Consider the following 225300-nt stretch of genomic DNA (forward strand, 5'->3'; position numbering starts at 1 on the left):
TGGCCATGCGCCGCTCTTTCGACCCGCTGCCCGAGGGCGACAGGTGATCGAACAGCAGCTTCTTGCGCAGCACGGTGTAGACCGTCTCGGCCAGCGTGGCACGCTCGCGCGGCCCCAGCTCGCGGTGGTCGCGAAAGAAGCGGGAAACGACCTGATCGGCAGGATGATCGAATTTGAGGACCAGGCCGACCAAATCGGCGCAGGCCTCGAGCAGGGCTTTGGGGTGCATGCCCCATTGTCTCAGCGGCGGCGCCCTGCCAGTCCCGGCCTCCCAGCCTCGAACCCTTCGAAAGAATCGACCCCCATGAAAGACGACGACCTCCCTCCCCTGATCGAAACGCCGCCCGGCCGCTACCGCCATTACAAAGGCGGCGAGTACGAAGTGCTCGGCACCGTTCGCCACAGCGAGACGCTGGAACCGATGACCTTGTACCGCGCGCTCCATGGCCAGCGCGGCCTCTGGGTGCGGCCTGCGGCGATGTTCGGCGAGACCGTGGACATCGATGGCCTTCGGCGCCCGCGATTCGTCAAGCTGGCGTAGCAGGCGCAGGTCGGGCCAGCCATGCCGCGATCGCCTGCGGGTAAACCCGATGCTCGTGCGCCAGCACACGGGCCGCGAGCGTATCGGCCGTGTCGTCCGGCATCACCGGCACCGCCGCCTGCGCCAGGATCGGGCCGTGATCGAGTTCGACCGTGACCTCGTGCACCGTCACCCCCGCCACGCGGCAGCCCGCCTCGATGGCGCGCTGATGAGTGCGCAATCCGGGAAAGGCCGGCAGCAGCGACGGATGGATGTTGAGAAGCCGGCCTTCGTAATGCGCGACAAAGGCCGGCGTGAGGATGCGCATGAATCCCGCGAGCACCACCAGCGTCGGCGCCTGGGCGTCGATCGCCCGCGCCAGCGCGCCATCGAAGGCCTCGCGGGTATCGAAATCCTTGTGCGCGACCACCTCTGTCGCAATGCCCTGCGCGCGCGCGATGGCCAGGCCCGCGGCATCGGCCTTGTTGCTGATGACGGCAGCGATGCGCGCATCGAAACGCCGAGCCCAGCCCTCGCGCTCCGCGGCGCGCACGATGGCAGCCATGTTGGAGCCGCTGCCGGAGATCAGGATCACGATGTTCTTCATGGGAGGCAGGATTATCCGTGTCCGTCCTGGTCACGCCGTTTGTCGCGGCGCGGACAGCCTTCTTTCGCACGACCGTGCTAAAACCGGCCATTCCCAAAGACACGCCGCAGGCGCGGCGTTCGATCAACACAGCGAGGCACGCATGGATTTGAGCTTCACGCCCGAAGAACAGAAGTTCCGCGAAGAGATTCGCGCCTGGGTCAAGGACAACCTTCCCCCGGACATCTCCCACAAGGTGCACAACGCCCTGGACCTCACGCGCGACGATCTGCAGCGCTGGGCCAAGATCCTCGGCAAGAAGGGGTGGCTCGGCTACGGCTGGCCCAAGGAATTCGGCGGTCCGGGATGGACCGCGATCGAGAAGCACCTGTTCGAGGAAGAAACCGCGCTGGCCGGCGCGCCGCGCATCGTCCCCTTCGGGCCGGTGATGGTCGCACCGGTGATCCAGGCCTTCGGCAACGCCGAGCAGCAAAAGCGCTTCCTGCCCGGCATCGCGAGCGGCGAGGTGTGGTGGAGCCAGGGCTACAGCGAACCGGGTTCCGGCTCCGACCTCGCCTCGGTGAAGACCAAGGCCGAGCGCCAGGGAAACAAGTACATCGTCAACGGCCAGAAGACCTGGACCACGCTCGGCCAGTATGGCGAATGGATCTTCTGCCTGGTGCGCACCAGCAACGAAGGCAAGCCGCAGACCGGCATCAGCTTTCTGCTGATCGACATGAAGTCGCCAGGCGTCACCGTGCGTCCCATCAAGCTGCTCGACGGCGGCCACGAGGTCAACGAAGTCTGGTTCGACAACGTCGAGGTGCCGGCAGAGAACCTGATCGGAGAAGAAAACAAGGGCTGGACCTATGCCAAGCACCTGCTGAGCCACGAACGCACCAACATCGCCGACGTCAATCGCGCCAAGCGCGAACTGGAGCGGCTCAAGCGGCTCGCCAAGAGCGAAGGCGTATGGGAAGACACACGCTTTCGCGACGAGATCGCCAAGCTCGAGGTCGACATCGTCGCGCTCGAAATGCTGGTGCTGCGCGTGCTGTCGGCCGCCACCTCCGGCAAGAACTCGCTCGACATCGCGGGCCTGCTCAAGATCAAGGGCAGCGAGATCCAGCAACGCTATACCGAACTCATGATGCTGGCCGGCGGCCCCTACGCGCTGCCGCTGGTGCGCGAAGCGATGGAGGCTGGCTGGCAGGGCGACTTCCCTGGCGGCCATGTGCAGCTGGCGCCGCTCGCCACGACCTACTTCAACATGCGCAAGACCACCATCTACGGCGGCAGCAACGAGGTGCAACGCAACATCGTCGCCCAGACCGTGCTGGGCTGACAAGGAAACCGACATGGACTTCGATTTTTCAGACGATCAGCAGCAGCTGCGCGACGCCGTCGCCAAGTGGGTCGAGAAGGGCTACGGCTTCGAACGCCGCCGTGCGACGGAGGCCGCAGGAGGCTTCTCGCGCGAAGCCTGGGACGAACTGGCCGAGCTGGGCCTGGGCGGCCTCTACATCCCGGAAGACGAGGGCGGCATGGGCATGGGCCCGGTCGAGGGCATGGTCGTGATGGAGGAGTTGGGCCGAGGCATCGTGCTGGAACCGCTCGCGCAATCCTTCGTGGCCGGCGCCGTGCTCGCGGGCCACGCCGACCCCGACACCAAGGACAACTGGCTGCCGCGCATCGCGGGCGGACAGGCGCTGGTCGCACTGGCCTGGCAAGAGCGCAAGGCGCGCTACCGGCTCGACATGTGCGAGGCCAAGGCCGTCAAGGCGGGCGACGGCTGGACGCTGAGCGGCAGCAAGAGCCTGGTGCCGGCCGGCGACGAGGCCGATGCCTTCCTCGTGCCCGCGCAGCTCGACGGTCGCATCGCGCTCTTCCTGGTCGAGCGCGCGGCCGATGGCGTCGCGGCACGCGGCTACGGCACGCAGGACGGCAGCCGCGCGGCCGAGGTCGTTTTCGACAAGGCCGCCGCCGTGCTGGTCGCGCGGGAAGGCCTGCCCGTGCTCGAGCATGCGGTCGACATCGGCATCGCTGCCGCCTGCGCCGAGGCCATCGGCGTGATGGACCGGACGCTTGCGATCACCGTCGAGTACATGAACACGCGCAAGCAGTTCGGCGTCGCGATCGCCAGCTTCCAGGCGCTGCGCCATCGCGTCGCCGACATGAAGATGCAGCTCGAACTGGCGCGCTCGATGAGCTATTACGCCAGCCTCAAGCTCAATGCGCCGGCGGCCGAGCGCCGGCAGGCGCTGGCACGTGCCAAGTACCAGTTGGGCGTCTCGATGCGCTTCGTCGGCCAGCAGGCGGTGCAGCTGCACGGCGGCATCGGCGTGACCGACGAATACATCGTGAGCCACTACTTCCGCAAGCTGACGCAACTCGAGATGACGTTCGGCGACACGCTGCATCATCTCGGCGAAGTGTCGGGGCGCATGCAGGACACGGCCGGCGTCTTCGCCTGATCGACGGCCGCGGCGCTTGTCGCGACCTCGCACAACGCCCGCCGGCCTCGCGCATGCGGGCGTTTTCTTTTTCATTGAACAGGACCCGTCATGCAAACTCGCCGCCATCTGATCGGCCTCGGCCTCGGCCTCGCCTCCACTCCACCATGCTCGCTGCCTGCTCCACCACGCCGACATCCGCGGACCGGCTGCCGATCGTCTTCGTGCATGGCAACGGCGATTCGGCCGCGCTGTGGCAGACCACGATCTGGCGTTTCGAATCGAACGGCTGGCCGCGCGACCGGCTGTTCGCGTCCGATCAGCCCTTCCCCCTGGCGCGCGACGACGACGCCGTGGCGCAGCCGGGGCGAAGCTCGGCGGCCGAATCGATGGCCTTCCTGAAAGCCGAAGTCGATCGCGTGCTGAAGACCACCGGCGCCAGCCAGGTCATCCTGATCGGCAACTCGCGCGGCGGCAATGCCATCCGCAACTACATACAGAATGGCGGCGGCGATCGTGTCGTCAGCCGGGTGGTGCTCGGTGGCAATCCGGCCCACGGCATCTGGGCCGTCAAGGGGCTGCACGAGGGCAGCGAATTTTCCGGCCTGAGCCCGTTCATGCGGCAGCTCAACCAGCCGAAGAATGCCGCCGGCGACGAGGTCACGCCCGGCGTGAAATGGCTGACCGTGCGCTCCGACCACAACGACAAATATGCGCAGCCCGACGGGGTATGGATCGGTGCCAAAGGCATGCCGACGAACATCGGTTTCGACGGCCCCGCGCTCAAGGGTGCGAGCAATGTGGTGATCCCGCGGCTCGATCATCGCGAGACCTCCTTCTCGCCGGCTGCCTTCGAGGCCGCCTGGCGCTTCCTGACAGGATCGCCGCCGCGCACGCTGCAACCAGTGGCCGAGGCACAGGCCACGCTGTCGGGCCGGGTCACGGGCCTGGGGCTCGATCCGCACGATCCCGCGAGCGGCGACTTTGCCGACAACCTGCCGCTGGCCGGCGCACAGCTGGCGATTTTCGCTGTCGACGCTACGACCGGCATGCGCCAGGGCACTTCGGCCTGGACGCAGACCATCGCGGCCGACGGCCGCTGGGGCCCCTTCATCGCGCGGCCGGACACCGCCTACGAATTCGTGCTGAGCGCGCCGGGCTACGCGACGACGCACATCTACCGCAGCCCCTTTCCCCGATCGAGCAGCGTGGTGCAACTGTGCCCGCAGCGCATCGCCGAGGCCGACCGCGCCGCCAAGGCCTTGGTCATCTTCACGCGGCCGCGCGGCTATTTCGATGCCCAGCGCGACACGATGCGCTTCGACGGCCAGACCACGCTGCCCGGCGTGCCGCCGCAGGGTGCGGGCGTCTCGAGCGCGAAGCTCAAGCTGACAAGCGATGAGGCGCGCACCGTGCCGGCCGAATTCAACGGCGAGCGCGTGGTGGGCCGGACCTGGCCGCTGGCGCGGGGCGAAGTCAGCGTGCTCGAGTTGAGCTACTGAGCCACTGAGCTTCCGAGCACCGAGCGTTCGGCCACCGCGCCGGCGCCGCATTCATTTCTCCTGATCCTTTCTTCCCGGCTTTCCTGCGATCCGCAAAGCCGATGCTTGAGGAATCGCAGCCTCGCCGCCTGGCGGAATCCGCTGCCTGGCACGCGTCGGTCCCAAGGAGACCGTCATGAACGAAGAAGAAACAACCCGCGACGAAGAATTCACGAACTGGCGTGGACGATTCATCTCACTGACCGAAGACGTTTGCAGGGAACGCGGCGAGCCGGCCATGGCGGTCGTCGACGACCCCGACAACTATCTCTTGCTGGACCTCGAGGTCGATGGCATGACCTTCCACATCCTGCATTTTCCGGATGCCATGGAACGGCTCGTCGTGCACTGCCGGCTCGGCACCGTACCGGCTGCGCAAGATGCCGGCATCCTCGCAGGCACCCTCATGAGCAACATGCCACTGGCCTATTCGCACGCCGGCATGTTCGCGGTCGACACGAAGACCAACGAGCTCGTCTACAGCACCGTCGAATCGCTGAGCGAACTCACGGCTGAACAACTGCTGCGGAACATATCGACGATGGTCACCGCCGCCGAGCCCTGGTCCCGGCATTGCACACGGCCATCGGCCTAGCAGGCCGTCGGCCTTTCGTTTCCCTTCCCGCCTTTCATACACAAGGAGACAGCCTTGGATGCAATCCTGCCCGCTCGCCGGGACTTTCTGAGACTCGCGCGCCAGACGCTCGTGCGATTCGGCGCGGACCCCGCGGCGCTCGAGGCGCCGCAAATGGACATCGAGGCCAAGATCGGCATCGAGTTCGTTGTCGAAGGGGTGGGCTTCGTGCTCGTCCACAACACGGACCCGCAGATCGACAACCTGATATTGGTCAGTTGCGCATTCGGCCCTTTACCCATCAGCGCGGCGCGCGAAAGCTGCATGCGCCTGCTCGAAGCCAACTATGAACTCTCCGCGCTGCTGCTGACCGGCTTTGCACTCGACGAGGCCGGGAATTGCGTCTACACGCATTCGTGCGCAATGCCGCTCTGGGACGACGAGAGCATGGCTGCGCTGATCGAAGGCATGGCGGCCCTGGCGCTGCGATGGCGCAATGGCGGGATTCTCGATGCCGAAGGGCTCGGCGCGCTCACGAATCACGCCATGCCGGCCGTTCCGTCCGCATTCGCATGACGACTTCATCGCCTCGATAGCGCTGCGCAACGCCACCTATCTCGGCACAAAAGACAACCCCAAGGAATTTTCATGCAGAACATCCCCTCATCGCCCCCCTCCATCCAAGCCTCGCGCTCCAACTATCCGCCAGTTCAAGGAGGACATAAACCGGGACCCAAACTGAAAGCAAGGGCAACCCAAGTCCAGCAGGGTCAGGATCCCAGGTTTAAGAAAGTACCTGCGCGACAGGATATCCGGCGGCCCAACACCACGGAAAGGATGAAGAAGCAAACCACGGTCGTCGACATCCAGAAGGCCTACTCGATTTCCACTTCCAAGATCGCCAGTCCGTCGAAGCCGATTCCGTCGAGTGCGCTGCAACAGTCGTACAACCTCGAGAAAACCCAATGGAGCACGCGCTACGCGAAAGACAAGAACTTCAGGGCGAAAGTCGATGTCTATCATGACGGGCGCACAGCGCTCATCGCAGACATCGCGGCACGGAGGATCAACCCCGAGCAGATCAAGACCCGCAGCATGGAACTCGGACGACAGCTGAGCGTCATTTACGAGCAGGTCAGCGAACATGGGCCGTGGAATCCGGACTCGGAGCGGCGCATCGCGGCTGGAGGCTGCCACTATGCGAACTGGTCCATCAGGGCCAACTACCTTCAACAGGCGCCGGGAATTGCGCGATCCGCGTTCATTCTTGCGGTAGACGTGGCTCTGGCGGCTGCCTCCCTCGAGATGGCCCAGTTCGATCCGGCGCAATATTGGATGGCTGCCCTCAATGCAACAGCCGTCGTGGCGCAGGGCTTCGCGTTCTACTGGGTGCCGTTGAAGCAGGCCGAAGGCCAGAGTGTCGACGTGGCACTTCGCAGCCACAACGGGCCGGAATACCAACCCAATCTCAGTGCCTCGGTACTGGTCCTGGAGGACACCTCGATCGGTCAACTGCAGGGCACGAAGCTTCTCGAAGACCGAATTGCGTTCTTGAGAAGCCTCCAAGGTTCGGAGGGCGACAGAATGTGGGATCACATCAAGATCCTCAGGATCGAATACGAATCTCTCCATGAGCAGATCACGGCACTCGGGGAACAGAATGCGGAACATGTCAGCCGAGCCGACGCTCGCATTTATGACCGGACCAAGAAGCTCATCAACCGGTTTGTGGAGCTTGACAACGAAATCAAACTCCTTGCGAAATTCGCCCGGAATCTGAACACGGACAATGCCATCGAGGCAGAAATCGACAAACTCGAGAGCAAGCTTGCGGCCGAGCGCATCTACGTCACGCTCAGTCATCAGCTCAACCAGGGCAACAGCAAGAATTTCCGAAACCTCTTCAATATCGCCACGGCCATGCTCGGGCTCGCCTCCAATGTGGCTGGAGCTTCCGCCATCGGCAACACGGGGATGCAGGTCGCGGCACTCGTCAGCCAGATCGGCCAGGTTCTTGGCTACAACCTGTTTCACCGACGGACGGCGGGATCTGACTACAAATCGCTCCTGACAGTCCAGTTCCAGCTGACCGCGCTCACAGGGGTCGGCAATCTTGCGCCCAAGGATGACAAGTTCAACCCAGCGCGGCTCGATCAGATCGTGATAGGCCCGATGCAGCGGCGCATCACTCACTTCAAGAATGCGCTCGAATTCGATCGAACGATCTATCGGGCAGCATTCCTCACCGCGCTGTCGGATGCCGAAGGCAACATGCCGAATGGCTCTTACCAGCGCTCAGTCCTCTTCTTCTCCGAATGCAAGACACCCGAGGCTCGTCAAGGCTATTTGAAGAGTGCAAGCAAGCTCAAATCCATCACCCCTGAGGGGGCCAGGAAAGCGCAGGCGATCCTGGTTCTTTACGAAGAGAACGAAAAGAACATCAAGCATCTGAACGAGGGCAAACTCGACGAACTCCTGAGCGATCGGAGCACGCTCCCAGACGACTCGAAGGCCATATTCCAAGGCGCCTTGCTGTGCGCACAAAGCCACGGCGTCGAACATAAGTCCGAGGACAACAGACTTGCCGAGCTGAAAGGGTTGACGGAAAGTCTCAGCGACCTGGCGTCGGTCAACCAGGCGGCGCAAAAGGTCGGTCAGAACTTCCTTCTGGTCGCTGCCGGACCTGCCACGCCCTTGGCGTTCAAGTTGATCACCAACGCGATCCAGAGCTTCGCGTACGGACTCACCGCTGCCGACTCCCCGACAGGCACGGATTCGTGGCAGGCGCTGAATTCGACCGCGCTGAACTCGACCGTGCTGAATTCGACCGTCGACACTTTTTCCGACTACGCAACGCGCAAGCAGATCATCAACATCGTCGGTGGCTTGGGAAGTTCGGCCGCGATCGTAGGCTCGATAGTCGGCCTTTTCATCGCCTATTCAGCACATGAGAATATCGCGACCAAGGAACTGCATCGCGGACGCGACCGAGAGCGCGGCGCCGCCATGCCGAATGCAGGCATCCTGGACTACCGGTTCGGCAACGCGCTCTTCGGTGATCACAAACCGACCGGCTTCAAAACGCTTGCCGCCACACAGATTCCGGACGCCGATCGGCCGGATCCCGTGGGCTATGACCGCAAGGCGACGCTCCTGAGCGACGCCTGGGAACAAATGAAGGCACCGGCCAACACTCCGCTGTGGAAGTATCTGCAACTTGATCCTGCGCAGTTCGATATCCAGACCCTCGAGGAGGCGGACGCTTTGGCCGCCGCATACCAGCAGAAGCTCCAGGCGTACGCGCTTGAACTGAATGCGGACAATGCCCCGGACAACAAACCAAGCACCAGCAACCAGCCACAGCGCAGCAGAAATGCGTCCAGGGCGGGCGCTCGGCTTTCGTTTGGCAAGGACGTCATCATCGACATCGAGTCCCGGGTCGATCCCGGGCCGACGCCCGTCCCACGCATCAGGAAGCATGGCGCCGTGAACCCCAGGACAACAATACCTCCCTTGCGTCTCGTGCAACGCGACATCAGTGTTTCGGAGAGCAGCAAAAGCAGACTTTCGACGGGCCGCCGCACCAGGAAGGTTTCGTTTGCAGCGGAATCCGAGAATGCCATCACCGGACTCGACTCGCCGCGCGGCCATTCCAACAACAGGACGCCCAGGACGCGTTTTTCGAGAGTTGGCCAGCCTGCGCAGGCGACGACGCCTCGGACTCCAAGAGGAGGGACTCTTCTTACTCCACGCGGGGCCATCTCGCTCATCGACAGCGTCATCGACATCATTGACGAAAACGATAACGAAGAGGTCGCCGAGTCAAAGCGCTTTCTTGTCGACTACAAGTTCGTGAACGTGAACAACTGGAAGGTCCGCGAAGCGGAAGAGAAAGAGGAGCTCAGCGCCATGGACGATCTCTTCAGGGACATGACAGCCATCGTCGACGACAACGCCGCAGACGAGACAGATCAGTATTATTTGGACTTTGTTCGTTTGCATGAGCCCTTGATTGACGATTCGTCGGAGAGCGACGCCGAAGACTCATCCGCAGAGAACGTTGCCGACAGCTCACCCTCGCAGAGCGATGCCGAGGACTCTTCCTCGGGGCGCAAATCAGAAAACAAGAAATTCGGTATCCAGGCGGTTTCCGACCACGATGATTCGTCCGGAGAAATCGAAGCGCGGAAAGCACCCATTCCATCGGAGGCACCACGGGGCAGTGAATCGAGCGACTCGTCCATTGATTCGACTGACTATCGCCGCAACATACTGACTCAACTGGGTCAGGTGCATGACGAAATGATCGTTCCCGATCTGCCGGCCGTCTATCTGAAGACGAAGCGATCGGTGTGGCACAACCTGTCGCAGCTTCACGCGAACATCGGAAATACTCGATTTATCGGACTGCTCTCGAGCCAGGAGATGGTGGAGTGCATGCATCTCGCGATCGCCATCGCCAAAAACCCCGATACGGACAGGCTGGCGAAGCAAAACGCCGACAACGTATTGCAAGCGATCAGAGGCGAGAACACTCAACGCCAGGCCGAGAAGAAACAATGACCTTCACGTCCCTATAAAGGCTGCAGGCGTCTGCGCCGGGATGGGCACACGAGGCCCTACCCGTGCAACCTCGAACTGTGCGGCAGATGCGCCATCAGAAACTCCATCTGGTCCGCCAGGATGCGGCGGTTGCGCAGAATGAAGTCTTCCCACAGGCTCGGCACGTAGGGCGCATAGAGCAGCGGCATGTTCGCCTGCTCGGGCGTGCGGCTGCTCTTGCGGTGGTTGCAGGGCTTGCAGGCCGTGACCACGTTCATCCAGGTGTCGATGCCGTTCTGCGCGAAGGGGATGATGTGCTCGCGCGTGAGCTCCTCTTCGTGAAAGTGGCCGCCGCAGTAGGCGCAGACGTTGCGGTCGCGCGCGAAGAGCTTGCTGTTGGTGAGGCCCGGGCGCTGCGTGAAGGGGTTGATGCGCGGCACGCCCTTGGTGCCAATGATGCTGTTGACGACGATCTGCGACTGCTCGCCCGTCACCGCGTTGTGACCGCCGCGAAACAGCGCGATCTCGCCGCCGGCTTCCCAGCGCACCTCCTCGGCCGCGTAGTGGATCACCGCCTGCTCGAGCGAAATCCACGATTGGGGCAGCCCTTGGGCCGACAACTTCAAGACCTTCACCACACGCCTCCTCAAGAACAGGAAGAACCTCGGAAAGACCAGGACATCGCACCCGCCGAAGGGCTTGCCGATGACGCACTGCGTCACAATATACCGGCTTTGTGACAAAACGCGCTGACATGCCCATTCGGCGGGCAGGACGCGCTATCAAAAAGATATCGATCGATGCAGGTTTTCCGAGGCTTCAGGCATCCGGGCGTGGCGCCGGCCTGCGCGCTGACCATTGGCAATTTCGACGGCGTGCACCGCGGTCACCAGGCCATGCTCGCGCTGCTCCACACCGAGGCGCGCCAGCGCGGGCTGCCGAGTTGCGTGCTGACCTTCGAGCCGCATCCGCGCGACTATTTCGCCGCCCTCAGCAAGCGGCCCGAGCTTGCGCCGGCACGCATCGGCACCTTGCGCGACAAGCTCACCGAGTTGGCCGCATGCGGCGTGGCGCAAACCATCGTGCTGCCCTTCGATGCCCGGCTCGCGTCGCAATCACCCGACGAATTCATCCAGCATGTGCTGATCGAGGGGCTGGGGGCGCGCTACGTGCTGGTGGGCGACGACTTCCGCTTCGGCGCCAGGCGGGCCGGCGACTACGCCATGCTCGACAAGGCCGGCGAAACACAGGGCTTCGACGTGGCGCGCATGAACAGCTACGAGGTTCATGGCCTGCGCGTGTCGAGCTCCGCGGTGCGCGAGGGGCTGGCCGAAGGCCGCATGCGCCATGTGCAGGCGCTGCTCGGCCGGCCCTATGCGATCTCCGGCCACGTGGTGCACGGCCGCAAGCTGGGGCGCGCGCTGGGTGCTTCGGAGCCCGGGCGGGACGACGGCTTTCGCACCCTCAACCTGCGCTTCAAGCACTGGAAGCCGGCAGCCAGCGGCATCTTCGCGGTGCTGGTACACGGGCTCGGCGAGGCGCCGCTGCACGGCGTCGCCAACCTCGGCGTGCGCCCGTCGCTGGATGCCAACGATGTCAACGCCGGCCGCGTGTTGCTGGAGACGCATTGCCTCGATTGGCCCGCCGCGCTGGGTGCCGAAGGGGGCTACGGTAAAATCGTCCGCGTGGAACTGCTGCACAAACTGCACGACGAATTGCGCTACACCAGCCTCGAAGCCCTGACCGCGGGCATCGCGAAGGATGGCCGCGATGCGCGCGCGTTCTTCGCATCCACCCACGCCGAAACCCAGCGCCAGACCACGCGCGACCGAATTTAGCCCCGCACGCCCCGTGCTGCCGCCCCTCGACAAGCTCAGGGCGAACGGCTTTCCTTCCGCACCGACGACACCTCGTTCGGGCTGAGCCTGTCGAAGCCCTGTTCCGCACTCCATCATGTCCGACGCTGCATCCTCCACCGACTACCGCACCACGCTGAACCTGCCCGACACCCCGTTCCCGATGCGCGGCGACCTGACCAAGCGCGAGCCGGGCTGGGTCAAGGAATGGAACGACGAGGGCCGCTACCACCGCCTGCGCGACGCGCGCCACGGCGCGCCCAAGTTCATCCTGCATGACGGGCCGCCCTACGCCAACGGCCAGATCCACATGGGCCATGCGGTGAACAAGATCCTGAAGGACATGATCACCAAGGCGCGCCAGCTCAAGGGCTTCGACGCGCTCTACGTGCCGGGCTGGGACTGCCATGGCCTGCCGATCGAGAACGCGATCGAAAAGAAATACGGCCGCAACCTGAGCCGCGACGAGATGCAGGCCAAGAGCCGCGCCTATGCGACGGAGCAGATCGCGCAGCAGATGGCCGACTTCCAGCGCCTGGGCGTGCTGGGCGAATGGGACCATCCCTACAAGACGATGGACTTCGCCAACGAGGCGGGCGAACTGCGCGCCTTCAAGCGCGTGATCGAGCGCGGCTTCGTCTACCGCGGGCTCAAGCCGGTCTACTGGTGCTTCGACTGCGGCTCCTCGCTGGCCGAGTTCGAGATCGAGTACGCGGACAAGAAGTCGCACACGGTGGACGTGGCCTTCAAGGCGCATGACCGCGCCAGGGTGCTCGAAGCCTTCGGCCTCGACGGCGTGATCGGCGACATCTTCGCGGTGATCTGGACCACCACCGCCTGGACCATCCCCGCCAACCAGGCGATCAACCTGAATCCCGAGCTCGATTACGCGCTGGTCGACACCGACCGCGGCCTGCTGATCCTGGCCGCCTCGCTGGTCGAGATGTGCATGACCCGCTACGCGCTCGACGGCCAGGTGCTGGCGACCGTCAAGGGCGAGAAGCTCGGCGGCCTCGAGTTCGAGCACCCTTTCTACGACGTCGATGCCGGCTACCGCCGCCTGTCGCCGGTCTACCTGGCCGACTACGCGACCGCCGACGACGGCACCGGCCTGGTCCATTCCTCGCCGGCCTACGGCCTGGACGACTTCAACTCCTGCGTCGCGCACGGCCTGGCCTACGACGACATCCTGAACCCGGTGCAGGGCAACGGCTCGTACGCGCCCGACTTCCCGCTCTTCGGCGGCCAGAACATCTGGAAGGCGGTGCCGCTCATCATCCAGGCCCTGCGCGACGCGCAGCGCCTGCTCACGACCGAGACCATCACCCACAGCTACCCGCACTGCTGGCGCCACAAGACGCCGGTGATCTACCGCGCCGCGGCGCAGTGGTTCATCCGCATGGACGAGGGCGAAGGCGTGTTCACCAAGGACAAGGCGCCCAAGACCCTGCGCCAGACCGCGCTGGAGGCGATCGAAGAGACCCGCTTCTACCCCGAGAACGGCAAGGCGCGCCTGCACGACATGATCGCCAACCGGCCCGACTGGTGCATCAGCCGCCAGCGCAGCTGGGGCGTGCCGATTCCCTTCTTCCTGCACCGGGATTCGGGCGAACTGCATCCGCGCACGATGGAGATCCTCGACCAGGCCGCGGCCATCGTCGAAGAGGGCGGCATCGAGGCCTGGAGCCGCGTGACCACCGAGGAAATCCTTGGCGACGCCGACGCGCCCCACTACACCAAGAGCACCGACATCCTCGAGGTCTGGTTCGATTCCGGATCGACCTTCTTCCACGTGCTGCGCGGCACGCACCCGAGCGTGCACCACGCCACCGGCCCCGAAGCCGACCTCTACCTCGAAGGCCACGACCAGCACCGCGGATGGTTCCACTCGTCGCTCCTGATCGCCTGCGCGCTCGAGGGCCGCGCGCCCTACCGCGGGCTGCTCACGCACGGCTTCACCGTCGACAGCCAGGGCCGCAAGATGAGCAAGTCGCTCGGCAACGGCATCGATCCGCAGGAAGTCAACAAGAAGCTCGGCGCCGAGATCATCCGGCTCTGGGTCGCGGCCAGCGACTATTCGGGCGACATCGCGGGCGACGACAAGATCCTCGCGCGCGTGGTCGATGCCTACCGGCGCATCCGCAACACGCTGCGCTTCCTGCTGGCCAACACCAGCGACTTCGACATCGCGAAGGATGCGGTGCCGCTCGGCGAGCTGTTCGAGATCGACCGCTACGCCCTGTCCCGCGCGGCGCAGTTCCAGGCCGAGGTGCTCGCGCACTACGAGGTCTACGAGTTCCATCCGGTGGTGGCCAAGCTGCAGGTCTATTGCTCCGAGGACCTCGGCGCCTTCTACCTCGACATCCTCAAGGACCGCCTCTACACCACCGCGCCGGGCTCGCGCGCACGGCGCAGCGCGCAGACCGCGCTCTGGCACATCACGCAGGCGATGCTGCGCTGGATGGCGCCCTTCCTGAGCTTCACCGCCGAAGAGGCGTGGAAGTTCGTGGGCAACGGCGCGTCGATCTTCACGCAGGTCTACAGCGATCTCGGCACGCCCGACGAGGCGCTGCTCGCCAGGTGGACGCGCATCCGCGAGATCCGCGACACGGTCAACAAGGAGATCGAGACGGTGCGTGCCATGGGCCAGGTCGGCTCGTCACTGCAGGCCGATCTCTCGATCGACGCTGCGCCCGACGATCACGCGCTGCTGGCCTCGCTCGGCGACGACCTGAAGTTCGTGCTCATCACCTCGGTGGTCGAACTGGCCGCGGGCGAACAGCTGGCGGTGCGCGTCGCGGCCAGCACCGCAACCAAATGCGAACGCTGCTGGCATTGGCGCGACGACGTTGGCCACGACGCCGCGCATCCGACACTGTGCGGCCGATGCACGAGCAACCTCTACGGCAGCGGCGAGAAGCGGAGCATTGCATGAGCGCCGCGCCGGACCGCCCCAGGCAAGCTCGCACCGCAGTGCGAAGCACGAAGGTATTCCAATGAGCACCCGCCGCGTCTACGCCTCGCCTGCCACAGGCATCTGGCCCTGGCTCGGCCTCGCGCTGGTGGTCCTGATCCTCGACCAGTTCACCAAGACGCTGATCCTCGGCTACTACGCCTGGGGCGACACCACCGTCGTCACCGGCTTCTTCAACATCGTGCGCGCCCACAACACCGGCGCGGCCTTCTCCTTCCTCGCGGGCGCGACGGGCTGGCAGCGCTGGTTCTTCACCGCCATCGGCATCGTGGCGGCGCTGTTCATCGTCTGGATGCTGAAGTCGCATGCCGGGCAGAAGCTGTTCTCCTTCGCGATGGCGGCCATCCTCGGCGGCGCGATCGGCAACGTGCTCGACCGCATGATGCATGGCTACGTGGTCGACTTCCTCGACTTCCACCTCGGCGGCCGGCACTTCCCGGCCTTCAACCTGGCCGACAGCGCGATCACGCTCGGCGCGATCTGCCTGATCCTCGACGAGCTTCGGCGCGTCCGCCGGGGCAAGTAGACCCGCTTCTCGAAGGGGTTGCCGCGCGACATCGCCTTGCGCCCGGGCGATAACGTCGGCATCCGGATCGATTCCGATCGCCGGATGATTTTCCAGGAGCTCGCCGAATGACCACCTTCCTCGCCCAGCTGACCGACCTGCACATCCGCGAGCCAGGCCGGCTCGCCTACGGCCGCATCGACACCGCGCCGTACCTGCAGCGCGCCGTGCAATCCGTGCTGCGCCTGAAGCAGCGTCCCGATGCGGTGGTGATCACCGGCGACCTGACCGACTTCGGCGCTGCGGCCGAGTACGCGCATCTGCAGGAGCTGCTGGCGCCGTTGTCGATGCCCGTCTACCTGATGCCCGGCAACCACGACGACCGCGACGCGCTGCGCGCCGGCTTCCCGGCGCACGCCTACCTCGGCCAGGACGGCTTCATCCAGTACGCGGTGCGCGTCGGCGACCTGCGGCTGATCGCCATCGATACCTGCGTGGCCGGCCACAGCCATGGCGCCTTGTGCGCGCAGCGGCTCGCCTGGCTCGCGGAACAACTCGCGCTGTACCGCGACGAACCGGTGGTGGTCGCGATGCACCATCCGCCCTTCGAGACGCTGATCGGCCACATGGACCAGATCGGCCTGCTCGAAGGCGCCGAGGCGCTCGAGGCCCTGATTGCGCAGCACCCGAATGTCGAACGCGTGATCTGCGGCCACCTGCACCGGGCCATCGACGTGCGCTTCGGCGGCAGCATCGCCTCCACGGCGCCGGGGCCGGCGCACCAGGTCTGCCTGGACCTCGCCCCCGACGCGCCCGCGGCGTGGATGCTGGAGCCGCCGGGTTTTCGCATCCACGCATGGCGCGCAGGCGGCCGGCTCGTGACCCATCTCGCGTCCAGCGGCAGCTTCGAAGGGCCCTACCCCTTCAACGACGACGACGCACCGATCGATTGATTCCGGCGCCGATGCGCAGCGTATAGTCTTCGCCTTCCATGAAGCATCTGTTGAATCTGCTGGCAGCGGTCGCGCTGCTGGTATGGGGTACCCATCTCGTTCGCACCGGCGTGCTGCGCGTCTTCGGCGCCAATCTGCGCAAGATCCTCGTGCAGAGCATGCGCAACCGCGTCACCGCGGCGCTGTCGGGCATCGGCGTGACGGCGCTGGTGCAGTCGAGCACCGCCACCTCGCTGATGACCTCGTCCTTCGTCGGCCAGGGCCTGGTCACGCTGCCGGCCGCGCTCGCGGTGATGCGCGGCGCCGACATCGGCACGGCACTGATGTCGGTGCTGTTCTCGGCCGACCTGTCCTGGCTGTCGCCGCTGTTCATCTTCCTCGGCGTGGTGCTCTTCATCACGCGCCCGTCCACCGTGGCCGGGCGCGTGGGGCGGGTGCTGATCGGCCTGGGCCTGATGCTGCTCGCGCTCCAGCTGGTCGTGGAAGCCACCGGCCCGCTGTTCTCGGCGCCGGCGATGCGTGCGCTGCTGGCCTCGCTCAACAGTGACGTGCTGCTCGAGATCACCATCGGCGCCGCGCTCGCGATCGTGGCGTACTCCAGCCTGGCGGTCGTGCTGCTGGTGGCCGCGATGGCGAGCTCGAACGTGGTGCCGCTCGACGTCGCGCTCGGCCTGGTGCTCGGCGCCAACCTCGGCAGCGGCCTGCTCGCGGTGCTGACCACGGCCAAGTCCGCGGTCGCGGTGCGGCAGGTGACGGTGGGCAACCTGCTGTTCAAGATCTTCGGCGTGGCCATCGCGGCGCCCTTCGTGGGCCTGTGGCTGCGCGAGGTGCGGCCCTACGTGTCCGATTCGACGCAGCTGGTGGTGCTCTACCACCTGGCCTTCAACGTGATCTTCAGCCTTGCCTTCATCGGGCTCACCGACGCGGTCGCAGGGCTGGTCACGCGCCTGCTGCCGGTGCCCGACGAGCCGGTCGCCACGCGGCGCCAGCAGCACCTGGACCCGTCGGCGCTGTCGACGCCCACGCTCGCCATCTCGAACGCGGCGCGCGAGGCGCTGCACCAGGCCGACGTGGTCGAGACCATGCTGATCGGCATGCTCAACGTGATCCGCCACAACGACCTGCGCCTGGCGCAGGAGCTGCGCAAGCTCGACGACACGGTCGACCAGCTGTACTCGTCCATCAAGTACTACATGACCAAGATCTCACGTGCGGCGCTGGGCGAGGAGGAGAGCCGGCGCTGGACCGACATCATCAGCTTCACCATCAACATGGAGCAGATCGGCGACATCATCGAGCGGGTCATCATCGACATCGAGGACAAGAAGATCAAGCCACAGCGCAACTTCTCCGAGGCCGGCATGGGCGAGATCGTCGAGCTGCACGAGCGGCTGGTCGCCAACCTGCGCCTGAGCATGAGCGTGTTCCTCAACGGCAACGTGCGCGACGCCCAGAAGCTGCTGGAGGAGAAGGCGCGCTTTCGCGACCTCGAACGCGCCTACGCGACCACCCACCTCGGCCGGCTGCAAGACCAGACCGCGCTGAGCATCGAGACCAGCTCGCTGCACATCGACCTCATCAGCGAACTCAAGCGCATCAACTCGCACATCTGCTCGATCGCTTATCCGATCCTCGAATCCGCTGGGGCGCTGGCACCTACTCGCATGCGCGAGTCGCGCCTGGGCACATTGGAATAGACCCGCTCTTACAGGGTCAGAATCGTGCAGCCAGTCGTCTTGCGCGCCTCGAGGTCGCGGTGCGCCTGCTGCACGTCGGTCAGCGCATAGCGCTGGTCGATCGAGATCTTCACCGCACCGCTCTCGACCACAGCGAACAGGTCGTCGGCCATCGCCTGCGTGCTCTCGCGCGTGGCCATATGGGTGAACAGCGTCGGCCGCGTGATGTAGAGCGAGCCCTTGGACGCGAGCAGGCCGAGATTGAACAGCGGCACCGGCCCCGATCCATTGCCGAAGATGGCCAGGAGGCCAAAGGGCCGCAGGCAGTTCAGCGAACCCTCGAAGGTGTCCTTGCCGACCGAGTCGTAGACCACCTTCACGCCCTGGCCGCCGGTGATCTCCTTGACGCGCTCGGCAAAATTCTCGGTGCTGTAGTTGATGGCATGGGCCGCGCCATGCGCGAGCGCGAGCTGGCACTTGGCATCGGTGCCGGCCGTGCCGATGAGCCGCAGGCCGAGCGCCTTCGCCCATTGGCATGCGATCAGGCCGACGCCGCCCGCGGCCGCGTGGAACAGGATGAAGTCGCCGGCCTGCAGGCCTTCGGCCGGCAGCGTCTTCTTGAGCAGGTACTGCGCCGTCATGCCCTTGAGCATCATCGCGGCGCCGGTCTCGAAGGAGATCGCGTCGGGCAGCTTGCAGATGAACTTGGCCGGCATCACGCGCAGCTCGCAGTAGGCGCCCGGCGGCTGGCCGGCATAGGCGGCGCGGTCGCCGGGCTTCAAATGCGTGACGCCCTCGCCCACCGCCTCGATCACGCCCGCGGCCTCCATGCCCAGCTGCAGCGGCATCGCGAACGGATAGAGGCCGCTGCGCTGGTAGATGTCGATGAAGTTCAGGCCCACGGCCTTGTGGCGGATGCGGACCTCGCCGGGACCGGGATCGCCGACCTCGACATCGACGATCTTCAGTTCTTCGGGACCGCCGTTGCGATCGATGCGCACGGCTTTGCTGCGGCTGCTCATGGTGATGTCTCCTGGTGATCAGTAGGTTCCGGGATAGGCGCCGCCGTCGACCAGCACGTTCTGCCCGGTCATGTAGGCCGCATGCATGCTGCAGAGAAAGGCGCAGATGGCACCGAATTCCGCCGGCGTTCCGAAACGCCCGCCCGGAATGCTCTTCTGCCGCGCGGCGCGGATGGCCTCGACATCCTTGCCCGTTTTCTGGGCCGCCCCCGCCAGGGTTCCCTTCAGCCGATCGGTATCGAAGGAGCCGGGCAGCAAGTTGTTGATCGTCACGCCCTTGGCGGCGAGCGGCGTGCGCGCCACGCCGGCGACGAAACCGGTGAGCCCGCTGCGCGCGCCGTTGGACAGGCCGAGGATGTCGATCGGCGCCTTCACCGAACTCGAGGTGATGTTGACGATGCGCCCGAACCCGCGTGCCGCCATGCCGTCGACCGTGGCCTTGATCAGCTCGATCGGGGTCAGCATGTTGGCGTCGACCGCCTTGATCCATGCCTCGCGGTCCCATTCGCGGAAGTCGCCGGGCGGCGGGCCGCCGGCGTTGGTGACCACGATGTCGAAGTCCTCGTGCAGCGCGAACACGGCCGCGCGGCCTTCGGAGGTCGTGATGTCGGCTGCGACCTGCTTCACGAAGGGCGCGGCGGCATGCCCGGCCGCGGCCTTCGACAGCGTCGCCGCCGCGGCCGTCAGCGCCTCGGCGCCGCGCGCCACGATCACCACGTTGACGCCTTCGCGCACCAGCGCCTCGGCGCAGCCGAAGCCGAGCCCCTTGCTCGCGCCGCACACCAGCGCGGTCCTGCCTGCGATTCCCAGATCCATGTTCGTTCCTTCGGGCTCAGCGCCCCGTTCGTGTGAAGACAAAGATGCCGGCGATGACCAGGATGGTGCCCGCCGCGATCCATGCCGTGAAAGGTTCACCAAGGATAACCACGCCCATCAGGATGGTCGATAGCGGCCCGACCATGCCGGTCTGCGCCGCCAGGGCGGGGCCGATGCGCTCGATCGCCATCATCACGGCGAGCACGGGCACGGCGGTGCACAGCACGGCATTGAGGATCGACAGCCAGATCACCGCGGGCGCCACGGCCAGCGCCGCGCCCACCGGCCGCAGCAGCACGAACTGCGCGATGCACAGCACGCAGGCCACGCTGGTCGCCAGGCCCACCAGCCTGAGCGAGCCGAGCCGCTTGACGTACTCGCCGCTCGCGACCAGGTAGACCGCATAGCTGACGGCGCTGAGGAAGACCAGCAGCGTGCCCCAGGCGGCCGCCGCACTTTGCCCGAGCTGCACCTCGTGGCCGAAGACCAGCAGCACCCCCATGTAGCTGACCGCCATGCCCGCAACCTGCCAGCGCGTGATGCGCCGCCGGTAGACGATCCATCCGAACAGCAGCACCAGCGTCGGATTGAGATAGAGCACCAGCCGCTCCAGGCTGGCCGTGATGTAGGCGAGGCCGGCGAAGTCCAGGAAGCTCGAGAGGTAGTAGCCCGAGAATCCCAGCGCCAGCACGCCGGTCCAGTCGCGCCGCGTGAGCGCTGGCTTGCCGCGCCCGGCCCACCAGGCCATCAGCGCGAACATCGGCAGCGCGAACAGCATGCGCAGCATGATGAGCGTGACCGCATCGACGCCGTAGCGATAGGCCAGCTTGACGATGATCGCCTTGCCGCTGAACGCGATCGCGCCGAAGGTCGCGAGAAGAAGCCCCGATCCGACCGGCTTGTGAGCGGGTTGCCCTGTCGTGGCGCCTGCCTGCATCGACGCTCAGTACCCGGCGGCCTGGCCGTCGCGGCGCGCATCGCTCGCCGCCACGTAGCCCTCGACCGCTGGATCGCCCGCGCGCCAGATGAACTGGCCGGCGCCGAAGTCCTGGTAGGAGTCGTTGATGACCTCGACCTGGTGGCCGAGCTCGCCCAGGCCCTGCACCATGGCCGGGTCCATGCTGCCTTCGGCGTTGATCTCGAGGCCGCTGTTGAAGCGCCAGCGCGGCGCGTCGCAGGCCGCCTGCGGGTTCTGGCCGTGGTCGAGCATGCGCACCAGGGTCTGCATGTGGCCCTGCGGCTGCATGTTGCCGCCCATCACGCCGAAGCTCATCACCGGCTTGCCGTCCTTGGTGAGGAAGGCGGGAATGATGGTATGGAACGGCCTCTTGCGCGGCTCCACCACGTTGGGATGCTTCTCGTCGAGCGTGAAGCCGTGGCCGCGGTTCTGCAGGCTGATGCCGAACTCGGGTTCCACGCAGCCCGAGCCGAAGCCCATGTAGTTGCTCTGGATGAAGCTCACCATCATGCCGCGCTCGTCGGCCGCGGTGAGGTAGATGGTGCCGCCCTTGACCGGGTTGCCGGCCTTGAAGTCCTGTGCCTTTTTCACGTTGATGAGTTTGGCACGCGACGCGAGGTAGGCGCCATCGAGCATTTGCAGCGGGCTCAACTCCATCGACGAGGGGTCGGACACGTAGCGGTAGGTGTCGGCGAAAGCGAGCTTCATGGCCTCGATCTGCAGGTGCTGCGCGGCGACCGAGTCGACCGGGATCGATGCCATGTCGAAGTGTTCGAGGATGCCGAGCGCGATCAGCGCCGCGATGCCCTGGCCGTTGGGCGGTATCTCGTGCAGCGTGTGGCCGCGGTAGGTTTGCGAGATCGGCTCGACCCATTCGGGCCGCCAATTGGAGAGATCGCGCACCTTGAGACTGCCGCCGTTGGCGTTGGAGAAGCGCTCGATCGCCTCGGCGATCTCGCCGCTGTAGAAGGCGTCGCCCTTGGTGGCGGCGATGGCCTTCAGCGCGCGCGCGGCCGCCGGGAACTTGAACAGATCGCCGACCTGCGGCGCGCGGCCCCAGGGCAGGAAAGTCTGCGCGAAGCCCGGATGGGACTGCAGGATCGGCGTCGCCGCAGCCCACTTCTGCTGCACCACCGGCGGCACCAGGTAGCCGCGCTCGGCGATCTCGATGGCCGGCGCCATCAGGTCCTCGAAGGGCAGCTTGCCGAAGTGTTCGGACAGCATGACCCAGCTGCCGACGGCACCGGGCACGGTGACCGAATCCATGCCGCGCTGCGGCGGCGTGGCGGCGTTGTTGCCGTACTTGCGGCGGAAGTACTCGGGCGTCCAGGTCTCCGGCGAGCAGCCGGAGGCATTGAGGCCGTGCAGCCGCTCGCCGTCCCACAGGATGCAGAAGGAATCGCTGCCCAGGCCGTTGCTGACGGGCTCGACCAGCGTCATCACGGCTGCTGTCGCCACCGCGGCATCGACGGCGTTGCCGCCCTGCTGCAGGATGCGCAGCCCGGCCTGCGCGGCCAGCGGGTGCGAGGTCGAGACGACATTGCGTGCGAAAACCGGAATGCGCGTCGAGGTGTAGGGGTTGGCGTAGTCGAATTTCATGGTCTCAGTCTGCGACGATCTTGCGATCGATGATGATCTTCTTCCACTTGGCGGCGTCCTGCGCGACCAGGGTGGCGAGCTGTGCAGGCGTGCTGGTCGCCGGCTCGATGCCCAGGCGCGCCAGCTTGTCGCGCACCTCGGGGTCGCTGAGCGCCTCGTTGGCCGCCGTGTTGACGCGTGTCACCACGTCGGCCGGCAGGCCCTTCGGGCCATAGAGCCCGAACCACGTGTTCGACTCGAAGCCAGGCAGCGTGTCGGCGATCGGCGGCAGCTCGGGCGCCAGTGGGCTGCGCTTGAGGGACGTCACGCCCAGCGCGCGCAAGCGGCCGTTGCGCACGTGCGGCATGCCGGTGGGCAGCGAATCGAACAGCACGTCCACCTTGCCGCTGATCAGGTCCGGGATCGCCAGCGCCGTGCCTTTGTAGGGAATGTGGGTGACGAACACACCGGCCTGCGACTTGAACAGCTCGGCCGTGAGCTGCACGATGGTGCCGTTGCCGCTCGAGGCGTAGTTGAGCTTGCCGGGGTTCTTCTTCGCGTAGTCGATCCATTCGCGCACCGTCTTCGCGGGCGAATCGTTGGGCACGAGCATGATGCTCGGCGCATCGCCGACGTGCGCGATCGGCGTGAAGTCGCGCACCACGTCGTAGGGCAGCTTGTTGATCGAGGGCCCGATCGAGTGCGTGCTGCTGGTCGCCAGCAGCAGCGTGTAGCCGTCGGGCTGCGCCTTGGCGGCGTAGTCGGATCCGATCGCACCGCCTGCGCCGGGCTTGTTGTCGATGATCAGTTGCGCGCCGAGCTTCTCGCTCATCTTCTGGCCCAGCGTGCGCGCGAACAGATCGGTCGCACCCCCGGCCGGAAAAGGCACGACCAGACGGACCGGCTTGGACGGATAGCCCTGCGCAAGGCCGCTGGAAGATACGGCCAGGCAAAGCGCTGCGGCGCACGCCTGGAGGAACAGGATTCGTTTCATGGTGCTGCTGGATTGTGAATCTCGATGGAGGAAAGCGAATGCTAAGCAAGCACGAGCCATCAAGCCAGATAATCCAGATTATCGAACTATGAACCATAGTGATGACGAGACCCGCCTCCGAAGAGATCTCGCTGCAGCAGCTCCGGGCCCTGGCGGCGGTCGCCGAGACGGGTAGCTTCACGCTCGCGGCCGAGGCCTTGCAGCTCACGCAGCCCGCGATCAGCCACCTGATCAAGCGCATGGAACACGATCTGGGTCAACCGCTGCTCGTGCGCGGTCGCCGCATCCGCATCACCAACGCGGGCCAGATGATGGTCGACACGGCGGTGCGCACGCTTCGGTTGATCGACGAGTCGGTGCGCACCTGCAGATCGCAGTCCCAGCTGCGCGAGGGACGCGTGGTGCTGGCGGTCGGACATCTGACGGCAGCCGCCCTGTTGCCCCCGCTGCTCGGGCGCTTTTCGGTGCGCTTTCCTGCGCTCGCGACCTCGCTGATGGACAGCACGGCCGAGCAGATGATTTCGCGCATCCTCTCGCAGGAGGCCGATCTCGGCTTCGGTTCGGACATCGGCCAGGAGCACTCGGAACTCGCGACAGAGCCGCTTTTCAGCGAGCGCATGGCCGTGTTCGTGCGTGAGGATCATCCCCTGGCCAAGGGAACGGCGATCGATGCCAGGCAGTTGGAGTCGCTGCCCTTCATCCATGTCAATCCGGACGCCAATGTGTGGCGGTCCGTCAGCCGGCAGCTGTCGAGCGTGGTCAAGGTCTCGCGCGGGGTCCACCACGTGTCGATGCTGTCGACGGCATTCGGCCTGATCCAGGCGGGCGCTGGCGTCGCACTGCTGCCGCGCTATGTGGACGTCCTGATGCCCGCCAATCTGCGGGCAGTGGCCGTCACGCGCCCGGTGCTGGAATATCCGGTGGTCGCCGTGCGCCTGGCCAAGCATCCGCTCAGCCCGGCCGCCATGGCCTTTCTGGCCATGGCGAGGCAGCACATTCAGCGGCCGCGCAAGCCGGGCTCGTGACGCCGGGTTCGTTCAATCCTCGACGAAAGCCTCTTCGCGCTTGGATTTGACCGCAGGCAGCAGCACGATCACCAGCAGCAATACGGCGGCGGCCAGCAGCCCGGCCGAGATCGGCCGCGACACGAACACGCTCCAGTCGCCGCGCGACAGCAGCAGCGCGCGGCGCAGGTTCTCTTCCATCATCGGCCCGAGGATGAAGCCCAGCAGCAGCGGCGCCGGTTCGCAGCCGAGCTTGAAGAACAGGTAGCCGATGAAGCCGAAGGCGCCGACCATCCAGACGTCGAAGGTGTTGTTGTTGGTCGAGTACACACCGATCGCGCAGAACAGCACGATCGCCGGGAACAGGTACTTGTAGGGCACCGACAGCAGCTTGATCCACATGCCGATCAGCGGCAGGTTCAGGACCACCAGCATCGCATTGCCGATCCACATCGAGGCGATCAGGCCCCAGAACAGCTCGGGGTTGCTGGTCATGACCTGCGGGCCGGGCTGGATGTTGTGGATGGTCATCGCGCCCACCATCAGCGCCATCACCGCATTGGGCGGAATGCCCAGCGTGAGCAGCGGGATGAAGGAGGTCTGCGCGCCGGCATTGTTGGCCGACTCGGGCGCCGCCACGCCGCGGATGTTGCCCTTGCCGAAGGGCACTTCGCCGGGGTGCAGCTTGGTCTTCTTCTCGATCGTGTAGGCCGCGAAGGCCGACAGCAATGCGCCGCCGCCGGGCAGGATGCCGAGCGAACAACCCAGCGCCGTGCCGCGCAGGACCGCGGGCAGCATGCGCTTGAAGTCCTCCTTGGTCGGGAACAGGCCCGAGACCTTGGCGGTGAAGACCTCACGCTCGTCGTCGGGCCGCGACAGGTTGGCGATGATCTCGCCATAGCCGAACACGCCCATCGCGATCGCGACGAAGCCGATGCCGTCGGTCAACTCGGGGATGTCGAAGCTGTAGCGCGCGACGCCAGAGTTGACGTCGGTGCCGACCAGGCCGAGCAGGAGACCCAGCACGATCATGCCGATGGCCTTGAGCAGCGAGCCCGAGGCCAGCACCACGGCGCCGATCAGGCCGAGGATCATCAACGAGAAGTACTCGGCCGGCCCGAACTTGAAGGCCAGCTCGGTCAGGGGCGGCGCGAACGCCGCGAGGATCAAGGTGCCCACGCAACCGGCGAAGAAGGAGCCCAGTCCCGCAGCGGCCAGTGCAGGTCCGGCACGCCCTCTTCGGGCCATCTGGTAGCCGTCGATCACCGTCACGACCGAGGACGACTCGCCAGGCAAGTTGACCAGGATGGCGGTGGTGGAGCCGCCGTACTGCGCGCCGTAGTAGATGCCCGCGAGCATGATCAGCGCCGACACCGGCGGCAGCGCGTAGGTGGCCGGCAGCAGCATCGCGATGGTGGCCACCGGGCCGATGCCCGGCAGCACGCCGATCAGCGTGCCCAGGATGCAGCCGATCAGGCAGTACAGCAGGTTGGTGAAGGTGAAGGCGACACCGAAACCGATGGAGAGGTTGTTGATCAGGTCCATTTTTTTCTCAACCCGTGATGAAGGTCGGCCAGACCTGGATCTGCAGCTTGAGGGCCCAGATGAACGCGACGTAGCTGCCGACCGCCAGCACGGTGGCGAGGATCAGCACCTTGCGAAGATTGAACTCGCTGCCTGCGAGGCTCGCGATGATGACCAGCGCGTAGATCGCGAGGATCATCCCCATGGCCGGCAGGCCGATGCTCGGCAGCCCGCCGAGCAGCACGCCGAACGCGAGGTTGGCGCCGAGGATGAAGACGACCTGCTTCCAGGCCCATTTGCCGATCTTGTCGCCGTCGGTGGTTTCGACGGCGAGGCCGGCGAACATGATGCCGAGGCCGATCAGCGCCATCACGACGCCCAGCATGAGCGGGAAATAGCCGGGGCCCATGCGCGCGCCGTTGCCGACGGTGTAGGTGGTGGCACCCCACGCGAACCCGATGCCGATGACGGCGAACATCAGCCCGGCGAAGAAGTCCTTCTGACTCTTTATTCTCACGAACAGTCTCCACGAAAAAATCGATCGGGCGATTGTGGAGTCAGGTGAGAGTCAGATTGATGTGGGTTCCACCTACCGGAGATTCAGGGTATTCCCGCAGCGTCAGGACTCGAGCGGCGGCGTCGCGCTCAGCACTTCCTCGATGGTCGTGACGCCCTCGGCCACGCGCAGCGCGCCGGCCAAGCGCAGCGGGCGCATGCCGTCGAGCACGGCCCGCTTGCGCAGCCCGGCCAGGTTCGGTTCCTTGTTGACCAGCGCCTTGAAGTCCTCGCCGATCGTCAGCAGCTCGTAGAGCCCCATGCGGCCCATGTAGCCGGTCATGCGGCAATCGACGCAGCCGACCGGCTTGTACGCGCGCACCGAACCGCTGATCTGCCACGGCTTCACGAACTCCGCGAGCTTCTCGCGCGTGATCGACGCGTCGGGCTGCTTGCAATGCGTGCACAGCGTGCGCACCAGGCGCTGCGCCAGCACGCCGAGCATCGTGGCATTGACCAGGTAGGAAGGCACGCCCAGCTCCATCAGGCGCGTGATCGCGCTGGGCGCATCGTTGGTGTGCAGCGTGCTGAAAACGAGGTGGCCGGTGAGCGCGGCCTGCACCGCCATCTCGGCGGTGGCAATGTCGCGGATCTCGCCGACCATGATGATGTCCGGGTCCTGCCGCATCAGCGCACGCAGTCCCTCGGTGAAGCCGAAGTCGAGCTGCGGCTGCACCTGCGTCTGGTTGAAGGAGGGCTCGATCATTTCGATCGGGTCCTCGACCGTGCTCACGTTCACCTCTTCGGTCGCGACGCGCTTGAGCGTGGAATAGAGGGTGGTGGTCTTGCCCGAGCCGGTCGGCCCGGTCACCAGGATGATGCCGTGCGGCCGCGTCACCAGATGCTCCCAGCGCTCTGCATCGTGCTGCGCGAAGCCGAGCGCATCGAGGTCCTTGACGGCGGTGTCGGGATCGAAGATCCGCATCACCATCTTCTCGCCGAAGGCCGTCGGCAAGGTCGACAGGCGCATCTCGACCTCGTCGCCGCGGATGTTGCGGGTCTTGATGCGGCCGTCCAGCGGCCGGCGCTTCTCGACCACGTCCATGCGGCCGAGCAGCTTGATACGCGAGACCATCGCATTCATCACGCCCATCGGCATCTGGTAGGCCGGATGCAGCACGCCGTCGATGCGAAAGCGGATCACGCCCTGCTCGCGCCGCGGCTCGAGATGGATGTCGCTGGCGCGCTGGTCGAAGGCGTATTGCCAGAGCCAGTCGACCACCTGCACCACGCTCTGGTCGTTGGCATCGAGCTGCTTGTTGCTCTTGCCGAGCTCGACCAGCTGCTCGAAGCTGGCGCCACCCGTATTGCTGCCGGCCTTCTGCGCCGCCCGCACCGACTTGGCCAGCGCGAAGAACTCCGCCGTGTAGCGCTGGATGTCGACCGGGTTGGCGACCACGCGCCGCACGGTGCGCCGCGACTGGCGCTCGACCTCCGACACCCAATCGGTGAGAAAGGGCTCGGCCGTGGCCACCACCACCTCGCTGGACGTGACCTGCACCGGCAGCACCTTGTGGCGCTCGGCATAGGCCGCGCTCATCGTGTCGGCCACCTTGCCGACATCGACCCTGAGCGGATCGATGCGCAGGTACTTCAGGCCGGCGCGCCCGGCCAGCCACTCGCTGAGCATCTCCAGGTCGAGCGGCTTGCCGTCGCTCTCGCGCGTCATCGCGACATTGGCCAGGCGCAGCAGCGGCCCCTGCCGGCTCTCGGCCTGCGCGCAGCGCGCGAGCGTGCGCTTGGCCTCGACCGGCGAGATCACGCCGTCCTTGGCAAGCCACTCGATCAGGCGCCGCAGATCGAGCGGGCCTTCGTGGCGGGAGGAAGCTGCAGGGGAAGAAACGGCACTCATGGTCAGGTCAGCGTCTTGAAGACCCGCAGCCATTTCGGCGCAGGCAGGCCCCATCGAGTCTGGATGCTTTGGGCGCGCTCGGCAAGCTCGGGCCGCTTCGGGCGGGTCGCGGTGCGCTGCGCCAGCACCACGGTATTGCCTTCGCGCGTGGGCCGGAAGGCCCAGAGCGCATCGCGGCCGAAGGCGGCCGCGATCTTGTCGAGGCTGCGTTCGTAGCTCGACGAACGGCCGAACAGGTTGACCGTCATGCAGCCGTCCTCGGACAGCAAAGCGCGGCAGTCGGCATAGAAGGCTTCGCTGTCGAGCACCGGCGCGGCGGCCTCGTGGTCGTACAGATCGACCTGGAGCACATCGACCGTGCCGAGCCAGCGCGGCTGTCGGATCTCGGTGGCCGCATCGGCGATCACGACCTCCAGCCTGGCGTCATCGGCCGGCAGCTTGAACCAGCCGCGGCAGGCGGCCACCACCTGCGGATTCAATTCGATCGCGGTGGTGCGCATGCGCAGCGTCTTGCGGCTGAACTTGGTCAGGCTCGCGGCACCCAGGCCGAGCTGCATCGCATGGCGGTGCGCCACGCTGCCGGGCTCCACGAACAGCAGCCAGGCCATCATGCGCTGCACGTACTCGAGCTCGATCTCGAAGGGCGCGTCGAGCTTCATCGAGCCCTGTACCCACTCGGTGCCGAGGTGCAGGTAGCGCACGTCGCCCCAGTCGGAGAAATTGACTTCGGGCAGCGCGGCCGTCGCGGCCTTCCGGACTGCCATCAGACCAGCCCGTGCTGGTGGAACACGCCCTGCCAGGCCTCGCGCTTGCGCGCGAAACTCCACGACGCATTGGCCGCGCTCGACGAAGGCAGCCGGTAGACGGGCACGCCGAGACCTTGGGTGTGGCGCGCATGCTTGAAGCTCTCGGCGCCGTTGTGCGCGATCGCGGCGAGCTGGGGCAGATGGAGGCCGGCGATGTCGTTCGCCACCGGGTTGCGGATGGCCGAATCGAGGCTGCCTTCCCGTTCGCATGCGGCATACACGTCCCAGAGGCCCAGGCCACGCGCGAGCAGCCATGCGCCGCGTGCCGGGTAGTTGTCTGCGCCCGCGGGGAGCGGGCTGTCGGGCCAGATGGCTTGCAAGATCTTCCAGAAGTGGTTCTGCGGGTGGGCATAGTACTGCTGCTCGGCCAGCGACCGGCCGCCGGGAAAGCTGCCGAGCACCAGCACCCGTGTGTCCCGCGAGACCAGCGGCGCGAGGCCCGCGAGCCGCGGCGTCATGGACGCACGCGCACGAAAAAAACCCGCCGAAGCGGGTTTGCGATCAGGCCGGCCAAGGGACTCAGGGCTTCTTGGCGGCTTCGTTCTGGGGCGTGCCGGGGATCTTCTCGCCGATCTTGTCGCCGACCTCGCGGGTCTTGTCGGCGGCCTTGGTGCCGGCATTGCTCACGGCATGGCCGGTGGCATCGGCCGCGTGCTCCGTGGCGCCGACGGCCTTCTTGGCGCCACGCTTGGTCGCGTGGTAGGCCTTCTTCGTGGTCCGCTTGGTGGCGTTGTAGGCCTTCTTGGTGCCGCTCTTGGTGGCGTCCCATGCTTCCTTGCCGGTGTTCTCCACCTTGTCGACGGTGCTGGGCGCAGTCGACGGCTGTGTTTGCGCCACGGCCGAGAAGCCGATGGACGCCAGGGCCACGGCAAGAGCGGCGGGCACGAGGCGGATGAGGGATCTGTTCATGAGGAAAGCTCCTTGGATGGATGGAGTGACTGAGTTGCCACTGGGATGCAACGATTGCTCAGGCGTTAAGGATGACACCAAAAATCCGCTGCCGACCCACGAAGCGGCAAGACGGGCGCTTGACCTACGCACGCTGTGGTTCGCCGACCGACACGCCGATCAGCGAAGACAGACGCGGCAATGCCGCCACCGCATTGCGCGTGGTGGCCTCGGCCAGCGCCGCGATCCCGATGCAGCGCAGACCGGCGACCACCTCGGCGATGCGCGGCAGCTCGCCCGGCTCGTTGCGGCCCTGCGCTGCGCCTGCCGCGCGCTGCGCCTGCGCGCGATAGAGCCATTGCGGCTGGATATCGGGCGAATCGGTTTCCATCACCAGGGCATCGAGCGGCAGCGCCGTCGCCAGCCGGCGCAACTGCAAGGCGCGCTCGAAGGTCACGGCGCCGCCGAAGCCGAGCTTGAGCCCGAGCCCGATGCAGGCCCGCGCCTGCTGTTCGCTGCCATTGAAGGCGTGCGCGATGCCATGCCATGCCTGTCCCGGTGCGGCCTGGCGCAAGTGCTTGAGCACCTGGTCCACCGAGCGCCTGACATGGATGATCACCGGCAGCGCGTGCCTGCGGGCGAGTTGCAACTGGGTGTGAAAGAAGTGCGCCTGCCGCTCAGGGTCCAGGCCGTCGACGAAGAAGTCGAGTCCGATCTCGCCCACCGCGACCAGGCGCGGGTCGTCGTGCCGTGCGGCAAGTTCGGCATCGAGCCGCGCAAGATCCTCCTCCGAGGCCCGGCCGGTGCACATCGGATGGATGCCGAGCGCATACGCGTCGCCCTGGCCGTGTGCGAGCTCGCGCACCGCCGCGAAATTGGAAACAGCCACCGCGGGAATGACACAGAGCGTCACACCCCGGGCCGCCGCGCGTGACCGGATGGCGGGCATCTCGGCACCGAATTCGGGTGCGTCGAGGTGGCAGTGGGTATCGACGAAAGCGGCCATCGCGCGATGATGCCCGAACGCATGCACGACCGCGCAAAGCGTGCTACCGTGCCTCTTCCAAGCGTCGTTTTTGCCGGAGGTGCCCGATGCGCAGGCCTGCTTTCTACAGCCGCTCGACCCGCGCGCCACAGGATGCGGCGGCGCCCGGAATGCCCGACGGTTCCGATGCCGCCGAGCCGCAAGCGCCGGGCGCGCCGATGCCGCCGCCCGCGTCGCGCTGGCAGCCGGGCCGCCGCAGCTTCTGGGTGCTGCTCGCGTTGTGCATCGGCCTGGGCGGCAGCGGCGCCGCGCTGTGGTGGCCTCAGCGTGCGCACCAGTTCACGCAGAAGGACATCGACGCGGCAGTGCTCCATACGCTGCAGACCAACACCTTGCCCTCGCCGGCCGCCAAGGCCGCGGACATCATCCGGCCGTCGGTGGTGCGCGTGGTGAGCTACGGCACCGAGAAGACCGCGCCCGAAGCCAGGACCGAGAAGCGCGGCCGCAACCTGGCCAAGGGGCGCCCGGCCGACGCCACGACGGCGCCCGGGCAGCAGGTGGAGCGCGGCGTCGGCACCGGTGTGGTGATCGTCGACAAGGGTGTGATCCTCACCAACCTGCACGTGGTCGCCGGTGCCGAGACCATCAAGGTCACCTTCTTCGACGGCCTCGAGTCGCCCGCGACCATCACCGGCACACAGCCCGAGAACGACCTCGCCGTGCTGCAGGCGCAGAAGCTGCCGGACGACCTGATCCCGGCCACCATGCGCTCGACCGCCGACCTGCGGCCGGGCGATCAGGTCGCGGCCGTCGGCTTTCCGTTCGGCATCGGCCCGTCGGTATCGGCCGGCGTGGTGTCGGGCCTCAACCGCTCGTTCCGCTCGCCCGAGGGCAAGCAGGAACTGGGCAACCTGATCCAGTTCGATGCCGCCGCCAATCCGGGCAATTCGGGCGGCCCGCTGATCAACATGGACGGCGAGGTGATCGGCATCGTCACCGCCATCCTCAACCCGACCCAGCAACGCACCTTCATCGGCATCGGCTTCGCGATGCCGATCGAGAACGCCGCCTCCGCCATCGGCTCGCCGCCTTTCTGATCCCTTCCCCGATCATTCTCCGAAAGCACACGCATGAGCACAGAGACCGAACCGAGCGCCGACGCGAGCGCGAGCGCCACCGCCGAACTGATGGAGCAGATCCTCTACCAGGTCAAGCGCATCGTGGTCGGCCAGGACCGTTTTCTCGAACGCGTGATGGTCGCGATGCTGGCCGGCGGCCACCTGCTGGTCGAAGGCGTGCCGGGCCTTGCCAAGACGCTCACCGTGCGCACGCTGGCCGACACCGTGCGCGGCCAGTTCAAGCGCATCCAGTTCACGCCCGACCTGGTGCCGGCCGACCTCGTGGGCACGCGCATCTACAACCAGAAGACCGGCGACTTCAGCACCTCGCTCGGCCCGGTCTTCGCCAACCTGCTGCTGGCCGACGAAATCAACCGCGCACCCGCCAAGGTGCAGAGCGCGCTGCTGGAGGTGATGCAGGAGCGGCAGGTCACCATCGCAGGCGTCTCGCACCCGGTGCCGCGGCCCTTCCTCGTGATGGCAACGCAGAACCCGATCGAGACCGAGGGCACCTACCCGCTGCCCGAGGCCCAGGTCGATCGCTTCATGATGAAGGTGCTGGTCGACTATCCCTCCGACGAGGAAGAGTTCGTGATCGTCGAGCGCGTGATCGGCCCGCCGGTCACGGCGGTGCCGGTCGCCACCACCGACCAGCTCGCGCTGCTGCAGGCCGAGGCGCGGCGCATCTATGTCGATCCCTCGCTGATCCAGTACGCGGTCCGGCTGGTGTCGGCCACGCGCACGCCCGACAAGCACGGGCTCAAGGACATGAAGCGCTTCATCACCTTCGGTGCCAGCCCGCGCGCCAGCATCCACCTGACCGAAGGCGCGCGTGCGCTCGCGCTGCTGCGCGGCCGCAGCTACGCGCTGCCCGAGGACATGAGCGCACTGGTGCCCGACGTGCTGCGCCATCGCGTGACGCTGTCCTACGAAGGCCTGTCCGAAGGCCTCACGCCGGACGCCCTCATCGATCGGATCATGCGGGCCGTGCCTGCACCCGCGAAACCTCTCGAACATGAAAAGCTGGTGGCCTAGACGCACGAAGGCGGCGAACGACGAGCAGCTCGCGGCGGCCGAGGCCGCGGCGAGCGGCGTCGAACGCGCGCTGCGCCGCCTCGAATGGACCGTGATCCGCCGGCTCGACGGCCTGCTGCAGGGCGACTACCGCACGCTGATGCGCGGCACCGGGCTCGACCTGGCCGACCTGCGCGAGTACCAGCACCACGACGACGTGCGCCACATCGACTGGAACGTCACCGCGCGGCTGCAGGTGCCGCACGTGCGCGTGTTCACCGAAGACCGCGAGATGGCCGCCTGGTTCGTGCTCGACCTGAGCCGCTCGGTCGACTTCGGCTCGGGCGCGCGCGCCAAGCGCGAGATCTCGGCCGGCTTCGTCGGCGTGCTGGCCCGGCTGCTCACGCGGCACGGCAACCGCGTCGGCGCGCTGGTCTACGGCAACGACGTCGAAGCCGTGATCCCGCCGCGCAGCGGCCGCCGGCATGTGCTGCACCTGCTGCATGCGATGGAACGCCGCGCCGCCAAGGTCATGCCCGACCCGAAGGGCATGACGCGGCTGGCCGACCTGCTGAAGTCGGCCGCCGTGCTGATGCCGCGCCGCTCGACCGTGTTCGTGGTGTCCGACTTCCTGAGCCAGCCCGGCTGGGAACGACCGCTCGGGCGGCTGGCGCAGCGCCATGAAGTGGTCGCGGTGCGCCTCTTCGATCCGCTCGAACTCGAATTGCCCGACCTCGGCCTGGTGCCGCTGCGCGATGCCGAGACCGGCGAACAGCTCTGGGTCGACACGCATGACGCGGGCTTTCGCAAGCGCTTCGCGCGCATCGCGGTCGAGCGCGAGAACACCCTGCGCGAGTCGCTGGCGAAGATCGGCGTCGACACGCTCGAACTCTCGACCCACGACGACCTGGTCGAAGCCATCGTGCGCTTTGCCGACATGCGCAAGCGCCGCCTGCGCGCCGGGTCGCCGAATCCGAAGGCGGTGGCAGCATGAACTTCCTCTGGCCCCAGTTCCTCTGGCTCCTGCTCGCGACACCCCTGCTGGTGCTGCTCTACCTGTGGCTGCTGCGGCGCAAGAAGAAGCTCGCGCTGCGCTATGCGAGTCTCTCGATCGTGCGCGAGGCAATGGGCGCCGGCCAGACCATTCGCCGGCACATTCCGCCCTTCCTGTTCCTGCTGGCCATCATCGCGCTGCTGATCGCCGCCGCACGGCCGATGGCCGAGGTGGTGCTGCCCTCGAACCAGCAGACCATCATCCTTGCGATGGACGTCTCCGGCAGCATGCGCGCGGCCGACGTGCAGCCCAACCGCCTGGTGGCCGCGCAGGAAGCGGCCAAGAGCTTCCTGAAGGAACTGCCGCGCAGCGTGAGGGTCGGCATCGTCGCCTTCGCGGGCAGCGCGCAGGTCGCGCAATTGCCGACGACCAACCGCGACGACCTGGTGACCGCGATCGACTCCTTCCAACTGCAGCGCGCGACCGCCACCGGCGACGCGATCGTGATCTCGCTGGCCACGCTGTTCCCGAATGCGGGCATCGACATCTCCGACTTCGGGCCGCGATCGCGCCAGCGCGGCGAATCGCTCGATCGCGCGGGCAAGGGCCCCGACAAGGAGTTCACGCCGGTCGCGCCCGGCTCGTACACCTCGGCCGCGATCATCATGCTGACCGACGGCCAGCGCACCACCGGCGTCGACCCGCTCGATGCGGCCAAGGCGGCGGCCGACCGCGGCATTCGCATCTACACCGTGGGCATCGGCACGGTCGATGGCGAAACCATCGGCTTCGAAGGCTGGTCGATGCGCGTGCGGCTCGACGAAGACACGCTCAAGGCCATCGCCAACAAGACCTCGGCCGAATACTTCTATGCCGGTACCGCGACCGATCTCAAGAAGGTCTACACCAGCCTGAGTTCGCGCCTCACGGTCGAGAAGAAGGAGACCGAGATCTCGGCGCTGTTCGCGCTGGGTGCCGCGGTGTTGGCACTTCTCTCTGCAGGCCTCTCCCTGCTCTGGTTCAACAGAATCCTTTGACTCGCCCCCAGGCTCGCTCACTTCGTGTAGCCGCCCACCCCCTGCCGGGGGCAACACCGGCGGACCGGCAAAGCCGGATCCGCGGTGTTTCTGGAATCAAGCCCGCGTGTTCACCGGTGGGGCGGCGCTCATCAAAAGATCTATTTATAATCGCTCTTATCGCAATCACCACCGGAGAACGACTTGCCCCGCACGGATCTTTGCAGCGACGATGAAGTGAGGGCGCTGGTGCATGCCTTCTATGCCAAGGTCCGGCGCGATGCGATGCTGGGGCCGATCTTCGAGAGCCACGTGCACGATTGGGACAGCCATCTGTCCCGGCTGACGGATTTCTGGTCGGCGGTGCTGCGCGGCACCGGGCGCTTCACCGGCGCGCCGATGCCGCGGCACGTGGCATTGCCGGGGCTGAATGCCGAGCTGTTCCAGCGCTGGCTGGCACTGTTCCACGAGACCACCGCGGCCCATCCCAACCAGGCGATGGGCCAGTACGCCGATGCGATGGCCGAGCGGATCGCCCAGAGTCTCTGGTACGGCTACCAGGTCAGCCGCCGGCCGGACGAACTGCCCTCGGCGCTCGCCCCTCATGGCTGACGCGGCGCAGCGGCTCGCAAGGAGACGGCGATGCGCCTGACCACGATGACCGACTACGCGGTGCGCCTGCTGATGTACGTGGCGCAACGCCCGGACCGGCTGTGCACCATCGCCGAGATTGCCGAGGCCCATGCGGTGTCGGAAGCGCATCTCATGAAGATCACGCACCAGCTCGGCCTGCAAGGCTGGATCGAGACGGTGCGCGGCAAGGGCGGCGGGATGCGCCTGGCCCATGCGCCGGAGGACATCAACCTGGGCGCGGTAGTGCGCGGCATCGAGCCCGACTTCCAGCTGGTCGAATGCTTCGGCGCCGGCAATGCCTGCACGCTCACCGGCCATTGCCGCCTCACCGGCGTGTTGCGCGGCGCGCTGGAAGGCTTCCTCGCGCACCTCGATGGCGTCACGCTCGCCGACGTGCTGCCTGCGCCCGACCCGGGCATGCACCCGATGCGCCGCATCGCGCTGAAGAGCGCACGCCTTTCCTAGAACCACCCCATCGCTCGCCCGCCATGACCCCTGCTGCCCTGCATACGCCGCTGGTCCAGATCCTCGATTGCGAATGGCCGATCCTCTGCGCGGGCATGGGCGGCGTCGCGCGCCACCGGCTCGCCGCGGCGGTGAGCAACGCGGGCGGCTTCGGCTGCCTGGGCATGGTGCGCGAACCGCCCGAGCGCGTGCGCGCCGAGATCGAGGCCTACCGGCGTCTCAGCGACCGCGCTTTCGCCGTCAACCTGATCCCGGCCGCCACCGAGCGCGGCCTGCTCGACGCGCAGGTCGAGGTCTGCCTCGCGCTGTCGGTGCCGGTGATCGCGCTGTTCTGGGACGTCGATGCGGACCTCGTCCGGCGCCTGAAGGCGCAGGGCGTGCGCGTGATCCATCAGGTCGGATCGGCGGCCGACGCCGAAGCGGCGTTGCGCGCCGGCGCCGACGTGCTGATCGCCCAGGGTGTGGAAGCGGGCGGCCATGTGCGCGGACAGATCTCGACCTTCGCGCTGCTGCCCGAGATCGTCGCGCTGAGTCCGGTGCCGGTGGTGGCATCGGGCGGCATCGCCAGCGGCGAGGCGCTGGTCGCCGCGCTGGCGCTGGGCGCGCAGGGCATCAGCTGCGGCTCGGCCTTTCTCGCCACGCACGAGGCCAACGCGCATGCGCATCACAAGCAGCGGCTCGTCGAATCCGGCGCGGCCGACACGCTGCTGACCGAGAAGTTCTTCCGCAACTGGCCGATGCCCGCACCGGTGCGAGTGCTGCGCAATGCGGTGACCGAGGGCCGCCACGATGCCTTGTACGCGCAGCGTGCCACGCCGGTGATCGGCGCCCAGGACGGCGCGCCGGTCCATCTGTTCTCGACCGATTCGCCGCTGGAGGATGCGACCGGCGACATCGACGACATGGCGATCTATGCCGGCCAGTCGTGCGGGCAGATCCATGATCTGTGCAGCGCCGGCGACCGGCTGCGCCAGCTCGTGGCACAGGCCGAGGCCTGCCTCGACCGGCTGGAAGCCAGGGCCACCGCGCCGCGTCCCGTCGAAGCGCCTGCGGCCACCCCCGCACCCGCGGCCTCGGCCGGGCAGGCGGCGCTGGTGGCCGTGCTCCAGGAACTGCTCGCAGCCGAGCGCGCGGGCGCCCGGGTGGCCGCATCCAGCCTGAGCCAGACCCGCGACGCCGCGGCACGCCGGCTGCTGGAGCAGGTCCGCCAGGGCGAGGCCGACAGCTGCCGCCGCCTGACGGCCTGCCTCGCGCACCTCGGCATCGAGCCGACGCGGGAGATCGGCGCCTTCCATGACAAGGCCATGGCCATTGCGAACCTGGACGAACGCCTGGCCTTCGTCGACCGCGGGCAGCGCTGGGTCATCCGGCGCATCGAGGCGCAGCTGCCGCTCTGCGACGATGCCTTCGTCAAGGCGGAGCTGGACGAAATCCTGAAGACCCACGTGACCAACAGCGAGGCCATGCAGCGCAGCTGAGATCCATCCGGATCGCGGGCCGCGGGGCCACGGGGCCGCCGCGCCCGCGCGTTCAATTCATCTGCAGCAGGATGTCGCGCACACGGTCCAGCGACGGATCGATGTCCGCGCGCTCGATCGCGCCGTAGCCCACCATCAGGCCCTGCCGTGCAGGGCCGAAATGATGGAAGCCCTCGAGCGTGTAGAGCCCGACGTCGACCCGCCGCGCCAGCCGCAGCAGCATGTCCATGTCGATCGGCCGCCGGCACAGCGCGGTCATGTGGATGCCCGCGGTGGCCGGCACGCGCTCGAACCATGGCGACAGGTCGCCGTCGAAGCGGCGCATCAGCCGTTCGCGCCGCTCGGCGTAGGCCGCGTGGCAGCGCCGGATGTGCTTTTGCAGATGGCCGTCGACGATGAACTTGGCCAACGCCCACTGTGCCGGCGTGGAGGTGTGCCAATCGCTCAGGTGCTTGGCGATGCACACCGCCTGCAGGATGGCCGGCGGCGCGATCAGGTAGCCCATGCGCAGCTCGGGTGACATCGTCTTCGAGAAGGTGCCGACGAAGGCCACGATGCCATCGCGGTCCATGCTCTGCAGCGAATCGGCGGGGCGGCCCTCGTAGCGGAACTCGCTGTCGTAGTCGTCCTCGACGACGATCGCGCCAAGCGCCTGCGCGCGCGCCAGCAGCGCTTCGCGGCGGCGCACGCTCATCGGCATGCCGAGCGGGAACTGGTGCGCCGGCGTCACGTAGATCAGTCGCGTGCCGTCGGGGATGCACGCGACCTGCAGCCCTTCGGCATCGACCGGCACGCCGACCACCTGCGCGCCCTGCGCCGCGAACAGCTGCCGTGCCGGCGGATAGCCGGGCTCTTCGACCGCGACCATGCAACCCGGCTCGACCAGCACGCGCGCCACCAGGTCGAGCGCCTGCTGCGCGCCGTTGGTCACGATGAGGTCGTCGATGCCGCAGCGCACGCCCCTTGAAAACGCGGCATGCCGCGCGATCGCCGCGCGCAGTTCGGGCAAGCCTTCCACCGGCCCGTAGAGGCCGCGCGAGCGCGCACCCTGGCGCAGCGCATGCAGCACGCAGCGGCGCCATTCGTCGTGCGGGAACAGGCTGCGTGCCGGTGCGCCGCCGATGTATTCGTAGCGCGAGTGGCCGGCCGGCGCGGAATGGCGCAGCGGCGTATCCATGCGGATCCAGCGCTCGATGGCAGAAGCGCCGGCGAAGCGTGCGGCGGCAGCCGGCGGCGCCTTGGGCTTGATCGCATCCGCGACGAAGGTGCCGCTGCCGACGCGGCCGACCAGCAGTTGGTCGAAGCCGAGCCGTGCGTAGGCTTCCGCCACTGTCTTGCGCGAGAGGCCGAGCTGCTCGGCCAGCAGCCGCGAGGGCGGCAGCTTCTCGCCCGCGACCAGGCGCCCGGCGCGGATCGCGTCCTTCAGCTGCCGGTAGAGCTGCCCGGTCAGATCCCGGTCACCCTTGATGACGACATGCAACTCCATGCGATTGGCCTCCTGCAAATGCCCCGGATTGGCTGCCGCCGGACGGGCCGCTGCTTTCTAACATCGATCCATCGTCATCCACCACCCAGGAGCCCGCCATGGAACAACGACTCGATTTCTACAAGGCCTCGCCCGACGCCCTCAAGGCACTGATCGCGCTGGAGGTCGCCATCGGCAAGCTCGGCCTCGAGCCGGCCCTTCTCGACCTCGTCAAGCTGCGCGCCTCGCAGATCAACGGCTGCGCCTTCTGCGTCGACATGCACAGCAGCGACCTGCGCAAGAAGGGCGAGACCGAACGCCGCCTCTACGCCGTGCCGGTGTGGCGCGAGACGCCCTTCTTCACGCCGCGCGAACGCGCCGCGCTCGGCTGGACCGAGGCGATCACCCGCATCGGCGAAACGCATGCGCCCGATGCGGACTACGAAGCGCTCAGCGCTCAGTTCAGCGAAAGCGAACGGGTCAACCTGACGCTGGCGATCGGCGTGATCAACAGCTGGAACCGCCTGTCGATCGGCTTTCGCAAGGCACTCGCAGCCTGAAGCCGCGCCGCTCAGCGCGGCCCTTCGATCGGGTTCCCGTAGAGCGGCTTGACGCCGAACTGCGTGCTGATCGCATAGGCGACGCCGCAGGCCAGCATGACCGGCACCGTGAGCTGGAACTGGTTGGTCATCTCCAGCACCATCACGATCGCCATCAGCGGCGCATGCGTCACAGCGCTCAGCACTGCCGCCATGCCCAGCACCGCGAGCACGCGCGGGTCGCCCACCCAGGCTGCGGGCAGCCACAGCGAGGCGACCTGCGCGATCACGCTGCCGGCCGTCGCGCCGACGAAGAGCGACGGCGTGAACACGCCGCCGATCGCGCCGCTGCCCGAGCTCAGCGCCGTCGCCGCCACCTTGGTCAGCAGCACCAGCGCGAGCCACTGCCAGGCCTGGCCGCCCTGCAGCACGTCGGAGACCACGCTGTAGCCATTGCCCCAGACCTGCGGCACGCCGGCCGACAGCAGCCCGACCAGCACGCCGCCCAGGCCCAGCCGCAGCGGCAGCGAGCCGATGTGGGAGAACCAGCTCTTGCTTTTCTCGAGCAGCGTCAGCAGCCCCCATCCGAGGCCGCCGAACACGATGCCGGCCAGCAGCGCGATGCCGAGGCTGGTCGGCGCCATGACCACCGAAGGCATTGCGTAGAGCGGCTTCGGTTCCACCAGCCAGTAGATCAGCGAACTCGCCGTCGCCGAGGCGATCAGCACCGGCGCCACCGTGTGGCGGGCGAAGAAGCCGAGCGCCAGTTCCAGCACGAACACCACGCCCGCCACCGGCGCGTGGTAGGCCGATCCGATGCCGGCCGCGATGCCGCAGACCATGATCGCGTTGCGCTGCTCGGGATCGATCGCCACCACGCGCGCCAGCCGCGCACCGAGCCAGGCCGCCAGCTGCACCATCGGCCCTTCGCGGCCGATCGAGGCGCCGGTGCCGACCGAGATCAACGCCGACAGCGTGCGCGTCAGCGTCGTGCGGTCGTTCAGGTCGACGCGGCCGGCGCGCGCCGCGTCGATGTAGTCGAGGTTGCGGTTGCCGCGCTTGCCGCGCGCCGCCCACAGGCCGCCCACGTGCAGCGCCAGCCCGGCCAGCAGGCCGCCCACCGCGCAGACCAGCGCGCGATGCCAGGGCGGCAGCGAGAGCGCCGCCTCCACCAGCCCGCCGGTGTGGCCGGTCGCGAGCCGCTCGACCTGCTGCGTCAGCCACCGAAAGCCCATGGTCGCCGCGGCGGCCAGCGCGCCGGCAACGGCGGCCCAGATCCAGAGCCGGACGGTGCGCGCGGTGGGCGCGAGGACGTGGAATCGGGTGCGCCCGATCGGGGCTTGACGGGGCGGTTCGGGGGGAATGATGGAAGACATCGCGACGGGCCGGAGACAGGGGTGATTAAACTACGGCCGCATCGACCCCCTCCCACTGCCCCATCCGATGCTTCATTCCCACCGCTTCATCGCCCTTGCAGGCCTCGCGCTCCTGCTGCCCCTTTCCGCCCTCGCCGCATCGAGCGACGCCGCCGACATGAGCGGACGCTACGTCGACATGCAGCGCTGCATGGAACGCACCATGGGCAAGAACTGGCAGCAGCGCTACGAGGTCGAACTCGCGCGCAACCGCTGGGGCGCGACCGAGCCCACCGGCCCGTCGATCGACAGCGCGCCGCTGGTGGTGCGGATGACGGACATGCGGTGCCGGCGGGAGGTGAACATCGAGACTGAACCGCGGCCTTGAGCACAAGAGCCTCCGACTCACCGCCGCAACCGCACATCAAGAGCCGCATCCTGGCGCTGCGCGAACAGCGCGTGATGCTCGATGCCGATCTGGCTGTGCTCTACGACGTGCAGACCAAGGTGCGGGTCCAGGCAGTCAAGCGCAATGCCGAACGCTTTCCAGTGGATTTCATGTTCCAGCTCTCTCCCGAGGAGTGGGCGGCTTTGAGGTCACAAACTGTGACCTCAAACACGGGCCGCGGCGGCCGGCGCACTGCGCCCTGTGTGCTCCACTCGGACGAACGCACGGCCCGCTAGGCCGCACGCGTCAACATTCGCCCCGCACGCGCCAGAACCTCGGGCTTTTCCTCCGTACCCCGAAACGCGCAAACCCCATTCACGAACACTCGCTCGATCCCCGTGCTCGCGCTGCGCGGCCGGTCGTAGGTCGCGGTATCGGCAATCGTCGCCGGGTCGAACACCACCACGTCCGCAAACGCATCGACCTTCAGTTGCCCGCGATCGGCGATGCGCAGGTTGCGCGCCGTCATCCCCGTCATCTTGTGCACCGCCTGCTCCAGCGTGAAGAGCTTGCGCTCGCGCCAGTAGCGCGCAAAGACGCGCGGGAACGCGCCCCAGAGACGCGGATGCGGATGGCGGTCGTGCGGCAGGCCGTCGCTGCCGATCATGGTGCGCGGATGCGCGATCACCCGCTCGACGTCCTCCTCGTTCATCTGGAAATAGCAGGCGCCGCCGGGCTGCAGGCGGCGGCAGGCTTCCTTCTGGTCCACGCCCCATTCGCGCGCCACGTCGGCGAGCATGCGGCCGGTGACGCCAGGATGCGGATCGGACCAGGTCAGCAGGATGTCGATCACGCCGTCGACCAGGTCCTCGCGCAGCACGGTGGAGCCGGCGACGTAGGGATAGACATCGAGCGCGATGTCCTGCCGCCCGCCGAGCGCATCGATCAGCGGCAGCGTCTCCCGCGTGCGGCCCCAGTTGGCGGGGCCGGCGCACTTGTGGTGCGAGATCACCAGAGGCACGCCGGCATCGAAGGCGCTGTCGCCGGCTTCGTGAATGGCCTCGATGATGGCCGCCATCTCGCTGCGCAGATGGGTCGCATAGACGCCGCCATGGCGCGCGACGATGCGCGCGAGCGCGGTCACTTCCTCGGCCGGCGCGGCGAAGGATTCTTCATAGAAGAGTCCTGACGAGAGGCCGTGCGCGCCTTCCTTCATGCAGTCGTCGAGCAAGGCCCCCATGCGCGCGAGCTCGTCGCCGGTCGCGGCCCGGTCGAGCGCATCCATGGTCGCGAAGCGCAGCGTGGTGTGGCCGACGAGCGAGGCGACATTGAGCGCCGGCTGTGCCGCATCCACCGCCGCGCGGTACTCGCCCATCGTCGCATGCAGGAACGAGTCGATGCCCAGCAGCGTCAGCGGCGGCCGGCTCTGCGCAGTGCGGTAGGGCGCGAGCGAGATGCCGCAGTTGCCGGTGACGACGGTCGTGATGCCCTGCGAGATCTTCGGCAGGCACAGCGGGTCGCGCATCACGATCGCATCGTCATGCGTGTGGGCGTCGATGAAGCCGGGCGCGATCACCTTGCCATGGCAACCGATGGTGTCGAGCGCGGCGGGGTCGATGCCTTCGGGCAAGCGCTGGCGCAGGCCTTCGCCCAGCGCGACGATGCGGTCGCCGACCCACAGCACGTCGCCCGGCCAGCTCGGGTTGCCCGTGCCGTCGACGACGAGGCCGCCTTCGAGCAGCGTGGCCTGTGCGCGTTCAGCCATGCTTGACGCCTCCGCCATCCCAGCTCTGCAAGGGATGCACGCGCGCATCGATACCGTGGCGCTGGAAGGCCTCACGTGCGCGCTGCAGCCGCTGCACTGCGGGTTCGCCGCGGCGCTGCGCAACCAGCACGGTGAGGATCTCGATCACGGTGAGGTGCGTGAGGTAGGCATCGATGCCCACATGCATCACCGCATCGTCGGGCACCGACAGCGCCAGCAGGAAATCCGCGCGCGCCGCCAGCGCCGTGCCGGGCCGCGTGATCGCGACCACCTTGGCGCCCTGCCCGCGCGCGATATCGACCGCATCGAGCAGCGAGGGCATGCCGCCGACGTGCGTGATCGCGATCACCACGCCGCCGGGCCGCTGCGCCGCACCGGCCACCTGCTGCAGGTGGTAGTCGGACCACGCATTGGCCGACAGGCCGAGGCGGAACAGCCGCGCCTGCAGGTCGCTGGCCATGAACCACGAGGTCGCGCCGGCGCCATACAGGTCCACGTGCGGCGCCGCGGCGATCGCAGCCACCGCGCCGTCGAGCACCGCCATGTCGAGCTGGCTGCGCACGCCCGAGACGGATGCGGCCGCGCTGCGCGAGATCTTGGCGACCACTTCGTCGGCCGCGTCGGCGATGTTCACGCGCCGATGCAGCGGCGAGCCGCCGAGCGCGAGCTCCTGCGCGAGCGCGAGCTTGAATTCGCGCAGGCCCGCGAAGCCGAGATCGCGGCAGGTACGCATGATGGTCGGCACCGAGCTGCGCGAGCGCTCGGCCAGCGCTTCGAAGCTTTCTTCCAGCACGCGGTCGGGGTCTTCGAGGATCAGGTCGAGGATGGCGCGCCGCGTCGAGGGCGCGTTGTTGCGCACCTCGGCCATCTTCTGGAGCAGGGACGATGTCATGAGCGGCCTGTTCAGAAATGCATCGATACCGCGTCGCTCACGCGGTAGTCGTCCTCGACGATCGGCATCCAGTGCCACTTGTCGAAGGTGGTGCACGGGTGCGAGATGCCGAAGCCCACACGCTCGCCGACCATCGGTGCCAGCGCATCGTCGGCCGCGTCCCAGCGCAGGTAGCCGTGCTGGTCGTTCAAGGCCGTGATCTCCCAGCTCGCCGGCACCGCCGAGGCGGCGAGCGCGCCGCGCGGTGCGCGCGCGATCGGCACCGGCATCGAGAGGTCGAAGGACACATCGCGCTTGCCCATCGCGACGATCGCGAGCCGCGGCTCGGGGCAGGACTGCACCGTGGCCCAGACTTCCATCGCGGGACGCAGGCTTTCGCCGGCCGCGCAGCCGAGGCGCGCGTCGATCGACACCTGAAGCCGCTGGTAAGTGCCATGGTCGTGCGTCACGTAGCAGCCCGAGCGCAGCAGGCCGCGCACCGGCAGCCCGAGCGCCGGCCGCAGGCGCACCGCGACCAGGTCGTACAGCGCGGAGCCGCCGGCCGACACCAGCACCTCGCTGCCTTCGAAGAGGCCGTGGGTCTCGCAATGGCGCGCGACGGCTTCCACGCGGTCCATCAGCGTGTTCGTGTAGTCGGTGTCGGGCTTGCTCTCGCCGGTCGCGCCCTGCCCTTCGTAGCATTCGATGCCGGCCAGCCGGACCGCCGCGCTGGCATGCACCGCGGTGGCGAGTGCGACCGCTTCCTCGTGCGTGCGGCAGCCGGTGCGCGCGCCCGCGACGCCGATCTCCAGCATCACCTCGAACGGACGGCTGTCCGCATGGCGCGCAGCCCAGCCCTCGATCAGCGCGAGCTGCGCCGGCGAGTCGACCAGGAACACGATGCGCAGTCCCTCGTGCGCGCGCAGCAGCAGCTGGATGCCGGCCAGGTCCTCGTCGCTCACCACCTGGTTGGCGATCAGCGTGTGCCGCGCGCCGGCGGCGACGCCGACCGCGAGCTGCGTGACCGTCGCGAAGGTCAGGCCCCAGGCGCCGGTATCGAGCTGGCGCCTGAAGAGCTGCGGCGACATCGTGGTCTTGCCGTGCGGCGCGATGTCGATGCCCCATTGCCGCACGCGCGCCTGCATCCACGCGAGGTTGTGTTCCAGCGCCTCGCGCTTGAGCAATGCGAGCGGCAGCGGTAGGTCGCCGGCCAGCACGTTCCATCCGGCGGCGCCGATCTCGCTGCGCCGGCGCGGCGCCTGCGTGCGCGGGTAGCCCTTGAAGCCGGTGTCGAACACCGGATCGATGAGGTTGTCGTGTTCCATGGTCATGTCGATGCGATCTGAATCAGGTCCTTGCGGATGCAGGCGGAAAAATGGCCGGGCGCCAGCTCGTCGAGCGGCGGCACGGTTTGCGCGCAGGCTTCGATGGCATGCGGGCAGCGGGTGCGGAAGACGCAGCCCGAGGGCGGCGCCATCGGGCTCGGGATGTCTCCCTTCAATGCGACATGGTCGTTGGGCAGCAGCGGATCGGGCTTCGGGCTCGCGGCCAGCAGTGCCTGCGTGTAGGGATGCAGCGGGCGCTCGAACAGCTCGGCCGTGCTCGCCACTTCCATCACCTTGCCGAGGTACAGCACCACCACGCGGTCGCACAGGTATTCGACCACGTCGAGGTCGTGCGAGATGAAGAGCATGGTGAGCGACAGGCGCTCGCGCAGGTCGGCCAGCAGGTTGATGACCTGCGACTGGATCGAGACATCGAGCGCCGACAGCGGCTCGTCGGCGACGATGAACTCGGGCTCGACCGCGAGCGCGCGCGCGACGCCGATGCGCTGCCGCTGGCCACCCGAGAACTCGTGCGGGAAGCGGCTCGCATGCTCGGCGCGCAGGCCGACGGTCTCGAGCAGCTCGGCGATGCGGCGTTCGCGCGCGCCCCGCCCCTTGGCCAGGCCGTGCGTGGACAGCGCCTCGCCGAGGATCGCACTGATGCGCATCTTGGGATTCAAACTCGCGTACGGATCCTGGAAGATGATCTGCAGCTTGCTGCGCAGCTTGCGCATCTGGCCGCCCGAGAGTCTGCCGATGTCGTCGCCGCGATACAGCACTTCGCCCTCGGTGCGCTCGACCAGGCGCAGCAGCGTGCGGCCGATGGTGCTCTTGCCCGAGCCCGATTCGCCGACCAGGCCCAGCGTCTCGCCGGCACGGACCGCGAACGAGACATCGTCGACGGCGCGCACCGGGCGCTCGCCGGTGCCGAAGTATTTCTTGAGGCCCTTGACCTCGATCAGCGGGACGGTCTGCATCGTCGTGGGTCTTTCTGTCGTCGCGTTCATGCGGCGCGCGCCAGCGTCGCGACAGCGGGCACGCGGATGCAGCGCGCCTGCCGGTCGGCCTGCGTGTCGATCAGCGGCGGCATCGCCTCGCGGCAGGCCGGGATCGCCTGGTCGCAGCGCGGCTCGAAGGCACAGCCCGGCGGCGGCGCGAGCGGGCTCGACACCTGGCCTCGGATCGCGAACAGGCGCTTCGGCCTCGGCTGGCCGCGCAAATGGGCCTTGCCCGGCAGGCATGCGAGCAGGCCCTGCGTGTACGGATGCTCGGGCGCGGCGAACAGCGGCCGCACCGGCGCACGCTCGACCACGCGCCCCGCGTACATCACCACCACGTCGTCGGCATGGTGCGCGACCACGCCGAGGTTGTGCGTGATGAAGAGGATGCTCATGCCGGTCTCGGCCTGCAGCCGGCGCATCAGCTGAAGGATCTGCGCCTGGATCGTGACATCGAGCGCGGTGGTCGGTTCGTCGGCGATCAGCAGTGTCGGATCGCAGGCCATCGCCAGCGCGATCATCACGCGCTGCCGCATGCCACCCGAGAGCTGGTGCGGGTACTCGTGCAGGCGCCGCGCCGCGGCCGGGATCTCGACCAGCTCGAGCATGCGCAGCGCATGCGCGAGCGCGGCCCGGCGGTCCAGGCCCTTGTGCAGGCGCACGCTCTCGGCGATCTGCTCGCCGATGGTGAACACCGGGTTGAGCGAGGTCATCGGCTCCTGGAAGATCATCGCAAGCTCGTTGCCGCGCAGGCGCCGCATGTCGCGGTCGCCGAGCGTCAGCAGGTCGACCGTGCGGCCGTCACGCGTCGCGAAAGCGGTCTCGCCGGTGACCTGCGCGTCGGCGGTCTTGGGCAGCAGGCGCATCAGCGTCAGGCTGGTGACCGACTTGCCCGAACCCGACTCGCCGACCAGCGCGGTGGTCTTGCCCGGCAGGATCGAGAAGCTGACCTCGGCCACCGAGCGCACGAGGCCTTCCTCGGTCGGGAACGAGGTGCCGAGGTTGCGCACCGCGAGGCGTGGAATGGGCGTCGTCATCACACCGCCTTCTTCAACTTTGGGTCGAGCAGATCGCGCACGCCATCGCCCAGCAATTGCAGCGACAGCGCGGTGAAGATGATCGCCAGCCCCGGGAACAGCACGACCCAGAAGGCCCGGTCCGCATACTGCTGGCTGCCCGCGACCATGGTGCCCCAGGTCGGAATCTCGGGCGGCACGCCGACGCCGAGAAAGGACAATCCGGCCTCGGCCAGGATCGCGTAGGCGAAGATGAAGGACACCTGCACCAGGATCGGCGACATCAAGTTCGGCAGGATGTGGCGCCACAGGATGCGCGAGGTGCGCACGCCGAGCGCACGCACCGCCTCTACGAACAGCAGCTCGCGCACCACCAGCGTCGAAGCCCGCACCACGCGCGCCACGCGCGGCGTGTAGACCAGCACCAGCGCCAGCACCACGTTGCCCAGCGAGGCGCCGAGGATCGCGACCAGCGCGATCGCCAGCAGGATGTCGGGGAAGGACATCATGGCGTCGACCACGCGCATCAGCGGCGCATCGAGCCGACGGAAGAAGCCCGCAATGAGCCCGAGCGCGGTGCCGGCGATCACCGAACCCAGCGCCGTCAGCGCCGCGATCGCCAGCGAGTAGCGCGCGCCGTGGATGATGCGCGCATACATGTCGCGGCCCAGTTCGTCGGTGCCCAGCAGATGTTCGGCACTGGGCGGCTTGAGACGTTCGAGCACGGCCGTGTCGTTGGGGTCCGCGGAGGCGAACCACGGCGCGCCGATCGCCAGCACCGCGATGATCAGCAGCACCACGGCCGACACCATCACGATGCGGCGATGCATCAGCTGGCGCAGCATTCTCGGAAGCTTCATCGTTGCGCCCTCAGACCTTGACGCGAGGATCGACCAAGACATACAGCAGGTCGATCGAGAAATTGATCAGCACATAGATCGCCGCGATCACCAGCAGCGCGCCCTGGATCACCGGGTAGTCGCGCCGCAGCACCGCGTTCACCACCAGGCTGCCGACGCCCGGCAGGCCGAACACCGTCTCGGTCACGACGGCGCCGCCGATCATCAGCGCGGCCGTCAGGCCCAGCACCGTGACGATCGGCACCAGCGCGTTGCGCAGCGCGTGCTTCAGCACCACCGTGGTTTCGGCCAGGCCCTTGGAGCGCGCCGTGCGCACATAGTCCTCGCCCAGCACGTCGAGCATCGAGGCGCGCGTGAAGCGGATGATCAGCGCCGAGTTGAGCAGCCCGAGCACCGTGGCCGGCAGGATCAGCGCATGCAGGCGTTCGGCCAGCGGCGCATCGGGCGCGCCGTAGCCCGAGACCGGAAACCAGCCGAGCGACACCGCGAACATCTGGATCAGCACGATGCCGAGCCAGAAGCTCGGAATGCTCGCACCCAGCATCGCGATGCCGGTGAACAGCTGGTCGACCGCGCGCCCGCGGAACACCGCCGACACGATGCCGCAGGGCAGCCCGATCAGCGCTGCGATCGCGACCGCCATCAGCGACAGCAGCGTGGTCGGCTCGGCGCGTTCCGCCAGCGCCTGCGTGACCGGGCGCTGCAGGAAGATCGACTGGCCCAGATTGCCCTGCAGCACCTCGCGCAGCCAGTAGCCGAACTGCACCGGCAGCGGCTTGTCGAGGCCGTATTCCTTCTGCACGCGCGCGATGTCGGCGGCCGTCGCCTGATCGCCGAGCAGCACCGAGACCGGATCGCCCGATGCGGCGCGCGTGAGGATGAAGACCAGCACCGCGACGATGGCCAGCACCACCAGCATGCCCGCCGCGCGGGACGCGAGATAACGCAGCATGGCCGGGCTTACTTGATGCGTGCGTTCCAGAAGAACGGCCAAGTGGCGGGCTGGTAGTTGTCCAGCGCGGGGCTCTTCGCCGACAGCCCATTGAACTTGCCGACATTCACATAAGGCACTTCGTCATACACCACCTGCTGCACCTTGCCCCACAGCGCACCGCGCCTGGCCGGATCGCTTTCGAGGTTGAAGGCCTGCAGCGCGGCCTTCTTGGCCGGCGTGTTCCACCAGCCCGGCGCATCGTCGCCCAGTTGCGGCGGCGACAGCATCGGCTCGGGGAACTGGCCCGAATGCGTGACGTAGATGTCCCACAGCTTCGGATCGTTGCGGCGCTGTACCAGCGTGGCCCAGTCGACCACGTCGAGCTGGACCTTGAAGCCGGCGCGCTTGAGCTGCTCGGCCATCAGCAGCGCCATGTTGTAGTGGAAGTCGTACTGGCGGCTGGTCAGCACGCGGATCGGCTCGCCCTTGTAGCCGGCCTTGGCCGCCATCTCCTTGGCCTTGGGTGCGTTGCGCTGGTTGTAGAGCTCGGTGCCGGCGGTCGAATAGAAAGGCGAGCCCTTCGGGAAATGGTTGCCCTCGGCGACGAAGAAGCGGTTGTCGCCGAAGCCGGCGGCCAGCATCTCGCCCTCGCCCAGCGCGGTCTGGATCGCCTGCCGCTCCGGCTGGCTCGCGGCCACGCCTTCCCTGGTGTTGAAGACGAGGTACGGAAAGCCGAAGGCCGGCGTCATGATCGGCACCGTCTTGCCGCCGGATTTCTCGAGCCGCGGCAGCGCTTCCACCGGCAGCAGATCGGCGTAGTCGTACTGGCCGGCGAGCGCGCCCTCGACGCGCGTGCTCGCATTGGGCACCGGCACGAAGCGCAGCTCTTCGATGGCCGCCTCGCGCTTGCCGCCGTAGCCGCTGGCGGGCTCCTTGCGCGCGCTGTACTTGTCGAAGCGCGTGAGCAGCACGTACTGATCGGGCTTGCGTTCCTTGAACTTGTAGGGGCCGGTGCCGACGAAGTTCGTCAGCGGCTGCGCGATCGAGTCCTTGGCCATGATCGCCGCCATGCCGCTCGGCAGCGCGAGCTGCGCGAGCAGCGGCGCATAGGGTTCCTTGAGCACCAGCTCGACATTGAGCGGCCCCTTGGCCTTGAGGCTGTCGATCTCCTTGCCCACGGCCTTGCCGCGCGGCGACTGCTCGATCCAGCGCTGCAGGCTCGCGACCACATCGTCGGCGTTGAGTTCGCGGCCGTTGTGCAGCATGACGCCCTTGCGCAGCGTGATCGCGTAGCTCTTGCCGTCGGCCGAGATCTTCGGCATCGACTCTGCGAGCATCGGCACCACGTTCCACTTGCCGTCGAAGGTGTAGAGCGTCTCGTAGACGTGCTGCATGATCGTGCCGACGAGGTCGGCGGTGGACGCCATCGGGTCCAGCGTCTGCGGCTCGGCGACCATCGCGAGGGTCGCGTAGTTGCGCGGCGCCTGGGCCTGTGCGGGCGCCACCGCGCACAGCAGTGCGAGCAGGCCGGCGCCGAGCAGGCTGCGCTTCGAGAGGGAGGCGCAGAGGCCCGGAAGAAAAGCGTCGTGAGGCATGGGAGCTCCTGTCGTTGATCGCCGAGTTTTGAAAATTAATTTCTTCGACGGCGACTTTGAGGCAGAGACTTCGCCAAATCACCAGTAGAAACCCTAGAGACTCTGGTTTTTACTGAAATATACTTTCATATCCATCGCCCACACCCACGGAGACCTTTCCATGCCTCTCGAGTACCTCGGCACCTCGCCCACCGCCTCGGACCGCCAGGTCCGTCCCTTCTCGCCGGCCGTGCGCGCAGGCGATTTCATCTACGTGTCGGGCCAGGTGCCGGCCGGCGCGGACGGCGAGATCGTCACCGGCGGCATCGAGGCGCAGACGCGCCAGGTGATGGAGAACCTGAAGTCGGTGCTCGCGCTGGCCGGCGCGGGTTTCGACGATGTCTGCAAGACCACCGTGTGGCTGCAGGACGCGCGCGACTTCGGCGCCTTCAACCGCGTCTACATGGGCTACTTCGGCAACGGCCGCCCGGCCCGTTCGACCACCGAGGCGCGGCTGATGGTCGATGCCAAGGTCGAGATCGACGTGGTGGCCTACAAGCCGAAGTGAGGCAGCGCGCACCGGCCGCTCAGCCCGCGGCCGGCAGCAGCGCCCGATCGAGAAATCCGATCGACGGCGCCAGCGCAAGCGCCCTCGCCGCGGCCTGCGCCTCGCCGGCATCGAGCGGCACGAGCAGTTCGACCTGATCGGCGATCCGGGTCGCGATCGGCAACCCGCCACGGTACAGCACGCGCGCGCCCGGCACCCGCGCCACCCGGGTGCCGGGCAGCACGCTGCCCAGCAGGTTGGCCGGGTCGGCCGCGGCGAGGCAGACCAGCGCATCGTCGGCCGGCCGGCGGCGCACCTGACGCATCAGGCCGATCGCCTCGGGCAATGCGAACTGTTCGCCCGACAGGCCGGCGATGAAGCGGCCGCCGCGGATCTCGCCGCGCGCCTCGAGGCGGCGGCAGGTCCGCACGAGATCGCGCCATGGCGGCAGCCACGCGGCCTCGCGCTCGAGCAGGTGCCAGCACAGCACGCCATAGCGGCGCAGCAGCACACGTGCGACCTGTTCGACGGCTTCGGGCGTGACACGGTGCGCCGCCTCGGCCGCGTCGCCGGCGGCGTGCGCGGGCCGCGTCAGCAGCCAGCGGCCCGCATCCTCGATGCCGAACAGCGCGACGCGGCGCCGGCGCTGCGCATGCGCCGACGAGCGCTTCGACGCCGGCACCAGCAGCGCGCGCAGGCCCGCGTAGCTGTCGCAGCGCACGCGGCCGCGCGCGACGAGTTCGCTCAGCGCGTCCTCGACCTCGGCGCGCAACAGGTGCGCGCCATCGACGATCTCGTCGAAGAAGGACGCGCCGTGCTCGCTCAGATAGGCGGCGACGCGACGGGCGCGCGAGCCCAATGCCGCATCGTCGATGGCCGGCGGCGCGAGCTGATTCCACAGCGGCGCTGCCTTGCGCGGCAGCACGAGCACCGGCGTCGAACGCAGCGACACGGCGCCACCGCCCGAACGCGCCTCGCCGGGCGAAGGCCGCAGCCGCGTCCAGAACACGCGTCCCGCAGTGCAGAGATCGTCGAGCCACGCGCTCGCGTAGTCGTTGACGCGCGCGGGCAGCAGCTCGGCCTCCCACAGCGCCGCAGGCGCCTCGTAGCCTTCGAGCTGCGTCAGCACGCCGGCCAGTGCCTCGGGACCGCTGACCCGGGTCGACGGACTCACATGCTGCCACTCGAACAGGAAGCGCTGGAAGTCGCGCGGCTCGACCGGCTCGATCTCGCGCCGCAGGCGCCCGAGCGTGTAGCGGTGGATGCGCGCCAGCAGATGCCGCTCGCACCACTCGACGGCCGGCGCGCCCGGCGTGAAGCGGCCTTGCAGCACATAGCCTTCGGACTGCAATCCGAGCAGCGCCGTATCGATCTCCGAAGAGGGAAGCCGCAGCTGCACGGCCAGCACATCGACCGCGGTCGGGCCGAGGCCGCCGAGGCGGGAGCGCAGCAGATCCTTCAGCGCGGCCTCGCGGCTTTCGGGCGGCTGCGCGTAGTCGCGGGGCGCAACGATGGCCGGCTGCATCGCGGCATCGGGATAGAGCACGCGCGCCAGCGCAAGACCTTCGGCCGCCACCCACAGGCCCGTGTCCGATGCGCCCTCGCGCGCCAGCGACAGTCGCGTCGCGCGACCGGCACGCGCCAGCGCCGCGAGCCATGCAGCCCAGTCCGCATGCCGTGCGACCTCGCCGTCGGTGACGACGCCGAGCTCGGTCAGCGCCTCGTGCATCTCGTCGGTATCGCGCGGCGCGGGCCAGGCCTCGGCGCGCACGCTCTCGATCGCCGCCGGGTCCAGCCGGCCGATGTCGTCGGCGCTTTGCGGATCGGCATGGCGCCGGTTCTGCACCGCCTGCGTGCGGCGTTCCTCCAGCGGCGCATCGTCGAGGAAGGCATAGGGCTTGGCGTTCAGCACCTCGGCCGCGAACGGCGACGGCGCCGGCAGGTCGCGCGCCACGACCTCGATCTCGCCCGCTTCGAGACGCCGCAGCAGGCGCAGCCAGCCCTCGGCATCCATCGCCTCGTAGAGGCAGTCGTGCAGCGTCTGCGCGACCAGCGGATGGTCGGGCACCTCGCGTTCGCCGGCGATGTTCTCGGCACACGCGACCTGGTCCGGGAACACCGAGGCCAGCAGGTCCTCGGACTTCATGCGCTGCAGCTGCGGCGCCACCTTGCGGCCGCCGACGAAGCGCGGCAGCGCGAGCGCGGTGGTCGCATTCCAGCGCCAGCGCACGCCGAACAGCGGCGCGTCGAGCAGCGCCTGCACCAGCAGGTCCAGCGCCGTGGCCGAATGCAGATAGCGCGCGACCTCGGACAACGGAAAGCTGTGGCTGGTGGCGAGCGAGAGCACGATCGCATCCTCGGTCGCGGCGGCCTGCAGTTCGAAGTTGAACTGGCGGCAGAAGCGCTTGCGCAAGGCCAGGCCCCAGGCGCGGTTGACGCGGCTGCCATTCGGCGAATGGACGATCAGCTGCATGCCGCCCGACTCGTCGAAGAAACGCTCGAGCACGATCCGCTGCCGGGTCGGCAAGGCGCCGAGCGCGGCGATCGTGCGGCCGAGGTAGTCGACGATCTGGCGCGCCGATTCCGTGTCGAGTCCGATGGCCTGCATGAGCCCCTCGATCGCGGCCTCGGTGCCGTCGTTGCCGATGCGCTGCTCGACTTCTTCGCGCAGCCGCGAGACGCCGAAGGACAGCTCGTCGCTGCGCCCCGGCGCCTCGCCGAGCCAGAACGGGATGTTGGGCGCGGCGCCCTTCGCATCTTCCACGCGCACGCGGCCCGGCTCGATCCTCAGGATGCGGTAGCTGGTGTTGCCGAGCTGGAACACGTCGCCGGCCAGGCTCTCGACCGCGAAGTCCTCGTTGACGGTGCCGATCTGGTGCGCCTGCGGTTCGAGCACCACGGTGTAGTCGCCGGCCTCCGGAATGGTGCCGCCCGAGGTCAGCGCCGTGAGCCGCGAACCCTTGCGCTCGCGCAGCAGGTGGTGCACGGCATCGCGGTGCACATAGCCGGCGCGCGGCCCGTTGCGCGTCGCGAAGCCCTCGGCCAGCATGCGCACCACGGCATCGAAGTTCTCGCGCGCGAGATCGGCGTAAGGCCACGCACGGCGCATCAGCGCGAACAGAGCGTCCTCGTCCCATTCGCGGCAGGCGGTCTCGGCGACGATCTGCTGTGCCAGCACGTCGAGCGGCGCGGGCAGCACGTGCAGCGCATCGAGCTCGCCGCGCCGGATGCAGTCGAGCAGCGCGGCGCATTCGACCAGCTCGTCGCGCGACTGCGGAAAAAGCCGCGCCTTCGGCACCCCGCCTACCGCATGGCCCGAGCGACCCGCACGCTGCAGGAAGGTGGCAATGGAGCGCGGCGAGCCGAGCTGGCACACGAGATCGACGTCGCCGATGTCGAGGCCCAGCTCCAGCGACGCGGTGGCGACCAGCACCTGCAGATCGCCGCGCTTGAGCCGCTGCTCCGCATCGAGCCGCGCCTCCTTCGCGAGGCTGCCGTGGTGCGCGGCCACCGCCTGCTTGCCCAGCAGTTCGCCGAGGTGGCGCGATGCGCGCTCGGCCATGCGCCGCGTGTTGACGAAGACCAGCGTGGTGCGGTGCTCGCGCACCAGCGCGGCAACGCGCGCATAGACCTGCGCCCACTGGTCGGTCGACATCACGGCACTGAGCGGCGCCGGCGGCAGCTCGAGCGCGAGGTCGCGCTGCTTGCGGTAGCCGATGTCGACGATCTCGCAATCGGCCACGCCATCGGTGGTCGCGCCGGCGCCGACCAGGAAGCGCGCCATCTCGTCGATCGGCTTCTGCGTCGCCGACAGGCCGATGCGCACCAGCCTGCGTTCGCACAGCGATTCGAGCCGTTCGAGCGACAGCGCGAGGTGGCTGCCGCGCTTGCTGGCGGCCAGCGCATGGATCTCGTCGACGATCACCGTGCGCACCGGCGCGAGCATCCTGCGGCCGGAGACCGAACCCAGCAGCACGTAGAGCGATTCCGGCGTCGTCACCAGGATGTGCGGCGGCTTGCGCAGGTTCTGCTGACGGTCTTTCTGCGACGTGTCGCCGGTGCGCACGGCGGTGCGGATCTCGACATCGGGCAGGCCGAGCGCGGCGAGTTCGGCGCGAATGCCCGCGAGCGGCGCTTCGAGGTTGAGCCGGATGTCGTTGGACAGTGCCTTCAGCGGCGAGACATAGACCACCGCCGTCTCGTCGGGCAGCCCGCCGGGCTGCAGACCGGCGCGCACCAGCGCATCGAGCGCGGCGAGAAAGGCCGTCAGCGTCTTGCCGGAGCCGGTGGGTGCCGCGACCAGCGTGTTGCGTCCGGCATGGATCGCCGGCCACGCGGCAGCCTGCGCCTCGGTGGGCGCCGCGAAGGTCCGGCCGAACCAGCGGCCGACGGCGGGATGGAAATCTTCGGGCAGCACGGGTTCTCGGAAGGTCGGGCCGCTGGCGCGGAACTCAAGGCGGCTCAGGTGCCGGCAACCGCCGACTTCGCCTGGACCCACCGCACGATGTCGGACGCACCCATGGCGCCGGCCTGCCGCGCCACCTCGCGGCCACCGCGAAAGAGCGCCAGCGTCGGAATGCTGCGGATGTCGAAGCGCCGTGCCAGCGCCGGCACGGCCTCGGTATCGACCTTCGCGAGCCGCACGTGCGGCTCCAGCCGCGCGGCCGCCTGCTCGAAGCCGGGCGCCATCTGCAGGCAGGGCCCGCACCACGGCGCCCAGAAATCGACCAGCACGGGAATCTGGTTGCGCGCGACATGCTTGTCGAAAGCCGCTTCGTCCAAGGCGACGGAATGCGCCTCGAACAGGGGGCGGTGGCAGTGGCCGCAATCGGGCGCGCTGGCCAGCTGCTCGCTGCGCACGCGGTTGGTGGTCTGGCAATGGGGGCAGACGATGTGCAGCGCGTCGTTCATCTCGAATTCCTTGTCTGTCATCCGGGCATCACGCCAGCACCTCGGCCACGCGTTCGCGCAGCATCGGCACGATCTCGGTCTCGAACCACGGATTGCGCTTGAACCACAGGTTGTTGCGCGGGCTGGGATGCGGCAGCGGCAGCATCGCGGGCCAGTGGCGGCGCCAGCCCTGCACGACCTCGGTCAGCGACGCGCCCTCGTTCGGCAGATGCCAGGCCTGCGCGTACTGGCCGATCACCAGCGTGAGCCGCAGATGCCTGAGCCTCGCCAGCAGGGGCGCGCGCCAGGCCGGCGCGCACTCCGGCCGCGGCGGCAGATCGCCGGACTTGCCGGTGCCGGGAAAGCAGAAACCCATCGGCACGATCGCGAGCTGCCGGGCGTCGTAGAAGACTTCGCGCGAGATGCCCATCCATGACCGCAGGCGATCGCCGCTCGGATCGTTGAAGGGGATGCCGGTGTCATGCACGCGCCGCCCCGGCGCCTGCGCCGCGATCAGGATGCGTCCCGACGGATGAAGCTGCAGCACCGGCCGCGGTCCGTGCGGCAGGTGCTCGGCGCAGATCGCGCAGGCGCGCACGTCGGCGAGCAGCGAGGAAAGCGCGGCCACGGTGACTGCTCGTTCGCGCGTGATCGGCCCGTGGCGCTAGGACGCCGCCCCTGCGCGCACCGGAAGCCGCCAGCCGGGCCGGATGAAGTGGCAGGTGTAGCCGTTCGGGATCCGCTCCAGGTAATCCTGATGCTCGGGCTCGGCCTCCCAGAACGGACCCGCGGGCGCCAGCTCGGTGACAACCTTGCCGGGCCAGAGTCCCGATGCATCGACGTCGGCGATGGTGTCCTCGGCCACGCGCTTCTGTTCCTCGTTCGCGTAGAAGATCGCCGAACGGTAGCTCAGGCCGACATCGTTGCCCTGCCGGTTGCGCGTCGTCGGGTCGTGGATCTGGAAGAAGAATTCGAGCAGCCGCCGGTAGCCGATGCGGGCCGGATCGAAGACGATCTCGATGGCTTCGGCATGCGTGCCGTGATGGCGGTAGGTTGCGTTCGGCACGTCGCCGCCCGAGTAGCCCACGCGTGTGGAGATCACGCCGGGCTGGCGCCGCAGCAGATCCTGCATGCCCCAGAAGCAGCCGCCGGCCAGAATTGCGCGTTCTTCGCTCATTGGAATTCCTTTGCGTGGACAAGGCCGGCAAAACCTCCGGCCTTCGCTGTCCATGTGCATGGTAGCGAGTCCCGATTTCCCTGTTCCGGCCGCGGCCGGAACGGCGGCTTCAGCGGCGCGCCGAGATCACCGACGCGGCCGAGATCACGAGGTCGGAAATGCGGCGCTCGATGTCCGGCCCGGTCCAGCGCGGCTTCACCATCGCCACGTTGATCGCGGCGACGGGATGGCCTCGCGCATCCAGGATCGCGGACGCCGTCGAGATGTCGCCGAGGTAGTACTCCTCTTCCGTGTGCGCGTAGCCGATGGCCCGGATCTTCTCGAGCCGGGCCTTGATCGCGCGCGGCTGCACGACGGTGTGCGGCGTGTGCTGGACCAGCGTCGAGCGCGCAAGGATGGCATCGACCTGCTCGCCCGGCAAGTGCGCAAGCATCGCGAGGCCCGGCGCCGTGCAGTAGGCGGGCGAACGGCTGCCGACCACCACGTTCGGATTGAGCACGTGCTGGCTGACGATGCGCTGCACGAAGACGATGTCCGTGCCGTCGAGCACGGTGACGTTGGTCGTCTCCGAGGTTTCGCGGCTCAGCTGCAGCAGATAGGGCGTCGCGCGCGACAGCAGCTCGTTCGACGAGAGGTAGTGGTAGGCGAAGTCGAGCAGCCGCGGCGACAGTTCGTAGGACTTGTTCTCCTCGTCCTTCTTCAGGAAGCCCAGCTCGGCCAGCGTGTAGGTGAAGCGCTGCGCCGAGCTCATGTCCATGTCGGTCGCCGCGGCGATCTGCGACAGCGTCAGGTGGCGCTTGCTGCCGTCGAAGGCCGTCATGACCTTCATCGCCTTGTCGACGGAGTTGACGAAGAGCGAGGACCGCGCCGGCTTCGGCTCCGGCTTGGTTTTTCGAACGGGGGAAGGACGCGCCATTCGGCTTGCTATCGATGAGTGAGACTGCGGCGCTGCGGCGCTGCGTCGGGACGACGCGCGTGCACCTTGCTGGAACAGGGCATTGTAGGTGGCATGGCGATGACGATTCCCTCTGGCAGCAGCCCGCGGCCGGCTCGCATGCGCGTCAATCGTCGAGCAGCGCGAACAGCGCGCCGGGCGTCGGCAGCACCCACACCTCGGTGCCGGGACTGTGCCTTTCTTCCGCAAAGGATTCGATCGCGATCTGCTGTCCGTCCAGGTCCACGAGGTCCACGCTGCTCGTGCCCTGGAAGACGCTGCGGATGACCCGCCCCGGCCGGCCGCCCGCTTCGGGCGTGCGCTCGATGCGGATGAGCGTGGGCCTGACCGCGACCGTGCAGCGCGCGCCTACCGTCCAGTCGCGGCGCCATCCGCTGGTGCGCAGCGCGCCGACGACCGTCTCGACGACGATCTCGCGGCCTTCCACCGACCGCACCGTGCCTTCGAGCAGATTGGGGATGCCGACGAAGTCCGCGGCGAAGCGGGTTCTCGGCCGCTTGTAGACATCCTCGGGCGATCCGGTCTGCTCGATCCTGCCGGCGCGCATGACGACCACGCGGTCGCCGAGCGTCATGGCCTCCAGCTGGTCGTGGGTCACGTAGATCGAGGTGAAGGGCGCCTGCTGCCGCAGTGCCAGCAGCTCCATGCGCATGCGTTCGCGCAGCCGCGCATCGAGGTTCGACAGCGGCTCGTCGAACAGGATCGCGCGCGGCGTGCCGACCATCGCGCGGCCCAGCGACACGCGCTGCTGCTGCCCGCCCGAGAGTTCGTGCGCGAAGCGGCGGCCCATGCCGCCCAGCCCCACCCATTGCAGCATCGATTCGACCTTGGCCTCGGTCTGCGCCTTCGACAAGGCGCTGGCGGCCAGGGGGTAGGCGATGTTCTCCGCGACCGTGAGATGAGGCCAGAGCGCATAGCTCTGGAACACCATGCCCAGCCGGCGCTTCTCAGGCGGCACGTTGGTGCGCGTCGCGCCGTCGAAGACGGCATCGCCATCGATGGCGATGCGCCCCGCATCCGGCGTGACCAGGCCCGCGATCGAACGCAGCACCGTGGTCTTGCCGCAGCCGCTCGGGCCGAGCAGCACGGTGCACTCGCCGGCCGGGAAGTCGAGCGTGAAATTGTCCAGCGCGAGCGCGCCGGCCTCGCGGCCGTAGCCCTTGCTCAAGCCGGCGACCGACAGGCCGGCCTGCTGCGGATGCTGCTTCGATTCCATCGTTGGCATTCCTCGCACTAGGCCGGCGTGAAGCGGGCGAACTTCCAGAGCAGCGCGACCGGCACCAGGCCCAGCACCATCAGCAGCAGCGAATACACCGCCAGCTCGGGATAGAAGCCGCTCGACCAGACGTCCATGAGCCCGACCGACAGCACGACGGTGCTCGGGTTGTAGAGCAGGATCACCAGCGATATCTCGCGCAGGATCACCACGTACATCAGGAGCCAGCAGCCGATCAGCGCCGGCCGCATCAGCGGCAGGTCGATCCTGCGGACGGTGCCCAGCCAGGCCTGGCCGCCGATGCGTGAGGCGTCCTCCAGGTCGGTGTGGATGCGGTGCAGCGCGCTGCCCACGAACTGCATCGCCACCGGAATGTGCGCCGTGACGAAGGCCAGCAGCAGGATCCACAGGGTGCCGTAGATGCCGCCCGGCACCAGGATCCACAGGCTCAGGATGCCCACGCCCAGCGCGATGCCGGGCATGCCGAGCGGCAGCACCATCGCATAGTCGACCAGCGCCGCGAAGCGCCCGCGCAGCCGCAGGACGTACCACGCGAGCGCGACGGCCAGCGCGACGCACACCGTCGCACCCAGCAGCGCCAGCACCAGGCTGTGCTGCACCGAAGGCCAGACCTGCGGATACTCGAACAGCACGTACCTGAAATTGCCGAGCGTGAAGTTCTCGGCCTTGAGGGCGTGCGGCGCCCAGTACTTCATGAACGCCATCGAGCCCACCGCCAGCAGCGGGAACAGCGACGAGCAGAACGCAAAGACCAGCGCCAGCACCGCCAGCGGATAGCGCAGTCTGCCGAGCGGAAAGCGGGTGATGCTGGAGCCCTTGCCGCCCAGGATCGTGAAGCGTGCCCCGCGCGACAAGGCGCGCCGCTGGAAGAAGATGCACAGCAGACCGACCGCCACCAGCAGCAGCGATTGCGCCGCGGCCAGACCCGGGCGCGGCGGGAACGAACTGGAGTTCTGCCAGATCAGGCTCGGCAGCAGGTAGATCCTCGCTTTCAGCCCGATGGTCGAGGGGATGATGAAGTCGCCCGCGCTCATGATGACCACGAGCAGCAGCGCCGCCAGCAGCGCCGGCCGCTGCAGCGGCAGGATCACGGTGCGCAGCAGGCGCAGGCGGCCGGCGCCCGAGACCCGCGCCGCTTCCTCGACCGCCGCGTCGCTGTTGCTGAAGCCCGCCGCGACGAGCAGGTACACGTAGGGCGTGAGAAAGAGCCCGGTCACCCAGATGATGCCGGCCATGGTGTTGACGTTCGCCAGCACCGTGCGCGAACCCGTCACCGCGGACGCCATGATGTTGAGATAACCGGCGCTGGGGTCAGCGATCGCCACCCAGCCGACCACCAGGATGAAGGGCGGCACCAGCATCGGCAGCAGCGCCAGCATGCCGACGAAACGGCTGCCCGGCATGTCGGTGCGCGTGGCAAGAAAGGAAAGCCCGACGCCGAGCACCATCGCCAGCAGGCTGGAGCCCGCGGTGTAGATCGCCGTGTTGATCAGCGCTTCATGGCTGCGCGCCGAGTTGAAGACCGCCAGCAGCCATTCGGCGCTCAGGCTGCTGCCGATGTCGTCCTTCGAGATGCTGCGCAGCACGACGAACAGCACCGGATAGCAGACCATCAGCACCGCGAGCGCGGCGACGGCGGACAGCACGACGCGGTCCCAGGCGATCGTCCGCGTGCCGGCCGCGGGCCTGGCGCGCGGCGCGAGCGATGCATCGGTCGTCGTCACTTGACGTACTTGTCCCACTCGGCCAGCAGCTTCGGCGTGTCGGCAATGATCTTCTTGTAGTCGGGCTGGCTGAAGGTGTGGGTCTTGCCCAGCTCGGCCAGCGATCCCGCCTTCGGCGCGCGCGCGTCCGGATGGGTCGGTATCGTCGCGCCGGCCACGTTGATGAGGCTCTGCCCTTCCGCCGAGCACGCGAAATCGCAGAACAGCCGCGCCGCGTTCGGATGCGGCGCCTTGGCGAACACCGAGATGTTGCCGCCGAACAGGACCGTGTTCTTCGGCACCACGCCGGCGATCGGCGCGCCCGTGTCCGCCATCTGGATCACGCCGAAGGAGTTGGTCAGGCCCATGTCGATCTCGCCGGAGACGATGGCCTGCGACATCGCATTCGTGCTGGCGTAGAGCTTCGGCTGGTTGGCGCCGAAGCCTTGCAGATACGAAGGGCCGTAGAGCTTGTCGACCATCACCAGCCACGCGAGCGTGGTGGCCGTCACGTGCGGATCGAGCGAGCCGAAGCGCCCTTTCCATTTCGGATCGAGCAGGTCCTTCCAGTCCCTGGGCGCGTCGGCCGCCTTGACGGTGCCGGTGTTCCAGCCGAGCTGCGCCATGTACATGCGGATCAGCGTGTACGACGGCGCCTTGTACGCGGCATCGATGGCCGCGCGCTCGGGCGAGTCGTAGTCGGCGAGGTAAGGCAGCATCAGGCTGAGCGCGGGTTCCTCGATGATCAGCGCGTCGGCCTGCGTGCGGCCTGCCGACTCCTCGGTCTGCACGCGCGTCGCGACGTCGGCCGAGCCCGCGCGGTACACCGAGACGTTGATGCCGTACTTCTTCCTGAACGCCTCGGCGATCGCATTGGACGGCCCGGTGGAGGCCGAGCTGTACAGGCTCACCGCGCCTTCCTTCTTCGCGGCCTCGACGATCTTCGGATCGCTCGCGGCCAGCGCGCGCGGCGCTCGCCACAGCGCGCCCGCACCGGCCATCGCGGCGCCGATGTACAGGAAGGTCCGGCGATGGACCGGGGATGAGACCTGGAGCTTCGACGTCATGGCGCTGTCCTTCCGTGTTGCATCAACTTGAACGAGTTTGCGCGCGGGCCAGCGTATGCGCCACCAGGGCGCCGATGTCCGTCACGCGCTGGGCAACGACCCCGCCCGCGGAGGCAAAGGCCTGCATCTTGCTTTGCGGCCGGCTGCGCACGTCCTCGCCGACCACCGCGCCGGCGTGGCCCATGCGCGCATCCTGCGGACTGGCCTGCCCCGTGATGTAGGCGACGACCGGCGTGCGCATCGTCGCGGCCTTCGCGGCCGCGGGATACTCCAGCCCGCCGCCGGGCTCGCCGATCAGGATCACGAGGTCGGTCTCGGGATCGGCTTCGAAGAGATCCAGCACCTCGGCGTAGTCGGTGCCGATGACGCGGTCGCCGCCGAGGCAGACGACGGTGGATTCGCCCATCCCGTGCCGATGCAGTTCGTCGATGACTTCGTAGGTCAGCGTGCCGCTCTTGGACACGATGCCGATGCGCCCCGGCCGCAGGTTGGCATCGTTGAGGTCCGACATGTTCGCGCGCCCCGGGCTCACGGTGCCGGCGGAGTTGGGGCCGAGCAGGCGCGTGCCGCGCGCCTTCGCATAGGCGCACATGCGGATCGCATCGTGCACCGGGATGTTCTCGATGTAGAGCACCGCCAGCGGGATGCCGGCATCCACCACTTCGTACATGCCGTCCAGCACATAGGCCGGCGCGATGCAGCACAGCACCGCATCGGCGCCGGTCGCCTCGACCGCCTCGCGCATCGAATCGAAGACCGGCACGCCCGCTACCACCGAGCCGCCCTTGCCCGGCGTGACGCCGCCCACGAGCGGCGTGCCGCCGGCGATCATCTTCTCGGCGAACAGGCGCCCGGTCTGGCCGGTGATGCCCTGCACCAGGATCTTCGAATGAGAGCCGACCAGGATGCTCATCGTGCCGTCTCCTGCGATGGCCCGACCGCGGCGGCGAGCGCGAGCACGCGGTCGGCGGCGTCGCTCAGCGAGGGGGTGTAGAAGCAGCCGGCGTCTTCCATGATCTTCTGCGAGCTCTCCTGCTTCACGCCGCGCATGCGCACCACCACGCGGTCGCGGCCCGGTGCGCCCGGCATGCCGAGCGCCTGCACCAGCGCCTGCGCCAGGGCGTCGGTGGAACGCAGCTGGTAGAAGGCATTGATGAACACGATCTCGGCCTCGAGCATGAAGAGCGCGCCGATGACCTCGGCCGTGTGCGCGACGCCGCGCGCCAGCGCGCCATGCAGCTCGATCGCGCCGGCCACGCTCACGCCGGACATCGCGATCTGGTCGTAGGTCGCCATCGTCAGGCCCGCGCCGTTGCCGAGCAGCGCCACCGCGGGCCGCGCGAGCGGCGGCGTCCGCGAACGGTTGTCCACGCCGATCACGCCGAGCGCGCGGCAGCGCTGCATGAAGGCGCTGTCGGACGACCATGCGATCGGGCTCGAGCGCGCGGGATGCCGGGCGACCGCATCGTCGTCGAGCACCACCTTCGCGTCCGCGGCCACGAGCTTTCCTTCGGTGGTCTGGATCACGGGATTGACCTCGACCAGTTCGGCATCCTCCTCGATCAGGGCCTCCACCACTTGTCTCAAGATGTGATCGAACTGCATGCCGATGTCCTGCGCGAGGCCAAGCGCACGCTTCAGGTGCTCGACCTGGAAGCCGGCCAGCCCGATCAGGGGATCGATGTCGATGCTCGCCACCTGCGATGGGGGCACTTGCTCGATGTCCATGCCGCCGGCGGCGCTGGCCATCACGGTCACGCGGCCACGATCCCGGTTGACGAAGGCGGCGAGGTAGAACTCGTGCGCGATCTGCAGCATCGGCTCGACGTACACGGCGTGCACCGGCTCGTCGCCGAGACGCTTTCCTTGCAACTGAGCCGCCTGGCTTTCGAGTTCATCGCGCGTGGCCGCCATGAGGATGCCACCGCGCTTGCCGCGTCCACCCGCCAGCACCTGCGCCTTGACCACCCAGCCGCGTTCGCCGGCCTCGGGCTGCTTCGGCCAGAGCGCGCCCGGCGGGATCGGCACGCCGTGGCTCGCCAGCAGCGCCTTGCCCTCGTATTCGAGAAGTTTCATGCGATCGTTGTGTCCAGACGAATGCGGGCGCGGTTCATTGGCCCTTGAACGGGCCGGCCTTTCGCTTCTCGGCGAAGGCCCGCGCGCTTTCCTTGAAGTCCTCGGTCAGGTGCAGCTTGAGCGGCGTGGTCTGCAGGTAGGCCTCGCGCTCGGCCTGGTCCATGTACCACCGGCGCGTGCGCACCGTGGCGCGCACGCTCAGTGGCGGGTTGGCGGCGATCTGCCGCGCGAGCTCACAGGCCTGCGCCACGTGCTGGCCCTTGGGCGCGACGCGGTCGATGACGCCGGCGGCCAGCGCTTCCTCGGCGGTGAAGAAGCGCCCGGTGATCGCGGCTTCGGTCGCGAACGATCGGGCACCGCGGAAGTTCAGCAGCGCCCAGTACCTCGACGAGGCCAGGCCGCGCGAGGTCTCGGTCACCTGGAAGCGCGTGCCTTCCTCGGCCACCACCATCTCGCTTTCGAGCACCATGCCGAGGCCGAGGCCGACCGCGAAGCCATGCGGCGCCGCGATCACCGGCTTCCAGTTGATGGCGCGCGTGAACAGGTCGGCCGAGTGCGCGCCCCAGCCTTGCGAGCCGCCATGGCGCTTCAGGTCTTCCTCGCTGCGCAACTGGCGCTGGTGCACGTCGGCACCGCTGGAGAAGGCACGGCCCTCGCCGCGCAGCACGGCGACGTCGGCCGCCGGATCGATGTCGAACTCGTGCAGCACCTCGGCCAGCCGCATCACCATCGCATCGTTGAACGCGTTGAGTTTCTGCGGGCGGTTGAAGCTGATCGTCGCGATGCGGTCGCGGCATTCGTAGCGGATGAAGTCTTGGGCGTTTTCGGACATGGTCGCCGCGCTCACTCGTAGGGCCGCAGCGGGTCGTACTGCAGGTCGATCCATTCGGCGGTGAACTCCGGCACCTTGCCTTCCTTGAAGGCGCGCGGGCCGATGCGTGCATCCTTGTGGAACATCAGCTCCACGTTCGCGAGCACCTGCGCCTCGAAGCCCTTCACCGGGTCCAGGCCCAGGCCCTGGTTGCGCGCGTTCTTGATCGCGCCGTAGGCCTGCGTCGGGCCTTTGGCCAGCTTGTGCGCAAGCTCGAAGGCGCGCTCCTCGAGCCTGTCCTTGGCCACGACCTCGCTGACCAGCCCCAGCCGCTCGGCCTCCTCCATCTCGATGAAACGGCCGAGCAGCAGCATCTCCGTCGCACGGCCCAGGCCCACGTAGCGCGGCAGCAGGTAGGTCGATCCGCCGCCGAGCCCGCGCGTCACGTACACCGCGCCGAACTTCGTTTCGGGATCGCAGAGGCGGAAGTCGCAGGCCAGCGCGAGATCGAGCCCCGCGCCGACCGCGTAGCCCTGCACGATGCCCACCACCGGCTTGCGCAGCGTGAGCATGTCCAGCACGGCGCGCGGAAATCCGGTGCGCATGCGGCTCTGCAGGTCGGGCGGGCCGTACTTGAAGCGGTCCTCGGGCGCGAGGTCGTCGCCGGCGCAGAAGGCGCGCCCTTCGCCGCGCAGCACCATCACGCGCACCGTGTTGTCGCGCCGGATCTGCTCGATCACGTCGACCAGGCGCAGGATCATCTCTGGATAGAGCGCGTTGAGCTTGTGGGGACGGTCCAGCGTGACCGTGGCGACGGGACCGTCGATATCGAGACGGACTCTTTCGAGGGAACTGCTTTCCGGCATCGGGTTGACTCCTTCAGTTGACGAGGCGATTCAGAGATTCAGCCTGGCCGCGCACTGCCGCACGCGATCCATCGCGTCCCAGGCGTCGACATGGCGCGTGTACATCGGTGCGGGCGCGAGCCTGAGCATGTCGGGCGGCCTGAAGTCGGGGACGACCCGGTCCGCGATCAGCGCGCGCACGATGTCCTTGGCCCCCGGATGCCGCAGCGTGATGTGCGATCCCCTGCGGCGCGCGTCGCGCGGCGAGGCGACGGTGAATCCGTGCGGCGCCAGCCATTCGTCGGCGAGCGCGACCAGCATCTCGGTCAGCCGCCGGCCCTTCGCCTGCAGCCGATTGATGCCCGCCTCGGCGATCAGCGCGACGCCCGGCTCGATCGCTAGGGTCGAGAGGATCGCCGGGATGCCGACCAGGAAGGATTCGATGCCCTCTGCCGGATCGAAGCTGTCCGACATCGCGAACTGGTCGCGATGGCCGAACCATCCCCAGATCGGCTGCCGAAGCCGCGCCTGCTGCGACTGCCGCACATAGACGAAGGACGGTGCGCCGGGTCCGCCGTTGAGGTACTTGTAGGTGCAGCCCACCGCGAGGTCGGCGCCGCTGCTTTCCAGCGGCACCTCGACCGCGCCCGCCGAATGGCTGACGTCCCACAGAATCAATGCGCCAGCCTCGTGCACCACGCGCGTCACCTGCGCCATGTCGAGCAGCGCGCCCGAACGGTAAGCCACATGCGACAGGCAGACCAGCGCCGTGTCCGAATCGATGCCGGCCTTCAGCACTGCCGGATCGAGGCCCTGCACCGGGTCGGCATGCAGCACCTTCAGTTCGAGCGACCGTTGTGCCGCGAGCGACTGCAGCACATACATGTCGGTGGGGAAGTTGTCGTCGCTCGTGACGAGGGTGCGCCGGCCTGACTGCGCGCCCAGCGCGGCGGCCGCGGCCTTGTAGAGATTCACCGAGGTGGCGTCGCCGACGATGACCTCGCCGGGATTCGCCTGCACCACCGATCGCGCGATCGCATCGCCGATCTCGCGCGGCAGATGAATCCATCGGCGCCACGCGATGATGAGATCCTTGCGCCAGGTGTCGAGTGCCTGCGACACCAGCGCCGCAGTGCACGCAGGCGGCCGGCCGAAGGAGTTGCCGTCCATGTACAGGGCCGAGCCGTCGTCGATGGCGAACGCGTCGCGCAAACCGGCCAGCGGATCCGCGAGGTCCATCTCTTGCGCCATCTCGCGCGTGAACGGCGATGCAACGGATGGATTCATGGCACAACGCGCCGTCCATGACGCACGAAGTGGGCAAGCCTCGAGGTCATAGCTTTTTTCCGCGCTCGGCCATGAAGTCTTCCATCTTCCTTGCCGGCTCGCCGGACGCGTAGGACTCCCGGTGCGCGCGGATCGCGGCGGCGATGGTGTGCTGGAAAGCGGCCTCGGTCATGTCCGCGAACCAGGCGCGGTCCAGCTTCATCGCGAGCGGCGCCTTGGCGGCGAGTTCATTCGCGATCTGCAGCGACTTCGCCAGCACCTCCTGCCGCGGCACCACATGGTGGACGAGGCCGATGCGATGGCACTCGTCCGCCGGCATCATGCGGCCGGTGAGCGTGAGCTCGACGGTGCGCGACATGCCGAGGATTTCCTTCATGATCCACGGCCCGGTGATGCTCGCGATGCCGGCGTTGATCTCGGGCTGCCCCATCCTCACGTCCGCATGCGCGACCCGGATGTCCCCGAGCAGCGCGACCTGGAACGCGGAGCCCGCCGCAGTGCCGTTGAGGGCCATCACGATGGGCTTGGTCAGGCGGCGCAAGGTGCCGTAGAAGGTCTCCCATTCGCGGATCCACACTTCGGCGCGATCGGCATCGAAGTCGTGCGCCTCGGCGAAATCCTGCCCGGCCGAAAAGGCCCGCTCGCCCGCGCCGGTGAGGACCACGGCGCCCACGCCGTCGTCGCGGTCGAAATCGCGCAGGGCGCGCACGATGTCGTCGCGCATCGGGCGATCCCATGCGTTCAGCTTCTCGGGCTTGTTCAACGTGATCAGCCCGACACGGTCTTGCTGATCGATCAGGATATGCGCAGACATTTATCGCATCCCAATAGTTACTATCGAGATGAAATTTACGACGGACCACCGCCCCGGGCCAGCGGGAAATCCCTCGGGTGCGCGAACGCCCGGGGCCGGCGGCCCCTGCGTGCGGGAAAGCGCGCCCTGATCAGGGCTGCTGCAGGCGCTGAAGCAGGTCGAGGGTGGGGTAGCCGTCGGCAGCGAGGCCGACGCTGCGCTGGTAGCGGCGCAGCCCTTCGCGGGTGGCCGGTCCCATGACGCCGTCGGGCTCGCCGCTGGCAAAGCCGCGCTGGTTCAGCGCGGTCTGCAACGCCAGCAGCTGGCTGCGCGTGAGCGCCTGGAGGTCGCGTGGCCACGGCGCCTGCACGCCCGGGCCGCCGCTCAGGCGCTGCGCCAGGAGGCCGACCGCGAGCGCGTAGCTGGTCGAGTTGTTGTAGCGCAGGATGGCCCGGAAATTGGGCCCGACCAGGAAGGCCGGCCCACGCGCGCCCGCGGGCAGCAGGACCGAGCCGTCGGCGAACTCGGGCAAGACTTGGCCGTCCATGGCGCGCAGGCCTTCGGCGACCCATTGCGCCGTGGGCTGGCGGATGCCGGCATCGGCGCGCGCAACGTCGAACCCGGCCGGCAACTGGACCTCGACACCCCAGGGCATGCCCGCCTGCCAGCCCGAGCGCGAAAGAAAGTTCGCCGTCGAAGCCGTGACGTCGGCCATGCTGCCCCAGATATCGCGCCGGCCGTCGCCATCGCCGTCCACCGCGTAGGCCAGGAAGTTCGATGGCAGGAACTGGGTCTGGCCCATGGCGCCGGCCCAGGAGCCGATCATGTGCGCGCGATCGATGTCGCCGTTGTCGAGGATTTTCAGCGCAGCGAGCAGCTCGCGGCGCGCCCAGTCCGCACGGCGGCCTTCGAAGCCCAGCGTCGCCAGCGCATCGATGGTCGGCGTGCTGCCGTAGTTGCTGCCGTAGTTGCTTTCCATGCCCCAGATGGCGATCACGACGGCGGGCGGAACGCCGTAGCGCTGCGCCGCGGCGTCGGTTTCGCCGCGAAGCTGCTGCAGCTTGTCCTGGCCCTGCGCGACGCGCTGGGCCGTCACCGTGCCGTCGAGGTAATCCCAGACGGTGCGGGTGAATTCGGGCTGTGCGCGATCCAGTTCGATGACGCGCGGCAGGTACTGGACATCGTCGAATGCCCCATGCAGCGTCGCTTCGCTGATGCCCGCTGCGCGCGCGGTGATGCGGAAGTCCGCGACCCACTGCGCGAAGCCTTGCTGGAGCGCCGCTTCGTCCGTGGCCGCAGGCGCGGTCACCGGTGGCGGCGACGGCGGCGCTGCAGGGCGCGCGCCGGTTGCGCTGGCCGGTGGCTGCGAGGGCGCCACGGGTGGCGCGGATGCGCAGCCCGCCAGCAGCGCGGCCGTCAGCATCGCCAGCGCAAGCCCGGTGAATCGCGGCGAAGAAAAATCGGGCTGGCGCATTTCTCGGACCTTCACATTCATGCAGCGCCGCCTCAGCCCGCGAGCCGGCCCGCGGTCAGCCGCAGCACGCGGTCGCAGCGCGTGGCCAGCGTCTCGTCGTGCGTGACCATGACGAAGGCCGTGCCGCGTTCGCGCGCGAGCTGGAGCATCAGCGCGAACACGCCGTCCGCGGTGGCGCGGTCGAGGTTGCCGGTCGGCTCGTCGGCCAGCACGCAATCCGGATGCGTGACCAGCGCGCGCGCGATCGCCACGCGCTGGCGCTCGCCGCCGGACAGCTCGGCCGGCCGGTGCTGCAGGCGCTCGCCGAGGCCGACCGCGGTGAGCATCGCGGTCGCGGCATCGTGGGCCTGCGCCGGCGTCATGCGCCGGATCCGAAGCGGCATCGCGACGTTGTCGAGCGCGCTGAACTCGGGCAGCAGATGATGGAACTGGTAGACGAAGCCGAGGTGCGTGTTGCGCAGCCTTCCCTGCTCGGCCGCATCGACATGCGCGATGTTGCGGCCATGCAGCTCGACGCTGCCCGCGGTCGGCGCATCGAGCCCGCCCATCAGGTGCAGCAGCGTGCTCTTGCCGGAACCCGAGGCGCCGACGATGGCCATCGTCTCGCCGGCGCGCACGTCGAGGTCGACGCCGTGCAGCACGGTGAGGTCGATGCGGCCTTCGTGAAAGCGCTTGGTGAGACCGCGGACTTTCAGCACCGCGCCGTTGGACCCTGCGTTCGCTTCACTCATAGCGCAGCGCCTCGGCCGGGTTGACGCGGCTGGCGCGCCAGCTCGGGTACAGGGTCGCGACGAAGGCGAGGATGAGCGAGATCACCGTGATCGGCACGATGTCGCCCTGCTGCGGATCGCTCGGCATCTTGCTGATCAGGTAGATGTCCTGCGGCAGGAAGCTCGCATGGAACAGATGTTCCAGCGCCGGCACGATGACGTCGATGTTGTAGGCGATGAGCAGCCCCAGCAGCAGCCCCGCCAGCGTGCCGATGACGCCGACCATCGCGCCCTGCACCACGAAGATGGTCATGATGCTCTTCGGGCTCGAGCCCAGCGTGCGCAGGATGGCGATGTCGGCGCGCTTGTCGGTCACCGTCATCACCAGCGTCGACACCAGGTTGAAGGCGGCCACCGCGACGATCAGCGTGAGGATGATGAACATCATGCGTTTCTCGACCTGCACGGCGGCGAACCAGGTCTTGTTCTGCTGCGTCCAGTCGCGGATCAGGAAGCTGCCGGGCAGCGTGCCGGCGAGTTCGCGGGCGACCTCGGGCGCCTGGTGCAGGTCCTTGAGCTTGATGCGCACGCCGCTCGGTCCTTCGAGGCGGAACACGCGCTCGGCATCCTGCTCGTGGATCATCGCCAGCGCCGAGTCGTATTCGTAGTGGCCCGAATCGAAGGTGCCCACCACGGTGAACTGCTTCAGGCGCGGCACCACGCCGGCCGGCGTGACCTGGCCGCCGGGTGCGACCAGCGTGACCTTGTCGCCGTCGCGCACGAACAGCGAGCGCGCGAGCTCGACGCCGAGCACGACGCCGAATTCGCCCGGCACCAGCTTCTTCAGCGCGCCATGCTCGGCGGTGGTGGAGATGTCGGTCACCTGCGGCTCCAGCGCCGGATCGATGCCGCGCACCAGCGTGCCCTTCATGTCCTCGCCGCGCGCGATCAGGGCCTGCGCGGCGATGAAGGGCGCCACGCCGACCACCTGCGGGTTCTTGCGCGCGCCGGCCATGATGCCGTCGATGTCGCCGAGCGCCTGGCCGTCGCGCGACAGGATCTCGATGTGCGAGATCACGCCGAGCATGCGGTCGGTGACTTCCTTCTGGAAGCCGTTCATCACGCTCAGCACGATGATCAGCGCCGCCACGCCCAGCGCGATGCCGAGCATCGAGACACCGGAGATGAAGGAGATGAAGCCGTTGCGCCGCGTGGCCCGGCCTGCGCGCGTGTAGCGCCAGCCGAGTTGCAGTTCATAGGGAAGGGGCATAGAGGAAGAATTGTGGCATCCCGGACAATAGGGTCATGTCCGATGCCCCCAAGCCCCGCCATTTGATGATCCCCTTCGCCGGCCGCAGTTCCCCGGCCTGCCGCGAAGCGCTGGCCGGGCTGCGCCTGCCGAACACCGAGGCGATGCTCGCGCGGCTCGCGCTGGTGCACGGCGACCAGCAGGACGACAGCACGCGCTCGCCGCCGCACGAGCGCGCATTGGCCGAGGCGCTCGGCATCGGCGCAGCGGACGGCTGCATCCCATGGGCCGCGCTGGAAGCGAAGCAGGCCGGCCTCGGTCCCACCGGCCCAGGCGACAGCTGGGGCGTGGCCACGCTGTGCCACTGGCAGGTCGGCATCGACGACGTGGTGCTCGGCGATCCGGCCGCGATCGAGATCGATGCCGCCGAATCCGCGGCGCTGCTGGCCGCGGCACGGCCCTTCTTCGAAGAGGACGGCATGGCGCTGCATGCGTCGGCGACGCCCGGCCGCTGGCTGGTGCAGGGCAAGGTCTTCGACGGCCTGGCCACGGCGTCGATCGACCGCGCCGTCGGCTGGCCGATCTCGCAATGGTCGCCGCTGTCCGATGCCGCACGGCCGCTGCGCCGGCTGCAGAACGAGATGCAGATGCTGCTCTACACCGAACGCGTGAACGACCAGCGCACCGCACGCGGCGTGCCGCCGATCAACTCCTTCTGGCTCAGCGGCACCGGCAGCCTGCCCGCGTCGCTCGCCAACGGCACCGCGCCGGCATCCGCGCCCGAGGTCGCCGATGCCTTGCGCGTGCCCGCGCTGCGCGACGACGGCGCCGGCTGGGCCGCCGCGTGGCAGGCGCTCGACGCCGGTGCGATGGCCGATCTGCTGGCCGACTACACACGCGGCGCCGATGTCGTGCTGACGCTGTGCGGCGACCGCGGCGCACGCCGCTTCGGCGTGCAGCACCGCGGCCTGCTGAGCTGGGCCCGGAGCCTGTTCGAGCGGCCGAGCGCGGCCTCCATTCTCGCGGCGCTGTGATGCAGATCGTCGCTCGCGACATTCCGCCGCGCAGCGCCTGGGCGCTCGAGCAGGCCGGCGTGCATCCGCTGCTCGCGCGCCTCTATGCGGCGCGCGGCGTGCTGGCCAAGGAAGAGCTGGACGACGGCCTGACGCGCCTGCTGCCGCCCGCCACGCTGCGCGGCACGCAGGAAGCGGCGCGGCTGCTGGCCGACGCGATCCGCGACGACAGGCGCCTGTGCATCGTCGCCGACTACGACTGCGACGGCGCCACCGCCTGCGCCGTCGCCGTGCGCGGCCTGCGCCTGCTCGGCGCGAAGCAGGTGAGCTACCTGGTGCCCGACCGCGTGATCGACGGCTACGGCCTGACGCCGCCGATCGCCGAGCGCGTGGCGGACAGCGGCGCCGACTTGCTGATCACCGTGGACAACGGCATCGCGAGCGTCGAGGGCGTCGCGGCCGCCAAGGCGCGCGGCCTCGCGGTGCTGGTGACGGACCACCACCTGCCCGGCCCCGAACTGCCGGCGGCCGATGTGCTCGTGAATCCCAACCAGCCCGGCTGCGACTTCGAGAGCAAGAGCATCGCGGGCGTCGGCGTGATGTTCTATGTGCTGCTGGCGCTGCGCGCCGAGCTGCGCGCGCGCGGCGTGTTCGACATGTCGGCCGACGCCGGGCCGCCCCAAGGCGGCCGAGCCTCCCCCTCGGGGGGTGGCGAAGCACACGAAGTGGCAAGCCGGGGGGCCAAGTTTCCGCAACCCAAGCTGGATGCATTGCTGCCGCTCGTGGCGCTGGGCACCGTGGCCGACGTGGTCCGGCTCGATGCCAACAACCGCCGCCTGGTCGCCCAGGGCCTGCGCCGCATCCGCACGAGCGCCATGCCCGCGGGCATCGCCGCCCTCTTCAAGGCCGCGGGCCGCAACGCCGCGGCCGCGACCACCTTCGACTTCGGCTTCGCGCTCGGCCCGCGCATCAACGCCGCCGGCCGCCTCGCCGACATGACGCTCGGCATCGAATGCCTCTTGACCGACGACGCCGGCCGCGCCGCCGAACTGGCACAGCTGCTCGACGGCATCAACCGCGAGCGGCGCGACATCGAAGGCGGCATGCGCGACCAGGCGCTGCGGCTGGCCGAGACGCTGTTCGGCGACGACAGCCAGCCGCCGCCCGCGGCCATCAGCGTGTTCGGTGCGGACTTCCACGAAGGCGTGGTCGGCATCGTCGCCTCGCGCCTCAAGGACCGCTTCCATCGGCCGACCTTCGTCTTCGCGGCCAGCGGCGCCGACGGCCGGGCGCACGAGCTCAAGGGCTCGGGCCGCTCGATCCCCGGCTTTCATCTGCGCGATGCGCTCGACCTCGTGGCCAAGCGCCACCCCGGCGTGCTGCTGCGCTTCGGCGGCCACGCGATGGCGGCCGGATGCACGGTGGCGCGCGAGCACTTCCCCGTCTTCGAGCAGGCGCTGGCCCAGGTCGCGCGCGAGTGGCTCGACGCCGCCACGCTGACGCGCCGGCTCGACACCGACGGCCCGCTCGCGCCCGAGTACCTGCGCGTGGACCTGGTCGACACGCTGCACCGCGAGGTGTGGGGCCAGGGCTTCGCGCCGCCGACCTTCAGTGAGGAGGTCGAGGTGGTCTCGCAGCGGCTGGTCGGCGAGAAGCACCTCGCGCTCAAGCTGAAGCACCGCGGCAGGCCGGTCGACGGCATCTGGTTCGGCCATACCGAGCCGCTGCCGCCGAAGGTGGTGATCGCGTGGCGCCTCGATGCCGACGAATGGCAGGGCGTGCGGCGCGTGCGCTTTCTGGTCGAAGGCGCCGAACTCTGAGCCCGCGTCTTTACGCCGGCTTTACACCCGGTCAGCGCGGCGACAGCCTGCGTGCCCTGTAATGCATCGCCGGCCACGCCAGGTGGCGGCGAGCAAGGACGCGGGATGACAAGACTCAGGCAGAAATTCGCATTCGCCATCGTGCTGGCTGCACTCGGCGGCCACAGCTTCGCGCAGTTCGGCGGCGGCGGCATGGGGGGCGGACGGCGCGGGCACAGCGGCGATGCACCGGCGGCATCGCGCAGCACCGAGCAGGCATCGAGCCCCGAGATGAGGGCCAACCAGATCAGGGACAGGCTCTACGACCTGCGCCTGCGGCTGCTGATCACGCCCGAGCAGGCCGCCCTGTGGGACGGCTTCTACAACAAGGTGTGGGATCTGGCGGTGAAGAACTCGCTCGCGCATGCACCGGCGGCCGAAGACCTGACGGCCATGCAGGCGCTGCAGCAGCGCGTGGCCGAGGCGCAGGAGCGCGCCGGACGGCTGCAGGAGATCGGCGACGCGGCCGCCCGCCTCTATGCGGCCCTGACGCCGGATCAGCGGCGCGTGGCCGACCAGTACCTGCCGCCGGCGCTTCCATGAGCCGTCCCCGGCCGGCCGCCTCGTGAACGCGCGGATCCTGGTGGTCGAAGACGACCTGCACATCGCCGCGTTGCTGGGCCGCGAGCTCGTGCATCGAGGCTACGACGTGCAGAAGGCGTCCACCGGCGCGCAGGCGCTCGGCTGCATTCGCGCCGACCGGCCGGCCCTGATGCTGCTGGACCTGGGACTGCCCGACATGGAAGGCAGCCAGGTGCTGCGGCAGGTGCGCGAAGCGGGCAGCTCGCTGCCGGTCATCGTGCTCACCGCGCGCGACGAGCAGCACCAGCGCATCGACGGCCTGCGCGCCGGTGCGGACGACTACGTGGTCAAGCCTTTCGACATGGCGGAGCTCGATGCCCGCATCCAGGCCGTGCTCCGACGCGGCGGCCATCCCGTGGCACGGGGCCTGAACTTCGGCGCACTGACGCTCCAGCCGGACGGCGTGCGCATGGCGATCGGCGGCGCGCCGCTGACGCTCACGCCGCGCGAATTCCAGGTGCTGCGCCGCCTCATGAACAACGCCGATCACGTGGTCACCAAGGCGCAGCTGCAGGACACGCTGACGGGCTTTCACGGCGACACCGGCGGCAAGACGGTGGAGGTCTACCTGCACCGGATCCGGCAGAAGATCGCCGGGCACGACCTCGAGATCCTCACGATCCGGGGCTTCGGTTATCTGCTGCGCCGCATTCCATTTGCATGAATGCGCGACCCCGCGACAGCCTGCGCAAGCGCCTGGAGCGACGCCTGCTGTGGCGGCTCGTGGTGCTGTTCCTGCTCAGCGGTGCGCTGTCCTACGGCATCACGCGCTACTATGTGAGCAAGGTCTACGACCTCTGGCTCTACAACTCGGCCAACAGCCTGGCGCAAAGCCTGCGCCTGATCGGCAACAGCGTCGACCTGGACCTGCCGCGCTCCGCGCAGGCCATGTTCGAGTGGGACGACGAAGACCAGACGGTCTACCGCATCACGGCCTCGCGGGCCGGCTACATCGCGGGCGTCACGCAGGCGCCGATCGAACCCGCGCGGCCCGACCGCTTTCGCAACGCACGGCTTTTCGATGCGCCGCTCGGTGCGGCGCGCATGCGCTGGGCCGCGGTCGACGTCCAGCTCGCGCCCGAAGGCGAGCGCGTCTCGGTGCTGGTCGGTGAGACCACGCGCAAGCGGCGGCGCCTGGCCGAGGAGATCCTGCTGGCGGTCTGGATCCCGCAGTGCGTGCTGCTGCTGGTGGCCGGCTGGGTGATCCGTCGCGTGGTCTTCTTCCAGTCGCGCAGCATCCTTTCTCTGAGCCAGACCCTGCGCGACTTCAGCCATCGCGGCCTGCAGCCGGTGCCGGAAAGCAGCATGCCCGACGAGCTGCATCCGCTGGTCGAGGCGCTCAACACCGTGATCGCGAAACTCGACCATGCCGGCATGGCGCAACGGCAGTTCATCGCCAACGCGGCGCACCAGCTTCGCACCCCGTTGACCGCGCTGAAGCTGCAGGCCGAACAGGCGCTGCGCTGCGACGACCTGCCCGGCATGCGGCAGTCGCTGGCCGAACTCCAGCACTCGGCCGAGCGCGCGGTGCGGCTGGCGAACCAGTTGCTGTTGCTGTCGCGCGCCGAGCCGGAGGCGCAGTCGATGGCCAACCGCGGCCGGGTGGACCTGCAGGCACTGACCTTCGACACGGCACGCGAATGGGTGTCGCGGGCGCTTGCCCGGCAGATGGACCTCGGCTTCGACGAGACCTCGGTTCAGACCTGGGCCGTCGTGGACCAGGCCTTGCTGCGCGAGGCGATCAACAACCTCCTCGACAACGCCCTCAAGTACTGCCGGCCCGGCGCGCGCATCAATGTCGGCGTGCATGCGGCGGGCAGCGAAGCCTGCATCGTGGTCGAGGACAGCGGGCCCGGCATTGCGCCGGACGACAGGGAACGGGTCACCCAGCGCTTCCATCGCGGCGACAGCGCCGTGGCCGATGGCAGCGGCCTGGGCCTGGCGATCGTGAGCGAGATCGCGCTGGCGCACGCCGGCCGGCTGGTCGTCTCGCCATCGCGGCTCGGCGGCGCCAGGTTCGAGATCCACCTGCCCTGCGCCACGGAGCCTTAGCCGCGCGGAAACCGGAGGCTGAAGCAGGCCCCGCCACCCGCCGCGTTCGACGCCTCGATGCGACCGCCGCCGTCAACGCGGGCGATGGCGTCAGCACGATGTCGATCTGCCGCTCGCGGGCCAGCGGCTGCAGACGCCTCACCGCTTCCTCGGCCAATGCGTTCAGCGATACGGTCTCGACCGGCCCGCGCTCCTGGCCCGCATCGATGCGCGCCAGGACCCGCAGCTCCTCCACCCGCAGCGTGAGCCGCTCGACCTGCTCCAGGCGCGAGCGCTGCGACGCGCTCAGGCCGCCGGACAGTCGATCACCTTGAACTCGACGCGCCGGTCCAGCGCATCGCGGGCATCGTCGGTGCCGAGCCCCGAGATCGGCTCGCGCGAGCCCTTGCCGACGGCGACGGTGCGTCGGGCCGCGCCGGGCGTGCCCGCATCGAGCCGTTGCGCGACGTACTGCGCGCGCATCAGCGACAGGCGATCGTTCAGCGGCTCGGGCCCGGTGCGGCTGGTGTGGCCCGACACTTCCATGCAGGCCGTGCTTTGCCCGGCGCGCGAAGCGATCTGCTTGAGCCAGACCGGGTACTGGGCGCTGATCTGCGTGTCGCCCAGGAACAGCGTCGAGCCGGGACGGAACAGGAACTTCACCGCGATGCGCTTCTGCGCCAGGCCGTAATCGACGATCTTCGAGAAGGCCTGCGCGGCCTCGTCCTTGCGCCCGAGCTTCCAGCTCGAAAGGTACAGGCCGTTGTAGACGCGCAGCTGGTCGCCGCCGCCCACGCGCGCGACGCCGCGGTAGAGGTCCAGCGCCTCGTCGTAGCGGCCGGCGTTGTAGCTGGTCATCGCGTCGTTGATCATCGCGGCGGCGACGATCTTGTCCCAGTAGGCGGGGTTGATCGGATCGCCGACCTTGGTGCCCTGGCAGGTCCGCACGTAGCCGTCGGTGGCGGGGTCGGGCGTCCACGCGGGGCTGTCCTGGAAGAACGCGGTCGGCGTCGGGTCGACGCCATCGGGCCGGGCGCGCGCGAAGCCCTTGGACACGATCTTGCCGCTGTGCAGATCGACCAGCGCCAGGCAGACCCGGTACCACTCGCGCGGCCCCGGCGCGTTCTTGCCGTCCTTGTCGACCGCGGTGAAGGTGCCGATGAAGAGCAGCGGCGCGCGTGCCAGCGAACCGGTCGAGAAGGGCTGCAGGTCGTAGCGCGGGAAACTGGTCTGCAGCATCGCGGTGATGCGCTGCTCCATGGTCTGCGTCGCAACCGACTGCGCGCCGGTGTTGCCGTCGATCAGCGGATCGATGACCAGCGGCAGCTTGCCGGCGCCCTCGGGCAGCGCGGCGTTGCCGAACAGGCTGGTGGCCGCGAAGGTCACTGCTTCGCCGAAGGGCATGATGGGCGGCGGCGGCGCGGCCGCAGCAGGCGCCGGTGCGGCGGCGGCGACCGGCGCGGCAGTTGTTGCCGCAGGCGGCTGCGGCGCGGCCGATCTGGCCGGTGGCGGCGGCGCGGTACTGCAGGCCGCCAGGGCAACGAGCGCGAGCATTGCCAAGAGCCGGGACAGCATCGCCAGGCCGGCGTGAGGATCAGGCTTCATCATTTGCACTCCTGTTTGAGATAGTTGTTTTCCGAGGTCGACAGCGGCTCGCCGATCGAGGCACGCGCGAGCAGATCCCGGCAGCCGCGGCTGCGGTCCGGCGCTGGCGCCGGCGCCAGCGCGGTCGGGCGTTTTTCGGCGGCCTCCAGGGCGGCGGGCAATCCCTGCGGCAGCGAGGTCGTGGCCTCACCGCGCGACTCGGCACGCGCCTCGGCGAGCGCGACGCGGGCGCGTTCGAGCTGTATCTCGAGCTGGCTCGCATAGCGCTCGTTGGCCTTGACCACCTCGGCCGCCGCGGCCGGTCGCGGTGCCGCAGCAGGCGCCGCGGCGGGCGCCTTCGGTGGCCCGCCGGCGGCAGGGGACGTGGGCGAAGTCGAAGCGGTCGAGGTCGAAGCGGTCGCCGTCGCGGTGGTCGGTGCGCGGGCCGCCGCGCGCGACTCTTCCAGCGCCTTGCGCGTCTGCTGCAGTTCGAGCTCGAGGCGCTGGATCTGCGCCTGCCGGGCCGCTTCGCCGGACAGCGTTTCGGCGCCGGGATTGAAGCTGAAATCCGAGGTCAGCGAGGTGTTGACCCAAGGCACCTGCCGATCCTTGGTGTCGTGCAGCACCTTCACGCGCACGTTCTTGAACATCTGCTCGACTTCCAGCCCCGGCACCATCATCTCCTGCGCGAGATTCTTGCTGTAGACGCTGTTGCCGCCGTCGGGCCCGTCCTCCGCCGACGAGCCGGGTGCCGCCGCATAGGCGATCAGCGTGCCGCGCGCGCCCATCTCGGCCAGGCCGACGGCCGAGCGGACGCTGCGGGTCTTGCCGGCGAAGGGGTTGTCGCGGCAGGTGTCGAGGATCACGATGCGCGCCTTCGAGCGCGTCTTGTCGAGCCGGCTCAGGAACACGTCCTCGATGTCGACCGCATCGTCCTTGACTGCCTCCTGGTCGCGCAGCTGGATGTCGACCGGCAGCAGGTAGTTGCGGCCGTCGATCTGCATCCCGTGCCCGGCGTAGTAGAAGACCGCGATGGCGTCGTCGTCCTGCAGGCGGCGCGCGAACTCGCGCAGCACGCGCCGGAATTCGCGGATGTCGAGGTTGAGCTGCTCGTTGACCTCGAAGCCGAGCTTGCGCAGGTTGGCCGCGATCAGCCGCGCGTCATTCTCGGGATTGCCGAGCGGGATCTTCGGATAGCGCGAATTGCCGATGACCAGCGCGATGCGCTTCTCGGCCGGTCGGCTCTGCGCGCGGGCGGCGTCGATGACGCCCGTCACCGCCGTCAGCAGGCAGAGCGCGAAGAGAAAGCTCGCAAAACGGAAAACACGGGCGGCACGGTGTTCCATGGTGTCTGCGCGGCAGGATGGCCACGGCGGCCGTGGCGAAGGGGCATCGCGACCATCTTGCGGCAGCGCAGGAGCACGCGCAATGTGCCGTACGTTCTATCTCTTGAATTCGTGGTTCAGGCCGATCACGAAGCCGCGCACCCCCTGCGGCCCTGTTCGCGATGCGCTGACGTCGATGCTGATCAACGGCGTCAGGCTGAACCGGAGGCCGGCTCGCGTGGTCCAGGTCTCGAAGGCCCGATTCCGCTCGACGATGAGCGACACCCGGTCATTCATCGCCCACTCGCCTGCGAAGCCGCCGCGGCCGGTGCGCGCACCGGTGCCCGTGGCCCAATCCGCCCCCAGGTTCACGTGGACCCAGAGACTGTCGAGCGCACGCCAGCTGACGGGAACGACGAACTGCCCGCCGGCCCGTCCACCGCGGGTCAGGTCCCAGGTCATGTTCGCCGACACGGCGGCACTGAGCCGGTCGTCGGCCCCCGCGCCCAGGAAAGTCCACTTGAGCTGGGGGCCGAAGGTGGCAATGCGCCCGTCCGGCCCCGAATAGCGGTCGACATTCAGGCCCAGTTCGACCGGGCCGACCCGGCATGCGGGTCCGAGGTGAAACACGCTCAGCGGCTCGGTGCCGGTGCGGCCTGCCCAGACCTCGTACTGGCACTGTCCGGGGTCCAGCGTGCCCGCGTCGTCGACGTCGAAATGCCCGCCGGCGCGCGCCGTGGCCGCGGTCAGCGCCAGCAGCAACATGAACAAGCGGGCAATCATCCGCGCGGATTCTAGGGTCCGCGTGTGGCAGTTGCGTGAGACGCGCCGGCCTCAGATCTCGAACTGCGGCTGCAGCTCGCGGATGCGCTTCATGGCCACGCCCGCGGCCGCCGTGCGGGTCTCGACGCCGAGCTTGACGTAGACGCGCTCCAGATGCTTCTTGGCGGTGGCCGGGCTGCTGCCGAGGATCTCGCCGATGTCCTTGTTGGTCTTGCCCTTGACCACCCAGTAGAGCACCTCGGCCTCGCGCGCGGTGAGCTTCAGGCAGAGGCTCATGGCCTCGATGACGGCGGTGCCGGAGGCCTCGCGCATGATGATCAGCCAGTCGTCGCCGCCGTCGTCGTGGCCGGTCTGCTGGTGCAGCCGCAGGCTCAGGCTGGCCGCGCCCTGCGCGATCGACAGCACGGGCGGTTCGATCTGGCGCTGCTCGGCATCGGGCAGATGGCGCCGCAGCCATTCGAGCACGACCGGCGGCGTCGCCGGGGCGCTGGTGCCGCAATAGCGCAGCAGCAGGTCGCGCGCCAGCGCGGTCTGCCAGATCAGCTTGCCCTCGGGCATGCGCACGGTGATGCTGGCGTAGCCGAAGGCATCGAGCGCGTTGCGCGCCTGCCCGGCCTGCTGCGCCGCCTGGCGCGCGCGGCGTGCGCCCTGCAGATGCACGTTCATGCGCGCCAGCACTTCCTTGGGCTTGATCGGCTTGGTCACGTAGTCGACGCCGCCGGCCTCGAGGGCGGCCACCAGGTGCTCGGTGTCGGTCAGGCCGGTCATGAAGACGATCGGGATGTGCGCGGTCGCGGCATCGGCCTTCAGGCGGCGCGCAACCTCGAAGCCGTCGATGCCCGGCATCATCGCGTCGAGCAACACGATGTCGGGCCGGGCCTGCGCCGCGCGCTGCAGCGCCTGCTCGCCGCTGGTCGCGACCAGCACGGTGTAGCCCGATTCGTCGAGCGCATCGTGCAGCACGGCGAGGTTGTCGGGCACGTCGTCGACGATCAGCACCAGGTCGCTGTTGGCGGCGATGCTGCGGGCCAGGTCATTCACGGCCGGTCCTCGCGCGCCAGTGCGAGCACGGGCGGGCCGCACTCGATCTTTTCGAACTGGAACTGGCGTGCCAGCGCGCGCTGCACCGCGGTCCAACCGGTGCACTCCGGCTCGGCCGCATCGATGTCGTCGAGCTGGTTCATGATGCCGCGAAAGTAGCCCAGGCCCACCGCTTCCGCCAACGCCTGCAGCCGATGCGCCGCAGGCCTGACCAGCGAGGACTGCATGGGCGCGGGCGGTGCGCTGGCGCTCGCGGTCCAGCGCAGCCCGAGCCGGCGCTCCAGCCAGTCGAGCAGCTCGCTGTGCCGCACGGGCTTGACGAAGAAATCGTCCGGCGTGATGCCGGCATCGTTGTCCAGCCGCTTGTCGAAGGCGTTGGCGGACACGATCGCCACCGGCGCTTGCGCAAGCCCGAGCCGGCGCGCGCGGCGGATGGTTTCCCAGCCGTCGATGCCGGGCATCGCGAGGTCGACGAACATCGCGTCGGGACGCCATCCGGCCGCGACCAGGTCGAGCGCATCGTGGCCGCTGGCCGCCGTGCGCAATTCGAAGCCCAGCGGCGCCAGCACCTGCACGAGCAGCTCGCGATCCTCCTCCTCGTTGTCGACCACCAGCACGCGGCGGCGCGGGCCTTCGTAGCCGCGCCGGGCGGGCGCCGCGCGCGTCCTGCGCCGGCCGCTGGCCGCGGCCGCCTCGTGCACATGGGGCAGGAACAGCCGCACGCGAAACACCGAGCCGGCGCCGGGCGTGCTCTGCACGGTCATCTCGCCGCCCATCAGGTCGATCAGCATCTTGGCGATCGTCAGGCCGAGGCCGGCGCCCGGCGCGGACGGGCCGGCGGTCGCGCCGCGCGCGAAGGGCTCGAAGATGCGGCCCAGTTCCCCGGCCGACATGCCCGGGCCTGTGTCCTCGATCTCGATCGCCGCGAACTCGCGCGCGTAGCGCAGGCGCAGCGTGACCTGGCCGGCGGCGGTGAACTTGATCGCATTGCCCAGCAGGTTGATGAGGATCTGCCGCACGCGCCCTTCGTCGGCACGCACCCGCTCGGGCAAGGGGCCGCTGGGCTCGAAGCGGAAGGCCAGCCCTTTCTCGGCGGCCTGCAGCTCGAACATGTCGGCCAGCTCGCTCACGAGCTCGGCGAAGTACATCGGCCGGGCATTGAGCGTGAGCTTGCCGGCCTCGATGTGCGCGATGTCGAGTGTGCCCTCGATCAGCGACAGCAGATGCTCGCCGCCGCGCCGGATCACCGCCACGGCCTGCCGGCGGTGCGGCGGCACGGCCGCGTCCTCGCCCATCAGCTGCGCATAGCCGAGGATGCTGTTGAGCGGCGTGCGCAGCTCGTGGCTGATGGCGCTGATGTAGCGGCTCTTGGCCTGGTTGGCCTGGTCGGCCGCGAGCCTGGCGCGCTCGGCGGCCAGCGTGGCGGCCTGCAGCGCGCGGTCGGTCTCGCGGTGGCGTTCGATCTCGTGCACCAGCAGATGGGTCTGGCGGTTCGACTCTTCCTGCGCCACCTTGCGGCTCTGGTGCGCGAGCACCAGCCACCAGGCGACGATGCCGGCGATCACCAGCAGCGCCATGTAGGCCTTCAGGAAGCCCGAGCGCAGCGATGCCGGCTGCATGTCGGGCAGCATGCCTTCGCCGAGCACGCGGTCGCCGAGCGCGCGCAGTTCCTGCTGATAGAGCACGCCGAACACGGCCGCGAGCAGCGGCACGACGATCAGCATCAGCAGCAGGAAGTGGCCGAGGCCGGTGTCGAGGTAGGGCCAGACGCGCCGCGGCAGCAGCCAGCGCAAGGCGCCCGACCATTGCGCCGACAGACTCGCCTCGGGCTTGCAGAGGTCGCCGCAGCGCGCATCGAGCGTGCAGCACAGCGAACAGATCGGGCCCTGGTAGGCGGGGCAGTGCGCCATGTCCGGGCCTTCGTAGTCGCGCTCGCAGATGACGCAGCGCTGCACCGCGAACCGCCGGTCGCCGCTGCCGGCACCGGATTCGACGCGCGCCCAGCGCACCGCCGCGCCGCTCGTGGCCGGCGCGAAAGGCGCGGCGGCTGTGTCTTGCGGCGCCCGCGCGATGTAGTACTTGCCGCGCGTGGCCCAGGCGATCAGCGGCGACGCAACGAAGGCCGTACCGAGCGCGATCAGCGCCGAGAAGGCCTGCGCCAGCGGGCCGAACAGGCCGAGGTGCGCGCTGATCGACAGCACCGAGGCCAGCGCCATCGCGCCGACGCCGACCGGGTTGATGTCCCACAGGTGCGCGCGCTTGAATTCGATGCCGGGCGGCGAGAGACCGAGCGGCTTGTTGATGACCAGGTCGGCCACCACCGCCATCATCCAGGCGATGGCGATGTTGGCGTAGAGGCCGAGCACGTCGCCCAGGGCCTCGAACACGTTCATCTCCATCAGCATGAAGGCGATCAGCGCATTGAAGACGACCCACACCACGCGCCCCGGATGGCTGTGCGTGACGCGCGAGAAGAAATTGCTCCACGCGAGCGAGCCCGCATAGGCGTTGGTGACGTTGATCTTGAGCTGCGAGATCACCACGAAGGTCGCGGTCGCCACCACCGCCCAGCCGTAGTTCGGAAAGACGTACTCGTAGGCGGCCAGGTACATCTGGTTGGGATCGACCGCGCGCTCGGGCGGCACCATGTGGCTGATGGCGAGGTAGGCCAGCAGCGCGCCGCCCAGCATCTTCAGCACGCCGAGCACGACCCAGCCCGGACCGCCCGCGAGCACGCCGGCCCACCAGCGGCCGCGGTTGGCGGCCGTGCGCGCCGGCATGAAGCGCAGGTAGTCGGCCTGCTCGCCCATCTGCGTGATCAGCGCGATGCCGACCGTGAGCGCGGCACCGAACAAGTGCAGATCGAAACCTGCGACCTCGGACTTGACGCCGTTGTAGTGCGCGATGCCGGCGAACGCACCAGGATCGCGCGCCAACACATAGCCGAAGGGCACGACCAGCATCAGCAGCCAGAGCGGCTGGGTCCAGATCTGCAGCCGGCTGATCGCGGAAATGCCGTGGGTGACGAGCGGAATCACCACCAGCGCGCAGACCAGGTAGCCCCAGACCGGCGGCACGCCGAGCGCGAGTTCGAGCGCATAGGCCATCACCGCCGCCTCGAGCGCGAAGAAGATGAAGGTGAAGGAGGCGTAGATCAGCGAGGTCAGCGTCGAGCCGATGTAGCCGAAGCCCGAGCCGCGCGTGAGCAGGTCCATGTCGACACCGTAGCGCGCCGCGTAGACGCTGATCGGCAGGCCGGCCAGGAAGATGATCAGTCCCGTGACCAGGATGGCCCAGAAGGCATTGGCGAAACCGTACTGCACCAGCAGCGTCGCGCCGACCGCCTCGAGGATCAGGAACGAGGCCGCGCCGCCGAAGGCCGTGCCGGCGACGCGCCATTCGGACATGCGTCGAAAGCGCTGCGGCGTGTAGCGCAGCGCGTAGTCCTCCAGCGTCTCGCTGGCGACCCAGCTGTTGTAGTCGCGCCGGACCTTGACGATGCGCTGCGGCGCTTCGTCACTTGGCGCAGGGGGAACGGCGGCGGTGTGCACACCCTGGCGGGTGCAGGTTCCGTGCCACGGCATGACTGTTGCAATGCGCACAGGATGCCCATAATGGCCTGCCTTCGCTGCCACCCGACCTGCCCATGGAACTGACACCGCGCGAAAAAGACAAGCTGCTGATCTTCACCGCCGGCCTCTTGGCCGAAAGGCGCCGCGCCCGCGGGCTCAAGCTCAACTATCCGGAGGCCGTGGCGCTGATCTCGGCCGCCGTGATGGAAGGCGCGCGCGACGGCAAGAGCGTGGCCGCGCTGATGAGCGAAGGCCGCACCGTGCTCGCACGCGCCGACGTGATGGACGGTGTCGCCGAGATGATTCCGGACATCCAGGTCGAAGCGACTTTTCCCGACGGCACCAAGCTCGTGACGGTGCACCAGCCGATCTTATGACTCGCCCCCAGGCTTGCCCACTTCGTGTGGCCGCCCACCCCCTGCCGGGGGCAACACCAGCGGCCCGGCCAAGCCGGTTCCGCGGTGCTCCTGATATCTGACCGCCCTCACTGGAGATCTCCATGCGCATTCATCGTCCTGCCCTTGCCGCTCTGATCGCGGCTGCATTGCCACTGGCCGCTTCGGCGCACGTTGGCGTCGACGGCGGCCTGCACCATGGCTTCGTCACCGGCTTCCTGCATCCGCTGACGGGTGCCGACCACCTGGCCGCGATGGTCGCGGTCGGTCTCTGGAGCGCCCTCACCGCACGGCGCGCCTGGCCCGATCTGCTGTGGGCGCCGCTGGGCTTCGCGGGCATGCTGCTGGCCGGCGCGCTGGCCGGGCTCGCAGGACTGCAGCTGCCGGGGGTGGAGCCGATGATCGCGGCCTCGCTGCTGGTGCTGGGCCTGCTCGTGTTCACGCAGCGCCGGCTGCCGGCGCTCGCGGCGGCGGCGCTCGTGGGCGCGTTCGCCGTGTTCCACGGTATCGCGCACGGGCACGAGCTGGCGGGCGAATCCGGCGCCGCGCTCATGCTGGCCGGCATGCTCGCCGCCACGGTCCTGCTGCACGCGATCGGCATCGCGGTCGGCTGGACGCTGCGCCACACGCACCGCTGGCTGCCGCGCGTGGCTGGCGCCGCGGTCGCGGTGTTCGGCGTCGCATTGCTCGGCGGCCTCGCATGACGCCCGGCGAGCTGATCACCGACGACGGCGAGCACATCCTCAACCCCGGGCGCCGCACCGCGACGCTGGTGGTGCAGAACACCGCCGACCGGCCGATCCAGGTCGGCTCGCACTACCACTTCGCCGAGACCAATGGCGGCCTCGGCTTCGACCGCGAGGCGGCGCGCGGCATGCGGCTCAACATCGCCTCGGGCACGGCGGTGCGCTTCGAACCGGGCCAGCAACGCACGGTCGAGCTGGTTGATCTCGCAGGCGATCGCGTGGTCTACGGCTTCCGCGGCCTCGTGCAAGGAAAGCTCTGACATGGCGACCATCGGCAGGCGTGCCTACGCTGAAATCTTCGGCCCGACCGTGGGCGACCGCGTGCGCCTTGCCGACACCGACCTCGTGATCGAGGTCGAGGAGGACTACACCCTGCGCGCCGGCGGCTATGGCGAAGAGGTGAAGTTCGGCGGCGGCAAGACCATCCGTGACGGCATGGCGCAATCGCAGCGCACCCGCGCCGAAGGCGCGGTCGACACGGTGATGACCAACGCACTGATCCTCGACCACTGGGGCATCGTGAAGGCCGACATCGGCCTCAAGGGCGGGCGCATCGTCGCGATCGGCAAGGCCGGCAATCCCGACGTGCAGCCGGGCGTCGACGTCGTCATCGGGCCGGGCACCGAGGTGATCAGCTGCGAGGGGAACATCGTCACCGCGGGCGGCATCGACAGCCACATCCACTTCATCTGCCCGCAGCAGATCGAGGAGGCGTTGTCGTCCGGCGTGACCACCATGCTCGGCGGCGGCACCGGACCCGCGACGGGCACCTTCGCCACCACCGCGACGCCGGGCCCCTGGCACATCGAGCGCATGCTGCAGGCGGCCGATGCGTTCCCGATGAACATCGGCTTCCTCGGCAAGGGCAACGCCAGCCTGCCGGCAGCGCTGCACGAGCAGATCGAGGCCGGCGTGATCGGCCTCAAGCTGCACGAGGACTGGGGTTCGACACCGGCCGCGATCGGCAACTGCCTCGACGTGGCCGAGGCCACCGACACGCAGGTCGCGATCCACAGCGACACGCTCAACGAATCGGGCTTCGTCGAGAACACCATCGCGGCCGTCAACGGACGCGCGATCTGCGCCTTCCACACCGAGGGCGCAGGCGGCGGCCATGCGCCCGACATCCTGCGCGTGGTGGGCGAGGCCAATTTCCTGCCATCGTCGACCAACCCGACGATGCCCTACACGGTGAACACGCTGGACGAGCATGTCGACATGCTCATGGTGTGCCACCACCTGAATCCGGCCATCGCGGAAGACCTGGCCTTCGCCGAGAGCCGCATCCGCCGCGAGACCATTGCGGCCGAGGACATCCTGCACGACCTCGGCGCGATCAGCATGTTCAGCTCCGACAGCCAGGCCATGGGCCGCGTGGGCGAGATCGTCATCCGCTGCTGGCAGACCGCGCACAAGATGAAGGGCCAGCGCGGCAAGCTGCCCGAGGACGGCGAGCGCAACGACAACTTCCGCGCCAGGCGCTACATCGCCAAGTACACGATCAACCCCGCCATCGCGCATGGGATCTCGCACGAGGTCGGCAGCATCGAGATCGGCAAGTGGGCGGATCTGGTCGTGTGGAAACCGGCCTTCTTCGGCGTCAAGCCCTTCACCATCCTCAAGGGCGGCACGATCGCGATGGCGGCGATGGGCGACCCCAACGCCTCGATCCCCACGCCGCAGCCGGTGCACTACCGGCCGATGTTCGGCGCCTACGGCGGCTCGCTGGCGAAGAGCTCGCTGAGCTTCGTCTCGCAGGCCGGTCTGGCCGCGGGCATCGGCCAACGCTACGGGCTGGCCAAGACCCTCAGCGCGGTGAAGAACGTCCGCGGCGTGCGCAAGCAGCACATGGTCCACAACGCGCTCACGCCGAAGATGGAGATCGATGCGCAGACCTATGCGGTGCGCGCCGACGGCGTGCTGCTGACCTGCGACCCGGCGGTGTCGCTGCCGATGGCGCAGCGGTATTTCCTGTTCTGAGATTCAAGCTTCCAAGCGCGTGCCTTTCATCCAGGCTCTGCTTCGTTCCATCGGCGCGGCACTGCTGCTGCTGGCCTCGGCGCCGCTGCACGCGGCACCGGACGAGGATGCATTGGGCAAGGCGGCCGGCTATCCGGTGGCTCGCACCCGGGCGGAGGCTTTCCGGGAGCCGTATCTCGTGGGCTCGTTCAGTGCCATGGACCGCGTCGGCCCGCATTGCACGCTCTCGCCCTCGGCCGATCCGCTGCCGCTCAGGACGGCAGCCGGCGAGACCGTGTTGCGCTACCGCTTTCGCGGCCAGACCCTGTCGCTCGACGATTACATGCAGCGCCAGCGTGCCACCGCGGTGCTGGTGCTGAAAGATGGCGAGATCGTGGCCGAGCGCTACAACTACGGCCGCACGGCCGGGATGCGCATGCTGTCCAACTCGATGGCCAAGACCCTCGTGGCGCTGGCCGTGGGCAAGGCACTCGAAGAAGGCGCGATCCGCTCGCTGGACGACACGGCCGCCACCTATGCGCCGGCGCTGGCCGGCACGCTGTATGGCGAAACCCGCATCGTCAACCTGATGCACATGGCCTCGGGCGCGCAGTATGTCGAGGACTATTCGGGCTTCGACGATTTCGCCCGCTTCAACCGAAGCGTGAGCCGGCTCGGCGCAGCCGCGGCTGCGCGAACCATCACCCAGCGCGCTGCGCCGCAGGGTGAGCGATTCAACTACGCCTCGTCGGAGACCGCGATGCTGGGTCTGGTGCTGCGCGGCGCCACCGGACAGTCGCTGTGCGACTACGTCGAGCGCAGGATCTGGCAACCGATGGGTGCCGAAGCCGAGGCCACCTGGCTCATCAACCCGGTGGACGGCGTCGAATACGCAGGCGGCAGTTTCAACGCCACGCCGCACGACTACGCGCGCCTGGGCTGGCTGCTGGCGAACGATGGCGAACTGCGCGGCAAGGCGGTGGTGCCGCGCGAATACCTCCTGGACATGACGGAGGCCGCGCGGCAGCCCGAGCGCTTTCGGCCCGGCCGCATGCCCTACAAGGGCAGCACCTACCTCGGCTACGGTCTGCAGACATGGCTGATGCCCGGCAGCCATCGACGCTTCGTGCTTCTGGGGGTGTACGGCCAGGCGATCTTCGTCGACCCGGAACTCAAGCTCGTGCTGGTGCACCTGGCCGTCGGCAAGGACGCCTCGGGCGACGCCAGCGGCAACCACCTGGGTGCCGAGCGCGACGCGCTGTGGCGCGGCATCGTGGCGCACTATGGCGCCTGGTAGCCGGTGGCGCGCGGTCGGCGTCGCAGGGCGACTGTCAGAATCGGCCGCACCGCGACTCATCCTGCAAAGCTCTTCCATGCTCACAGCCAACAAACTCATGCCCCAGGGCGGCGGCCTCGCGCCCGTGCTGCTGCGGCGTGCCGCCACCGTCGAACTCGACTGGGACGTGCGCCAGAAAAGCCGCTTCGACACCACCGATTCGCAGGGCCGCCAGCTCGGCGTGTTCCTGCCGCGCGGCACCGCCGTGCGCGGCGGCGACGTGCTGGTGGCCGAAGACGGCTCGCTGATCAAGGTCATCGCGGCGCCGCAGCCGGTGCTGGTCATCACGCACTGCACCGAACACGGCACGCCCTTCGACCTGATGCGCGCGGCCTATCACCTGGGCAACCGGCACGTGCCGATCGAGCTCAGGCCCGACCATCTGAAGATCGAGCCCGACCATGTGCTGGCCGGCATGCTGCGATCGATGCATCTGATCGTGCGCGAAGCCGACGAGCCCTTCGAACCCGAAGGCGGCGCCTATGGCGCATCGGGCGGTGGACACGGCCATTCGCATGCCACGCCGCCCCTCGGGCCGGTGCTGCATCCGGATGCCTATGCCGGCACGAATGCGCAGGACCATGGCCATTCGCACGACGGCCACGATCATTCGCACGGCCACTCGCATTGACGAACGACGCAGCCGCCGCCCTGCCTGCCGCGAGCCTGCTGCAGCTGATCTGGCTCGCGTCGCCGGCGCTGCCCATCGGCGGGTTTTCCTATTCGGAAGGCCTGGAGGCCGGCATCGAATGGGCTGGCCTCGCGCATGAAGAGGCAGTCTCCGACTGGCTCGCCGATCAGCTCCATCTGAGCCTGGCGTGCGCGGACCTGGCCGTGGTGGCGCAGGCGATCCCGGCCTGGCGCGCCGGCGACATGCCGCGCCTTCGCGCGCTCAATGCCTGGGTGTTCCAGACCCGCGAGTCGGCGGAGTTCCTGCTGCAGACCGAACAGATGGGCCGCTCCTTCGTCGAATGGCTCAAGCTGCACCATGCCGATGCCGCCGCCGTCTTCGAGACCCTGCCGGCGTGCTATCCGATCGCCTTCGCCTTCGCGGCGAGCCGCACCGGCGCGACGGCGCGCGATGCCTGCCTGGCCTTCGCCTTCGGCTGGGCCGAGAACCTGGTCGGCGCCGCGGTCAAGGCAGTGCCGCTGGGCCAGAGCGCCGGGCAGCGCATGCTCGGCCGGTTGGCGGCGGAAATTCCCGCGGCGGTCGATCATGCGATCACACTCGGGGACGACGAGCGCCAGGCTTTTGCGCCCATGCTCGCGATCCTGTCGGCCCGTCACGAAACCCAGTACTCGCGTCTTTTCAGAAGCTGATCACTCCCGCACGCCACCATGTCCTCCGCCCTGCACCACATCGCCCATCGCACCAAGAGACTGCCGCCGCTGCGCGTGGGCATCGGCGGCCCGGTCGGCTCGGGCAAGACCACGCTGCTCGAAATGCTATGCAAGGCGATGCGCGACAAGTACGACCTGATCGCGATCACCAACGACATCTACACCAAGGAAGACCAGCGCCTGCTCACCGTCGCCGGCGCACTGCCCGCCGAGCGGATCATGGGCGTGGAAACCGGCGGCTGCCCGCACACCGCGATCCGCGAGGATGCGTCGATCAATCTCGAAGCCATCGACCGCATGCTGGTCCAGTTTCCCGATGCCGACGTGGTGTTCGTCGAATCCGGCGGCGACAACCTCGCCGCGACCTTCAGCCCCGAGCTCTCGGACCTCACGATCTACGTGATCGACGTCGCGGCCGGCGAGAAGATTCCACGCAAGGGCGGCCCCGGCATCACCAAGAGCGATCTGTTCGTGATCAACAAGACCGACCTCGCGCCCTACGTGGGCGCCGACCTCGGCGTGATGGAAGCCGACACGCGGCGCATGCGCCGTGCGCGGCCCTACGTGATGACCAACCTCAAGACCCACAGCGGCGTGGCCGAAGTGGTGGCCTTCATCGAGGAACGCGGCATGCTGGCCGCCTGAAGGCGGTTCAGAGTTCGCTCGCGTCCCTGACCTGGCGCACCTTGTAGACCAGCCGGACGCTGGCATGCCGCGGGTCACTGGTGCGCTGCGCGTAGATGTCGGTGTCGGCCTGCACCCAGGCGGCATAGGCACTGCCGGGGTCGTTCGAACCCAGTTCGGGGCCGAAGGCGCTGCGGCCCCAGGCCACGAGATCGGCGAATGCGGCGGCGCCGAGATCGGGCCGGGCGTCTGCATCCGCCACCCATTCCATGCGCCGCAGCGTGCCCTCGGCGAAATAGAAGACCGGCTCGAAGGACAGGCCGGCCACGGTCATCGGCGCCGCGCGCCAGCTGCCCGCAAGGCCGCCGGCCAGCCGCTGCGGACGCGGCACGCGCTCCAGGCCGGGCAGCGCCGCGGCCTGGAGTTCGCCGGCCGTCATGCCCAGCCGCACCCCGAGCGGGAGCGCCTGGGCATGCAGCGCGGCGCTGGCGGCCAGCAAGGCCAGCGCGCCGAGCGCGCGCTTCAGTGGCAAGGCAAGGGTCGGAAGCATGGTGCGGTCAGGAAAGGCAAAGGGCCATCGGCAGGCCGGATGCCCGCGTTGCCCGTGGCCGAAGATTATCGCGGCGGCCGTGAAATGGTCCACATCCCGCTCGCGGGTATACGCCATCAAGCTTATTCTTCTCGTCACAGAGAAACCTGATACTGATCGAACTGAAGAAGAACGTTTCAATGATCTCCGAAGCCACCTTCCACCCGCCCACGGGCAGCGTGCAGTTTGCGATCTATCCCGATGGTTTCGACGGCGCGCGCATCATCGCCAGAATCGACGAAGAAGCGCTGCATACGCGCTTCGACGCACCCGAAGGCGACATGGCGCTCGTCCAGGCCTATGCGGCGAACGCCGACTCGATCGACGCCCTCGCAACCACGCGCTATCGCGAGAATCCCAACGCCGCCATCTGCCTGCGCAGCAGCGATTTCCAGCATCAATAGCCGCGGTTGGGGTGCTCCTTGTTGAAGCGCTGCTGCGCCTCTGCGAGGTGGCCGATCAGCGAATGGGAAATGATGTTGATGCCCAGCCCGCCGAACAACGCCGGCAGCAGGTAGAACGCGATCGACAGTTCCGAGATGAACAGCGCATCGTCCGCCAATGAGGGGGTGAGCGCCGCCAACGCCGAGAGGCTGCGAAGGAAGTAGACGTCCAACCCCGCGATCGCGACCAGCAGGAAGCCGAGCAGCAGCACGGTCGTCCGCGAGATGGCGCGCTTCATCATCAGCATGGCGTAGATCCCGAAGGGAAGCACGACCGAGAGGGCGACCATGAACCAGAATCTCGTCTCAGTGAAAACCGAATAGCTCATGGTGTGCGTCCTGCATTGATGGGCGCCGCAAGCGGCAGGGCCCGAGCGTGCCATCGCAGCGCGGCGGCGATGTCATCGGCAGGTAAAGAAGCTCGAAAACTTGATGCCTGCCGTTACACGGCCGGAATGCTCAACGCATGAGTTCTTCCAGCGTCTTGCCGCCTGCAATCGCATCCTTCAGCCAGCGGGGGCGCGGTCCACGGCCCGACCACGAATTTCCTGCGCCGTCGCGATAGAGTACCTTGGAGGGGCGCTTCTTGCCCACCTTCTTCTTCGTTGTGCCGGAACTCGCAGCCGCGACACCGCCCGTGAGGAACTCCTCGAGTTTCCGGCCTGCATTGATCGCATCCCTGAGCCAATGCGGCCGGGGTCCGCGTCCCGACCACGAATTGCCGAGGCCATCGCCGTACTTGGCGGATTGCGTGGACACGCTTCTCGCCGGCGCCGGCTTCGCGGCCGCAGAGCGGCTTCCCAGACCCAGTTGTTCCGCCGTCAGCCCATAGTGGCTGATGGCCACCTTGATCCGCGCGACCACGCCATGGACTTCCTTGGACTTGAGCTTGTCCGCCTGGCGTTGCAGTGCCTCGATCTTCTTTTGAATCTGGTTGTAGCTTTGCGTCATGGAGAGGCCCTTTGAGATTAATTGATGATTATCGGAGTTCGGCGACAGATTGAGCCTGAATGCATTGAGAAGTTGCAGTCGATACGTCGATCACGCAAGACGGGATTCACCATGAGGCATGTCCGCGAATTGGCCTGATTTACCCCGATTGTCCGCAATAAAGTACGAGTGCCGCATGTCCTATTTCGAGAAAGGCTCGGCATGGATCGTAATCGAGAAAGCTGACCGGGGGCCAAAACGAGTGCGCGCACCGGATCCGCAGGTTGTCCGTGGCGGCTATTTCCGTTGCATGCGCCAGACGGTATTGCTCTTTTCATTGAGACGCGGCGGCATCAATTGGACATTGAATCGGCGGCACGATCGATAACAACGCGAGGCGAATCACGCCGTCAATCCATTGAAAGATTCAACGAGTCGCAGCGCGTCACGCGCGTGTTGTTCCAATGCGCCGACAGCGCCGACGCAAGCCGTGCAGCGGCGCCGCACAGCGAACGTTCAGATCGAATCAGCCACCGCTGCATCCGCGAGGATGAGCACGCCGTCGGCCGCGCGCACGCCATGCCCCTTCTGCAGCACGAACAAGGGATTGATCTCGGCCGCGACGAGCCGAGACCCGAGTTGCGCGCCCAAGCGAGAGAATGCCACGACGGCATCAACCAGGGCATCGACATCGGCAAGTGGACGACCCCGAAAACCATCGAGCAGAGGCCAGGTCTTCAACTCGCGAACCATTGACAGGGCATCGTCGCGGGACAGCCCGTCCTCTGCCGGCAGCAGGCGCAAGGTGGTGTCCGCGATCAGTTCGGCCGTCACCCCGCCCATGCCGAGCAGCAGCGCGGTGCCGAGCGCATCGCGATGCAGCCCGAGGATCATCTCGCAACCGGCAGCCACCCTCTCCTGCACCAGAAACGCATCGGGCGCGCAGCCGGTGGCGGCCTGGACCTCCTCGCGCATGACGGCCAGCCGCCGGCCGACCTCGCCGGCGGAAACGTCGACCGCCACGCCGCCCACCTCGCTCTTGTGCGTGATGGTGCGGGAAAGGATCTTCAGCACGACCTTCTCGCCAACATCGTGCGCCGCCGCTTCTGCTTCCTCGGCCGAGCGGACGATGCACTCTCGCACCGACGGAATCCCGAAGCGGGCGAAGAGCTGTTTCGCCTGTGCTTCGTCGAAAGAGCCGGAGGGAAGCTCGCCGAGTTCCACTTTCGTGAACGCGTGCGACGACGCAGCTCGCCGCAGCGCATGGCGACGCATCGCATCGAGGGCGACGCTGCAGCTTTCAGGCGCGCTGAAGGCGGGCACGCCGCGCGCCATCAGCGAAGCCGACACCTGCGGCGCATGCGGACTGACGTAGGCGAGCAACGGCTTGTCGGTGCCCGGCAGGCAGTCGCGGATCGCGTCCGCCATGAGTTCGGGCATCGCCAGCGCCGAAGAGCCGACGATGGTCACGACCGCGTCGTAGCTCGGGCTTTCCATCAGCGTCCGAATGGCGCCGCGCAACAGCTCGGGCTTGAGGCCGGCCAGCGTGACATCGATGGGATTGCGGTCCAGCGCCGCGCCGTCTGCCTGCTGCAGCGCGCGCAGGCGTGCCGCCGTCGCTTCGTCGGGGACCGGCGTCTCGAAGCCGGCAAGGCCGAGGCTGTCGGTCACCAGCGTGCCGGCGCCACCGGTCGAGGTGAGGATGGCGACGCGCTTGCCGCACAGGCGGCGGCCCGAGGCCAGCGCCACGGGAATGTCCAGCAGATCGGAGAAGTCCTGCGCGCGGATCGCGCCGACCTGGCGAAACAGCGCGTCGTACACGCGGTCCGCGCCCGCCAGCGCGCCGGTGTGCGAGGCCGCGGAGCGCGCGCCCGATTCGGAACGTCCGATCTTGAACACCACCAGCGGCTTGCCGGCCTCGGCCGCCTTCAGCGCGGCGCGGCGGAATTTCTCGGGGTTGCGCACGCTTTCCATGTAGAGCGCGATGACCGAGGTCGCGGGGTCGTCGGCCAGGTGATCGATGAAATCGGCCATGTCGAGATCCGCCTCGTTGCTGGTCGAGATCAGCTTCGAGAAGCCGATGCCGCGCGCCGCGCCGCGCGACAGCAGCGAGCCGAGGATGCCGCCGCTTTGCGACACCAGCGCGATGGAGCCGGCCGCGAGCTCGTCGACCTCCAGCGCGCCGCTGGCCGACAGTGTGATGCGGTCTGTCAGGTTGACCAGACCGATGGTGTTGGGCCCGAGGATGCGCATCGCGCCAGCCGCCTCGACCAGCGCACGCTGCCGCTGCAGTCCGTCGGCGCCGATCTCGGCGTAGCCGCTGGCCAGCACGATGGCGGCGGCCGTGCCGCGTGCAGCGAGTTCGCGCACCGCATCGGCCGCACGCTCGGGCCCCAGCAGCACGATGCCGACATCGGGGGCTTCGGGCAGCGAGCGGATGTCGGGATGGCAACGCAGCCCGGCGATGCGGTCCGCGCGCGGATTGACCGGATAGATACGGCCCTCGAAGCCGTGCTTCTGCAGGTAGCCGACCGGGCGGCCGGCCGTCTTCCCCGGGTCGGCGGAAGCGCCGATCACCGCCACGCTGCGCGGTCGCAGCAGACGCTCGATCGAATTCATCGCATCACTCCCGGCGCACCGACTTGTCGAGAAAGGCCGAGACCGCGGCCCGGTGCTCGTCGGAGGTGTAGCAAATGCCCTGGGCCTGACTGCCCTGGCCGAAGACCTGTTCGGCGGACAGTTCGAAGCTCTGGTTCAGGATCGTCTTCGCCAGCGCCAGTGCGGTGGCCGAACCGGCCGTCAGCGCGCGTGCCCAGGCCGTCGCGTCGGCGAGGAGCGCGTCGGCCGTGCTGCGGCGATCGGCGATGCCGAGTTGCAGGGCTTCGTCCAGTCGCACGGTGCGGCCCGAGAAGATCAGGTCCTTGGCACGCACCATGCCGACGCGGCGCGGCAGGAAGTACATGCCGCCGCCATCGGGGATCAGACCGCGCAGCACGTAGTTCCACGCAAAGCTCGCGTGCTCGGAGGCGATGACGAAATCGCAGGCCAGCGCAAGGTCGGTGCCGAGCCCGGTCGAGGCGCCGTTGACGGCTGCAATGGTCGGCTTGGGCAAGCTGTGCAGCGCGGTCACCGCGTGGTGCGTGCGCTGCTGCCGGCTCCAGCCGTTGAAGGCGATCTCGCCGGCCGGCGCCTGCATGCGCTGCTGCATCGCACGGATGTCGCCGCCGGCGCAGAAGGCACGGCCGTTGCCGGTCAACACCAGTGCCTTCACGTGGCGGTCGCGGCCGGCCTCGTCGATGGCCTGCATCAATTCGCCGCGCATGTCGTCGTCGATGGCGTTGCGCGCGTCGGGGCGGTTCAATGTCAGGAGGGCGATGCCGTCCTCGACGGCGTATCGGACTCGGTCGGAGCTTTGCATGGCGATCCTCACTCGGCGGTGATGTGGGCGGTCTTCACGATGTCCGACCAGCGCTGCATCTCGGCCGTGACGTAGTGATCGAGTTCGTCGGGTGCGCCCGTGTTCAGCACCAGGCCCTCGCTCTGGACGCGCTTGGCGAACTGCTCGCGCGTGGCGGCATGGCGCGCGGCCTCATTGAGCCGGGCGACGACCGCGGGCGGCGTGCCGGCGGGCGCGTAGAGGCCATACCAGCTCTCCGCGAGGTAGCCGGGGACACCGGCCTCCTGCATCGTCGGCACCTTCGGGAAAGCAGGCGAGCGGGTCGCCGAAGTGACGGCCAGCGGGACCAGCTTGCCGCTCTGGATGTAGGTGGCAACGCTCGCAACGGTCGTGATCATCATGTCGATCTGGCCGCCGAGCAGGTCGGTGAGCGCTGGGCTCGATCCGCGGTAGGGAACATGCGTGAGATCCACCTTGGCCAGACTCTTGAGCAGTTCGCCGGCCAGGTGCGCGGAGGTGCCGCTGCCGTAAGAGCCGTAAGTGAGCTTGCCAGGATGCGCACGCGCGAAGTCGACCAGTTCCTTGACCGACTTGAAGCCGCGGTCCGGCCGCACCACGAGCACGTTCGGCGAGCGGCCGATCAGCGCCACCGGCGTGAAGGCATGGACCGTGTCGTAGGGCAGCTTCGCATGCAGGCTCGGGTTCACTGCGTGCGCGAAGGTCGCCATCAGCAGCGTGTAGCCGTCGGGTGTGCTTTTGGCCACCACGTCGGTACCGAGGATGGTGCCGCCGCCGGGCTTGTTGTCGACGATCACCGGCTCTTTCAGATCCTGCGCCATGCCTTCGCCGAGCACGCGCGCGATCAGGTCGGTGCCACCGCCGGGCGCGAAGGGCACGACCACACGCACGGGCTTGGCCGGAAACGGATCGGCATGTGCGCCGGGACTGAGCATGGCGAACAGCAGGCAAGTCGCCGTGAAGAGTGAACGCGTCGATGTCATCGGAAGTCTCCTTGTCGGTCGCCGAATGGTAGGTTTCCGGCGCCGCGAATACACTCCCTCAATTCCATCCAGTGGAAATGAAATGAATACGCCCTTCCACGAGAAGCCCGGCATTTCTCCGAGCAACCGTTCGCTGGAACGCGGGATCGAGATCCTGCGTGCCTTCAGGCCCGGATCGAACCTGCTCGGCAACGGCGAACTCGCCGAACGCACCGGCCTGTCGCGCTCGACCGTGAGTCGCCTCACGCAGACGCTGGTCGGCACCGGCCTGCTGGAACTCGATGCCTCCACCCGGACCTACCGCCTCCACGCAGCCGTGCTGAGCCTCGGCCACGCGATGCGTTCCGCTTCGCTGGTGCTGCAGAAGGCGGCACCCCTGATGAAGGCGGTGGCGGAGACGCACCGCGTCAACGTAGGCCTCGCGGTCGCCGATCGCGACGAGATGGTCTACCTCGAATCGATCCGCTACAACCGCCGGATCGCGCTACGCAATGTGGTCTCGGGCCAGCGCGTGCCGATCGAGCTCACCTCGCTCGGCTACGCCTACCTCGCGACGGCGAGCGATGCGCGCCGCAAGCTGTTGTTCGGGGTCTTCAAGGCGCGCCGCGGCCCGGAGTGGCCGGCGCTGCGGCGCGAGATCGAAGCGGCGATCGGCCACGTGCGCGCGCACGGCTGGTGCATGGCATCGTGGCAGCCGGAGGTGGTCGCGCTGGCGACGCCGATCGTGGTCGACCGCGTGCCCGTGCACGCGCTCAACATGAGCGTGAGTTCCGCGGAAGACCCGGCCTCCGTCGCACGCGAGCTGAAGGGCAAGCTGCTTCGCCTGGGCGCGGCGATTTCGAAGGCGATCGAGACGGCATGAAGCCCTGATTTCCAAGCAGTGGAAATCGCGGGTGGTGCCGCGCGCCGGGCGTGCCTAAGCTTCATTCATTCGAAGCCCGCCAGGGGCAACGTTCAGGAGACAGCCTTGAAGAAGAATTCCCCGGATTCGCGCCGCCGCGTCCTGCTTGCCGCTGCGGCGGCCCCGTCGCTGATGCTGCTGGGCGGACTCGGCCTGCCCGCGGTCGCGCGTGCGCAGGCCAGCGGATTCCCCGCCAAGCCCGTGCGCATCGTCGTGCCCTTCTCGCCCGGCGGGCCGACCGACCTGATGGCACGTGCGATCGGCAAGATCATGACTGCATCGATGGGTCAGCCCGTGATCATCGACAACAAGCCGGGCGGCGGCGGGGTGATCGGCCTCGGCGAGGTCGCGCACCAGCCCGCCGACGGCTACACGATGGTGTTCCCCTCCATCCTCGCGGTCACCAATCCGGCACTGATGCCGAGCTATCCCTTCGACACCGAACGCGACTTCAGCGGCGTGACGGTGGTCGGCTTCATTCCGCATGCGCTGGTCGTCAGCCCGCAGTTCCCGGCCCACGATCTGGCCGGGCTGGTCTCGATGGCCCGTCGGCAGCCCGACAGCCTGGCCTACGGGTCTTCGGGCAATGGCACGTCGGCCCATCTGGCCGGCGCGGTGTTCGCCAAGCGTGCCGGCATCCGCGTGACGCATGTGCCGTACCGCGGCGCTGGGCCCGCGGTGCAGGACCTGATGAGCGGACAGATCCAATTCATGTTCCTGGACATGAGTTCCGCGCTGCCGCAGATCCGGGCCGGCAAACTGCGGGCGCTCGCGGTGGCCAGCGCAGAGCGCTTCGCGGGCCTGCCCGAGGTACCGACTGTGGCCGAGCAAGGCTATCTGGGCTTCGGCATCCACGGCTGGTATGGCTTGCTGGTGCGCGCGGGAACGCCAAGACCGGTCGTCGAGCGGCTCTACACCGAAGTGAAACGCGCGCTGGACTCGCAGGAGGTGCGCCGGCTGTTCCAGGCCCAGGGCATCCAGCCCGGCGGTATGCCGCCGGCCGAGTTCGACCAGCTCATCCATAGCGATCTCGCACTCTGGAAGAAGGCGATCGCGGAACTCCGCATCCAGTTGCAATAGCCGCCATGCGCATCGTGATCCCCGACGACTACCAGGACTGCGTCCGCCACTTGGCCTGCTTCGCGAAGCTCGAGGGCCATGAGGTCACCGTGTTCAACGACACCGTGCACGATCGCCATGCGCTCGCCGAGCGGTTCCGCGATGCCGAGGCGATCGTGCTCACGCGCGAACGCACGGCCATCGACGCGGCGCTGCTCGATCGCCTGCCGCAACTGCGCCTGATCAGCCAGACCGGCCGCATCGCCGGTCATGTCGATGTGGCCGCCTGCAGGGCGCGCGGCGTGGCGGTAGCAGACGGCCGGGGCTCCGGTGCGGCGACGGCCGAGTTGACCTGGGCGCTGATGCTCGCGAGCCGGCGTCATCTGGTGGCCGAAGCCGTGCGCCTGCGCGAGGGCCTCTGGCAGGGTTCGCTGGGCCAGCAATTGAACGGCCAGCGGTTGGGCGTGTGGAGCTATGGCCGCATCGGCCGCCAGGTGGCCGCCTACGGCCGTACCTTCGGCATGGCGGTCTGGGTCTGGGGCCGCGAGGACTCGACCGCTGCGGCACGTGCCGATGGCTTCGAAGTGGCTCCCTCGCGCGCGAGCTTCTTTGCCGACAGCGATGTGATCAGCCTGCACGTGCGGCTGAATACCCAGACGCGGGGCATCGTCACGGCGCACGACCTCGCACGGATGAAACCGTCGGCCCTGCTGGTCAACACCAGCCGCGCCGAACTCGTCGCCGAAGGCGCACTCGCTGCGGCACTCTGCGCGGGACGGCCCGGCTTCGCGGCGGTCGACGTGTATGAAAGCGAGCCCGTGCTCGGCGCCGCGCATCCGCTGCTCGCCCTGCCGCAGGCACTGTGCACGCCGCATCTGGGCTATGTCGAGCGCGACAACTACGAGCGCTACTTCGGAATGGCGTTCGACAACATCAACGCGTTCGCCCGCGGGCAACGCGTCGGGTTCGTCGATTGACTCAGGCGCGCGCCGGTTCGGCCGCCTGTTCCCCACGCGGATCGTGCCCGATGAGCAGCACGAGCACGAAGGCAACGACCGGCAGCAGCGCCAGGAACAACACGGCATAGAAGTCGTTGCCCATCCTGTCCTTCAGCATGCCGAAGATCGTCGGGCCGATGTAGCCGCCGAGGTTGCCGATGGAATTGATCCACGCGATGCCGGCCGCCGCGGCGATGCCGCTCAGGAAAGCGGTGGGCAGCGTCCAGAACACCGGCAATGCGCTGAAGATGCCGAAAGCGGCCAACGTGACGGCAGCCATCTTCGGCACCGGGGCGCTGATTTCCGCCGCGGCCACCAGGCCGACGAAGATGCAGGCCAGCGGCACCAGCACGAACCACTTGCGTTCGCGCCGCGCGTCGGACCAGCGAGTCCAGAACAGCATGGCGATCGCGCCGACGAGGTATGGGAAGGCGTTGATGAAGCCGATCTCGACATTGCCGAGACCGCCGAAGCCCTTGATGATCTGCGGCAGGAAGAAGCCCAGGCCATAGAGCGGCACCGTGATGCCCATGTAGACGAAGCCCAGGGCGATCACGCGCCAGTTGAACAGCGACTGTGTCCACGAGATCTTGTGGATGGATTCGCGATTGCGCTGCTCCGCATCGAGCGTCTGCTGCAACCAGTCGCGCTCCTCGGGCGCCAGCCACTTCGCGTCCTTCGGCCGATCAGGCAGGTACATGAGCACGAAGAAGGTCAGCACCAGCGCGGGAATCGCTTCGAGGATGAACAGCCATTGCCAGCCGTGCAAGCCGCCGACACCCTCCATGTTGAGGATGTAGCCGGAAATGGGCGAACCGATCACAGTGGAGATCGGAATGGCGAACATGAACCAGCCCACGATGCGGGCACGGTACGCGGCCGGAAACCAGAGCGTGATGTAGAAGATCACGCCAGGGAAGAATCCGGCTTCGGCAATGCCGAGCAGGAAGCGCACGACGTTGAAACTCGTCGCGCCGCCCACCCAGGCCTGGGCCGCGGAGATCAGGCCCCAGCTGAACATGATGCGCGCGATCCAGCGGCGTGCGCCGAAGCGTTCCAGCGCCAGGTTGCTCGGCACCTCGAAGAGGAAATAGGCAATGAAGAAGATGCCCGCCGCGCTGCCGAAGATGGCGCTCGTGAAGCCCATGTCCTTGGACATCGAGGCGCCGGCGAAGCCCAGGTTCACGCGGTCCAGGTAGGCGATGAAGTAACTGATCATCAGCAGCGGCAACAGGCGCCAGCCGACTTTGGACAAGGTTCTCTGCTCGAGCGAATTCATGCGGTCTCCAAACTGTTGTTGTCGTGGTACCGGTTTCGGACCGGCCGGGATTTATACCCCGACCCACTCTTTCTCGCATGAAAGCGGCGCCCAAGCCGCTGCCCCGCGCTCAGGTTGGCGCGCAGCGGGCGTAGACCAGCGCGAGGTAGTCGACGTGCCTGCGCAGCACCTCAAGCTGCTGCAAGGTCGAACCCTGGACCCGCTCATCGGGGTCGAACTTCAGGCTGCCGTCCGGCATCAGGATGAAGTGCATTTCCGCGCGCGGCGCGCCGGTGGCGTTCAGGTAGCCGCAACCCGTGCGGGTGCTGCGGTTGTAGGTCACGTTCGAGAACGCCGCGACACCGGACGGGGGGAGCTTGCTCTTGACCTGCATCTCGACCTGCCACACCGGCCAATAGAACCACCAGACGGCGGTACAACCGGCAAAGACGGCGAGGCCGACCAGGGTGCAGACGAGTGCTCGCATGGCTTGCTCCTACTCAGGTGGAATGAAGCGCATGGCCACCCTGCCCAGGGCGGTCAGTTCGGTCACCGTCGCCGTCCCCTGGCCCGGCTTGGTCCCCGGGGTGAAAGAGACCTTGACCCAGCCGCCGTCCCTGAGCGTGCGCAGATGCTCGATCTCCTGGGCGTTCGTGAACGTCATGGGCAGCGGGCCCAGGGCGAGGCGTTGGAGCAGGCTGTAGAGCATCGGCTTTTATCCGACGAACGATCCGAAGGCCAGGTTTCCCTGCCTCCCCGAACGGTGGCCTGCATGTGACTTCATGTAGCCAATTGTAATTACATGTAGTACCTAAGGACTAATCATTTCACGTGATGCATTTCACACGGGGGCGCGTTTTAAGGGGTGTTTTGTCTGCCTCGGCGGCTGGCAGAACAGCCGAGCGGCGGGAAGCGCTGCCCTGGCTGCAGGCGCTGGACAGGGGTTTCCTGCCGATGACCGGCTCAGAGATCGAGAACGAGGTGTTCGCCGACGCAGCCCGACACGCAGACCATCATCGTCCGGTTCGACGCGCGCTCCTCGCTCGAGAGCACCGAATCCCGGTGCGCCGGAATGCCCTCGAGCACCCGTGTCTCGCAGGCGCGGCAGACGCCCTCGCGGCAACCGCAATCGGCGTCGATGCCGGCTTTGTGCAGGGCATCGAGCAGCGCGACGCCCGGCTGTACGGCAAGGGTCCGGCCGGTGCGCGTCAGCGTCACTGTGTAGGGATGTTGCTGCCGCGACACCCCGCCCCCCGCATCCGCCGCAAAGCGTTCGACATGGACCTTCCTGAAGCCGAGTTCCTCGCAGATGCGCTCGAAGGCGGCGATCATCGGCGCCGGCCCGCAGCAATAGAAATCGCTCGCCGCCGGTTCGCGCGCGAGGAAGTCGCGCAGATCGGGCGGCCTTCCCTGCTCTTCGTCGAAATGGAAGCTGACGTTCCTCGACGACCCGAGGCGTTCGCAGAATGCCGCCTCCGGCCGGGACCGCGCGCAGTACAGCAGCGAAGCCGGCTTGCCCAGCGCCGCAAGCCGCTCGTGCATGGCGAGGATCGGCGTGATGCCGATGCCGCCCGCCAGCAGGACCGATCTCGAGGCATCGGCATTCAACGGGAAATGATTGCGCGGCGGCGAGATGTCCAGCATCGATCCGACCGCGAGCCGCTCGTGGACATGGCGCGATCCGCCGCGGCTGTTCCTGTCGTTGAGGACGGCGATCCGGTAGCGATCGCCTTCGGTGTCCGGGTTCAGCAGCGAGTAGCTGCGGACCAGATCCGGCGCGAGGTGCAGGTCGATGTGCGCCCCGGGCTCGAAGACCGGCAACGCTTCTCCCGTGCGCGGACGCAGCTCGAGGCTCACGATGTGCCGGGCTTCGCGGCGGACGGCGCTCACCGTCACGTGCAAAAGAGAAGAGCTTTTCATGGTCGCTTCGCGCTTCGATAGCCGATAGGGCAGAAGCGAAAATTGTCGAAGGCCGCGGACGAAAGAAAAAATCGTTCCTTTGGATGCGAGGCATCGCGCGAAGTGATGCATCGCGCCGCACGCGCGCATCGACCGCGCGTCCTGCTTCGGTTAGACTCGCGCTCGCAGGAGAGCAGGCCGCGCGAGCGGCTTCACCGAAGGCGCAAACTCCCATAAACGCTCAGGTCGGCTCACGTGATGAGCCCGTACTGCAACCATCGTCAGAGCCGTCTGGAGAGCCATCACGCCACGTGATGCACCGAAGGAGCAAGCCCGCTGCGCCGCAGGGGGTGAATCTCTCAGGTACCGAGGACAGGGGGAGCGGCAACTCGAACATGCGTTCCGGTTGCTTTTCTTTTTGCAGCATCCGTTTCGCCGTGTTCGAGCGCCAAAACCTCGAAGGGGTTCTTGACATGCGCGTGATCGTTCTCGGCGCCGGCCTGCTCGGCGTCACCTCGGCCTACTACCTCCAGCAACTCGGCCACGACGTGACCGTGATCGACCGGCAGGCCACGCCGGCCGCCGAAACCAGCTTCGCCAACGGCGGCCAGATCTCGGTCAGCCATGCCGAACCCTGGGCCAACCCGAGCGCACCATGGAAGGTGCTGCAATGGCTCGGCAAGGAAGACGCGCCGCTGCTCTTTCGCATTCGCGCCGACATGCGGCAGTGGCTCTGGGGCCTGCAGTTCCTGCGTGAATGCACGCCGGCGCGCACCCGCCACAACATCGAGCAGATCGTGCGGCTCGGCACCTACAGCCGCGCGACGCTGCAGCAGCTGCGCCGCGACACCGGCCTCGACTACGACCAGCGCACGCAGGGCATCCTGCACTTCTATACGACGCCAAAGGAATTCGACGGCGCCCTCAAGCCCGCCGAGCAGATGCGCGCGCTCGGCTGCGAGCGCCAGGTGATCTCGGCCGACGAAGCCGTGCGGCTCGAACCCGCGCTGGCCCATATCCGCCCGCAGCTGGCCGGCGCCACCTACACGGCCGAGGACGAGTCGGGCGATGCCAACCGCTTCGCGCGCGAGCTGGTCAAGCTCTGCGAGGCGGCCGGCGTGAAGTTCCTCATGAGCCACACGGTGACCGCGATCCGCGAGGCCGGCGGCAGCATCGACCACGTCGAGGCGACCGACAGCGAAGGCCGCTTCCAGCGCATCCGCGGCGATGCCTTCGTGCTCGCGATGGGCTCGCTCAGTCCGCTCTACGCGGCGCCGCTGGGCATCCGGCTGCCGATCTATCCGGCCAAGGGCTATTCGGTCACGCTGCCGGTCATCGATGCCTCGAAGGCCTATCAGGTCTCGCTCACCGACGACGAATACAAGCTGGTGTTCTCGCGCTACACCTCGGCCACGGGCGACCGCATGCGCATCGCCGGCACGGCCGAACTCAACGGCTACGACCGCGACCTGAACCGCGTGCGCTGCGAGGCCATCGTGCGGCGCGTCGAGCAGCTGTTCCCCGGCGCCGGCGACACGACGCAGGCCCAGTTCTGGACCGGGCTGCGTCCCGCCACGCCGAGCAACGTGCCGCTGATCGGCGCCACCCGGTTGCCGAACCTGTTCCTCAACACCGGCCATGGCACGCTGGGCTGGACGCACGCCTGCGGTTCGGGCAAGTCGATCGCGCGCATCGTGAGCGGCCTCGCGCCGGAGGTGGATTTCGCCTTCACCGGCGCGACGCCGCGGCCGCCGGTCCTCGGCCTGCAGGGCGCGTAATTGCGCCGGAGTGATGGCGCAGCTATTGCGCCATCACATGGCTGCCATCGGAAAGAACGATTTTCCCGTCGGTCGTTCGCTCTCTATTCTCGGGCTGCACCTGGCGCTTCATTGATGCCTGCCGAACAGTTCAAAGAGGTTCACCCGATGTCCCCACGGATCCATCCCCGCATCGCACTGCGCCGGCACTCGGTGTGGACATAGCGCATTGACGACGGCGCCGGCCGGTCGCGTTCGACCGCGCCCCGCGTCCGCAGGCAACCCGCCTGCACATCACGCCCTTTCTGCCCACAAGGCCCGCCGCGGCGGCCTCGGACAGGCGCGCGCGTGCGCGATCCCTGTGCGCGGCCGTGAGCCGGCCGTCGATTCCCAACGGAGACATGCAATGAAGAGAAAAATATGGCTGACATCGGTGGCGCTGGCCGCCGCCGGCGCGGCCTCGGCCCAGTCGTCCATCACCGTGTTCGGCACGATCGATACCGCGATCAGCGGCTACTCGAACCGCTCGACGGACCCGAACGGGCCGACGCTGCTGAACCCCTTCTACGTCAACCGGGGCAGCGTGACGACGAGCCAGACCGCGCTCACCAATTCCAACTATTTCGCCAGCCGCATCGGCTTTCGCGGCACGGAGGACCTCGGCGGCGGACTGGCGGCGAGCTTCTGGCTCGAAGCGCCGTTCTCGAGCGACGACGGACAGACCGGCATCACCACCTTCTCGCGCCGCTCCACCGTCAGCCTCTCGGGCGGCTTCGGCGAGATCCGACTCGGGCGCGACTACACCGCGACGGTCTGGAACGACACCGCGCTGGACCCGTTCACCACCTTCGGTGTCGGCACCAACCTGATCCTGCGACCGAGCTTCGCGCTGAACTCCTTCGTGCCCTCCTACACCACGCCCGCCGGCACGGCCAACGTGACCGGCAACAACTACCTGCGCGCCAGCAACATGGTCGCCTACTTCCTGCCGCCGGATCTCGGCGGCTTCTATGGCCAGGTGCAATACGCGTTCGGCGAACGCATGCACTACAGCCCCGGCAAATTCACGCCGGTCGGTGCCGAGACGCGCGCGGGCCGCTACGTCGGCGCGCGCTTCGGCTGGGCCAACGGACCGATCAACATCGCAGCCGCGTACGGCGAAAGCACGCTGGACAGCAACTACGACGCCGGCAGCACGGCCAAGCTCGATACCTTCAACATCGCCGGCTCCTACGACTTCGGTCCGGTGAAATTGTTCGCCGAGCTCTCCAGAGTCAAGCGCAAGGTCGACTACGTGTTCGCGCCGCCCGCCCCCGTGAACACGATCGGCGTCAACGGCTACATGCTCGGGCTGATGGCGCCCATCGGTCCCGGCCTGATCCGTGCGAGCTACGGCAACGTGCGCTACGACACCCACCAGACGATGCCCGGCAGCCCGGCCGATCCACGCGCCGACCAATGGGCGCTGGGCTACGTCCACAATCTGTCGAAGCGCACGGCGCTCTATGCCACCGTGGCCCGCATCCGCAACAGGAACGGCGCCAACCTGAGCGTCGGCGGCCCGGCCTTCGTGACCACCGGTTTCGTTCCGAAAACCTCGACCGGCTACGACCTGGGCATCCGCCACAACTTCTGATGCCCGACGGTTCGGGCAGACTGGGAGCGAGATGAATTTTCTGAAGCTCGATCTGAATCTCCTGGTCGCACTGGACGCCCTGCTGACGGACCCGCACGTCACGCGCGCCGCGGAACGCCTGTGCGTCAGCCAGCCCACGCTCAGCGGCTCGCTGGCACGGCTGCGCGACTACTTCCAGGACGAGCTGATCGTCCAGGTCGGGCGGCGCATGGAACTGACGCCGATGGCCGAGGCCATGCGCCAGCCGTTGCGCAACGTGCTGGGCGATGCGGAAAAACTCCTGTCGACCAAGTCGCACTTCGATCCCGGCACGTCGGAGCGCCGCTTCACGCTCACCTGCACCGACTACGTGTGGGCCACGCTGATCGGCAAGGTCCTCCGGCGCCTGGCGTCGGAAGCACCAGGCATCCGGCTCGAATACGGCGGCACCGCGCGCGACTTTGCCGAGCACCGCGTCGAACTCCTCATCGTCGCCGACCGCTTTGCGCTGAAGGAGCATTCGTCGAGGCAGCTGTTCCAGGAATCCTTCGTCTGCATCGCGTGGTCCGGCAACGACCGGATCGGCGATGCGATCAGCTTCGACGAGTACTTCGCGCAGGACCACATCGTCGCCTGGTCGTCGCGGCCGACCCTGGTCGCGGACTGGATCGCGGCCCGGCATGGCTTGCGCTGCCGCATCGCGACCCGTGTTCCCGACTTCACGATGGTCCCGCAATCGATCGTCGGGACGCCCTATCTCGCCACCGTGCCGACGCGCATGGCCAACCACTACGCGGGCCATCTTCCGCTGCGGATCCTGGAGGCGCCGCTCGAACTGCCGGTTCTCACGCAGGTCATGCAGTGGCACCGGCATCAGGAATCGGACCAGGGCATGCAATGGCTGCGCGAACTGATCGTCGACTGCTGCCTGACAAACCGCTGAATCCTGCGGCCGATGCCGCGGCCATCGGGGTCGTCGATGGATCACATCCCAACAAACGATTTCCCGCTTCGGGAGGTGTCGCTGAAGATTCGGGCATCCCTTTTCTCTCGACTCGACGCATGACTCTCATCCGAAATGCCTGGTATGCCGCAGCCTGGTCCCACGAGATCCAGCGCACGCTGCTGGCCCGCACGATCCTGCAAGAACCCGTGGTGCTGTTCCGGCGCGAGGACGGCGAGCCCGCTGCGCTGGCCGACCGCTGCCCGCACCGCTTCGTTCCGCTGCATCGCGGAACCCTGAAGGGCGACACCGTCGAATGCGGCTACCACGGCCTGTGCTTCAACGCGCAGGGGGCCTGCACCCACAACCCGCACGGCAACGGACTGATTCCGAGAATGGCGCAAGTCCGCGCCTATCCGCTGGTCGAATCGCAGGGCGTGGTGTGGATCTGGATGGGCCCGCCCGAGCTGGCCGACCCGGCCACGATCGTGCGCTTCGAACCGCTCGAGGACGACCGCTTCGAAACCGTCCACGGCTACCTGCACGTGAACGCGAACTACCAGCTGATCAGCGACAACCTGCTCGACCTCACGCACGGCCAGTACGTGCATCCGATGTTCCGCAATGCCGCGGGGCCGGCCGCCATGGAAGAGTCGCCGGTGAGCGGCGACACGGTCTGGGCCCGCTTCGTGCGCCGCGACCAATTGCCCAACCAGTACTTCAGGATGCTGGGCTTCCCGCCCGAGCAGCGCGGCGACCACCGCAACTTCATGCGCTGGAATCCACCGGGCAATCTGCTGCTGGACGTCGGCATGACCGCGGTCGGCGGACGGCCGGAGGACGGCCTGTCGATTCCGACGACACACCTGCTCACGCCGGAGACCGAGACCAGCTCGCACTACTTCTGGGCCATGTCGCGCAACTTCCGGACCGACGATCGGGTGCTCAGCGACGAGTTGCTGCGCGTGGGCATCGACATCTTCAACAACGAGGACAAGCCCGTGATCGAAGCGCAGCAGGCCTACATGCAATCCGAGACCGACCTCTTCAAGATGAAGCCGATCCTGCTGTCGACCGATGCGCCGGCGGTGCGCGCGCGGCGCATTCTCAAGGAGCGCGCGGAACGGGAACAGCGGCAGGGCGCGGCAGTGCCGGTGCCGGTGCACGCGAAATAAGCGCGAGATCGCCATGAACGAAACACAAGAGGCCGAGCGCGCAGTCCCCGAGCTCCTGATCGGCTGCAGCGGACGCGGCGTCCGGGCCTCCTCGCCGAGCGCACCCGTGACGATGGACGAGCACCCGATCGACACCCAGTTCGCGATGGTCAAGGAAAGCGGCGTCTTCGACTACCTCGCGCGCCTGCCGAGCCGCGCCAACCTCGACCCGTACCTGGCGGCAATGCGCAAGCACGACCTGCGCATCGAACAGCCGACCTGGTACTACCTGCTCGGCCGCGACGAAGCGCTGCTGCGTGACAACCTGCTGATCTGCAGCGAGGTCGGCGTTCGCCACCACAACATCATGACCTTCACGCACCATGCCGACGGCCATGCATTGAGCAACCCCGAGGTGGTCGATCACTACCTCGATACCTACGACTTCGGCATGGCGCGCGGCGTCGAACCGAGCTTCGAAGTGCACGTCAACATGTGGACCGAGCAGTTCAAGCGCGTCGCCGAAGTCGCGAATGCGGTCCAGGCGCGCGGCATTCCCTTCAACTTCACGATGGACTACAGCCACGCGACCTTCAAGATCGGCAACCCGGCCGAGCTCGAGATCTCGGGCGTGCGCGAAGAGGTCGAGGACGGCCGCATCGTGCTCGACCCCTTCGAGAAGGGATCGCTGTGCGCGCAGTGGCTGGCGCAGGGCATCGTGCGATTGGTGCAGTTCCGTCCGGCCGGACCGAGCCAGCCGCCGAATGTCTGGGCGCGCAACGAGGACGGCAGCGCGACGCGCGGCATCCAGTACCCGATGACGCGGCCCGCGCGCGGCGAGTGGCATTCGCCCTGGCATGCCTACCTGCTCGAACCGTCGAAGGAGGCGCTGCGCAAGGTGCTGGCGCACCACATCATCGAACCCACCAGCCGGCTGCGCTGCGTGACGACCGAGCTGATCGACATGCCCGACTACGGCATGGGCGCGAAGTACGACCTGTTCGAACAGAACGTCGAGGCGGCGAAGTTCGTTCGCAAGGCCTGGCAACGCACGCAGGCACTGCATGCCGTGGGCCTGCTCGAGAAGGTCGAATGATGAAAACCAAAGCCGCCATCGCCTGGCAATCCGGCCAGCCCCTGAGCATCGAAACCGTCGACCTCGCCGGCCCCAGGTTCGGCGAAGTGCTCGTCGAGATCAAGGCCACCGGCATCTGTCACACCGACTACTACACCCTCTCGGGTGCCGACCCCGAAGGCATCTTCCCCGCCATCCTCGGCCACGAGGGCGCGGGCATCGTCGTCGACGTCGGCCCGGGCGTCACCACCCTCAAGAAGGGCGACCACGTCATCCCCCTGTACACACCCGAATGCCGCCAGTGCAAGTTCTGCCTGTCGCGCAAGACCAACCTGTGCCAGTCCATCCGCAGCACCCAGGGCAAGGGCCTGATGCCCGACGGCACCAGCCGCTTCAGCCTGGACGGCAAGCCGCTCTTCCACTACATGGGCACCTCGACTTTCAGCAACTTCACGGTCGCTCCCGAGATCTCGCTGGCCAAGATCCGCGAGGACGCACCTTTCGACAAGGTCTGCTACATCGGCTGCGGCGTCACCACCGGCATCGGCGCGGTGATCTTCACGGCCAAGGTGGAGGCCGGCGCCAACGTGGTCGTCTTCGGCCTGGGCGGGATCGGCCTGAACGTGATCCAGGGCGCGAAGATGGTGGGCGCGGACAAGATCATCGGCGTGGACCTGAACCCCGAACGCGAGGCGATGGCGCGCAAGTTCGGCATGACGCACTTCATCAACCCGAAGGACACGGAGAACGTGGTGGACGCGATCGTGCAGTTGACCGATGGCGGCGCCGACTACAGCTTCGAGTGCATCGGCAACACGAAGGTGATGCGCCAGGCGCTGGAGTGCACGCACAAGGGCTGGGGGCGCAGCATCATCATCGGGGTGGCGGAGGCGGGCGCGGAGATCAGCACGCGGCCGTTCCAGCTGGTGACGGGGCGCAAGTGGGAGGGCTCGGCCTTCGGCGGGGCGCGCGGGCGCACGGATGTGCCCAGGATCGTGGACTGGTACATGGAGGGCAAGATCAACATCGACGACCTGATCACGCACACCATGCCGCTGGAAGACATCAACAAGGGCTTCGACCTCATGAAGCGGGGTGAATCCATTCGCGGCGTGGTTCTGTACTGACCTCGAAGCCGAAAAGGGTGCCGATATCGGCGTTACCGATTCGATCCATTCTGAAAACCGATTTCCTGTCCGTCCCACCCGCGCCGAGAATCCGCGGAACGGGTGTCCTGTGTCTCCTCTGTGTCCCTCGACCGCAACCAAGGATCGTCATGTCGAATCGAATTCCTGCCAACTGGACCCGCGCGCTGACCGCGCTCGTGATCGCAGCGTCGGGCCTGTGCGCGCAGGCGGCGCTGGCCGCCGACCAGGTCAACGTGCGCTACAGCTGGAAGCTCAAGGGCGAATACATGGCCTTCTACATGGCCAAGGAAAAAGGCTACTTCGCCAAGGAAGGCATCGATGCCAAACTCGGCGAAGGCGCCGGCGCGCAGGCCGCGCTGGGTTCGCTGATCCAGGGCAACGAGGACGTGGTCGTGCTGCCGGGCATCTATGCCATCACGGCCATTTCCAAGGGCATGCCGATCAAGATGATCGCGCTCTACCATCCGGTCGCGCCCGTCGGCTTCCTCTCCAATCCCGAGAACCCCGTGCGCACGCCGAAGGACCTGGAAGGCAAATCGGTCTCCACCGCCGCGGGCGACACGACCGTCGAGTACCTGCCCGTGCTGTGCAGCAAGGCCAAGATCGACTGCTCGAAGATCAAGCGCGTGCGCGGCGACATGGGCATGCGGGTGTCGCAGCTCCAGGCCAAGCAGGTCGACCTGGCTTCGACCTACCTCAACGTCGATCCGCCGATGCTGGAAGCGCAGAACCTGCATTTCGTGATCTTCGACGCCGCGAAGTTCGGGCTCACGGTGCCGGGCCTGGCGCTGGTGTCGACCGACAAGGCGATCCAGACCAAGGGCGATGTGCTGCGCCGCTTCATCCGCGCGCTGAACCAGGGTTTCGACAGTTCGCGCAGCGACCCGACCGGCGCGGCCGAAGCGCTGCTCAAGAGCTGGTCGGGCGGCCCGCCGCTCGGCGTGGTCACGGAGCAGGTCAAGAAGACGCTCGAATTCACGCCGGTCGCGACCAGGGAACCGCTGGGCCACATCGATCCGGCCGTCATCCGCTCGGCGCTCGACGAGATGGCGCTGGTCAATCCGCAGGACGCGTCGGCCAAGCCGCTCGACGACTACTACACCAACGTGCTGCTCGCGCCGGCGAAGAACTGAGGCCGTCGCGCGGACCCTTCCGTGCCTTCATTGGACCCGCCCCGCTTCATCGCCAATGCGCGCCTGCCGCGCTGGCTGCTGCCGGCGCAATGGCCGGTCGCCGGCGGCGAGGTCGCACTCGCGCTGCTCGAATTGGAAGATCAGCGGATCGGCACGATCGCGCCCATGCGCGACGAGCTGCCGCTGCCGCCGCTCGCAGGCTGGAACATCCATGGCGCGCTGGCGCTCCCGTGCTTCGTCGATGCGCACACGCACCTCGACAAGGCTTTCACGGCCGCGCGCCTCGGCGCGGTGCAGCCCGGCCTGCCCGGCGGCATCGCGGCCACCGCGGCGGATCGCGGGCGCTGGACGCCGGCCGACGTGCACGCACGCGCGTCGCGCGCGCTGGACTGGGCCTGGCACGCGGGCACCCGGCAACTGCGCACGCACATCAACTGGTGGCAACCGGACGAAGCGCCCGTCGCGTGGCAGGTCATCGATGCGCTGAAGGACGAATGGGCAGATCGCATCGCGCTGGAAAAGGTCGCGCTGTGTCCGCTGGCCTTCTTCGAAGAAGCCGCGCAGGCGCGCGCCGTCGTGCGGCGCATCGCGGCGGGTGGGTCCGGCGCCGTGGTGGGCGCCTTCGTCCATTCGAGCCGCTGGAATCCGCACGCGCTGCGCAACCTGCTGCTCAGCGCGCAGGCGCTCGGCCTCGACGTCGACCTGCACGTCGACGAGGAACTCGCGCCCGAAGCCCGCGGCGTCGAGACCACGGCGCGCATCCTGCGCGAGATCGGCTTCGCGGGCCGCGTCGTCTGCAGCCACGCCTGCGCGCTCGCCGCGCAGACGCCGGCGCACGCGCTCGCCACGCTGGATGCGGTCGCGCGCGTGCCGATCACGATCGTCTCGCTGCCGATGGCCAACCTGCTGCTGCAGGATGCCGCGCAGGACCGGACGCCGCGCCTGCGCGGCCTCACGCTCGTCAAGGAAGCGGCTGCGCGCGGCATCCCGCTGCTGTTCGCGAGCGACAGCGTGCAGGATGCGTTCTGCCGGCTGGGCAGCCTGGACCCGGTCGAGACCCTGAGCGTCGCGACGATGGCCGCACAGCTGGCCGATCCTTTCGATGCCTGGTCGCAGTCGCTGTGCCGCGCCGACTGGCTTCAGTCCGCGCCGCGGCCTCGGCCCGTGCTGGCGGGCGAGCCTGCCGATCTCGTGCTGTTCGTCGATGCGGATCCGATCGGCTGGCCTTCGCGCGGCGCGGCGCGGGTCGTGCTGCGCCAGGGCGTGCACGCGGTCGGCACGGTGCCGCCTTCATGGCTTCAGGCCGGCGGCGCGTCGTCCATGCGGCGGCACGCATCGACGATCAGCTGCCGCAGCCAGCGCAAGCCTTCGTCCGCTTCCTGATGGCCGTGCCACTGGAGCACGTCGGCCAGCACCGGCAGTTCGAGCGGCGGCGGCAGGATGCGCAGCGGCAGGTGCTTTGCGTAGTGGTTCGCCATGCGCAGCGGCACGGTGGCCAGGTAGGGCGTGCCGACGATCGATTGCGGCACCAGCGTGAAGTTCGGCGCCCGCGCCGCCACGTCCACATGGCGGCCGTGTGCCGAGGCGATCCAGTCGGCGACCAGCGTCGGGCGTGACGAGTAGGCGACGACATGCCGGTGGGCGAAGTAGTCCTCGAAATCCAGCGACTCGCCGATCTTCGTGTTGCCGGACCAGGCGATGCAGACGAAGGGATCCGCGAACAGCGCCTGCGACGGATGACCATCGAGCGCGAAGCGGTCGGAGACGACCAGCAGCTCGATGCGCCGCTCGGCGAAGTCGCGCGTGCTGCCGGTGTATTCGAGCCGCACGTGCGGCGCCTCGGTGGCCAGCCGGGCGACGACTTCGCGCAGCAGCGTGGCCCAGACGTAGTCGGTGCAGGTGATGGTGAAACAGCGCTCGGCGCTCGCCGGATCGAAGCGCGCCTTGGTCGAGAGCAGCTGCTCGGTGCTGCCGAGCAGCTCGCGCAGCGGCGAGCGCAATTCCTGGGCGAGCGGCGTCAGCTCCATGCGCCGGCCAACCTGGACGATCAGTTCGTCCTCGAAGTATTCGCGCAGCCGCGCCAGTGATCCGCTCAGCGTGGACTGGCTGACGCGCAGCCGTTCGGCGGCGCGGGTGACATGCGGGTCCGTCAGCAGCGCGTCCAGCGCCACCAGCAGATTGAGGTCGAGCTTCAGGAAGTGCATGGTCTTCTGTCGGCAAGCGCGCCGGCGATCGCACCCTCGTCATGCATGCACGATCGCGGCGAAGCTGCCGTCAGACCTTGGCGCCGACCTGGTAGAGCTCGATGCGCGTGCCGTCGGGATCGGTGACATAGATGGTCAAGCCATAGGGCCCGTCGTGCAGGTCCTCCTGGAACTCGACGCTCGTCTTCTTCAGTCGCTCGCGCAGCGCGCGCACGTCGTTGACCTCGAAGGCCATGTGATCGATCTGCTTGTGCGATGCCGCGCGTCCGCCGACGATGGCCACGCCCTGATGGAAGGCGGTGAAGGGCCGGCCGTCGGCCAGCGGCTTGGCCGGCCGGATGCTGAAGCCGAGCTGGTCGACATAGAAGGCGGTCGAACGCGGCACGTCTTGCACCATCATCAGCATGTGACCGTAGCCCAGCGCGCGGGGCGCCGATTGCGCCTCGATCCAGCCGAGCATCTCCTTCGAATCGGAGATCTCGCAGAAGTACTGCTTCCAGACTTTCTTGGCCGTCGCTTCCCATTCGCCGTTGACGCCCGAGATGCAATCGTCGAGCGCGACGACGTCGTAGTCGCGCAGATAGGCTTCGCGGATGCTGGTCTCGACACAGGCGTTGGTGGTGGTGCCGGCGATGAACAGCGTGCGGGTGCCGAGCATCTTCAGCATCATCTCCAGGCGCGTCTCGTAGAAGGCACCGAAGCGGTGCTTGCGGATCACGTACGACGGATTGACGGCAGCGAGCGGCTTGAGCTCTTCGACGATCTCCTCGTCCCACGTGCCGGCGAGCGCCGACACCTGCTTGCGCCGCGAGGTGTGGCCCGCGAGCTTCTTGTGCGCGCGGCTGGCATCGACGGCGAAATGCTCCTGCACCGTCCAGATGACGGGAATGCCGGCCGCCTGGCAGCGCGGAATGAGTTCGGCGAGCGTGGGCACGATGGCCGACAGCCGCTTCGTGTCGACGCCGGAGATGCCGAGCGTGCCCTTGTCGTGAACGAATGCGTTCTGCAGGTCGATGACCAGCAGCGCAGAATTGCGGGTGTCGAGGTTGTCGAGCGTCATCATTTTTCCTTCATGTCGATGCCGAGCACGCCGTTGCGTCCCCAGCTGTCCTTGGGCGTGTCGTGGATCACCACGTGCAGGTGGTCGGGCTTGCAGTTCGCATGGTCGACCATGGCCTGCGTGATGGCCTTGACCAGGTTGCGTTTCTGGTCGACCGTGCGGCCTTCCCACATCTCGACGATCACGAATGGCATGTCAGTGCTCCTGAGGTTGATGGCCGGCCCAGCGTGGGACGGCAGGCGAAAAGCCGGTGACGAAATCGTTGCCCGCACGGTCCTCGCCGCGCACCAGCCAGAGCGGCCGGGTCGCGTAGTTGAGGAGCGGCTGTTCCTCCATCGCGGTCCAGTTGGCCGGCGCATGCGGGTCGCGCACGAAGCGGCTGGCGGCGGGCATGTAGCGGATCACGTAGAGCGGCGCGCGCGGATCCAGCGCGGGCCGTGGCGCGCCGCCGAGGGCCGCGAGATCGAAGCAGCTCACCGGCGCCGATGGATGGCCGGGTGCGACGAGCACGACCGCACCCGCGAGCGGCAGCACCGGCCAGTAGCGGCCTTCGCGCTGCGCTTCGACGAAGCGCAGATAGGACGCCGCCTCGAGATACAGCTGCGAGTCCCACAGCACGATGTCGGGACCGATGACCTGCTCGACCCGATCAAGAATTGCCGGGTCTTCGCACAGATCGAGAAAGCGCCATGCATCGGCAATCACCGACGCATGGCCCCAGGGGTTGTGGATACCGGACAAGCGCTCGCGGCGCAGCGGCGGCTGTCGCGCCGCGAGTTCACGCACCGTGGCATGCACGGCATCGATGCGCTCGCCGAGGCTGCGGGCGACCGGCGCCACGCTGCCCATCACCGGCTCGCAGAATCCGGTCTCCATGGTCAGGCCGGCACGCTGAGGCAGCGGCCGCGGCCGTAGGCGCTTTCGTCGACGGCGCCGTTCTCGTAGACGACGGCGCCGCGCGAGGTCGTGAGCACGGGCCAGCCCTTGAGCTTCCAGCCTTCGTAGATGCAGGTGCCCTTGCCGGTGTGCCTGACGGTGCGCTCTTCGTCGAGATCGACCAGCACCATGTCGGCATCGAAGCCGACTTCGATGTTGCCCTTGCGCGGCCAGAGGCCGAAGCGCTGCGCCGGATGGGCCGAATTGAGCTGCACCAGCCGCGACAGCGACAGGCCGCGCTGGTGCACGCCGAAGTGCAGCATCAGCGAGAGTTCCCACGGAAAGGACACCACGCCCGGGAACTCGGTCCACAGATCCTCGCCCTTCTTCGGCAGGAAGGGCACGTGGTCGGTGCCGAGGCTGTAGACCGAGCCGTTCATGATGCCGCGCCAGAGGCCGTCCTGCTCTTCCTGGTCGCGCAGCGGCGGCGAGATCTTGGCGCGCATGTCGAGGTCCTTGTCGTAGCAGGTGCGCGTGAGGTAGTGCTGGCAGGTCTCGACGGTGACGCTCACGCCGCGCGCCTGCGCCTCGGCGGCCAGCACCGGGCCCATGCCGACCGATGTGTGGACCAGGTGCAGCGAACAGCCGGTGCGCTCGGCCAGGAAGATCATGCGGCGGATCGTCTCGACCTCGCAGAAGGCCGGGCGCGATTCGGTGTAGGCGCCGAGATCCTGCCGGCCGGTGGCCTTGATCTCGTTCTTCAGCCAGGACGCGATCTGCGTGTTCTCGCAGTGCACGTTGATGAGCGCGCCGGGCACCTTCGCCAGGATGCGCATCGCCGCGTACACCCAGCCGTCGGTCGCGGGCACGATGCCGATCGGGTTGTCGGGCTCGTAGCCGAAGTAGCACTTGAACGAGCGCACGCCGGTCTTGGCGATGATCTCGGGAATCTCGGCGATGTGCTCTTCGCGCTGGATGCCGAAGTGGAAGCCGAAGTCGATCGGCGCGTTTTCCTCGCCCACCGCCTTGCGTTCCTCGTAGAACGGGATGTACGAAGGCTTGAGGTTGCGGATGTACAGCAGCGCCGTGGTGATGCCGCCCGAGGCCGCGGCCGCCAGTTCGGTGCGCATGTCCTCGGCATAGGGAAACTTGACGCCGAGATGGCAGTGCGGATCGATCACGCCGGGCATCAGCACGCGGCCGCCGGCATCGATCTCGCGATGGGCCTTGGGCAGGGCGCTGTCGGCGCCCGTCATGATGATCTTCCCGTCCTTCACGGCGACGCCGCCGTGAAACTCCCCGTCATGGCGCACCACGCGTGCGTTGCGAATCACCAGGTCGGCGTTGTTCATTGGATCTCCTTGAGGATGTTGTCGATGCGGCGCTGTACGCCGCTCCATTGGCTGCGGCCGACGGTGACGGGCGCTCTCGAGCCGAGGCCGCGCGCCCAGACGAACTTGAGGCCGAGTTCCTGCGCCGCATCGCGATCGATGCCGCCGGGCGGCGCGGCGAGGTCGACCAGGAGCGCATGCTTGGGCAATTTCTCGAGCATCTCGCGCCCCAGCACGCGCGCCGGCACGCTGGCGATCACGATGTCGGTGCCGGGCAGCACCTCGGCGAGCTCGGACAGTTCGTGCGATTCCGCACCGGCCGCATAGGCCCCGGCGCGCTGCACCGCATTGCGCGCCGCGACGTGCACGCGCGCGCCGAGCGCGAGCAGCATGCGCGTGACCAGCGTGCCGATGGTGCCCTGCCCGATCTGGCAGACCTTGGCCTTGTGGATCGTGATGTCGGTGTTCTCGATCAGCACCTTGAGCATGCCTTCGACGATGGCCGGGCCGCGCAGCAGCATCAGGTCTTCGTCCCATTCGTACTCGTGCAGCGTGATGCCGATGGTTTCGCAATGCGCCTTCAGCTTGGGATCGGCCCAGCCGAGGATGATGTGGCCCGGCCGGCGCATGGCGCCGAGCATGGCGGCGTCGGGGATGATGCGCTCGGCGCATTGCGGCGCAAACAGCGCGCCGTCGGGCGCAATGCCGGGAATCGGGAACAGCGCGATGTCGGCGCCCGCCAGTGCTTCGGCTGCATTCGCGGTGTGGCGCACGCCTTCGATGCCCTGCTCGGGCCAGGGGAAGCCATAGGCGCGCACCTCGGCGCCGGCGGCGACGGCGCAGCGCGCGATTTCCTGCTCGCGACGGTCACCGCCGACGATCGCGATGACGACCTGATCCCAGTTCATGGCTGCTGCCTCACACGTTGTAGAAGTTCGGATTTGGAGAGGCCGGCGATGCCCATGGCCTCGGCGGTGCGCCCGCCCTTCGCGTAGTCGATGCCGACCAGCGCCTGCGCCAGCGTGAACAGCGAACGCGCCACCGGCACCGCGACGCCGGCGATGGCCGCCAGTTCGAGAAAGGGCAACAAGCCGTGGCCGAAGTCCTCGCGGTAGTAGCGGTGCTGGAGCGAGTCCGGTCCCTTGATGCGCTTGTTCGCTTCGCCGCCCGCGATCGCGGCCCTGAAGTCCTGCGTGTCGGTGACCGAGGATTCGACCGTGCCGATCAGCTTCATCTCCTCGATGAGGTTGGGCAGCTGGTGACCGAAGGCCGCGGCGACGGCGAGCCGCTCGTCGTCGAGCGCGTGCATGGTGCGCGACACGCCGGGCGTCATGGCCTGCACGTAGAAGGTGAAATCGCCTTGCGTCGCTTCGACCCAGGCCGCACCGAGCACGGCGCCCGGCGGATGCAGCACGAGGTTGGCATTGGCCAGCGCGGAGGCCAGTACGTCGCCGACCGGCGAAGCGCCGGGGAAGAGTTGGCAGGCCATCGTCAACGCCGCATCGCCACCGGGCAGCGCGGCCGCGCGCACCTGGCGCGCGCGACCGGTGACGGTCACGCCATCGGCCTGGTACTTGCGTGCGACGTAGGTCAGCGTGGAGAACTCCGCGATCGGCGGCAGGTCGGCGCGCACGCTGCGCCAGGCCTCGGCGAATTCGAGCGCGCCGCCGGTATGGCCCGGATTCAGCACCACCGGCCGGTTCGCCGGCCAGCCGGCCGAGGCCAGCGCGCGCGCGACCGGCGCATGGGAGAAGGTCGGCAGCGTGACGACGGCCGCATCGGCGCCCTGGATCGCCGACGCGAGGTCGGCGGTGATCAGGCGCGGCCGCGCCATGCCTTCGCCCAGCACACCCTCGTAGCGCACGCCGCCCAGCGCCTGGAAGGGCGCGAGCGTCTCGGGAGAACGGTTCCACAGAACCACTTCGTGACCGGCCAGCGTGAGCTCGGCCACTGCCGCGGCGCCGCCTGCGCCCGCGCCCAGAATGGATATCTTCATGTGGACCTCAATGTGCGACGAGCACGCCCTTGGCTTCGAAGATCTCGCGCACCTGGCGAACGTAGTGCTGGAAGCGCGGGTCTTCATGGACGCCGCTCCAGCGGCGCGGGCGTGGGATGTCGATGGTCAGATCGAGATCGACGCGGCCGGGCCGCGGCGACATGACGATCACGCGGTCGGCGAGGAACACCGCCTCGTCGATGCCGTGGGTGATGAAGAGCACGGTGTTGCGCAGCCGCATCCACATCGTCTGCAGGTCCATGATCATCTGCTCGCGCGTGAGCGCGTCGAGCGCGCCGAAGGGCTCGTCCATCAGCAGCAGGCCGGGCTCCTGGATCAGCGCGCGGCAGATCGCGACGCGCTGGCGCATGCCGCCGGAGAGCTCGGAGGGGTACTTGTTGTCGAAGCCGCTGAGGCCGACCTGCGCGAGCAGATCGCGCGCGCGATCGGCATAGGCCACGCGGTCCATGCCCTTGATCTCGATCGGCAACAGGATGTTGTCGAGGATGCTTCTCCAGTAGAGCAGCAGGTCGGACTGGAAGACGACGCCGGCCTTCGGATGCGGCTTGACGACTTCGTCGCCGTCGATGCCCAGGCGGCCCGAGCTGACCGGCGTCAGGCCGGCGAGCAGGGACAGCAGTGTGCTTTTGCCGCAGCCGCTCGGGCCGACGATGGCGACGAAACTCCCGGGCGCGATGTCGAGATCGACGCGGTCGAGCGCCAGCACGTCGTCGCCGGCGCGCACCTCGTAGGACTTGGAGACGCCCTGGATGGTGACGGCGGCGGCATGTCCGGCCACAACGCTACTCATGGGTGGGCCTCCTGGCATCGGCCGCGGGATGCATGTGCTTGATCATTTGGCGCTTTCACGTTGATACGAAACCTTGCTCTCGACGAGCGAAAGAACGAAATAGAGCAGCACGCCGATCAGCGAGATGGTGACGACGGTCGCGAAATTGAGGGTGGTGTCGAACTGCGAGTTGGCCTGCAGCTGCAGGTAGCCGAGTCCGCGTTCGGCAGCGATGTATTCGCCGATGATGGCGCCGATCACGGCCAGCGAGATCGCGACCTTCAGGCCGCCGAAGATGCTCGGCAATGCGGCCGGCAGGCGGACCTTGAAGAAGGTCTGCAATTCGCTGGCGCCCATCGACCGCACCATGTTGACCAGCGCCTTGTCGAGCGACTGCAGGCCGACCACCGTCGAGATCACGATCGGGAAGAAGGAGATCAGGAACGCCAGGCTGATCTTCGGCGCCCAGCCGTAGCCGAGGTAGAGCACCAGGAGCGGCGCCAGCGCGATCTTCGGCACGGTCTGCAGCGCGACCAGGAGCGGGTAGACCGCACGCTCGAAGACCTTCGAATAGAAGATCGCGAGCGCCAGCGGAATCCCGATGATCACGCCGGCGAAGAAGCCGGCGAGCACTTCGAGCAGCGTGATGTAGGAGTGGGCCGCCAGCAGGTTGAAGTCCGTCACCATGCGCTTGGCGATGGCCAGCGGTGTCGGCAGCACGAATTCCGACAGGCCGGACAGCGGAACCGCGATCTGCCAGATGACGAGGATCGCCACCGCCAGCAGCAAGGACGCATAGCGCTCGAGCAGATTGACGCGAGGCGGCTTCTTCTTGGTGCTTCCGACGTTGGGCATGGCGACGATCCCGGGATGTTTCAATTCGGTCATGAATGGCCTCGCACTAGGGAGTCAGCAGGACATTGGTGAAGAAGACATCGGCCGGCTTCGGCGTGCCGATGGCTTCGTCTGTCTTAAGCAGGTTCAGTGCCTGGACGATGGTGTTGGCATCCGTCCATCCGACCGGCTTGCCCGCCTCGGTCTCGATCGCATCCATCGTGGCGCGCACCTGCGCCTCGATCACGTCCGCCGAAGGACCGCCCTGCCAGGCCTTGGCGAGCGCGGCCGTCGCGGCCTTGGGATCCTTGCGCGTGGCTGCGATCCCTTCGTTCACCGCGGCCAGGTAGCGCTTGAGCACATCGGGCTTCTTCGCGATGATCGCGTTGCTCGACACGGCGGCCAGGCCGGGGATCGCGAGGCCGTTCTGCGCCAGGTCGAGCATCGGGAACCTGGTGTCCATGCGCGCCTCGATGATCGGCAGGTCATTGTTGCGATAGACGCTCACCACGTCCACCTGCTTCTGCAGGAATTGCGGCACGCGCGACTGCGCATCCATCTGCACCTTCTTCACCTTGCTGCAGTCGATGTGGTTGACCGCGCAGAAGGCCGACAGGTAGGACGTGCCGGTTTCGCCGACGGCATGCGCCACGGTCTTGCCTTCCAGGTCCTTGGGCTTGAGCACCGGCTTGTCGGGCTGCGAGATCAGCACGATCGGCGTCTTCGGCTGATAGAGCGCGACGATCTTGATCGGCATGCCCTTCTGGATCGCGGAAACGGCGAAGATGGCCGGCATCACGACCACGTCCTCCTGACCCTGCAGCAGGGCGCCCAGCGCCGCCGGTGCGCCGGCGCCCTCGCCCATGCGCACGGCGAGGTTCTTCGCCGCATAGAAGCCCTTGTCCTGTGCCAGGTAGAGATGCGCGTATTCCCCCTTCAGTTTCCAGCTGAAGCGGACGTTGACCTCGTCCGCCGCCCAGGCATGAGCACCCAGGCTCAGCACGGCAACCAGTGCGGCAGTTCGCCAGCGCGCGCACATCGAGAAACTTGCACGAGGAAATCGCATGGATAGACCTATCAATGATTGAGCAAATGAACTGAAACCAACTCTTGACCGTCATTGCCGCGCAGGCTTAGGGTTGATCGTTTTTCCGCTGCACGAGACAACATCGATCTCCCTATTGATCACAGAGTGTGATCACACGTATAATCACGGTCAACCGGGTTAACCCGCATCGAGCCCACACGAGACACAGCAGAGGAGCGCCATGGAACAGACTGCCGAACGCCACCGACAAGAGGCTGTCGAAGAGCCGACCAAGCGCGGCCGCGGCCGTGTGCAGGAAGAAGTCTTCCAGCGCCTGCGACGCGGACTCATGGTGGGCGCCTTCGTGCCCGGCCAGGTGATGAGCCTGCGCAAGCTCGCCAGCAGCTTCGGCACCAGCCCGATGCCGATTCGCGAAGCCTTGACGCGGCTGGTGGTCACCAACGCGCTCGAGGACACGGCGAACGGTTCGGTCCGGGTTCCGCGCCTCACGCCCAAGAAGCTGAACGAACTCTTCGCGGTGCGCGAACTCGTCGAAGGCCTTGCGGCCGAGATGGCCTGCCGCAATGGCACACCGGCCTTGCTGAAGACGCTCACCACCATCAACAACGAGTTGCTCGACGCCATCGCGAAGCGCAACCTGCTGGGCTGTCTCTCGTCGAACCAGCGCTTTCATTTCACGCTCTACCAGGCCGCCGACACGGAAGTGCTGATGCCGCTCGTGGAATCGCTCTGGCTGCAGTTCGGCCCCACGATGTACCTCTCGCTGCTGTCGCCCGACATGCCCTGGGATGCCTCCGCGCATCTCGAGATTCTCGAGGGCATGCACACGAAGAAGCCCGCGGTCGCCAAGCGCGGCGTGTTGCGCGACATTCGCAACACGGGTCGTTCGCTGGTGCCCGCGCTGGGCGAGCCGGAAGCCGCCAACCTGCTTTCAGCGCCGCTCGACGATCTCTATTTCGGCAGCTGACCGATCCACCCACGAAGGAAGACAAGACCATGACCCCACACAAGGCCGAAGCACGCCTCGAACAACTCGGCATCACGCTGCCCAAGGCCGTCGCGCCGGCGGCAAATTACGTTCCGGCGCGCAGAAGCGGCTCGATGATCTACATCGCAGGCCAGGTGCCGACCGCGGACGGCAAGGACCAGTACGTCGGCAAGGTCGGCCGCGACGTGTCGATCGAAGACGCACAGAAGGCAGCCCGGCTTTGCGCGATCAACATCCTCGCCCAATTGCGCACCGCGCTGGGCGGCAGCCTGGACAGCGTGGTCGGTTGCGTGCGCCTGGGCGGCTTCGTGAATGCCGCGCCCGAGTTCGGCGACCATCCCAAGGTCATCAACGGCGCCTCGGACCTCATGGTCGAGGTCTTCGGCGATGCCGGCCGGCATGCGCGCGCGGCCGTCGGCTGCAGTTCGCTGCCGCGCAACGTCGCCGTGGAGGTGGACGCCATCTTCGAGGTCGCCTGAGCCATGGCCCACGCCGAGCCCGCCGCAGGGCATCGCGCCGACAGCCGCACGCCGATCCACGTGCTGACCGGCTTCCTGGGCAGCGGCAAGACGACGCTGCTGCGCCACCTGCTGGCCGACCGGGCGCTCGCGGACACCGCGGTGGTCATCAACGAGTTCGGCGAAGTGGGGCTCGATCACCTGCTGGTGCGCGAGGTGGCCGAGGACGTGGTGCTGCTGAGCTCCGGCTGCCTGTGCTGCTCGGTGCGCGATGACCTGGTGTCGACGCTGGCCGAGCTGCATGGGCTCATGCGCACGGGCGAGATCCCGGCCTTTGCCCGCGTCGTCGTCGAGACCACCGGACTCGCCGACCCGGCACCGATCATGCAGGCGATCCTGAGCGAACAGAGCCTGACACCCTTCTTCCGCCTCGGCCAGGTGATCACGACCGTGGATGCGGTGAACGGCGAGCACACCTTGACCGCCCATCGCGAAGCGCGGCAACAGCTCGCCACCGCCGACCGCGTCATCGTGACCAAGACCGATCTCGTCGAGGACGCCGACTGCACGGTGCTGGTCGAGAAGCTGGCGCAGATGAATCCGTCGGCGACGATGCTGATGTCCCGCAAGGCGCAGTTGCCCGCATCGCAGATCCTCGAAGAAGCCGACGCGCAATGGCGTCTTCCGCGTGCATCGAGCGAAGCCTCGCACGCACATGGCCATCACGCGCACGGCCACGACCAGGCCATCAAGACCTTCACCGTGCAGTTGGAGCAAGCACTCGACTGGGCCGCCTTCGTCGACTGGCTCGAACTGCTGCTCGCCAGCCGCGGCGATTCGATCCTGCGCGTGAAGGGTCTGCTGGCGGTACAGGACGACGATCGCCCCGTCGTCGTGCAGGGCGTGCAGCACGTGCTCTACCCCATCGAGCGCCTGCCGCGCTGGCCCGACGAATCGGCGCGGCCCGGCTGGATCGTGTTCATCGCGCGCGACCTGACGCAGCGCGCGATCGAGAACTCCTTGCGCTCGGTCTACGAACCCAGCATCGCCTGAAACTTGCGCCGGATCGGTACCGGCGCATCCGCATCAGTTGCCGCTGTCGTAGAGCGTCGTGGTCGTCTCGACGCCCTCTTCGTGCAGGCCCGCGCGCACCACCGCGGCGGCCGCGAGCTCCCTGGCCTTGCGGCGCAGCGCGGGCTCGTCGATGCCGTGCACCTTGCCTTCGCTGTAGAGCGTCTTGCCGTCGACCCAGGTCTGCGAGATGGAGGCCGTGGAGGCGGAAAAGACCAGCGCCTGCAGCGGATCGTGAAACGGCGTCCATTCGATATGGTCGAGATCGAAGAGGATGAAGTCCGCCTTCTTGCCGACCTCGAGCGAGCCGATGTCGTGGTCCCACATCGCGGCCTTGGCCCCATCGATGGTCGCCGCGCGCAGCGCCTGCCGCGCCGTGAAGATGTCGGGCTTCATGCGCGCGTCCTTGAACATGCCGGCCACGATCAGCATCTGCCGCATCAGGTTCATGTTGCCGGCCGCAGAAACACCGTCGGTGCCGAGGCCGACCGTGACGCCGGCCGCGACCATCTCCGGATACTTGCCGATCTTCGTCGCGCCCTTGCCGAGTTTGAACGAGGAGCACGGGCAGAACGCGACCTTCGCGCCGCGCTCGGCCAGGAGCTTCACCTCGTCGTCGCTGACCGCGGCACCGTGCGCGATCACGAGGTTGGAGCCGATGCCGCCCGCGCGGTCGATGCGCGTGATGGGCCAGCAGCCGTACTTCTCTTCGCACACGCGCGCTTCCTCGATCGAGGTCGCCAGGTGGTAGGTCGTGCCGACGCCGAGCCGCTCGGCGAGCTTCTGTGCGCCCACGTGCAGCTCGAGCGTGCACGGCTCCTTGCCTTCGATGTTGACCCAGCAGCGCACGCGGCCGTCGAGCGCGCCATCGTATTTGCGCACACAGGCTTCGAGCTCGGCCAGCGCGGCTTCCGCGTTCGGAAAGAAATGATGCCGCGCCATCTCCTCGGTCCAGCCGCGCGGCAGTTCCGGCGGCGGATTGTCGGCGGCATGCCGGCCGGTGACGCCGCGGATGCCGGTCTGCTCCATCGCCCGCACGGTGATGCCGGGGTCGTACTGCGAGCCCATGTCGATGAAGCAGGTCGTGCCGTTGCGCAGCATCTCGGTGATGCCGAGCAGCGCGCCCCAGTACTCGTCTTCCTCGGTGATGTGCGCATAGAAGGGCTTGGCCCAGTGGAACACCCACGCGCGCGTATTGAGGTTGTCGGGAAACACGGCGCGCGACAGGGTTTCGGACAGATGGACGTGGCTGTCCACGAAGCCCGGGCAGATGCCGAGCATGCGGCCGTCCATCACGCGGTCGAAGGACTCGCCGCGGTGCCTGGCCGCGACCTCCGCGGCCGCACCGATGTCGACGATGCGGTCGTTCTCGATCAGGATGCTGGCGTCGCGCACGACGGTGTCGTTGGCGTCGACGAGAAAGGCGAACTCGAGATGCTCGATGAGCGTACGCATGAGGGGATCACTCCACGGTTGAGGTTCGGGCCGCGCTCAGCCCTTGACGACCAGCAGCCGGTCGGTATTGGCGTAGTCGGACAGCAGCTCGCTGCCGTTGGCGGTGACGAGCAGCATGTCCTTGTTCTGCATGCCGAAGCCGTACCCCGTTTCATAGCACAGCGGTTCGAAGCCGAGCACCATGCCTTCTTCGATGAGCGCATCGCTGCCCGGGCGGCCGAGGATGGGCGTCTTGCCGAGGTAGGGATCCTCGTGCAGATGCAGGCCGATGCCATGGCCGACGAAGGAGATCGGCGGCAGCTTCATCTCGGCCAGCCTGGCGATGAAGGCATCGTAGATCGCGCGGCAGCTCGCGCCGGGCTTGACCATCTCCATGATGCGGTACTTGCAGTCCACCAGATGCTGCCAGATCTCGTTGGCCATCGGCGGTGCCTCCCGGACGACGGCGGTGCGGCACACGCCGGCCTGGTAGCCGTCGATCACCGAGAAGATCTCGACGCGGCACACGTCGCGCGGCTGCAGCCGGCGCTCCGACGGGCCGACGTTGGGCAGCATGCTGCGCTCGCCGGTCGCGATGATCATCAGCTTGAAATGCTCGGCGCCCAGCGCATAGACATTGCGCGTCAGGTGGCCGGCGATGTCCATCTCCGAATCGCCCGCCTTCACGGAGGCCAGCGCGTCGGTGATGGCTTGGTCGGCAATGCGCGAAAGACGGCGCAGCAGCGCGATTTCTTCCGGCGTCTTGATCTGGCGCAACCGCGCGAGGATGTGCTCGCAGCGTTCGAACTTGGCCTGCGGCAGCGCCGCCTGCAGGCGCGCGAGATCGCCTGCGGGCAGGTAGTCCATCTCGATGCCGATGCGGGCCTGCGCCAGACCGAGGTTCTTCAGCTGATCGGCCAGCACGCGCATCGCGTCGTCGGTGAATTCGGCCCAGATGCGCGTCGGCACGTTCGGTGCCCGGCGCTTCACGGTGCTGGCTTCCATGTCGACCGAGAAGAGCTCCGTCTTCGCATCCGCGGTGACGATCGCCATCGCGTGCCGGTGCCGGATCAGCGGCTGCGAGGGCACGACGAAGCCCGTCGCATAGGCATAGTTCTCGGGCGAGCACGACACCATCGCGTCGAGTCCGTTCTCGGCCATGGCCTTCACCTGCCGGTCAATGATTGCTTTGCGCATCTGGCACCTTCTTTGGTTTGAATGTGTCGCGCGACGCTCAGTCGCGTACCCGGTACTTCTCGATCTTGGCGAGGTCGACGTCGATGCCCATGCCCGGCGCGGTCGGTACCTCGATGCCGCCATCGACCAGCTTCATGGGTGCAACGATCAGGTCGTCGCGGTAGTAGATGCCGCCCACCTGGCCCTTCTGCCATTCGGCCGGCGTCGACACCGGGACCACGCACGACAGCGTGGCCGCCGGCGCCGCCGCCGCGAGATGGATGTTGGCGAGGTTGCCCACGCCGGTCTCGACGGAGCCGTTGACGTTGCAGATGATCCCGGCCGCACGGCAGACGGCGGCGACTTCCATCGCCTTGTAGAGACCGCCGGGCTTGGTGGTGTAGATCGAGACGATCTGCGCCGCGCGGCGCTCGCTGATCTGGATCACGTCGTGCGCATTCCACGCCGACTCGTCGGCCATGACGGGCGGATCGATCGCGCGCGCCACCTCGGCGATGCGCTCGATGCCCATGACGGGCTGCTCGACGTACTTGAGGCGGTAGGGCTCCATCGCACGCACGGTGGTGATGGCTTCGCCGGGCGTGCGATAGCCCTCGTTCGCATCGACGCACAGTTCGACATCCGGCCCCACTGCGCCGCGGACGGTGCGCACCATGTCGATGTCCCGTTTGGCATCGACGCCGATCTTGATCTTGATCGTCTTGATGCCTTCGGCGGCGACCTGCGCCACTTCTTTCTCCGCTTCCGCGATCGGGATCAGTCCAATGGAATGGGTCACCATCACACGCGAGCGCACCTTGCCGCCCAGCAGCATGTGCACGGGCAGCTTCAGCCAGCGGCCGGTGACGTCGTAGGCCGCGAACTCCACCGCGGCCTTCGCGTACGGATAGCCGCGAATCACCGCGTCCATGCGGGCGTGCATCTCGGCGAAGTTGCCGAGTTCGACGCCGATCAGCGACGGCGCGAGGTAGTTCTCGATGACGGCCTTCGCGATCAGCGTCGACTCGCCGAAGTAGCGGCCGAACTCGCCGCCCCAGTCCTTCAGTGCCGGCGCCTCGCCCCAGCCGATGCGCCCGTCGCTGTCGGTGATGCGGGTGAGCAGGTAGCGGCCGATGGTTTCCGTGAGGCCAGTCCACTTGTGCTCACGGCGGGTGGGCAACTGGACGAGCAGGGTTTCTATGGACTGGATCGTTGGCATCGACTGAACTCCTCGCGCTGGGCTCACGCATCTCGGCAGACCATCTGCAAAGAAATCAAAGCGTGATCACAGTTTGTGATCAAATAAGCCTGTTGTCAAGAGTTCATGCCCTGAGTGCCGGCCGCGTGCCGCACCATCGCGGATGGATTCGCCACGGAATCGGGCACGGAGGTCCGCCAACCATGATCGTTGAAATCACCAACTACTACGCCCGGGCCGGACAGGCCGAAGCCGTGCTGGCCCAGCGTCGGCACGCCAGCGATGTGAGGGCGCGGCTCGGCCTGCCGGCGGGCCGCATCTTCACCAAGCTGGAGGGTGCCGGCCCGGACGTGCGCTGGGAATGCGCATTCGAGACGCGTGCCGCCTATGACGCGGACATGGCTCGCCGCGCGGCATCGAGCGAATTCGCCGACACCCGCAAGACCATGCACACGCTGCTGGAGAAGTTCGAACGCCACCTGCAGCAGGAAGTGGCGCCGTAGCCGTACACGTCGACAGGTGCGGCTGGCGCCCTCAGAACGGAACGCCGTCGAGCGTGCCCATCTTGCCGCTGGCGAAGTCGCGCTTCGTCTGTGCCAGGCGTTCGGGCGTGTCCATCACGAAGGGCCCGGAGAACAGAACGGCGCCCTCCACCGGCAGGCCGCCCAGCAACGCCACGTCGACCGGATGCTCGCGCGTTGCAGTGATGCTGATCCGGTCGCCCGGCGTCAGGATCGCGAGTGCGCCCGCGCCGATGACGGCCCCTTCGCTGCCGACCAGCGAACCGTCCAGCACATACAGGCCGAGTTCCTGCGTGGCATCCACCGACAACGAGACGGTCGCCGACGGATCGAGATGCACATGGGCCAGCGTGGTCGGCGCCGCGAGCTTCATCGGCCCGCGGACACCCTCCACCTGCCCGGCGACGACGCGTACGCGCGCGCCCTCCTGCACGATCTCCGGAATGTCGGCAGCGCGAAACGATGCATAGGCAGGCTCCACCAGCTTCTGGTCCGGCGGCAGGCTGGTCCAGAGTTGCAACCCATGGCGTCCGCCGGCCGGCTGCTCGGCGTGCAGCATGCCGCGGCCGGCGCGGATGTGCTGCGCATCGCCCGGCCCGAGGTGATCGACATGGCCCAGGCTGTCGCGGTGTTCGACGCCACCTTCGAGCAGATAGCTCAATACCTCGATGCCCGCATGCGGATGCGGCCTGTCGCCGATGCCGCGCTGGCTCCGGTGGCGGTAGTGATCGATGAAGATGAAAGGTCCCAGCGCCGTTCGCTGTGCGGAAGGCAATGCACGCCGCAGCAGCATGTCGCCGTCGTCGATGAGTGGCTCGGCCTGGAGCGTGGTGGTGATCGTTCGTGTTGTCATTGCAAATGCTTCGAGGATCGTGACACTATTGATTTTTCACGATTGCTTTGCAAGGAGTTTCCGATGAGCAGCAACATCCGCGCCCCACTGCCTGACCGGAAGGTGACCACGACCGACGAATTGATTGCAGCCACCCGCGAGGGCGGCGCCCAGCGCTTCATCGTGCACGGCAAGCTCGCGAACGCACCCTCCATTCGCCTCGCGCCGGGCCAGGCCTTGTGCGGCGAGGACGATCAGTCCTCCATCACCTTTGCCGACGGCAGCGAAGGCCTGCAACTGACGACGGACAACGAGATCCGCCTGCTGCGCCTCACGGCATCGCCGGCGCAGCGCGTGATCTTCAACGACACGCAGGTCGACAGCCTCGGCCGCATGCGGCTGACGCGCGTCACCGCGACCGGCCAGGTGCAGATCCTCGCGCGCGATGCCGTCAAGGGCGGCCACGTCGATGTCGACGGGCTCGACATCGTCGCGGCCGACGCGCGTGCGCGCAGCGACAGGCCGCAAGGCTTCGGCGTCCATGTGCTGCAAGGCGCGTTCACGCTCTGGAACATGCAGCAGGACGAGCGCAGCGTCGTCACGGCCAGGCTCGTCGGCCTGTCGGCAGGCCGCGAGGGCGCGCCGGTGCGCGGCAGCGGCATCTTCGTCAGTGGTGCCGGCTTCACCGGCGGGAAACTCGTCGCGGCGCTGCTCGAAACCGGCGCGGTCTACAGCGACGGCGGGATTGCGCCGGGCACGCCCGACCAGATCACCGGCGGCGTCTTCACCGTCTTCAACGCCCATGTCGACGAGGTGCGCAACCGCGGCCCTGTCGTGACCTACGGCGTGAACGACATGGTGCTCGACAACTGGGGCAACGTCGACCGCTGGACCGTCGAGGAGAAGCTGACGTCCTATGGCCCGAGCGGCATCGGCTTCGTGAACTTCAACATCGTCAACACGCTGAAGGTCCGCGCGCCGATCGAGACCTTCGGCGCCGGCGCGCGCGGCTTCAACGTCTATGCGGGCACGGTCGGCCTGGCGGAGTTCGATCGGGTCACGACGCATGCGAACGGCGCAGTGGGCATCCAGATCAGCCAGCCGATCGGCCGCCTGGTGGTGCATCGCGGCGTGGAGACCTTCGGCGGCACCGGCGATTCGCTCGTGAAAGGCGTGGTGATGAAGCTCGCGGCGATTGCGCTGAGCATCAAGCCCGGCGGGTCGGCACAGGCGATCGAGATCGACGGCGGGCTCACGACGCATGGCGAGGGCGTGGCACCGATGGAGCTGCACGGCGCGATCGGCACCTTCAAGGTCGGTGGTGGCCTTGCGGCCGCGGGCGGCGGATTCGACAAGATCTGAGGCAGCGCACCGCCGGCATATCGCCGCAGTGCTCGCGCGTCCGAACATTCGGAAGACCGAAGTCTTCGTGGAGGTTTCATGTCGGAAATCCAGCACTGCGACATCCTCGTCCTCGGCAGCGGCGAGTCGGGGAAATACCTGGCATGGACGATGGCCAAGACCGGACTGCGTACCGTTGTCATCGAGCGCGCACTGATCGGCGGCTCCTGCCCGAACGTCGCCTGCCTGCCGAGCAAGAACGTCATCTACAGCGCGCACGTGGCCGCGCTGTTGCGCCGCGCAGCGGAGTTCGGGATCTCCTGCGCTGCGCTCGGCATCGACATGGGCGCCGTGCGCGATCGCAAGCGCAGGATGGTGGATGACCTGATCGAGATCCACCGCAGGAACTACGCGGCAAGCGGCGCCGAACTCGTCATGGGCCAAGGCCGCTTCGTCGCGCCGAAGACCATCGAGGTGGAGCAGGAGGACGGGACCACCACCATGTTCACCGGCGACCGCATCTATCTGAATGTCGGCACGCGCGCCACCATTCCCGACACCCCGGGGCTTCGGCAGTCCCGGCCGCTGACGCATGTCGAAGCGCTCGAGCTCGACCGTGTTCCAGAGCACCTGGTCGTTCTGGGCGGCGGCTATGTCGGGCTCGAGTTTGCGCAGCCGATGCGCCGCTTCGGCAGTCGCGTGACGGTGTTGGAGCGAGGGCCGCAGCTGGCGGCGCGCGAGGACAGCGACGTGGCCGAAGCGCTGATGCGGCGCTTCTCGGAAGAAGGCATCGAGATCGTGCTCAACGCCGAGCCGATCGACGTCGAGGGCCGCTCGGGAGACAAGGTGCGGCTTCGCATCCGCACGGCGTCCGGCACGCAGCTCGTCGAAGGCAGCGACATCCTTGTCGCTGCCGGACGCATGGCGAACACACAAGGGATCGGACTCGAAGCAGCAGGCGTCGCGCTCGATGCGCGGGGCTACGTCAAGGTCAACGAGCGTCTCGAGACCTCGGCCGAAGGCGTCTGGGCGATGGGCGACTGCGCGGGAAGCCCGCAGTTCACGCACGCAGCGTTCGACGACTTCCGCATCGTGAGGGACAACCTGAACGGCGGCCAACGCACGACGCGCGATCGCATGATGCCCTATTGCATGTTCACCGACCCCGAGCTCGGACGGGTCGGCCTGAACGAGTCCGAGGCGCAGCGCGCGGGCGTGCCCTACCGCATCGCCAGGGTCGCGATGGCGGCGGTGCTGCGAACACGCACGATTTCGGAGACCTACGGCCACCTCAAGGCGCTTGTCGCCACGGACAGCGATCGCATCCTCGGCTTCACCGCATTGGGCGCGGGCGCGGGTGAATTGATCGCGGTGGTGCAGACTGCGATGCTCGCGGGTCTTCCCTATACGGCACTGCGCGACAGTGTCCTGGCGCATCCGACGATCGCCGAAGGTCTCACCGTCCTGTTCGCGAACGAACCGACTCTGCCTGCAGCCGCCGGTTGACCGCGTGAGTGACCGGCCCATCGGCCTGAAAGTCGCCCCCCTGAATCGATCAGGGTGCGACTCTGCTGCAGCTTTCCCACACCACCATCGCCGCCCGAGACGCGCGCAGGATCCGGCAGGAGGTCTAATGCCTGTTTCGCTGCTGCATCAGAATGAAGACTCCAGAATCCATCGCCGAGCTCCCGCGGGGTCGCATCGGACAATGAGAGGAACGGGATGCCTGCCTCGATCGTCAACCTGCATACAACTTCCTTGCGACTTCTGAAATGAAGGCCCTCGACTCGCTGCGGATCTTCGTGATCACCCTGAAGAAGGGAAGCCTCTCGGCCGCGGCGCGCAGCCTGAGCCTGTCGCCCGCGACCATCTCGCGCCGCATCAGCGCGCTGGAGGAAGAACTCGGCGTGCAGCTGGTGGACCGCACCAGCCGCAACCTCAAGGTCACCGAAGCAGGCCAGGCCTTTCTCGAACGCGCCGAGGTGGTGCTCGAAGCGATGGCCGAGGCAGAGGAAGCCGCGCGCAAATCCAAGCTGGTGCCCGAGGGACGGCTGCGCATCCACTCGCGCACGCAGATCGGCCAGCGCGTGATCGCGCCGCTGTTGCCGCGCTTCGCCGAGCGCTATCGGGACGTCCGGGTGGAGTTCGAACTGTCCGAGCACCCCGTCAATCTGGTGGAGCAGGACTTCGACATCGACATCCGCACCGGCGAATCCAACGATTCGAGCTTCGTGATCAAGCGACTCCTCAGCAGCGAAGAGGTGCTGGTAGCCAGCCCGTCCTTCGTCAAGGCGCACCCGCGCATCCGGCATCCGAGCGATCTGCCGAACCTGAAGTGCCTCACCTACCGCCGCGAGCGCGAGAGCACCACCTGGAAGTACATCGACGAACAGGCGGAACAGCAGGTGCTGCCGATCGAGGGCGTGCTGAGTTCGAACAACGGCGAAGTGCTGCGCATCGCCGCGATCGGCGGCATGGGGATCGCGCTGCTGTCGGAGCCCACCGTGCGCAGCAACATCGGAGACGGCTCGCTGGTGCGGCTCTTGCCCGAGTACCGCCTCGCGGTGCGCGGGTTTTCCAACGGCATCTACGCGGTGTTCCGCCAGAGCCGCACCCTGCCGCTGAAGGTGCGCGCCTTCGTCGATTTCATGGCCGAGGCGCTGCGCGAAGACGCGGCACCGTGAGGGCGACGCAAAGCAGCTTTGCAGCTTCTGCCTTTCCGCCGCGGCCGCCGGCTCCTAGAGTTGCGCGAATGAACGAACAAGCCGCTGCTCCTCCGCCCCTGCAGGGCATCCGCGTCGTCGAACTCGGCAACTACATCGCAGGCCCCGGCACCGCGATGACGCTCGGCGACCTCGGCGCCGAAGTGGTGAAGCTCGAATCGATGGAAGGCGACATGTCGCGCCACACGGGCCACTTCGGGCACGCGATGCTGCGCGCCTACAACCGCAGCAAGAAGTCGATCGCGCTCGATCTGCGCAAGCCGCGCGGCATCGAGATCGCGCGCCGCCTCATCCTGCGCGCCGACGTGGTCGTGCAGAACCTGCGACCGGGCGCCGCCGAGTCGCTCGGCCTCGGCGCGGATGCATTGCGCGCGATGCATCCAGGGCTGGTCCATGTGTCGATCAGCGGTTTTCCGGCGGGTGCGCCTTCGCGCGATCGGCCGGGCTACGACATCGCGGCGCAGGCGGAAAGCGGCCTGATGTCGGTGACCGGCGAAGCGCGAGGCCTGCCGCAGAAGGTGGGCGCGACCATCATCGACGCGGCGACCGTTCAGGTGGCGGCCCAGGCCGTGCTCGCCGCGCTGTTCCGGCGCGTGCGCACCGGCGTCGGGGAAACCATCCGTGTCTCGCTGCTGGAAGTGGCCCTGCACCTGCAGTTGCCGAACTGGAGCGACTACCTGGCACGCGGCGTCGAACCGACACGCAGCGGCGACGGCCAGCCGATGAACGCACCCGCGGCCGACATCTTCCGCACACGAGACGGCATGGTGGTGGTCTCCGCCTATGTGCAGTCCCATTGGGTGCGCCTGTGCGAAACCATCGGCTGCCCCGAACTCGCGACCGATGCGCGCTTTCTCACCAACGAGCTGCGGGTGGCGAACCGGCCGGCCATGAAGGTGGCCGTGAGCGAGCGCCTGTCGCGCCACGACACGCGCGAATGCGTGGACCTGCTCACGCGCAACGGCATCGTCGTGGGGGTGGTGCGCAGCTACGGCGACGTGCTGGCGGGCGAGGACTTCCGTTCGAGCCGCATGGTGATGGACGTCGCACCGAACGGCGATCGCCCCGGCTACGCCAGCTTCGGCCTGCCCTACGAACTGTGCGGCACGCCGCGCCGCCGGACCGAGGCCGCGCCTGCGCACGGCGCACACACCGAGGAGATCCTGCGGGATGCCGGGTTCAGCGACGACGAGGCGGCGCAACTGCTGGAGGCCGGCGTCGTGAAGGCCGCGATGGCCGCCGGCACCGCGGCCTGAACGGCCTGCCGGGCCTGGCCCGAGCCATGGCCGCACCCCTGCCCCGTGTGCACGACATACAAAGCTGCTTTTCATTCCTTGCAGATTTGCAGGCGATACCCGGCGATAGACTGCGCCGGCGACCCCGACGCGCGGACATCGATGCCGCCGCGGGCCCCGCTCACAAGGAGACAAAGTGCGTTATCTGAAATTCATCGCCGGCCTGTCGCTGGGATTGATCGCGGCGCTGGGCGCGGCCCATGCGGAACAACCCACCCGCATCGTGGTCCCGTTCGCGGCCGGCGGCGGCACCGACCAGTACGTCCGCATCCTGGCCTCGGAGCTCACGAAACGCGGGATGCAGATCATCGTGGAGAACAAGCCCGGCGCGAGCGGCATCGTCGCCGCGGACTACGTGGCCAAGTCGCGGCCGGACGGCCGCACGGTGCTGGTGTCCTCGCTCGGCACGCTGGCCAACAACACCATCCTGTTCGACAAGCTGCCCTACGACCCGGTCAAGGATTTCGCGCCGGTCTCGCAGATCGCCTACCAGCCCGCGATCATCGTCGGGCGCACCGACCTGCCGTACAAGAACATCAAGGAGATGGTCGAATACGCCAAGCTCCATCCGGGCAAGATCAACCGCGGCTCGCCGGGCTCGGCCATCCTCACCAACCTGGCGCCGATGAGCTTCGAGAAGTCGATCGGCATCAGCACGACGCATGTGCCCTTCAACGGCGATACGCCGGCGCTGCAGGCATTGCTCGGCGGGCAGATCGACATCGACGGCACGTCCATCACGGGTTCGCTGCCCTACATCCGCAGCGGCCAGCTCCGCGTGCTCGGCGTGATGGACAACCGCAGGCTTTCGCAGGTGCCGGAGGCGCCGACCTTCAAGGAGATGGGCTACGACGTCCAGGCCGTGCTGTGGTATTCGCTCTCGGTGCCGGCAGCCACGCCGAAAGCGGCGATCGAACGGCTGAACCACGCTGTCAACCAGGTGATCGCCGACCCCGAGTTCGTCACGCGCGCCCACGCCATCGGCATGGAGCCGCGCGGCGGCACGCCGGAGGAACTGGCGAAGTTCGTCCGCACCGAGTTCGATCGGTGGGTGCCGTTGTTGCAGAGTTTGAATTTGCCGAAGCAGGGGCAGTGAGGGGCGCCAGTCCGGGCAGCACGGTGGACATGCCACCATCCCGTGGCAGCCATTCGAGCTGACGCGCTACCATGGCCAGGTCCGTCTGCTGACCGCACGCGGAGTTGGAGGATTGTTTGATCATGGTGACCTCGCGCCGATCAGACGAAAGCGTTGACCTTGTAGCGATGCTGGCCGCGCCCTATCGAGCGGCAGTCGCCTACAAGGCGTTGCTGCAGTTCGGGTCGCGAGCGCTCCCCGCAGTTCGGGCCGGGCTGCAACATCGCAGCGCGGACGTGCGTTTTCACTGCTGCCGATTTCTCGACCGCTACCTGCAGCCCGATACGCTTGCCGACTTGCTCGATATGCTGAACGACAACGACGAGCGCGTGCGCATCACGACACTTCATACGTTGGCTTGCGACCGGTGCAAGGAAGGATCGTGTCGGCCAGAAGAAGCGGATGTTCTCCCTCGGGCAATAGAACTGCTGACGGAGGATCCAAGCGCCCATGTTCGCGCAATGGCGATCGAGGTCGTAGGCCAGTTCGTCCACTGCAATCCGGAAGCTGTAGCGGCGATAGAAGCGGCCGCGCGATCGGACGCGAGTTCCACTGTTCGGAAGAAGGCAGGATGGTATGCCCCGGGAGGGACCATTCACAGGCGGTCCGTACCGAGAGAATCCAGGATTGCGTCGGCCCATGGCCCGCAGAATTAGAAGCAACGCAGGTTCACCGCAAAACTGGCCGAGCCCCGATGAGAGACATCGACGACTGGCGGAGAGGTCGTCGGCGAATCACACTATCAGTCCGTGCTGCAGCGACTCGCGGGAGACCACGGCACCGACAGCGCCGACGCTGATTGTGAAGCCGCGTTGCGTCCAAATGACCAAAATCGATACGACAAGAGCGCTGTCGAAGTGTTGGTCTCGGGCCAACGGGTCGGATTCATGTCTCGTGAAGACGCGCGTAGCTTCCGCAGAAGATTGGGCCACAAGAAGCTGACGGGCCAGACTACCTATTGCAATGCAAGAGTCGTCGGGGGCTGGACCGACGCGCAAGGTGCCAAGAAGCATTACGGCTTGAAATTGGACCTCAAGACTTTCGACAGCTGACGCAGCGCCCTTCCCTCAACCTCCGCGCCATCGAGATCGACGGCGAGTCTTGGTTCATCGCGACCGGCGTGTGCCGCGTGCTCGGCATCGCACCGCGAGACGTGCACGAGCGCCTCGACGCTGATCCGTGGCACGAAGCCGCGCCGATGTCACCGAGCCGGAGTGAAGTGCCGCAAGGTGACGGCCCTAGCGCCAGGGAGCCCCCCAATCTGATCGAGTGAAGTCGCCCAAGGTGACGACTCTAGCGCCGAGTGCATCCAGCAAATCAATTGAGTGAAGTCACCCAAGACGGCAACCATGGCGCGGATCGCTCGCCTACGCATCGAGTGAAGTTGCCCAAGGCGACAACCATAACGCCAATCGTTGCGATATATCTTTTTTCCCGCTCGTGCTGATCGGTACTGTTTCCATTTTAGCCCATGCCGGGCGGGCATCGAGCCCCGGCACTTCCAAGGACTCCAAATGACGACTGAGAACAAGTCGGGCGCAAGCGTGCCCGAGACCCGCCCGCGCATCTGGGTCGAGCCAACAACGCCCGAACAGATCGACACGCTGGAAGCTCGCTACGAAGCGCAACGCAAACCTGCAGGCTGTTCCTGGGATCCCGATGCGCCCCCGGGTGTCGGGGGATATCGACAGCTTCGCCTAACGTCCCGGACGCATCGCTGCAACAAGTGCGGCAACGTGCAGGAGCCGGCGCAGTTCAACAAGAGCCGCGATCGGTGCGTGACTTGTCAGACGCTGGACAACCGGGCAATGCTGACGAGCAACGGCCACCCGAGCGCAGCCGGCTATGCGGGCGTGACCCTGGCGCATTCATGGGCGCCTAGGGAAGACGATTCCGGCCCGTTCGATCCTGCCGGTCGCTATGTCCGTTTCTGGAACGACATGGGTCAACGCCCCGGCCCTGGCTGGAGCATCGACCGCATTGCGCTTTCCGCGGATGCCCTGTCCGTCGCTGTACTTGGAGGACTGGCGCGCGCGAGATGCTTGCCGCCCGCGCCCCACCGCAGCGCCACTTGAACCGAGGCCCAATTGCTCGGCCGTGATCCCGTAGTGCTTGATTGCGACCTTGATCCGCCCGATAGCGCCGCCGACTTCCATCTCACGAACTTTGCCGGCGCGTTGTTGAAAAGCTTCGATCTGCTTTTGAATCTGCGTGTAGCTCTGGTGCATAGTGACAGATGCAAAAAGTTGGGTTGAGCGATGACCGGAACGACCGCAGTCAATGCCACGGCCGGTCACAATTCGCTCACCATGCCCACGAGCGGCCAGCACATCGGGCAGGCCACCTCGTCCTCTCTTGCCGATCCTGCCTACTAGCGATAATGCCTGTTATCGATGCTCATTATTTAAGCAACCTCTGCACGAGACTGCTGGCTGCTGGATGAGCCCCTCGACTCAGACCGAAGGCGTTGGCCTCTGTTCCCGGAGCGTCGTAACCTTTTCCCCGGGTCGCAGAAGAATTCCGTCGTGGTGTGGCTCGAAGCGGTCCAAGTGCATCGCTAGATCACGCCGAAGGTGACGGGCTACAGTCGGCCACATCCGGGCATTGGCGATGCGGCGCATGACCGTCTGCAATGCCGCGATGAGCTGACTGACGATCGACAGAACCTACGTCTACAGCTTGGGAAGCTGCCGTTCTGCCATTGAACTACACCCGCGATGGAGAGTAGCGGCTGCGATGCTGGACGACGACGCGCACGCAACGTTCTTACCACCTACCCGCGCCATGGGGTGATGCGCGGTAACCATCGCCTCACGTTCGCCCGATAGCGCTTGTACTCGTCGCCGAACTGCTCGCCCAGCGCAGGCTCTTCGTAGGCGACAACGAACAAGAAGAATCCGGCCCACACGATCGCGCCGTACTCCAGCACCGTGACGCTCCCGAACAGGAGGCCCTGGCCGGCGATCAACGCCGTGACTGCCACGTATATCGGATTGCGGACGTAGCGATAGAGCCCGGTGACGACGAGGCGCTTGGGAGGCATCACGGGCGCCGGTGTGCCGAGGCCCTGCAACGCGAAGCGAGCGAACGAATCGAGCAAGATGGGCAACCCGGCGACGATGAGGGCGGCGCCGAGCACGCGCGCGATCGGGAATAGCGGAGGCGCGGAGTGCCAGTGCGTGAGGTACCAAGGGACGTACACGGCGAGCGTGCCCGGAGCGATGACCAGGAAGATCGCGGAACCGATGATCGCGGCGGCGCGCTGCACGATAGGATCATACTCAACGCCGCCGCGAATCGTGCGGATTGGGCGAGCGCTGGCGTCGCGTGATGTCCTGCGCGAAGTACTTGTTGCGTTCGAGCCAGCGATTGAGGTCGCGCGCGACCATGTGCGGGTCGCGTCTACCGTGTTCTCGAGCCGGCCGCTGATGATCCCGCTCATGGATGCGTGGACCACTCGCGCATCGCCCGATGGCCCCGCCCGAGCAGCGATGCCGAAAACTCCATCACGAATGAAAAAATCAGCCGCGAAATCAATCTGGAGCGATCAGAGGGTTCAGAGTCGTTCGATGAGATCGCCTGCAGGCCGTTGATCCTGCTTGCGGCCGAGTTCAAGGCGCTGCGCAGCTCGACAGTCATTCGTGTTGTCGGTTTTCACCATACCCTGAATTTTTTGCAACCTAGTTTGAATTCGCCCCCGCCGCCGCCCGCGCGCGTTGGCGACCCCCGGCCGGGCCACCGCCCGCCTCCGGCTGCGCCGGGTTTCCTGAAAGCTCCTCCCGGCTCGATTGCAAAGATGGACTCGTGAGGACTCATGGTGCCGCGGGATGTCGGTCGCGGGCCGCCCGTACGGGACAGAATCTTTTGTACGGACGTGTGTACCCGATTGAACAGTTGAGCAATCTGATGTAGGGTCCACCGCGGCCTCCATCGCTCCCACATCAATGCCTTCTGGATGTCTGTGTAGTAGGTTCGCGTCCGGTAAGCCATCTGCAACACTCCTTCTGCCTACGGCAGTCATCAGTGTGTTGCATCGACCGGTTGAATCCGCAGCCAGTAGCCGACATTCGCCTCCCAAACTCAATTCGCCCGATAGCCGACCTTGAGCCACTCTCTCCGCAGTTTTGATGAGATTTCAGCTGCAGCAATGCTTGGCCCGGCTGGACCTTGGCGGTCGAGGCAGCTGTTGTGGCAGCATGCTGCCAAAAACCGAAAGCCGGCACTTCCGCAGCAATGGACAATCTATGATCGACTACGACTTCAATCGACCGTATGTTGGGGCAGAGTCCCTGGCCATCTATCGCGCAATCGATTCGGACGTTGCTACCCGATTCGGAAGTCTCGTTCGTGCGACCGACATGTCCAACTCGGAGTACGCCGCTCGGCATGCGAGGTTTTCAAGGGCGAACAACATGAAGCCTCCTCCAAGCCACAGCCGGAAGTTCAGCGGGTACCTAGTTGTTCGGAAGCTCGGACATCCGGACCAATACGAGACGTGGATGCCGGACCATGTTTTCGACGAAGTGTATGCCCCATGCCCCCCAGTGGGTCGTGGGGACGGCTGAAGTCGGCCATAAGCGGACCCTCGTCGCAGGCTCACAACGACGCCATCGTGAGCGTGTGCGCACTGACCAAGGTGGGGACAACAATCGGCCAGACCCCGCCGTGCGACGAGACCTTCAAACCTAGACGACCCCGCTATCCATGAGCCAGCTTTCTTGGGAAGACCTATTCACTGATGTTGCACACCTGGACTTCGAACGCTTGTTTGCTGAATGGCCGGGCCTCGTCGTCGGGTCGGTTCGTCCCATTGGGGCCTCAGCCTTCGGCGACCTGTTCTTTGAGCGAAGGACGGGCGGTGTTGAGAAGCTGGACGTGCTGGAGGGCGGCCTGCACCCGGTGGCAGCGACCTTTGAGGAATTCTCGAAGTTGATGAACTCCGAGGACTGGCAAAAGATTCACTTGCTCAGCAACGGGGTGGCGTTGCTGAAGCAGAAAGGGGGCTCGAAGACGCAGGCGCAGTTCTTTGGCTTCGCACCGCACCCATCCTTTGCGGGAAGAATCGAGTGGTCGTCGGTACTGCCGCTGGACGCCGCCGTCTGGCACTCCATTTGTGCGCAGACCCTCGACCGCCCCGCCCCTTCTGCAGCGCCATCAAGCGACCTGGCCGGTCAAAAGAGGCCTTGGTGGAAAGCCTGGTAGCGGCCAACTGCGGACCTTCGCGGTGACCCTCCCATTTTTCACCAAGCACAACTGATGCAGTTCCTGTTTGAAATTGAGGACGTGTTCGACATCGGCGGTCGAGGGTGCGTGCTCGTGCCTGGCGTGCCGGACGCGCTCCGACGCGACGTGAAAGTTGGAAGACCTCTTCTGCTCATCACGCCCACGGGCAACGAGGTGCGGACGAGCATCGAGGCGTTCGAGCACGTCCGTCGGGGGCGTCCGATGGCGCATCTGCCGTTTTCGTTGCCGCGGACAGTCACCAAGGCGGATTTGCCTCTAGGCTCGAAGGTTTATCTTCTTGACGCCACTGGCGCCTGACGGCCAGGAGCGGCCGTTGCGCGGCGCTGCAGAAATCGCCCGGCAGTAGACCTTCGCGGGCGACATCGAAAGCCGAGCCGGACGGTGAATCACTGAACGTGAAGCACGTGCACACCAACCTCCGCATCCTCCACAATCGCGACACCGCCCTCCGGGCAAAGACGCGTGCTTCGCTCTATGGATGCCCTTGCAGAGATTCTCTTGGTGCTTACCGGAAAGGTCCTCGTGTTCGCGCTGTCCCCGGGGTCCTGGAGGTCTGAATCGATGATGGGCAACGAATCAGGTATTTTTGCGGCGGCAGGCGCGCTCAGCTTTGTTCGCGACGGACGCCGAGTCGTCACTGTCACGGGGCAGGAGTTGCTAGGGATGGCCTTCTACGGATTGCTGTTTGCGGGATTTATCGCTGTGATGCTGGCCTTCAAATGAAGGCGTCGTCCGGCGGCAAGCGGCCGAGGCTGTGTGAAAACGTCATTGAGCGATGTTTTTGGGAGTCTTCGACCCCTTGGCGCCTTCGAGAAAACGCGACCTACGCCGTTCTGAGCGATCGATTGTTTCGACGACGTCGATGCGTTCGCGTTTTCACACAGCCTCGGCCGAGGTTGTGTGGAAACTCCCTCGATGGTCGCCTATATTGAGCCAACCCGTCTGAGCGAGGTGGTGGCCCATGAAGCGATTCATCGAAGGCGAGGACCGACAGCAGGTCACTCTGCTGCCCGAGTGCCTTGACGACTATATCGGCGAAGACAACCCGGTGCGAGTCGTGGACGCGTTCGTCGAGGAACTGAATCTCTACGCACTGGGCTTCGAAGGCGTTGATCCGGCGGCAACGGGTCGGCCTTCTTACCACCCGTCGGTCCTGTTGAAGCTCTACATCTACGGTTACCTCAACCGCATCCAGTCGAGCCGCCGCCTGGAGCGCGAGGCACAGCGCAACGTTGAACTGATGTGGCTCACGGGTCGCTTGGCGCCGGACTTCAAGACCATTGCCGACTTCCGTCACGACAACGGTCCCGGCATCCGCAACGTCTGCAAGCGCTTCGTCGGCCTGTGCCGCGACCTCAAGCTGTTCTCTCATGCCATCGTCGCCATCGACGGCAGCAAGTTCAAGGCGGTCAACAGCCGCGACCGCAACTTCACTGCCGGCAAGATCGACGCGCGCCAGCGGCAGATCGAGCAGAGCATCCAGCGCTATCTCGACGCCCTGGAGACGGCCGACCGCACACAGCCGACGGAGGTCGAAGCCAAGACCGAGCGCTTGCAGGACAAGATCAAGAAACTGCGCGAGCAGATGAAGCGGCTCGACGACACCAAGGAAGAGTTGAAGAAGGAACCCGATGGGCAGCACTCGCTCACCGATCCCGATGCGCGCTCGATGAACTCGCAAGCCAAAGGCTCGGGTCTGGTGGGCTACAACGTCCAGGCGGCCGTCGATGCCAGGCGCCACCTGATCGTGGCGCACGAGGTGACGAACGTCGGCAATGACCGTGCACAACTGAGCAAAATGGCCAAGGCTGCGCGCGAGGCGATGGGCAAGACCAAACTGCAAGCGCTCGCTGATCGTGGGTACTTCAACGGCATGGAGCTCAAGGCCTGCGAGGACGCGAGCATCACGACCTACGTACCCAAGCCGATGACCTCGAACGCCAAGGCCGAGGGGCGCTTCGACAAGAGCGACTTCATCTATATCGCGAAGGACGACGAGTATCAGTGTCCCGCAGGGCAGCGAGCCATCTTCAGGTTCAGCACGATCGAGAAGAGTGGCCTGAAAGCACATCTCTACTGGACCAGTGCCTGCCCCAACTGCCCGCTGAAGGACCGGTGCACGCCCAGCGACTATCGGCGCATCCGGCGATGGGAGCATGAAGCAGTGCTCGAGCGCGTACAGCAACGCCTGGACCGCAAGCCTGTTGCCATGACACTGCGCAGATGCACCGTGGAGCACGTGTTCGGGACACTCAAACACTGGATGGGTTGGACGCACTTCCTCACGAAGAAACTGGAGCACGTGAACACCGAGATGAGTCTGCACGTGCTGGCATACAACCTGAAGCGGGTGATCGCGATCCTGGGTATTGCCAGAACGACGAAGGCGATGAGATTGCTGGGGGCATGAGCCCCTTCGGTGACCTTCGCGACTCGTGCAGCGACTCTGAGGCGTGAGCAACGCCGAGTTTGCGCGACAAGACCACTGGATGACTCCGTGGCGCCAATGACGGGAACAAGCCCGTGTGTTCGGCATACTCGCAAGTCAAAGCTGTTTGCACACAGCCTCGGCCAGGACCCGACATTCGCTGCCGGGGTCCACTTCGCCGTACAGCGGACGTTCCGCAGCTCCCTCGCAACACTATGGATGGTGTCTGACCTGCTCCTGGCCGGAGCGCGTGCACACCAACGCGGCCTCCGAGGAGAATGAAGCCGAGGCCGATATTTGAGCCGGTCCCGACTATCGAAGAACCAACCGGCGACTGTTGGCCGCCATCCCTGACACCCAAGATGCTCAGCACAAAGTTCCCCGCCGCAGTACTGCTCGCTGCCGCGTTTGCCATGCCAATTGCCGCTATGGCAAGCAGCGAGACGGCTGCCATTGCGAGATATCTCAACGCGTCGAGTTACGCGGTTGCTGCCATGAAGAACTCGGCCTCGGCTGCCAAGACTCAGAATCCTGGACTTGCGGACGCCCTCGAAGCTTCCCTGAGCTACTTCGACGCAAGTAGGTACGAGGAACTCATGGGCGAAGCTCTGGACCGACAGCTAACACCAGGAGAAGTGCGGGAACTGGTTGGCTTCACTAGCAGCGAAGCTGGGCGAACGGTTCAGCCAATATTTCGTATGGGAACTACTCGGGCGGAAATCGCTGCGGCTGAGAAGCAAATTCCTGCCCGATTCAAGCCAGCAGTTGACCGGTTTGTCACGTCTGCAGCACTAAGCCGAGCTTTGGCCGCGATTGAGTCGGATGAAGCCAGAGCAGCTCGCCAGGCGTACGGGGAAGAACTCATGTGCGCGCACTTTGCCAAAGCGGATGGGGCAGCACTGGTGCGGTTGAAGCAGATGGGAAAGTGCCCCAAGGTTTGAGCTTTCTGAGTGCAGCGTGGGGCGGGTGCCGGCCAAGAGCGGTCGGTCGCACCCGTCTGCATGGAACAGTCCATCATGCAGGTTCTAGCCGAGAGAAATCCGAACCAGCGAGCGTCCATGAAAAACAAGCGCCTCTTTTTCACCCAAGTGACTATCGCAGTCACCGGGCTCGTGACGCCGTGGCTGGTTCCCCAAGCTTGGTTAAGCTACATCCTTGTGACTTGCCTCGTTCTTGGACTCGTCTGGGGCGTGCTCGCCGCGATCAGCGCCAGAGGCGGTGACCTGAGCCCAGGGCTCGGGGCGCTCTCTTGGCTAGTGCTCGGCACGGAAAAACCTGCAGCAGAAGTTGCTGACACGCGCGCGTTGACTCTGTTCTGGATCACGGTCCTCTATGCGGGTTCGTTCAGCGTCGGGGCATTCGCGGCGGTTCTCGCATGACGTTCCTTGCGAGCGGCCGTGATCGGCCAAGACCGGTCGTCCACCGACAAGGCTCAATTCACGTACAGTCGGCCCGCCTGGACGCCTGAGATGGGAGTTGTGAAAGACAACGGCCACGATGTGGTGGTGTAGCGCTGGCTGCTCGACGAATACTTCCGCCCGAGACCCGGGAGCAAGACAATCGCGGCTTGCCACCTTAAGGAGCGCCTCATGAGATCCGACGACGCCGGCAAACTCGTGCTTCGCCTTGGCCTTGGCCTTGGCCTCATCATCCTCGTGCATGGAATCAGCAAGCTGAGCGGAGGCGTTGACTTCATCTCCGGCCTGCTCGCATCGCACGGACTGCCGCCCGCGCTTGCCTATCTGGTCTACGTCGGCGAGATCGTGGCGCCGCTGCTGCTTGTCGTTGGCCTCTATTCGCGACCGGCGGCCTGGATCGTCGTGATCAACATGGTGGTAGCTATCGGCCTGGCGCGCTACAAGGACATGTTCGTTATCGGCAAGGCTGGCGGCTGGGCGCTGGAACTTGAGGGTCTGCTCTTGATCTCGGCGGTCGCCGTGGCCTTGCTCGGCGCCGGCCGCTTCAGCCTGGGCGGGAGCGACAATAAGCTCAACTGAGCGGATGCTGACGGTGTCCGCGATGTCGAGGGCTGGGCCAGGGACGGTCGTGAGCATGGTATCGAAGACCGACGTCAAGCGGCTGTTCTTTAGATGCCTTTTTCTATCGAGCCGAAAAGCAGGCGTCGGATCCGCTCACCGAGTTTTACTAGTCGGCCTCTGACGGTGGTTGCAGCGGCCCTCCGAGATCGGTGTGCTTTGCGTTCGTGGCGTAAAGCGGCATTGAAGACTTGGACGCTTTGCGGGTTGCGCTTCCAGACCCCGATAACCGTGAAATTGCCTCGATTTGAGGGCGCGAAGTTGGGGATGATGTTGATCTGTTCAGCGCCGATCCGACGCAGGATCTGGGCACGAGCCCTCGCGACCTTGAGGAAGTCGTCGCGTCTTTCAATGGGCGAATTCAAAGAGACCCTGATCGTTGTTACTGCCGCGAAATGCTCAGCCAAGAATGCGACTGCCTCAACGAGCACAAGATTCCTCGACACCCGGCTAAGCCGCATTGGGACTGCTGAGGGCACGAAGCGGTCGAGATGAACCTCGTGCCCACCCGGTGATACGGTCACTGCCCCGATGGTCCCGACATGCATCTCGCCCTCGCAGAAACGCATGGGCTCCCGAGTTGGTACGGCGCAGACCCAGGCCCTGTGATGCGGAGCTCGGCGATGGCCAGCGATTGCCACGCAAACGAATTCCTGGCGAGCGGTGAGGGATCGTGGTTCAAGCAAGCCCAGCCTGACCCGCGGACAGCCAGGTCTTCCGCACCGGCACGAGCGCTGCCGCAGCAATCGTGACCATGTGCGCGGTCCCGCGACCACCCTTGAACGCAACCACGAGCTCCGGACGACCCTCGCGCAGCATCTGAGAGTTCCTGATAGGAACAGCACGGTGCTCATAGCGTTCCCAGTCTGCGCGGTACGTTGCAACTTCGATACCTCGTGCGATGGCCCATCGGCGTGCGAGGCTGTCCGCACCCGTCGCACCGCCTTCGATCACGAGCGTGACGGGTTGGCGTGCATGAACGTTGTCGAGGACATTCACGATGAGTGTCCAGTCGTCGTAGTAGCGTCCGCCACAGACAAGTACCCTCATGCTGTCGGGTCAGGCGGTCCATGAAGAACGCCCAGGTCCACATCTAGGCATTTGCGTCCACGGCCTTGCGGCGGTCTTTTCATGCTTTCTGCTTAAAGATGGAATCGCCAAAAAGCGAACCCCACCGAAGCGGGGTTGAGTGAATATGCACTAACTGGCGTCGATGATAGCCTCGATGTCCGCGATTTATGAGACCTTGGAAATATCGCGTGGTGTAGTACAGGGCCATGCTAGGCACTCGCGTTTATTCGCCGATCCCGAATCGCTGAAAGAGTGCCGTCTTCAGCCGCTTGATCTCCACCATCGCGTCTGACTTGGGAGCTTGCTGCCCGGACAAGACCGCCGCGGCTTCGCCAGCGGCGTCCCTGGCAACGCGAGCATTCAGCGAGCATCGAACCAATTCGCGCTTCCGATCCTTGGGGTCCACAGTAGCGAAGTCCTTCATGAGTGCTTCTGCAACTTCAAGCGCCGCAACTGCCGCAGACAGTGTCATGTGGATGCCAGCGCGCACGCGATTTCCATAGTCAGTCTCTTCCTCCACCTTCGACTCTTTCTGTCGCTCGTCGGGAGAAAGCATGCCGATGTCGGTGGGAGCGAAGTACGGGACGGCTTGGGCGCCATGCTCTCGCGCCGAGATCACCTCCTGGAGCGCGACTCTGACCATCTCGACGGTCTCTAGGTCTGGGGTTTGCATAGCTGTCCTCATTCACCTCGGGAGGCGGGATCTGAAAGTACGAGCGCCGCGCGATATGCGGTGCGACCCGCAGTCTTGGCATCGGATGCCAGCTTCTTCCACTTGCGTTCGCGGTCGAACGGCGTTTGGTCGGAAGGCTCTTCAAACAGCGAGTGGCAAACGGCAAGCATCGCCATGGAAGACATCAGGCAAAACTGAATCGCCGCCAGCTCCGGGCGTTTTAGATTGCTCGTCGTCTCTTCGTTCCGCACGCGCTCCTCCTCGGCTGGCGAAAGCGAAAGCAGGTCCGTTGGGGACGTGAAGTGGACGTCTGGTTCGCTTCTCAAGACGTGATGCATCGTCTGCTCTACGGCGTCCACCGCGCGCTGCAACAGTTGCAAGGAGACCGAGATTCCGTCCATGAGCACTGCCAATCTTGTTCATTTTTTACAACTTGGTTCAAGTGTAAATCTTGTGTAAAGCAAAATGTGAAATAAGTATATACAGCCACGTGTACCTACTATTTCGCAGGTCTCGATGCGCTCGCCTACCCTTCGAAGTCGCTAGCGCCACCGCGCTTTTGCACGCAGGGTTCACTCGCTCAGCAAGATGCTCATCGCCACAGTTAATACAAATGTGTGCAATTGGCTGCAGCGAGGACACCTTAGTGGCAATTCCTCAGCGACACGTTCTCCACCGGCGCGGTGGACAAGCCTGTGGAGAAGCATGGGTGCATCGTTGCAATCCGTTACCGGGCGCGCGTCGCAACGCTATGCCCGCAAAAGCGGCATCTTGCTCACCTTCGCCCGCTCAGCAATAGGGAGCCGCAGTTACTGCGAATCCACCACAGTTACTGACACGCGTGCGCCACTCCCCCGAGGAGCCCGAATCGGCGCGGCCGAGATCGAGGGTCGAAAAAGCTCTGAGGCCGTTGCTGGAGACGGTCCCCCGCGGAGAGGTGGCCAGCGGTACAGCCGGCAGGGCCGGGTCACCGCTCGCTCTGAGCCACAGAAACACCTGACGGCTCGCGGCTTGTTCCGACCAGCACCGCGAGGATGCTGGCCGGCTCCGAACTGCGATTGCGCCACGCGTGACGTGTGCCGTTCTGTACGTATGTGTCTCCGGCAACTGCGCCGGTCGATCAGCTCGCATTCGAGCGTGGCGAAGAAGCTTTCGGCCATCGCGTTGTCGTAGACATCGCCCACGGTGCCCATCGACGGTCGCACACCCATCTTCTTGCGGCGTTCGCCGAAGGCAATGCTGGTGTATTGGCTGCCTTGGTCGCTGTGATGGATCACGCCGTCGGGCTTGCGCGGTTGCAGTGCCATGTTCAGCGCCGCCAGCACCAGATCGGCGGTCATCTGCTCGCCGATCACCCAGCCCACGACACGCCGGCTCCATACATCCAGCACGATGGCCAGGAAGATGAAGCCCGCCCAGGTCGGCACGTAGGTCATGTCGGCGACCCACAGCTCGTTGGGGCCGCAGGCAATGAACTCGCGTTTGACCAGATCGGGTGCCGGGGGTTGTCGCTGGTCGCGTCGCGTGGTCACGATGAAGCCACGGCGCCGACTGACGCCTCGGATCGCATTGACACGCAACCGCTCAGTTCTCGCGTGTCGTCGTTGCTTCGACAGACCCCCGGCTTGAGCTCGATGCGTCAGCGGCTGAAGGCGTGAGCGACTCGGAAATCCCCTTGCATCGCGCCAAATTGAACGCCCGCTTCGGAGGAAACTCTACAGCCGGTATGGGCCCTAAGCCGTCTCCGGCTCCGCTCCGAAGCAGTCGTTCAATGCAGCCCCGAGCGACTAGACGGGGAACTGCGCGTCAGTCGTCGGTACGCGAACGCTTGATGTCCTGCGCAAGATGCCATGCATTGCTGCTAAGCGCTTGAAAGCGCTCGTTCAGCGCTTCATGCCCGGGCTTCCAGGCGAAGGTGCCATCGCGGGTTGTTTGACCCAGAACGAGGTCGTTGATTGACCCCATGCCGCCGTAGGCCTGCAACAAATACTCAACACCTGAACCGTCGCCATCGGCCAATCTGCCAGCAGCCCGACGTACCCACAGACTCCAATGACGGTCGCCGTCGCTCTCGAGTAGCTGCGCGAGCTCCTCAAGAGTGCTCAATAGTTCTTGAATCGCTGAGTCCATGATTCCCCGACTTGAAGCGCTTGATTGAAGTTGGCGAATGGCTGCACCTGGCCGACTGTAGCCGGTCGGGCATCTGGCGCTTCGGGCCCAATTCGGATGTACGGCTCTGCTCCGAAGCGGTCACCCGACTGATGCAGTGTGACCCTTCAGTTTCCGCTGCGCGAGCTGATAGAACGTCTGTCCGCCGATGACGAAGCGACCCGAATCGCCCGCAGCGATGCGCGCTTCGGCAATCGACATTGCTTGGTCCATCTCTCCCTTGAGAAAATGGCAAATCAAGCGCTCTTTCCAAAAGTTCCACGCCGTATTCGGCACTCTTTTCAGGATGTCCGCGTTGAAAGCTTCACCGAGTTCCATGAACGCATCGACGCTTCGTAGGTGGAGATTGGACTCGATGCATGCCTCTGCTTCCAATAGGCACTGACGAGTCGCGTTCGCCAACCCCTCGTCACTCCACTCGGGAACTTCGACAGAGCCTTCATACAGCGCGATTCCGAAGAGGGTGTATGCCCCGTCGGCGCGAAGGCCCAAGGGCTCCTGCAGATTGTCCGTCATGCCCAGAATTCTCCAGAGTTGAGCGTCAAAAGCCATCGGCTTACAGGACAACCTGCGATACAGCACTTTCTCTTTCGCGTGGCCAGAAACCAAGAGCGAGAAGAACATGTCGCCCTCGACGCGAAAGGCGCTATAGGCCCTCGTTTTCCATCCGAGCGTCTTGCCTTCATGCTTGAGGCAAGCGCCAACTTTTCTGCTGAGTTCTGATTGCTTCATCGGGTCTATTGAAGGGTGAGGCCGACCGTCCGGTTTTGGCTGCGGACTTAACCGGTCGATGCAACGCTTCGGCTGAACATTTCAGCAGGTGTTTGGAAGTTGAGAGTCTTCCTGGGGCGCTCGTTCAACCTCCGCGCCAACGCATTCAGCTTGGCTTGCGAGTAGGTCGAGACATCGATGCCTTTGGGGAGGTACTGTCTCAACAGGCCGTTCGTATTTTCGTTGGTTCCGCGTTGCCAAGGGTTCTGAGGATTGCAGAAGTAGACTTTGATGTCGGTGGCCAACGTGAAGTGCTTGTGGCCTGCCATCTCTTTGCCTCGATCCCAGGTCAGCGATTTGTAGAGCTCCTGCGGGAGCTTGCGAGCATTCTTGACCAGCGCATTGACGACCGTCTTCGGATGAAACCACCATGGCAACAAGCTGCCGCTCGAGTTCCAGCTCCATCCTTGAGGTCAGGATCTGGTCCCGATCAGGCGGGTGCACACGACGATGCGGTCTTTGCCGTCACCCGCCGAACGCCAACGCAACACCTGGAGACTGACGAACCACCTTGCAAGGGAGACCTATAAGAAATGGCATGGACGAGGCAACCGACAAAGCTCGACCATTCCGAAGTACGTTCGGGGAAATGTTGCGAGGCAAGCTCGAGCCACAAGCGTGAAGTCGCTAGAGATCGCAAAAAACTTCAGCCAGCGACAAGCGCAAGGCGGTTACCAGCGTATGAATCGCGTCAAGAGACGGATTCGCACCTCCGGTTTCGATCCGACTCATATAAGTGCGGGCAAATCCACACTTGTCGGCGAACTCTTCTTGTGTGTATCCAGCCGACATGCGCAGTTGGCGGATGCGGGCTCCAAACCGGATACGAAGAGGCTTCATGCAGAGCGCATGCTTACCTTTTGTGATCTAATCGTGAACACACTAATCGTGACATCGAGCTATCCGAAGGCTTCCGCGGATGGCCGCGCTTGGTGAAAACTAGGAGGCACAGACCGTGAATACCGCAGTACAGCCCAAAGTCAAGAAATCGATCTTCAAAAGATGGTGGTTTTGGCTGATCGTCGTAGTCGTCATCCTCGCCGCCGCCGGCAAGGGCCGAGGCGTTTCGAAGGTGACGCTGAACCTGCCCGCCGACGAGCAGAATTTCATCAACGCCGTCGCCATCGCCCAAGGCGCCTCCAACTCCGCGCAGAACGATATGCAGCGAGGGTCAGCCAAGGCGACCCGCGATCAAGCGATCTGCAGCACCCTCAAGCCGCAAAACCTAGTCGCCCGCAACTGGACAGGCACGGTCAAGAAGATCACCTCGAACAGCGAGGGCAAGGGCGTTCTCGAAGTGGAGATTTCTCCGGATGTCCTAGTAAAGACGACCAATAACGCGGTATCCGATTCTTTCTTCGGCACTTTGATGGATCCCAGCAATCCGGTCTTCCAGATCGCCTCGGGAATGAAGCCTGGACAAGCGGTGACCTTTTCCGGGAATTTCTTTCCCGATATCGGCAAGACCGAATGCGTGGAAGAAGGCAGTCTGACGTTGATAGGCAAGCTCGAGGGACCAGAGTTCATTTTCAAGTTTTCAGCGCTCGCGCCGTACCAAGCTGCTGCCTCCACGACGACATCTTCGAATGCGTCGCCTGCACCGTCCGCACCGCCGATACCACCCGCTCCCGCAGCCCCAGCGGCCGCGCCGGCACCTCAGATCAATGCAATCCAAGTTGCCGCCTCAGCGACTCAGCCAACGGCTGCTACCCCCGCAGCGCCGGCGCCTTCCCAGTCTTCAGGCTCCGGCGAATTGACTACCGGCTCGGACCAACCGTTCAGCACCGTCGCCGGGATCCTGAAGACGCAGCAGCCTGACGGTGGCGATCGACAGATCCTGCTGAACGGCAAGCCACTCTTTCAAGGCAGCGACGCCCAGTGGCAGCAGCCAGTCGCGAAGTTTGCGCTTTCAAGCGGACGTGATGCGGTCCTGGTCGCCAGCAGCGGTGGCCGAGGCAACAGCTGTGAAGTCCTCTACTACTTCGCTCTTTTGAGCAAAGATGCCCAGCCGAAATGGACGCCTGAATTCGGAACCTGCTCACCCGGAGGCCGCTACGCGCATTCCGGCGATACGGTCACATTGACCATACCTGCGCTCGGCAAGATGGAAACCAGCGTGTTCGATGGAAACCAGGTCGTCGAAGACGGCAAGACCGTTGCCATGGTCGACAGTCAAGACCCGAGCAAATAGGTTTTCCAGCCCCCTTCGAATGCGACACCGTCTGAGACCTCGCATTCGTGAGCGCGGGTCCTTATCAACAACAAGTGGCCGTTTTAGGCCTATGAGGAGTTCACATTGAAGAAGGCGATCGTGTCTGCGTTGGCTGCGCTATGCCTCGTTTCGGCGCAAGCACAAGATTTTCACAATTGGACCTTCCACGAAGGCGAGGTTTACGGGTACACAGTGCCTGCTTCGAAGCTGCAAGAAATGGCCGGCAGGAAACAGACGGGTGTCATCTGGATCCTCCCGCTCGCACATACGAAGGCGGCCTTGAACGCATCGCCTCAAACACCGTATGTCGATGAAGTGTGGATCGCCTACATGCGTGACCAGCATGCCCTTTTGACCGGCACGAAATTCCTGCTGTGCCAAGAGATGTTTTCTCTCAAGAAGCGTGGCTGCGCAGAAATCAACGCTCTGCCTATGCCGGGCACATCGATGATGAGTCCGCCGCAGACCTTGCCCCTCGTTCAAGGAACGGTGGCGTACTTGATCGCGCAGGATGTTGCCAAGGGGCAACTGAAAACCGTGGACACGCATCGGACGGACGCGTACGCCGCGGAACAGATGCGAACCGAAATGAGCTTGGTACGGTGAAGATTGCAGTCGCGCGGGGCTGCCGCGCCACTGTGTAGCCGGGATCGAGAATGCACATTCACACGAGTGTCGCCCTCGCACGCGCTACGGCGACTGCTCCAGCAAGCGTTCCAGCTGCCATGATTGCTCCGGCTGAAAACCGACCGCAGACGCCGTCACAATAAGATTTTCACAGTTCGGTGTGAACCATGCCGGCATGTCGTCAATGGCAACCCAAAGAGCATCGGCAGCATGGTTTTGGCGAAGCCACTTGCGACACTCCCACTCTCGATGATGGGAAAGAAGATGCCTCGGAATCCAACCTTCGCCGTCGGAGCGAGTGACGACCGGGTTCACACCAACGACGACGCTCCTTAGATCAGGAGAAAAGAATTCTCTCAAACGCTCTAGCTCGTGATCGAATCGCCAACTCGAACTCACAACAATTTTGACTTCTGGCTTCTTGCGCAAGACGTCTTCGATCAGATGCAGTTGGCAAAAGTAATCTGATTTGCGGCAAGGGTCCGGATGGAGCACTCCGTCAAAATCCAAAAAGATAAAGGTCCGCATAGTTCTTTGGGATCAAAATAAAAATAGGCGTTCTTCGCGTTGGAATCGGGCCGCTCATCCGCGAATCTCTTAAAGACTCCCCCCGTCGATGCCGAAGCCCTATGGACGCTCGATTGCCGAGATCTGAATTTCTCGATCGCGCTCGTTACTTGGGTACCGGCGCACCCGGAAGTCGCCTGGCCATGTGATGCCGCTCCATCCACTCCGCGGAAGGTTTCTCCCAGTGCCGGTGCAGCCCGACTCCAAAGACGGTCACACGCAGCTGATCGCCATAGCTCGGATCTGTCGTCGTGCAGAACCTCAGGTCCGCGTGGCCCACCGCCGCCCGCACCTGTTCCACAATCGACTGCGCCTCCTCGCTCCTGAGCGTCCCCGGCGCCGTCGTGATCGACACGAGAATGCGCTTAGCGTCCGAGAGGTTCAGGCCTTCCAAGAGCGGACTGCTCAGGGCCTCTCGCAGGGCCATCCGCGCGCGACCCGGGCCTACCCCCGCCGCCGTGCCAATCAAGGCTTTGCTGGGGGCGCGGAACACGGTTCGGAAGTCATCAAAGCTCAGGGGCGCCATCTCAGGACCACCTCCCGAAGAGTCACCCAACGCGAGTCCAGGCGCATTCACGATCCCAACGATCTCGGCGCCAATTCCTCCAACCGCAACTTGGACGACTTCGATCGCTTGGTCGCAGTCGATCTCGTAGTCGCATAGCACCTGCGCTGCGCTATCGCAGAACACCTCGATCACCGAATCCGCACAGCAGGCAAGCTGATCGGCCGATTCGTTCGCCACCACCCTGCGAACTGTCGTCTCCCACTCGAACGGCTTCGTGACGATAGCGACCGAATGAATTTGGAGGCTTTGGGCGATGCGAGCGATCACCGAAGACGCCCCGCTCCCGGTCGCGCCGCCCATCGCCGCCACGATCAGGATCAGGTCTGCGCCGAGCATCAGCCCCTGCAAGTCATCCATGACGATTTCAGCCACGTAGCGGGCTTGGCTGGCCAGGGTCTGCGAGCGACCTGTCCGGCCCAACAAGAACCGCTTGTGCGCTGAGCTTTGCGCCAGAGCCTGCGCGCTACCGTGGACCGCAATGAATTCCGCGCCCGGGGCCGGATATTTCATCATGTACTCGATCAAATTGATTCCGGCACCGCCCACGCCAAAGACCTTGATTCGCTTAATACGGGGTTCGCTGATTTCCTGGTTTACCGCGGATTTTGGCATATGAATCTCCTTTCAAAATAGGAGATCGAATTCTAGACGGATTGAATTTCCTGTTCTTGTGGAAATATCATTGGAATTTCACGGATCAATAGGCAATATTCGTCAAAAGCTCAAATTTCAGCTTTTTCTTATTATTTTGCATTGTGAAATTCCGTCATTAATCTAAATTGATGTAAAATAAAGGCTCGGAATTCAAGCCGAACGCGCCCGCAAAGGCGCTGCTTGTCGAATTCTTATTAGCTGACGACAGGCACATGTGACGATGCGGGTATTACTCAACCCACCATCCAAATCACATGAATATCAGCTCAAATCCCAAAAGCTCCGGCGGCTCTCAAGCGCCCCATTCATCGTCTCCTTTACCCCAACTGCCGGCGAATTTTCAGACGCCTTTTAAGCGCGTGGCAATGCGAGAGCGCATGGACGATGCGTTTGCGTGCATCGCAACCTTGAGCGGCAAGTCGCTCGAAGAGGTGAACCGCGCGGCGGTGGCTTTGGGGTACCCGGCCCAAGGCCCCGCCTATCCCACCGAAATCCTGATGGCCAAGCTCTTGATGTCGCTCGGCAACCTCGTCGCGACGCACTACAAGGACTTTGAATCGATCGCCGCGCTTCCGGAGGTCGCGATCCTGTTCATCGACTGGGATGAGGAAATGGACACGGGCCGGACGGTCATTTGGCACCGGGTTCGCAAGACCGACTTGCAGCCTGCGTTCAGCTACGTGATCGATCCGGCGTCGTGGATCGCGGAAGGGCGGCATCTTCATACGGACATCGATTCGCTGACGATTTCCTGGTTCATGGAAATCACCGCACCAAGCGCCGATCGGACGACCAGCAAGTTGGGGCGGAGGTCGTGATGCTTTCTGATCACATGCTTTCAAGTGCAACGCGCGTTCGTCGTGCGGGTCCGGTGCGTCGACGGCTCTTTTCCTTGGGCCGGGCGGTCGCGACACCGGGCGCGTTAGACGCTTTGAGCGCGGCCGGGGTCAGTGCCCTCGCCTTGCTGCGGCGGCATCAGGGTGGCGATTTCAGCGAACTCGACGCCGAGGACCGTCAGAGCAATTGGGAGGCGATCGAGACCGGGGCGCGGCTGCTCTCGAGCTATTCGGTCGGATCGACACGGATCTGGGTCATCACGGAGGCTGCGGACGACGAAGGCACTCGGGCGAGCACCTGCTTGCTGCTGCCGCAGGAGTACTAGGGTGAAGATTGAGGCGCGGAGCGCGAAAGCATATGCCGAGGCGGCGCGCGCGCCTCAAACCAAGCTCTGCTATGCCAGCGACCTTCGGCATTTCAAGGCGAACGGCGGAAGGATCCCGGCAACGCCGCTCCAGGTCGCTCGGTATCTGGCGACCTTCGCGGGTTCGCTATCGGTTTCGACGTTGCAGCGTCGTTTGTGGGCGATTCAGGAGGCTCATAGGAGTCGGGAGCTTCCGAACCCCGTTGCGACGTCCAAGGTGCAGGACACGATGCGCGGGATCCGGCGAACGATGGGGGCGGCGCCGATGCACGCGATCGCCCTCACCCGCAGGCACATTCTCCAGCTCGCGGCACTACATCGGGATTCCGGCCTGCCGGCCCTGCGCAATCGCGCGATGCTTCTGCTCGGCTTCGCCGGTGCGTTTCGGCGATCGGAACTGATGGGTTTGACCGTGGCCGACATCAGCGTGTTGCCGGACGGCCTGCGGATCCGGGTCAAACGCTCGAAGACCGATCAGGAGGGGCACGGCCGAACGGTATGGATCTCGAAAGCAAAGACGCGGGCCAGCTGCGCCGTCGAAAGCCTGCGGCGATGGTTGGTCGCCGCGCAGATCACACAGGGCCCGCTGTTTCGCAAGATCACGCTGGGCGGGCGAATCGGCAACGAAGCGCTCTCGCCGCAGACCCTGAATGTGATCGTCAAAGCCGCCGCGCGTCGGGTTTGGGGGATTGATGCGGCGAACGGCGTATCAGGTCATTCTCTCCGCGCGGGGTATTGCACCGAGGCGGCGAGTCAGGGCGTGCCGTTGCACATGATCAGGCGGCAGACCGGACATACATCGATTGAGGCGCTCATGCGCTACATCCGGACCTCTGATAGCAGTCGCGGGACTAGCGTCCTGTGAGTCCCTTTCGACACTCGCTCAGAAGTATTTAGCTGCCCAGGTGCGTCCGACGCAGCCACCTCTCGGCAGCATACAACCCGTCTTCGGCGGCATCGATCTCTGTGTCAATGCTGAGGACCAGCGGGACGCTTTGCCCATGAGCCCGCCTCTGGCAGCTCGCATGTGCTGGCCATCAGGACGGCCCGGGGAAATCAGGCGATTCAAGATTTTCTGTTTTTTCGGAGGACCGAGATCCAGGGCGTTCCTCCATTCCTCAAGGCCTCCTGCGACGACCAAACAGCGCAATTTAGATACACCGACGTGCCTGCCGTTGGGACTGCAATCGCCGGCATCGCCTTAAACTTGTGACCGTACTCGCCGAGGCACCGAGCTTCTTCAAGCAGTGGATGGGACCGCTGGATACCTTCGCGGTGCCCTTGCCTCCGCGAGCGCCGCGCATGCACAGCGGGAAGGTGGTAGTGCCCCAAGCCGGACGATCTTGAGGGGCTGGATGATCAGCCAGGGCTCTTTTGATCTGGTCTGAAGACTTGCAGAGGCAACTTCGGCGTCGATGTGAAGGAGCAGCGATGATGGACGGACTTGGCTCGGGACGGACAGGAATTCAAGGACAAGGCGGTGGCGAGGAGTAGGTAGTATGGGGCGCGACCTTCGAGCAGTAGTGTAGTGGGGTTGCAACCTTTAAACAGGAGCTCAAATTGATACGTCGCGCTTTCTTCGTTGCATTCGCTTCCCTACTTTTCTTGACCGTCTCGGGATGCGCATCTCAGTGGGAACAATATAACAACGCGATAAATCGAGGCGATTATGTAGCAGTGGACAAAATTATCTCTGAACGCCATGAGCACGGCCCGAATTACGCTGCCGCTGTTGCTCATGCCATATCGCGTCGCTCATTGCCTGAGCTTCAGTACTTCATAGGTCGAATTCCTGGGGGCGCCAACGCAAGTATGGGAAACTGCATTGGACACTGCACCCCGCTGATGTTCGCGGCAGAAGTTGGAAGTACCAAGGAAATCATGCAGGCTCTCATCGATCGAGGTGCCAAGATAAACCAAACTAATAGAATCGGCTGGACAGCTCTTGATTTCGCCAACTTCTTTAACAAGGCTTCGTCCGCAAGTTTCTTGGTTTCGAATGGCGCCAGGGCAAATTACGGCCCTGGTGATAAGGACGAGATGAAGCGACAGCTTGAATCCGAGAGCAATCGCGAACTCCAACAACTCGCGGAAGAGATGGATTCGGGCCCGGCTCCGTCGTCAGTTCCATTCGTCACAGGTACAACGGCTACTCCAATTGTCCAAAAACCGATCGCGGGCACTAATAGCGCTGCAAAGTGTGGTCCCGGACAAACATACCAAGGTACTTGTGGTGAATATTGTGCCCAAAGAGGGTTCTCGGCAGGAAACTACGCCAACAGCCCTAGGTGTACTCCATCGGAAACTGTATGCGTTTGCTCCACTCGTAAATGATGCAGTAGTTGGCTGCAAATACAGCCATCACGGTGCAGCGCACATGAGCAATCACGAAAATAGCACCGACCGGTTGCTTACACATTTTCCTACACACCGCAAAATGCCGCGCGTAACTTGTTGGTTATAAACAGGAAAATATTTCTGACATTTCTCTTAATCCGTAGGTCGAGTGTTCGAGTCACTCAGGACCCAACAAAACAAACCGCGCCAGCGTTAAAACGCCTGCGATCAGATCGACAGCTCGGCGAATTTGCAGTGCACGGCGCCGCCTTAGTCGTAAGGTACGTCGTCGCCGCCGTATCTGGCCGCATTCCGCTGGCGCTCAGTTAAATCCGCCCGGCATCCGCGAAAAGACGCGGTTGCCCGTGATGCTCAACAGCGCCGTTCTGAACGCAAGACGCAGACGAGCGGACTCCGTGCTCCACCGTGGTTCCCGAACTACAACGCCGACAGTCGCCGGCCATGGTTGTTGCTCGGTACCTGGGTCGCCGTGAAAGGACTGCGGCTACTCACAACTGCCGCCCTCAGTGGCGCCGAGAACTGGCAAGAATCGTAAGTTCAGCGCGCCTTCGATCGAATCTTCAGCCACTCGGCGTTGTAGTCGTCGCAGATCGCCTGGTACTCGAGAAACCCGGTATCCACGAGTTCCTGACGCATCGCATCGAAATCGGGAGCCCGCTCGTGGAACTGTAGCTTTGCACGCAGCGCGCGTAGCTTTCCAGCGTTGACACTGTCGACGACCCACAGCTCGCGAGGCGAATAGAACGCGCCGGCGGCAGCGACGACGGTAACGACGGCGCTGAGAAAGAGGACGACGTCACTTGCTGCCGCGGTGGCCGTCCCGCTCGTCAAGCCTACGGGGGTGAACCACCAGCTCTTGAGGCCCGCAATGACAGTGATGAGTGCCGAAAGGACGGTCGTCGCCATCTGCGCAAGGAAGTTCGTCCGCCGGTACCACGAAGCCGATTCAAGCCGGGTCGCGAGACGCTCTTCGATGAGTCGGTAGAGGTACGCAAGCTGCGTCTCATCAGCCGCCTTGGGTTCAAGCGGAGGAGGAGCCTCTTGAAACCCAAACAGGTTCATCACTGGCTCCGTATCGTAGCGGTTAGGCCTTTCTCCAAGCCCACCTTGCCCATCAGCATCGCAAACGTCGCTGTACTAGCGTTTACGCCCAAGCCATGCGGCTTCATCTCGACGATGCGTTGGCCCACCGCGACGCAGCCTCGCAATTGAAAGGGCCAGTTGGCCACGTGAATCTCGTACAAGCTTCTGTCGTGCTTGCCGGCAGGAATCATCCGGGGCGCGGCGTACACATCCAGTGCTGGATTGTGAAAGACGGAGGTATGTCCGTGTGCGGGCGAGTTTATGGCGCGTAGCTCATAGTCACCCTCGGAGATGCACGACACGTCGCTATTGTTCTCGGCCCAAGTGTGCTCACAGGTAGCGCAGATTCGCGAGCCGTCGAGCAGCATCATTCCGAACTCGCCCGCACTCGGCGCTTTGGATTTGTCTCGAATGATTTCGATGTGCATCGGCCAGCCCTCCAGCTACGCGTGATGCTGCCGCAAAAGATGCAGGCAACCCATAGCGCGGAGGACATAGGCAGTCTGTCCGTGGTTTGACCATCGTCTCGCACACAAGCTGAGTCGTAACGAACAAACTTCTAGCGCTCAAAGGTGCCTTCGGGACGATCCCGGGCTGCGCCGCGGGCGGCGGCTTCACTGTGCGGGCGGTGCGAACGAACCGGCTGAAATGGTCCACAAGGGCGAGTACGTCCTGACAGCCGCCCAGACCCAGAAATTGGTGTGGCAAACCTGACTTGCGGCAACTTCGGGGATGGCTAATCTCAAGCGCGTAGCATTGACGGTCAAGATGATGAGAAGCCAAAGCCAGTTAACCACCATCCTCACCATCCTCGATCTAGGAGCGGCCAGAGCTGAAGCAATTCGAAAAACCGATCATCTTTATCTCAATCGGCGAGCCGAAACTGTCTCTTTCTCGTCTTTGTTGATGAGTTTGTCTGGGCATGCAACAACATCGCTCATAGGCTCCCAAAGTTCCGAATCGACGGTGTCACCGTCGTCGACTTCCCACACGGACCCGTCTTCGAGCTTAACGATTGATCCATCATCTATGACTGAATCAATCCAGTGTCCGTCCTCACATGCACGAAGCCGAGAGCCGCTGGGCTGCCTCAAGCCTGAGGGATCCCCATACGATGGAACATGCCCCAGTCGACAGTCAAACCTTCCCTTGACTGTCGCGTTGTAGAAGCGACCCATCGATGGGGATGCCAGCCATGCAGCAACAACATCTGGCGGAACATCGCAGTAGTGGTAGTAAGTGTCTGAGAGGTTCACCAGAACATACTGCTCATACTGGTCGTAGCAAATGCGGCTGATGAATGAGCTTCTCGCTATGGTCTGGCATGAAAACGGCGCGAGGTCTACCGGGCCACGGTACTTGACGATCACTGTTTCGGAAAGGGCCGATTGCCAGGCACAGACAAGCGCACAACCCACCAGCAAAGCGTAGGGCAAACGAAGAAGCATTTGGCGTCCTTCAACTGATCATGCAGTGTCTTGTTTGAGCGGGCATAGAACGATACGCGCAATCTCACTCGCCTTGCGCTTCCCGCTTTGCAGACTCTCTGGCGACGGCGCATGGCGGAATCCTCCGAAGTCGTCCCGATCGGCTCGTCGCGCGTGCCCTTGTTTATTGGTAGCCCACGAAGTTCTACCCAAGGATGCTCAAGATCTCGTTCAGACGGATCGTGCCGCGACTGAACACCTCGCATCCGCACGCGACGTGTCAGTCGGGATCAAAGCTGCCCATCCGAATCTCCAAGTGGAGGCGTCGAGGTCAGACCAGTATTAAACGGGGGTAGGCAAGCAGCGACAGCGCAAAGCTATGAATGCATGAGGTTCGGAAGGCACGAAAGCCTCGAACACGGCCTTGTGAGTTGAACTGTGAGTCGTGAAGGTTTAAAATAAAAACCTCTTATTATTCAACGACTTACAACCTGATTCGGCGGAGAGTGTGAGATTCGAACTCACGGACGGTTGCCCGTCGGCAGTTTTCAAGACTGCTGGTTTAAACCACTCACCCAACTCTCCGAACTGAACTGAACTGAACTGGCCTGCCGTGCGTTGCGCATCGGCAGGACCGCGATTTTAGTCGCTGCGCCCATCACCCTCGCCGGCAGCACCCGCGGCTTGCGGCGCCCACCCCCGCATCACCAGATCGACGATCCCTTCGGCCCAGGCGCGCCGCTCCTCGCGCCCTGCCAGCGGCTTCGAAATGAAGAAGCGCACGCCGCCGAAGGCGAGCGTGGACAGCTGCACCGCCGCCAGCTCCGGCGAGGGCACATGCAGCTTGCCCGTCCGGTGCGCCTCGGCGAGGTAGTCGACCACGGGCGAGAGCACGTAGCTGTTCTCCGCGTAGAGCGACTTCGCGAGTTCAGGGAATCGCGTCGCCTCGGCGATCACGAGGCGCAGCAGAGCCAGCGTCTTGGGTTCGGTCGCGCCGAGGTACATGCGCTCGACGAGGTCGAGCAGGACCTGTCGTTCGTCCTCGGCACGCCGCACCAGGGTGGCCTGCATCGTGTCGCGGGCATGGCCGACCGCCCGGTGCACGACCTCGCGGAACAGCGCTTCCTTGTTGTCGAACTGGCGGTAGATGGTGATCTTGGCGACGCCGGCATCGCGGGCGATGGCCTCGATGCTGGTGGCCGCGTAGCCCTTGTCGAGGAAGGACGTCAGCGCAGCCGCCAGGAAGGACTCGCGCAGCGCCGCCGCCTGTTCCGGGCTGGGCCGACCGCGCGATCTGCGGGGGCTTTCGGGAACGGGGAGGTCCGCCACGGTGGTGCCGCTCACGCGTCGGGCAGGAAGATCGTCTGCAGGTCGCTCAGGAAATCGAGCCCGCGGGGCGTTGGCCACACGCGCTGAAGGTCGCGTTCGATCAGGCCCTTGCGCTCGGCCTCGTCCATCCCGCGCTGGATGGCGGTCACGGCCAAGCCTGTGCGCTCGCCGAATTGGGCCAGCGTGAAGCCATCCTTCAGTCGCAACGCATTGAGCATGAATTCGAAAGGCAGTTCGGAGATGGCGACCTCGTCACTCTGTGCGACCGCACGGGCGACGAGTGCATTGTCCATGTAGAGGCGGGGTTCGCGAAATCGGATTTGCCGCACCACGCGGTGCGCGAAGCTCAACTTGCTGTGGGCGCCAGCGCCGATGCCCAGGTAGTCCCCGAACTGCCAGTAGTTGAGGTTGTGCGCGCAGCGATGGCCCGCACGCGCGTAGGCCGAGATTTCGTAGCGCTCGAAGCCGGCCTGCCCGGTGCGCTCGGTGATGCGGTCGAGCATCGCGTAGGCCGTGTCGTCCTCGGGCACCACGGGCGGAAACTTGGCGAAATAGGTGTTGGGCTCGATCGTGAGGTGATAGACCGACAGATGCGGCGGCGCCAGCGCCAGCGCCTGGTCGAGGTCGGCATCCAATCCCTCGAGCGTCTGGCCGGGCAGCGCGTACATCAGGTCGAGGTTGAAGGTGTCGAAGGCGGCCGCGGCCTCCTCGACCGCGGCGATGGCCTGTGCGCGATCGTGCACGCGGCCGAGCGCCTTCAGGTGCGCGTCGTCGAAGCTCTGCACGCCGACCGACAGTCGCGTGACGCCGGCCGCGCGGTAGGCGCGAAAGCGATCGCGCTCGAAAGTACCGGGGTTGGCCTCCAGCGTGATCTCGCAGTCGGGCGCCAGCTTGAGGCGCGCGCGCAGGTCGCCGAGCAGCCGGTCGATGGCGGCCGGCGAGAACAGGCTGGGCGTGCCGCCGCCGATGAAGATGGCGTGGACGCTGCGGCCCCAGATCAGCGGCAGCGCGGCGTCGAGGTCGGCGATCAGCGCATCGAGGTAGCGGGCTTCGGGCAGCGCGTCGCCGCCGGCGCGCCATTCGTGCGAGTTGAAATCGCAGTAGGGGCATTTGCGCAGGCACCACGGCAGATGCACGTAGAGCGACAGCGGCGGCAGCGCCGCCAGCTGCAGCGGGCCTGGCCGCATCAGGTGCATCACGTCGTTGGCGCCGGCCGCGGCGCCGAAAGTGTCTTCGGCGCTCGCCGAGATCGGGACGACGCGCTTCACGACCAGCGCTCGCGCATCAGGGCCAGCATGGCGCGCGCTGCCTGGCCGCGATGGCTGTTGGCATTCTTGACCTCGGTCGGCAACTGGGCGAAGGTCTTGCCGAACTGGGGCAGGAACATGACGGGGTCGAAGCCGAAACCGTTGTCGCCCACGGGCTCGCGCGCGATCTGGCCGGCCACCCGGCCGATGGCGATCAGCGGTTCAGGGTCGTCGGCGCGGCGCAGCGCGACCAGCGTGCTGACCAGCGCGGCGCGGCGGTCGTCCTGGCCGGCGAGTTGTTCGAGCAGCGCGCGCACATTGTTCGCGTCGCCCTTCTCGTAGCCGAATTGGGTGGCGTAGTAGGCGGTATCGACACCGGGCAGTCCGCCGAAGGCCTCGACGCAGAGGCCGGCATCGTCGGCGATGGCCGGCAGGCCCGTGGCCGCGGACGCATGGCGCGCCTTGGCGAGCGCGTTCTCGACGAAGGTGCGGAACGGCTCCTCGGCCTCGCCGACGCCGAGCTCCGACTGCCGCACCAGCGTCATGCCGAGCGGTGCGAACAGCACTTGCAGCTCGGCGAGCTTGCCGGCGTTGTTGGAGGCCAGGACCAGTTTCATCTGCGTCGAATGCCGAGGCTCGAAGGGATCTTTCTCAAGCCGCGAGGGCCTGGGTCTGCAGGGCGGTCAGCTCGGCGATGCCTTTTTCCGCCAGCGCCAGCAGCGCGTTCATTTCCGCGCGCGAGAAGGCTGCGCCCTCGGCCGTGCCCTGCACCTCGACGAAATGGCCGGCGCCGGTCATCACCACGTTCATGTCGGTGTCGCAGGCCGAGTCCTCGATGTATTCGAGGTCGAGCAGCGGCGTGCCCTGCACAATGCCCACCGAGATCGCGGCGACGTGGCTGCGGATCGGCGAGGCCGGGATCTTGCCTGCCGTCAGCAGCTTGGCGACCGCATCCTGCGCCGCGACGAAGGCGCCAGTGATGGCGGCCGTGCGCGTGCCGCCGTCGGCCTGCAGCACGTCGCAATCGAGGTGGATGGTGCGTTCGCCGAGCGCGGCCAGGTCGAACACGGCGCGCATCGAGCGGCCGATCAGGCGCTGGATTTCCTGTGTGCGGCCGCTTTGCTTGCCGCGCGCCGCTTCGCGGTCGCTGCGCGTGTGTGTGGCGCGCGGGAGCATGCCGTATTCAGCGGTGACCCAGCCTTCGCCGCTGCCGCGCTTGTGCGGCGGCACTTTCTCTTCAACCGAGGCCGTGCACAGCACCCGGGTCTGGCCGAACTCGATCAGCACCGAGCCCTCGGCATGGATGGTGAAACCGCGGGTGATGCGAACGGGGCGCAGCTGATCGGCGGCACGGCCGCCGCTTCGGATGAAATCTGTCATGAGGAAAGTGGAGAAGGTAAAGAGACTCAGGCTTTGCGTGCGGCCGAGCGCCGTATCGCTTCGTTGATCTCGGCGATCGAACGCTCGATGGCGTCTTCATCGAGGTCATCGAGTTCGCTGTCGGACGGCATGCCGGCCTGGATGGTGGAGGCGAACACGCCGTCGCTGATGCTGTCGGTGGACACGCCGCGGCTCTGCCCCGGCGCATCGGGGGTTTCCCATTCGAGCGCGATCAGGGTCACGTTGTCGCTGTGCACGCCGCCGTTGCGCAGCGCCATTTCGGCGAGGTCGGGCGCGGCGTCGGACACCGGCTTGCCGGATGAAAGGGTGCGCACGATCAGTCGATCATCGAGCACGCCCCAGAGGCCGTCCGAGCACAGCATGATGCGGTCGCCGCGCTGCAGCTGCAGCGGCTGCGAAACGTCGAACAGGGGCGTGGTCGGCGAGCCCAGGCAGGTCAGCAGCAGGTTCCGGTTGACGGCCTCGGGGCCGGCATTGGCGCGCGGGCGCTCGGCATGCGAGTGGTCGCGTGTGCGCATGAGCATCTCGCCATCGCGCACCACGTACAGGCGCGAGTCGCCGCAGTGGATCCAGGTCGCGGTGGTGCCTTGCAGCACGCAGGCGACCACCGTCGTGCGCGGCGTGTCGAGCATGGCCTTGTTGCCCGCGTAACGCATGATCTGCTGGTGCGCGGCCATCAGCGATGCGGTCAGGAAGGCCTTGACGTCCTTCACGATCGGGCGCGCTTCGCGCTGGTAGAGGGCCGCGATGGTCTGCAACGCCAGCTGGGCCGCAACCTCGCCTTCCGGATGCCCACCCATGCCATCGGCCAGGACGAAAAGACCCGACTCCCGCGTGTAGCAATAGCCCATGCGGTCTTCGTTCTTGAGGCGGCCACCTTTGCGGCTGACTTGGAATACGGAAAACTTCATGCCGGTCGCGTCGTCGGTGCGGCTGCTTTTGGCAGCCCTTTCTTCTCGAAGGAGCGCATGTTGTCGATCGACAGCCGGACCTTCTCGCCGACGGTGAGCTTGGTGTAGCGGCGTTCGCCTTCGCGGCTCAGTTCCTTTTGCAGTGCGAACACCGACTGCGGGCGCGACAGCGGATCGAGTGACATGCACCACTCGACCACCTCGATCAGGTTGTCGGAATAGATGCCGCGCAGGCGCGACAGCGACAGGCCGAGCCGGTCCTTCTCGATGCGTTGCGGCGCGTCGTTCGGCGGATAGCCCTGCATGCAGGCATAGATGCACGCGCCGATGGCGTAGATGTCGGTCCAGGGGCCCATGGACGAATCGCGGCGATACATCTCGGGCGCGGCGAAGCCGGGCGTGTACATCGGGCGAATGAAGTTGCCCTCCTTGGAGAGCACCTCGCGCGCGGCGCCGAAGTCGATCATGACGGCGCGGTCGTCGTCGGTCACGAAGATGTTGGCGGGCTTGATGTCCAGGTGCAGCATCTTGTGCTGATGCACGATGCGCAGGCCGCGCAGGATCTCGTCGAACAGCGAGCGGATGGTGGACTCGCGGAAGACCTTCTGTTTCTTCAGGTCTCTCGCGGTGACGATGAAGTCCTGCAGGGTCGCGCCCTCCAGGTAGTTCATGACCATGTAGACGGTTTCGTTCTCGCGGAAGAAGTTGAGCACGCTCACCACCGAGGCATGCGAGATCTGCGCCAGCGAGCGCCCTTCCTCGAAGAAGCTCTTCAGCCCGAGCCGGTAGAGCGACAGCTTCTCGGGCGGCACCTGGGGTGCCAGCTCGCCGGTGCCGCGCGTGGCCAGCGACGAAGGAAGATATTCCTTGATGGCCACCTGCTGGCCGCTGTGATCGACGGCAAGATAGACGACCCCGAAGCCGCCGGCCGAAAGCCGCCGAACGACGCGGTAACCGCCGATGACCGTCTCGGGCAACAGGGGCGAAGGTTTGACCTTTGACATAATCCGGGAGTTTCGCCCCAAGGCGAGGGTGCGGCAAGCGAACGCCGTGCCGTCGTCTCGGTGCGTGCACACAAATTCACAGCGAGGCGCGATGCCAGTTTACAGCATGACCGGCTATGCCAGCGGCCAGAACGGCCCCACAGGCAGTCACTCCGAAGCCGAAGCGCGGCACGCCGCCACGGGTCGGCTCGGGGTCGAGATCCGCTCGGTCAACAGCCGATTTCTCGATCTGACATTCAAGCTGCCGGAGGAACTGCGCCAGCACGAGCCCGCCTTGCGCGAATTGCTCGCCGGTAAGCTCAAGCGCGGCAAGGTCGAGCTGCGCGCCTCGATCGAGAGCGCCGCGGGTGCCGGCATCGGCGAGCCGTCGACCAAGCTCCTGCAGCGACTCAACGGCTTGCAGGACAGCATCAAGTCCTGGCTGCCCGAGGCGCGCGCGCTCAGCGTGGCCGACGTGCTGCGCCTCGCGGCCGGCGACAACGGCGCGCGGGGCGACTGGGGGCCCGGGCTCACGGAGGTGACGGAAAAGGCGCTGAAAGCCCTGCTGTCCGCGCGTGAACGCGAAGGCGCCCGCCTTGCCAAGATGCTGCAGGACCACCTCGCGCAGCTGCGCAAGCTCACCGCGCAGGCGCTTCCGCTCGTGCCGGTGCTGGTCGAGCAGCAGCGCACGCGCTTTCTCGAGCGCTGGCAGGAAGCGATGGGGCTGAGCGGCGGCACGCCGCCCGAAGCAGCCCAGGACCGCGCGCTCACCGAGGCGACCGCATTCGCCATCCGCATCGACGTCGCCGAAGAGCTGACGCGCCTCGATTCGCACCTCGACGAGATCGAGCGCCTGGTCAAGAAGGGGGGCGAGATCGGCAAGCGCCTCGATTTCCTGATCCAGGAGCTGCACCGCGAGGCCAATACGCTGGGTTCGAAGTCCGCGACGCTCGAACTCACGCGCATCGGCGTCGACATGAAGGTGCTGATCGAGCAGATGCGCGAGCAAGTCCAGAACATCGAATAGGGAACGGTTGCATGGACTATCCCGGAAACATCTTCGTGGTCGCGGCACCGAGCGGCGCCGGCAAATCGAGCCTCGTGAAGGCGCTGATGGAGCTCGATTCGGCCGTTCAGCCCTCGGTCTCGCACACGACGCGGCCGCCGCGCGGGCAGGAGAAGCACGGCCGCGAATACTTCTTCGCGTCGCATTCGGAGTTCGACGCGATGGTCGCGTCGGATGCCTTCATCGAATGGGCGCATGTGCACGGCGAGCGCTATGGCACGTCCAAAAGGGCCATCGAGGAGCGGATCGCCCAGGGGGCGGATGTCATCCTCGAAATTGACTTCCAGGGCGCCATCCAGATCCGCAAGACCTTCGCCAACGCGGTGATGATCTTCATCCTGCCACCGAGCTGGGAAGAGCTGCGTTCCCGCCTCGAGCGGCGCGGCGAGGACAGCGCCGCGGTCATCGAACTGAGGCTGCAGAACGCCGCCCAGGAAATGGGGCGCGCCAGTGAATTCGATTTCGTTATAATCAATGAGTTATTTGAGCGCGCGCTTTTCGACCTGAAGGCCATCGTCCACGCTCAGCGGCTCCGGTATTCCGCGCAACGCCGCGCACGTGCGGACACTTTCGCCGCCCTGAACATTCGCTGATTCCACCCAAACCTTACGCCCCAAAGCCGAAAGATCCTCATGGCCCGCATCACCGTCGAAGATTGCCTGGTACACATTCCGAACCGCTTCCAGCTCGTGCTGGCCGCCACGTACCGTGCGCGCATGCTGAGCCAAGGCCATGCGCCGAAGATCGAAAGCAAGAACAAGCCGGGCGTCACCGCCCTGCGCGAGATCGCCGAGGGCAAGATCGGCATCGAGATGCTCAAGAAGGTACCCGGCTGAGTTGATGCAGCTGTACAACAAGGAAGCACCGCACGCGGTGCTTTTTTTGTGCCTGAAAGCGTCGATCCGCCTGCCACGCTAAAGTGGCAGGCATGAGTGCGGTTGTCAAGTCCCAGTCAGAAGCTCCGCGGAGCACGCCCCGGCCGAGCCCGGCGGCGTTGAATGCGGCTGCCGCCAGTTTTGCCGCGTTGACGGCCCGGCTCGATTATCTGAGCACGGAGGACGTCGAGCAGGTTCGTCGCGCCTACCGCTTCGCCGACGAGGCGCACCTGGGCCAGTTGCGCAATAGCGGCGAGCCGTACATCACCCATCCGATCGCGGTGGCGGCGCAATGCGCGGAATGGAAGCTCGATGCACAGGCGCTGATGGCGGCCCTGCTGCACGACGCGATCGAGGATTGCGGCGTGACCAAGTCAGAGCTCATCGAGCGCTTCGGTGCGCCGGTGGCGGAACTGGTCGACGGCCTCACGAAGCTGGACAAGCTGCGCTTCAACACGCGCGAGGAGAACCAGGCGGAGTCGTTCCGCAAGATGCTGCTCGCGATGGCGCGCGATGTCAGGGTCATCCTCGTCAAGCTGGCCGACCGCACGCACAACATGCGCACGCTCGACGACGCGCCGCGCGAGAAATGGTCGCGCATCTCGCGCGAGACGCTCGACATCTATGCGCCGATCGCCCACCGGCTGGGCCTCAATCAGACCTATCGGGAGTTGCAGGATCTTTCGTTCCGCCACCTGAGGCCGTGGCGCTATGCGATCCTGGCGAAAGCCGTGGCCAAGGCACGCGGGCGGCGGCGCGACCTGATCCAGAAAGTCCAGCAGGAGCTCGAAGGCGCCTTTGCGGCAGCAGGCATGAGCGTGCGGATCGCGGGGCGCGAGAAAACGCTCTATTCCATCTATCGCAAGATGGACGAAAAGCACCTGAGCTTCGCCCAGGTCACCGACATCTACGGCTTCCGCCTCATCGTCCCGACGGTGATCGCCTGCTACACCGGCCTGGGCATCCTGCACCAGATGTACAAGCCGCTGCCGGGCAAGTTCAAGGACCACATCGCGATCGCCAAGCTCAACGGCTACCAATCGCTGCACACCACGCTGGTCGGGCCTGCTGGCGTCAACGTCGAGTTCCAGTTGCGGACCGAAGCGATGCACGTGGTGGCCGAGTCCGGCGTGGCGGCCCATTGGCTCTACAAGGCGGCCGAGCCCAGTGCGGCGACCAGCGAACGGCTGGGCACCAAGTGGCTTCAGTCGCTGCTCGACATCCAGGACGAGACGCGCGACGCCGCGGAATTCTGGGACCACGTCAAGGTCGACCTTTTTCCCGATGCGGTCTACGTGTTTACGCCCAAGAGCCAGATCCTGGCGCTGCCGCGCGGCGCGACAGTGGTCGACTTCGCCTATGCGATCCACAGCAACATCGGCGATCACACCTCGGCGGCGCGCATCAATGGCGACCAGGTTCCGCTGCGCACCGAGCTCAAGAACGGCGACGTGGTCGAGGTGATCACGGCACCGGTGTCGACACCGAACCCGGCCTGGCTCGGCTTCGTGCGCACCGGCCGGGCGCGCTCCAAGATCCGTCACTACCTCAAGACGCTGGCGCATGCCGAGTCCGAAGGCCTGGGCGAAAAGCTGCTTGCGCAGGCGCTGCGCGCCGAGGGCCTCGGCAATCTGCCGGACGACGATCCGGAGCATCAGCCGCTCTGGGAAAAGCTGCTGCGCTTCACGGGCAACCGCACGCGTTCCGAACTTCTGACCGACATCGGCCTGGGCAAGCGCATTGCCACCATCGTCGCCAAGCGGCTCATGGCGCTGCTGGCCGAGCGTGGAGAAAAGCCGGACGCCCTGATGCTGAGCCGCGAGCGTTTCACCGCGCACGAAGCCGTCTCGCAAGGCGCCGTTTCGCTGGACGGCAGCGAAAACTCCTCGGTGCGTTTTGCGCTCTGCTGCCGCCCCATTCCGGACGATCCCATCGTCGGCTACCTGGGTCACGGCGAAGGGCTGGTGGTACATACCGAGGCATGCGGTGTGGGCCAGCGCCTGCGCCACAAGGACAGCGAACGCTTCTTCGCGGTCGAATGGGCCGATGACCCGGTTCGCACCTTCGAGACCGGGGTGGTCGTCACCGTGCGAAACGACAAGGGGGTGCTGGCCCGCGTCGCGGCCACGCTCGCCGAGGAGGAAGCGGACATCACGCACGTGGAGATGGCCGACGAGACGCCGCAAGACTCGACCGATCTGCGTTTCGTGATCGCGGTGCGCGACCACACGCATCTCGAAGCAGTGCTCCGGGCCGCACGGCGAACGCCTTCGGTGCTCGCGGCCTCCCGCACCGTGCCTGCGCCCTGAAGGGCCGGCTCAGGCGAGATCGGTCGGCGGCGGGTAGCTGACTGCCAGCACCTCGATGTCGTGCACGCCGCCCGGCGTGGCGAGCTTGACCACATCGCCTTCCCGCGATTTGAGCAAGGCCCTCGCGATGGGCGAGATCCAGCTGACCTGGGCTTGTGCGCTGTCGGCCTCGTCGATGCCCATGATGGTCACTGCGTGCTCGTCGCCGGTCTCGTCCGCATAACGCACGGTGGCGCCGAAGAAAACCTGGTCGCCGCCGTGGTGCACCGACGGATCGGTGACTTCCGCCACCTCGAGGCGCTTGGTGAGAAAGCGGATCCGCCGATCGATCTCGCGCAAGCGCTTCTTGCCGTAGATGTAGTCGCCGTTCTCGGACCGGTCCCCGTTTTTGGCCGCCCAATGCACGGCCTCCACCACCTTCGGCCGTTCCTCGTCCATCAATGTCAGAAGCTCGGCGCGCAGCCGCGCGTAACCCCGAGGCGTGATGTAGTTCTTGCCGCCGGCCGGAAGCGGCGGCGCGGTGCCGACGCCGCCGTCGCTGTCGTCGTCATCCGCGTCGGATTCCTTCGTGAATGCCTTGTTCATCGACCGAAGCTTAAATCAACGGCCTAGCACTCTCGGCAGATAGACGACGAACAGGTCGCGCAACACAATGGCCACGCTTTTGCGGTCCATGCACAGGGAGTTGGCCCGATCTGCTTGGGGGAACCACCATGCATCAACACAGCTACGGCTGGAAGCCATCGCTCCCGGATTTTCGCGACCATCGCTTCAAGGTCACTGCCCGCATCGCCCTTCCGCCCTCGGTGGATCTGCGGCATGGATGTCCGCCGGTGTACGACCAGGGTCAGCTCGGCAGCTGCACGGCCAACGCCGCGGCGGCCGCTTTCGAGTTCGATCTCAAGCGCCAGGGACTGACCGACTTCGAACCGTCGCGGCTGTTCATCTACTACAACGAGCGCGTGCTCGACGGCGACGTGGGGCAGGATGCCGGCTCGGAGCTGCGCACGGCGGCCAAGACACTCAACAAGAGCGGCGTGTGCGACGAGAAGTCATGGCCCTATGACATCGCGAAATTCAAGACCAAGCCGAAGGCGTCGTGTTACACAGCAGCCAAGAAGCATGTCAGCACCAGCTACCAGGCGCTCGACAACACCAACGTGACCGAACTCAAGACCTGCCTTGCCTCGGGTTCGCCGTTCATCCTCGGCTTCACGGTCTACGAAAGCTTCGAAAGCGACAAGGTCGCGACCACCGGCGTGGTGCCGATGCCATTGAAGAAAGAGAAGGTGCTCGGCGGCCACGCCGTGATGTGCGTGGGCTACCAGGAATCGAAGAAGCGCTTCATCGTGCGCAACAGCTGGGGTGTGAACTGGGGCGTCCAGGGCTATTGCTATTTCCCGTATGGCTATCTGACGAACACCGGCCTTGCGACCGACTTCTGGCAGATCACGAGCGTCAGTTGATGCGTGCTCCATCGCGCGCGAGCTCATGGCCTCAGAGTGGCCGATCGACTTCCGTCACTTCGCGCACGCCGGGGATCGCCTGCAGCTGATCCAGTACCTGGGAGACTTCTCCGATCGAAAGCCGGTTGAACGAGATCGTGATCTCGTCGACATCGTTGACGCCCTCGAGATGCTGGACGACGAATTGCCTGACCAGGCGGCTGCGGGCGCCCAGCGCCTTGTTGAGCTGAACCATCGTCAAGGCCCCGCGCCCCGCGGTCAGGCGGAACTCCCGGCTGCGCTTGGATGCGAAATACTTCGATTCGATCGGCTTCAGGCCCGCGAGGATGAGCAGGATGATGAGGGTCGCGGCGACCGCGGCCGTGTAGAGCCCGCCGCCGATCGCCAGCCCGATCGCTGCCACCGACCAGAGGCTGGCGGCCGTCGTCAGGCCGCGGATCACTTCGCCGCGCAACAGGATGGTTCCGGCGCCCAGAAAGCCGATGCCCGAAACCACCTGCGCCGCAACCCGTGAAGGATCGAGCACGACATGCGGACCGCCCAGCGCATCCTGGAAGCCGAAGGCCGACACGATCATGATCAGCGCCGATCCGACGCAGACCAGCATGTGCGTGCGCAGGCCTGCGGCCCAGGATAAGCGCTCCCTCTCGAAACCGATCACACTGCCGAGCGCAGCGGCCATGACGAGCCGGGCAACCAACTCCAGCTGGCTCACCATCGAGATCCTTCGGACACGCGTTCAGGACGGGCTGAAGGTTCGAGAAACAGCACGGCAACCCGCCATGACGCCTCTCACCTACTGGCTCAGCGCGTTCACGACCACCGACGCAATCACGCCAGTCGCAATGGCCGCCAGCACATAGTCGGATCCGTTCTGCACCCAGTAGTAGCCGCGCGGAGGTGCGCTCAGATGGTGGCCGCGCCAATCGTTGACGATGTATTGGTTGCTACGGTATTGCGGCGGCAGGCGTTCGCCGCGGTTGAACCTGCGGTACTCAGGCATGGCCATCGGCGGAGCGCGATAGCCAGCGCCAGGGCCACGGCCATAGCGCTGCGGTCCTGGCATCGGTCCATGCCCGCGCATGGGGCCGGCCCCCGGCCCGGGCTGGGCGCCCGGCGGATACCTCAGCTGTGCGGACGCACCGGAGGCGAATCCGATCATTGCTGCAGCGAGGCCGATCGCGATTTTCGTACGGGTCATGACGTGTTCCTCTGAGATTGACATGCTCCGCAAAGGATTTCACGGTGCCGAGATGAAGCCTACCCGGGAAACGAGTGATACCGATGCAGGACAAGTCGCACACCATCGGCCAGCAAGGGCCCCCTTGAAAAGCTATTCGAATCGCGCGCGAGCGTCCCGGAAAGATCGCCCGACCGACCAGAATCCTGCGATCGAGGCCGCAGCCACCGCGAAAAAGCCAGTGTGGTCGATGGCATAGCACACGAAAAGGCCGATGTCCGGGGCGTTCTCGGCTGCCATGACGGAAAAGGAGCCTACGCCGATGGCGTAGTACGCACACACCGTCAGAAATGGCGCGCTGAAGATCTTCAGCGGGCCTCTCATCGTTCGACTTGCTGCGTCTTTCAATTCGTTCTGCAACGGCGATCCTGCATTCACGGTCATTTCCCGGTTCGGCGGAGGCGGCGCCCCCCTCGGGCTTGCCGGACTTGATGCCCGGACGCGCCACATCCCCTATTCTGGGGATGTCGTGATGGAATCAATCGTTCGAACAGCCCTGGAATCCGCGCCCAGTTGCCGGAATGCCCGTCCTGGCCGGCCGCTTTCGCATTCCCCGAGCGATGCAGCTGCGGGCCGCCGGCCAGCTCTGTGGCAAAGAAATCACATGAGAGACTATGTGAAAACTCCCGCCACCATTACAATTTTGCACATGCCTTCGGGTTCTGAAACACTTGTCGGGTGGTGGATGAACAGGTCTGCTCGGTCATCCCGGCCATCGAGTCCACGCGCGTCCTCGCCGAGCGTGAGCACTTATGTGCAAGAGACAAATCGCTTTCTCGCCACCGACAGTTACGGCGAGCGCCACACCATCATCGAGCGAAGTCAGTTTTTTCGCAGCCGCCAGCTGGACGGACGGCAAGGCGCATTGGTGCAAGGCCTGGCGACGTACTGGCTGACTTGCGGGCGACCCGTGAATCGAATCGACGCGGAGCGCTACGAAAGTGCCGAAGGAGCGATCCAGCTCCGGCGTTTGTAGACGACCTTCCGCCCCCCAAAGCCCGCTGATGCGGGCTTTTTCATGCCGACTCCTTCAGTGAACAGCGACAGTCGCCGGCATCGAGGAACCACCCCATCGGGTGGGCGCCGAAGCGACCCCTACCAGCGCCGGCCGACTGTCAGGCTTGAGCATGCGATGCCAAGCTTAGGCGAAGCTTAGGAACAGCCCGGCTTTACTAACGACATTCGCAGGCAGCCGCGCGTGTGCATTGGGCGGTCCTGGAGTCACTCAGCATGACGCTGGTCCCGGCCTTGCAGCTGGTGAGCTTGCTGGCAGGGCAGCTGATGTCGCAGCCAAGGCAAGCGCCTTCGACGGGCGCCTCGCAGTAGTTGCCGGCCTGGGATGGCAGCATCGCGGTACCTGCGAGGTGTTGATAAGAACTACAGCCGGACAGTGCCAGCACTGCAACCAATAGGAGTGACCTCATGGCACTATCCTAACCTCGAAGGTACGCATTTCGTGTTGGCCGGATTCTCCGGACCGACGGGCCTTCGATCCCCACCGCAACGGAGTTCATTCAACACCATCGCGCCATGGCGGACAACAAAGCCGTAGTCATCTCGCAGATCCAGGCCCTGGCCGAGGAAGAGCGGATCGCTCATCCGGAGGAAGACGAAGCCGCGATCAGCGCTGCGCTCGATCTCATCGAGGAGCGGGTCAGGGCGCGTCGCGTCACAAGGCAGCGCAGCAGGGCGATGCTCGTCGCCGCGGCAATCGTCGGCACCCTCGCCTTGGCCCTCGCTCTGTGGCCACGTGGCTCGAAAGGACGGAGGCCGTCAAGGAAGTGAAACGCTCCGCTGAGCGGGTCAACGGCTTGCCGTAAAAGAAGGATCGTCGCGTGCAAAAGAAAAAAGGATCAGCCCGCGAGAACGGACTGATCCTTCAGAGAGTGGTGCGGCTGGCAGGAATTGAACCCACGACCCCTTGGTTCGTAGCCAAGTACTCTATCCAACTGAGCTACAGCCGCACAGCTTGCGATTATAGCATGGGCAGCAGGCTTCACTTGGGAGTCAGGCGGGCAGCAAAGCTACCTGGAACGCCGAGAGCCGGCACAAGGTGCCTGAGGTCTTGCGACACTATCTTCATTGACACCCCACTCGGCCAATCGTGCTGCACACTTCGGTTTGTCACTTCTGGAGCTGCCATGAATGCCCTCACGCAAGCGCTTGCCTCCGCCGAACCCACCCTGGTGGCCGAACTCGAAGAACTCTACAAAGACCTGCATCGTCACCCCGAGCTGTCGATGCAGGAAGTCCGCACCGCGAAGATCGTCTCCGACACGATGCAGGGGTTCGGCTACGAGGTGACGCCCAACGTCGGGGTGACCGGCGTGGTTTGCCTGATGAAGAATGGCGCCGGCCCGACCGTGATGCTGCGCGCCGACATGGACGCGCTGCCGATGGCCGAGAACACCGGGCTGCCCTACGCCAGCACCGTGACGACGCGCGACGCGGACGGCGTCGAGGTCGGCGTTGCGCACTCGTGCGGCCACGACATGCACGTGACCTGGATGATCGGTGCTGCGCGCATCCTGGCCGCGAATCGCGTCGCCTGGAACGGCACGCTGATGATCGTGTTCCAGCCGGGCGAGGAAACGGCCGAGGGCGCGACCTCGATGGTGCGCGACTGGGGCGAAGGCCGCTTTCCGAAGCCCGACATCATCCTCGGCCAGCACGTGATGGTCGGTCCGGCCGGCACCGTGAACTACCGCCCCGGCGTCACGCTGTCCGCCGGAGACAGTCTGAAGATCAAGTTGTTTGGGCGCGGCTCGCACGGCTCGCAGCCGCAGACATCCATCGACCCGGTGATCATGGCCGCCGCGACCACGCTGCGCCTGCAGACCATCGTCTCGCGAGAGATTGCACCATCCGAGCCGGCGGTGCTCACGATCGGCTCGCTGCAGGCCGGCACCAAGGAAAACATCATCCCCGACGACGCCACCATCAAGCTGAACATGCGCACCTTCAGCGAGGACACGCGCGAGTACATGCTCAAATCGATCCGCCGCATCTGCTGCGCCGAGTGCGACGCCTCCGGTGCCGAGCAGCCGCCCGAGTTCACCACCATCAACAGCTACCCGCTGACCGAAAACGACCTGGTCGCCACGCAGAAGGTCGCGAAGGCATTCGGCCACCAGTTTGGCGAGAACGCCTCGCTGGCGCCTAGCCCGGCGTCGGCCAGCGAAGACTTCAGCATCTTCGGCCGCAGCTGGGGCGTGCCCTATGTGTTCTGGTTCGTCGGCGGCACCGCCCCGGCGGTATATGCCAAGGCCCAACAGGAAAAGACCATCAACAAGATCCCGAGCAACCACTCGCCGAAGTTCGCGCCGCAGATTCACCCGACGCTGGAGACCGGCTTGCAGGCCATGCTGACCGCCGCCAGCGCGTGGCTGTGCCCCGTCGCATGAACGTCCACGAATTGGCCCTTGCCGGCCTGAACGACCACCGCCTGTTCACCATGCTCGATCTGGCGGGCACCTTCGCCTTTGCCATCAGCGGTGCAGTCGCTGCCAGGGACCGCGGCCTCGACTGGTTCGGCGTCATCGTCATCGCGTTCACGGTCGCATGCGGCGGGGGCGTATTGCGCGACCTGTGCATCGGCGCTGTGCCGCCGGCGGGCCTGACCGATTGGCGTTACCTAGCCGTCGCGATGGCAGCGGCATTGATGACGATGGCCGCCAACACGCTGGTGGTGCGCCTCGCGCATCCGGTGATCCTGTTCGACTCCCTGGGCCTGGGGCTGTTTGCAGTGACCGGCGCGCAGAAGGCCATGATCTTTGGCCACAACGCCGAGGTGGCGGTGCTGATGGGCGTGCTCACCGCCGTGGGTGGTGGTGTCACGCGCGACGTGCTGCTCAATCGGGTGCCGGTGATCCTTCAGCGCGAGATCTATGCATCGGCTGCGCTGGTCGGCGCCGGCATCGAGGTCGCTGGCGAGCGCCTGGGATGGCTGTCGAACGGGCGAACCTGGGTCGCTCTGGCGGCGTGCTTCACGCTGCGTTATCTGTCGATGCGCTACAAGTGGAACCTGCCGCGCTCTTCCGGACGGGGCGGCAACGGCGCGGACTAGGGTCGCCCCGCATCGCCTGCTCGCGCCGAACCGTGCCCACGAATCGGCGAGATCGCCAAGCGTGGTGGGCGGGGTGGGACTTGAACCCACGGTCAATGGATTATGAGTCCACTGCTTTAACCAACTAAGCTACCCGCCCGGGCAACTTCGAATCATGCCACGAGCGCCGCCGGCCTCTCGCTACTTGCGATGGCTCAGCGCGTTGGTGACGAGTCGCGACGTGATGTCGACGATCTGGATCATGCGCTCGTACGGCATGCGGGTCGGCCCGATCACGCCGAGCGTCCCGACCACCTGCCCGTCGACCTCGTAGTTCGCGCTGACGATCGACAGGTCCTCGAAAGGCACGACCTGGCTCTCACCGCCGATGAAGATGCGCACACCGTCCGCCTTGCTCGAGACGTCGAGCAAACGCATCAGCTGCGCCTTCTGCTCGAACAGTTCGAAGGCACGACGCAGATGGCCCATGTCGCTGGAAAAATCGGTGACTGCCAGCAGATTGCGCTCGCCTGCGATCACCACCTCGTCCTGGGCTTCCGTCAGCACCTCGGAGCTCACTCTGACCGCCGCCTGCATCAAGGCCGCGATTTCGCTGCGCAACTGCTCGACCTCCGACTGGAGGCGATCGCGCACCTGCTCGATCGACAGGCCTGCGTAATGCGTGTTGATGTAGTTGGAAGCTTCGACCAGCTGCGATTGCGTGTAGTCCACTTCCGGGAAAATCACGCGGTTCTGCACGTCGCCATCGGGCGAGACGATGATCACGAGCAGGCGTCGATCGGAAAGCCGCAGGAATTCGATCTGCTTGAACACCGAGGCGCGGCGCGGCGCCATCACCACGCCGACGAACTGCGACAGATTCGACAGCAGGTTCGCGGCATTCGTGATCACCCGCTGTGGCTGGTCCGCAGCCAGGCTCGGCGTGGCGAACTGCTCGCGCTGGGCCGTCAGCATGGTGTCGACGAACAGCCGATAGCCGCGCGCGGTCGGGATGCGGCCTGCCGAGGTGTGCGGACTGGCGATCAATCCGAGGTCTTCGAGGTCGGACATCACGTTGCGGATGGTGGCCGGCGACAGCTCGAGCCCCGAAGCGCGCGAGAGCGTGCGCGAGCCCACCGGCTGTCCGTCAGCGATGTAGCGCTCAACCAGAGCCTTGAGCAGCAACTTGGCGCGGTCGTCCAGCATTGACTCATTTTAATGTTGTAATTTGTAGATGACCTCCTGCTTTCGGCACGTCGCACTCATAGGTAAATACCAGGCCTCCGGCGCCCGGGCGCAGTGCGGCGCGCAGGACAATGTCATGGAAAGCATCGGCGTCTTCCTGGAATCGCAAGGCTGCGAGGTTTTCGTTGAGCAATCGCATGCCGACGACGTCGAGACGAGCCGCTACGCGGCGCTCACGGTCGAGGAGATCGGCCAGCGATGCGATCTGGGCCTGGTGGTCGGCGGCGATGGCACCATGCTCGGCATCGGGCGCCAGCTTGCGCCGTACGGCGTACCGCTGATCGGCATCAATCGCGGCCGGCTCGGCTTCATCACCGATATTTCGCTGGACAACTACCAGGCGACCTTGATTCCGATGCTGGCCGGGGAGTACGAGGAAGACCATCGCAGCCTCATGCATGCGCAGGTGATGCGCGACGGCGCTTCGGTGTTCGACGCACTCGCCATGAACGACGTGGTCGTCAATCGCGGCGCGACCTCGGGCATGGTAGAGCTGCGCGTCTCGGTGGGCCGCCACTTCGTGGCCAACCAGCGCGCCGACGGGTTGATCATCGCCTCCCCCACGGGCTCGACGGCCTACGCGCTGTCCGCGGGCGGCCCCTTGCTGCACCCTGCGGTTCCCGGCTGGGTGCTGGTGCCGATCGCGCCGCACACGCTGTCGAACCGTCCGATCCTGCTGCCGGACGCGGACGAGGTCTCGATCGAGTTGGTCGGCGGGCGCGATGCGAGCGCCAATTTCGACATGCAGTCGCTGGCATCGCTGGTCATCGGCGATTGCGTGGTCGTGCGGCGTTCCGAGAGCCGTGCCCGCTTTCTGCATCCGAAGGGCTGGAGCTACTTCGACACGCTGCGCAAGAAACTGCATTGGAACGAAGGAGGTTCCTGACGTGGCCCTGCGACGCATCGCCTTGCGCGACTTCGTGATCGTGCGCGCACTCGAACTCGATCTCTCTGCCGGCTTCACGGTCCTGACCGGTGAGACCGGCGCGGGCAAGTCGATATTGATCGACGCGCTTCAGCTGGCCCTCGGCAACCGGGCCGACGCCGGTGCCGTGCGCGAAGGCGCCGAGCGCCTCGACGTCAGTGCCGAGTTCGATGCCGATCCCCAACTCGTCACCTGGCTGGACGAAGGCGGCTTCGAGGCCACCGACGCGCTGCTGCTGCGCCGCACGGTCGATCTGCAGGGCCGCAGCCGCGGCTGGATCAATGGCAGCCCGGCCACCGCCACGCAACTGCGCGAACTGGGCGACCGGCTGCTCGACATCCACGGCCAGCACGCATGGCAGAGCCTGACGCGGCCCGAGTCGGTGCGTGGTCTGCTGGATGCGTACGCGGGCGTCGACACCACGGCCCTCGAGGGCGCCTGGCAAGGCTGGCGGCAATCGATCTCGGCGCTCGAAGCCGCGCGTTCCGCACAGGACTCGCTGCAACGCGAGCGCGAACGACTCCAGTGGCAGGTGGCCGAGGTGATGAAGCTGGCGCCGGGCGATGGCGAATGGAACGAACTCTCGGCCAGCCACACCCGAATCTCCAACGCGCAAGCGCTCATCGATGCCGCCGAAGGCGCGTGCGCAGCGCTGGAGGACGAAGACGGCGGCGCGCTCGTCGCGCTGAGCCGGGCCGTCACGCTGCTGCACAACTGCGAGCACATCGAGCCGGAATTCAAAGCGCTGGGCGAAGTCCTGGCATCGAGCGTGGCCCAGGCTTCGGATGCCGCGCACTCGCTGCACGGCTACCTGCGTCAGGCCGACACCGACCCCGAGCGCCTGGCCGAACTGGACGAACGGATGGGTCTCTGGATGTCGCTGGCCCGGCGCTATAGACGGCCTCCCGCCGAGCTGCCCGCGCTGCTCGTCGGCTGGCAAGCCGAGCTGCAGGCCCTGGATGCGCAAAGCGACCTCGACGCGCTGGAAAGCGCCGAGCGGGCTTCGCAGCAGCGCTACGTGAAGGAAGCGAAGGCCGTCGCCAAGGCCCGCAAGCAGGCAGCGCCGCGGCTGGCGCAGGCCGTCACGCAGGCCATGCAGGGACTCGGCATGCAGGGCGGCCGTTTCGAAGTGGCGCTGCAGCCGCTGGCCGAACCCGGCCGTGCCGGGCTCGAAGACATCGGCTTCCTGGTGGCCGGGCACACCGGCACCACGCCGCGCCCCATCGGCAAGGTCGCATCGGGCGGCGAGCTCTCGCGCATCGCGCTGGCGATTGCCGTCACGACCAGCGAGCTCGGCGCCGCGCAGACACTGATCTTCGACGAGGTCGATGCCGGTGTCGGCGGCGCGGTCGCCGACACCGTCGGCCGCCTCATGAAGCAGCTGGGCCGCGACCGGCAGGTGCTGGCCGTCACGCACCTGCCGCAGGTTGCGGCCTGTGCCGACCATCATCTGGTGGTCGCCAAGCGCCAGACGACGGTCGAGGGCGAGAACGGTCTTCGCACCGAAAGCGGCGTCGCCGTGCTCGACGACGACAGCCGGACACGCGAGATCGCCCGCATGCTGGGCGGCGAGCGCATCTCGCAGACTTCGCTGGCGCATGCGCGCGAAATGCTGGGCAAGAAGTCGCCGGAGACTTCGTCGTGAGCCTCGAACTGGTACTGATCACCGGCATGTCCGGCTCGGGCAAGTCCGTGGCGTTGCATGCACTCGAAGATGCCGGCTACTACTGCGTCGACAATCTGCCGCCTGAATTGCTGGCGCCCTTCGTCGCATTGCAGCGACAGCAACAGGCGGCCCGCGTCGCGATCGCAATGGATGTGCGCAGCGGCGTTTCGCTGCCCCTCGTTCCGCAGCAACTGGAGGGCCTTCGCCAGGAGGGCGTTTCGCTGCGATCGCTGTTCCTGGATTCGACCACCGATGCACTGGTTCGCCGCTACTCGGAAACGCGCCGACGCCATCCTCTCTCGCGCCAGGAAGGCCGCACCGACGCGCCGGAGCAGCAGCGCGTGCTGATGCAGGCCATCGAGCTCGAACGTGAATTGCTGGCCGAGCTGCGCGACGGCGCCGACGTGATCGACACCAGCATCATCCGGCCCGCGCAGCTGCAGAGCTACGTCAAGGCGCTGATCTCGGCGCCCGAGAGCGCGCTGACGCTGGTGTTCGAATCCTTCGCGTTCAAGCGTGGCGTGCCGCTCGATGCCGACTATGTGTTCGACGTGCGCATGCTCCCCAATCCGCACTACGTGCCCGCGTTGCGGGCGCTGACCGGCCGCGACACCGCGGTGATCGACTGGCTGCGCGAGCACGACGACGTCGCGCGCATGTACGGCGACATCGAACAGTTTCTCGGCCGCTGGCTCGATGCCCTGGCGCGCGATCATCGCAGCTACGTCACCGTGGCCATCGGCTGCACCGGCGGCCAGCATCGCTCGGTCTTCCTGGTCGAACAGCTGGCGCGCGGCTTCGGCGCGCGCTGGGCCGCACTCAAGCGGCACCGGGAACTCGACGGCGTCTAGCTGGCGGCCACCAGCAGTTTGCGCACCGGCGCAGGCAGGCCGAGCGCGGACCATTCGTCGGCGCTGAACCATCCGCCGGCGGCAGCGAGCGACGGCCTGTCGCGGCATTCGACCGACACCGGGTGCAGATGGAGGTCCTTGTGGGTGAGCACATGCACGAAGGCGGCGCCGTCATGGGCGCCCGGGCGATCCGCCGGCGGCAGTTCGTCCAGCAGCAGGCTCCTGCTTTCGAAGACCGGCAAGCAGTAGAGCCCCGCCCAGATGCCGCGCGACGGACGCTTCTCCAGCCACACGCGGCCCTGCGCATCGCGCGCCTGCAATACCCAGAGAGATTGCGCGCTGCGCCGCAGCTTGCGCGTCTTCACAGGGTATTTCTCGGGCGCGCCCTCGCGCTGCGCCGCGCAGAGATCGTTGGCCGGGCAAATCATGCAGCTGGGCCTGCGTGGCAGACACACAGTGGCGCCGAGGTCCATCAAGCCCTGGGTGTAACGCGCGATCGCAGAGCGTTGCGTCGCCGGCGGCAGCAGTGCTGCTGCCGCGCTCCACAGGACGCGTTCCTGGGCCGCGGACGAGAGATCGCCCGCGAAACCCAGCACCCGCGTGAGCACCCGCTTGACGTTGCCGTCGAGGATCGCGACCCGCTCGCCAAAACAGAACGCGGCGATCGCCGCGGCCGTGGAACGGCCGATGCCGGGCAGCGTCTGCAGTTCCGCCGCCGTGCGCGGAAAGCTGCCGCCGAAACGCGCCACCACCTCCTGCGCGCAGCGATGCATGTTGCGTGCGCGGCTGTAGTAGCCCAGCCCGCTCCAGAGGCCGAACACCTCGTCCTCGCTGCCCGCCGCGAGCGCTCGCACGTCCGGGAAGCGCTCGAGGAATCGCGCGAAGTAGCCCAGCACGGTCGACACCTGCGTCTGCTGGAGCATGACCTCCGACAGCCAGACGCGGTAGGGATCCTGCGTGTTCTGCCACGGGAGTTCGCTGCGTCCATGGCTGTGCTGCCAGGCGACGACGCGTTCGGCGAAGGCTGGCGCGAGTCCCGCCGCGACCGACAGCAGCGCGTCAGGCGGCACTGAGTTCGCTGGGTTCCGCGGCTGCGTTGGGCGCTTCGTTGCTCGCCAGCAGCGAGGTCAGCTCGCCCAGCCGGCGGTGAAGCTCCACCAGGCCGCTTTCCTGCGCGGCCAGTTCGGTGAGCCGCTCTTCGAGATTGCCCGCCGCGCCCTGGATGCGCTCGACCGCCTCGATGCGCTTGGTGAAGTTACGGCGGCGCTCCTTGAGTTGGGCGTCGAGCTGGGCGCCCGCGCCCTTGCTCCAGCGCTCGACCTCGGTCATGGCCGCTTCGTTGACCACACGCAACCGGCTTGCCAGCGCACGCACCAGCTTGTCGCAGAAATCGTGCTGCGCCAGCTTGAGCAGGTTGCCGACACCCAGGTAGTGCACATGGCTGTGCTCGATCTGGCCCAGTTGCTGCTCGAAACTCGTCAGGTCCGGCTCGGCCGGCGCCTGCAGCGTGAAACCGTGCTCGGCATTGAGCTGGCGGAACGTGGCGTGCAGCATGGACTGGATCTCGGCCGTGGTCGCCTGCACCTCGCGCAGGTTGTTGCGCAGCGAATCGAAGGTCTCGCCATAGACCTTGCGCACGTTGAGCTTGATGCCAGGTCGCTTGAGCGCTGCCGCCAGCCGGCCCATGTCGGCCTTGAGCGCGGTGCTGCCGAGCACGGCATACACCTCGCGCAGCAGCTTGCCCTGCACCGAGCGCAAGGCCAGGATGCGGGTGTTGCTGCCCTCGAACTCCGCCTGTTCCTGCTCGATGCGGGCGCGCATGTGGCGAATGACCGAGACATTCTTGCCGCGCAGCCCCTGGAGCTCCAGCGCCTGTTCGGAGAGGTCGCGCTGGCGCACGTTGAGGATGCGCGCGGCTTCGGTCTGCAAAGCGGTGATTCCGCCATCCACCGCCAGCCGCAGCATCCGCTCGCGCTTGCCGAGCAGGCCCTGGCCGAGCACCGCTTCCAGCGCGGGAAGGCGGCTTGCCTGCAACAGCGGCACGTCGCGCCGGATCTTGGCCTGCAAGCCCTTCTGGGCGGACACTGGCAGCACCTGCGACAGCGGGACGCCCAGCGTGTCGGCGGCGCCCTGGCGCTGCCGCTGGATCTGCAGTTCGATCTGCGCGGGCGTGCTGAGCGTGTCCCACATGGTGTCGATCTTGTTGAGCACCACGATGCGGGTTTCAGCCGTGGCGTCGGCCTCGGTGACCAGGTGTTCGCGCCAGATGGCAAGATCGGACCGCGTCACGCCGGTGTCGGCGCCCAGGATGAAAACGACCGCGTGCGCCTGCGGAATCAGGCTCACGGTCAGTTCGGGCTCAGCGCCGATCGCGTTCAGGCCCGGGGTGTCCAGGATCACCAGGCCTTGTTCCAGCAGCGGGTGCGGCATGTTGAGCAGTGCATGCCGCCAGCGTGGAATCTCGACGCGGCCTTCGGCATCGGGCACCGGGTTCTCGCCCGGCTCATCGTCGCTCCAGAATCCAAGGGCGCGGGCCTCCGCCAGCGGCACCCAGCGAACCTCGGCCACCTTGCTCATGATCTGCGAAAGCTCCTCGGCGTTCTCTACGTCGATCGGGAGCTCGGTCCAGCGCTCAGGCTCGTCGCGCCAGTGCGCGAGCGAATGCGGCTCGAGCCGCGTTTCGATGGGCAGCAGGCGAAGGCAGGGAAGATAGGCCGCGTCATAGCCCAGTTCGGTCGGGCACATGGTCGTGCGGCCCGCGCTGGCCGGCATGATGCGGCGGCCGTAGGCAGCGAAGAAGATGGCGTTGATCAGCTCGGACTTGCCGCGCGAGAACTCCGCGACGAAGGCGACCATGACCTTGCTGCTGCGCATCTGCGATTCGAGGTCGCGCAGCCGTTCGGCAACGGCCTGGTTTAGCAGTTCGTTTTCGTTCAGCCAGCGGGCGAGCCATTTGAGGCGATGCGCGAAATTGCGCCGCCAGGCGCCGTGCTGGTCGAATTGCTGATTGAAGGATCGTGCCAAGGGGAGTGTTGCGGGTGACTTACAAAATATAGCATCGGCATGCTGCTCCCAAGCGATCCTCCTTCGCGCTTTCAGGACTTTTGACAGCTTGGGCAGAAATAAGTGGAGCGCTGCCCCTGGCGTATCTGCCGGATCGGCGTCGCGCACACGCGGCAGGGCTCCCCGGCCCGCCCGTAGACCGTGGCCTCCAGCTGGAAGTATCCGCTTTGTCCGTCGACGTTCGAGAAGTCGCGCAGCGTGCTGCCGCCGCGCTCGACGGCGCGGGCCAGGACGTCGCGCACGGCCGCATGCAGGCGCGCGGCCCGCGGCCGGCTGATGCGCGACGCCGACATGGTGGGCCGGATGCCCGCCAGAAAAAGCGCCTCCGAGGCATAGATGTTGCCCACCCCGACGACGACGTCGCCTGCCAGCAGCACCTGCTTGATCGGCGCCCGCCGGCGGCGCAGGCCCGCATGAAAGGCATCGAAGGCGAAGGCATCGCCGAGCGGTTCCATGCCGAGGCCGCCCAGCAGTTTGACCGCCAGTGGAGCCGCCTCGTCCTCGGCATAGACCACCGCACCGAAGCGGCGGGGATCGTTCAGCCGCAGGGTGCCGCGGCTGGTCACCAGATCGAAGTGATCGTGTGTGCCCGCCTCGGGCAGCGCGGCGTCGAAGCGCAAGCTGCCCGACATGCCCAGATGCAGCAGCAACACGCCGACATCGAGATCGACCAGGAGGTATTTGCCGCGCCGGCGCACGGCCCGCACGGTGCGTCCGACCAGCGCGTCGGGCTCGATGGCCAGCGCCCAGCGCAGCGGCTTGCCCACGCGCACCGCATCGATGCGGCCGCCCGCGATGCGCTCGGCAAAACCGAGTCGGGTCACTTCAACTTCCGGGAGTTCTGGCATGGGGCGAAGGCTGACATGAAAACGCGCCAGGCCGAAGCCCCCGCGCAGTGGTCATGCAAAAGGCTTGGATTATTATGGTTCGATGACCCTATCGCCCCGCCGATCCCGCCTCGCGGCGGCCGCGTTTTCTGCCCTGATCGCGATCGCAGCGCAAGCCCAGACCGATCCGCCGCCGCCTGCGGCACCGACCAGTCCCGCGCCTCTCATCGAGCCCTCGCCCCCGCCGGGTGCGCCCGCGGCTGCACCCGAAAGCAAGGACGACAAGACGCCCGCGCAGCCTTCGGCCATGACGGCCGAGATGTTTTACGAAGTTCTCGTCGGTGAGCTGACGGCGCGTTCGGGCGAACCGGGCGATGGCTTCGCGCTGCTGCTCGACGCGGCGCGCAAGGCGCGCGACGGCAAGCTCTTCCAGCGCGCGGTCGAGGTCGCGCTGCAAGCGCGCTCGGGCGATGCCGCCCTGACCGCGGTGCGCGCCTGGAAGGAGGCCATTCCCCAATCGCGCGAAGCACGGCGCTTCGAGCTGCAGATCCTGATCGCGTTGAATCGCATCGGCGAAACGACCGAGCTGCTGCGCGCGGAAGTGGCCGCCACGCCGGAGGTGGAACGCCCCTTCCTGATGGCACTGATCGCACGCAACTATGGACGCGCCACCGACAAGAAGCTCGCGGCCTCGGTCGTCGAGCAGGCGCTGTCCGACGATCTCAAGAAGCCTGGGACCGGTGGCGCGGCATGGGCAGCGGTCGGCCGGCTTCGCCTGGCGGCGGGTGATTCCTCGGGCGCGCTCGAAGCGGCCCGGCAAGGCCAGGAGATGGACCCCTCCTCGGAAGGCCCGGCCTTGCTGGCGCTGGAGCTGATCGATCCCGCGCAACCGCTGGCCGAGCCCATCGTGAAGCGCTATCTGGCCAGCCCGAAGGCGCTGCCCGAAATGAGCATGGCCTACGCGCGCGTCCTGGTCGAGGGACACCGCTATGCCGACGCCAGCGAGACGCTTTCCGCGCTCACCACGAGCCACCCCGAACTGGCCGAACCGTGGCTGCTGCTCGGCAGCCTGCAAGGCCAGGCCCGCCAGGACGCGGCCGCCGAGGCCTCGCTCAAGCGCTACCTGTCGCTCGCCAGCACGCAGCGCGACCCCGAGGTGCGCGACCGCGGCCAGACACAGGCCTATCTGCTGCTGTCCCAACTGGCCGAGCGGCGCAAGGATTTCACGGCCGCCGACAGCTGGCTCGCCCGCATCGACAACCCGGAGGATCTGTTCGCCGCGCAGGCGCGCCGAGCGGCGCTGCTGGCGCGTCAGGGCAAGATGCCGCAAGCGCGCGAACTCGTTCGAAGCCTCCCCGAACGCACCCCGGACGAGAAGAAGCTGAAATTCCAGGCCGAGGTGCAGCTGCTGCGCGACGCCAAGCAGTACCAGGCCGCCTACGACATGCTGGTCCAGGCCGAGCTCGCCACGCCCAACGATCCGGACCTGATCTACGACCAGGCGATGATGGCCGAGAAGCTGAACCGCCTCGACGAGATGGAGCGCCTGCTACGCCGCCTGATCGAACTCAAGCCGGACAACCAGAACGCCTACAACGCGCTCGGCTATTCCTTCGCCGATCGCAAGGTGCGTCTGGACGAAGCGCGCACCTTGATCCAGAAGGCGGTGCAGCTGGCGCCCGAGGACCCGTTCATTGCCGACAGCCTCGGCTGGGTCGAATTCCGGCTCGGCAACATGCCCGAAGCCACGCGCATCCTGGAGACCGCCTACAAGAGCCGGCCCGATCCCGAGATCGGCGCGCACCTGGGCGAAGTCCTGTGGACCGCGGGCGAGCGCGAGCGCGCGATTTCCATCTGGAAGGAAGCATCCCTGGTGGATGCCAACAACGAGACGTTGCAGGAAACGCTCAAGCGCCTGCGCGTGAAGCTTTGAACCTGCCGGCCACCGCCGAGCTGTCGCGACGCGGTGCCGCGCTGCTCCTGGGTGGGTTCGCGCTCGCCGCGATCTCCGGCTGTGCCGGTCCTGCAGCCCTGCGCAAGGCCGGCATCAGCGCTGAGGAGGCATGGAGCGGCAGGCTCTCGCTGCGCGTCGACAGCGAGCCTGCGCAGACCTTCTCCGCGTCTTTCGATCTGCGCGGCGGTCCGCAAGCCGGCGAACTCACACTCACCAGCCCGATCGGCAGCACCTTGGCCCGGCTCCACTGGGCCCCGGGCGAGGCGCTGCTCGAGAACGGCAGCCAGACGCGGCATTTCGATTCGGTCGATGCATTGAGCGCGGCCGCAACCGGCGCGGCGATCCCCGTGGGCGCGCTCTTCGCCTGGCTCGCGGGCCGGAACGAAACGGTGCCCGGCTGGCGCCCGGATCTGTCGCAGGTGTCGGCCGGGCGCCTTCAGGCCACCCGCGAGTCGCCGCAGCCCCGGGCCGACCTGCGCATCGTGTTCGAGCGCGCATGAAGGCGCTCTACGATCTTCCCGCGCCGGCCAAGCTCAATCTCTTTCTGCACATCACCGGCCGACGTGCCGACGGCTACCACCTGCTGCAGTCGGTGTTCATGCTGATCGACTGGTGCGACACGCTGCACGTCGAACGACGCAGCGACGGCCTGATCACCCGCGAAGACCTGACGACACCGCTGCCCGCCGACGATCTGATCCTGCGCGCGGCGCGGGCGCTGCAGTCGGCTTCGCAAACGGCAGCAGGCGCACACATCGGCATCGCCAAACAAGTTCCGGCACAGGCGGGGATGGGCGGCGGCTCGTCGGATGCGGCCACCTGCCTTCTCGCCCTGAATCATCTGTGGGGCCTGCATCTGCCGCTATCGAAGCTGGAGCAGATCGGCCTCGCCCTGGGCGCCGACGTGCCTTTCTTCCTGCGCGGACGCAACGCGTGGGTCGAAGGAATCGGAGAAGAAATCACGCCGATCGCCTTGCCGCCAGGACGCTTCGCCGTGGTCAAGCCGGCCGCCGGTCTCGACACGCGTCTCATTTTTGCAGCGCCTGACCTCCAGCGCGCCACACCCGCTGCTATAATCTCGGGCTTTGCTGCACACAGCGGAGCCGAAGCATCCTTTGGCTTTGACTTCGGTCATAACGACCTGCAGCCGGTTGCGCAACGGCTTTGCCCGGCAGTCACCGAAGCCATCGAATGGCTCGGTCACCAGGGGCTCGAGGCCCGCATGACCGGTTCAGGAAGTTCGGTGTTCGCAGCGATGCCGCATGACACGAACCTGGTCGAAGCGCCTTCGGGCTGGCAGGTTCGCAAGTGCAGCAACTTGGCCGTTCATCCCCTAGTGGGCTGGGCGGTCTAGACAATCAGGTCGCTTTTTTGCGATCTGGTGCGACATATATCGGTTGACGACGCAAGTCGTCGACCCGTGTAGGGGAGTCGCCAAGCTGGTTAAGGCACTGGATTTTGATTCCAGCATGCAAAGGTTCGAATCCTTTCTCCCCTGCCAAATCTTCATTCGTGAGAATATTGGCGGCTCCTTCAAGAGCCATTTCGCATTGCCGGATGCATTTTGCCGGGACGCTCATGCAGGCTCACCACCCTGATTTCATGGTTTTCACCGGCAACGCCAATCCAGGCCTTGCCGCAGAAATAGCGCAGCATCTGGGCACGTCGCTGGGCGCAGCCCGCGTCGGCCGCTTCTCCGACGGCGAAGTCACCGTCGAGATCAACCAGAACGTGCGGGCACGCGACGTGTTCGTGGTCCAGTCGACCTGCGCGCCGACCAACGAAAACCTGATGGAACTGCTCATCATGGTCGACGCGCTCAAGCGCGCTTCGGCCGAGCGCATCAGTGCCGTCATTCCCTACTACGGCTACGCCCGCCAGGACCGCCGTCCGCGCTCGAGCCGGGTTCCGATCTCGGCCAAGGTGGTGGCCAACCTGCTCGAGACGGTGGGCGTGGCCCGCGTGCTGACCATGGACCTGCACGCCGACCAGATCCAGGGCTTCTTCGACATCCCGGTCGACAACATCTATGCCTCCCCGGTCCTGCTCGGCGACCTGCGCCAGAAGAACTACGAAGACCTGATCGTGGTCTCGCCCGACGTCGGCGGCGTGGTCCGCGCGCGCGCATTGGCCAAGCAATTGAACTGCGACCTCGCGATCATCGACAAGCGCCGTCCGCGCGCCAACGTGAGCGAAGTCATGCACGTGATCGGCGAGATCGACGGCCGCAACTGCGTGATCATGGACGACATGATCGACACCGCCGGCACGCTGGTCAAAGCCGCCGAAGTCCTCAAGGAGCGCGGCGCCAAGAAGGTGTACGCCTACTGCACTCACCCAATCTTCTCGGGTCCCGCCATCGAGCGCATCGCCCAGGGTTCGGCGCTCGACGAGGTGGTCGTCACCAACACCATTCCCCTCACCGATGGCGCGGGGGCTTGCACCAAGATTCGCCAGCTCTCCGTGGCGCCGCTGATCGCCGAAACGATCCAGCGCATCGCCAAGGGAGAGTCGGTCATGAGTTTGTTCTCGGATCAGGAAACCCTGTTCTGAGCAAAGAGCCGGGCTCTGTTCGCAGGGCCCATGTCGAAACCGGAGTCGCACTGGTCGCGGTCGACTTCCACAGGAGCAGTTATGAAATTCGTCGCTTTTGAGCGCGCAAAGCAGGGCACGGGTGCGAGCCGCCGTCTCCGCATCTCGGGCAAGACGCCCGGTATCGTCTACGGTGGCGAAGGCCAGCCCCAGCTGATCGAGCTCGATCACAACGCGCTGTGGCACGCCCTCAAGAAGGAAGCCTTCCACTCGTCGATCCTCGAAATGGAACTCGCCGGCGCCACCAGCAAGGTGCTGCTGCGCGACGTGCAATACCACCCCTTCCGCCAGCTCGTGCAGCACATCGACTTCCAGCGCGTCGATGCCCGCACCCGCATGACCGTCAAGGTGCCGCTGCACTACAAGGGCGAGGAAGAATCGTCGGCCGTCAAGCTCGACCACAACCTCGTGAACCACGTGATGACCGAACTCGAGGTGAGCTGCCTGCCGGCCGACCTGCCCGAGTTCATCGAGGTCGACCTGTCCGGCCTCACCAAGAACGCGACGCTGCACGTCAACGACGTCAAGCTGCCCCGCGGCGTGAAGTTCGTGAGCCACGGCAAGAACAACCCGGTGCTGGTCTCGGCCGTGCCGCCGCTCGTCGCCGAAGAAGCTGATGCCCCTGCCGAAGGCGCCGCAGCGCCCGAAGCCGCCGCCGCACCGGCCGCCGGCAAGGCCGCAGCTGGCAAGGCCGCCGCTCCGGCTGCCAAGACGCCCGCTGCAAAGGCACCCGCCGCGAAGAAGTAATTCGCCAAGACCCAGCCTCTGCCAACAGAAACGGCCCGCCCATGCGGGCCGTTCCTTCGTGAGGGCCGCCGCGCCCGCCATGCGGAAGCGACCGGCCCGCCCCCGGCAAGGGGGTAGGCGGCTACACGAAGTGAGCAAGCCTGGGGGCGAGCAACACTATGATCAAGCTGTTCGTCGGCCTCGGTAATCCCGGCCCGGAATACGAAGCCACCCGGCACAACGCCGGCTTCTGGTGGGTCGATGCGCTCGCGCGCGATCTGAGGCTCGTGCTGCAACCCGAGCGCGGCTATCACGGCTTCGTCGCACGGGGCCAGGTCGGCGGCCAAACCGTGTGGCTGCTCGAACCGCAGACCTTCATGAACCTCTCCGGCAAGTCGGTTGCCGCATTGGCCCGCTTCTACAAGATCGAGCCGCAGGAGATCCTCGTCATCCACGACGAACTCGACGTGGTGCCCGGCGAGGCCAAGCTGAAGCTCGGCGGCAGCCACGCCGGCCACAACGGCCTGCGCGACATCCATGCGCAACTCGGCACCGGCGACTACTGGCGGCTGCGTCTCGGCATCGGCCATCCGGGCGTGAAATCCGAAGTCATCCACTGGGTGCTCAAGAAGCCCTTGAAGGAACAACGCGAAGCGATCGAGAATGCGATCGCCCGCACGCTGCATGCCGTGCCCGCGCTGGTGGCCGGCGAGATGGACAAAGCGACGATGCTCATCCACACGAGCAAGCCGCCGCGCCCCAAACCGCCGCGGCGCGAGCCCGGCGAAGGCGGGGCACCCGCTGCGGGTTAGCGCAAGCAGAGAAGAGAGAAGAATGGAAAGGGAGAAAAAATGAATCTGTCACACACCCGGATCGCCTTGCGGATCGCCATCCTCCTGATGGCGCCCGGCGTTCACTGCGCGGCGCACGCAGCCGACGGCGGCACCGGCACATGGCGCTGCGGCAATACCTACACCGACCAGCCCTGCAAGAACGGCAAGGTCGTCGGTCTCGACGATGCACGCGATGCGGCGCAAAAGCGCGCAGCCGATGGCACGACACGGGAAGCCCGGAGCGCGGCCGACCGGCTGGAGCGCGACCGCCTGCGACAGGAGTCCGAGCAGGCAAAGCGGCAGCCGGTCCTGATCGAGGACAGACCTGATGCCAAGCCGCGACAAGAGAGCCGCACCGGCGCCCGGAAAAGCAGGAAGGGCCAGAGCGGCGCCGACTATTTCAGCGTGCGCGCCCCGGCGTCGACAGCAAAGAAGAAGACGGCAAAAGCCGCCGGCAGGAAGAGCGCACCCCAAGGCTAGGCAGCGGGCGCAGCAGCTGGCGGCTCCTCGCCGGCGCTGCCCGCTTGTGCGGCCTTGGCCGCTTTGGCCATCGCGAGCCGCTCGAACTTCTGCCACAGGGTCTCGCGCGTCTCGACATACGCCGGGTGGGTCGGAATGCACGCGACCGGGCAGACCTGCACGCACTGCGGCTCATCGAAGTGGCCGACGCATTCGGTGCATTTGTGCGGATCGATCTCGTAGATCTCCGCACCCATGTAGATCGCGTCATTGGGGCACTCGGGCTCGCACACATCGCAGTTGATGCACTCGTCGGTGATCATGAGGGCCATGCCCGGATTATGAAGGGCCGGGCACAGTCATTGCGTCTGTCGGGTTATGCTGCGCCCCGACCCATGAATCTCTTTCTCTTCAAGCGCTTCGTGACGCTGATCGCCACCCTGATCGGCGCTTCGATCATCGTGTTCCTCGTGCTCGAGATCCTGCCCGGCAATGCGGCGCAGATACTCATGGGGCCGGACGCATCGCCCGATGCGGTGGCCGCGCTGGCCGTCAAGCTCGGGCTCGACCAGCCGGCCTGGACCCGCTACTGGCACTGGATCGGCGGACTCCTCACCGGCAATCTCGGCGACAGCTACGCCTACAGCTCGCCGGTGCTCGACCTCATCCTCGAACGCCTCGCACTGACCGTGCCGCTCGCGCTGCTCGCGATGGTCTTCACCACCGTGCTCGCGCTCCTGGTCGGCGTGACCGCCGCGGCGCGCCACAACAAGCTCGGCGACGTCGGCCTGATGGGCCTGACGCAGATCGGCATCGCAATCCCGAATTTCTGGTTCGCGATCCTGCTGATCCTGGTCTTTTCGGTGCAGCTCCAGTGGTTCTCGGCCGGCGGCTTCGACGGCTGGGGCGACGGCATCTTCGCGGGGCTGAAGGCGCTGCTGCTGCCCGCGCTGTCGCTCGCCGTGGTGCAGGCCGCGATCCTGGCGCGCTTCACGCGCTCGGCGGTGCTCGAAGTGATGCGCGAGGACTTCGTGCGCACCGCACGCGCCAAGGGCGTCTCGCAGCGCGCCGTGCTCTGGCGCCACGTGCTGCGCAACGCGCTGATCCCGGTGATCACCGTGATGGGCATGCAGTTCTCGGAGTTGCTCGCGGGCACCATCGTGGTGGAGAACGTGTTCTACCTGCCCGGCCTCGGCAGGCTGATCTTCCAGGCCATCAGCAACCGCGACCTGATCGTGGTGCGCAACTGCGTGATGCTGCTGGCCGCGATGGTTGTCATCGTCAACTTTGTCGTCGATGTGCTGTACGCCGTCATCGACCCGCGCATCAAGGCCAGCGACATATGAGCGCCCTTCCCACCACGGTGCCGAGCGCAGCCGCCTTCAAGGTCCCGGGCTTCTGGCGCCGCGCGCTGCACCACCGCAGCTTCACGATCGGCGCCGTGCTCACGCTGGCGCTGTTGCTGGCAGCCGGCATCTCGCTGGTCTGGACGCCCTGGTCGCCCTACGAGATGGACATGGCCCACAAGCTGATGAAGCCCGACGGCTCGCACTGGCTGGGCACCGACACCTATGGACGCGACGTCGCCTCGCTGCTCCTGGTCGGCGCACGCGCGTCGATCCTGGTCGGCGTGATCGCGGTCGGCATCGGCCTCACGGTCGGCACGGCCCTCGGCCTGCTCGCCGCCGCGCGGCGCGGCTGGGTCGAGGAAGCCATCATGCGCTTCGCCGATTTCTCGATGGCCTTTCCGGCGATCCTGTCGGCCATCATGCTGACGGCGGTGTTCGGCGCCGGCATCGTCAACGCGATCATCGCGATCGGCATCTACAACATCCCGACCTTCGCGCGCATCACGCGCGCATCGGCCAACGCGATCTGGTCGCGCGAGTACATCGCGGCCGCGCGTGCCTGCGGCAAGGGCCCGTTCGCGATCACGATGCAGCACGTGCTGCCCAACATCTCGGCGGTACTGATCGTGCAGATCACGATCCGCTTCGCGATCGCGATCCTGGCCGAAGCCGCGCTCTCCTACCTCGGCCTCGGCACGCAGCCGCCGCAGCCCTCCTGGGGCCGCATGCTCGCCGAGGCGCAGACCATGATGTTCCAGGCGCCGCTGCTTGCGGTGTTTCCCGGACTCGCCATTGCGCTCGCGGTGCTGGGCCTCAACCTCCTGGGCGATGGCTTGCGCGACCTGCTGGACCCGCGCCTCGCACGCGCCCGCTGAACCCCGACATGCCTCTTCTCGAAGTCACCGACCTCCATGTCCAGCTGCAGACGCAGCGCGGACCGGCCGAAGCCGTGCGCGGCATCGGCTTCACGCTCGAACGCGGCGAGACGCTGGGCATCGTCGGCGAATCCGGCTGCGGCAAGTCAGTCACGGTGCAATCGCTCATGGGCCTGCTGCCGTCGACCGCCCGGGTGACGGGCAGCATCCGCTTCGACGGCACCGAGCTCGTGGGCCGCGACGAGCGCGCCCTGTGCGAGATCCGCGGCAACCGCATCGGCATGATCTTCCAGGAGCCGATGACCGCGCTCAATCCGGTGCACACGATCGCGCGGCAGGTCGGCGAGCCGCTGCGGCTGCACCGCGGCCTGTCGACAGCCGACGCGCGCAAGGAAGCGCTGGCCCTGCTCGAACGCGTGGGCATCCCCGATGCCGCGTCGCGGCTGGATGCCTATCCGCACCAGTTCTCGGGCGGCCAGCGCCAACGCATCGGCATCGCCATGGCGCTGGCCTGCGGCCCCGATCTGCTGATCGCCGACGAGCCGACCACCGCGCTCGACGTCACGATCCAGAAGCAGATCCTCGAACTGATCCGCGGCCTGGTCGCCGAGCGCGGCATGGCGCTGATTCTGATCTCGCACGACCTCGGCGTGATCGCGCAGAGCGTCTCGAAGATGCTGGTGATGTACGGCGGCAGCGTGGTCGAGAGCGGCCCGACCGCGGCCGTGTTCGCCGAGCGCGCCCATCCCTACACGCAAGGCCTGTTCGCGGCCCGGCCCGCGCTCGGCGCGCCGCGCGGCGTGAAGCTCGCGACCATCCGCGGCAGCGTGCCCGAGCTGGTCGACCTGCCCGACGGCTGCCCCTTCGCGGGCCGCTGCGGCTTCACCATCGACGCCTGCCATGCCACGCGGCCGCCGGCCACGCTGCTGCCGCACGATCACCAGGTGCGCTGCATCCGGCTCGATGAGATCACTGAAGGCGTCGAGGCATGACCAATCGCTTCGACCCTGATCCGACCTCCGTTCCCTTGCTCGAGGTCACCGACCTCGTGCGCCACTACACCCTGCCGCGCGAACGCCTGTTCGGCCCAGCGCCGACCGTCAAGGCGCTCAACGGCGTGAGCTTCAGCGTGCGCCCGGGCCAGAGCCTGGGCATCGTCGGCGAGTCGGGGTCGGGCAAGTCGACCATCGCGCGGCTGGTGATGGCGCTCGATGTGCCGACCTCCGGCCGCATCCGGCTGCTCGGCCGCGACCTGAACGCCTTGCCGAAGGACGAACTGCGCCAGGCGCGGCGCGACGTGCAGATGGTGTTCCAGGATCCGTACGGCTCGCTCGACCCGCGCCAGCGCGTGGCGCGCGTGGTCGCCGAGCCGCTCGAGGCGCTGGCCGAGACCAGCCGCGCCGAACAGCGCGAACGCGCGGCCGAATCGCTGGCCGCGGTGGGCCTGCGCAGCAGCGACCTCGACAAGTACCCGCACGAATTCTCCGGCGGCCAGCGCCAGCGCATCGCGATCGCGCGCGCGCTCATCACGCGGCCGAAGCTGATCGTGGCCGACGAGCCCGTGAGCGCGCTCGACGTCTCGGTGCAGGCCCAGGTGCTGAACCTGATGCAGGACCTGCAGCAGCAGTTCGGCATCAGCTACCTCTTGATCAGCCACGACCTCGCGGTGGTGAACCATCTGTGCGACGAGGTCTGCGTGCTGCACCGCGGCCTGGTGGTCGAGCGCGGCGCGCCGCAGCGGCTGTTCGCGCATGCCGAGCATCCCTACACGCAGGCCCTGCTCGCGGCGGTGCCCCGCGCCGAGCCCCTGCCGGCGTGAACGCGGCGGACCGGTCCTCAGCAAATGCCCGGGGACGCATCCGACCCCGCATGATGTAACGTCCTGTTCCTACTCAAACACAGCCTTTCCCTGGAGCCCTGACCATGTTGAAACGCCGCACCCTTCTGACCACCGCCGCACTGGCCACCGTGCCGCTCGCACTGCCGCACGCCGCGCTCGCGCAGGGCCGCAAGGACTCGATCGTGATCGGGATGGCGCTCGAACCGCCGGGCCTGGACCCGACCGCAGGCGCGGCATCGGCCATCGCCGAGATCGTGCAGTACAACATCCTCGAGACGCTGACCAAGATCAACGCCGACGGCAAGGTCACGCCGCTGCTGGCCGAGAGCTGGGAGGTCTCGCCCGACCTGCGCACCTACACCTTCAAGCTGCGACGCGGCGTCAAGTTCCAGAACGGCGAGCCCTTCAATGCGCAGACCGTGAAGTTCTCCTTCGACCGCGCCGGCGGCGACAAGAGCACCAACAAGGACAAGCGCACCTTCGCCAACATGAGCACCCAGGTGGTCGATGACAACACGGTGGTGGTCATCAACAAGGAGATCGATCCCGACCTGCTGTTCCTGCTGGGCCAGGCCACCGCGGTCATCGTCGAGCCGAAGAGCGCCGACGGCAATGCCACCAAGCCGATCGGCACCGGGCCCTACAAGCTCGACAGCTGGGCCAAGGGCTCCTCGCTGGTGCTCAGCCGGTGGGAGGGCTTTCGCAGCCCGGGCACGGCGAAGATCAACAAGGTCACCTTCCGCTTCATCTCCGATCCGGCTGCCCAGGCTGCGGCCGTGCTGGCCGGCGACGTCGATGCCTTCCCGCGCATCGCGACGCGCGTCGTGCCGCAGTTCAGGAACAACCCGCAGTTCCAGGTCATCCTCAGCGGCTCGCTGGCCAAGACCATCCTGGCCATCAACAACAAGCACAAGCCGCTGGACGACGTGCGCGTGCGGCGCGCCATCCTCGCGGCGATCGACCGCAAGGCGGTGATCGAAGGTGCGGTCGACGGTTTCGGCGTGCCGATCGGCAGCCACTATGTGCCCGGCGCGACCGGCTACGTGGACACCACCGGCATCAATCCGTTCAACATCGAGAAGGCCAAGCAACTGTTGGCCGAAGCCGGCGTGAAGACGCCGCTCGAGCTCACCATGACGCTGCCGCCGCCGCCCTACGCGCGCCAGGGCGGCGAGGTGATCGTGGCGGAGCTCGCCAAGATCGGCATCAACGTCAAGGTGCAGAACGTCGAGTGGGCGCAGTGGCTGAGCAACACCTACGGCGGCCCGCACAACTACGACCTCACGATCGTCTCGCACGTCGAGCCCTTCGACCTCGGCAACTACGCCAAGGCCGACTACTACTGGGGCTACCAATCGAAGGCCTTCGACACGGTGTACGACAAGATCAAGACCACCGGCAATGCAGCCGAGCGGGCCAAGCTGCTCGGCGATGCGCAGAGGATCCTCGCGACCGATGCCGCCAACGGCTTCCTGTTCCAGCCCCAGTGGCCCACCGTCGCCAAGAAGAACGTCAAGGGCCTCTGGAAGGACATGCCGATCTTCGTCAACGACCTGGCGGCGTTGTCGTGGGCATGAGCGCCGCGCCGGGCCGCCCCAAGCAAGCTCGCTCCCGCCTGGCGGGAAGGCGCCGAGCGCCAAGGGTGCGCCAATGACCGGCGCTCTGTACGACCTGTCGGCGCAGGAACTCGTCGCCGCCTACCGCGAAGGCAAGCTCTCTCCGGTCGAGGTCACGCGCTCGGTGCTCGACCACGTCGAGCGCTGGGAGCCGCACCTGCGCGCCACCTGGCTGCTGCGGCCGGACGCCGCGCTCGAACAGGCGCGCGCCTCGGAAGCGCGCTGGCGCCGCGGCGAGCCGGCCGGCCCGCTCGACGGCGTGCCGACCACCATCAAGGAGAACATCGCGACCCGCGGCGATCCGATGCCCTCCGGCACGGCCGCCGTCGATCTGCGGCCCGCGGCCGCCGATGCACCGCCGGCCGCGCGGCTGAAGGAAGCCGGCGCGGTGATCGTGAGCAAGACCACCATGCCCGACTACGGCATGCTGTCGTCGGGCCTGTCGAGCTTCCACACGCTGGCACGCAATCCCTGGGACCTGGCGAAGACGCCGGGCGGATCGAGCGCCGGCGCCGGCGCTGCGGCCGCAGCCGGTTATGGCCCGCTGCACATCGGCACCGACATCGGCGGATCGCTGCGGCTGCCGGCCGGCTGGTGCGGCATCTTCACGCTCAAGCCCAGCCTCGGCCGCATCCCGATCGACCCGCCCTACATGGGCCGCGCCGCCGGACCGATGACGCGCACCGTGGCCGATGCCGCATTGATGATGCAGGTGCTGGCGCAGCCCGACGCGCGCGACAGCATGAGCCTGCCCGCGCAGGACATCGCATGGTCGTCCTTCGATGTCGCGGCCGACCACCTGCGCGGCCTTCGCATCGGCCTCTTGCTCGACGCCGGCTGCGGCCTCGCGGTCGAGCCCGAGATCCGCGCAGCCGTCGAGCAGGCGGCGCGCCTCTTCGAGCGCGCCGGCGCCATCGTCGAGCCGATGCAGCCTTTCATGTCGCAGGCGATGCTCGACGGCATGGACCACCTGTGGCGCATGCGCTCGCGGGTCGACATGAATGCGCTCAGGCCCGAACAGCGCGCCAAGGTGCTGCCCTACATCCGCGAATGGGCCGACAGCGCGGAGCGCTTCAGCGGCGAGCATGTGTTCCGCGCCTTCAGCCAGTTCCACACGACGCGCGTCGCGACGGTGGCCGCCTGCGCGAAGTACGACTACGTGATCTCGCCGACCGCACCCAATCCGCCCGCCGCAGCCGAAGCGCCCTCGCCTACCAACGACCCGCTGCGGCCGCTCGAACACATCGGCTTCACCGTGCCGTACAACATGTCCGAGCAGCCGGCGTCGTCGATCAATTGCGGCTACACCGCCAGCGGCCTGCCGATCGGGCTGCAGATCGCGGGGCAGCGCTTCGACGATCTCGGCGTGCTCAAGGTCTCGCGCGCCTTCGAGCTGATCCGCGAAACGCAGCGGCCCTGGCCGCAGCCGCCGCGTCACTGAGCCTGCGACGGGTCGCTCGACGGGCGGCCCGATGCGTCATCCGTGCGGCTTCGGCGCCATCGCATCGAGCGCACGCAGGAACTGCTGCATCTTGTCGCCGAAGTCGGGGCAGGCCGCGATGCGCACGAGCCTCGGATGATCGGCCCACACCGCGAGGATGCGCGTGGCGATGCGCGAGGACTCCTCGGCCGTCTCCGACCTCACCGCGTCGCCGACGAAGTGCGCGGGCGCGCCTTCCATGAAGATGACGCCGTCGTAGCGCTGCAGTTCGAGCGCCTGCGAACTGCCCACCGTGCGCCAGAAGTCCTGCGCGCCTTCGGGCCAGTAGGCGGCTGCATCGAGCGTGCCGCGATCGGTGAGCACGATGTCGCAACGCCGCGCGGCGGACTCGCGCCGCAATTGCTCGGCATGGATGCGCAGCTGCAAGGCGCGGCGTTCGGCGGCCGCCATGCCGTCCTGGCAGACCGGCTGCTCGCGCAGCAGATCCGCGGCCACTTCGGTCACGACGTCGATCCGCGCAGGATCGCGCAGCCGCGCTCGCTGGACCGCCGTCGTCTTGCCGCTGCACGAGCCGCCGGTGACCGCGATCCGCATCATGCGCTGACGCGTCGCAACGCATCGGCCAGCTCGCCGGCCGCGAGCGCGTCGCGACAGGCAGCGAGCCATGCGTCGACATCCGCCGCGGTGTGGGACAGCGACAGGTAGTTCATGTGATTCGGCAGCCAGACCATCCGGCGCTCGCGCAGCGCATGGCTGAAGCGCCTGGACAGTTCCGCTGCCGCGAGCCGGTCGCCGGAGATGAAATCGACGTGCGGCATTGCCGGCCATCGGTACGGCACCGCCTTCACGGCGGACGACACGCCCACCGCTGCAGCCACGCGATTGAAGCCTTCGATCATCCGCGTGCCGAGGCCGGCCAGGCGACCCGCGAAGTCCGGCGCCGAACGCAGCACGTCGAGGGTCGCGAGCGCCGCGGCGATCGAGCAGGCTTCACCGTTGTAGGTGCCCTTGATCCGGCACTCGGCGGTATGCCGCAGCACCGGCTCGGCCGCCAGCACGGCCGACAGCGGAAAGCCGTTGCCCAGCGCCTTGCCCACCACCGTGAGGTCCGCGGCCACGCCCAGCAGCGCCTGCGCGCCGCCGAGTCCCAGGCGCAGCGAGGTCTTGGTCTCGTCGAAGATCAGGAGCGCGCCCAGCCGGCGTGCCGCCTGCAGACAGGCCATCGCCGACGCCTGCAGCGGCTCGCGCAGCTGCACCGGATCGATCACGATCGCGGCCACGCCGCGTCGATCCTGCCGCGCCATGTCGAACAAGGCATCGAGGTCACACCCATCCCAGGGCCATACGTCCTGCGCGACCGCTGCGGGCACACCCGGCACGCGTTCGAACGGCTGCGCGCCGACATCATGGTCGTGGTCGTGCCATTTGCGATGCGGCGCGATCGAGGCATCGTGCCAGCCGGTGAAGCCCGAGCGCACGATGCGATCGCGGCCGGTGAAGGCGCGCGCGAGCCGGATGGCGGCACTGACGGCCTCGGACCCCGTCTTGAAGAACAGGCAGCCATCGGCGTGCGGAAAGAACGAAACCAGCGCCTCCTGCAAGCTGTCGACACAAGGTGGCGCGTAAGGAAAGAGCACGCCGCGCGCCATCTGCTCGGCGACGGCTGCGTTGACCCGCGCATCCGCATGGCCGAGCAGGATCGGGCCGTAGCTGCAGGTGAAATCCAGGTAGCCGTTGCCCGATTCGTCGAACAGCGTCGCGCCCGCGCCGCGCACGAAGCGGATGCCTTCCAGCTTCTTGACGTTGTCCGGCATCAGCCTGCACTGGCAGTGACGCCGGCCCGCTCGACGATGGCATCCAGCACGGTGTAGACCGGCACGGCCTCGCGCAGCGTCGGCGACGATGCGGGCCCGCCGGCCACGGCGGAGAGAAAGCACTGCAACTCGTGCACATAGCCTGCCAGGTCGAGCGCGTCGTCGAGCGCGCCCGGCTGCCATGCGGCCGCGGTATCGCGCGCCTCGCCGGGCGACACGATGCGCAGTGCGCTGAAATTCTCCGTGCGGATGGCATCGCCGCCGTCGCCGAAGATCGAGAGATCCAGGCCGAAGCGGGGCGCGCCGTTCGTCATCTGGAGCCGGGTGCGCAGGCCGGCGGCATGCTGCGCGTCCATCGTGATGAGCACGCCGCTGGAATCCGGATCGTGCTCGATGCGGGACTCGACCTCGTGCATCGGCCCGAACAGGAAGCTCACGAGATCGATCAGGTGCGCGCCGTGCGTGAGCAGGAAGGACTTCGCGACCGATCCGGAATTCCAGCGGTCCTCGCGCGGCCAGCGGGCGACATAGTTGCCGACGCACAGCGCGGGCGAGCGCAGCGGATGGCGCGCGAGATGCTCCCGCAGCCGCCGGAAGATCGGCGCATGCCTGAAGTTGTGCCCGACCTGGGTGTGAAGGCCGAGGCGCTCCGCGAGCGCGGCATTCTCGGCGAGCACGCGATGGCTGGACGCAGGCGGCTTCTCGACGAAGACATGCACGCCCGCTTCGAGCAGGCGCCGGGTCAGGTCCTGATGCGCCGACGGCGTGGCGCAAAGGAACGCGCCATCGAGCTCGCAGCGCAGCAGCGCATCGACATCGGCGAGCGCCAGCGCGACGCGATGCCTGCGCGCGAGCGCGGACGCCGCCGCGATGTCCGCATCGCACAGCGCGACCAGTTCGAAAGCCGGTGCATGCACTCTTTGCAATGCGGGCAGCAGGGTGTTCGTCGCATGCTCGCCGCAACCGATGAGCGCCACCCGCAGCGGCCGCCCGCTGCGAGGATCGAGAGGCCGCGGCTCAACGGACATCCGTGCGCTCGAAGTAGGGCACGTTGCCGTAACGCGCCCGGTAGGCCGAGAACGCGCGCACGGTCGAAGCGCTCAGGCTGCCTTCGGCCGCCTCCTCGATCTGCTGCAGCGTGAAGAAGTCGAGCGACCGGGTCAGCCCCGGCCGCATGATGCGCGGCGCGCCGGACACCAGGCGGCCGAGGTAGGAGACCACGTACCACGATTGCCGGTCGTGGCCCCGTTCGAGAAAGGTGATCGGCCGCACCTCGAGCAGCTTGTCGATCTCGACCGAGACCTCCGGACCGAGCTTGTCGGCGATCTCTTCCCTCAGCGCCGCGAGCAGGTCCGTGCGCAGCCCGAGCTCGCCGCCGATGCCTTCGTGGCGGTCGACCTCGTCGCGCGCCAGCTCGCCCCGGCGCTGCAGCAGCACGCGGCCCTGCGCATCGAAGAGATGCGCCTCGACGGCAATGCGATGGCCGTCGAGCGAATAGTTCTCCGCGGCCAGATACCGCTTGAGTTCGGCCAGCGTGCCGATCAAGGCCGACGCATCGCCGCCCGCAGGGGCCGCCGGCCGAAAGGCGACGGCGTACTCGGTCGAACGTTCGAGCGCGTTCTTCTGCCACACCGGATAGGGCTCCCACGGATCCTTGGCGCTGCGCCGGAAGCGCGGCACCAGCGTCGCGCGCTGCGGCGTGACCCGGATCAGGTTGTACGACCAGGGCGTGGCCAGCGGCAGTTCGCGCGCGCTGGCGCCGAGGCTGCCGGCGCCCATCACGTGCAGCACCCGTCCATCGTCGGCCAGTTCGTAGAGCAGCCGCTGGGTCCGCACCTCGTGCGTGTGGCCGTGCAGCGCGAGCCCGAAACCGATCTGCGCCAGGCGCCGGGCAAAGGCGGCATCGCGGATGCGGTCGTCGCCATGGCTGTCGAGCGGATGGTGCCAGACGGCGATCTTGTTGAGCTCGCGGTAGCGCGGCGTGCGCACCAGTTGCTTGATGGCGCGGTCGAATCCGTTCGCATGGATGCCGGCATCCTTGTCCTGCACGTGGTTCAGGTTCCAGGCCGAGTTCAGGGTCAGCACCAGCAGGCCGGCATCCTCGAGCACGTGGATGTGGAACTGATCTTCGTAGGCGAGCGGAAAGGCCACGCCCGAGACGGCCAGCTGGAATGCAGCGTAGGCGGCGAAACGTTCGCGGTAGGCCACCTCGTCCGCACGATAGCGGAAGGCGGCATTCTGCGGATCGGGAAAGAACAGGCCCGCGGCGCTGCGCCGGCTGGCCCGCTGCCGCGTCAATGCGGCCTTCGACGCCGCCCAGGACACATCGTGGTTGCCCGGCGCCACGACCATGCCGTCGTCGGGCACCTCGAACGCGGTGCGCAGCTCGCGCAGCAGGTCGAGCGCGAGCGCATATTGCGCGTCGGTCGCATGGTTGGTGACGTCGCCGCTGACGATGATGGCCCGCAGGCGCTCGCAGGCCAGGTCGTGCTTGAGGTCGACTTCCAGGGTGCCGAGCAGTCCGTCGACCTGCTCTCGCGACTCGACGTGCAGGTCGGATATATGCAGGACATCATGGGACACCATGGCGCCGAAGTGTCTCCCGCTGCGGCCTCGAAAGCAAGCGGGCCGGCCCGGGATTCAGACGAGGTGCGAGGCCAGCAGCTCGCGTGCGCGCGTCACGAAATCGCTTTCGCCGCGCCGTGCCGGAAGGAAGTGGAAAGCCACGCGCGGCAGCGCCGGCAAGCCATGCGGCGGCGCCAGCCGCGCCACGCCTTCGCAGAGGGCCGACTCGTTGAGGCAGGCCACGCCCAGCCCCGCGGCCAGCGCCGACTGCAGCCCCGCCACGCCCGACGCCACGTGGGCGATGGAGAAAGGCAGCTGCCGGCGGCGCAGCAGCCGGACGGTGAACTGGTGCAGCGAACAGGTATCGGGCAGCACCAGGAGGCGCAGCGGCTCGCCGCGCGCGATGCGCATGCCCGTCGCGCCCATCCAGGCCAGCGACTCGCGCCGCAACACCGCCATGCCCGGCTTCGCAGGGCCGATGCCGACGATGCGCATCGACAGCCCGACATCGAAATCGCCGCCTGCGTAGCCGGCCTCGATGGCGCCGCTCTTGAGCACGCTCACATGCAGGCGCACCCGGGGATAGTTCTCGCCGAGACGGCCCAGCAGGCGCGCCAGATCGCCGGACCGGAAATAGTCGGTGACCGCGAGGCGGAGTTCGCCCTGCAGCGTCTCGCCGCGCAGGTCGCGCCAGGCCTCGTCGCTCATTGCCAGGATCCGCCGCGCATGCGCGATGAGCCGCGTCCCGGCGGAGGTCGGCGCCACGCCGGCCTTGCTGCGCGTGAGCAACGGATGGCCGACCCGCGCCTCGAGCTTGCGCATCTGCTCGCTCACCGCGGACTGCGAGAGGAAGACTTGCGGCGCCGCGGCAGTGAGGCTGCCGGCATCGACCACTGCGACGAGGGTCTTCAGCTGATCGAGATCGAATGTCTGCATTTGCTATCCATTCGTGGAACCGATGACATCCATCATATCTTCCCGCTTTTCAGATGTTTTTGACAACCCAACAATCAGGCCACGTTCATTCATCTCCAAGGACAGCACCATGCCGCACATCGTCATCCATCTCTCCGGCCAGCCCGACGCGCAGCTCACCCGCAAGGTCGTCGACCGCGTGACCGAACTCACGCAGACCGTGCTCGACAAGAAGCTGCCGGTGATCGCGATCACCGTGCAGTACATCGCGGCCGATGCCTGGTTCGTCGGCGGACAATCGCTGGCAGAGCTCGGCAAGTCGGCCTTTCACCTCGACATCAGCATCAGCGACGAGACCAACACCAAGGCCCAGAAGGCGCGCTTCCTGCACGAGGTCTACGACGCGATGGCAGCGCTGCGCGGCAATCTGCACGAGGTGTCGTACATCCACGTGATCGACGTCCGCGCCACCGCCTACGGCTACGGCGGCCGGACGCAGGAATACCGGCACCAGCAGGCGGGCGTCTGAGCCTGCGGCGCCTGGGCGTGGCACCATGAAGGGGTTTCGAACTCCGACCCGGGAACCGCCTTGCGTTCAGCGCCCTCCGCCACCGACAGCCTCGGCAATCCGGTCACGCTCGCCGACACCGCGAGCCTGCCGCGCGTCGATGATTTCGTCGAGGGCTTCATTTCCTGCGAAGCGCGCGCGGTCGACGTGCTCGCCGCCGCCGAGGACCCGAGCCCGATCGTGCAGGCCTATTGCGCGACGCTGCACCTGTTCGCCGAATCGCGCGATGCCGTGGCCAACGCGCGGCCCTTCCTCGCGCGCGCACGCGCCGGCGCCGCGCAGGCCACCAGCCGCGAACAGCGCTACATCGCCGCCATCGAGGCCTGGGCCGAGGGCGACATCGCGCGCGCCATCGCGCTGCACCACGCGCAGGCGCGCGAGCATCCGCGCGATCTCGCCTCGCTCAAGCTGGGCCAGTACCACTGCTTCAACACCGGCGACTGCCCCGGCATGCTGCGGCTCGCGCTGGCCGCGCTGCCGGCCGCGGCCGACGTGCCCTACCTGCACGGCATGCTGGCCTTCGGCTACGAGCAATGCCACCTGATGCGCGAGGCCGAGGCCAGCGCGCGGCGTGCGATCGCGATGGAACGCAAGGAGCCCTGGGCCCATCATGCGCTGGGCCACGTGATGCTCACCGAAGGCCGCCTGAGCGAAGGCCTGGACTTCATGCAGGGCGTCAGCGACACCTGGGTCGGCCTCAACTCCTTCATGGTGACGCATAACTGGTGGCACGTGGCGCTGTTCCTGATCGACCTGGGCCGCGATGCCGAGGCGCTCGCGGTCTACGACGAACGGGTGTGGGGCGTGGTCAAGGACTATTCGCAGGACCAGATCGGCGCGGTGTCGCTGCTCGCGCGCTTCGAGCTGGCGGGGATCGACGTCGGCGCGCGCTGGCAGGACCTGGGCGGCTATCTGGCGCAGCGGCTCGATGACCACGTGTTGCCCTTTCTCGACCTGCAGTATCTCTACGGACTCGCGCGGGCCGGTCGGCCCGAGGCCGACACGCTGCTGCGCCACATCGACGCCTTCGCACCGCAGGCGCCGGCATCGACGCGCGCCGCATGGACGCGTGTCTGCGTGCCTGCCGCGCATGGCCTGCTCGCGCATGCGCGCGGCGACTTCGCAACGGCAGCGGAAGGCCTGGGGATCGCGCTGCCGCGGCTGGTCGAGATCGGCGGCAGCCATGCGCAGCGCGACCTGTTCGAGCAGGTCTACCTCGATGCGCTGATCCGCATCGGCAGCGAATCGGCCCTGGCCGGGGCGCAGGGCATTCTTCAGCAGCAGCTCAACGGCCAGCCGGAGTCGCTGCGTCTGCGCCGCCAGGCCGATACGGTCTACGCGCGGCTGGGCCTGCCGGCCTTCAGCGCAGGTAGGCCTGCACCAGCGTGACCCAGAAGCTGGCGGTGCCCGGCAGGATCTCGTCGTTGAAGTCGTAGCCGGTGTTGTGCACCATGCAGCCCGGGCCGCCGCCCGGCGTGCCGTCGCCGTTGCCGACGATGAAGTAGCTGCCCGGCACGACGTTGAGCATGAACGCGAAGTCGTCGCTGGCCTGCAGCGGCGCCATGCCGGCGATCAGCGCCTTCGGCCCCATCGATTCGAGTGCCACCTGCCGCACGAACGCGGTCGCGGCCTCGTCGTTGATGCAGGGCGGCGTGCGCCATTCGTAGGCCACCTTCGCGCTCGCGCCATGCACCGCCGCCTGGGCCTGCGCCATCGCCGTGATCCGCTCGCGCAAAAAGGCGCGCACCTCGGGCCGGCGCGCGCGCACGGTGAGCTTGAGCTCGGCGCTGGCCGGAATCACGTTGGGCGCGTGGCCGGCGTGCATCGCGCCGACGGTGACGACGGCCATGTCGTTCGGATCGACCTCGCGCGAGACCAGCGTCTGCAGCGCCAGGATCAGGTGCGCCGCGACCATGATCGGATCGACCGTGGTGTGCGGCATCGCGCCATGGCCGCCCTTGCCTTCGATGGTGATGACCGCGGTGTCCGAGGAGCTGTAGATCGGCCCCGGCAGAAAGCCGAACTGCCCCGCGGGAAAGCCCGGCTCGTTGTGGAAGGCATAGATCGCGTCGCAGGGGAAGCGATCGAACAGGCCGTCGTCGACCATCTTCTGCGCGCCCTGCAGGCCTTCCTCGGCCGGCTGGAAGATCAGGTTCAGCGTGCCGTCGAAGCCCTTGGCAGCAGCCAGCACCTGCGCGGCCGCGAGCAGGGTCGCGGTGTGGCCGTCGTGGCCGCAGGCATGCATGCGGCCCGGCCGGCGGCTGGCCCAGCCGAGTCCGGTGGTCTCGATCATCGGCAAGGCATCCATGTCGGCGCGCAGGCCCAGCCGCCGGGTGCCGCTGCCGAGCTTGAGCGTGCCGACCACGCCGGTGCCGCCCAGGCCGCGGTGCACCGCATAGCCCCAGCGCGCAAGGCGTTCGGCCACCAGCGCGCCGGTCTCGAATTCCTCGTAGCCGAGCTCGGGGTTGGCATGGATCCGGCGGCGCAGCCCGATCATCTCCTCGGTGGAAGCCTGGATGCCGGGATGCACGGGAACGGGAATCATGGGATCGTATTTTCCACGCCAATAATGGCGGCTGCTGCAATGGCCTCGAAATTGCTTCGTGAAAAGAGACTGCCAGCGATGGCACCCCGACAATGAACGACCCCACCACGCCCTCCCCGATCCCCCATCTCACGCGGCGCCAGCTCGGCCTCGGCGCGCTCGCCCTGGCCGGCGGGCTCGCCGCCACGCGCCATGCCCGCGCCGCCACCGGCAAGGGCACGGCCGTGCTGGCCATCGATGCCGATCCGCCGACGCTCAACCTCGGCACCACCACCGACTTCGCGGCCGGCGACGTCTCGGCCAAGATCCTCGAAGGCCTGGTCTGGCTCGACCCGCAGTACGAGCCCCGGCCTTCGCTCGCCACCCAGTGGACCGTCTCGCCCGACGGCAAGAACTACCGCTTCACGCTGCGCAAGGGCGTCAAGTGGCACGACGGCCGCGACTTCACGAGCGCGGACGTCAAGTACACGCTGCTCGAGATCGTGGGCAAGCTGCATCCGCGTGCGGCGCCGGTGTTCAAGAGCCTGGGCATCGAGGTCGACACGCCCGACCCGGGCACCGTGGTGATCCGGCTGCAGAAGGCCTATGCGCCTTTCCTGTCGCAGATGACGGTGTTCGATGCGCCGATCCTGCCGCGCCACGTCTACGAGGGCAGCAACGTGGGCACCAACCCGGCGAACCAGAAGCCGGTGGGCACCGGGCCCTTCAAGTTCGCCGAATGGAAACGCGGCGCCAGCATCCGGCTCGTGCGCAACGACCAGTACTGGGACGGCGACAAGCCCTACCTCGAATCCATCATCTTCCAGATCATTCCGCAGGCCGCCAACCGCGTGCCCGCATTGCAGACCGGCGAGGTCGACGAGCTGCTCGACTTCTACACGCCCAAGCCCGAGGTGCCGCGCATCCTGGCCGACAAGAACCTGAATCCGCGCCGCGGCGTGAACATTCCGGCGCTCTACTTCCTGATGTTCAACACGCAGTCGCCGCTGTTCGCGAAGAAGGAGGCGCGCCATGCGCTGGCCTTCGCGATCGACCGCCAGCGGCTGGTCAAGCAGGTGATGAACGGCATCGCGCGGCCCGGCGCGGGTGCCTTCGGCGACGGCTTCAAGTGGCTCTTCAACGACGAGGTCGCCTACGCGAAGAAATACCCGCTCGATCCCGCGCGCGCCAAGGCGCTGCTCGAGAAGGCCGGCTTCAAGCCCGGCGGCGCCGCGGCGCGCATGCCCTTCGACGCCAGCCGCGCGCAGATGCGTTCGCTGTCGCAGATCATCCAGGACAACCTGCGCCAGATCGGACTCGAGGTGAAGCTCGAACCGCTCGAGCGTTCGGTGTACTACGACCGCGTGTTCGCCAAGCGCGACTTCGAGCTGACGCTGGCCTCGTATTTCTCGGCGGGCGATCCGGCCATCGGCTACACGCGCCTGTACACCACCTACACCGGCACCGCGCCCAACACCAATGCGAGCGGCTACTCGAATCCCAAGGTCGACACGCTGCTCGGCCAGGCCGCGACGGCCACCGAGCGCGCCGAACGCGCGAAGCTCTACAAGGAGCTGCAGGTGATCCTCAACGAAGACCTTCCCTCGTTGATCCTGTACGACGAAGAAACCGTGGACACGGCGACGAAGAAGCTCACGGGCATGTTCCCTGCGCTCGATGCGCGCGACCAATGGGCCGGTGTTCGACGCATCGACTAGTTTTTCTTCGATGCTCTCGTTCATCCTGCGCCGCCTGCTGCATGCGGTCCCGCTGCTGCTGGCGGTGGTGGTGCTCAACTTCCTGCTGATCGCCTTCACGCCCGGCGACCCGGTCACGCTGCTGGTCGGCGATTTTCCGGCGCCGCCCGAATACCTTGCGCAGATGCGCCACGAGTACGGGCTCGACCAGCCGATCTGGGTCCAGCTGCTGCGCTACCTCGGCAAGGTGGTGCAGGGCGACTTCGGCTACTCGTTCGCCAACCAGCAGGCGGTGGCGGGGCTGATCCTCGATCGCCTCGGCGCCACGCTCGAACTCACGATGACGGCGCTCGCCTTCGCCAGCGTGATGGGCATCGTGTTCGGCGTGATCGCGGCGCGCTCGGCCGCGCGCTCGAACCGCGGCGTGCTCGATTCGGCGATCCAGGGCGCCTCGTCGGCCGGCTATGCGATCCCGGATTTCTGGCTCGGCCAATTGCTGATCCTGGTGTTCGCGATCTGGCTCGGCTGGCTGCCTTCGCAGGGCAACGCCTCGGTGCGCGGCAGCGCGCCGGGCTTCGCCGGTTTCGTGCAGCATCTGAGCTACCTCGTGCTGCCGGCCTTCGCGCTGTCGCTGCGCTACCTGACGCTGATCACGCGCATCACGCGCGCCGCGATGCTGGAGGTGATGAACGCCGACTTCATCCTCGCCGCGCGTTCGCGCGGCGCGACCGAGTGGACCGTGGTGGTGGTGCATGCGCTGCGCAATGCGGCGGCGCCGGTGATCACCGTGATCGGCTACAACGTCGGCTTCGTGCTCGCGGGCTCGGCGCTGATCGAGGCCGTGTTCGCCTGGCCCGGCATCGGCCGGCTGCTCTATGAATCGATCTCCAAGCGCGACTACCCGGTGATGCTCGCGATCCTGCTGATGGTGTCGGTCACGGTGGTGCTCGCCAACCTCGTCACCGACATCGTTCATCGGTTGATCGATCCGCGGATCGAACGCGCATGAGCGATCTTCCACTGACGCCCATCGCAGTGCCCGCCGTTGGCGCGCCCTTGCGCAAGGCCAGCTTCCGGAAGCGGCTGCTGCGCCGCCCGACGACGGTGCTCGCGCTGGCCTTCGTCGTGCTGCTGTTCGCGCTGGCGGTGCTCGCGCCGCTGGTCAGCGGCTACGACCCGCTGGGCGGCGGCGACAGCTCGCTGCTCGCGCCGCTGTCGCCCGGCCATTGGCTGGGCACCGACGACCTGGGCCGCGACATCTGGGCGCGTGTGGTCTACGGCACGCGCATCTCGCTCACGGTCGGCGTGGCGAGCGCGCTCTTCGCGGTCATTGTCGGCGTGATCGTCGGCGCGCTGGCGGGCTACTTCGGCGGCTGGCTGGACACACTCTTGATGCGCATCGCCGAGTTCTTCCAGACGCTGCCGCGCTTCGTGGTGGCGCTGATCGTCATCGCGCTGTTCGGCACCAGCGTGTTCAAGATGATCGTGGTGATCGCCGCGCTCTCGTGGCCGCAGCTCGCGCGGGTGGTGCGGGCCTCGGTCGCGACGCTGGCGCAATCGCAGTTCGTCGATGCGGCGCGCGTGGCCGGCATGGGCGACGGCGCGATCATCGTGCGCGAGATCCTGCCCAACGTGGCGGCGCCGATCATCGTGCTGGGCTCGCTGGACATCGCGATGGCGATCCTGATCGAGGCCAGCCTGAGCTTCTTCGGCCTCGGCGATCCGAACCAGGTGTCCTGGGGTGCGATGCTCAACGACGCGCAGCAGTACCTGCGCGACGCCTGGTGGATGTCGGCCTTTCCGGGCCTGGCGATCGCGCTGACGGTGCTCAGCTTCAACCTGCTGGGCGATGCGCTCAACGATGCGCTGAACCCGCGCGCGAGTTCGCGATGAGCGCCGATCTGCTGCTCGACGTGCGCGGCCTCTCGGTCGACATCCGCCAGGGTGCATCGGCGCCGCTGCGGGTGGTGAACGATGTTTCGCTGTCGGTGCGCCGCGGCGAGGCCGTGGGGCTGGTCGGCGAATCGGGCTCGGGCAAGTCGATGACGGCCTTTGCGATCATGAACCTCTTTCCCTCGCCGCTCGCGCGCGTGGCGGCGGGGCAGGTCCTGCTCGAAGGCAAGGATCTCGCGCAGTTGCCCGGCGCCGCGCTGCGCACGATGCGCGGCGCGCGCGTGGGGATGGTGTTCCAGGATCCGACGAGCTACCTCGATCCGCTGATGCCGGTGGGTCGGCAGATCGCCGAGCCGCTGCGCGCGCATGGGCGCACCGACGGGCTCGATGCACGCGTGCTCGAACTCATCGACCTGATGGAGCTGCCTCACGCGGCGCAGGTCGCGCGCAAGTACCCGCACGAACTCTCGGGCGGCATGCGCCAGCGCATCCTGATCGCGGCCGCGCTGGCCATGCGGCCCGCGCTGCTGATCGCCGACGAGCCGACGACCGCGCTCGACGTCACGGTGCAGGCCGGGATCCTGAAGCTGCTGATGCACCTGCGCCGCGAACTCGATCTCGGCATCCTGCTGATCACGCACGATCTCGCGGTGGTGGCCGAGACCTGCCAGCGCGTCAACGTGATGTACGCCGGGCAGATCGTCGAAAGCAGCGAGGTCGGGCCGCTGTTCGCCGCGCCGCGCCATCCGTACACGCAGGGGCTGCTGGCCAGCATCCTCAACCCGGCCTCGCGCGCGCATTCGCTGTTCTCGATTCCAGGCGGCGTGCCGATCGCGGGGCACTGGCCTGCGGGCTGCCGATTTCATCCGCGCTGCCCGATCGCGCGCGAGGGGCTGTGCGATGTCGTTGAACCCGCGTTGAAGGCCTACGGCGGTGGGGCGGATCGTTGTCATCTGAGTGACGAGGCGATTGCCGCGCGCGCCTGGGAGGCTGCAGGCCCCTCCTCTCCCCAGAGGGGCGAGGGAGCCAGGCCATGAACGACGGCGACAACGCGCCCCTGCTCGAAGCCCGCGAGGTGAGCCGGCTGTTCCCGGTGCGTGCGAGCGGCGGGCTGTTCCGCGCGCGGCAGATGCAGCGCGCGGTCGATCGCGTGTCGGTTTCGATCCGGCCCGGCGAGGTGCTGGCGCTGGTCGGCGAAAGCGGCAGCGGCAAGACCACGCTCGGGCGCATGCTGCTCGGCCTCACGGCGCCGAGCGAAGGCGCGATCCTCTACAAGGGACAGGACATCGCCGCGCGCTCGGGCGCGGCCGCACGCGATTTCCGGCGCGCGGTGCAGGTGGTGTTCCAGGACACGGGCGGCTCGCTGAATCCGCGTCGCAGCATCGGCCAGAGCGTCGCGCTGCCGCTGGTGCATCACCGTGGCCTCGACGCGCGTGCGGCCGCGGTCGAAGTCGATGCGCTGCTCGAACAGGTGGGCCTGCCCGCCGCGCATTTCCGCCATCGCCTGCCGCACGAGCTGTCGGGCGGCCAGCGGCAGCGCGTCGGCATCGCGCGTGCGATGGCCTCGAACCCGGCCGTGATCATTGCCGACGAGCCGGTGTCCGCGCTCGATGTTTCGGTGCGCGCGCAGATCCTCAAGCTGATGGCCGAGTTGCAGCGGCAGAAGAACCTGGCCTACCTCTTCATCACGCACGACCTCGGCGTGGTGCGCGCGATGGCGGACCGCGTGATGGTGATGCACCAGGGCCGCGTGGTCGAGAGCGGCGATGCCGACGCGGTGCTCGATGCGCCGCAGCACGACTACACGCGCCGGCTGCTGGCGGCCACGCCGGTGCCCGATCCGTCGCGCCAGCTGCAGGATTGAGGTCGCACGATGACGCGCCATTTCACCGAGGCGACCACCGGCTACTGGCAGCGCATCGCCGAGGCCGACGAGCTCGCACAGCCGGGGCCGCCGTGGCGCTTCGGCTACCCGGCACGCCTGCCCGATGGCCGCGTGCTGATGCTGCCGATACGGCAGCTGGCGAACGAACCCCGGCATGCGGTGGCCTCGCTGCTGGTCAACCATGCGGCGCTCGACGTGGTCGACACGCTGGGCACGCTGCTGGCACACCGGCTCGCGCCGCTGTCTCCCGAGCTGGTGATCGGACTGCCGACCCTGGGCCTCGCGCTCGCGCCGCTGGTCGCCCGCGCACTGGGCCACGCGCGCTATCTGCCGCTCGGCTACTCGCGCAAGTTCTGGTACGACGATGCGCTCTCCGCGCCGGTGCATTCGATCACCTCGCCGGTGCCGGGCAAGCGCATCTACCTCGATCCGAACCTGCGGCCGCTGATCGAGGGCCGGCGCCTCGTGCTGGTGGACGATGCGGTCAGCACCGGCACCACGCTGCGGGCCGCGTGGGAACTGATCGAATCGCTGGGCGGCGAGGTCGTCGCCTGTGGCGTGGCGATGCTTCAGGGCACGCAATGGGCCAACAAGCTCGGCACCGAACGCGCCGCGCGCGTGGCGGGCGTGTTCGAGAGCCCGCTGCTTCAGGCGGTGCCCGAGGGGTGGGTGCTGCGCGACGAGGCACTCCCAATGCTGCCGGCCTGCAGCCCGAACAGCTTGCCGTAGCGCAGCCCGATGTAGGCATGCTCGCGCATCAGCATCTCGACGCGCGCGGACTCGCGCTGCTCCAGCGCCTCGAAGACCAGCTGGTGCTGCAGCTGGGCAAAGCGCAGCTTCTCGTACTCGCGGTCCAGTGACGCCGGGTCGATGATGATCGAATCGGCCGACGCGAAAGGCAGATGGTTGTTGCGCGCGATCGCGTCGGCGATGACCGAGCTCTCGATCGATTCGACGATCGCGCGGTGGAAGCGGTTGTTGAGCCGGCTCCAGGCGCCCACGTCCTCCTGTGTCAGATGGCCCTTGGCGAGCAGCCGGCCGCCCTCGTCGACACAACCCTGCAATGTCTGGCGCACCGCGTCGGGCATGCCGCGCTCGGCAAGGCGCCGTGCCGCCAGGCCTTCGAGCACGCCGCGCACTTCGAGCGCGCATTGCACGTCGTGGTCCGAGAACTCGCGCACGACGAAGCCGCGCTTGCCCGCCGGCTGCAGCAGGCCTTCCTGCTCCAGCGTGCGGAAGGCGATGCGTACCGGCGTGCGCGAGACGCCCAAGGCCTCGGCGACCGCGATTTCCGCCACGCGCGAGCCGGCCGCGTAATGCCCTTCGATGATCAGCTTGCGCAGCGTCGCGACCACGCTGCCGCTGTCTTCGGCGCGCGATCTTGAATCCTGTTTTTGACTCATATGGGATCCATTCATTCGAATTTTCTCGGTTGAAATCTTATTTTCATTCATAATTGGATCCAATAATTGCGATGACGGAGAAAAACATGTTCCCCAAGAATGCCTGGTACGTGGCCTGCACGCCCAACGAGATCGACGACCGGCCGCTCGGCCGCAAGATCTGCAACGAGCAGATCGTGTTCTACCGCGGCCCCGACGGCGCGGTCGCCGCGCTGGAGGATTTCTGCCCGCACCGCGGCGCGCCGCTGTCGCTCGGCCAGGTGGTCGAGGGCAAGCTGGTCTGCGGCTACCACGGCCTGGAGATGGGCTGCGACGGCAAGACGGTCGCGATGCCCGGCCAGCGCGTGCGCGGCTTCCCGGCGATCCGGACCTACCCGGTGGTCGAACGCCATGGCTTCATCTGGGTCTGGCCGGGCGACGCGGCGCAAGCCGATGCCGACAAGATCCACCACCTCGCATGGGCCGAGAATCCCGAGTGGGCGCACGGCGGCGGCATGTTCCATATCGCCTGCGACTACCGGCTGATGATCGACAACCTGATGGACCTCACGCACGAGACCTACGTGCACGCGAGCAGCATCGGCCAGAAGGAAATCGACGAGGCGCCACCGGCCACGAAGGCCGAGGGCGACGAGGTCGTCACCAGCCGTTTCATGGAGAACATCATGGCGCCGCCGTTCTGGAAGATGGCGCTGCGCGGCAACCACCTGCCCGACGACCAGCCGGTCGACCGCTGGCAGATCTGCCGCTTCACGCCGCCCAGCCACGTGATGATCGAGGTCGGCGTGGCGCTGGCCGGCAAGGGCGGCTACGAGGCCGAGCCGCAGTACAAGGCCTCGAGCATCGTGGTCGACTTCATCACGCCCGAAACCGACACCTCGATCTGGTATTTCTGGGGCATGGCGCGCAACTTCAATCCGAAGGACAAGGCGCTCACGGCCAGCATCCGCGAAGGCCAGGGCAAGATCTTCAGCGAGGACCTGGAGATGCTGGAGCGCCAGCAGAAGAACCTGCTGGCCTGGCCCGGGCGCAACGTGCTCAAGCTCAACATCGATGCCGGCGGCGTGCAGTCGCGGCGCGTGCTCGACCGCATCATCGCGGCCGAGCAGCGGCCGGCCGCGGAGGCATCGCCAGCGGCCGCCTGAGCGCGCGGCGGCCGTCGCGTCAGCTTGCTGCCCTATAGTCGCGGCTCTCACAGGGAGCCGCGCATCCATGGACATCGACCCGAAAGACATCATCGAGAGCGCCAAGGCCGCCAATGAAATCCAGGCCGCACGCAAGGCCCGGCTGAACGCGCTGGTCGCGATCACGGTCGCCGTGCTGGCGACTTTCATGGGCATCTGCAAGGTCAAGGACGACAACATCGTCCAGGGCATGCAGCAGGCCCAGGCGGACAAGATCGATCACTGGGCCTACTACCAGGCACGAACGATCCGGCAGGACATCGCGGAGGCGACCGCGGTGCAGCTCGAAGTGGCGCAGCCGCCGTCGACCGCGGCCTCGGGCGCCCGGAATGCCGCCGTCGCCAGATACCGCGCGATCGCGGCCGACCAGCGCGACAAGCGCGAGCAACTGCGCGCCGCGGCCGAGCAGGACCAGAAGAACTACGACGCCCTGAACTACCGCGACGACCAGTTCGACCTGTCCGACGCACTGCTCGCCATCGCGATCGCGATGCTGGCCGTCACGGCGCTGACCGGGCTCTGGCCGCTGTACTGGGCCGCGCTCGTGCCGACGGCGTTCGGCGTGCTGATGGGCGTTGCCGGCCTGACCGGATTGCCGATCCATCCGGATGCGCTGGTGAAGCTGCTGTCCTAGCGAACACCGGTCGCGCCGGCATCGGCCGCGCGGCGATGGCCGACCTCGAAATCGTTGCGCCCGCTGCGGTCCACGCCCCTGAGCAGCCACAGCGGCCTCTCGGCGAAGTTCACCGCCACGCCGGTCTTGCCGTCGGCCGGCCGCAGGCCGCGCTCGAAGACCGAGGTCGATGGCATGTAGCGCAGCGCGACGCCGGTGCGGCGCTTGCGCGAGCCGTTGGCCTTGGCGCCATGGATCATGTAGACGTCATGCAGCGACATCTGGCCCGGCTGCAGTTCGAGGTCGACCGCTTCGGCCTCGTCGAAGCTGCCGGCCGCCATGCGCTGGTTCAACGTCAGGTCGTCGCGGCCTTCGTGCAGATGCGGGTGCAGCACGTGGTCGCGGTGAGAGCGCGGGATCACGCGCAGGCAGCCGTTCTCGGCCACCGATTCTTCCAGTGCGACCCACACGGTGCAGTTGGCCAGCGGACGGATCGGCCAGTAGTGGCCGTCCTGGTGCCACGGCGTTTCATAGCCCTCGGCGGGCGGCTTGCAGAACACGTGGCAGCCCCAGAGGATCACGTCGCCGCCGATCACGCCGGACACCAGCTCGACGATCTCCGGGTCCTTCGCGAGTTCGAGGAAGTCGCTGCGGCCGCGCACGCCTTCGCCGTTGTCGCCTTCGATGTGGGCCGAGACCAGCTTCTCGGGCCGCACGCCGGGGTTGTCGCGGATCAGCGCGTCGAGCGCATCGCGCATCGCCGCGACGCGCGCGGGCGGCAGCCGGAACTGCGGAATCACCCAGCCTTCGGACTGGTAGTGCTCGATCTCCTGCGTGGACAGTCGCGCCATGGGTGCACCTCGTGGGATGCGCCCATTATGAGGACATCAGGCCGCGTAGCCGGGCGGTGGCACGAAGCCGCCGAACGCATGCTCGACCTGCTGCGCGAAGGCCAGGGTCGTGCGGTCTTCGAGGCGCGGGCCGATGATCTGCATGTCGATCGGCAGGCCGTCGTCGCTCAGCCCGATCGGCATGGCGGTCGATGGCAGGCCGGTCAGCGTGGCGATGCTCGACCAGGCCGACTGGGCCTCGTAGGCGATCGACCGGCCGTCGACCTGGAGCCGCCGCGCGTGCATCTCGCCGTGGTCATGCGCGAACGCGGGCGTCGGCATGACGGGACAGAGGATCACGTCCCATGCCTCGAAGAACCGCCGCCATTGATGCGCGATACCGAGTCGCGCGCGGTCTGCATGGATCCAGTCGCGGTGGCTCATGCCCGGCGCATTGCCCGGCATGTCGGCGCTGAACAGCGCCCACATCAGCTGGCCCCACAGCGACGCGACACGGCCGAGGTCCGGCAGCAGCGGGCTCGCGCGGCCGATCTTGCAGCCGGCGCGGTCCAGCCTGTCGCAGAGATGCTGCAATGAAGAGCGCACGGCATTCGAGGTCGGTACGCCCGGATGCGCGTCGAGCACCAGCACGCGAAAGTCGCCGAGCGCGGCATGGCGCGCCGGCGGCAGCGCCAAGCGGTAGGCCACGGCCTCGGCATCGTCGGGGCCGGCGATGACATCGAGGGCCAGCGCCAGGTCGTCCGCGCTTCTGGCCATCGGACCGATCACGGCGAGGTCGATGTCGGCACCGACCGACAAGGATGGCGTGCCCGGTGGCGCATTGCCGCGCATCGGCACCAGGCCGTGCGAGGGCTTGTGTGCGAAGACGCCGCAGCAATGCGCGGGCACGCGCAGCGAGCCACCCAGGTCGGTGCCGAATTCGAGCGGCACGTAGCCGGCCGCGAGCGCCGCCGCGCTGCCGCCGGACGAACCGCCCGGCGTGCGTTCGAGGTCCCACGGGTTGCGCGTGGTGCCGTACAGCGGGTTGAAGCTCTGCCAATCCGCGAGATGCGTCGGGACGTTGGTCTTGCCGAGGACGATCGCACCCGCGGCTTTCAGGCGTCGCACCACGACGGCGTCCTCGCCCACCGGAATCTTCTCGGTACCCGGAATGCCCCAGGTGGTCGGCAGGCCCGCGACGTTGAAGGCTTCCTTCACGGTGACGGGAATGCCCAGCAACGGGCGGCGCTCGCCCCGCGCCAGCGCAGCATCGGCCGCGGCTGCCGCGCCGCGCGCACGCTCGAAGTCGCGCACAACCACGGCATTGACCTGGCCATCGAAGCGCTCGATGCGTTCGATCGAACGGTCCAGCAATTCGACGGCCGACACCTGACGGCCTTGCAGGGCTGCGACGAGATCGCGCGCGGTGGGGTGGTTCATGGCCTCATCGTGCGCCGGGTCCGACCCGACTGCTTGATCTGCCTTGCGGCATGCTTGATGAATCTTGCGCTCGGTGCTCAAGCGCCGGGGGTTCCGCCGCCGGGCACCAGTGCATCGAAGGCCTGCGTGAAATCAGCGCGCCACAGCATGCGCGTGCTGCCGTCGATCCACGCCGCGTCGAGCCCGTTCAGCATGAAGCCGCGCAGGTCGGCGATCGAGAAGCCGAAGTCGTCGACCATCTTCTGCCACGCCTGCGTCGGCGTCACGAGGTGCAGCGTCGGATCGTCGGTGTTGGGATGGATGCGCAGGCCCAGGCCCGGCATCCTGCGGATCGGATGGTCGAGCGCCCAGCGCTCGCGCGGCAGGGTGCGCAGATAGTAGGAGTTGGTCGGCACCACGGTGAACACGATGCCGCGCTCGGCGCATTCGCGTGCGTACTCGGGCGCATCGACGATCGTGTAGCCGTGGTCGATGCGGTCGACCTGCAGCAGCTCGACGGCGGTCTTCACGTTGGTCCATGGCATGCCGAACTCGCCGGCATGCGCCGTGGTCTTCAGGCCGGCGCGGCGCGCGGCCGCGTAGGCATCGACGAAGTGTTCGGGCGGATGATCGATCTCGCTGTAGTCGATGCCGATGCCGACCACCTCCTCGCGCCGATGGGCCGCGACCCACTGCACCATCTCCAGCGCGGCCTCGGGCGAAGCCTCGCGGTCGATGGCGGGCACGAGGCGGCCGACGATGCCGTGGTCGGTTTGCGCGTCGCGGATGGCGCGCACGATCGCGTCCTGCGCGCTCGCGTAGGGGATGCCGGATTGCCGTGCGGTGCCGGTCGGATTCCAGAAGAACTCGGCATAGCGCACCCGGTGCGCAGCCGCATCCTGCAGGTATTCGTAGCTGATGCGATGCAGGTCGTCCGGCGTCTTGAGCAGGTGCGCGTCGAGCGCGCGCAGCGCCTTGAGCACGCCGACCGGCTTCTCGCCGCGGATGTAGAAGGCGTCGATCTCTTCATCGCTCAGCGGCGCCTTCGCACGGTGCGCGAGCGCCTTGAAGGTCGCATGGCGAACCGTGCCGAGCAGGTGGCAATGAAGCTCGACCTTGGGGATCGCGCGGCAGAAGTCTGAAAGTTGAAAGCTCACGCAGCGATCGTACGCGCGCTTCACGCCGCGCGCGCGGCCTGCGCCAGGGCGTCCAGCACGACGCGGCGCAGCAGCGCCTCGTCGGCCACGCTCGCGACCAGGGCATTGGCCGTCGCGCGGCGCGGCACGCGCCACTCCACCACCGTCATGCCGCGCGTGTGCTCGCCCTGGCATTCCGCCACCACGTGCGCGGGCCGGAAGCGCATGCCTTCGGGCGCGACCAGCGCGGCGGCGGCGCTCGGGTCATAAAGCGCCATCGGCAGGCTGCCGTCGGAACTGGCGATGCGCACGTAGCCGAGCAGCAGGTCGGCCAGCACCTCGGCCTTGTCGGTGCCGAGGGCGCGCAGCGCGTCGGCATCGGCGGCGTGCACGCGAACCTGGCGGCAGGCATCGAGGCCCACCATCTGCAGCGGCACACCGGCGTCGAGCACGGCATTGATCGCCTCCGGATCGACGGCCGCATTGAACTCGGCCGCCGCCGTGTGATTGCCCGGCCCGGCGCTGCCGCCCATCCACATCAGCGGCGCGATCCGCGCTGCGAGCTCGGGCCGTTGCCGCAGCAGGGTCGCGATGTTGGTGAGCGGCCCGAGCGCCAGCAGCGCGGCCGGTTCGCCCGCCGCAGCCAGGTAGCAGCCCAGCGCGCCGACCGCATCGACGTCAGCCAAGGCGGCGCGCGCGGGCGGCAGGCTGCGGCCGGCGGAACCCATGGCATCGGCGCCGAGGATGTTCTGCGCCGTGACGAGTTCGCCGGCGAGCGGCCGTGCGCAGCCGGCGTGGATCGGAAAGTCCCAGCCGAAGTACGCGGCGGCGCGCAAGGCGTTGTCGATCACGACCTCGAGCGGCGCATTGCCGGCGACCAGCGACAGGCCGTCGATGCGCCAACCCGGCGTCTGCGCAACCGTCAGCACGGCCGCGAGATCGTCGAAGCCCATGTCGGTGTCGATCCAGACGCGCTTCATTTCTTCAGGTGGCGGCTCTGGTCGTAGGTGGGTTGCGGCGGCAGGTCGGCCAGGTGCCGCGTGTCGGCCCAGTCGACGATCTCGATCTGTTCGGGCTTGGCCGCGTCGGCAATGCGGATGCGATTGAAGCCGGCGTTGGGAATCTCGCTCTGGCGCGGCCCGTTCAGGCCCAGGCCGCGCGCGGTGCGCCAGACCATGTCGAGCACGCCGCCATGCGTGACCACCAGCACGTTCTGGCCGGCGTGCGCCGCGGCGATGCGGCCCAGCGCGTCCATGATGCGCGCATGGAACTGACGTGCCGATTCGCCCTCCGGCATCGCATGGTCCTCGCGGAACTGGAGCCAGTCTTCCCAGGCGCGCGGATGCAGGTGCTGGATCTCTTCGGCGCGCATGCCTTCGACGATGCCGAAGTGCTGCTCGCGCAGCGCCGCCTGGGTGGCGATCGGCAGCTCGAGCAGGCGCGCGGCCGGCGCCGCAGTCTGCTGCGCGCGCATGAGGTCGCTGCTGATCAGCTGCTGCACCGGTTCGCCCGCGAGCCGAAGGCCGAGGCGGCGCGCCTGCTCGTGGCCGGCGTCGTTGAGGGGAACGTCGACATGGCCCTGGAAGCGCAGTTCACGGTTCCAGTCGGTCTCGCCGTGACGGATCAGGATGAGTTCGGTGGTGGGCATAGGATGGTGTCTATTGTCCGCGCACCGGGTGACCTCGTGATGTCGGCGATCCGATCGCAGAGAATTCGTGCATGCCGACCCTTGTTCTCCTGCCCGGTCTTGCCTGCGACGAGCGCCTGTGGGAAGCCCAGCTTCCCGCCCTGCCCTCCGCCTTCGACGTCCACGTGAGCGACGTCCACATGCACCACGACCGCATCGAAACCATGGCCGCCGCCGTGCTGCGCGAGCACGCAGGGCCGCTCGTCCTGTGCGGCGCTTCGATGGGCGGCATGGTCGCGATGGAAGTCGCGCGCCAGGCGCCCGAACGCATCGCCGGGCTCGCGCTGCTCGGCACCAATGCACGGCCCGAGACGCCAGAGATGGTCCAGCTGCGCGAGTCGGCCATCGAGCTGTTCGAGCGCGGCGAGGCGCGCGACGTGATCGAGCTCAATGCCGGCTTCGCCTTTCATCCACTCCAAGCCGCGGATGCGGCGCTGACCCGGCGCTATGTCGACCTGATCCTCGATGCAGGCGTCGCCCAGCTGGTGCGCCAGAACCGCGCACTGATGGAGCGTCCCGATGCGCGTCCCCATCTGCCGGCGCTGCGCTGCCCGGTGCTCGTGGTGTGCGGCGACGGCGACCGGTTGACGCCGCCCGAGTGCTCGCGCGAGATCGCCGCACTGGTGCCGCATGCGGAGCTGGTGTGGGTGGCGCAATGCGGCCACATGCTCACGATGGAAAAGCCTGCGCCGGTCAATGCGGCGCTCGGTGCGTGGCTGCAACGCCTGCTGACGACTTGAAGGCACGCGCCGCGCTCAGCCCAGCGCGGCGACCTCGATGCCTTCGGCCGCCAGGCGCGCGCGGATGCGGCGCGCGAAGGCCAGCGCATGCGCGCCGTCGCCATGCAGGCAGACGGTCTGGGCATTGACGGCCACCATGCTGCCGTCGATCGCCTTCACGCGGTGGTCGCGCACCAGCGACAGCGTCTGGGCCAGCGACTGTTCCTCGTCGTCGATCAGCGCGCCGGGCTGGCTGCGCGGCACCAGGCTGCCGTCGGGCCGATAGCCGCGGTCGGCGAAGACTTCCTCCACCGGCCGCAGACCCGCGCGCTCGGCGGCGCCGATCATGCCGCTGCCTGCGAGCCCGAAGAAGCGCAGGCCGGGATCGAAGCGCCGCACCGCCTCGCACAGCGCATCGGCCAGCACGGGGTCCTTCACGGCCTGGTTGTAGAGCGCGCCGTGCGCCTTGACGTGGGACAGGCTGCCGCCCTCGGCCTTGACGATCGCGGCGAGCGCGCCGACCTGGTAGAGCACGCCGGCCACGACCTCGTCGGGCGCGAGCTGCATCTCGCTGCGGCCGAAGTTCTCACGGTCCGGAAAGCTCGGATGGGCGCCGATCGCGACACCGCGGT

Annotated in this window: 223 protein-coding genes, 4 tRNA genes, 3 pseudogenes and 2 riboswitches (2 of these 232 cut by a window edge); of the genes and pseudogenes, 112 read left to right on the forward strand and 118 right to left on the reverse strand. The window is 66.9% G+C overall.

The features are described 5' to 3' along the window. Window positions 1-229: the start of an RsmB/NOP family class I SAM-dependent RNA methyltransferase gene (locus E5P2_RS20805; RefSeq protein WP_162569032.1), read on the reverse strand. It extends 1043 nt beyond the left edge of the window; 229 of the gene's 1272 nt are visible here — the first part of the coding sequence; the start codon lies at window positions 227-229; its stop codon lies beyond the left edge, outside the window. Window positions 230-304: 75 nt separating this feature from the next. On the opposite strand from E5P2_RS20805, the gene E5P2_RS20810 reads away from it, so the two are divergent. After that, the gene (locus E5P2_RS20810; protein ID WP_162569034.1) at window positions 305-541 is read left to right on the forward strand and encodes a DUF1653 domain-containing protein; all 237 of its coding nucleotides are present in this window, start codon (window positions 305-307) and stop codon (window positions 539-541) included. Here the strand turns inward: E5P2_RS20810 and purN are convergent. Next, complete coding sequence (gene purN / locus E5P2_RS20815) at window positions 528-1127, reverse strand: phosphoribosylglycinamide formyltransferase (RefSeq protein ID WP_162569036.1); 600 nt, start codon at window positions 1125-1127, stop codon at window positions 528-530. The two genes, E5P2_RS20810 and purN, sit on opposite strands and share 14 nt — an antisense overlap. Window positions 1128-1269: 142 nt before the next feature. On the opposite strand from purN, the gene E5P2_RS20820 reads away from it, so the two are divergent. The 6 genes from E5P2_RS20820 (at window position 1270) to E5P2_RS20845 (ending at window position 10237) form a co-directional block, all read left to right on the forward strand. Continuing rightward, window positions 1270-2451 carry an acyl-CoA dehydrogenase family protein gene (locus E5P2_RS20820; protein ID WP_162569037.1) on the forward strand — a complete coding sequence of 394 codons (1182 nt, stop codon included), beginning with the start codon at window positions 1270-1272 and terminating at the stop codon, window positions 2449-2451. A gap of 13 nt (window positions 2452-2464) precedes the next feature. Then, window positions 2465-3580 (forward strand): acyl-CoA dehydrogenase family protein, encoded by a 1116-nt coding sequence (locus E5P2_RS20825; RefSeq protein WP_162569039.1) that lies wholly within the window; start codon window positions 2465-2467, stop codon window positions 3578-3580. Window positions 3581-3726: 146 nt separating this feature from the next. Further along, window positions 3727-5061 carry an alpha/beta fold hydrolase gene (locus E5P2_RS20830; RefSeq protein WP_162569041.1) on the forward strand — a complete coding sequence of 445 codons (1335 nt, stop codon included), beginning with the start codon at window positions 3727-3729 and terminating at the stop codon, window positions 5059-5061. A gap of 175 nt (window positions 5062-5236) precedes the next feature. Further along, window positions 5237-5695: a CesT family type III secretion system chaperone gene (locus E5P2_RS20835; protein ID WP_162569043.1), complete on the forward strand. Its 459-nt coding sequence runs from the start codon at window positions 5237-5239 to the stop codon at window positions 5693-5695. A 54-nt stretch (window positions 5696-5749) separates the two neighbouring features. Then, a complete protein-coding gene (locus tag E5P2_RS20840; RefSeq protein ID WP_162569045.1) occupies window positions 5750-6250 on the forward strand; it encodes a hypothetical protein in 501 nt (166 codons plus the stop codon). Between the two features lie 72 nt (window positions 6251-6322). Beyond that, window positions 6323-10237 carry a hypothetical protein gene (locus tag E5P2_RS20845; protein ID WP_162569047.1) on the forward strand — a complete coding sequence of 1305 codons (3915 nt, stop codon included), beginning with the start codon at window positions 6323-6325 and terminating at the stop codon, window positions 10235-10237. A gap of 56 nt (window positions 10238-10293) precedes the next feature. Here E5P2_RS20845 and E5P2_RS20850 read toward each other — a convergent pair whose 3' ends face one another. After that, window positions 10294-10851, reverse strand: coding sequence for an HNH endonuclease (locus E5P2_RS20850; protein WP_162569049.1), 558 nt, complete (start codon window positions 10849-10851; stop codon window positions 10294-10296). 165 nt (window positions 10852-11016) lie between these two features. Here E5P2_RS20850 and E5P2_RS20855 point away from each other — a divergent pair, with 165 nt between their 5' ends. The 5 genes from E5P2_RS20855 (at window position 11017) to E5P2_RS20875 (ending at window position 18201) form a co-directional block, all read left to right on the forward strand. Next, window positions 11017-12054: a bifunctional riboflavin kinase/FAD synthetase gene (locus E5P2_RS20855; protein WP_162569051.1), complete on the forward strand. Its 1038-nt coding sequence runs from the start codon at window positions 11017-11019 to the stop codon at window positions 12052-12054. Between the two features lie 115 nt (window positions 12055-12169). Further along, the gene (ileS, locus tag E5P2_RS20860) at window positions 12170-15007 is read left to right on the forward strand and encodes an isoleucine--tRNA ligase (protein ID WP_162569053.1); all 2838 of its coding nucleotides are present in this window, start codon (window positions 12170-12172) and stop codon (window positions 15005-15007) included. Window positions 15008-15068: 61 nt separating this feature from the next. After that, the gene (lspA, locus tag E5P2_RS20865; RefSeq protein WP_162569054.1) at window positions 15069-15572 is read left to right on the forward strand and encodes a signal peptidase II; all 504 of its coding nucleotides are present in this window, start codon (window positions 15069-15071) and stop codon (window positions 15570-15572) included. A gap of 107 nt (window positions 15573-15679) precedes the next feature. After that, window positions 15680-16504, forward strand: coding sequence for a phosphodiesterase (locus E5P2_RS20870; protein ID WP_162569056.1), 825 nt, complete (start codon window positions 15680-15682; stop codon window positions 16502-16504). Window positions 16505-16542: 38 nt separating this feature from the next. Next, a complete protein-coding gene (locus E5P2_RS20875) occupies window positions 16543-18201 on the forward strand; it encodes a Na/Pi cotransporter family protein (protein ID WP_162569058.1) in 1659 nt (552 codons plus the stop codon). Window positions 18202-18209: 8 nt separating this feature from the next. On the opposite strand, the gene E5P2_RS20880 is transcribed toward E5P2_RS20875, so the two are convergent. From E5P2_RS20880 to E5P2_RS20900, 5 genes are read right to left on the reverse strand one after another with little or no spacing between them, the layout of a single operon-like run. Then, the gene (locus tag E5P2_RS20880; RefSeq protein WP_162569060.1) at window positions 18210-19202 is read right to left on the reverse strand and encodes a quinone oxidoreductase family protein; all 993 of its coding nucleotides are present in this window, start codon (window positions 19200-19202) and stop codon (window positions 18210-18212) included. A gap of 18 nt (window positions 19203-19220) precedes the next feature. Further along, window positions 19221-20018: an SDR family oxidoreductase gene (locus E5P2_RS20885; protein ID WP_162569062.1), complete on the reverse strand. Its 798-nt coding sequence runs from the start codon at window positions 20016-20018 to the stop codon at window positions 19221-19223. A gap of 16 nt (window positions 20019-20034) precedes the next feature. Then, window positions 20035-20955 carry a DMT family transporter gene (locus E5P2_RS20890; RefSeq protein ID WP_162569064.1) on the reverse strand — a complete coding sequence of 307 codons (921 nt, stop codon included), beginning with the start codon at window positions 20953-20955 and terminating at the stop codon, window positions 20035-20037. Window positions 20956-20961: 6 nt separating this feature from the next. After that, a complete protein-coding gene (locus E5P2_RS20895) occupies window positions 20962-22575 on the reverse strand; it encodes a gamma-glutamyltransferase family protein (protein ID WP_162569066.1) in 1614 nt (537 codons plus the stop codon). 4 nt (window positions 22576-22579) lie between these two features. Then, on the reverse strand, window positions 22580-23548 hold the full coding sequence (locus tag E5P2_RS20900; RefSeq protein WP_162569068.1) for a Bug family tripartite tricarboxylate transporter substrate binding protein: 969 nt from the start codon (window positions 23546-23548) through the stop codon (window positions 22580-22582). Between the two features lie 101 nt (window positions 23549-23649). Between E5P2_RS20900 and E5P2_RS20905 the strand changes: the two genes are divergently transcribed. After that, on the forward strand, window positions 23650-24573 hold the full coding sequence (locus tag E5P2_RS20905; RefSeq protein ID WP_162569070.1) for a LysR family transcriptional regulator: 924 nt from the start codon (window positions 23650-23652) through the stop codon (window positions 24571-24573). A gap of 12 nt (window positions 24574-24585) precedes the next feature. Here E5P2_RS20905 and E5P2_RS20910 read toward each other — a convergent pair whose 3' ends face one another. The 7 genes from E5P2_RS20910 to E5P2_RS20940 all read right to left on the reverse strand — a co-directional run bounded on the left by E5P2_RS20910 (window position 24586) and on the right by E5P2_RS20940 (window position 31183). Continuing rightward, window positions 24586-26097 carry a tripartite tricarboxylate transporter permease gene (locus tag E5P2_RS20910; protein ID WP_162569072.1) on the reverse strand — a complete coding sequence of 504 codons (1512 nt, stop codon included), beginning with the start codon at window positions 26095-26097 and terminating at the stop codon, window positions 24586-24588. A gap of 7 nt (window positions 26098-26104) precedes the next feature. Next, entirely contained in the window at window positions 26105-26593 is a 489-nt protein-coding gene (locus E5P2_RS20915) for a tripartite tricarboxylate transporter TctB family protein (RefSeq protein ID WP_162569074.1), read from the reverse strand. A 102-nt stretch (window positions 26594-26695) separates the two neighbouring features. Continuing rightward, on the reverse strand, window positions 26696-28483 hold the full coding sequence (locus E5P2_RS20920; protein ID WP_162569076.1) for a GspE/PulE family protein: 1788 nt from the start codon (window positions 28481-28483) through the stop codon (window positions 26696-26698). A 2-nt stretch (window positions 28484-28485) separates the two neighbouring features. Continuing rightward, on the reverse strand, window positions 28486-29247 hold the full coding sequence (locus E5P2_RS20925) for a spermidine synthase (RefSeq protein ID WP_162569078.1): 762 nt from the start codon (window positions 29245-29247) through the stop codon (window positions 28486-28488). After that, window positions 29247-29747: a DNA-deoxyinosine glycosylase gene (locus E5P2_RS20930; RefSeq protein WP_162569080.1), complete on the reverse strand. Its 501-nt coding sequence runs from the start codon at window positions 29745-29747 to the stop codon at window positions 29247-29249. Before E5P2_RS20930 ends, E5P2_RS20925 begins: the two co-directional genes overlap by 1 nt. A 61-nt stretch (window positions 29748-29808) precedes the next feature. Further along, window positions 29809-30198: a hypothetical protein gene (locus E5P2_RS20935; RefSeq protein ID WP_162569082.1), complete on the reverse strand. Its 390-nt coding sequence runs from the start codon at window positions 30196-30198 to the stop codon at window positions 29809-29811. A gap of 124 nt (window positions 30199-30322) precedes the next feature. Further along, window positions 30323-31183, reverse strand: coding sequence for a TatD family hydrolase (locus E5P2_RS20940; protein ID WP_162569084.1), 861 nt, complete (start codon window positions 31181-31183; stop codon window positions 30323-30325). Window positions 31184-31269: 86 nt separating this feature from the next. On the opposite strand from E5P2_RS20940, the gene E5P2_RS20945 reads away from it, so the two are divergent. The 7 genes from E5P2_RS20945 to E5P2_RS20975 all read left to right on the forward strand — a co-directional run bounded on the left by E5P2_RS20945 (window position 31270) and on the right by E5P2_RS20975 (window position 37880). Further along, window positions 31270-32259 (forward strand): S1C family serine protease, encoded by a 990-nt coding sequence (locus E5P2_RS20945; RefSeq protein WP_162569086.1) that lies wholly within the window; start codon window positions 31270-31272, stop codon window positions 32257-32259. Window positions 32260-32292: 33 nt separating this feature from the next. After that, window positions 32293-33315 carry an AAA family ATPase gene (locus E5P2_RS20950; protein ID WP_162569088.1) on the forward strand — a complete coding sequence of 341 codons (1023 nt, stop codon included), beginning with the start codon at window positions 32293-32295 and terminating at the stop codon, window positions 33313-33315. Continuing rightward, on the forward strand, window positions 33296-34288 hold the full coding sequence (locus tag E5P2_RS20955) for a DUF58 domain-containing protein (protein ID WP_162569090.1): 993 nt from the start codon (window positions 33296-33298) through the stop codon (window positions 34286-34288). The genes E5P2_RS20950 and E5P2_RS20955 overlap by 20 nt, the downstream gene beginning before the upstream one ends. Further along, on the forward strand, window positions 34285-35325 hold the full coding sequence (locus tag E5P2_RS20960) for a VWA domain-containing protein (RefSeq protein WP_162569092.1): 1041 nt from the start codon (window positions 34285-34287) through the stop codon (window positions 35323-35325). Before E5P2_RS20955 ends, E5P2_RS20960 begins: the two co-directional genes overlap by 4 nt. A gap of 183 nt (window positions 35326-35508) precedes the next feature. Then, window positions 35509-35916: a group III truncated hemoglobin gene (locus E5P2_RS20965; RefSeq protein WP_162569094.1), complete on the forward strand. Its 408-nt coding sequence runs from the start codon at window positions 35509-35511 to the stop codon at window positions 35914-35916. 30 nt (window positions 35917-35946) lie between these two features. Further along, window positions 35947-36402, forward strand: a complete 456-nt coding sequence (locus tag E5P2_RS20970; protein WP_162569096.1) for an RrF2 family transcriptional regulator — start codon at window positions 35947-35949, stop codon at window positions 36400-36402. A 23-nt stretch (window positions 36403-36425) separates the two neighbouring features. Next, window positions 36426-37880 (forward strand): nitronate monooxygenase, encoded by a 1455-nt coding sequence (locus E5P2_RS20975; RefSeq protein WP_162569097.1) that lies wholly within the window; start codon window positions 36426-36428, stop codon window positions 37878-37880. Between the two features lie 52 nt (window positions 37881-37932). On the opposite strand, the gene pdxR is transcribed toward E5P2_RS20975, so the two are convergent. Further along, window positions 37933-39366: a MocR-like pyridoxine biosynthesis transcription factor PdxR gene (pdxR, locus tag E5P2_RS20980; RefSeq protein WP_162569098.1), complete on the reverse strand. Its 1434-nt coding sequence runs from the start codon at window positions 39364-39366 to the stop codon at window positions 37933-37935. A 98-nt stretch (window positions 39367-39464) separates the two neighbouring features. Between pdxR and E5P2_RS20985 the strand changes: the two genes are divergently transcribed. Then, window positions 39465-39905 carry a carboxymuconolactone decarboxylase family protein gene (locus E5P2_RS20985; protein WP_162569099.1) on the forward strand — a complete coding sequence of 147 codons (441 nt, stop codon included), beginning with the start codon at window positions 39465-39467 and terminating at the stop codon, window positions 39903-39905. 11 nt (window positions 39906-39916) lie between these two features. On the opposite strand, the gene E5P2_RS20990 is transcribed toward E5P2_RS20985, so the two are convergent. Continuing rightward, window positions 39917-41260 carry a chloride channel protein gene (locus E5P2_RS20990; RefSeq protein ID WP_162569100.1) on the reverse strand — a complete coding sequence of 448 codons (1344 nt, stop codon included), beginning with the start codon at window positions 41258-41260 and terminating at the stop codon, window positions 39917-39919. Between the two features lie 67 nt (window positions 41261-41327). Between E5P2_RS20990 and E5P2_RS20995 the strand changes: the two genes are divergently transcribed. Together E5P2_RS20995 and E5P2_RS21000 are read left to right on the forward strand one after the other, a co-directional pair. After that, window positions 41328-41627 carry a hypothetical protein gene (locus E5P2_RS20995; RefSeq protein ID WP_162569101.1) on the forward strand — a complete coding sequence of 100 codons (300 nt, stop codon included), beginning with the start codon at window positions 41328-41330 and terminating at the stop codon, window positions 41625-41627. After that, window positions 41624-41923, forward strand: a complete 300-nt coding sequence (locus E5P2_RS21000) for an ORF6N domain-containing protein (RefSeq protein ID WP_232080782.1) — start codon at window positions 41624-41626, stop codon at window positions 41921-41923. The genes E5P2_RS20995 and E5P2_RS21000 overlap by 4 nt, the downstream gene beginning before the upstream one ends. Here the strand turns inward: E5P2_RS21000 and E5P2_RS21005 are convergent. From E5P2_RS21005 to E5P2_RS21040, 8 genes are read right to left on the reverse strand one after another with little or no spacing between them, the layout of a single operon-like run. Then, window positions 41920-43392, reverse strand: coding sequence for an N-acyl-D-amino-acid deacylase family protein (locus E5P2_RS21005; protein WP_162569102.1), 1473 nt, complete (start codon window positions 43390-43392; stop codon window positions 41920-41922). The two genes, E5P2_RS21000 and E5P2_RS21005, sit on opposite strands and share 4 nt — an antisense overlap. After that, window positions 43385-44284 carry a MurR/RpiR family transcriptional regulator gene (locus E5P2_RS21010; RefSeq protein ID WP_162569103.1) on the reverse strand — a complete coding sequence of 300 codons (900 nt, stop codon included), beginning with the start codon at window positions 44282-44284 and terminating at the stop codon, window positions 43385-43387. Before E5P2_RS21010 ends, E5P2_RS21005 begins: the two co-directional genes overlap by 8 nt. 11 nt (window positions 44285-44295) lie before the next feature. Further along, the gene (locus E5P2_RS21015; protein WP_443083522.1) at window positions 44296-45588 is read right to left on the reverse strand and encodes an amino acid deaminase; all 1293 of its coding nucleotides are present in this window, start codon (window positions 45586-45588) and stop codon (window positions 44296-44298) included. Between the two features lie 2 nt (window positions 45589-45590). Then, window positions 45591-46595: an ABC transporter ATP-binding protein gene (locus tag E5P2_RS21020; RefSeq protein ID WP_269475696.1), complete on the reverse strand. Its 1005-nt coding sequence runs from the start codon at window positions 46593-46595 to the stop codon at window positions 45591-45593. After that, window positions 46592-47623, reverse strand: a complete 1032-nt coding sequence (locus E5P2_RS21025) for an ABC transporter ATP-binding protein (protein ID WP_162569105.1) — start codon at window positions 47621-47623, stop codon at window positions 46592-46594. Before E5P2_RS21025 ends, E5P2_RS21020 begins: the two co-directional genes overlap by 4 nt. After that, window positions 47623-48462, reverse strand: a complete 840-nt coding sequence (locus E5P2_RS21030; RefSeq protein WP_162569106.1) for an ABC transporter permease — start codon at window positions 48460-48462, stop codon at window positions 47623-47625. Before E5P2_RS21030 ends, E5P2_RS21025 begins: the two co-directional genes overlap by 1 nt. Before the next feature lie 10 nt (window positions 48463-48472). Next, a complete protein-coding gene (locus E5P2_RS21035) occupies window positions 48473-49414 on the reverse strand; it encodes an ABC transporter permease (protein WP_162569107.1) in 942 nt (313 codons plus the stop codon). Window positions 49415-49422: 8 nt separating this feature from the next. After that, a complete protein-coding gene (locus E5P2_RS21040; RefSeq protein ID WP_162569108.1) occupies window positions 49423-50991 on the reverse strand; it encodes an ABC transporter substrate-binding protein in 1569 nt (522 codons plus the stop codon). A 160-nt stretch (window positions 50992-51151) separates the two neighbouring features. On the opposite strand from E5P2_RS21040, the gene E5P2_RS21045 reads away from it, so the two are divergent. Further along, entirely contained in the window at window positions 51152-51538 is a 387-nt protein-coding gene (locus tag E5P2_RS21045) for a RidA family protein (protein WP_162569109.1), read from the forward strand. 19 nt (window positions 51539-51557) lie between these two features. On the opposite strand, the gene E5P2_RS21050 is transcribed toward E5P2_RS21045, so the two are convergent. From E5P2_RS21050 to E5P2_RS21130, 17 genes are all read right to left on the reverse strand, one after another. Continuing rightward, window positions 51558-55934, reverse strand: coding sequence for a DEAD/DEAH box helicase (locus E5P2_RS21050; RefSeq protein WP_232080783.1), 4377 nt, complete (start codon window positions 55932-55934; stop codon window positions 51558-51560). 44 nt (window positions 55935-55978) lie between these two features. Further along, window positions 55979-56428 carry a thioredoxin TrxC gene (trxC, locus tag E5P2_RS21055; protein ID WP_162570591.1) on the reverse strand — a complete coding sequence of 150 codons (450 nt, stop codon included), beginning with the start codon at window positions 56426-56428 and terminating at the stop codon, window positions 55979-55981. Between the two features lie 28 nt (window positions 56429-56456). Further along, on the reverse strand, window positions 56457-57035 hold the full coding sequence (locus tag E5P2_RS21060; protein WP_162569110.1) for a uracil-DNA glycosylase family protein: 579 nt from the start codon (window positions 57033-57035) through the stop codon (window positions 56457-56459). A 36-nt stretch (window positions 57036-57071) separates the two neighbouring features. Beyond that, on the reverse strand, window positions 57072-57584 hold the full coding sequence (gene msrA, locus E5P2_RS21065; protein ID WP_162569111.1) for a peptide-methionine (S)-S-oxide reductase MsrA: 513 nt from the start codon (window positions 57582-57584) through the stop codon (window positions 57072-57074). A 109-nt stretch (window positions 57585-57693) separates the two neighbouring features. Beyond that, entirely contained in the window at window positions 57694-58500 is an 807-nt protein-coding gene (locus E5P2_RS21070; RefSeq protein WP_162569112.1) for an IclR family transcriptional regulator, read from the reverse strand. A 145-nt stretch (window positions 58501-58645) separates the two neighbouring features. Then, window positions 58646-59755, reverse strand: coding sequence for an ABC transporter ATP-binding protein (locus E5P2_RS21075; protein WP_162569113.1), 1110 nt, complete (start codon window positions 59753-59755; stop codon window positions 58646-58648). A gap of 17 nt (window positions 59756-59772) precedes the next feature. Further along, complete coding sequence (locus tag E5P2_RS21080; protein ID WP_162569114.1) at window positions 59773-61500, reverse strand: ABC transporter permease; 1728 nt, start codon at window positions 61498-61500, stop codon at window positions 59773-59775. Continuing rightward, window positions 61497-62546, reverse strand: a complete 1050-nt coding sequence (locus tag E5P2_RS21085) for an ABC transporter substrate-binding protein (protein WP_162569115.1) — start codon at window positions 62544-62546, stop codon at window positions 61497-61499. Before E5P2_RS21085 ends, E5P2_RS21080 begins: the two co-directional genes overlap by 4 nt. 22 nt (window positions 62547-62568) lie before the next feature. After that, window positions 62569-63459 carry a succinate--CoA ligase subunit alpha gene (locus E5P2_RS21090; protein ID WP_162569116.1) on the reverse strand — a complete coding sequence of 297 codons (891 nt, stop codon included), beginning with the start codon at window positions 63457-63459 and terminating at the stop codon, window positions 62569-62571. Then, a complete protein-coding gene (locus E5P2_RS21095; RefSeq protein WP_162569117.1) occupies window positions 63456-64622 on the reverse strand; it encodes an ATP-grasp domain-containing protein in 1167 nt (388 codons plus the stop codon). The genes E5P2_RS21090 and E5P2_RS21095 overlap by 4 nt, the downstream gene beginning before the upstream one ends. Window positions 64623-64656: 34 nt before the next feature. Next, entirely contained in the window at window positions 64657-65454 is a 798-nt protein-coding gene (locus E5P2_RS21100; protein ID WP_162569118.1) for an enoyl-CoA hydratase/isomerase family protein, read from the reverse strand. An 11-nt stretch (window positions 65455-65465) separates the two neighbouring features. Next, complete coding sequence (locus E5P2_RS21105; protein WP_162569119.1) at window positions 65466-66299, reverse strand: enoyl-CoA hydratase/isomerase family protein; 834 nt, start codon at window positions 66297-66299, stop codon at window positions 65466-65468. A gap of 30 nt (window positions 66300-66329) precedes the next feature. Then, window positions 66330-67565: a kynureninase gene (kynU, locus tag E5P2_RS21110; RefSeq protein ID WP_162569120.1), complete on the reverse strand. Its 1236-nt coding sequence runs from the start codon at window positions 67563-67565 to the stop codon at window positions 66330-66332. Between the two features lie 46 nt (window positions 67566-67611). Further along, entirely contained in the window at window positions 67612-68379 is a 768-nt protein-coding gene (locus E5P2_RS21115; protein WP_162569121.1) for an enoyl-CoA hydratase/isomerase family protein, read from the reverse strand. Window positions 68380-68509: 130 nt separating this feature from the next. Then, window positions 68510-69781, reverse strand: a complete 1272-nt coding sequence (locus E5P2_RS21120; protein WP_174262733.1) for a lytic murein transglycosylase — start codon at window positions 69779-69781, stop codon at window positions 68510-68512. A gap of 83 nt (window positions 69782-69864) precedes the next feature. Next, the gene (gene lolD, locus E5P2_RS21125) at window positions 69865-70563 is read right to left on the reverse strand and encodes a lipoprotein-releasing ABC transporter ATP-binding protein LolD (RefSeq protein WP_162569122.1); all 699 of its coding nucleotides are present in this window, start codon (window positions 70561-70563) and stop codon (window positions 69865-69867) included. Next, complete coding sequence (locus tag E5P2_RS21130; protein WP_162569123.1) at window positions 70556-71812, reverse strand: lipoprotein-releasing ABC transporter permease subunit; 1257 nt, start codon at window positions 71810-71812, stop codon at window positions 70556-70558. The genes lolD and E5P2_RS21130 overlap by 8 nt, the downstream gene beginning before the upstream one ends. A 35-nt stretch (window positions 71813-71847) precedes the next feature. Between E5P2_RS21130 and E5P2_RS21135 the strand changes: the two genes are divergently transcribed. From E5P2_RS21135 to E5P2_RS21155, 5 genes are all read left to right on the forward strand, one after another. Next, window positions 71848-72825, forward strand: coding sequence for a hypothetical protein (locus E5P2_RS21135; RefSeq protein WP_162569124.1), 978 nt, complete (start codon window positions 71848-71850; stop codon window positions 72823-72825). Beyond that, the gene (gene recJ / locus E5P2_RS21140) at window positions 72825-74624 is read left to right on the forward strand and encodes a single-stranded-DNA-specific exonuclease RecJ (RefSeq protein ID WP_162569125.1); all 1800 of its coding nucleotides are present in this window, start codon (window positions 72825-72827) and stop codon (window positions 74622-74624) included. The genes E5P2_RS21135 and recJ overlap by 1 nt, the downstream gene beginning before the upstream one ends. Before the next feature lie 105 nt (window positions 74625-74729). Beyond that, complete coding sequence (locus E5P2_RS21145; RefSeq protein ID WP_162569126.1) at window positions 74730-75206, forward strand: Spy/CpxP family protein refolding chaperone; 477 nt, start codon at window positions 74730-74732, stop codon at window positions 75204-75206. 22 nt (window positions 75207-75228) lie between these two features. After that, window positions 75229-75909 carry a response regulator transcription factor gene (locus E5P2_RS21150; RefSeq protein WP_162569127.1) on the forward strand — a complete coding sequence of 227 codons (681 nt, stop codon included), beginning with the start codon at window positions 75229-75231 and terminating at the stop codon, window positions 75907-75909. Next, entirely contained in the window at window positions 75906-77297 is a 1392-nt protein-coding gene (locus tag E5P2_RS21155) for a sensor histidine kinase (RefSeq protein ID WP_162569128.1), read from the forward strand. The genes E5P2_RS21150 and E5P2_RS21155 overlap by 4 nt, the downstream gene beginning before the upstream one ends. Window positions 77298-77582: 285 nt before the next feature. On the opposite strand, the gene E5P2_RS21160 is transcribed toward E5P2_RS21155, so the two are convergent. The 5 genes from E5P2_RS21160 to E5P2_RS21180 form a co-directional block, all read right to left on the reverse strand. Beyond that, window positions 77583-78881: an OmpA family protein gene (locus E5P2_RS21160; RefSeq protein ID WP_197908537.1), complete on the reverse strand. Its 1299-nt coding sequence runs from the start codon at window positions 78879-78881 to the stop codon at window positions 77583-77585. After that, complete coding sequence (locus E5P2_RS21165; RefSeq protein ID WP_162569129.1) at window positions 78881-80206, reverse strand: caspase family protein; 1326 nt, start codon at window positions 80204-80206, stop codon at window positions 78881-78883. Before E5P2_RS21165 ends, E5P2_RS21160 begins: the two co-directional genes overlap by 1 nt. 96 nt (window positions 80207-80302) lie before the next feature. After that, a complete protein-coding gene (locus E5P2_RS21170; RefSeq protein ID WP_232080784.1) occupies window positions 80303-80968 on the reverse strand; it encodes a hypothetical protein in 666 nt (221 codons plus the stop codon). 51 nt (window positions 80969-81019) lie between these two features. Next, on the reverse strand, window positions 81020-82009 hold the full coding sequence (locus E5P2_RS21175; protein WP_162569130.1) for a response regulator transcription factor: 990 nt from the start codon (window positions 82007-82009) through the stop codon (window positions 81020-81022). Next, the gene (locus tag E5P2_RS21180) at window positions 82006-85593 is read right to left on the reverse strand and encodes a hybrid sensor histidine kinase/response regulator (RefSeq protein ID WP_162569131.1); all 3588 of its coding nucleotides are present in this window, start codon (window positions 85591-85593) and stop codon (window positions 82006-82008) included. Before E5P2_RS21180 ends, E5P2_RS21175 begins: the two co-directional genes overlap by 4 nt. A gap of 62 nt (window positions 85594-85655) precedes the next feature. Here E5P2_RS21180 and ureA point away from each other — a divergent pair, with 62 nt between their 5' ends. From ureA to ureG, 8 genes are all read left to right on the forward strand, one after another. Next, the gene (ureA, locus tag E5P2_RS21185; protein WP_162569132.1) at window positions 85656-85958 is read left to right on the forward strand and encodes an urease subunit gamma; all 303 of its coding nucleotides are present in this window, start codon (window positions 85656-85658) and stop codon (window positions 85956-85958) included. 122 nt (window positions 85959-86080) lie between these two features. Then, a complete protein-coding gene (locus E5P2_RS21190) occupies window positions 86081-86680 on the forward strand; it encodes a HupE/UreJ family protein (protein ID WP_162569133.1) in 600 nt (199 codons plus the stop codon). Continuing rightward, entirely contained in the window at window positions 86677-86982 is a 306-nt protein-coding gene (locus tag E5P2_RS21195; RefSeq protein WP_162569134.1) for an urease subunit beta, read from the forward strand. Before E5P2_RS21190 ends, E5P2_RS21195 begins: the two co-directional genes overlap by 4 nt. A gap of 1 nt (window position 86983) precedes the next feature. Continuing rightward, on the forward strand, window positions 86984-88702 hold the full coding sequence (gene ureC / locus E5P2_RS21200) for an urease subunit alpha (protein WP_162569135.1): 1719 nt from the start codon (window positions 86984-86986) through the stop codon (window positions 88700-88702). A gap of 19 nt (window positions 88703-88721) precedes the next feature. Next, entirely contained in the window at window positions 88722-89978 is a 1257-nt protein-coding gene (locus E5P2_RS21205; RefSeq protein WP_174262683.1) for a serine hydrolase domain-containing protein, read from the forward strand. Between the two features lie 76 nt (window positions 89979-90054). Further along, complete coding sequence (gene ureE, locus E5P2_RS21210; protein ID WP_162569136.1) at window positions 90055-90648, forward strand: urease accessory protein UreE; 594 nt, start codon at window positions 90055-90057, stop codon at window positions 90646-90648. Next, the gene (locus tag E5P2_RS21215) at window positions 90645-91337 is read left to right on the forward strand and encodes an urease accessory protein UreF (RefSeq protein ID WP_232080785.1); all 693 of its coding nucleotides are present in this window, start codon (window positions 90645-90647) and stop codon (window positions 91335-91337) included. The genes ureE and E5P2_RS21215 overlap by 4 nt, the downstream gene beginning before the upstream one ends. Window positions 91338-91355: 18 nt before the next feature. Continuing rightward, on the forward strand, window positions 91356-92003 hold the full coding sequence (ureG, locus tag E5P2_RS21220) for an urease accessory protein UreG (protein WP_162569137.1): 648 nt from the start codon (window positions 91356-91358) through the stop codon (window positions 92001-92003). 7 nt (window positions 92004-92010) lie between these two features. Here the strand turns inward: ureG and E5P2_RS21225 are convergent, their stop codons facing one another. Beyond that, a complete protein-coding gene (locus E5P2_RS21225) occupies window positions 92011-92532 on the reverse strand; it encodes a hypothetical protein (protein WP_162569138.1) in 522 nt (173 codons plus the stop codon). A gap of 179 nt (window positions 92533-92711) precedes the next feature. Here E5P2_RS21225 and E5P2_RS21230 point away from each other — a divergent pair, with 179 nt between their 5' ends. Next, a complete protein-coding gene (locus E5P2_RS21230) occupies window positions 92712-92975 on the forward strand; it encodes a hypothetical protein (protein WP_162569139.1) in 264 nt (87 codons plus the stop codon). On the opposite strand, the gene E5P2_RS21235 is transcribed toward E5P2_RS21230, so the two are convergent. Both E5P2_RS21235 and E5P2_RS37815 read right to left on the reverse strand, forming a co-directional pair. Then, complete coding sequence (locus E5P2_RS21235; RefSeq protein WP_162569140.1) at window positions 92969-93343, reverse strand: hypothetical protein; 375 nt, start codon at window positions 93341-93343, stop codon at window positions 92969-92971. The two genes, E5P2_RS21230 and E5P2_RS21235, sit on opposite strands and share 7 nt — an antisense overlap. A gap of 130 nt (window positions 93344-93473) precedes the next feature. Next, window positions 93474-93965, reverse strand: coding sequence for an H-NS family nucleoid-associated regulatory protein (locus E5P2_RS37815; RefSeq protein WP_232080786.1), 492 nt, complete (start codon window positions 93963-93965; stop codon window positions 93474-93476). A 175-nt stretch (window positions 93966-94140) separates the two neighbouring features. Between E5P2_RS37815 and E5P2_RS21245 the strand changes: the two genes are divergently transcribed. Beyond that, a complete protein-coding gene (locus tag E5P2_RS21245; RefSeq protein ID WP_162569141.1) occupies window positions 94141-94332 on the forward strand; it encodes a hypothetical protein in 192 nt (63 codons plus the stop codon). A 128-nt stretch (window positions 94333-94460) separates the two neighbouring features. Here E5P2_RS21245 and E5P2_RS21250 read toward each other — a convergent pair whose 3' ends face one another. From E5P2_RS21250 to E5P2_RS21260, 3 genes are read right to left on the reverse strand one after another with little or no spacing between them, the layout of a single operon-like run. Continuing rightward, window positions 94461-96563 (reverse strand): acetate--CoA ligase family protein, encoded by a 2103-nt coding sequence (locus tag E5P2_RS21250; protein WP_162569142.1) that lies wholly within the window; start codon window positions 96561-96563, stop codon window positions 94461-94463. Between the two features lie 4 nt (window positions 96564-96567). Further along, on the reverse strand, window positions 96568-97362 hold the full coding sequence (locus E5P2_RS21255) for an enoyl-CoA hydratase/isomerase family protein (protein WP_162569143.1): 795 nt from the start codon (window positions 97360-97362) through the stop codon (window positions 96568-96570). 8 nt (window positions 97363-97370) lie between these two features. Beyond that, a complete protein-coding gene (locus tag E5P2_RS21260) occupies window positions 97371-98342 on the reverse strand; it encodes a Bug family tripartite tricarboxylate transporter substrate binding protein (RefSeq protein WP_162569144.1) in 972 nt (323 codons plus the stop codon). 82 nt (window positions 98343-98424) lie between these two features. Here E5P2_RS21260 and E5P2_RS21265 point away from each other — a divergent pair, with 82 nt between their 5' ends. The 3 genes from E5P2_RS21265 (at window position 98425) to E5P2_RS21275 (ending at window position 101279) form a co-directional block, all read left to right on the forward strand. Further along, window positions 98425-99204 carry an IclR family transcriptional regulator gene (locus tag E5P2_RS21265; protein WP_162569145.1) on the forward strand — a complete coding sequence of 260 codons (780 nt, stop codon included), beginning with the start codon at window positions 98425-98427 and terminating at the stop codon, window positions 99202-99204. A 105-nt stretch (window positions 99205-99309) separates the two neighbouring features. Further along, window positions 99310-100323 carry a tripartite tricarboxylate transporter substrate binding protein gene (locus E5P2_RS21270; RefSeq protein WP_232080787.1) on the forward strand — a complete coding sequence of 338 codons (1014 nt, stop codon included), beginning with the start codon at window positions 99310-99312 and terminating at the stop codon, window positions 100321-100323. A 5-nt stretch (window positions 100324-100328) separates the two neighbouring features. Further along, entirely contained in the window at window positions 100329-101279 is a 951-nt protein-coding gene (locus E5P2_RS21275; protein WP_162569146.1) for a D-2-hydroxyacid dehydrogenase family protein, read from the forward strand. Between the two features lies 1 nt (window position 101280). Here the strand turns inward: E5P2_RS21275 and E5P2_RS21280 are convergent, their stop codons facing one another. The 4 genes from E5P2_RS21280 to E5P2_RS21295 form a co-directional block, all read right to left on the reverse strand. After that, window positions 101281-102579 carry an MFS transporter gene (locus E5P2_RS21280; protein ID WP_162569147.1) on the reverse strand — a complete coding sequence of 433 codons (1299 nt, stop codon included), beginning with the start codon at window positions 102577-102579 and terminating at the stop codon, window positions 101281-101283. Between the two features lie 109 nt (window positions 102580-102688). Further along, window positions 102689-103045, reverse strand: coding sequence for a hypothetical protein (locus tag E5P2_RS21285; protein ID WP_162569148.1), 357 nt, complete (start codon window positions 103043-103045; stop codon window positions 102689-102691). Window positions 103046-103054: 9 nt separating this feature from the next. After that, window positions 103055-103267: a hypothetical protein gene (locus tag E5P2_RS21290; RefSeq protein WP_162569149.1), complete on the reverse strand. Its 213-nt coding sequence runs from the start codon at window positions 103265-103267 to the stop codon at window positions 103055-103057. Window positions 103268-103521: 254 nt separating this feature from the next. Beyond that, window positions 103522-104478 carry a PDR/VanB family oxidoreductase gene (locus E5P2_RS21295; protein WP_162569150.1) on the reverse strand — a complete coding sequence of 319 codons (957 nt, stop codon included), beginning with the start codon at window positions 104476-104478 and terminating at the stop codon, window positions 103522-103524. Between the two features lie 155 nt (window positions 104479-104633). Then, a riboswitch (glycine riboswitch) is annotated at window positions 104634-104723 on the forward strand. Between the two features lie 15 nt (window positions 104724-104738). Next, window positions 104739-104843, forward strand: a riboswitch (glycine riboswitch). Window positions 104844-104930: 87 nt separating this feature from the next. On the opposite strand from E5P2_RS21295, the gene E5P2_RS21300 reads away from it, so the two are divergent. From E5P2_RS21300 to E5P2_RS21335, 8 genes are all read left to right on the forward strand, one after another. Next, the gene (locus E5P2_RS21300; protein WP_162569151.1) at window positions 104931-106235 is read left to right on the forward strand and encodes a D-amino acid dehydrogenase; all 1305 of its coding nucleotides are present in this window, start codon (window positions 104931-104933) and stop codon (window positions 106233-106235) included. 385 nt (window positions 106236-106620) lie between these two features. Then, the gene (locus tag E5P2_RS21305; RefSeq protein WP_162569152.1) at window positions 106621-107850 is read left to right on the forward strand and encodes a porin; all 1230 of its coding nucleotides are present in this window, start codon (window positions 106621-106623) and stop codon (window positions 107848-107850) included. A gap of 31 nt (window positions 107851-107881) precedes the next feature. After that, on the forward strand, window positions 107882-108772 hold the full coding sequence (locus tag E5P2_RS21310; protein WP_162569153.1) for a LysR family transcriptional regulator: 891 nt from the start codon (window positions 107882-107884) through the stop codon (window positions 108770-108772). Between the two features lie 119 nt (window positions 108773-108891). Beyond that, on the forward strand, window positions 108892-109947 hold the full coding sequence (locus tag E5P2_RS21315; protein WP_162569154.1) for an aromatic ring-hydroxylating dioxygenase subunit alpha: 1056 nt from the start codon (window positions 108892-108894) through the stop codon (window positions 109945-109947). A gap of 13 nt (window positions 109948-109960) precedes the next feature. Beyond that, window positions 109961-111022, forward strand: a complete 1062-nt coding sequence (locus E5P2_RS21320; protein ID WP_162569155.1) for a xylose isomerase — start codon at window positions 109961-109963, stop codon at window positions 111020-111022. Next, the gene (locus E5P2_RS21325) at window positions 111022-112128 is read left to right on the forward strand and encodes an S-(hydroxymethyl)glutathione dehydrogenase/class III alcohol dehydrogenase (protein ID WP_162566583.1); all 1107 of its coding nucleotides are present in this window, start codon (window positions 111022-111024) and stop codon (window positions 112126-112128) included. The genes E5P2_RS21320 and E5P2_RS21325 overlap by 1 nt, the downstream gene beginning before the upstream one ends. A gap of 149 nt (window positions 112129-112277) precedes the next feature. Continuing rightward, a complete protein-coding gene (locus E5P2_RS21330; RefSeq protein WP_162569156.1) occupies window positions 112278-113282 on the forward strand; it encodes an ABC transporter substrate-binding protein in 1005 nt (334 codons plus the stop codon). A 21-nt stretch (window positions 113283-113303) separates the two neighbouring features. Beyond that, window positions 113304-114665, forward strand: a complete 1362-nt coding sequence (locus E5P2_RS21335; RefSeq protein ID WP_232080788.1) for an amidohydrolase family protein — start codon at window positions 113304-113306, stop codon at window positions 114663-114665. Here E5P2_RS21335 and E5P2_RS21340 read toward each other — a convergent pair. The 10 genes from E5P2_RS21340 to E5P2_RS21385 all read right to left on the reverse strand — a co-directional run bounded on the left by E5P2_RS21340 (window position 114581) and on the right by E5P2_RS21385 (window position 123439). After that, window positions 114581-115486, reverse strand: coding sequence for a LysR substrate-binding domain-containing protein (locus E5P2_RS21340; protein ID WP_162569157.1), 906 nt, complete (start codon window positions 115484-115486; stop codon window positions 114581-114583). The two genes, E5P2_RS21335 and E5P2_RS21340, sit on opposite strands and share 85 nt — an antisense overlap. 70 nt (window positions 115487-115556) lie before the next feature. After that, complete coding sequence (locus tag E5P2_RS21345) at window positions 115557-116546, reverse strand: isochorismatase family protein (protein ID WP_162569158.1); 990 nt, start codon at window positions 116544-116546, stop codon at window positions 115557-115559. After that, window positions 116546-116740, reverse strand: a complete 195-nt coding sequence (locus E5P2_RS21350) for a tautomerase family protein (protein WP_162569159.1) — start codon at window positions 116738-116740, stop codon at window positions 116546-116548. The genes E5P2_RS21345 and E5P2_RS21350 overlap by 1 nt, the downstream gene beginning before the upstream one ends. A 1-nt stretch (window position 116741) precedes the next feature. Beyond that, window positions 116742-117422: a resolvase gene (locus E5P2_RS21355; protein WP_162569160.1), complete on the reverse strand. Its 681-nt coding sequence runs from the start codon at window positions 117420-117422 to the stop codon at window positions 116742-116744. 2 nt (window positions 117423-117424) lie between these two features. After that, window positions 117425-118774 carry a dihydroorotase gene (locus tag E5P2_RS21360; RefSeq protein WP_162569161.1) on the reverse strand — a complete coding sequence of 450 codons (1350 nt, stop codon included), beginning with the start codon at window positions 118772-118774 and terminating at the stop codon, window positions 117425-117427. After that, a complete protein-coding gene (locus tag E5P2_RS21365; protein ID WP_162569162.1) occupies window positions 118771-119661 on the reverse strand; it encodes a dipicolinate synthase subunit DpsA in 891 nt (296 codons plus the stop codon). The genes E5P2_RS21360 and E5P2_RS21365 overlap by 4 nt, the downstream gene beginning before the upstream one ends. After that, the gene (locus tag E5P2_RS21370; protein WP_162569163.1) at window positions 119658-120749 is read right to left on the reverse strand and encodes an NAD/NADP octopine/nopaline dehydrogenase family protein; all 1092 of its coding nucleotides are present in this window, start codon (window positions 120747-120749) and stop codon (window positions 119658-119660) included. The genes E5P2_RS21365 and E5P2_RS21370 overlap by 4 nt, the downstream gene beginning before the upstream one ends. Before the next feature lie 7 nt (window positions 120750-120756). Beyond that, entirely contained in the window at window positions 120757-121560 is an 804-nt protein-coding gene (locus E5P2_RS21375) for an ABC transporter ATP-binding protein (protein WP_162569164.1), read from the reverse strand. Between the two features lie 42 nt (window positions 121561-121602). Then, a complete protein-coding gene (locus E5P2_RS21380) occupies window positions 121603-122427 on the reverse strand; it encodes an ABC transporter permease (RefSeq protein WP_162569165.1) in 825 nt (274 codons plus the stop codon). 13 nt (window positions 122428-122440) lie between these two features. Next, window positions 122441-123439 carry an ABC transporter substrate-binding protein gene (locus tag E5P2_RS21385; RefSeq protein WP_232080789.1) on the reverse strand — a complete coding sequence of 333 codons (999 nt, stop codon included), beginning with the start codon at window positions 123437-123439 and terminating at the stop codon, window positions 122441-122443. Between the two features lie 202 nt (window positions 123440-123641). Here E5P2_RS21385 and E5P2_RS21390 point away from each other — a divergent pair, with 202 nt between their 5' ends. The 3 genes from E5P2_RS21390 to E5P2_RS21400 are packed head-to-tail and all read left to right on the forward strand — an operon-like array spanning window position 123642 to window position 125920. Continuing rightward, a complete protein-coding gene (locus E5P2_RS21390) occupies window positions 123642-124388 on the forward strand; it encodes a GntR family transcriptional regulator (protein WP_162569166.1) in 747 nt (248 codons plus the stop codon). A gap of 29 nt (window positions 124389-124417) precedes the next feature. Further along, complete coding sequence (locus E5P2_RS21395) at window positions 124418-124888, forward strand: RidA family protein (protein ID WP_162569167.1); 471 nt, start codon at window positions 124418-124420, stop codon at window positions 124886-124888. Window positions 124889-124891: 3 nt separating this feature from the next. Next, the gene (locus E5P2_RS21400) at window positions 124892-125920 is read left to right on the forward strand and encodes a CobW family GTP-binding protein (RefSeq protein WP_162569168.1); all 1029 of its coding nucleotides are present in this window, start codon (window positions 124892-124894) and stop codon (window positions 125918-125920) included. A 33-nt stretch (window positions 125921-125953) separates the two neighbouring features. Here E5P2_RS21400 and E5P2_RS21405 read toward each other — a convergent pair whose 3' ends face one another. Genes E5P2_RS21405 through E5P2_RS21415 form a run of 3 tightly spaced genes read right to left on the reverse strand, consistent with a single transcriptional unit; the run spans window position 125954 to window position 129767 of the window. Beyond that, the gene (locus tag E5P2_RS21405; protein WP_162569169.1) at window positions 125954-127393 is read right to left on the reverse strand and encodes an amidohydrolase family protein; all 1440 of its coding nucleotides are present in this window, start codon (window positions 127391-127393) and stop codon (window positions 125954-125956) included. Between the two features lie 36 nt (window positions 127394-127429). Further along, window positions 127430-128569 carry a M24 family metallopeptidase gene (locus E5P2_RS21410; RefSeq protein WP_162569170.1) on the reverse strand — a complete coding sequence of 380 codons (1140 nt, stop codon included), beginning with the start codon at window positions 128567-128569 and terminating at the stop codon, window positions 127430-127432. Window positions 128570-128606: 37 nt separating this feature from the next. Further along, a complete protein-coding gene (locus tag E5P2_RS21415) occupies window positions 128607-129767 on the reverse strand; it encodes a mandelate racemase/muconate lactonizing enzyme family protein (protein WP_162569171.1) in 1161 nt (386 codons plus the stop codon). A 182-nt stretch (window positions 129768-129949) separates the two neighbouring features. Between E5P2_RS21415 and E5P2_RS21420 the strand changes: the two genes are divergently transcribed. Then, complete coding sequence (locus E5P2_RS21420; RefSeq protein WP_162569172.1) at window positions 129950-130249, forward strand: hypothetical protein; 300 nt, start codon at window positions 129950-129952, stop codon at window positions 130247-130249. Window positions 130250-130280: 31 nt separating this feature from the next. Here the strand turns inward: E5P2_RS21420 and E5P2_RS21425 are convergent, their stop codons facing one another. Beyond that, on the reverse strand, window positions 130281-131120 hold the full coding sequence (locus tag E5P2_RS21425) for a pirin family protein (RefSeq protein ID WP_162569173.1): 840 nt from the start codon (window positions 131118-131120) through the stop codon (window positions 130281-130283). Window positions 131121-131183: 63 nt separating this feature from the next. Here E5P2_RS21425 and E5P2_RS21430 point away from each other — a divergent pair, with 63 nt between their 5' ends. The 8 genes from E5P2_RS21430 to E5P2_RS37825 all read left to right on the forward strand — a co-directional run bounded on the left by E5P2_RS21430 (window position 131184) and on the right by E5P2_RS37825 (window position 139668). Further along, complete coding sequence (locus E5P2_RS21430; RefSeq protein ID WP_162569174.1) at window positions 131184-132461, forward strand: hypothetical protein; 1278 nt, start codon at window positions 131184-131186, stop codon at window positions 132459-132461. Window positions 132462-132539: 78 nt separating this feature from the next. Further along, entirely contained in the window at window positions 132540-133946 is a 1407-nt protein-coding gene (locus E5P2_RS21435) for a mercuric reductase (RefSeq protein WP_162569175.1), read from the forward strand. Between the two features lie 266 nt (window positions 133947-134212). Continuing rightward, window positions 134213-135124, forward strand: coding sequence for a LysR family transcriptional regulator (locus E5P2_RS21440; protein ID WP_162569176.1), 912 nt, complete (start codon window positions 134213-134215; stop codon window positions 135122-135124). A gap of 68 nt (window positions 135125-135192) precedes the next feature. Then, window positions 135193-136419 carry a CaiB/BaiF CoA transferase family protein gene (locus E5P2_RS21445; RefSeq protein WP_162569177.1) on the forward strand — a complete coding sequence of 409 codons (1227 nt, stop codon included), beginning with the start codon at window positions 135193-135195 and terminating at the stop codon, window positions 136417-136419. 175 nt (window positions 136420-136594) lie between these two features. After that, the gene (locus E5P2_RS21450) at window positions 136595-137554 is read left to right on the forward strand and encodes a Bug family tripartite tricarboxylate transporter substrate binding protein (protein ID WP_162569178.1); all 960 of its coding nucleotides are present in this window, start codon (window positions 136595-136597) and stop codon (window positions 137552-137554) included. Between the two features lie 167 nt (window positions 137555-137721). Continuing rightward, window positions 137722-138249, forward strand: coding sequence for a HEAT repeat domain-containing protein (locus tag E5P2_RS38365; RefSeq protein ID WP_443083559.1), 528 nt, complete (start codon window positions 137722-137724; stop codon window positions 138247-138249). A 93-nt stretch (window positions 138250-138342) separates the two neighbouring features. Further along, the gene (locus tag E5P2_RS21460) at window positions 138343-138645 is read left to right on the forward strand and encodes a hypothetical protein (RefSeq protein ID WP_162569180.1); all 303 of its coding nucleotides are present in this window, start codon (window positions 138343-138345) and stop codon (window positions 138643-138645) included. Window positions 138646-139107: 462 nt separating this feature from the next. Beyond that, window positions 139108-139668 carry a hypothetical protein gene (locus E5P2_RS37825; RefSeq protein ID WP_232080791.1) on the forward strand — a complete coding sequence of 187 codons (561 nt, stop codon included), beginning with the start codon at window positions 139108-139110 and terminating at the stop codon, window positions 139666-139668. Window positions 139669-140366: 698 nt separating this feature from the next. On the opposite strand, the gene E5P2_RS21470 is transcribed toward E5P2_RS37825, so the two are convergent. Further along, entirely contained in the window at window positions 140367-140861 is a 495-nt protein-coding gene (locus E5P2_RS21470; RefSeq protein ID WP_162569182.1) for a methyltransferase family protein, read from the reverse strand. Between the two features lie 180 nt (window positions 140862-141041). Between E5P2_RS21470 and E5P2_RS21475 the strand changes: the two genes are divergently transcribed. Continuing rightward, complete coding sequence (locus tag E5P2_RS21475) at window positions 141042-141401, forward strand: hypothetical protein (RefSeq protein ID WP_162569183.1); 360 nt, start codon at window positions 141042-141044, stop codon at window positions 141399-141401. A gap of 14 nt (window positions 141402-141415) precedes the next feature. Here the strand turns inward: E5P2_RS21475 and E5P2_RS37830 are convergent. Further along, a pseudogene (locus tag E5P2_RS37830) lies at window positions 141416-141583 on the reverse strand (IS30 family transposase); the annotation flags it as partial. Between the two features lie 714 nt (window positions 141584-142297). Here E5P2_RS37830 and E5P2_RS21480 point away from each other — a divergent pair. The 7 genes from E5P2_RS21480 to E5P2_RS21510 all read left to right on the forward strand — a co-directional run bounded on the left by E5P2_RS21480 (window position 142298) and on the right by E5P2_RS21510 (window position 147262). Beyond that, entirely contained in the window at window positions 142298-142795 is a 498-nt protein-coding gene (locus E5P2_RS21480) for a hypothetical protein (RefSeq protein ID WP_162569184.1), read from the forward strand. A 54-nt stretch (window positions 142796-142849) separates the two neighbouring features. Then, complete coding sequence (locus tag E5P2_RS21485) at window positions 142850-143134, forward strand: hypothetical protein (RefSeq protein ID WP_162569185.1); 285 nt, start codon at window positions 142850-142852, stop codon at window positions 143132-143134. Window positions 143135-143398: 264 nt separating this feature from the next. Continuing rightward, on the forward strand, window positions 143399-143560 hold the full coding sequence (locus tag E5P2_RS21490) for a hypothetical protein (protein ID WP_232080792.1): 162 nt from the start codon (window positions 143399-143401) through the stop codon (window positions 143558-143560). Window positions 143561-143798: 238 nt separating this feature from the next. Next, window positions 143799-145247 carry an IS1182 family transposase gene (locus E5P2_RS21495; RefSeq protein ID WP_162569187.1) on the forward strand — a complete coding sequence of 483 codons (1449 nt, stop codon included), beginning with the start codon at window positions 143799-143801 and terminating at the stop codon, window positions 145245-145247. A 380-nt stretch (window positions 145248-145627) separates the two neighbouring features. Continuing rightward, window positions 145628-146206, forward strand: coding sequence for a hypothetical protein (locus tag E5P2_RS21500; RefSeq protein WP_162569188.1), 579 nt, complete (start codon window positions 145628-145630; stop codon window positions 146204-146206). Between the two features lie 60 nt (window positions 146207-146266). Beyond that, a complete protein-coding gene (locus E5P2_RS21505; RefSeq protein ID WP_232080793.1) occupies window positions 146267-146644 on the forward strand; it encodes a hypothetical protein in 378 nt (125 codons plus the stop codon). A 210-nt stretch (window positions 146645-146854) separates the two neighbouring features. Beyond that, window positions 146855-147262: a DoxX family protein gene (locus E5P2_RS21510; protein WP_162569190.1), complete on the forward strand. Its 408-nt coding sequence runs from the start codon at window positions 146855-146857 to the stop codon at window positions 147260-147262. An 89-nt stretch (window positions 147263-147351) separates the two neighbouring features. Here the strand turns inward: E5P2_RS21510 and E5P2_RS21515 are convergent, their stop codons facing one another. The 9 genes and pseudogenes from E5P2_RS21515 to E5P2_RS21555 form a co-directional block, all read right to left on the reverse strand. Beyond that, entirely contained in the window at window positions 147352-147708 is a 357-nt protein-coding gene (locus E5P2_RS21515; RefSeq protein WP_162569191.1) for a hypothetical protein, read from the reverse strand. A gap of 271 nt (window positions 147709-147979) precedes the next feature. Then, window positions 147980-148351: a DUF2493 domain-containing protein gene (locus tag E5P2_RS21520; protein WP_162569192.1), complete on the reverse strand. Its 372-nt coding sequence runs from the start codon at window positions 148349-148351 to the stop codon at window positions 147980-147982. Window positions 148352-148595: 244 nt separating this feature from the next. Further along, a complete protein-coding gene (locus tag E5P2_RS21525) occupies window positions 148596-149045 on the reverse strand; it encodes a hypothetical protein (protein ID WP_162569193.1) in 450 nt (149 codons plus the stop codon). A gap of 8 nt (window positions 149046-149053) precedes the next feature. After that, a complete protein-coding gene (locus E5P2_RS21530) occupies window positions 149054-149446 on the reverse strand; it encodes a hypothetical protein (protein ID WP_162569194.1) in 393 nt (130 codons plus the stop codon). Window positions 149447-150145: 699 nt separating this feature from the next. Further along, a pseudogene (locus E5P2_RS21535) lies at window positions 150146-150604 on the reverse strand (IS3 family transposase); the annotation flags it as partial. Window positions 150605-150851: 247 nt separating this feature from the next. Then, on the reverse strand, window positions 150852-151175 hold the full coding sequence (locus tag E5P2_RS21540) for a DUF6966 domain-containing protein (protein ID WP_162569195.1): 324 nt from the start codon (window positions 151173-151175) through the stop codon (window positions 150852-150854). Between the two features lie 120 nt (window positions 151176-151295). Beyond that, on the reverse strand, window positions 151296-151946 hold the full coding sequence (locus tag E5P2_RS21545) for a hypothetical protein (RefSeq protein ID WP_162569196.1): 651 nt from the start codon (window positions 151944-151946) through the stop codon (window positions 151296-151298). Window positions 151947-151993: 47 nt separating this feature from the next. Next, window positions 151994-152341: pseudogene (locus E5P2_RS21550) on the reverse strand (IS30 family transposase); the annotation flags it as partial. Window positions 152342-152612: 271 nt separating this feature from the next. Beyond that, a complete protein-coding gene (locus E5P2_RS21555) occupies window positions 152613-152825 on the reverse strand; it encodes a helix-turn-helix domain-containing protein (protein WP_162569197.1) in 213 nt (70 codons plus the stop codon). A gap of 115 nt (window positions 152826-152940) precedes the next feature. Between E5P2_RS21555 and E5P2_RS21560 the strand changes: the two genes are divergently transcribed. Both E5P2_RS21560 and E5P2_RS21565 read left to right on the forward strand, forming a co-directional pair. Further along, window positions 152941-154176 carry a hypothetical protein gene (locus E5P2_RS21560; RefSeq protein ID WP_162569198.1) on the forward strand — a complete coding sequence of 412 codons (1236 nt, stop codon included), beginning with the start codon at window positions 152941-152943 and terminating at the stop codon, window positions 154174-154176. Window positions 154177-154281: 105 nt separating this feature from the next. Beyond that, entirely contained in the window at window positions 154282-154803 is a 522-nt protein-coding gene (locus E5P2_RS21565) for a hypothetical protein (RefSeq protein ID WP_162569199.1), read from the forward strand. Window positions 154804-154887: 84 nt separating this feature from the next. On the opposite strand, the gene E5P2_RS21570 is transcribed toward E5P2_RS21565, so the two are convergent. Continuing rightward, window positions 154888-155352: an HAD domain-containing protein gene (locus tag E5P2_RS21570; protein ID WP_162569200.1), complete on the reverse strand. Its 465-nt coding sequence runs from the start codon at window positions 155350-155352 to the stop codon at window positions 154888-154890. A 145-nt stretch (window positions 155353-155497) separates the two neighbouring features. After that, the gene (locus E5P2_RS21575) at window positions 155498-156571 is read right to left on the reverse strand and encodes a cell division protein FtsZ (RefSeq protein ID WP_162569201.1); all 1074 of its coding nucleotides are present in this window, start codon (window positions 156569-156571) and stop codon (window positions 155498-155500) included. A 419-nt stretch (window positions 156572-156990) separates the two neighbouring features. Here E5P2_RS21575 and E5P2_RS21580 point away from each other — a divergent pair, with 419 nt between their 5' ends. The 4 genes from E5P2_RS21580 (at window position 156991) to E5P2_RS38370 (ending at window position 160148) form a co-directional block, all read left to right on the forward strand. Beyond that, complete coding sequence (locus E5P2_RS21580) at window positions 156991-157431, forward strand: hypothetical protein (protein ID WP_162569202.1); 441 nt, start codon at window positions 156991-156993, stop codon at window positions 157429-157431. Further along, complete coding sequence (locus E5P2_RS21585; protein ID WP_232080795.1) at window positions 157431-157775, forward strand: hypothetical protein; 345 nt, start codon at window positions 157431-157433, stop codon at window positions 157773-157775. Before E5P2_RS21580 ends, E5P2_RS21585 begins: the two co-directional genes overlap by 1 nt. Window position 157776: 1 nt before the next feature. Beyond that, entirely contained in the window at window positions 157777-158679 is a 903-nt protein-coding gene (locus E5P2_RS21590; RefSeq protein WP_232080796.1) for a site-specific integrase, read from the forward strand. An 812-nt stretch (window positions 158680-159491) separates the two neighbouring features. Beyond that, complete coding sequence (locus E5P2_RS38370) at window positions 159492-160148, forward strand: ankyrin repeat domain-containing protein (protein ID WP_443083560.1); 657 nt, start codon at window positions 159492-159494, stop codon at window positions 160146-160148. 561 nt (window positions 160149-160709) lie between these two features. Here E5P2_RS38370 and E5P2_RS21600 read toward each other — a convergent pair. The 10 genes from E5P2_RS21600 to E5P2_RS21645 form a co-directional block, all read right to left on the reverse strand. Continuing rightward, window positions 160710-161234, reverse strand: a complete 525-nt coding sequence (locus E5P2_RS21600) for an SLATT domain-containing protein (RefSeq protein ID WP_162569204.1) — start codon at window positions 161232-161234, stop codon at window positions 160710-160712. Continuing rightward, window positions 161234-161683: a DUF5675 family protein gene (locus E5P2_RS21605; protein ID WP_162569205.1), complete on the reverse strand. Its 450-nt coding sequence runs from the start codon at window positions 161681-161683 to the stop codon at window positions 161234-161236. Before E5P2_RS21605 ends, E5P2_RS21600 begins: the two co-directional genes overlap by 1 nt. Before the next feature lie 432 nt (window positions 161684-162115). Next, window positions 162116-162703, reverse strand: coding sequence for a KTSC domain-containing protein (locus E5P2_RS21610; protein WP_162569206.1), 588 nt, complete (start codon window positions 162701-162703; stop codon window positions 162116-162118). A 479-nt stretch (window positions 162704-163182) separates the two neighbouring features. After that, a tRNA-Ser gene (locus tag E5P2_RS21615) sits at window positions 163183-163267 on the reverse strand. Window positions 163268-163324: 57 nt separating this feature from the next. Then, the gene (locus tag E5P2_RS21620; RefSeq protein ID WP_162569207.1) at window positions 163325-164026 is read right to left on the reverse strand and encodes a TetR/AcrR family transcriptional regulator; all 702 of its coding nucleotides are present in this window, start codon (window positions 164024-164026) and stop codon (window positions 163325-163327) included. Further along, the gene (hemW, locus tag E5P2_RS21625; protein ID WP_162570602.1) at window positions 164023-165207 is read right to left on the reverse strand and encodes a radical SAM family heme chaperone HemW; all 1185 of its coding nucleotides are present in this window, start codon (window positions 165205-165207) and stop codon (window positions 164023-164025) included. The genes E5P2_RS21620 and hemW overlap by 4 nt, the downstream gene beginning before the upstream one ends. Before the next feature lie 68 nt (window positions 165208-165275). After that, on the reverse strand, window positions 165276-165875 hold the full coding sequence (gene rdgB, locus E5P2_RS21630; protein ID WP_162569208.1) for an RdgB/HAM1 family non-canonical purine NTP pyrophosphatase: 600 nt from the start codon (window positions 165873-165875) through the stop codon (window positions 165276-165278). Window positions 165876-165909: 34 nt separating this feature from the next. Continuing rightward, window positions 165910-166638, reverse strand: coding sequence for a ribonuclease PH (gene rph / locus E5P2_RS21635; RefSeq protein WP_162569209.1), 729 nt, complete (start codon window positions 166636-166638; stop codon window positions 165910-165912). A 26-nt stretch (window positions 166639-166664) separates the two neighbouring features. Further along, window positions 166665-167570 carry a PP2C family protein-serine/threonine phosphatase gene (locus E5P2_RS21640; protein ID WP_162569210.1) on the reverse strand — a complete coding sequence of 302 codons (906 nt, stop codon included), beginning with the start codon at window positions 167568-167570 and terminating at the stop codon, window positions 166665-166667. Further along, window positions 167567-168574, reverse strand: a complete 1008-nt coding sequence (locus tag E5P2_RS21645; protein WP_162569211.1) for a serine/threonine protein kinase — start codon at window positions 168572-168574, stop codon at window positions 167567-167569. The genes E5P2_RS21640 and E5P2_RS21645 overlap by 4 nt, the downstream gene beginning before the upstream one ends. 91 nt (window positions 168575-168665) lie before the next feature. Between E5P2_RS21645 and E5P2_RS21650 the strand changes: the two genes are divergently transcribed. The 4 genes from E5P2_RS21650 to E5P2_RS21665 all read left to right on the forward strand — a co-directional run bounded on the left by E5P2_RS21650 (window position 168666) and on the right by E5P2_RS21665 (window position 172803). Next, on the forward strand, window positions 168666-169580 hold the full coding sequence (locus tag E5P2_RS21650; protein ID WP_162569212.1) for a YicC/YloC family endoribonuclease: 915 nt from the start codon (window positions 168666-168668) through the stop codon (window positions 169578-169580). Between the two features lie 11 nt (window positions 169581-169591). Further along, entirely contained in the window at window positions 169592-170212 is a 621-nt protein-coding gene (gmk, locus tag E5P2_RS21655; RefSeq protein WP_162569213.1) for a guanylate kinase, read from the forward strand. 39 nt (window positions 170213-170251) lie between these two features. Beyond that, window positions 170252-170455, forward strand: a complete 204-nt coding sequence (gene rpoZ, locus E5P2_RS21660; RefSeq protein ID WP_162569214.1) for a DNA-directed RNA polymerase subunit omega — start codon at window positions 170252-170254, stop codon at window positions 170453-170455. A 92-nt stretch (window positions 170456-170547) separates the two neighbouring features. Then, the gene (locus tag E5P2_RS21665) at window positions 170548-172803 is read left to right on the forward strand and encodes a RelA/SpoT family protein (RefSeq protein ID WP_162569215.1); all 2256 of its coding nucleotides are present in this window, start codon (window positions 170548-170550) and stop codon (window positions 172801-172803) included. Between the two features lie 9 nt (window positions 172804-172812). On the opposite strand, the gene greB is transcribed toward E5P2_RS21665, so the two are convergent. Further along, window positions 172813-173388 (reverse strand): transcription elongation factor GreB, encoded by a 576-nt coding sequence (gene greB, locus E5P2_RS21670; protein ID WP_162569216.1) that lies wholly within the window; start codon window positions 173386-173388, stop codon window positions 172813-172815. A gap of 128 nt (window positions 173389-173516) precedes the next feature. On the opposite strand from greB, the gene E5P2_RS21675 reads away from it, so the two are divergent. Further along, on the forward strand, window positions 173517-174269 hold the full coding sequence (locus E5P2_RS21675) for a C1 family peptidase (protein WP_162569217.1): 753 nt from the start codon (window positions 173517-173519) through the stop codon (window positions 174267-174269). Window positions 174270-174300: 31 nt separating this feature from the next. Here E5P2_RS21675 and E5P2_RS21680 read toward each other — a convergent pair whose 3' ends face one another. From E5P2_RS21680 to E5P2_RS21690, 3 genes are all read right to left on the reverse strand, one after another. Beyond that, entirely contained in the window at window positions 174301-174987 is a 687-nt protein-coding gene (locus tag E5P2_RS21680) for an MgtC/SapB family protein (RefSeq protein ID WP_162569218.1), read from the reverse strand. 78 nt (window positions 174988-175065) lie between these two features. Beyond that, window positions 175066-175470 (reverse strand): RcnB family protein, encoded by a 405-nt coding sequence (locus E5P2_RS21685; protein WP_162569219.1) that lies wholly within the window; start codon window positions 175468-175470, stop codon window positions 175066-175068. Window positions 175471-175602: 132 nt separating this feature from the next. Further along, on the reverse strand, window positions 175603-175893 hold the full coding sequence (locus E5P2_RS21690; RefSeq protein WP_162569220.1) for a hypothetical protein: 291 nt from the start codon (window positions 175891-175893) through the stop codon (window positions 175603-175605). Between the two features lie 1146 nt (window positions 175894-177039). Here E5P2_RS21690 and E5P2_RS21700 point away from each other — a divergent pair. Next, window positions 177040-177294 (forward strand): hypothetical protein, encoded by a 255-nt coding sequence (locus tag E5P2_RS21700; protein WP_162569222.1) that lies wholly within the window; start codon window positions 177040-177042, stop codon window positions 177292-177294. A gap of 102 nt (window positions 177295-177396) precedes the next feature. Here the strand turns inward: E5P2_RS21700 and E5P2_RS21705 are convergent. Next, window positions 177397-177473: transfer RNA gene (locus E5P2_RS21705), tRNA-Arg, on the reverse strand. 177 nt (window positions 177474-177650) lie between these two features. Between E5P2_RS21705 and E5P2_RS21710 the strand changes: the two genes are divergently transcribed. Both E5P2_RS21710 and E5P2_RS21715 read left to right on the forward strand, forming a co-directional pair. Continuing rightward, window positions 177651-178913 carry a M20 family metallopeptidase gene (locus tag E5P2_RS21710; RefSeq protein WP_162569223.1) on the forward strand — a complete coding sequence of 421 codons (1263 nt, stop codon included), beginning with the start codon at window positions 177651-177653 and terminating at the stop codon, window positions 178911-178913. Next, window positions 178910-179575 (forward strand): trimeric intracellular cation channel family protein, encoded by a 666-nt coding sequence (locus tag E5P2_RS21715; protein ID WP_232080797.1) that lies wholly within the window; start codon window positions 178910-178912, stop codon window positions 179573-179575. The genes E5P2_RS21710 and E5P2_RS21715 overlap by 4 nt, the downstream gene beginning before the upstream one ends. Before the next feature lie 62 nt (window positions 179576-179637). Here the strand turns inward: E5P2_RS21715 and E5P2_RS21720 are convergent. Further along, a tRNA-Ile gene (locus E5P2_RS21720) sits at window positions 179638-179714 on the reverse strand. Window positions 179715-179755: 41 nt separating this feature from the next. Beyond that, a complete protein-coding gene (gene hrcA / locus E5P2_RS21725) occupies window positions 179756-180760 on the reverse strand; it encodes a heat-inducible transcriptional repressor HrcA (protein ID WP_162569224.1) in 1005 nt (334 codons plus the stop codon). Between the two features lie 28 nt (window positions 180761-180788). Between hrcA and E5P2_RS21730 the strand changes: the two genes are divergently transcribed. Genes E5P2_RS21730 through rapZ form a run of 3 tightly spaced genes read left to right on the forward strand, consistent with a single transcriptional unit; the run spans window position 180789 to window position 184241 of the window. Further along, the gene (locus tag E5P2_RS21730) at window positions 180789-181685 is read left to right on the forward strand and encodes an NAD kinase (protein WP_162569225.1); all 897 of its coding nucleotides are present in this window, start codon (window positions 180789-180791) and stop codon (window positions 181683-181685) included. A 1-nt stretch (window position 181686) separates the two neighbouring features. Then, a complete protein-coding gene (gene recN, locus E5P2_RS21735; protein WP_162569226.1) occupies window positions 181687-183369 on the forward strand; it encodes a DNA repair protein RecN in 1683 nt (560 codons plus the stop codon). Next, a complete protein-coding gene (gene rapZ / locus E5P2_RS21740; RefSeq protein ID WP_162569227.1) occupies window positions 183366-184241 on the forward strand; it encodes an RNase adapter RapZ in 876 nt (291 codons plus the stop codon). The genes recN and rapZ overlap by 4 nt, the downstream gene beginning before the upstream one ends. Here rapZ and mutY read toward each other — a convergent pair. From mutY to mutM, 3 genes are all read right to left on the reverse strand, one after another. After that, the gene (gene mutY, locus E5P2_RS21745) at window positions 184238-185311 is read right to left on the reverse strand and encodes an A/G-specific adenine glycosylase (protein WP_232080798.1); all 1074 of its coding nucleotides are present in this window, start codon (window positions 185309-185311) and stop codon (window positions 184238-184240) included. The genes rapZ and mutY overlap by 4 nt on opposite strands. Beyond that, window positions 185301-187265, reverse strand: a complete 1965-nt coding sequence (locus E5P2_RS21750) for a dynamin family protein (RefSeq protein WP_162569228.1) — start codon at window positions 187263-187265, stop codon at window positions 185301-185303. The genes mutY and E5P2_RS21750 overlap by 11 nt, the downstream gene beginning before the upstream one ends. A gap of 71 nt (window positions 187266-187336) precedes the next feature. Beyond that, the gene (gene mutM, locus E5P2_RS21755; protein WP_162569229.1) at window positions 187337-188152 is read right to left on the reverse strand and encodes a bifunctional DNA-formamidopyrimidine glycosylase/DNA-(apurinic or apyrimidinic site) lyase; all 816 of its coding nucleotides are present in this window, start codon (window positions 188150-188152) and stop codon (window positions 187337-187339) included. Window positions 188153-188234: 82 nt separating this feature from the next. On the opposite strand from mutM, the gene E5P2_RS21760 reads away from it, so the two are divergent. The 8 genes from E5P2_RS21760 to E5P2_RS21795 all read left to right on the forward strand — a co-directional run bounded on the left by E5P2_RS21760 (window position 188235) and on the right by E5P2_RS21795 (window position 194716). Continuing rightward, window positions 188235-190064 (forward strand): tetratricopeptide repeat protein, encoded by a 1830-nt coding sequence (locus E5P2_RS21760; RefSeq protein WP_162569230.1) that lies wholly within the window; start codon window positions 188235-188237, stop codon window positions 190062-190064. Further along, window positions 190061-190585: a lipoprotein insertase outer membrane protein LolB gene (locus E5P2_RS21765; protein ID WP_162569231.1), complete on the forward strand. Its 525-nt coding sequence runs from the start codon at window positions 190061-190063 to the stop codon at window positions 190583-190585. The genes E5P2_RS21760 and E5P2_RS21765 overlap by 4 nt, the downstream gene beginning before the upstream one ends. Beyond that, window positions 190582-191439 (forward strand): 4-(cytidine 5'-diphospho)-2-C-methyl-D-erythritol kinase, encoded by an 858-nt coding sequence (gene ispE / locus E5P2_RS21770; protein WP_162569232.1) that lies wholly within the window; start codon window positions 190582-190584, stop codon window positions 191437-191439. The genes E5P2_RS21765 and ispE overlap by 4 nt, the downstream gene beginning before the upstream one ends. Window positions 191440-191509: 70 nt before the next feature. Next, window positions 191510-191586: transfer RNA gene (locus tag E5P2_RS21775), tRNA-Gln, on the forward strand. 77 nt (window positions 191587-191663) lie between these two features. Next, window positions 191664-192638, forward strand: coding sequence for a ribose-phosphate pyrophosphokinase (locus E5P2_RS21780; protein ID WP_162569233.1), 975 nt, complete (start codon window positions 191664-191666; stop codon window positions 192636-192638). Window positions 192639-192719: 81 nt separating this feature from the next. Next, complete coding sequence (locus E5P2_RS21785) at window positions 192720-193424, forward strand: 50S ribosomal protein L25/general stress protein Ctc (RefSeq protein WP_162569234.1); 705 nt, start codon at window positions 192720-192722, stop codon at window positions 193422-193424. A 158-nt stretch (window positions 193425-193582) separates the two neighbouring features. Continuing rightward, a complete protein-coding gene (gene pth / locus E5P2_RS21790) occupies window positions 193583-194215 on the forward strand; it encodes an aminoacyl-tRNA hydrolase (protein ID WP_162569235.1) in 633 nt (210 codons plus the stop codon). Window positions 194216-194281: 66 nt separating this feature from the next. Next, window positions 194282-194716, forward strand: coding sequence for a hypothetical protein (locus E5P2_RS21795; RefSeq protein ID WP_162569236.1), 435 nt, complete (start codon window positions 194282-194284; stop codon window positions 194714-194716). Here E5P2_RS21795 and E5P2_RS21800 read toward each other — a convergent pair. Next, window positions 194713-195027, reverse strand: coding sequence for a YfhL family 4Fe-4S dicluster ferredoxin (locus tag E5P2_RS21800; RefSeq protein ID WP_162569237.1), 315 nt, complete (start codon window positions 195025-195027; stop codon window positions 194713-194715). The genes E5P2_RS21795 and E5P2_RS21800 overlap by 4 nt on opposite strands. A 63-nt stretch (window positions 195028-195090) precedes the next feature. Here E5P2_RS21800 and E5P2_RS21805 point away from each other — a divergent pair, with 63 nt between their 5' ends. The 6 genes from E5P2_RS21805 (at window position 195091) to E5P2_RS21830 (ending at window position 201816) form a co-directional block, all read left to right on the forward strand. Beyond that, entirely contained in the window at window positions 195091-196041 is a 951-nt protein-coding gene (locus E5P2_RS21805) for an ABC transporter permease (protein ID WP_162569238.1), read from the forward strand. Then, window positions 196038-196919, forward strand: a complete 882-nt coding sequence (locus E5P2_RS21810; protein WP_162569239.1) for an ABC transporter permease — start codon at window positions 196038-196040, stop codon at window positions 196917-196919. Before E5P2_RS21805 ends, E5P2_RS21810 begins: the two co-directional genes overlap by 4 nt. Before the next feature lie 8 nt (window positions 196920-196927). Continuing rightward, window positions 196928-197911 (forward strand): ABC transporter ATP-binding protein, encoded by a 984-nt coding sequence (locus tag E5P2_RS21815; RefSeq protein WP_162569240.1) that lies wholly within the window; start codon window positions 196928-196930, stop codon window positions 197909-197911. Then, window positions 197908-198738, forward strand: coding sequence for an ATP-binding cassette domain-containing protein (locus tag E5P2_RS21820; protein WP_162569241.1), 831 nt, complete (start codon window positions 197908-197910; stop codon window positions 198736-198738). Before E5P2_RS21815 ends, E5P2_RS21820 begins: the two co-directional genes overlap by 4 nt. Before the next feature lie 104 nt (window positions 198739-198842). Continuing rightward, window positions 198843-200336, forward strand: coding sequence for an ABC transporter substrate-binding protein (locus E5P2_RS21825; protein ID WP_162569242.1), 1494 nt, complete (start codon window positions 198843-198845; stop codon window positions 200334-200336). A gap of 73 nt (window positions 200337-200409) precedes the next feature. Then, the gene (locus E5P2_RS21830; RefSeq protein ID WP_162569243.1) at window positions 200410-201816 is read left to right on the forward strand and encodes an amidase; all 1407 of its coding nucleotides are present in this window, start codon (window positions 200410-200412) and stop codon (window positions 201814-201816) included. 36 nt (window positions 201817-201852) lie between these two features. Here E5P2_RS21830 and E5P2_RS21835 read toward each other — a convergent pair whose 3' ends face one another. Genes E5P2_RS21835 through E5P2_RS21855 form a run of 5 tightly spaced genes read right to left on the reverse strand, consistent with a single transcriptional unit; the run spans window position 201853 to window position 207131 of the window. Further along, entirely contained in the window at window positions 201853-202413 is a 561-nt protein-coding gene (locus E5P2_RS21835; protein ID WP_162569244.1) for an ATP/GTP-binding protein, read from the reverse strand. Then, the gene (locus tag E5P2_RS21840) at window positions 202410-203630 is read right to left on the reverse strand and encodes an aminotransferase class III-fold pyridoxal phosphate-dependent enzyme (RefSeq protein ID WP_162569245.1); all 1221 of its coding nucleotides are present in this window, start codon (window positions 203628-203630) and stop codon (window positions 202410-202412) included. The genes E5P2_RS21835 and E5P2_RS21840 overlap by 4 nt, the downstream gene beginning before the upstream one ends. Continuing rightward, window positions 203630-204658, reverse strand: coding sequence for a Gfo/Idh/MocA family protein (locus E5P2_RS21845; RefSeq protein WP_162569246.1), 1029 nt, complete (start codon window positions 204656-204658; stop codon window positions 203630-203632). Before E5P2_RS21845 ends, E5P2_RS21840 begins: the two co-directional genes overlap by 1 nt. After that, entirely contained in the window at window positions 204648-206216 is a 1569-nt protein-coding gene (locus E5P2_RS21850; RefSeq protein ID WP_162569247.1) for a metallophosphoesterase, read from the reverse strand. Before E5P2_RS21850 ends, E5P2_RS21845 begins: the two co-directional genes overlap by 11 nt. Window positions 206217-206270: 54 nt before the next feature. Beyond that, window positions 206271-207131: a LysR family transcriptional regulator gene (locus tag E5P2_RS21855; RefSeq protein ID WP_162569248.1), complete on the reverse strand. Its 861-nt coding sequence runs from the start codon at window positions 207129-207131 to the stop codon at window positions 206271-206273. Window positions 207132-207240: 109 nt separating this feature from the next. On the opposite strand from E5P2_RS21855, the gene E5P2_RS21860 reads away from it, so the two are divergent. Together E5P2_RS21860 and E5P2_RS21865 are read left to right on the forward strand one after the other, a co-directional pair. Beyond that, complete coding sequence (locus E5P2_RS21860) at window positions 207241-207639, forward strand: tautomerase family protein (protein ID WP_162569249.1); 399 nt, start codon at window positions 207241-207243, stop codon at window positions 207637-207639. Between the two features lie 60 nt (window positions 207640-207699). Next, the gene (locus tag E5P2_RS21865; protein WP_162569250.1) at window positions 207700-209067 is read left to right on the forward strand and encodes a tetratricopeptide repeat protein; all 1368 of its coding nucleotides are present in this window, start codon (window positions 207700-207702) and stop codon (window positions 209065-209067) included. On the opposite strand, the gene E5P2_RS21870 is transcribed toward E5P2_RS21865, so the two are convergent. Further along, window positions 209039-210223, reverse strand: coding sequence for a M20 aminoacylase family protein (locus tag E5P2_RS21870; RefSeq protein WP_162569251.1), 1185 nt, complete (start codon window positions 210221-210223; stop codon window positions 209039-209041). The two genes, E5P2_RS21865 and E5P2_RS21870, sit on opposite strands and share 29 nt — an antisense overlap. Before the next feature lie 92 nt (window positions 210224-210315). Here E5P2_RS21870 and E5P2_RS21875 point away from each other — a divergent pair, with 92 nt between their 5' ends. The 6 genes from E5P2_RS21875 to E5P2_RS21900 are packed head-to-tail and all read left to right on the forward strand — an operon-like array spanning window position 210316 to window position 216406. Next, entirely contained in the window at window positions 210316-211920 is a 1605-nt protein-coding gene (locus tag E5P2_RS21875; protein ID WP_162569252.1) for an ABC transporter substrate-binding protein, read from the forward strand. A 10-nt stretch (window positions 211921-211930) separates the two neighbouring features. Then, on the forward strand, window positions 211931-212908 hold the full coding sequence (locus tag E5P2_RS21880) for an ABC transporter permease (RefSeq protein WP_162569253.1): 978 nt from the start codon (window positions 211931-211933) through the stop codon (window positions 212906-212908). Then, the gene (locus E5P2_RS21885) at window positions 212905-213792 is read left to right on the forward strand and encodes an ABC transporter permease (RefSeq protein WP_162569254.1); all 888 of its coding nucleotides are present in this window, start codon (window positions 212905-212907) and stop codon (window positions 213790-213792) included. The genes E5P2_RS21880 and E5P2_RS21885 overlap by 4 nt, the downstream gene beginning before the upstream one ends. Then, on the forward strand, window positions 213789-214829 hold the full coding sequence (locus E5P2_RS21890; protein WP_162569255.1) for an ABC transporter ATP-binding protein: 1041 nt from the start codon (window positions 213789-213791) through the stop codon (window positions 214827-214829). Before E5P2_RS21885 ends, E5P2_RS21890 begins: the two co-directional genes overlap by 4 nt. Continuing rightward, the gene (locus E5P2_RS21895; protein ID WP_162569256.1) at window positions 214826-215656 is read left to right on the forward strand and encodes an ATP-binding cassette domain-containing protein; all 831 of its coding nucleotides are present in this window, start codon (window positions 214826-214828) and stop codon (window positions 215654-215656) included. Before E5P2_RS21890 ends, E5P2_RS21895 begins: the two co-directional genes overlap by 4 nt. A gap of 9 nt (window positions 215657-215665) precedes the next feature. Beyond that, on the forward strand, window positions 215666-216406 hold the full coding sequence (locus E5P2_RS21900) for a phosphoribosyltransferase (RefSeq protein WP_162569257.1): 741 nt from the start codon (window positions 215666-215668) through the stop codon (window positions 216404-216406). On the opposite strand, the gene E5P2_RS21905 is transcribed toward E5P2_RS21900, so the two are convergent. Next, window positions 216325-217080 (reverse strand): GntR family transcriptional regulator, encoded by a 756-nt coding sequence (locus E5P2_RS21905; protein ID WP_162569258.1) that lies wholly within the window; start codon window positions 217078-217080, stop codon window positions 216325-216327. The two genes, E5P2_RS21900 and E5P2_RS21905, sit on opposite strands and share 82 nt — an antisense overlap. Before the next feature lie 86 nt (window positions 217081-217166). Between E5P2_RS21905 and E5P2_RS21910 the strand changes: the two genes are divergently transcribed. Both E5P2_RS21910 and E5P2_RS21915 read left to right on the forward strand, forming a co-directional pair. Beyond that, entirely contained in the window at window positions 217167-218225 is a 1059-nt protein-coding gene (locus E5P2_RS21910; RefSeq protein WP_162569259.1) for an aromatic ring-hydroxylating dioxygenase subunit alpha, read from the forward strand. A gap of 67 nt (window positions 218226-218292) precedes the next feature. Continuing rightward, window positions 218293-218898: a DUF4337 domain-containing protein gene (locus tag E5P2_RS21915; RefSeq protein ID WP_162569260.1), complete on the forward strand. Its 606-nt coding sequence runs from the start codon at window positions 218293-218295 to the stop codon at window positions 218896-218898. Here E5P2_RS21915 and E5P2_RS21920 read toward each other — a convergent pair. The 5 genes from E5P2_RS21920 to E5P2_RS21935 form a co-directional block, all read right to left on the reverse strand. Continuing rightward, window positions 218895-219728: a phytanoyl-CoA dioxygenase family protein gene (locus E5P2_RS21920; RefSeq protein ID WP_162569261.1), complete on the reverse strand. Its 834-nt coding sequence runs from the start codon at window positions 219726-219728 to the stop codon at window positions 218895-218897. The genes E5P2_RS21915 and E5P2_RS21920 overlap by 4 nt on opposite strands. A 36-nt stretch (window positions 219729-219764) precedes the next feature. Then, window positions 219765-221147 carry an amidase family protein gene (locus E5P2_RS21925; RefSeq protein ID WP_162569262.1) on the reverse strand — a complete coding sequence of 461 codons (1383 nt, stop codon included), beginning with the start codon at window positions 221145-221147 and terminating at the stop codon, window positions 219765-219767. Window positions 221148-221224: 77 nt separating this feature from the next. After that, on the reverse strand, window positions 221225-222283 hold the full coding sequence (gene add / locus E5P2_RS21930) for an adenosine deaminase (RefSeq protein ID WP_232080799.1): 1059 nt from the start codon (window positions 222281-222283) through the stop codon (window positions 221225-221227). Window positions 222284-222303: 20 nt separating this feature from the next. Further along, a complete protein-coding gene (locus tag E5P2_RS37835) occupies window positions 222304-223242 on the reverse strand; it encodes a nucleoside hydrolase (RefSeq protein ID WP_162569264.1) in 939 nt (312 codons plus the stop codon). Beyond that, complete coding sequence (locus E5P2_RS21935) at window positions 223239-223910, reverse strand: histidine phosphatase family protein (protein WP_162569265.1); 672 nt, start codon at window positions 223908-223910, stop codon at window positions 223239-223241. Before E5P2_RS21935 ends, E5P2_RS37835 begins: the two co-directional genes overlap by 4 nt. Window positions 223911-223981: 71 nt before the next feature. Between E5P2_RS21935 and E5P2_RS21940 the strand changes: the two genes are divergently transcribed. Then, window positions 223982-224689, forward strand: a complete 708-nt coding sequence (locus E5P2_RS21940; protein WP_174262685.1) for an alpha/beta fold hydrolase — start codon at window positions 223982-223984, stop codon at window positions 224687-224689. 15 nt (window positions 224690-224704) lie between these two features. Here E5P2_RS21940 and pxpA read toward each other — a convergent pair whose 3' ends face one another. Then, window positions 224705-225300 carry the 3' portion of a 5-oxoprolinase subunit PxpA gene (pxpA, locus tag E5P2_RS21945; protein ID WP_162569266.1) on the reverse strand. 145 nt of this gene lie beyond the right edge of the window, so the window shows 596 of its 741 coding nt (coding positions 146-741); its start codon lies off the right edge, out of view; its stop codon occupies window positions 224705-224707.

Origin of the sequence: Variovorax sp. SRS16, from assembly GCF_901827165.1 — a bacterium.
In the GTDB taxonomy this organism is placed as follows: domain Bacteria; phylum Pseudomonadota; class Gammaproteobacteria; order Burkholderiales; family Burkholderiaceae_C; genus Variovorax.

Coding starts and splice junctions, on each gene's coding strand:
- E5P2_RS20880 (WP_162569060.1), bottom strand. CDS start 19,202: ATGAGCAGCCGCAGCAAAGCCGTGCGCATCGATCGCAACGGCGGTCCC.
- E5P2_RS21245 (WP_162569141.1), top strand. CDS start 94,141: ATGTCCTATTTCGAGAAAGGCTCGGCATGGATCGTAATCGAGAAAGCT.
- E5P2_RS21640 (WP_162569210.1), bottom strand. CDS start 167,570: ATGAAGTTTTCCGTATTCCAAGTCAGCCGCAAAGGTGGCCGCCTCAAG.
- pdxR (WP_162569098.1), bottom strand. CDS start 39,366: ATGGAGTTGCATGTCGTCATCAAGGGTGACCGGGATCTGACCGGGCAG.
- E5P2_RS21035 (WP_162569107.1), bottom strand. CDS start 49,414: ATGCTGCGTTATCTCGCGTCCCGCGCGGCGGGCATGCTGGTGGTGCTG.
- recJ (WP_162569125.1), top strand. CDS start 72,825: ATGCAGATCGTCGCTCGCGACATTCCGCCGCGCAGCGCCTGGGCGCTC.
- E5P2_RS37835 (WP_162569264.1), bottom strand. CDS start 223,242: ATGAAGCGCGTCTGGATCGACACCGACATGGGCTTCGACGATCTCGCG.
- E5P2_RS21710 (WP_162569223.1), top strand. CDS start 177,651: ATGAATGCCCTCACGCAAGCGCTTGCCTCCGCCGAACCCACCCTGGTG.
- E5P2_RS37825 (WP_232080791.1), top strand. CDS start 139,108: ATGACGACTGAGAACAAGTCGGGCGCAAGCGTGCCCGAGACCCGCCCG.
- E5P2_RS21235 (WP_162569140.1), bottom strand. CDS start 93,343: ATGAGCTATTCGGTTTTCACTGAGACGAGATTCTGGTTCATGGTCGCC.
- E5P2_RS21395 (WP_162569167.1), top strand. CDS start 124,418: ATGACCCCACACAAGGCCGAAGCACGCCTCGAACAACTCGGCATCACG.
- E5P2_RS21885 (WP_162569254.1), top strand. CDS start 212,905: ATGAGCGATCTTCCACTGACGCCCATCGCAGTGCCCGCCGTTGGCGCG.
- hemW (WP_162570602.1), bottom strand. CDS start 165,207: ATGCACCTGATGCGGCCAGGCCCGCTGCAGCTGGCGGCGCTGCCGCCG.
- E5P2_RS21700 (WP_162569222.1), top strand. CDS start 177,040: ATGGCGGACAACAAAGCCGTAGTCATCTCGCAGATCCAGGCCCTGGCC.
- E5P2_RS20910 (WP_162569072.1), bottom strand. CDS start 26,097: ATGGACCTGATCAACAACCTCTCCATCGGTTTCGGTGTCGCCTTCACC.
- E5P2_RS21340 (WP_162569157.1), bottom strand. CDS start 115,486: ATGCACTTCCTGAAGCTCGACCTCAATCTGCTGGTGGCGCTGGACGCG.
- E5P2_RS20970 (WP_162569096.1), top strand. CDS start 35,947: ATGCGCCTGACCACGATGACCGACTACGCGGTGCGCCTGCTGATGTAC.
- E5P2_RS21230 (WP_162569139.1), top strand. CDS start 92,712: ATGATCTCCGAAGCCACCTTCCACCCGCCCACGGGCAGCGTGCAGTTT.
- E5P2_RS21920 (WP_162569261.1), bottom strand. CDS start 219,728: ATGGCGCGACTGTCCACGCAGGAGATCGAGCACTACCAGTCCGAAGGC.
- E5P2_RS21160 (WP_197908537.1), bottom strand. CDS start 78,881: ATGAAGCCTGATCCTCACGCCGGCCTGGCGATGCTGTCCCGGCTCTTG.
- E5P2_RS21810 (WP_162569239.1), top strand. CDS start 196,038: ATGAGCGCCCTTCCCACCACGGTGCCGAGCGCAGCCGCCTTCAAGGTC.
- E5P2_RS21070 (WP_162569112.1), bottom strand. CDS start 58,500: ATGGCGCGTCCTTCCCCCGTTCGAAAAACCAAGCCGGAGCCGAAGCCG.
- E5P2_RS21650 (WP_162569212.1), top strand. CDS start 168,666: ATGCCAGTTTACAGCATGACCGGCTATGCCAGCGGCCAGAACGGCCCC.
- E5P2_RS21880 (WP_162569253.1), top strand. CDS start 211,931: ATGCTCTCGTTCATCCTGCGCCGCCTGCTGCATGCGGTCCCGCTGCTG.
- E5P2_RS21300 (WP_162569151.1), top strand. CDS start 104,931: ATGCGCGTGATCGTTCTCGGCGCCGGCCTGCTCGGCGTCACCTCGGCC.
- E5P2_RS21030 (WP_162569106.1), bottom strand. CDS start 48,462: ATGAAGCTTCCGAGAATGCTGCGCCAGCTGATGCATCGCCGCATCGTG.
- E5P2_RS21830 (WP_162569243.1), top strand. CDS start 200,410: ATGACCGGCGCTCTGTACGACCTGTCGGCGCAGGAACTCGTCGCCGCC.
- E5P2_RS21275 (WP_162569146.1), top strand. CDS start 100,329: ATGCGCATCGTGATCCCCGACGACTACCAGGACTGCGTCCGCCACTTG.
- E5P2_RS21760 (WP_162569230.1), top strand. CDS start 188,235: ATGACCCTATCGCCCCGCCGATCCCGCCTCGCGGCGGCCGCGTTTTCT.
- E5P2_RS20940 (WP_162569084.1), bottom strand. CDS start 31,183: ATGGCCGCTTTCGTCGATACCCACTGCCACCTCGACGCACCCGAATTC.
- pth (WP_162569235.1), top strand. CDS start 193,583: ATGATCAAGCTGTTCGTCGGCCTCGGTAATCCCGGCCCGGAATACGAA.
- E5P2_RS21820 (WP_162569241.1), top strand. CDS start 197,908: ATGACCAATCGCTTCGACCCTGATCCGACCTCCGTTCCCTTGCTCGAG.
- E5P2_RS21870 (WP_162569251.1), bottom strand. CDS start 210,223: ATGATTCCCGTTCCCGTGCATCCCGGCATCCAGGCTTCCACCGAGGAG.
- E5P2_RS21285 (WP_162569148.1), bottom strand. CDS start 103,045: ATGCGAGCACTCGTCTGCACCCTGGTCGGCCTCGCCGTCTTTGCCGGT.
- E5P2_RS21085 (WP_162569115.1), bottom strand. CDS start 62,546: ATGACGTCGAAGCTCCAGGTCTCATCCCCGGTCCATCGCCGGACCTTC.
- E5P2_RS21385 (WP_232080789.1), bottom strand. CDS start 123,439: ATGCGATTTCCTCGTGCAAGTTTCTCGATGTGCGCGCGCTGGCGAACT.
- E5P2_RS21420 (WP_162569172.1), top strand. CDS start 129,950: ATGATCGTTGAAATCACCAACTACTACGCCCGGGCCGGACAGGCCGAA.
- lspA (WP_162569054.1), top strand. CDS start 15,069: ATGAGCACCCGCCGCGTCTACGCCTCGCCTGCCACAGGCATCTGGCCC.
- E5P2_RS38365 (WP_443083559.1), top strand. CDS start 137,722: ATGCTGGCCGCGCCCTATCGAGCGGCAGTCGCCTACAAGGCGTTGCTG.
- E5P2_RS21180 (WP_162569131.1), bottom strand. CDS start 85,593: ATGCCGTGGCACGGAACCTGCACCCGCCAGGGTGTGCACACCGCCGCC.
- E5P2_RS21345 (WP_162569158.1), bottom strand. CDS start 116,546: ATGACGCTCGACAACCTCGACACCCGCAATTCTGCGCTGCTGGTCATC.
- ureE (WP_162569136.1), top strand. CDS start 90,055: ATGCTCACAGCCAACAAACTCATGCCCCAGGGCGGCGGCCTCGCGCCC.
- E5P2_RS21540 (WP_162569195.1), bottom strand. CDS start 151,175: ATGGACTCAGCGATTCAAGAACTATTGAGCACTCTTGAGGAGCTCGCG.
- E5P2_RS21610 (WP_162569206.1), bottom strand. CDS start 162,703: ATGCTTCTTCGTTTGCCCTACGCTTTGCTGGTGGGTTGTGCGCTTGTC.
- E5P2_RS21040 (WP_162569108.1), bottom strand. CDS start 50,991: ATGCCTCACGACGCTTTTCTTCCGGGCCTCTGCGCCTCCCTCTCGAAG.
- E5P2_RS21260 (WP_162569144.1), bottom strand. CDS start 98,342: ATGACATCGACGCGTTCACTCTTCACGGCGACTTGCCTGCTGTTCGCC.
- E5P2_RS21785 (WP_162569234.1), top strand. CDS start 192,720: ATGAAATTCGTCGCTTTTGAGCGCGCAAAGCAGGGCACGGGTGCGAGC.
- ureG (WP_162569137.1), top strand. CDS start 91,356: ATGTCCTCCGCCCTGCACCACATCGCCCATCGCACCAAGAGACTGCCG.
- E5P2_RS21910 (WP_162569259.1), top strand. CDS start 217,167: ATGTTCCCCAAGAATGCCTGGTACGTGGCCTGCACGCCCAACGAGATC.
- E5P2_RS21480 (WP_162569184.1), top strand. CDS start 142,298: ATGAGCCAGCTTTCTTGGGAAGACCTATTCACTGATGTTGCACACCTG.
- E5P2_RS20905 (WP_162569070.1), top strand. CDS start 23,650: ATGACGAGACCCGCCTCCGAAGAGATCTCGCTGCAGCAGCTCCGGGCC.
- rph (WP_162569209.1), bottom strand. CDS start 166,638: ATGACAGATTTCATCCGAAGCGGCGGCCGTGCCGCCGATCAGCTGCGC.
- E5P2_RS21555 (WP_162569197.1), bottom strand. CDS start 152,825: ATGAAGCCTCTTCGTATCCGGTTTGGAGCCCGCATCCGCCAACTGCGC.
- E5P2_RS21940 (WP_174262685.1), top strand. CDS start 223,982: ATGCCGACCCTTGTTCTCCTGCCCGGTCTTGCCTGCGACGAGCGCCTG.
- E5P2_RS21605 (WP_162569205.1), bottom strand. CDS start 161,683: ATGCACATCGAAATCATTCGAGACAAATCCAAAGCGCCGAGTGCGGGC.
- E5P2_RS21545 (WP_162569196.1), bottom strand. CDS start 151,946: ATGAAGCAATCAGAACTCAGCAGAAAAGTTGGCGCTTGCCTCAAGCAT.
- E5P2_RS21520 (WP_162569192.1), bottom strand. CDS start 148,351: ATGAGGGTACTTGTCTGTGGCGGACGCTACTACGACGACTGGACACTC.
- ispE (WP_162569232.1), top strand. CDS start 190,582: ATGAAGGCGCTCTACGATCTTCCCGCGCCGGCCAAGCTCAATCTCTTT.
- E5P2_RS21815 (WP_162569240.1), top strand. CDS start 196,928: ATGCCTCTTCTCGAAGTCACCGACCTCCATGTCCAGCTGCAGACGCAG.
- E5P2_RS20895 (WP_162569066.1), bottom strand. CDS start 22,575: ATGAAATTCGACTACGCCAACCCCTACACCTCGACGCGCATTCCGGTT.
- E5P2_RS21570 (WP_162569200.1), bottom strand. CDS start 155,352: ATGCGGACCTTTATCTTTTTGGATTTTGACGGAGTGCTCCATCCGGAC.
- E5P2_RS21425 (WP_162569173.1), bottom strand. CDS start 131,120: ATGACAACACGAACGATCACCACCACGCTCCAGGCCGAGCCACTCATC.
- E5P2_RS21155 (WP_162569128.1), top strand. CDS start 75,906: ATGAATGCGCGACCCCGCGACAGCCTGCGCAAGCGCCTGGAGCGACGC.
- E5P2_RS21715 (WP_232080797.1), top strand. CDS start 178,910: ATGAACGTCCACGAATTGGCCCTTGCCGGCCTGAACGACCACCGCCTG.
- greB (WP_162569216.1), bottom strand. CDS start 173,388: ATGAACAAGGCATTCACGAAGGAATCCGACGCGGATGACGACGACAGC.
- E5P2_RS21375 (WP_162569164.1), bottom strand. CDS start 121,560: ATGAGTAGCGTTGTGGCCGGACATGCCGCCGCCGTCACCATCCAGGGC.
- E5P2_RS20875 (WP_162569058.1), top strand. CDS start 16,543: ATGAAGCATCTGTTGAATCTGCTGGCAGCGGTCGCGCTGCTGGTATGG.
- E5P2_RS21575 (WP_162569201.1), bottom strand. CDS start 156,571: ATGCCAAAATCCGCGGTAAACCAGGAAATCAGCGAACCCCGTATTAAG.
- mutM (WP_162569229.1), bottom strand. CDS start 188,152: ATGCCAGAACTCCCGGAAGTTGAAGTGACCCGACTCGGTTTTGCCGAG.
- E5P2_RS21120 (WP_174262733.1), bottom strand. CDS start 69,781: ATGCTGACGGCCGCGCTGCTGGCGGGCTGCGCATCCGCGCCACCCGTG.
- E5P2_RS20820 (WP_162569037.1), top strand. CDS start 1,270: ATGGATTTGAGCTTCACGCCCGAAGAACAGAAGTTCCGCGAAGAGATT.
- E5P2_RS21095 (WP_162569117.1), bottom strand. CDS start 64,622: ATGAAACTTCTCGAATACGAGGGCAAGGCGCTGCTGGCGAGCCACGGC.
- E5P2_RS21390 (WP_162569166.1), top strand. CDS start 123,642: ATGGAACAGACTGCCGAACGCCACCGACAAGAGGCTGTCGAAGAGCCG.
- E5P2_RS21350 (WP_162569159.1), bottom strand. CDS start 116,740: ATGCCATTCGTGATCGTCGAGATGTGGGAAGGCCGCACGGTCGACCAG.
- E5P2_RS20900 (WP_162569068.1), bottom strand. CDS start 23,548: ATGAAACGAATCCTGTTCCTCCAGGCGTGCGCCGCAGCGCTTTGCCTG.
- E5P2_RS21075 (WP_162569113.1), bottom strand. CDS start 59,755: ATGGAATCGAAGCAGCATCCGCAGCAGGCCGGCCTGTCGGTCGCCGGC.
- E5P2_RS21290 (WP_162569149.1), bottom strand. CDS start 103,267: ATGCTCTACAGCCTGCTCCAACGCCTCGCCCTGGGCCCGCTGCCCATG.
- E5P2_RS21015 (WP_443083522.1), bottom strand. CDS start 45,588: ATGGAACACGACAACCTCATCGATCCGGTGTTCGACACCGGCTTCAAG.
- E5P2_RS21855 (WP_162569248.1), bottom strand. CDS start 207,131: ATGCAGACATTCGATCTCGATCAGCTGAAGACCCTCGTCGCAGTGGTC.
- E5P2_RS21325 (WP_162566583.1), top strand. CDS start 111,022: ATGAAAACCAAAGCCGCCATCGCCTGGCAATCCGGCCAGCCCCTGAGC.
- E5P2_RS20975 (WP_162569097.1), top strand. CDS start 36,426: ATGACCCCTGCTGCCCTGCATACGCCGCTGGTCCAGATCCTCGATTGC.
- E5P2_RS21415 (WP_162569171.1), bottom strand. CDS start 129,767: ATGCCAACGATCCAGTCCATAGAAACCCTGCTCGTCCAGTTGCCCACC.
- rdgB (WP_162569208.1), bottom strand. CDS start 165,875: ATGAAACTGGTCCTGGCCTCCAACAACGCCGGCAAGCTCGCCGAGCTG.
- E5P2_RS21915 (WP_162569260.1), top strand. CDS start 218,293: ATGGACATCGACCCGAAAGACATCATCGAGAGCGCCAAGGCCGCCAAT.
- E5P2_RS21265 (WP_162569145.1), top strand. CDS start 98,425: ATGAATACGCCCTTCCACGAGAAGCCCGGCATTTCTCCGAGCAACCGT.
- E5P2_RS21045 (WP_162569109.1), top strand. CDS start 51,152: ATGCCTCTCGAGTACCTCGGCACCTCGCCCACCGCCTCGGACCGCCAG.
- E5P2_RS21370 (WP_162569163.1), bottom strand. CDS start 120,749: ATGAAGATATCCATTCTGGGCGCGGGCGCAGGCGGCGCCGCGGCAGTG.
- E5P2_RS21195 (WP_162569134.1), top strand. CDS start 86,677: ATGACGCCCGGCGAGCTGATCACCGACGACGGCGAGCACATCCTCAAC.
- E5P2_RS20960 (WP_162569092.1), top strand. CDS start 34,285: ATGAACTTCCTCTGGCCCCAGTTCCTCTGGCTCCTGCTCGCGACACCC.
- E5P2_RS21645 (WP_162569211.1), bottom strand. CDS start 168,574: ATGTCAAAGGTCAAACCTTCGCCCCTGTTGCCCGAGACGGTCATCGGC.
- E5P2_RS21100 (WP_162569118.1), bottom strand. CDS start 65,454: ATGTCCGAAAACGCCCAAGACTTCATCCGCTACGAATGCCGCGACCGC.
- lolD (WP_162569122.1), bottom strand. CDS start 70,563: ATGAGTGAAGCGAACGCAGGGTCCAACGGCGCGGTGCTGAAAGTCCGC.
- E5P2_RS20885 (WP_162569062.1), bottom strand. CDS start 20,018: ATGGATCTGGGAATCGCAGGCAGGACCGCGCTGGTGTGCGGCGCGAGC.
- E5P2_RS21840 (WP_162569245.1), bottom strand. CDS start 203,630: ATGCCGGACAACGTCAAGAAGCTGGAAGGCATCCGCTTCGTGCGCGGC.
- E5P2_RS21905 (WP_162569258.1), bottom strand. CDS start 217,080: ATGAGTCAAAAACAGGATTCAAGATCGCGCGCCGAAGACAGCGGCAGC.
- E5P2_RS21430 (WP_162569174.1), top strand. CDS start 131,184: ATGAGCAGCAACATCCGCGCCCCACTGCCTGACCGGAAGGTGACCACG.
- E5P2_RS21925 (WP_162569262.1), bottom strand. CDS start 221,147: ATGAACCACCCCACCGCGCGCGATCTCGTCGCAGCCCTGCAAGGCCGT.
- ureC (WP_162569135.1), top strand. CDS start 86,984: ATGGCGACCATCGGCAGGCGTGCCTACGCTGAAATCTTCGGCCCGACC.
- E5P2_RS20835 (WP_162569043.1), top strand. CDS start 5,237: ATGAACGAAGAAGAAACAACCCGCGACGAAGAATTCACGAACTGGCGT.
- E5P2_RS20985 (WP_162569099.1), top strand. CDS start 39,465: ATGGAACAACGACTCGATTTCTACAAGGCCTCGCCCGACGCCCTCAAG.
- E5P2_RS20995 (WP_162569101.1), top strand. CDS start 41,328: ATGCTTCATTCCCACCGCTTCATCGCCCTTGCAGGCCTCGCGCTCCTG.
- E5P2_RS21020 (WP_269475696.1), bottom strand. CDS start 46,595: ATGAACGCGACGACAGAAAGACCCACGACGATGCAGACCGTCCCGCTG.
- E5P2_RS21780 (WP_162569233.1), top strand. CDS start 191,664: ATGCAGGCTCACCACCCTGATTTCATGGTTTTCACCGGCAACGCCAAT.
- gmk (WP_162569213.1), top strand. CDS start 169,592: ATGGACTATCCCGGAAACATCTTCGTGGTCGCGGCACCGAGCGGCGCC.
- E5P2_RS21090 (WP_162569116.1), bottom strand. CDS start 63,459: ATGAGCATCCTGGTCGGCTCTCATTCGAAGATCCTGGTGCAGGGCATC.
- E5P2_RS21305 (WP_162569152.1), top strand. CDS start 106,621: ATGAAGAGAAAAATATGGCTGACATCGGTGGCGCTGGCCGCCGCCGGC.
- E5P2_RS21225 (WP_162569138.1), bottom strand. CDS start 92,532: ATGCTTCCGACCCTTGCCTTGCCACTGAAGCGCGCGCTCGGCGCGCTG.
- E5P2_RS21025 (WP_162569105.1), bottom strand. CDS start 47,623: ATGACGACGCCCATTCCACGCCTCGCGGTGCGCAACCTCGGCACCTCG.
- E5P2_RS21875 (WP_162569252.1), top strand. CDS start 210,316: ATGAACGACCCCACCACGCCCTCCCCGATCCCCCATCTCACGCGGCGC.
- E5P2_RS20950 (WP_162569088.1), top strand. CDS start 32,293: ATGAGCACAGAGACCGAACCGAGCGCCGACGCGAGCGCGAGCGCCACC.
- E5P2_RS21665 (WP_162569215.1), top strand. CDS start 170,548: ATGAGTGCGGTTGTCAAGTCCCAGTCAGAAGCTCCGCGGAGCACGCCC.
- E5P2_RS21010 (WP_162569103.1), bottom strand. CDS start 44,284: ATGACATCGTCCCTGCTCCAGAAGATGGCCGAGGTGCGCAACAACGCG.
- E5P2_RS21170 (WP_232080784.1), bottom strand. CDS start 80,968: ATGATTGCCCGCTTGTTCATGTTGCTGCTGGCGCTGACCGCGGCCACG.
- E5P2_RS21585 (WP_232080795.1), top strand. CDS start 157,431: ATGCTTTCTGATCACATGCTTTCAAGTGCAACGCGCGTTCGTCGTGCG.
- E5P2_RS21490 (WP_232080792.1), top strand. CDS start 143,399: ATGATGGGCAACGAATCAGGTATTTTTGCGGCGGCAGGCGCGCTCAGC.
- E5P2_RS21690 (WP_162569220.1), bottom strand. CDS start 175,893: ATGACCGTGAATGCAGGATCGCCGTTGCAGAACGAATTGAAAGACGCA.
- E5P2_RS21890 (WP_162569255.1), top strand. CDS start 213,789: ATGAGCGCCGATCTGCTGCTCGACGTGCGCGGCCTCTCGGTCGACATC.
- E5P2_RS21530 (WP_162569194.1), bottom strand. CDS start 149,446: ATGGACGGAATCTCGGTCTCCTTGCAACTGTTGCAGCGCGCGGTGGAC.
- ureA (WP_162569132.1), top strand. CDS start 85,656: ATGGAACTGACACCGCGCGAAAAAGACAAGCTGCTGATCTTCACCGCC.
- E5P2_RS21165 (WP_162569129.1), bottom strand. CDS start 80,206: ATGGAACACCGTGCCGCCCGTGTTTTCCGTTTTGCGAGCTTTCTCTTC.
- E5P2_RS20870 (WP_162569056.1), top strand. CDS start 15,680: ATGACCACCTTCCTCGCCCAGCTGACCGACCTGCACATCCGCGAGCCA.
- purN (WP_162569036.1), bottom strand. CDS start 1,127: ATGAAGAACATCGTGATCCTGATCTCCGGCAGCGGCTCCAACATGGCT.
- E5P2_RS21845 (WP_162569246.1), bottom strand. CDS start 204,658: ATGTCCGTTGAGCCGCGGCCTCTCGATCCTCGCAGCGGGCGGCCGCTG.
- E5P2_RS20945 (WP_162569086.1), top strand. CDS start 31,270: ATGCGCAGGCCTGCTTTCTACAGCCGCTCGACCCGCGCGCCACAGGAT.
- kynU (WP_162569120.1), bottom strand. CDS start 67,565: ATGAATCCATCCGTTGCATCGCCGTTCACGCGCGAGATGGCGCAAGAG.
- E5P2_RS21860 (WP_162569249.1), top strand. CDS start 207,241: ATGCCGCACATCGTCATCCATCTCTCCGGCCAGCCCGACGCGCAGCTC.
- E5P2_RS21495 (WP_162569187.1), top strand. CDS start 143,799: ATGAAGCGATTCATCGAAGGCGAGGACCGACAGCAGGTCACTCTGCTG.
- E5P2_RS20810 (WP_162569034.1), top strand. CDS start 305: ATGAAAGACGACGACCTCCCTCCCCTGATCGAAACGCCGCCCGGCCGC.
- ileS (WP_162569053.1), top strand. CDS start 12,170: ATGTCCGACGCTGCATCCTCCACCGACTACCGCACCACGCTGAACCTG.
- E5P2_RS21365 (WP_162569162.1), bottom strand. CDS start 119,661: ATGAACTGGGATCAGGTCGTCATCGCGATCGTCGGCGGTGACCGTCGC.
- E5P2_RS21850 (WP_162569247.1), bottom strand. CDS start 206,216: ATGGTGTCCCATGATGTCCTGCATATATCCGACCTGCACGTCGAGTCG.
- E5P2_RS20990 (WP_162569100.1), bottom strand. CDS start 41,260: ATGTCTTCCATCATTCCCCCCGAACCGCCCCGTCAAGCCCCGATCGGG.
- E5P2_RS21315 (WP_162569154.1), top strand. CDS start 108,892: ATGACTCTCATCCGAAATGCCTGGTATGCCGCAGCCTGGTCCCACGAG.
- E5P2_RS21435 (WP_162569175.1), top strand. CDS start 132,540: ATGTCGGAAATCCAGCACTGCGACATCCTCGTCCTCGGCAGCGGCGAG.
- E5P2_RS21330 (WP_162569156.1), top strand. CDS start 112,278: ATGTCGAATCGAATTCCTGCCAACTGGACCCGCGCGCTGACCGCGCTC.
- E5P2_RS21190 (WP_162569133.1), top strand. CDS start 86,081: ATGCGCATTCATCGTCCTGCCCTTGCCGCTCTGATCGCGGCTGCATTG.
- E5P2_RS21485 (WP_162569185.1), top strand. CDS start 142,850: ATGCAGTTCCTGTTTGAAATTGAGGACGTGTTCGACATCGGCGGTCGA.
- E5P2_RS21440 (WP_162569176.1), top strand. CDS start 134,213: ATGAAGGCCCTCGACTCGCTGCGGATCTTCGTGATCACCCTGAAGAAG.
- hrcA (WP_162569224.1), bottom strand. CDS start 180,760: ATGCTGGACGACCGCGCCAAGTTGCTGCTCAAGGCTCTGGTTGAGCGC.
- E5P2_RS20855 (WP_162569051.1), top strand. CDS start 11,017: ATGCAGGTTTTCCGAGGCTTCAGGCATCCGGGCGTGGCGCCGGCCTGC.
- E5P2_RS21825 (WP_162569242.1), top strand. CDS start 198,843: ATGTTGAAACGCCGCACCCTTCTGACCACCGCCGCACTGGCCACCGTG.
- E5P2_RS21895 (WP_162569256.1), top strand. CDS start 214,826: ATGAACGACGGCGACAACGCGCCCCTGCTCGAAGCCCGCGAGGTGAGC.
- E5P2_RS21900 (WP_162569257.1), top strand. CDS start 215,666: ATGACGCGCCATTTCACCGAGGCGACCACCGGCTACTGGCAGCGCATC.
- E5P2_RS21510 (WP_162569190.1), top strand. CDS start 146,855: ATGAGATCCGACGACGCCGGCAAACTCGTGCTTCGCCTTGGCCTTGGC.
- E5P2_RS20930 (WP_162569080.1), bottom strand. CDS start 29,747: ATGACGCCGCGGCTCGCGGGCCTCGCGCCGCTGGTCTCGCGGGACACA.
- E5P2_RS20935 (WP_162569082.1), bottom strand. CDS start 30,198: ATGAACAGATCCCTCATCCGCCTCGTGCCCGCCGCTCTTGCCGTGGCC.
- E5P2_RS21295 (WP_162569150.1), bottom strand. CDS start 104,478: ATGAAAAGCTCTTCTCTTTTGCACGTGACGGTGAGCGCCGTCCGCCGC.
- E5P2_RS21835 (WP_162569244.1), bottom strand. CDS start 202,413: ATGATGCGGATCGCGGTCACCGGCGGCTCGTGCAGCGGCAAGACGACG.
- E5P2_RS21310 (WP_162569153.1), top strand. CDS start 107,882: ATGAATTTTCTGAAGCTCGATCTGAATCTCCTGGTCGCACTGGACGCC.
- E5P2_RS21580 (WP_162569202.1), top strand. CDS start 156,991: ATGGACGATGCGTTTGCGTGCATCGCAACCTTGAGCGGCAAGTCGCTC.
- E5P2_RS21255 (WP_162569143.1), bottom strand. CDS start 97,362: ATGCAAAGCTCCGACCGAGTCCGATACGCCGTCGAGGACGGCATCGCC.
- E5P2_RS21505 (WP_232080793.1), top strand. CDS start 146,267: ATGGAACAGTCCATCATGCAGGTTCTAGCCGAGAGAAATCCGAACCAG.
- E5P2_RS20955 (WP_162569090.1), top strand. CDS start 33,296: ATGAAAAGCTGGTGGCCTAGACGCACGAAGGCGGCGAACGACGAGCAG.
- E5P2_RS37815 (WP_232080786.1), bottom strand. CDS start 93,965: ATGACGCAAAGCTACAACCAGATTCAAAAGAAGATCGAGGCACTGCAA.
- E5P2_RS21445 (WP_162569177.1), top strand. CDS start 135,193: ATGAACGAACAAGCCGCTGCTCCTCCGCCCCTGCAGGGCATCCGCGTC.
- E5P2_RS20830 (WP_162569041.1), top strand. CDS start 3,727: ATGCTCGCTGCCTGCTCCACCACGCCGACATCCGCGGACCGGCTGCCG.
- E5P2_RS21935 (WP_162569265.1), bottom strand. CDS start 223,910: ATGCCCACCACCGAACTCATCCTGATCCGTCACGGCGAGACCGACTGG.
- rpoZ (WP_162569214.1), top strand. CDS start 170,252: ATGGCCCGCATCACCGTCGAAGATTGCCTGGTACACATTCCGAACCGC.
- E5P2_RS21320 (WP_162569155.1), top strand. CDS start 109,961: ATGAACGAAACACAAGAGGCCGAGCGCGCAGTCCCCGAGCTCCTGATC.
- E5P2_RS21380 (WP_162569165.1), bottom strand. CDS start 122,427: ATGACCGAATTGAAACATCCCGGGATCGTCGCCATGCCCAACGTCGGA.
- E5P2_RS21405 (WP_162569169.1), bottom strand. CDS start 127,393: ATGCGTACGCTCATCGAGCATCTCGAGTTCGCCTTTCTCGTCGACGCC.
- E5P2_RS21410 (WP_162569170.1), bottom strand. CDS start 128,569: ATGCGCAAAGCAATCATTGACCGGCAGGTGAAGGCCATGGCCGAGAAC.
- E5P2_RS21115 (WP_162569121.1), bottom strand. CDS start 68,379: ATGTCTGCGCATATCCTGATCGATCAGCAAGACCGTGTCGGGCTGATC.
- E5P2_RS21600 (WP_162569204.1), bottom strand. CDS start 161,234: ATGAACCTGTTTGGGTTTCAAGAGGCTCCTCCTCCGCTTGAACCCAAG.
- E5P2_RS21005 (WP_162569102.1), bottom strand. CDS start 43,392: ATGGCTGAACGCGCACAGGCCACGCTGCTCGAAGGCGGCCTCGTCGTC.
- E5P2_RS20890 (WP_162569064.1), bottom strand. CDS start 20,955: ATGCAGGCAGGCGCCACGACAGGGCAACCCGCTCACAAGCCGGTCGGA.
- E5P2_RS21130 (WP_162569123.1), bottom strand. CDS start 71,812: ATGCCCCTTCCCTATGAACTGCAACTCGGCTGGCGCTACACGCGCGCA.
- E5P2_RS20825 (WP_162569039.1), top strand. CDS start 2,465: ATGGACTTCGATTTTTCAGACGATCAGCAGCAGCTGCGCGACGCCGTC.
- E5P2_RS21145 (WP_162569126.1), top strand. CDS start 74,730: ATGACAAGACTCAGGCAGAAATTCGCATTCGCCATCGTGCTGGCTGCA.
- E5P2_RS21280 (WP_162569147.1), bottom strand. CDS start 102,579: ATGAATTCGCTCGAGCAGAGAACCTTGTCCAAAGTCGGCTGGCGCCTG.
- E5P2_RS21730 (WP_162569225.1), top strand. CDS start 180,789: ATGACCTCCTGCTTTCGGCACGTCGCACTCATAGGTAAATACCAGGCC.
- E5P2_RS21250 (WP_162569142.1), bottom strand. CDS start 96,563: ATGAATTCGATCGAGCGTCTGCTGCGACCGCGCAGCGTGGCGGTGATC.
- trxC (WP_162570591.1), bottom strand. CDS start 56,428: ATGAACGACGCGCTGCACATCGTCTGCCCCCATTGCCAGACCACCAAC.
- E5P2_RS21525 (WP_162569193.1), bottom strand. CDS start 149,045: ATGCAAACCCCAGACCTAGAGACCGTCGAGATGGTCAGAGTCGCGCTC.
- E5P2_RS21135 (WP_162569124.1), top strand. CDS start 71,848: ATGTCCGATGCCCCCAAGCCCCGCCATTTGATGATCCCCTTCGCCGGC.
- E5P2_RS21400 (WP_162569168.1), top strand. CDS start 124,892: ATGGCCCACGCCGAGCCCGCCGCAGGGCATCGCGCCGACAGCCGCACG.
- E5P2_RS20920 (WP_162569076.1), bottom strand. CDS start 28,483: ATGAGTGCCGTTTCTTCCCCTGCAGCTTCCTCCCGCCACGAAGGCCCG.
- E5P2_RS20925 (WP_162569078.1), bottom strand. CDS start 29,247: ATGGCAGTCCGGAAGGCCGCGACGGCCGCGCTGCCCGAAGTCAATTTC.
- E5P2_RS21800 (WP_162569237.1), bottom strand. CDS start 195,027: ATGGCCCTCATGATCACCGACGAGTGCATCAACTGCGATGTGTGCGAG.
- E5P2_RS21680 (WP_162569218.1), bottom strand. CDS start 174,987: ATGGTGAGCCAGCTGGAGTTGGTTGCCCGGCTCGTCATGGCCGCTGCG.
- E5P2_RS21675 (WP_162569217.1), top strand. CDS start 173,517: ATGCATCAACACAGCTACGGCTGGAAGCCATCGCTCCCGGATTTTCGC.
- E5P2_RS21355 (WP_162569160.1), bottom strand. CDS start 117,422: ATGGAGACCGGATTCTGCGAGCCGGTGATGGGCAGCGTGGCGCCGGTC.
- E5P2_RS21360 (WP_162569161.1), bottom strand. CDS start 118,774: ATGAACAACGCCGACCTGGTGATTCGCAACGCACGCGTGGTGCGCCAT.
- E5P2_RS21500 (WP_162569188.1), top strand. CDS start 145,628: ATGCTCAGCACAAAGTTCCCCGCCGCAGTACTGCTCGCTGCCGCGTTT.
- msrA (WP_162569111.1), bottom strand. CDS start 57,584: ATGAGCGAAGAACGCGCAATTCTGGCCGGCGGCTGCTTCTGGGGCATG.
- E5P2_RS21805 (WP_162569238.1), top strand. CDS start 195,091: ATGAATCTCTTTCTCTTCAAGCGCTTCGTGACGCTGATCGCCACCCTG.
- E5P2_RS21105 (WP_162569119.1), bottom strand. CDS start 66,299: ATGCCGGAAAGCAGTTCCCTCGAAAGAGTCCGTCTCGATATCGACGGT.
- E5P2_RS20845 (WP_162569047.1), top strand. CDS start 6,323: ATGCAGAACATCCCCTCATCGCCCCCCTCCATCCAAGCCTCGCGCTCC.
- E5P2_RS21685 (WP_162569219.1), bottom strand. CDS start 175,470: ATGACCCGTACGAAAATCGCGATCGGCCTCGCTGCAGCAATGATCGGA.